At 69.9% G+C, this 228,339-nt stretch carries 209 protein-coding genes, 8 tRNA genes, 1 other RNA gene and 1 pseudogene (1 of these 219 only partly in view); 71 read left to right on the top strand and 148 right to left on the bottom strand.

Annotated features, from left to right (window positions below):
- The 43 genes from pyk to AC1DMN_RS00885 form a co-directional block, all read right to left on the bottom strand.
- Positions 1-1,074, bottom strand: partial view of a pyruvate kinase gene (pyk, locus tag AC1DMN_RS01095; RefSeq protein ID WP_440731758.1) — the 5' portion only. It extends 372 nt beyond the left edge of the window; the window shows 1,074 of its 1,446 coding nt (coding positions 1-1,074); its start codon is at positions 1,072-1,074; its stop codon lies beyond the left edge, outside the window.
- Between the two features lie 57 nt (positions 1,075-1,131).
- Positions 1,132-2,595 carry a glutamate synthase subunit beta gene (locus AC1DMN_RS01090; protein ID WP_440731759.1) on the bottom strand — a complete coding sequence of 488 codons (1,464 nt, stop codon included), beginning with the start codon at positions 2,593-2,595 and terminating at the stop codon, positions 1,132-1,134.
- A complete protein-coding gene (gene gltB, locus AC1DMN_RS01085) occupies positions 2,588-7,105 on the bottom strand; it encodes a glutamate synthase large subunit (RefSeq protein WP_477229089.1) in 4,518 nt (1,505 codons plus the stop codon). Before gltB ends, AC1DMN_RS01090 begins: the two co-directional genes overlap by 8 nt.
- Positions 7,106-7,274: 169 nt before the next feature.
- Positions 7,275-8,276: a prolipoprotein diacylglyceryl transferase gene (gene lgt / locus AC1DMN_RS01080; RefSeq protein WP_477229088.1), complete on the bottom strand. Its 1,002-nt coding sequence runs from the start codon at positions 8,274-8,276 to the stop codon at positions 7,275-7,277.
- A gap of 29 nt (positions 8,277-8,305) precedes the next feature.
- Positions 8,306-9,094, bottom strand: a complete 789-nt coding sequence (trpA, locus tag AC1DMN_RS01075; RefSeq protein ID WP_441975915.1) for a tryptophan synthase subunit alpha — start codon at positions 9,092-9,094, stop codon at positions 8,306-8,308.
- Positions 9,091-10,314, bottom strand: a complete 1,224-nt coding sequence (trpB, locus tag AC1DMN_RS01070; protein WP_441975916.1) for a tryptophan synthase subunit beta — start codon at positions 10,312-10,314, stop codon at positions 9,091-9,093. Before trpB ends, trpA begins: the two co-directional genes overlap by 4 nt.
- Complete coding sequence (gene trpC, locus AC1DMN_RS01065; protein WP_477229332.1) at positions 10,311-11,087, bottom strand: indole-3-glycerol phosphate synthase TrpC; 777 nt, start codon at positions 11,085-11,087, stop codon at positions 10,311-10,313. Before trpC ends, trpB begins: the two co-directional genes overlap by 4 nt.
- Positions 11,088-11,089: 2 nt before the next feature.
- Positions 11,090-11,320, bottom strand: a complete 231-nt coding sequence (locus tag AC1DMN_RS01060; protein WP_440731764.1) for a DUF6704 family protein — start codon at positions 11,318-11,320, stop codon at positions 11,090-11,092.
- Positions 11,321-11,414: 94 nt separating this feature from the next.
- Positions 11,415-11,993, bottom strand: a complete 579-nt coding sequence (locus AC1DMN_RS01055; RefSeq protein ID WP_441975964.1) for a Trp biosynthesis-associated membrane protein — start codon at positions 11,991-11,993, stop codon at positions 11,415-11,417.
- A complete protein-coding gene (hisI, locus tag AC1DMN_RS01050) occupies positions 11,993-12,391 on the bottom strand; it encodes a phosphoribosyl-AMP cyclohydrolase (protein ID WP_440731766.1) in 399 nt (132 codons plus the stop codon). The genes AC1DMN_RS01055 and hisI overlap by 1 nt, the downstream gene beginning before the upstream one ends.
- Positions 12,388-13,149, bottom strand: a complete 762-nt coding sequence (hisF, locus tag AC1DMN_RS01045) for an imidazole glycerol phosphate synthase subunit HisF (RefSeq protein WP_441975919.1) — start codon at positions 13,147-13,149, stop codon at positions 12,388-12,390. Before hisF ends, hisI begins: the two co-directional genes overlap by 4 nt.
- A complete protein-coding gene (hisG, locus tag AC1DMN_RS01040; protein WP_440731768.1) occupies positions 13,149-13,991 on the bottom strand; it encodes an ATP phosphoribosyltransferase in 843 nt (280 codons plus the stop codon). Before hisG ends, hisF begins: the two co-directional genes overlap by 1 nt.
- Before the next feature lie 55 nt (positions 13,992-14,046).
- Entirely contained in the window at positions 14,047-14,310 is a 264-nt protein-coding gene (locus AC1DMN_RS01035; protein WP_440731769.1) for a phosphoribosyl-ATP diphosphatase, read from the bottom strand.
- Entirely contained in the window at positions 14,307-15,002 is a 696-nt protein-coding gene (gene rpe, locus AC1DMN_RS01030; protein ID WP_441975920.1) for a ribulose-phosphate 3-epimerase, read from the bottom strand. The genes AC1DMN_RS01035 and rpe overlap by 4 nt, the downstream gene beginning before the upstream one ends.
- A gap of 60 nt (positions 15,003-15,062) precedes the next feature.
- The gene (locus AC1DMN_RS01025; protein WP_441975921.1) at positions 15,063-16,556 is read right to left on the bottom strand and encodes an RsmB/NOP family class I SAM-dependent RNA methyltransferase; all 1,494 of its coding nucleotides are present in this window, start codon (positions 16,554-16,556) and stop codon (positions 15,063-15,065) included.
- On the bottom strand, positions 16,553-17,512 hold the full coding sequence (locus AC1DMN_RS01020; RefSeq protein ID WP_477229087.1) for a methionyl-tRNA formyltransferase: 960 nt from the start codon (positions 17,510-17,512) through the stop codon (positions 16,553-16,555). The genes AC1DMN_RS01025 and AC1DMN_RS01020 overlap by 4 nt, the downstream gene beginning before the upstream one ends.
- 57 nt (positions 17,513-17,569) lie before the next feature.
- Positions 17,570-19,534, bottom strand: coding sequence for a primosomal protein N' family DNA-binding protein (locus AC1DMN_RS01015; RefSeq protein WP_477229086.1), 1,965 nt, complete (start codon positions 19,532-19,534; stop codon positions 17,570-17,572).
- A gap of 29 nt (positions 19,535-19,563) precedes the next feature.
- Complete coding sequence (gene metK / locus AC1DMN_RS01010) at positions 19,564-20,757, bottom strand: methionine adenosyltransferase (RefSeq protein WP_441975924.1); 1,194 nt, start codon at positions 20,755-20,757, stop codon at positions 19,564-19,566.
- A gap of 150 nt (positions 20,758-20,907) precedes the next feature.
- On the bottom strand, positions 20,908-21,162 hold the full coding sequence (gene rpoZ, locus AC1DMN_RS01005) for a DNA-directed RNA polymerase subunit omega (protein ID WP_045273081.1): 255 nt from the start codon (positions 21,160-21,162) through the stop codon (positions 20,908-20,910).
- 104 nt (positions 21,163-21,266) lie between these two features.
- Positions 21,267-22,181, bottom strand: a complete 915-nt coding sequence (gene gmk, locus AC1DMN_RS01000; protein WP_440731775.1) for a guanylate kinase — start codon at positions 22,179-22,181, stop codon at positions 21,267-21,269.
- On the bottom strand, positions 22,174-23,028 hold the full coding sequence (gene pyrF, locus AC1DMN_RS00995; protein ID WP_477229331.1) for an orotidine-5'-phosphate decarboxylase: 855 nt from the start codon (positions 23,026-23,028) through the stop codon (positions 22,174-22,176). Before pyrF ends, gmk begins: the two co-directional genes overlap by 8 nt.
- Before the next feature lie 2 nt (positions 23,029-23,030).
- Positions 23,031-26,318, bottom strand: coding sequence for a carbamoyl-phosphate synthase large subunit (gene carB, locus AC1DMN_RS00990; RefSeq protein ID WP_477229085.1), 3,288 nt, complete (start codon positions 26,316-26,318; stop codon positions 23,031-23,033).
- The gene (gene carA / locus AC1DMN_RS00985) at positions 26,318-27,469 is read right to left on the bottom strand and encodes a glutamine-hydrolyzing carbamoyl-phosphate synthase small subunit (protein ID WP_477229084.1); all 1,152 of its coding nucleotides are present in this window, start codon (positions 27,467-27,469) and stop codon (positions 26,318-26,320) included. Before carA ends, carB begins: the two co-directional genes overlap by 1 nt.
- A complete protein-coding gene (locus AC1DMN_RS00980) occupies positions 27,466-27,987 on the bottom strand; it encodes a PH-like domain-containing protein (RefSeq protein ID WP_440731778.1) in 522 nt (173 codons plus the stop codon). The genes carA and AC1DMN_RS00980 overlap by 4 nt, the downstream gene beginning before the upstream one ends.
- Positions 27,984-29,285 carry a dihydroorotase gene (locus tag AC1DMN_RS00975; RefSeq protein WP_477229083.1) on the bottom strand — a complete coding sequence of 434 codons (1,302 nt, stop codon included), beginning with the start codon at positions 29,283-29,285 and terminating at the stop codon, positions 27,984-27,986. The genes AC1DMN_RS00980 and AC1DMN_RS00975 overlap by 4 nt, the downstream gene beginning before the upstream one ends.
- Positions 29,282-30,289: an aspartate carbamoyltransferase catalytic subunit gene (locus tag AC1DMN_RS00970; protein WP_440731780.1), complete on the bottom strand. Its 1,008-nt coding sequence runs from the start codon at positions 30,287-30,289 to the stop codon at positions 29,282-29,284. Before AC1DMN_RS00970 ends, AC1DMN_RS00975 begins: the two co-directional genes overlap by 4 nt.
- On the bottom strand, positions 30,286-30,825 hold the full coding sequence (pyrR, locus tag AC1DMN_RS00965) for a bifunctional pyr operon transcriptional regulator/uracil phosphoribosyltransferase PyrR (RefSeq protein ID WP_440731781.1): 540 nt from the start codon (positions 30,823-30,825) through the stop codon (positions 30,286-30,288). The genes AC1DMN_RS00970 and pyrR overlap by 4 nt, the downstream gene beginning before the upstream one ends.
- A 112-nt stretch (positions 30,826-30,937) precedes the next feature.
- Positions 30,938-32,518, bottom strand: a complete 1,581-nt coding sequence (locus AC1DMN_RS00960) for a Rieske 2Fe-2S domain-containing protein (RefSeq protein ID WP_477229082.1) — start codon at positions 32,516-32,518, stop codon at positions 30,938-30,940.
- A gap of 104 nt (positions 32,519-32,622) precedes the next feature.
- Positions 32,623-35,571, bottom strand: a complete 2,949-nt coding sequence (locus AC1DMN_RS00955; protein ID WP_477229081.1) for a DEAD/DEAH box helicase — start codon at positions 35,569-35,571, stop codon at positions 32,623-32,625.
- A gap of 102 nt (positions 35,572-35,673) precedes the next feature.
- Entirely contained in the window at positions 35,674-36,084 is a 411-nt protein-coding gene (nusB, locus tag AC1DMN_RS00950) for a transcription antitermination factor NusB (RefSeq protein WP_477229080.1), read from the bottom strand.
- A gap of 3 nt (positions 36,085-36,087) precedes the next feature.
- Positions 36,088-36,651: an elongation factor P gene (gene efp / locus AC1DMN_RS00945; RefSeq protein ID WP_045273064.1), complete on the bottom strand. Its 564-nt coding sequence runs from the start codon at positions 36,649-36,651 to the stop codon at positions 36,088-36,090.
- Positions 36,652-36,754: 103 nt separating this feature from the next.
- Positions 36,755-37,213 carry a type II 3-dehydroquinate dehydratase gene (gene aroQ, locus AC1DMN_RS00940; protein ID WP_440731785.1) on the bottom strand — a complete coding sequence of 153 codons (459 nt, stop codon included), beginning with the start codon at positions 37,211-37,213 and terminating at the stop codon, positions 36,755-36,757.
- A 12-nt stretch (positions 37,214-37,225) separates the two neighbouring features.
- On the bottom strand, positions 37,226-37,741 hold the full coding sequence (locus AC1DMN_RS00935; RefSeq protein ID WP_477229079.1) for a GNAT family N-acetyltransferase: 516 nt from the start codon (positions 37,739-37,741) through the stop codon (positions 37,226-37,228).
- Positions 37,738-38,844, bottom strand: coding sequence for a 3-dehydroquinate synthase (aroB, locus tag AC1DMN_RS00930; RefSeq protein WP_477229078.1), 1,107 nt, complete (start codon positions 38,842-38,844; stop codon positions 37,738-37,740). The genes AC1DMN_RS00935 and aroB overlap by 4 nt, the downstream gene beginning before the upstream one ends.
- On the bottom strand, positions 38,841-39,356 hold the full coding sequence (locus AC1DMN_RS00925) for a shikimate kinase (RefSeq protein ID WP_477229077.1): 516 nt from the start codon (positions 39,354-39,356) through the stop codon (positions 38,841-38,843). The genes aroB and AC1DMN_RS00925 overlap by 4 nt, the downstream gene beginning before the upstream one ends.
- Positions 39,343-40,572 carry a chorismate synthase gene (gene aroC, locus AC1DMN_RS00920; RefSeq protein ID WP_440731789.1) on the bottom strand — a complete coding sequence of 410 codons (1,230 nt, stop codon included), beginning with the start codon at positions 40,570-40,572 and terminating at the stop codon, positions 39,343-39,345. The genes AC1DMN_RS00925 and aroC overlap by 14 nt, the downstream gene beginning before the upstream one ends.
- Before the next feature lie 57 nt (positions 40,573-40,629).
- Complete coding sequence (locus tag AC1DMN_RS00915) at positions 40,630-41,454, bottom strand: shikimate dehydrogenase family protein (RefSeq protein WP_477229076.1); 825 nt, start codon at positions 41,452-41,454, stop codon at positions 40,630-40,632.
- 1 nt (position 41,455) lies between these two features.
- Positions 41,456-42,805 carry an endolytic transglycosylase MltG gene (mltG, locus tag AC1DMN_RS00910; protein WP_440731791.1) on the bottom strand — a complete coding sequence of 450 codons (1,350 nt, stop codon included), beginning with the start codon at positions 42,803-42,805 and terminating at the stop codon, positions 41,456-41,458.
- A 1-nt stretch (position 42,806) separates the two neighbouring features.
- Positions 42,807-43,280 carry a Holliday junction resolvase RuvX gene (ruvX, locus tag AC1DMN_RS00905; RefSeq protein WP_440731792.1) on the bottom strand — a complete coding sequence of 158 codons (474 nt, stop codon included), beginning with the start codon at positions 43,278-43,280 and terminating at the stop codon, positions 42,807-42,809.
- Entirely contained in the window at positions 43,277-45,937 is a 2,661-nt protein-coding gene (gene alaS / locus AC1DMN_RS00900) for an alanine--tRNA ligase (RefSeq protein WP_441975938.1), read from the bottom strand. The genes ruvX and alaS overlap by 4 nt, the downstream gene beginning before the upstream one ends.
- Positions 45,938-46,005: 68 nt before the next feature.
- Positions 46,006-46,197: a hypothetical protein gene (locus AC1DMN_RS00895; RefSeq protein WP_440731794.1), complete on the bottom strand. Its 192-nt coding sequence runs from the start codon at positions 46,195-46,197 to the stop codon at positions 46,006-46,008.
- Positions 46,198-46,339: 142 nt separating this feature from the next.
- A complete protein-coding gene (gene rpsD / locus AC1DMN_RS00890; protein WP_440731795.1) occupies positions 46,340-46,969 on the bottom strand; it encodes a 30S ribosomal protein S4 in 630 nt (209 codons plus the stop codon).
- Positions 46,970-47,185: 216 nt separating this feature from the next.
- The gene (locus AC1DMN_RS00885) at positions 47,186-48,523 is read right to left on the bottom strand and encodes a replication-associated recombination protein A (protein WP_477229075.1); all 1,338 of its coding nucleotides are present in this window, start codon (positions 48,521-48,523) and stop codon (positions 47,186-47,188) included.
- Between the two features lie 123 nt (positions 48,524-48,646).
- On the opposite strand from AC1DMN_RS00885, the gene AC1DMN_RS00880 reads away from it, so the two are divergent.
- The 3 genes from AC1DMN_RS00880 to AC1DMN_RS00870 all read left to right on the top strand — a co-directional run bounded on the left by AC1DMN_RS00880 (position 48,647) and on the right by AC1DMN_RS00870 (position 51,305).
- Positions 48,647-48,946 (top strand): hypothetical protein, encoded by a 300-nt coding sequence (locus AC1DMN_RS00880; protein ID WP_477229074.1) that lies wholly within the window; start codon positions 48,647-48,649, stop codon positions 48,944-48,946.
- An 87-nt stretch (positions 48,947-49,033) separates the two neighbouring features.
- The gene (locus AC1DMN_RS00875) at positions 49,034-50,650 is read left to right on the top strand and encodes a DUF349 domain-containing protein (RefSeq protein ID WP_477229073.1); all 1,617 of its coding nucleotides are present in this window, start codon (positions 49,034-49,036) and stop codon (positions 50,648-50,650) included.
- 91 nt (positions 50,651-50,741) lie between these two features.
- A complete protein-coding gene (locus AC1DMN_RS00870) occupies positions 50,742-51,305 on the top strand; it encodes a type IV toxin-antitoxin system AbiEi family antitoxin (RefSeq protein WP_477229072.1) in 564 nt (187 codons plus the stop codon).
- A 36-nt stretch (positions 51,306-51,341) separates the two neighbouring features.
- On the opposite strand, the gene AC1DMN_RS00865 is transcribed toward AC1DMN_RS00870, so the two are convergent.
- The 11 genes from AC1DMN_RS00865 to pdxS all read right to left on the bottom strand — a co-directional run bounded on the left by AC1DMN_RS00865 (position 51,342) and on the right by pdxS (position 62,234).
- Complete coding sequence (locus AC1DMN_RS00865) at positions 51,342-53,600, bottom strand: RelA/SpoT family protein (protein WP_440731800.1); 2,259 nt, start codon at positions 53,598-53,600, stop codon at positions 51,342-51,344.
- A gap of 56 nt (positions 53,601-53,656) precedes the next feature.
- Positions 53,657-54,658: a protein translocase subunit SecF gene (gene secF / locus AC1DMN_RS00860; RefSeq protein WP_441975943.1), complete on the bottom strand. Its 1,002-nt coding sequence runs from the start codon at positions 54,656-54,658 to the stop codon at positions 53,657-53,659.
- Positions 54,658-56,385, bottom strand: a complete 1,728-nt coding sequence (secD, locus tag AC1DMN_RS00855; protein ID WP_440731802.1) for a protein translocase subunit SecD — start codon at positions 56,383-56,385, stop codon at positions 54,658-54,660. Before secD ends, secF begins: the two co-directional genes overlap by 1 nt.
- A gap of 69 nt (positions 56,386-56,454) precedes the next feature.
- A complete protein-coding gene (locus AC1DMN_RS00850; RefSeq protein ID WP_477229071.1) occupies positions 56,455-56,904 on the bottom strand; it encodes a preprotein translocase subunit YajC in 450 nt (149 codons plus the stop codon).
- Positions 56,905-56,979: 75 nt separating this feature from the next.
- On the bottom strand, positions 56,980-58,008 hold the full coding sequence (ruvB, locus tag AC1DMN_RS00845) for a Holliday junction branch migration DNA helicase RuvB (RefSeq protein ID WP_477229070.1): 1,029 nt from the start codon (positions 58,006-58,008) through the stop codon (positions 56,980-56,982).
- Positions 58,001-58,618, bottom strand: coding sequence for a Holliday junction branch migration protein RuvA (ruvA, locus tag AC1DMN_RS00840; RefSeq protein ID WP_440731805.1), 618 nt, complete (start codon positions 58,616-58,618; stop codon positions 58,001-58,003). The genes ruvB and ruvA overlap by 8 nt, the downstream gene beginning before the upstream one ends.
- Positions 58,619-58,627: 9 nt before the next feature.
- The gene (gene ruvC / locus AC1DMN_RS00835) at positions 58,628-59,218 is read right to left on the bottom strand and encodes a crossover junction endodeoxyribonuclease RuvC (protein WP_441975947.1); all 591 of its coding nucleotides are present in this window, start codon (positions 59,216-59,218) and stop codon (positions 58,628-58,630) included.
- Entirely contained in the window at positions 59,215-59,844 is a 630-nt protein-coding gene (locus tag AC1DMN_RS00830; protein ID WP_441975948.1) for a GrpB family protein, read from the bottom strand. The genes ruvC and AC1DMN_RS00830 overlap by 4 nt, the downstream gene beginning before the upstream one ends.
- A 19-nt stretch (positions 59,845-59,863) precedes the next feature.
- Complete coding sequence (locus tag AC1DMN_RS00825; RefSeq protein ID WP_440731808.1) at positions 59,864-60,622, bottom strand: YebC/PmpR family DNA-binding transcriptional regulator; 759 nt, start codon at positions 60,620-60,622, stop codon at positions 59,864-59,866.
- Positions 60,623-60,726: 104 nt separating this feature from the next.
- Positions 60,727-61,338 (bottom strand): pyridoxal 5'-phosphate synthase glutaminase subunit PdxT, encoded by a 612-nt coding sequence (gene pdxT / locus AC1DMN_RS00820; RefSeq protein WP_440732432.1) that lies wholly within the window; start codon positions 61,336-61,338, stop codon positions 60,727-60,729.
- On the bottom strand, positions 61,332-62,234 hold the full coding sequence (gene pdxS / locus AC1DMN_RS00815) for a pyridoxal 5'-phosphate synthase lyase subunit PdxS (RefSeq protein WP_400965798.1): 903 nt from the start codon (positions 62,232-62,234) through the stop codon (positions 61,332-61,334). Before pdxS ends, pdxT begins: the two co-directional genes overlap by 7 nt.
- Before the next feature lie 90 nt (positions 62,235-62,324).
- On the opposite strand from pdxS, the gene pdxY reads away from it, so the two are divergent.
- Positions 62,325-63,176 (top strand): pyridoxal kinase PdxY, encoded by an 852-nt coding sequence (pdxY, locus tag AC1DMN_RS00810; RefSeq protein ID WP_477229330.1) that lies wholly within the window; start codon positions 62,325-62,327, stop codon positions 63,174-63,176.
- Between the two features lie 33 nt (positions 63,177-63,209).
- Here the strand turns inward: pdxY and AC1DMN_RS00805 are convergent, their stop codons facing one another.
- The 11 genes from AC1DMN_RS00805 to AC1DMN_RS00755 all read right to left on the bottom strand — a co-directional run bounded on the left by AC1DMN_RS00805 (position 63,210) and on the right by AC1DMN_RS00755 (position 70,346).
- Positions 63,210-63,770, bottom strand: a complete 561-nt coding sequence (locus tag AC1DMN_RS00805; RefSeq protein ID WP_477229069.1) for an HIT family protein — start codon at positions 63,768-63,770, stop codon at positions 63,210-63,212.
- A complete protein-coding gene (gene thrS / locus AC1DMN_RS00800) occupies positions 63,767-65,695 on the bottom strand; it encodes a threonine--tRNA ligase (protein WP_477229329.1) in 1,929 nt (642 codons plus the stop codon). The genes AC1DMN_RS00805 and thrS overlap by 4 nt, the downstream gene beginning before the upstream one ends.
- Positions 65,696-65,959: 264 nt before the next feature.
- On the bottom strand, positions 65,960-67,204 hold the full coding sequence (locus AC1DMN_RS00795) for a low temperature requirement protein A (RefSeq protein ID WP_477229068.1): 1,245 nt from the start codon (positions 67,202-67,204) through the stop codon (positions 65,960-65,962).
- A 95-nt stretch (positions 67,205-67,299) separates the two neighbouring features.
- On the bottom strand, positions 67,300-67,902 hold the full coding sequence (locus AC1DMN_RS00790; protein ID WP_477229067.1) for a YdcF family protein: 603 nt from the start codon (positions 67,900-67,902) through the stop codon (positions 67,300-67,302).
- Positions 67,903-67,991: 89 nt separating this feature from the next.
- Positions 67,992-68,063 (bottom strand) — tRNA-Val (locus AC1DMN_RS00785).
- A 30-nt stretch (positions 68,064-68,093) separates the two neighbouring features.
- A tRNA-Cys gene (locus AC1DMN_RS00780) sits at positions 68,094-68,164 on the bottom strand.
- Between the two features lie 48 nt (positions 68,165-68,212).
- Positions 68,213-68,288: transfer RNA gene (locus AC1DMN_RS00775), tRNA-Gly, on the bottom strand.
- Between the two features lie 156 nt (positions 68,289-68,444).
- Positions 68,445-69,239 carry an SDR family NAD(P)-dependent oxidoreductase gene (locus AC1DMN_RS00770; protein ID WP_477229066.1) on the bottom strand — a complete coding sequence of 265 codons (795 nt, stop codon included), beginning with the start codon at positions 69,237-69,239 and terminating at the stop codon, positions 68,445-68,447.
- Positions 69,240-69,328: 89 nt separating this feature from the next.
- Positions 69,329-69,643 carry an ArsR/SmtB family transcription factor gene (locus AC1DMN_RS00765; RefSeq protein WP_477229065.1) on the bottom strand — a complete coding sequence of 105 codons (315 nt, stop codon included), beginning with the start codon at positions 69,641-69,643 and terminating at the stop codon, positions 69,329-69,331.
- Positions 69,640-70,113 carry an SRPBCC domain-containing protein gene (locus tag AC1DMN_RS00760; protein ID WP_477229064.1) on the bottom strand — a complete coding sequence of 158 codons (474 nt, stop codon included), beginning with the start codon at positions 70,111-70,113 and terminating at the stop codon, positions 69,640-69,642. Before AC1DMN_RS00760 ends, AC1DMN_RS00765 begins: the two co-directional genes overlap by 4 nt.
- A 157-nt stretch (positions 70,114-70,270) precedes the next feature.
- Positions 70,271-70,346 (bottom strand) — tRNA-Val (locus tag AC1DMN_RS00755).
- 140 nt (positions 70,347-70,486) lie between these two features.
- Here AC1DMN_RS00755 and AC1DMN_RS00750 point away from each other — a divergent pair.
- Positions 70,487-72,487, top strand: coding sequence for an ATP-dependent helicase (locus AC1DMN_RS00750; protein WP_477229063.1), 2,001 nt, complete (start codon positions 70,487-70,489; stop codon positions 72,485-72,487).
- 18 nt (positions 72,488-72,505) lie between these two features.
- Here the strand turns inward: AC1DMN_RS00750 and AC1DMN_RS00745 are convergent, their stop codons facing one another.
- From AC1DMN_RS00745 to AC1DMN_RS00705, 9 genes are all read right to left on the bottom strand, one after another.
- Entirely contained in the window at positions 72,506-73,696 is a 1,191-nt protein-coding gene (locus AC1DMN_RS00745; RefSeq protein ID WP_477229062.1) for an acetate/propionate family kinase, read from the bottom strand.
- Positions 73,693-75,828, bottom strand: coding sequence for a phosphate acetyltransferase (gene pta, locus AC1DMN_RS00740; RefSeq protein WP_477229061.1), 2,136 nt, complete (start codon positions 75,826-75,828; stop codon positions 73,693-73,695). The genes AC1DMN_RS00745 and pta overlap by 4 nt, the downstream gene beginning before the upstream one ends.
- A 35-nt stretch (positions 75,829-75,863) precedes the next feature.
- The gene (locus AC1DMN_RS00735) at positions 75,864-77,441 is read right to left on the bottom strand and encodes an alkaline phosphatase family protein (protein ID WP_477229060.1); all 1,578 of its coding nucleotides are present in this window, start codon (positions 77,439-77,441) and stop codon (positions 75,864-75,866) included.
- 92 nt (positions 77,442-77,533) lie between these two features.
- The gene (locus tag AC1DMN_RS00730) at positions 77,534-78,286 is read right to left on the bottom strand and encodes a RibD family protein (RefSeq protein ID WP_441977779.1); all 753 of its coding nucleotides are present in this window, start codon (positions 78,284-78,286) and stop codon (positions 77,534-77,536) included.
- Complete coding sequence (locus tag AC1DMN_RS00725; RefSeq protein ID WP_477229059.1) at positions 78,283-79,248, bottom strand: lysylphosphatidylglycerol synthase transmembrane domain-containing protein; 966 nt, start codon at positions 79,246-79,248, stop codon at positions 78,283-78,285. Before AC1DMN_RS00725 ends, AC1DMN_RS00730 begins: the two co-directional genes overlap by 4 nt.
- The gene (locus AC1DMN_RS00720) at positions 79,236-80,051 is read right to left on the bottom strand and encodes an SAM-dependent methyltransferase (protein ID WP_477229058.1); all 816 of its coding nucleotides are present in this window, start codon (positions 80,049-80,051) and stop codon (positions 79,236-79,238) included. The genes AC1DMN_RS00725 and AC1DMN_RS00720 overlap by 13 nt, the downstream gene beginning before the upstream one ends.
- Positions 80,048-81,070 (bottom strand): glycosyltransferase family 4 protein, encoded by a 1,023-nt coding sequence (locus AC1DMN_RS00715; RefSeq protein ID WP_477229057.1) that lies wholly within the window; start codon positions 81,068-81,070, stop codon positions 80,048-80,050. The genes AC1DMN_RS00720 and AC1DMN_RS00715 overlap by 4 nt, the downstream gene beginning before the upstream one ends.
- The gene (locus AC1DMN_RS00710) at positions 81,067-81,462 is read right to left on the bottom strand and encodes a 6-pyruvoyl trahydropterin synthase family protein (protein ID WP_440731825.1); all 396 of its coding nucleotides are present in this window, start codon (positions 81,460-81,462) and stop codon (positions 81,067-81,069) included. Before AC1DMN_RS00710 ends, AC1DMN_RS00715 begins: the two co-directional genes overlap by 4 nt.
- Positions 81,459-82,481 (bottom strand): zinc-dependent alcohol dehydrogenase, encoded by a 1,023-nt coding sequence (locus AC1DMN_RS00705; RefSeq protein ID WP_477229056.1) that lies wholly within the window; start codon positions 82,479-82,481, stop codon positions 81,459-81,461. The genes AC1DMN_RS00710 and AC1DMN_RS00705 overlap by 4 nt, the downstream gene beginning before the upstream one ends.
- Before the next feature lie 29 nt (positions 82,482-82,510).
- On the opposite strand from AC1DMN_RS00705, the gene AC1DMN_RS00700 reads away from it, so the two are divergent.
- Both AC1DMN_RS00700 and AC1DMN_RS00695 read left to right on the top strand, forming a co-directional pair.
- A complete protein-coding gene (locus tag AC1DMN_RS00700) occupies positions 82,511-83,254 on the top strand; it encodes a CDP-alcohol phosphatidyltransferase family protein (protein ID WP_477229055.1) in 744 nt (247 codons plus the stop codon).
- 4 nt (positions 83,255-83,258) lie between these two features.
- Entirely contained in the window at positions 83,259-83,660 is a 402-nt protein-coding gene (locus AC1DMN_RS00695; RefSeq protein ID WP_441977785.1) for a hypothetical protein, read from the top strand.
- Between the two features lie 20 nt (positions 83,661-83,680).
- Here AC1DMN_RS00695 and AC1DMN_RS00690 read toward each other — a convergent pair whose 3' ends face one another.
- From AC1DMN_RS00690 to zapE, 3 genes are all read right to left on the bottom strand, one after another.
- The gene (locus tag AC1DMN_RS00690) at positions 83,681-84,271 is read right to left on the bottom strand and encodes a type II toxin-antitoxin system PemK/MazF family toxin (protein WP_441977786.1); all 591 of its coding nucleotides are present in this window, start codon (positions 84,269-84,271) and stop codon (positions 83,681-83,683) included.
- Positions 84,272-84,312: 41 nt separating this feature from the next.
- A complete protein-coding gene (locus AC1DMN_RS00685) occupies positions 84,313-85,548 on the bottom strand; it encodes an ammonium transporter (protein ID WP_440731830.1) in 1,236 nt (411 codons plus the stop codon).
- Positions 85,549-85,679: 131 nt separating this feature from the next.
- Positions 85,680-86,732, bottom strand: coding sequence for a cell division protein ZapE (gene zapE, locus AC1DMN_RS00680; RefSeq protein ID WP_440731831.1), 1,053 nt, complete (start codon positions 86,730-86,732; stop codon positions 85,680-85,682).
- 178 nt (positions 86,733-86,910) lie between these two features.
- Here zapE and AC1DMN_RS00675 point away from each other — a divergent pair, with 178 nt between their 5' ends.
- Entirely contained in the window at positions 86,911-87,804 is an 894-nt protein-coding gene (locus AC1DMN_RS00675; protein ID WP_477229054.1) for a sulfurtransferase, read from the top strand.
- 19 nt (positions 87,805-87,823) lie between these two features.
- Complete coding sequence (locus tag AC1DMN_RS00670; protein ID WP_441977787.1) at positions 87,824-88,273, top strand: SufE family protein; 450 nt, start codon at positions 87,824-87,826, stop codon at positions 88,271-88,273.
- A 32-nt stretch (positions 88,274-88,305) separates the two neighbouring features.
- On the opposite strand, the gene AC1DMN_RS00665 is transcribed toward AC1DMN_RS00670, so the two are convergent.
- A complete protein-coding gene (locus tag AC1DMN_RS00665; RefSeq protein WP_477229053.1) occupies positions 88,306-89,481 on the bottom strand; it encodes an alpha/beta hydrolase family protein in 1,176 nt (391 codons plus the stop codon).
- Positions 89,482-89,506: 25 nt separating this feature from the next.
- Between AC1DMN_RS00665 and AC1DMN_RS00660 the strand changes: the two genes are divergently transcribed.
- From AC1DMN_RS00660 to AC1DMN_RS00645, 4 genes are all read left to right on the top strand, one after another.
- Complete coding sequence (locus tag AC1DMN_RS00660; RefSeq protein ID WP_477229052.1) at positions 89,507-90,088, top strand: DUF3000 domain-containing protein; 582 nt, start codon at positions 89,507-89,509, stop codon at positions 90,086-90,088.
- A complete protein-coding gene (locus tag AC1DMN_RS00655; RefSeq protein WP_477229051.1) occupies positions 90,081-91,277 on the top strand; it encodes an HRDC domain-containing protein in 1,197 nt (398 codons plus the stop codon). Before AC1DMN_RS00660 ends, AC1DMN_RS00655 begins: the two co-directional genes overlap by 8 nt.
- A gap of 209 nt (positions 91,278-91,486) precedes the next feature.
- Positions 91,487-92,692, top strand: coding sequence for a thiolase family protein (locus AC1DMN_RS00650; protein WP_440731837.1), 1,206 nt, complete (start codon positions 91,487-91,489; stop codon positions 92,690-92,692).
- A gap of 8 nt (positions 92,693-92,700) precedes the next feature.
- Positions 92,701-94,845, top strand: a complete 2,145-nt coding sequence (locus AC1DMN_RS00645) for a 3-hydroxyacyl-CoA dehydrogenase NAD-binding domain-containing protein (protein WP_477229328.1) — start codon at positions 92,701-92,703, stop codon at positions 94,843-94,845.
- 64 nt (positions 94,846-94,909) lie between these two features.
- Here the strand turns inward: AC1DMN_RS00645 and AC1DMN_RS00640 are convergent, their stop codons facing one another.
- The 3 genes from AC1DMN_RS00640 to AC1DMN_RS00630 are packed head-to-tail and all read right to left on the bottom strand — an operon-like array spanning position 94,910 to position 99,096.
- Entirely contained in the window at positions 94,910-96,535 is a 1,626-nt protein-coding gene (locus AC1DMN_RS00640; RefSeq protein WP_477229050.1) for a GMC oxidoreductase, read from the bottom strand.
- The gene (locus tag AC1DMN_RS00635) at positions 96,532-97,434 is read right to left on the bottom strand and encodes a diacylglycerol/lipid kinase family protein (protein ID WP_477229049.1); all 903 of its coding nucleotides are present in this window, start codon (positions 97,432-97,434) and stop codon (positions 96,532-96,534) included. The genes AC1DMN_RS00640 and AC1DMN_RS00635 overlap by 4 nt, the downstream gene beginning before the upstream one ends.
- 3 nt (positions 97,435-97,437) lie before the next feature.
- Positions 97,438-99,096 (bottom strand): FAD-binding oxidoreductase, encoded by a 1,659-nt coding sequence (locus tag AC1DMN_RS00630; protein WP_477229048.1) that lies wholly within the window; start codon positions 99,094-99,096, stop codon positions 97,438-97,440.
- A 20-nt stretch (positions 99,097-99,116) separates the two neighbouring features.
- On the opposite strand from AC1DMN_RS00630, the gene AC1DMN_RS00625 reads away from it, so the two are divergent.
- The 4 genes from AC1DMN_RS00625 (at position 99,117) to AC1DMN_RS00610 (ending at position 102,560) form a co-directional block, all read left to right on the top strand.
- A complete protein-coding gene (locus AC1DMN_RS00625; RefSeq protein ID WP_477229047.1) occupies positions 99,117-99,716 on the top strand; it encodes a TetR/AcrR family transcriptional regulator in 600 nt (199 codons plus the stop codon).
- A complete protein-coding gene (locus tag AC1DMN_RS00620; RefSeq protein WP_477229046.1) occupies positions 99,713-101,239 on the top strand; it encodes a glycerol-3-phosphate dehydrogenase/oxidase in 1,527 nt (508 codons plus the stop codon). Before AC1DMN_RS00625 ends, AC1DMN_RS00620 begins: the two co-directional genes overlap by 4 nt.
- Positions 101,240-101,304: 65 nt before the next feature.
- The gene (locus AC1DMN_RS00615) at positions 101,305-101,997 is read left to right on the top strand and encodes a TetR/AcrR family transcriptional regulator (protein WP_477383856.1); all 693 of its coding nucleotides are present in this window, start codon (positions 101,305-101,307) and stop codon (positions 101,995-101,997) included.
- A gap of 41 nt (positions 101,998-102,038) precedes the next feature.
- On the top strand, positions 102,039-102,560 hold the full coding sequence (locus AC1DMN_RS00610) for a hypothetical protein (RefSeq protein WP_441977797.1): 522 nt from the start codon (positions 102,039-102,041) through the stop codon (positions 102,558-102,560).
- Here the strand turns inward: AC1DMN_RS00610 and dxs are convergent.
- Both dxs and AC1DMN_RS00600 read right to left on the bottom strand, forming a co-directional pair.
- Positions 102,557-104,539, bottom strand: a complete 1,983-nt coding sequence (gene dxs / locus AC1DMN_RS00605) for a 1-deoxy-D-xylulose-5-phosphate synthase (protein WP_477229045.1) — start codon at positions 104,537-104,539, stop codon at positions 102,557-102,559. The two genes, AC1DMN_RS00610 and dxs, sit on opposite strands and share 4 nt — an antisense overlap.
- Before the next feature lie 61 nt (positions 104,540-104,600).
- The gene (locus tag AC1DMN_RS00600) at positions 104,601-105,908 is read right to left on the bottom strand and encodes a citrate/2-methylcitrate synthase (RefSeq protein WP_477229044.1); all 1,308 of its coding nucleotides are present in this window, start codon (positions 105,906-105,908) and stop codon (positions 104,601-104,603) included.
- A 102-nt stretch (positions 105,909-106,010) separates the two neighbouring features.
- On the opposite strand from AC1DMN_RS00600, the gene AC1DMN_RS00595 reads away from it, so the two are divergent.
- Positions 106,011-107,180, top strand: coding sequence for a citrate synthase (locus AC1DMN_RS00595; RefSeq protein WP_477229043.1), 1,170 nt, complete (start codon positions 106,011-106,013; stop codon positions 107,178-107,180).
- Positions 107,181-107,322: 142 nt separating this feature from the next.
- Complete coding sequence (locus AC1DMN_RS00590; protein WP_477229042.1) at positions 107,323-108,618, top strand: serine hydrolase domain-containing protein; 1,296 nt, start codon at positions 107,323-107,325, stop codon at positions 108,616-108,618.
- Positions 108,619-108,677: 59 nt separating this feature from the next.
- On the opposite strand, the gene acnA is transcribed toward AC1DMN_RS00590, so the two are convergent.
- The 4 genes from acnA to dut form a co-directional block, all read right to left on the bottom strand.
- Positions 108,678-111,497 (bottom strand): aconitate hydratase AcnA, encoded by a 2,820-nt coding sequence (gene acnA / locus AC1DMN_RS00585; protein ID WP_477229041.1) that lies wholly within the window; start codon positions 111,495-111,497, stop codon positions 108,678-108,680.
- A gap of 175 nt (positions 111,498-111,672) precedes the next feature.
- Complete coding sequence (locus AC1DMN_RS00580) at positions 111,673-112,449, bottom strand: DUF3159 domain-containing protein (protein WP_477229040.1); 777 nt, start codon at positions 112,447-112,449, stop codon at positions 111,673-111,675.
- On the bottom strand, positions 112,446-113,054 hold the full coding sequence (locus AC1DMN_RS00575; RefSeq protein WP_440731853.1) for a DUF3710 domain-containing protein: 609 nt from the start codon (positions 113,052-113,054) through the stop codon (positions 112,446-112,448). Before AC1DMN_RS00575 ends, AC1DMN_RS00580 begins: the two co-directional genes overlap by 4 nt.
- Positions 113,051-113,506, bottom strand: a complete 456-nt coding sequence (dut, locus tag AC1DMN_RS00570) for a dUTP diphosphatase (protein ID WP_440731854.1) — start codon at positions 113,504-113,506, stop codon at positions 113,051-113,053. Before dut ends, AC1DMN_RS00575 begins: the two co-directional genes overlap by 4 nt.
- A 12-nt stretch (positions 113,507-113,518) precedes the next feature.
- On the opposite strand from dut, the gene AC1DMN_RS00565 reads away from it, so the two are divergent.
- Positions 113,519-114,016 carry a DUF3093 domain-containing protein gene (locus tag AC1DMN_RS00565; RefSeq protein WP_477229039.1) on the top strand — a complete coding sequence of 166 codons (498 nt, stop codon included), beginning with the start codon at positions 113,519-113,521 and terminating at the stop codon, positions 114,014-114,016.
- A 114-nt stretch (positions 114,017-114,130) separates the two neighbouring features.
- Here AC1DMN_RS00565 and AC1DMN_RS00560 read toward each other — a convergent pair whose 3' ends face one another.
- The gene (locus tag AC1DMN_RS00560) at positions 114,131-114,424 is read right to left on the bottom strand and encodes a DUF4193 domain-containing protein (protein ID WP_440731856.1); all 294 of its coding nucleotides are present in this window, start codon (positions 114,422-114,424) and stop codon (positions 114,131-114,133) included.
- Positions 114,425-114,641: 217 nt separating this feature from the next.
- Between AC1DMN_RS00560 and sepH the strand changes: the two genes are divergently transcribed.
- Positions 114,642-115,703: a septation protein SepH gene (gene sepH, locus AC1DMN_RS00555; protein WP_477229038.1), complete on the top strand. Its 1,062-nt coding sequence runs from the start codon at positions 114,642-114,644 to the stop codon at positions 115,701-115,703.
- Positions 115,704-115,736: 33 nt separating this feature from the next.
- On the opposite strand, the gene AC1DMN_RS00550 is transcribed toward sepH, so the two are convergent.
- Complete coding sequence (locus AC1DMN_RS00550; RefSeq protein WP_477229037.1) at positions 115,737-116,864, bottom strand: alkaline phosphatase family protein; 1,128 nt, start codon at positions 116,862-116,864, stop codon at positions 115,737-115,739.
- An 81-nt stretch (positions 116,865-116,945) separates the two neighbouring features.
- On the opposite strand from AC1DMN_RS00550, the gene AC1DMN_RS00545 reads away from it, so the two are divergent.
- Positions 116,946-119,393 (top strand): DNA gyrase/topoisomerase IV subunit A, encoded by a 2,448-nt coding sequence (locus AC1DMN_RS00545; protein ID WP_477229036.1) that lies wholly within the window; start codon positions 116,946-116,948, stop codon positions 119,391-119,393.
- 17 nt (positions 119,394-119,410) lie between these two features.
- Here the strand turns inward: AC1DMN_RS00545 and AC1DMN_RS00540 are convergent, their stop codons facing one another.
- From AC1DMN_RS00540 to AC1DMN_RS00525, 4 genes are all read right to left on the bottom strand, one after another.
- Positions 119,411-120,250 carry a 3-oxoacyl-ACP synthase III family protein gene (locus AC1DMN_RS00540; RefSeq protein ID WP_477229035.1) on the bottom strand — a complete coding sequence of 280 codons (840 nt, stop codon included), beginning with the start codon at positions 120,248-120,250 and terminating at the stop codon, positions 119,411-119,413.
- 79 nt (positions 120,251-120,329) lie between these two features.
- The gene (locus AC1DMN_RS00535) at positions 120,330-121,652 is read right to left on the bottom strand and encodes a F390 synthetase-related protein (protein WP_477229034.1); all 1,323 of its coding nucleotides are present in this window, start codon (positions 121,650-121,652) and stop codon (positions 120,330-120,332) included.
- A complete protein-coding gene (locus AC1DMN_RS00530) occupies positions 121,649-122,449 on the bottom strand; it encodes an MBL fold metallo-hydrolase (protein WP_477229033.1) in 801 nt (266 codons plus the stop codon). Before AC1DMN_RS00530 ends, AC1DMN_RS00535 begins: the two co-directional genes overlap by 4 nt.
- Positions 122,446-123,453, bottom strand: coding sequence for an NAD-dependent epimerase/dehydratase family protein (locus AC1DMN_RS00525; RefSeq protein ID WP_477229032.1), 1,008 nt, complete (start codon positions 123,451-123,453; stop codon positions 122,446-122,448). Before AC1DMN_RS00525 ends, AC1DMN_RS00530 begins: the two co-directional genes overlap by 4 nt.
- Before the next feature lie 86 nt (positions 123,454-123,539).
- Between AC1DMN_RS00525 and AC1DMN_RS00520 the strand changes: the two genes are divergently transcribed.
- Positions 123,540-124,769 (top strand): glycosyltransferase, encoded by a 1,230-nt coding sequence (locus AC1DMN_RS00520; protein WP_477229031.1) that lies wholly within the window; start codon positions 123,540-123,542, stop codon positions 124,767-124,769.
- Between the two features lie 3 nt (positions 124,770-124,772).
- Here AC1DMN_RS00520 and AC1DMN_RS00515 read toward each other — a convergent pair whose 3' ends face one another.
- From AC1DMN_RS00515 to AC1DMN_RS00505, 3 genes are read right to left on the bottom strand one after another with little or no spacing between them, the layout of a single operon-like run.
- Positions 124,773-125,684 carry an arginase family protein gene (locus AC1DMN_RS00515; RefSeq protein WP_477229030.1) on the bottom strand — a complete coding sequence of 304 codons (912 nt, stop codon included), beginning with the start codon at positions 125,682-125,684 and terminating at the stop codon, positions 124,773-124,775.
- A 12-nt stretch (positions 125,685-125,696) separates the two neighbouring features.
- Positions 125,697-126,173 (bottom strand): GNAT family N-acetyltransferase, encoded by a 477-nt coding sequence (locus AC1DMN_RS00510; RefSeq protein ID WP_440731866.1) that lies wholly within the window; start codon positions 126,171-126,173, stop codon positions 125,697-125,699.
- Positions 126,173-128,308 carry a DNA gyrase/topoisomerase IV subunit B gene (locus AC1DMN_RS00505; RefSeq protein WP_477229029.1) on the bottom strand — a complete coding sequence of 712 codons (2,136 nt, stop codon included), beginning with the start codon at positions 128,306-128,308 and terminating at the stop codon, positions 126,173-126,175. The genes AC1DMN_RS00510 and AC1DMN_RS00505 overlap by 1 nt, the downstream gene beginning before the upstream one ends.
- Positions 128,309-128,491: 183 nt before the next feature.
- Between AC1DMN_RS00505 and AC1DMN_RS00500 the strand changes: the two genes are divergently transcribed.
- Complete coding sequence (locus AC1DMN_RS00500) at positions 128,492-128,704, top strand: DUF7455 domain-containing protein (RefSeq protein ID WP_440731868.1); 213 nt, start codon at positions 128,492-128,494, stop codon at positions 128,702-128,704.
- A gap of 82 nt (positions 128,705-128,786) precedes the next feature.
- Here the strand turns inward: AC1DMN_RS00500 and AC1DMN_RS00495 are convergent, their stop codons facing one another.
- Together AC1DMN_RS00495 and AC1DMN_RS00490 are read right to left on the bottom strand one after the other, a co-directional pair.
- A complete protein-coding gene (locus AC1DMN_RS00495) occupies positions 128,787-129,836 on the bottom strand; it encodes an alanine racemase (RefSeq protein WP_477229028.1) in 1,050 nt (349 codons plus the stop codon).
- Positions 129,824-130,546 carry an alanine racemase gene (locus AC1DMN_RS00490; protein WP_441977814.1) on the bottom strand — a complete coding sequence of 241 codons (723 nt, stop codon included), beginning with the start codon at positions 130,544-130,546 and terminating at the stop codon, positions 129,824-129,826. Before AC1DMN_RS00490 ends, AC1DMN_RS00495 begins: the two co-directional genes overlap by 13 nt.
- A gap of 116 nt (positions 130,547-130,662) precedes the next feature.
- Between AC1DMN_RS00490 and AC1DMN_RS00485 the strand changes: the two genes are divergently transcribed.
- Positions 130,663-131,685: a sugar-transfer associated ATP-grasp domain-containing protein gene (locus tag AC1DMN_RS00485; RefSeq protein ID WP_477229027.1), complete on the top strand. Its 1,023-nt coding sequence runs from the start codon at positions 130,663-130,665 to the stop codon at positions 131,683-131,685.
- Positions 131,686-131,755: 70 nt separating this feature from the next.
- On the opposite strand, the gene AC1DMN_RS00480 is transcribed toward AC1DMN_RS00485, so the two are convergent.
- The 3 genes from AC1DMN_RS00480 to AC1DMN_RS00470 form a co-directional block, all read right to left on the bottom strand.
- Positions 131,756-132,460 (bottom strand): coenzyme F420-0:L-glutamate ligase, encoded by a 705-nt coding sequence (locus AC1DMN_RS00480; protein ID WP_441977816.1) that lies wholly within the window; start codon positions 132,458-132,460, stop codon positions 131,756-131,758.
- Complete coding sequence (locus AC1DMN_RS00475; RefSeq protein ID WP_441977817.1) at positions 132,457-133,698, bottom strand: RNA polymerase sigma factor; 1,242 nt, start codon at positions 133,696-133,698, stop codon at positions 132,457-132,459. Before AC1DMN_RS00475 ends, AC1DMN_RS00480 begins: the two co-directional genes overlap by 4 nt.
- Positions 133,699-133,922: 224 nt before the next feature.
- Positions 133,923-134,858, bottom strand: coding sequence for a proteasome assembly chaperone family protein (locus tag AC1DMN_RS00470; RefSeq protein ID WP_441977818.1), 936 nt, complete (start codon positions 134,856-134,858; stop codon positions 133,923-133,925).
- A 111-nt stretch (positions 134,859-134,969) separates the two neighbouring features.
- Between AC1DMN_RS00470 and AC1DMN_RS00465 the strand changes: the two genes are divergently transcribed.
- The 3 genes from AC1DMN_RS00465 (at position 134,970) to sucB (ending at position 139,622) form a co-directional block, all read left to right on the top strand.
- A complete protein-coding gene (locus tag AC1DMN_RS00465) occupies positions 134,970-136,448 on the top strand; it encodes a leucyl aminopeptidase (RefSeq protein ID WP_477229026.1) in 1,479 nt (492 codons plus the stop codon).
- A complete protein-coding gene (gene lpdA, locus AC1DMN_RS00460; protein WP_477229025.1) occupies positions 136,445-137,818 on the top strand; it encodes a dihydrolipoyl dehydrogenase in 1,374 nt (457 codons plus the stop codon). The genes AC1DMN_RS00465 and lpdA overlap by 4 nt, the downstream gene beginning before the upstream one ends.
- Positions 137,819-137,915: 97 nt before the next feature.
- Positions 137,916-139,622: a 2-oxoglutarate dehydrogenase, E2 component, dihydrolipoamide succinyltransferase gene (gene sucB, locus AC1DMN_RS00455; protein WP_477229024.1), complete on the top strand. Its 1,707-nt coding sequence runs from the start codon at positions 137,916-137,918 to the stop codon at positions 139,620-139,622.
- A gap of 6 nt (positions 139,623-139,628) precedes the next feature.
- Here the strand turns inward: sucB and AC1DMN_RS00450 are convergent, their stop codons facing one another.
- The gene (locus tag AC1DMN_RS00450; protein WP_477229023.1) at positions 139,629-141,206 is read right to left on the bottom strand and encodes a hypothetical protein; all 1,578 of its coding nucleotides are present in this window, start codon (positions 141,204-141,206) and stop codon (positions 139,629-139,631) included.
- Positions 141,207-141,362: 156 nt separating this feature from the next.
- Between AC1DMN_RS00450 and AC1DMN_RS00445 the strand changes: the two genes are divergently transcribed.
- On the top strand, positions 141,363-142,073 hold the full coding sequence (locus AC1DMN_RS00445) for a DUF4191 domain-containing protein (protein ID WP_440731879.1): 711 nt from the start codon (positions 141,363-141,365) through the stop codon (positions 142,071-142,073).
- 74 nt (positions 142,074-142,147) lie between these two features.
- Here the strand turns inward: AC1DMN_RS00445 and AC1DMN_RS00440 are convergent, their stop codons facing one another.
- Complete coding sequence (locus AC1DMN_RS00440; protein ID WP_440731880.1) at positions 142,148-143,344, bottom strand: RimK family alpha-L-glutamate ligase; 1,197 nt, start codon at positions 143,342-143,344, stop codon at positions 142,148-142,150.
- 17 nt (positions 143,345-143,361) lie between these two features.
- On the opposite strand from AC1DMN_RS00440, the gene AC1DMN_RS00435 reads away from it, so the two are divergent.
- The gene (locus AC1DMN_RS00435) at positions 143,362-143,853 is read left to right on the top strand and encodes an ATP-dependent zinc protease family protein (RefSeq protein ID WP_440731881.1); all 492 of its coding nucleotides are present in this window, start codon (positions 143,362-143,364) and stop codon (positions 143,851-143,853) included.
- A 54-nt stretch (positions 143,854-143,907) separates the two neighbouring features.
- Here the strand turns inward: AC1DMN_RS00435 and AC1DMN_RS00430 are convergent, their stop codons facing one another.
- The gene (locus AC1DMN_RS00430) at positions 143,908-144,336 is read right to left on the bottom strand and encodes an RDD family protein (protein WP_477229022.1); all 429 of its coding nucleotides are present in this window, start codon (positions 144,334-144,336) and stop codon (positions 143,908-143,910) included.
- Between the two features lie 163 nt (positions 144,337-144,499).
- On the opposite strand from AC1DMN_RS00430, the gene glnA reads away from it, so the two are divergent.
- Positions 144,500-145,924, top strand: a complete 1,425-nt coding sequence (gene glnA / locus AC1DMN_RS00425) for a type I glutamate--ammonia ligase (RefSeq protein ID WP_441977825.1) — start codon at positions 144,500-144,502, stop codon at positions 145,922-145,924.
- Between the two features lie 152 nt (positions 145,925-146,076).
- Positions 146,077-146,472 (top strand): hypothetical protein, encoded by a 396-nt coding sequence (locus AC1DMN_RS00420; protein ID WP_477229021.1) that lies wholly within the window; start codon positions 146,077-146,079, stop codon positions 146,470-146,472.
- Between the two features lie 49 nt (positions 146,473-146,521).
- On the opposite strand, the gene AC1DMN_RS00415 is transcribed toward AC1DMN_RS00420, so the two are convergent.
- The 4 genes from AC1DMN_RS00415 to AC1DMN_RS00400 are packed head-to-tail and all read right to left on the bottom strand — an operon-like array spanning position 146,522 to position 152,040.
- Positions 146,522-147,445 carry a diacylglycerol/lipid kinase family protein gene (locus AC1DMN_RS00415; protein WP_477229020.1) on the bottom strand — a complete coding sequence of 308 codons (924 nt, stop codon included), beginning with the start codon at positions 147,443-147,445 and terminating at the stop codon, positions 146,522-146,524.
- Between the two features lie 48 nt (positions 147,446-147,493).
- Positions 147,494-150,475, bottom strand: a complete 2,982-nt coding sequence (locus AC1DMN_RS00410) for a bifunctional [glutamine synthetase] adenylyltransferase/[glutamine synthetase]-adenylyl-L-tyrosine phosphorylase (RefSeq protein WP_477229019.1) — start codon at positions 150,473-150,475, stop codon at positions 147,494-147,496.
- Positions 150,476-150,487: 12 nt separating this feature from the next.
- Positions 150,488-151,825 carry a glutamine synthetase family protein gene (locus AC1DMN_RS00405; protein WP_477229018.1) on the bottom strand — a complete coding sequence of 446 codons (1,338 nt, stop codon included), beginning with the start codon at positions 151,823-151,825 and terminating at the stop codon, positions 150,488-150,490.
- Between the two features lie 5 nt (positions 151,826-151,830).
- Entirely contained in the window at positions 151,831-152,040 is a 210-nt protein-coding gene (locus tag AC1DMN_RS00400; protein ID WP_440731906.1) for an SPOR domain-containing protein, read from the bottom strand.
- 65 nt (positions 152,041-152,105) lie between these two features.
- On the opposite strand from AC1DMN_RS00400, the gene ppgK reads away from it, so the two are divergent.
- Entirely contained in the window at positions 152,106-152,852 is a 747-nt protein-coding gene (ppgK, locus tag AC1DMN_RS00395) for a polyphosphate--glucose phosphotransferase (RefSeq protein WP_441977829.1), read from the top strand.
- 63 nt (positions 152,853-152,915) lie between these two features.
- Here ppgK and rnpB read toward each other — a convergent pair.
- Positions 152,916-153,289, bottom strand: an RNA gene (gene rnpB, locus AC1DMN_RS00390) — RNase P RNA component class A.
- 12 nt (positions 153,290-153,301) lie between these two features.
- Entirely contained in the window at positions 153,302-155,029 is a 1,728-nt protein-coding gene (locus tag AC1DMN_RS00385) for a bifunctional 3'-5' exonuclease/DNA polymerase (RefSeq protein WP_477229017.1), read from the bottom strand.
- A 142-nt stretch (positions 155,030-155,171) separates the two neighbouring features.
- On the opposite strand from AC1DMN_RS00385, the gene AC1DMN_RS00380 reads away from it, so the two are divergent.
- Positions 155,172-156,011: an aldo/keto reductase gene (locus AC1DMN_RS00380; protein ID WP_441977831.1), complete on the top strand. Its 840-nt coding sequence runs from the start codon at positions 155,172-155,174 to the stop codon at positions 156,009-156,011.
- Between the two features lie 34 nt (positions 156,012-156,045).
- Here AC1DMN_RS00380 and AC1DMN_RS00375 read toward each other — a convergent pair whose 3' ends face one another.
- Together AC1DMN_RS00375 and AC1DMN_RS00370 are read right to left on the bottom strand one after the other, a co-directional pair.
- Entirely contained in the window at positions 156,046-156,798 is a 753-nt protein-coding gene (locus tag AC1DMN_RS00375; protein ID WP_441977832.1) for a zinc ribbon domain-containing protein, read from the bottom strand.
- A gap of 49 nt (positions 156,799-156,847) precedes the next feature.
- Positions 156,848-157,252, bottom strand: coding sequence for a YchJ family protein (locus tag AC1DMN_RS00370; RefSeq protein WP_477229016.1), 405 nt, complete (start codon positions 157,250-157,252; stop codon positions 156,848-156,850).
- A 70-nt stretch (positions 157,253-157,322) separates the two neighbouring features.
- Here AC1DMN_RS00370 and AC1DMN_RS00365 point away from each other — a divergent pair, with 70 nt between their 5' ends.
- Entirely contained in the window at positions 157,323-159,503 is a 2,181-nt protein-coding gene (locus tag AC1DMN_RS00365) for a heavy metal translocating P-type ATPase (RefSeq protein WP_477229015.1), read from the top strand.
- A 27-nt stretch (positions 159,504-159,530) separates the two neighbouring features.
- Here AC1DMN_RS00365 and AC1DMN_RS00360 read toward each other — a convergent pair whose 3' ends face one another.
- Entirely contained in the window at positions 159,531-160,661 is a 1,131-nt protein-coding gene (locus tag AC1DMN_RS00360; RefSeq protein WP_441977834.1) for an aminotransferase class V-fold PLP-dependent enzyme, read from the bottom strand.
- Positions 160,662-160,703: 42 nt separating this feature from the next.
- On the opposite strand from AC1DMN_RS00360, the gene AC1DMN_RS00355 reads away from it, so the two are divergent.
- A tRNA-Val gene (locus AC1DMN_RS00355) sits at positions 160,704-160,776 on the top strand.
- Positions 160,777-160,794: 18 nt separating this feature from the next.
- On the opposite strand, the gene AC1DMN_RS00350 is transcribed toward AC1DMN_RS00355, so the two are convergent.
- The gene (locus AC1DMN_RS00350; protein ID WP_440731914.1) at positions 160,795-162,123 is read right to left on the bottom strand and encodes an MFS transporter; all 1,329 of its coding nucleotides are present in this window, start codon (positions 162,121-162,123) and stop codon (positions 160,795-160,797) included.
- Positions 162,124-162,245: 122 nt separating this feature from the next.
- Here AC1DMN_RS00350 and AC1DMN_RS00345 point away from each other — a divergent pair, with 122 nt between their 5' ends.
- The 8 genes from AC1DMN_RS00345 (at position 162,246) to AC1DMN_RS00310 (ending at position 172,271) form a co-directional block, all read left to right on the top strand.
- A complete protein-coding gene (locus tag AC1DMN_RS00345; protein WP_477229014.1) occupies positions 162,246-163,679 on the top strand; it encodes an aromatic amino acid lyase in 1,434 nt (477 codons plus the stop codon).
- 14 nt (positions 163,680-163,693) lie between these two features.
- Positions 163,694-164,455, top strand: coding sequence for an IclR family transcriptional regulator (locus AC1DMN_RS00340; RefSeq protein ID WP_477229013.1), 762 nt, complete (start codon positions 163,694-163,696; stop codon positions 164,453-164,455).
- 124 nt (positions 164,456-164,579) lie between these two features.
- Complete coding sequence (gene aceE / locus AC1DMN_RS00335; protein ID WP_477229012.1) at positions 164,580-167,303, top strand: pyruvate dehydrogenase (acetyl-transferring), homodimeric type; 2,724 nt, start codon at positions 164,580-164,582, stop codon at positions 167,301-167,303.
- Positions 167,304-167,316: 13 nt separating this feature from the next.
- Positions 167,317-168,543, top strand: coding sequence for a PucR family transcriptional regulator (locus AC1DMN_RS00330; RefSeq protein WP_440731918.1), 1,227 nt, complete (start codon positions 167,317-167,319; stop codon positions 168,541-168,543).
- Positions 168,544-168,652: 109 nt separating this feature from the next.
- Complete coding sequence (locus AC1DMN_RS00325; RefSeq protein ID WP_477229011.1) at positions 168,653-169,588, top strand: ACP S-malonyltransferase; 936 nt, start codon at positions 168,653-168,655, stop codon at positions 169,586-169,588.
- Positions 169,585-170,583 (top strand): beta-ketoacyl-ACP synthase III, encoded by a 999-nt coding sequence (locus AC1DMN_RS00320; RefSeq protein ID WP_440731920.1) that lies wholly within the window; start codon positions 169,585-169,587, stop codon positions 170,581-170,583. Before AC1DMN_RS00325 ends, AC1DMN_RS00320 begins: the two co-directional genes overlap by 4 nt.
- Positions 170,584-170,645: 62 nt before the next feature.
- Positions 170,646-170,894, top strand: coding sequence for an acyl carrier protein (locus tag AC1DMN_RS00315; RefSeq protein ID WP_045270633.1), 249 nt, complete (start codon positions 170,646-170,648; stop codon positions 170,892-170,894).
- 135 nt (positions 170,895-171,029) lie between these two features.
- The gene (locus AC1DMN_RS00310; protein ID WP_441977837.1) at positions 171,030-172,271 is read left to right on the top strand and encodes a beta-ketoacyl-[acyl-carrier-protein] synthase family protein; all 1,242 of its coding nucleotides are present in this window, start codon (positions 171,030-171,032) and stop codon (positions 172,269-172,271) included.
- 286 nt (positions 172,272-172,557) lie between these two features.
- Here the strand turns inward: AC1DMN_RS00310 and AC1DMN_RS00305 are convergent, their stop codons facing one another.
- Both AC1DMN_RS00305 and AC1DMN_RS00300 read right to left on the bottom strand, forming a co-directional pair.
- The gene (locus AC1DMN_RS00305) at positions 172,558-173,058 is read right to left on the bottom strand and encodes a DUF3145 domain-containing protein (RefSeq protein WP_477229010.1); all 501 of its coding nucleotides are present in this window, start codon (positions 173,056-173,058) and stop codon (positions 172,558-172,560) included.
- A gap of 180 nt (positions 173,059-173,238) precedes the next feature.
- Positions 173,239-174,012, bottom strand: a complete 774-nt coding sequence (locus tag AC1DMN_RS00300) for a hypothetical protein (RefSeq protein WP_440731923.1) — start codon at positions 174,010-174,012, stop codon at positions 173,239-173,241.
- Positions 174,013-174,186: 174 nt separating this feature from the next.
- On the opposite strand from AC1DMN_RS00300, the gene AC1DMN_RS00295 reads away from it, so the two are divergent.
- Positions 174,187-176,187 carry a DUF262 domain-containing protein gene (locus tag AC1DMN_RS00295; RefSeq protein WP_477229009.1) on the top strand — a complete coding sequence of 667 codons (2,001 nt, stop codon included), beginning with the start codon at positions 174,187-174,189 and terminating at the stop codon, positions 176,185-176,187.
- The gene (locus tag AC1DMN_RS00290) at positions 176,187-177,464 is read left to right on the top strand and encodes an alpha/beta fold hydrolase (RefSeq protein ID WP_477229008.1); all 1,278 of its coding nucleotides are present in this window, start codon (positions 176,187-176,189) and stop codon (positions 177,462-177,464) included. The genes AC1DMN_RS00295 and AC1DMN_RS00290 overlap by 1 nt, the downstream gene beginning before the upstream one ends.
- Positions 177,465-177,514: 50 nt before the next feature.
- On the opposite strand, the gene AC1DMN_RS00285 is transcribed toward AC1DMN_RS00290, so the two are convergent.
- Entirely contained in the window at positions 177,515-178,033 is a 519-nt protein-coding gene (locus AC1DMN_RS00285; protein WP_477229007.1) for an SRPBCC domain-containing protein, read from the bottom strand.
- 2 nt (positions 178,034-178,035) lie between these two features.
- Positions 178,036-178,353 carry an ArsR/SmtB family transcription factor gene (locus AC1DMN_RS00280; RefSeq protein WP_477229006.1) on the bottom strand — a complete coding sequence of 106 codons (318 nt, stop codon included), beginning with the start codon at positions 178,351-178,353 and terminating at the stop codon, positions 178,036-178,038.
- 146 nt (positions 178,354-178,499) lie between these two features.
- On the opposite strand from AC1DMN_RS00280, the gene AC1DMN_RS00275 reads away from it, so the two are divergent.
- Positions 178,500-178,706: a CsbD family protein gene (locus AC1DMN_RS00275; protein WP_440731928.1), complete on the top strand. Its 207-nt coding sequence runs from the start codon at positions 178,500-178,502 to the stop codon at positions 178,704-178,706.
- 84 nt (positions 178,707-178,790) lie between these two features.
- On the opposite strand, the gene AC1DMN_RS00270 is transcribed toward AC1DMN_RS00275, so the two are convergent.
- From AC1DMN_RS00270 to AC1DMN_RS00250, 5 genes are all read right to left on the bottom strand, one after another.
- Entirely contained in the window at positions 178,791-180,596 is a 1,806-nt protein-coding gene (locus AC1DMN_RS00270; RefSeq protein ID WP_477229005.1) for an alpha/beta fold hydrolase, read from the bottom strand.
- Positions 180,593-181,192, bottom strand: a complete 600-nt coding sequence (locus tag AC1DMN_RS00265; protein ID WP_477229004.1) for a TetR/AcrR family transcriptional regulator — start codon at positions 181,190-181,192, stop codon at positions 180,593-180,595. The genes AC1DMN_RS00270 and AC1DMN_RS00265 overlap by 4 nt, the downstream gene beginning before the upstream one ends.
- Positions 181,193-181,277: 85 nt before the next feature.
- Positions 181,278-181,351: transfer RNA gene (locus AC1DMN_RS00260), tRNA-Ile, on the bottom strand.
- A 47-nt stretch (positions 181,352-181,398) separates the two neighbouring features.
- Positions 181,399-181,929 (bottom strand): gamma carbonic anhydrase family protein, encoded by a 531-nt coding sequence (locus AC1DMN_RS00255; protein ID WP_477229003.1) that lies wholly within the window; start codon positions 181,927-181,929, stop codon positions 181,399-181,401.
- A 40-nt stretch (positions 181,930-181,969) separates the two neighbouring features.
- Complete coding sequence (locus tag AC1DMN_RS00250; RefSeq protein WP_477229002.1) at positions 181,970-184,096, bottom strand: acyltransferase family protein; 2,127 nt, start codon at positions 184,094-184,096, stop codon at positions 181,970-181,972.
- 205 nt (positions 184,097-184,301) lie between these two features.
- Between AC1DMN_RS00250 and AC1DMN_RS00245 the strand changes: the two genes are divergently transcribed.
- Positions 184,302-184,787, top strand: a complete 486-nt coding sequence (locus AC1DMN_RS00245) for a Dps family protein (RefSeq protein ID WP_477229001.1) — start codon at positions 184,302-184,304, stop codon at positions 184,785-184,787.
- A gap of 36 nt (positions 184,788-184,823) precedes the next feature.
- Here AC1DMN_RS00245 and AC1DMN_RS00240 read toward each other — a convergent pair whose 3' ends face one another.
- From AC1DMN_RS00240 to AC1DMN_RS00210, 7 genes are all read right to left on the bottom strand, one after another.
- A complete protein-coding gene (locus tag AC1DMN_RS00240; RefSeq protein ID WP_477229000.1) occupies positions 184,824-185,495 on the bottom strand; it encodes a LuxR C-terminal-related transcriptional regulator in 672 nt (223 codons plus the stop codon).
- Between the two features lie 60 nt (positions 185,496-185,555).
- On the bottom strand, positions 185,556-186,920 hold the full coding sequence (locus AC1DMN_RS00235; protein ID WP_477228999.1) for a sensor histidine kinase: 1,365 nt from the start codon (positions 186,918-186,920) through the stop codon (positions 185,556-185,558).
- 109 nt (positions 186,921-187,029) lie between these two features.
- Positions 187,030-188,538 carry an amidohydrolase gene (locus AC1DMN_RS00230; RefSeq protein WP_441978260.1) on the bottom strand — a complete coding sequence of 503 codons (1,509 nt, stop codon included), beginning with the start codon at positions 188,536-188,538 and terminating at the stop codon, positions 187,030-187,032.
- The gene (locus AC1DMN_RS00225) at positions 188,535-189,188 is read right to left on the bottom strand and encodes an FMN-binding negative transcriptional regulator (protein WP_477228998.1); all 654 of its coding nucleotides are present in this window, start codon (positions 189,186-189,188) and stop codon (positions 188,535-188,537) included. Before AC1DMN_RS00225 ends, AC1DMN_RS00230 begins: the two co-directional genes overlap by 4 nt.
- 52 nt (positions 189,189-189,240) lie before the next feature.
- Complete coding sequence (locus AC1DMN_RS00220) at positions 189,241-190,260, bottom strand: Fpg/Nei family DNA glycosylase (protein WP_477228997.1); 1,020 nt, start codon at positions 190,258-190,260, stop codon at positions 189,241-189,243.
- Positions 190,260-190,745, bottom strand: coding sequence for a ribose-5-phosphate isomerase (locus AC1DMN_RS00215; protein WP_440731939.1), 486 nt, complete (start codon positions 190,743-190,745; stop codon positions 190,260-190,262). The genes AC1DMN_RS00220 and AC1DMN_RS00215 overlap by 1 nt, the downstream gene beginning before the upstream one ends.
- 62 nt (positions 190,746-190,807) lie before the next feature.
- Entirely contained in the window at positions 190,808-191,983 is a 1,176-nt protein-coding gene (locus AC1DMN_RS00210) for a ferrochelatase (RefSeq protein WP_477228996.1), read from the bottom strand.
- Positions 191,984-192,178: 195 nt separating this feature from the next.
- On the opposite strand from AC1DMN_RS00210, the gene pepN reads away from it, so the two are divergent.
- The 5 genes from pepN (at position 192,179) to AC1DMN_RS00185 (ending at position 198,844) form a co-directional block, all read left to right on the top strand.
- On the top strand, positions 192,179-194,785 hold the full coding sequence (gene pepN, locus AC1DMN_RS00205; RefSeq protein ID WP_441978256.1) for an aminopeptidase N: 2,607 nt from the start codon (positions 192,179-192,181) through the stop codon (positions 194,783-194,785).
- 139 nt (positions 194,786-194,924) lie between these two features.
- Complete coding sequence (locus tag AC1DMN_RS00200; protein ID WP_441978255.1) at positions 194,925-196,145, top strand: mechanosensitive ion channel family protein; 1,221 nt, start codon at positions 194,925-194,927, stop codon at positions 196,143-196,145.
- Complete coding sequence (locus tag AC1DMN_RS00195; RefSeq protein WP_441978254.1) at positions 196,142-196,579, top strand: globin; 438 nt, start codon at positions 196,142-196,144, stop codon at positions 196,577-196,579. The genes AC1DMN_RS00200 and AC1DMN_RS00195 overlap by 4 nt, the downstream gene beginning before the upstream one ends.
- Before the next feature lie 40 nt (positions 196,580-196,619).
- A complete protein-coding gene (locus AC1DMN_RS00190) occupies positions 196,620-198,290 on the top strand; it encodes an FAD-binding dehydrogenase (RefSeq protein WP_477228995.1) in 1,671 nt (556 codons plus the stop codon).
- Between the two features lie 50 nt (positions 198,291-198,340).
- The gene (locus tag AC1DMN_RS00185; protein WP_477228994.1) at positions 198,341-198,844 is read left to right on the top strand and encodes an OsmC family protein; all 504 of its coding nucleotides are present in this window, start codon (positions 198,341-198,343) and stop codon (positions 198,842-198,844) included.
- Between the two features lie 46 nt (positions 198,845-198,890).
- On the opposite strand, the gene AC1DMN_RS00180 is transcribed toward AC1DMN_RS00185, so the two are convergent.
- On the bottom strand, positions 198,891-199,556 hold the full coding sequence (locus AC1DMN_RS00180; protein WP_441978249.1) for a DUF8185 domain-containing protein: 666 nt from the start codon (positions 199,554-199,556) through the stop codon (positions 198,891-198,893).
- Positions 199,557-199,620: 64 nt separating this feature from the next.
- Between AC1DMN_RS00180 and AC1DMN_RS00175 the strand changes: the two genes are divergently transcribed.
- Positions 199,621-200,505 (top strand): acyl-CoA thioesterase, encoded by an 885-nt coding sequence (locus tag AC1DMN_RS00175; RefSeq protein WP_441978248.1) that lies wholly within the window; start codon positions 199,621-199,623, stop codon positions 200,503-200,505.
- 45 nt (positions 200,506-200,550) lie between these two features.
- Here AC1DMN_RS00175 and AC1DMN_RS00170 read toward each other — a convergent pair whose 3' ends face one another.
- The 5 genes from AC1DMN_RS00170 to AC1DMN_RS00150 all read right to left on the bottom strand — a co-directional run bounded on the left by AC1DMN_RS00170 (position 200,551) and on the right by AC1DMN_RS00150 (position 204,739).
- Complete coding sequence (locus tag AC1DMN_RS00170) at positions 200,551-201,051, bottom strand: acyl-CoA thioesterase (protein ID WP_441978271.1); 501 nt, start codon at positions 201,049-201,051, stop codon at positions 200,551-200,553.
- A gap of 37 nt (positions 201,052-201,088) precedes the next feature.
- Positions 201,089-202,768, bottom strand: a complete 1,680-nt coding sequence (ettA, locus tag AC1DMN_RS00165) for an energy-dependent translational throttle protein EttA (protein WP_477228993.1) — start codon at positions 202,766-202,768, stop codon at positions 201,089-201,091.
- Between the two features lie 124 nt (positions 202,769-202,892).
- Positions 202,893-203,372: a DUF6993 domain-containing protein gene (locus tag AC1DMN_RS00160; protein ID WP_440731949.1), complete on the bottom strand. Its 480-nt coding sequence runs from the start codon at positions 203,370-203,372 to the stop codon at positions 202,893-202,895.
- Positions 203,373-203,471: 99 nt separating this feature from the next.
- Positions 203,472-203,960: a single-stranded DNA-binding protein gene (locus tag AC1DMN_RS00155; protein WP_477228992.1), complete on the bottom strand. Its 489-nt coding sequence runs from the start codon at positions 203,958-203,960 to the stop codon at positions 203,472-203,474.
- Positions 203,961-204,112: 152 nt separating this feature from the next.
- Positions 204,113-204,739, bottom strand: coding sequence for a LysE family translocator (locus AC1DMN_RS00150; RefSeq protein ID WP_477228991.1), 627 nt, complete (start codon positions 204,737-204,739; stop codon positions 204,113-204,115).
- Positions 204,740-204,833: 94 nt separating this feature from the next.
- On the opposite strand from AC1DMN_RS00150, the gene AC1DMN_RS00145 reads away from it, so the two are divergent.
- Both AC1DMN_RS00145 and AC1DMN_RS00140 read left to right on the top strand, forming a co-directional pair.
- Complete coding sequence (locus tag AC1DMN_RS00145) at positions 204,834-205,097, top strand: hypothetical protein (RefSeq protein ID WP_440731952.1); 264 nt, start codon at positions 204,834-204,836, stop codon at positions 205,095-205,097.
- Positions 205,098-205,242: 145 nt separating this feature from the next.
- A complete protein-coding gene (locus AC1DMN_RS00140; protein WP_477228990.1) occupies positions 205,243-205,938 on the top strand; it encodes a phosphatase PAP2 family protein in 696 nt (231 codons plus the stop codon).
- A 14-nt stretch (positions 205,939-205,952) separates the two neighbouring features.
- On the opposite strand, the gene AC1DMN_RS00135 is transcribed toward AC1DMN_RS00140, so the two are convergent.
- A tRNA-Arg gene (locus AC1DMN_RS00135) sits at positions 205,953-206,025 on the bottom strand.
- Positions 206,026-206,070: 45 nt separating this feature from the next.
- Here AC1DMN_RS00135 and orn point away from each other — a divergent pair.
- The 6 genes and pseudogenes from orn (at position 206,071) to AC1DMN_RS00105 (ending at position 208,537) form a co-directional block, all read left to right on the top strand.
- Complete coding sequence (gene orn / locus AC1DMN_RS00130) at positions 206,071-206,697, top strand: oligoribonuclease (protein ID WP_440731955.1); 627 nt, start codon at positions 206,071-206,073, stop codon at positions 206,695-206,697.
- Between the two features lie 36 nt (positions 206,698-206,733).
- Positions 206,734-206,809, top strand: a tRNA-His gene (locus AC1DMN_RS00125).
- A gap of 92 nt (positions 206,810-206,901) precedes the next feature.
- A pseudogene (locus AC1DMN_RS00120) lies at positions 206,902-207,303 on the top strand (GNAT family N-acetyltransferase); the annotation flags it as partial.
- A 111-nt stretch (positions 207,304-207,414) separates the two neighbouring features.
- A complete protein-coding gene (locus AC1DMN_RS00115; protein ID WP_477229327.1) occupies positions 207,415-207,762 on the top strand; it encodes a metallopeptidase family protein in 348 nt (115 codons plus the stop codon).
- Complete coding sequence (gene clpS, locus AC1DMN_RS00110; protein ID WP_440731956.1) at positions 207,759-208,055, top strand: ATP-dependent Clp protease adapter ClpS; 297 nt, start codon at positions 207,759-207,761, stop codon at positions 208,053-208,055. Before AC1DMN_RS00115 ends, clpS begins: the two co-directional genes overlap by 4 nt.
- Before the next feature lie 5 nt (positions 208,056-208,060).
- The gene (locus AC1DMN_RS00105; RefSeq protein ID WP_440731957.1) at positions 208,061-208,537 is read left to right on the top strand and encodes a DUF2017 family protein; all 477 of its coding nucleotides are present in this window, start codon (positions 208,061-208,063) and stop codon (positions 208,535-208,537) included.
- 4 nt (positions 208,538-208,541) lie between these two features.
- Here AC1DMN_RS00105 and AC1DMN_RS00100 read toward each other — a convergent pair whose 3' ends face one another.
- The 3 genes from AC1DMN_RS00100 to dinB form a co-directional block, all read right to left on the bottom strand.
- The gene (locus AC1DMN_RS00100) at positions 208,542-209,123 is read right to left on the bottom strand and encodes a nucleoside/nucleotide kinase family protein (RefSeq protein ID WP_440731958.1); all 582 of its coding nucleotides are present in this window, start codon (positions 209,121-209,123) and stop codon (positions 208,542-208,544) included.
- The gene (locus AC1DMN_RS00095; protein WP_440731959.1) at positions 209,107-209,439 is read right to left on the bottom strand and encodes a hypothetical protein; all 333 of its coding nucleotides are present in this window, start codon (positions 209,437-209,439) and stop codon (positions 209,107-209,109) included. Before AC1DMN_RS00095 ends, AC1DMN_RS00100 begins: the two co-directional genes overlap by 17 nt.
- A gap of 79 nt (positions 209,440-209,518) precedes the next feature.
- Complete coding sequence (gene dinB / locus AC1DMN_RS00090) at positions 209,519-210,772, bottom strand: DNA polymerase IV (RefSeq protein ID WP_477228989.1); 1,254 nt, start codon at positions 210,770-210,772, stop codon at positions 209,519-209,521.
- Between the two features lie 126 nt (positions 210,773-210,898).
- On the opposite strand from dinB, the gene AC1DMN_RS00085 reads away from it, so the two are divergent.
- Both AC1DMN_RS00085 and AC1DMN_RS00080 read left to right on the top strand, forming a co-directional pair.
- On the top strand, positions 210,899-211,273 hold the full coding sequence (locus tag AC1DMN_RS00085; protein ID WP_440731961.1) for an SPW repeat protein: 375 nt from the start codon (positions 210,899-210,901) through the stop codon (positions 211,271-211,273).
- Positions 211,274-211,340: 67 nt separating this feature from the next.
- Entirely contained in the window at positions 211,341-211,961 is a 621-nt protein-coding gene (locus tag AC1DMN_RS00080; protein ID WP_477228988.1) for a TetR/AcrR family transcriptional regulator, read from the top strand.
- A 36-nt stretch (positions 211,962-211,997) separates the two neighbouring features.
- Here AC1DMN_RS00080 and gatB read toward each other — a convergent pair whose 3' ends face one another.
- The 5 genes from gatB to AC1DMN_RS00055 all read right to left on the bottom strand — a co-directional run bounded on the left by gatB (position 211,998) and on the right by AC1DMN_RS00055 (position 216,983).
- Positions 211,998-213,512 carry an Asp-tRNA(Asn)/Glu-tRNA(Gln) amidotransferase subunit GatB gene (gene gatB / locus AC1DMN_RS00075; RefSeq protein ID WP_477228987.1) on the bottom strand — a complete coding sequence of 505 codons (1,515 nt, stop codon included), beginning with the start codon at positions 213,510-213,512 and terminating at the stop codon, positions 211,998-212,000.
- A complete protein-coding gene (gene gatA / locus AC1DMN_RS00070; protein WP_477228986.1) occupies positions 213,512-215,026 on the bottom strand; it encodes an Asp-tRNA(Asn)/Glu-tRNA(Gln) amidotransferase subunit GatA in 1,515 nt (504 codons plus the stop codon). Before gatA ends, gatB begins: the two co-directional genes overlap by 1 nt.
- Entirely contained in the window at positions 215,023-215,322 is a 300-nt protein-coding gene (gatC, locus tag AC1DMN_RS00065; protein ID WP_440731965.1) for an Asp-tRNA(Asn)/Glu-tRNA(Gln) amidotransferase subunit GatC, read from the bottom strand. The genes gatA and gatC overlap by 4 nt, the downstream gene beginning before the upstream one ends.
- 66 nt (positions 215,323-215,388) lie before the next feature.
- On the bottom strand, positions 215,389-216,177 hold the full coding sequence (locus tag AC1DMN_RS00060; RefSeq protein WP_477228985.1) for a cache domain-containing protein: 789 nt from the start codon (positions 216,175-216,177) through the stop codon (positions 215,389-215,391).
- A gap of 29 nt (positions 216,178-216,206) precedes the next feature.
- Positions 216,207-216,983 carry a FadR/GntR family transcriptional regulator gene (locus tag AC1DMN_RS00055; protein WP_440731967.1) on the bottom strand — a complete coding sequence of 259 codons (777 nt, stop codon included), beginning with the start codon at positions 216,981-216,983 and terminating at the stop codon, positions 216,207-216,209.
- 120 nt (positions 216,984-217,103) lie between these two features.
- On the opposite strand from AC1DMN_RS00055, the gene AC1DMN_RS00050 reads away from it, so the two are divergent.
- The 6 genes from AC1DMN_RS00050 to AC1DMN_RS00025 all read left to right on the top strand — a co-directional run bounded on the left by AC1DMN_RS00050 (position 217,104) and on the right by AC1DMN_RS00025 (position 223,773).
- Positions 217,104-218,186 carry an ABC transporter ATP-binding protein gene (locus tag AC1DMN_RS00050; protein ID WP_440731968.1) on the top strand — a complete coding sequence of 361 codons (1,083 nt, stop codon included), beginning with the start codon at positions 217,104-217,106 and terminating at the stop codon, positions 218,184-218,186.
- A 46-nt stretch (positions 218,187-218,232) separates the two neighbouring features.
- A complete protein-coding gene (locus AC1DMN_RS00045) occupies positions 218,233-219,408 on the top strand; it encodes an ABC transporter substrate-binding protein (protein WP_477228984.1) in 1,176 nt (391 codons plus the stop codon).
- A 62-nt stretch (positions 219,409-219,470) separates the two neighbouring features.
- Positions 219,471-220,397 carry an ABC transporter permease gene (locus tag AC1DMN_RS00040; RefSeq protein ID WP_440731970.1) on the top strand — a complete coding sequence of 309 codons (927 nt, stop codon included), beginning with the start codon at positions 219,471-219,473 and terminating at the stop codon, positions 220,395-220,397.
- A gap of 8 nt (positions 220,398-220,405) precedes the next feature.
- Positions 220,406-221,206: an ABC transporter permease gene (locus AC1DMN_RS00035; protein ID WP_477228983.1), complete on the top strand. Its 801-nt coding sequence runs from the start codon at positions 220,406-220,408 to the stop codon at positions 221,204-221,206.
- Between the two features lie 75 nt (positions 221,207-221,281).
- Positions 221,282-222,982 carry a long-chain-fatty-acid--CoA ligase gene (locus tag AC1DMN_RS00030; RefSeq protein WP_477228982.1) on the top strand — a complete coding sequence of 567 codons (1,701 nt, stop codon included), beginning with the start codon at positions 221,282-221,284 and terminating at the stop codon, positions 222,980-222,982.
- Positions 222,979-223,773: a glycosyltransferase family 2 protein gene (locus AC1DMN_RS00025; protein WP_477228981.1), complete on the top strand. Its 795-nt coding sequence runs from the start codon at positions 222,979-222,981 to the stop codon at positions 223,771-223,773. The genes AC1DMN_RS00030 and AC1DMN_RS00025 overlap by 4 nt, the downstream gene beginning before the upstream one ends.
- Here the strand turns inward: AC1DMN_RS00025 and AC1DMN_RS00020 are convergent.
- On the bottom strand, positions 223,752-224,645 hold the full coding sequence (locus tag AC1DMN_RS00020) for an alpha/beta fold hydrolase (protein WP_477228980.1): 894 nt from the start codon (positions 224,643-224,645) through the stop codon (positions 223,752-223,754). The two genes, AC1DMN_RS00025 and AC1DMN_RS00020, sit on opposite strands and share 22 nt — an antisense overlap.
- 91 nt (positions 224,646-224,736) lie before the next feature.
- On the opposite strand from AC1DMN_RS00020, the gene AC1DMN_RS00015 reads away from it, so the two are divergent.
- Positions 224,737-226,665: a DEAD/DEAH box helicase gene (locus AC1DMN_RS00015; protein ID WP_441978233.1), complete on the top strand. Its 1,929-nt coding sequence runs from the start codon at positions 224,737-224,739 to the stop codon at positions 226,663-226,665.
- Between the two features lie 212 nt (positions 226,666-226,877).
- Here AC1DMN_RS00015 and AC1DMN_RS00010 read toward each other — a convergent pair whose 3' ends face one another.
- Entirely contained in the window at positions 226,878-227,627 is a 750-nt protein-coding gene (locus tag AC1DMN_RS00010) for an ABC transporter permease (RefSeq protein ID WP_477228979.1), read from the bottom strand.
- Between the two features lie 43 nt (positions 227,628-227,670).
- A partial coding sequence (locus AC1DMN_RS00005; RefSeq protein WP_477228978.1) for an HNH endonuclease signature motif containing protein occupies positions 227,671-228,339 on the bottom strand: 669 nt, incomplete at its 5' end.

Raw genomic sequence — 228,339 nt, 5'->3', positions numbered from 1 at the left:
AGCCGCGAGCGTGATCGCGCCGCCCTGGGTGCGCGGCTTGGTGGTCAGCGGGGCGATCCGCTCCAGGCCGTGGTCCTCGGTGGACTCGATGATCCGAGCCATCGTCTCCACGACGATGACGGGATAGTCGCCCACGCTGGTCTCGCCAGAGAGCATGACGGCGTCGGCGCCGTCGAGGACGGCGTTCGCGACATCGGAGGTCTCGGCGCGGGTCGGCACCGGGCTGGAGATCATCGACTCGAGCATCTGGGTTGCGACGATGACGGGCTTCGCCATGCGGCGGGCGAGCTCGACCGCCTGCTTCTGCACGATCGGGACCGCCTCCAGCGGCAGCTCGACGCCCAGGTCGCCGCGGGCGACCATGATGCCGTCGAACGCGTCGACGATGCTCTCGAGGTTGTCGACGGCCTGCGGCTTCTCGATCTTCGCGATGACCGGGACCTTCACGCCCTCTTCGGCCATGATCTCGTGCACGCGGGTGACGTCGGACGCGTCACGGACGAACGACAGCGCGATGAGATCGGCGCCGATGCGCAGACCCCAGCGCAGGTCGTCCTCGTCCTTCTCGCTCAGCGCGGGGACGCTGACCGCGACGCCGGGCAGGTTGATGCCCTTGTTGTTGGACACGGCGCCGGCGACCACGACACGCGTGGTGACGACGGTGCCGTCGGTCTCGATGACCTCGACACGGACCTTGCCGTCGTCGATGAGGAGGAAGTCGCCGGGCTTGACGTCCTGCGGAAGACCCTTGAAGGTCGTTCCGCAGATGTCCTTGTTGCCCAGGATGTCCTCGGTCGTGATCTTGAAGATGTCGCCGACCGCGAGCTCGTAGGGGCCGGCCTCGAACTTGCCGAGGCGGATCTTCGGGCCCTGCAGGTCGACGAGGACGGCGACGGCGCGACCGGAGTCCTCCGCCGCGCGGCGGACGTTCGCGTAGTTGTTCTCGTGCACGGAGTAGTCCCCGTGGCTGAGGTTCAGCCGGGCGACATCGACCCCCGCATCGATGAGGGCCCGCACCGTTTCATACGTCGAGGTTGCGGGGCCGAGTGTGGCCACGATTTTGGCACGTCTCAATGCGTTCTCCGATAAGTGTCAGGGGGATGGAATAAGGGCCACGAGGCCGGGGCCAGCCTACGCGGGCTGGACCCCGATCGCGACATCAGACGGGCGGACCGGAGCGGGCAGCACGGTCTGTCCCATGAGGTGCCTGTCCACAGCGGCCGCTGCGGCGCGTCCCTCGGCGATCGCCCACACGATGAGGGACTGGCCTCGTCCGGCGTCGCCGGCGACGAACACGCCCGGGATGGTGGATGCGTAGTCCTCGTCACGCCGGAACGCGCCGCGCTCGGTGCGCTGCGGACCGTCCTCGCCGTACGCCTCGTACTCGGGGCCGGTGAAGCCCATCGCGATGAGCACCAGATCCGCGGGGATCTCCCGCTCGCTGCCGCTCTTGGGAACGCGACGGCCGTCCACGAACTCGGTCTCGGCGACGCGCAATGCGCGCACCTCGCCCGCCTCGTTGCCGAGGAACTCCACGGTAGAGGCCAGGTACTGCCGCTCCCCGCCCTCCTCGTGCGCCGAGGAGACCTCGAACACGGTCGGCATCATCGGCCAGGGCTGGTGCTCCGGGCGTCCCGACGACGGCTGCCGTCCGATCGCGAGGTTCGTCACGCTGAGCGCGCCCTGACGGTGCGCGGTGCCGATGCAGTCGGCACCGGTGTCGCCGCCGCCGATCACGATCACGTGCTTGCCCTCGGCGGTGATCTGGTTCGACACGGGATCCCCGGCGACGGCCTTGTTCGACTCGACCAGGTACTCCATGGCGAAGTGCACGCCGTCCAGGTCCCGTCCGGGGATCGCGAGCTCGCGCGGCAGGGTCGCCCCGGTCGCGATCACCACGGCGTCGTACCGGGCGCGCAGATCGGCCCAGCTGATGTCGGTGCCGATGTTCACGCCGGCGCGGAACCGCGTGCCCTCCTCGGACATCTGGCGCAGGCGCGCGTCGAGGTGCGACTTCTCCATCTTGAAGTCCGGGATGCCGTAGCGCAGCAGCCCGCCGATGCGGTCGTCGCGCTCGAACACCGCGACGGTGTGCCCTGCACGCGTGAGCTGCTGAGCGGCGGCGAGACCGGCGGGGCCGGATCCGACCACGGCGACGGTCTTGCCCGTGAGCCGTTCCGGCGGCTGCGCCTCGACCCAGCCCGAGGCGAAGGCCTCGTCGATGATCGAGACCTCGATCTGCTTGATCGTGACGGCGGGCTGGTTGATGCCCAGCACGCAGGCGCTCTCGCACGGCGCCGGGCACAGCCGTCCGGTGAACTCCGGGAAGTTGTTCGTCGCGTGCAGGCGGTCGATCGCCGCGCGGCCTTCGCCGCGCCACGTGAGATCGTTCCACTCCGGGATGAGGTTGCCGAGCGGGCAGCCCTGGTGGCAGAACGGCACACCGCAGTCCATGCAGCGGCTCGCCTGGCGGCGGAGCACGGCCGAATCGCCCGGCTCGTACACCTCCTTCCAGTCCATGATGCGGACCGGAACGGGCCGGCGGGCGGGGAGCTCGCGCTCCGTGACGGTCAGAAAGCCCTTGGGGTCAGCCACCGGTCACCTCCAGGATGCGGGTCCAGACGATGGAGCCGTCGGGGTCGATCCCCTCGGCCTCTGCCTCTGCGCGGGTGCGCAGCACGGCGGCGTAGTCCCGCGGCAGGATCTTCGTGAAAGAGGCGGCGAAGTCGTCGTCCGCCAGGATCTCCGCCGCGAGCGGGGATCCGGTGCGCTCCACATGCTGCGACAGCAGCTCGCGCAGCTCCTGCGTGTCCACCTCGTCGAGAGCCAGGAGCTCCAGCTCCCCCGCGCTCAGCGAAAGCGGGTTCACGCGCTCGGTGTGCAGATCGCGCACGTAAGCGATGCCGCCGGACATGCCGGCGCCGAGGTTGCGTCCCGTGCTGCCGAGGATCACGGCGACGCCGCCGGTCATGTACTCGAGCGCGTGGTCGCCCACGCCCTCGGCGACGGCCGTCGCCCCGGAGTTGCGGACCAGGAACCGCTCCCCGACGACGCCGGAGATGTGGATCGTGCCGCTCGTTGCGCCGTAGCCGATCACGTTGCCGGCGATCACGTTGTGCTGCGGCACGAACGTCGCATCGGGATGCGGACGGACCGCGATCTCGCCACCGGAGAGACCCTTTCCGACGTAGTCGTTCGCGTCGCCCTCCAGACAGATCGAGATGCCCCGCGGCAGGAACGCGCCGAGCGACTGCCCGGCAGTGCCGTGCAGGGAGATCCGGATCGTGCCCGCGGGCAGCCCCTCTCCCCCGTGCTGCACGGTGACTTCGTGGCCGAGCATCGTGCCGACGGCGCGCTCGGTGTTGCGGATCGGCAGATCGAAGGAGACCGGCGTGCCCTGAGCGATCGCCTCGCGGGCGGCCTCGAGCAGAGGAGCATCGAAGTGCTTCTCCAGCTCGTGGTCCTGCGCGCGAGCACTGCGACGGGGCTCCCCGGCGGGGAACACAGGACCTTCGAGCACCGGGGCGAGGTCGAGACCGTCCGCCTTCCAGTGCTTGATGGCCGCGTCCGTGCGCAGCAGATCCGCCCGGCCCACGATCTCTTCCAGGCTGCGGAAGCCGAGTGCGGCGAGGTGCTCGCGCACCTCCTCCGCGATGAACTCCATGAAGTTCACGACGAACTCGGGCTTGCCCGTGAACCGCTCGCGCAGCACCGGGTTCTGGGTGGCGACACCGACCGGGCAGGTGTCCAGGTGACACACGCGCATCATGATGCAGCCGCTCACCACGAGCGGCGCCGTGGCGAAGCCGAACTCCTCCGCACCCAGCAGGGCGCCGATGATCACGTCGCGGCCCGTCTTCAGCTGGCCGTCGACCTGCACCACGACGCGGTCGCGCATGCCGTTGAGCATGAGCGTCTGCTGCGTCTCGGCGAGGCCGAGCTCCCACGGGGTGCCCGCGTGCTTGAGCGAGTTCAGCGGGCTCGCGCCCGTGCCACCGTCGTGGCCGGAGACCAGCACGACGTCGCTGAGCGCCTTGGCGACACCGGCAGCGACCGCGCCGATGCCGGACTGGCTGACCAGCTTGGTGTGGATCCGGGCGTTCGGGTTGGCGCGCTTCAGGTCGAAGATGAGCTGCTTGAGATCCTCGATCGAGTAGATGTCGTGGTGCGGCGGGGGCGAGATGAGCCCGACCCCGGGCGTCGCGTGCCGGGTGCGCGCGATCCACGGATACACCTTCTGCGGCGGCAGCTGACCGCCCTCACCGGGCTTGGCACCCTGTGCGAGCTTGATCTGGATGTCGTCGGCCGCGGTGAGGTACTGGCTGGTCACGCCGAAACGGCCGGACGCGACCTGCTTGATCGCGCTGCGGCGCTCCGGGTCGACCAGGCGATCCGGATCCTCACCGCCCTCGCCGGTGTTCGACTTCGCGCCGAGACGGTTCATCGCGATCGCGAGCGTCTCGTGCGCCTCCTGCGAGATGGATCCGTAGCTCATCGCACCGGTGGAGAACCGCTTGACGATGGAGGACACGGGTTCGACCTCGTCGATCGGCACCGGCGGGCGCTCCCCCGTGCGCAGCTCGAACAGGCCGCGCAGGGTCTTCAGCTCCTTGGCCTGGTCGTCCACGAGCTGCGTGTACTCGCGGAAGATGTCGTACCGCCGGGTGCGCGTCGAGTGCTGCAGACGGAACACGGTGTCCGGGTTGAACAGGTGCGGCGAGCCGTCACGGCGCCACTGGTACTCGCCGCCCGTCCAGAGGCGCTCGTGCGCACGCGCCGCGGCGTCCTCGGGGTAGGCGAAGTCGTGGCGCGCCTGGTTCTCGGCGAAGACGTCCTCGATGCCGATGCCGCCGAGCTTGGTCTCGGTGCCGGTGAAGTACGCGTCGACGAGCTCCTGGCTGAGGCCGACCGCCTCGAACACCTGCGCGCCGGCGTACGAGCCGACCGTGGAGATGCCCATCTTGGACATGATCTTGAGCACGCCCTTGCCGAGCGCGTAGATCAGGTTGCGGACGGCCTTCTCCGGCGTGATGCCGGTGATGTAGCCGGTGCGCACGAGGTGCTCCACCGTCTCCATCGCGAGGTAGGGGTTCACCGCGGAGGCGCCGTAACCGATCAGGGTCGCGACGTGGTGCACTTCGCGCACGTCACCGGCCTCGACGATCAGTCCGACCTTCATCCGGTCCTCACGGCGGATGAGGTGGTGGTGCACCGCGGACAGCATGAGCAGCGACGGGATCGGGACGAGGTCCTTGTTGGAGTCCCGGTCGCTGAGGATGATCAGCTCCGCGCCGTCCTCGATCGCGGCGTCGACCTCGGCGCACATCTCCTCGAGGCGCTGGGCGAGCGCGTGCGGACCCAGATCGAAGTGGTAGAGCCCCTTGATCGTCGCGCTGGAGCGCTCCGGGCGGGCGCGATCGATGTGACGGAGCTTGGCGAGCTCGTCGTTGTCGATGACGGGGAAGTCGAGCACGATCGTGCGTGCGTGTTCGGGTCCCCAGTCCAGCAGGTTGCGCTCCGGCCCGAGACCGAGCGAGAGGCTCGTGACGACCTCTTCGCGGATCGCGTCCAGCGGCGGGTTGGTGACCTGCGCGAACTGCTGCACGAAGTAGTCGAAGAGCAGCCGCGGACGCTCCGAGAGCACCGCGATCGGCGCATCGCTGCCCATGGCGCCGAGCGGCTCGGCGCCGGTCTGCCCCATCGGGGTGAGCAGGATCCGCACCTCTTCCTCGGTGTAGCCGAAGGTGCGCTGACGACGGGTGATCGATGCGACCGGGTGCACGATGTGCTCCCGCTCCGGCAGATCGGCGAGGCGCACGCGTCCCTCATCGAGCCACTCCTGCCACGGGTGCAGGGCGGCGAGGTCTCGCTTGACCTCTTCGTCCTCGACGATGCGGCGCTGGGCGGTGTCGACGACGAACATCGTGCCGGGCTGCAGGCGGCCGCGGCGCTTGATGCGCTCGGGTTCGAACTCCAGGACACCGGTCTCGCTGCCGATCACGACGAGGCCGTCCGTCGTCTCGGTCCAACGGCCGGGGCGCAGTCCGTTGCGGTCGAGCGTGGCGCCCACGACGGTGCCGTCGGTGAAGATGAGGGCGGCGGGACCGTCCCACGGCTCCATCTGGTTGGCGTGGTACTCGTAGAACGCGCGCAGGTCCGGATCCAGGTCCGTCTGACGCTCCCAGGCAGCCGGCACCATCATCATCACGGAGTGCGGCAGGCTGCGCCCGGTGAGGGTGAGCAGCTCGAGCACCTCGTCGAACGAGGCGGAGTCGCTCGCACCGTCGGTGCAGATCGGCAGCAGCGGGCGGATGTCGCCGAGCAGCTCGGACTCGAGCTGCGACTGGCGGGCGCGCATCCAGTTGCGGTTGCCGCCGACGGTGTTGATCTCGCCGTTGTGCGCGAGCATGCGCAGCGGCTGCGCGAGCGGCCAGGACGGGAAGGTGTTGGTCGAGTAGCGCGAGTGCACCACCGCGAGCTCGGAGGCGAAGCGCTCGTCCTGCAGGTCGGGGTAGAACGGCTCCAGCTGCAGAGTCGTGACCATGCCCTTGTAGCCCAGCGTGCGGGCGGACAACGAGACGAAGTAGGCCCCGAGCTCATGGCCGGCGCGCTTGCGCAGCCTGTAGGCGACCCGGTCCAGCGCGATGCCGGAAAGCGCCTCGGCTCCGCTCGAGGCGGGGCGCGAGACGAACAGCTGCTCGAAGGCGGGGCGGGCCTCGTCGGCGAGCTTGCCGAGGTGCTGGTTCGCGGTGGGCACCTCGCGCCAGCCGAGCACGGTGAGGCCCTCGGCGCGCGCGATCTTCTCGATCCCGGCCTTCTGCTCGCGACGCGACCGCGAGTCGAGCGGGAGGAAGGCGAGCCCGGCGGCGTACTCGCCCACCGGAGGAAGCTCGAACGAGGTGACCGCACGCAGGAACGCGTCCGGCATCTGCGTCAGGATCCCGGCGCCGTCGCCGGTGCCCGCGTCGGAGCCGATCGCGCCGCGGTGCTCCAGGTTGCGCAGCGCCTCGAGGGCGAGCGCGATGATGTCGTGGCCCGGCTCCCCGCGGAGCGTCGCGACCATGGCCAGGCCGCAGGCGTCCTTCTCGAACGCGGGGTTGTACATCCCCTGCTTCGGGGGGTAAGCGCCGGAAGCGCCGTGGGGAGGCTGGAAGTACACCAGTCACCGTCCTCAGATTTCTGATGAACCCGGGGACATCATCGGCCCGCTCGTTCAGTGCGATATTCCCGGTGGACGTACGTCCACCGCAGCGAGGCTCCTGTCGGTGCCGTTCTCAGGGGCGGGAGACGGCGCTCGTGGCGTCCGCCTCCGCGCGATTCTCGTCGGTCTGAGGCTCGCTCAGGTCGACGAAATCATCGGGGTTTTGCGATTCTACCCCAGCGGCGCTCGGCTCCCGACCCGGCTGGTACGGCGAGGGCTCGAAGCCGGGGTGACGGCGAGTCTGCACGAACAGGACGACGATGCCCAGCACGACGCCGAACAGCGCGGCCCAGACGTTCGTGCGCAGCCCGAAGTAGATCTCGCTCGGATCGATGCGGATCGACTCCCAGACCATGCGTCCTGCGCCGTACCAGATCAGGTAGACGGCGAAGAGCTTGCCCCATTGCAGGCGCAGCTTGTGGCCGAGCCAGAGCAGGAACAGGCAGCCCAGAGTGTTCCAGATGACCTCGTACAGGAACGTGGGGTGGAACAGGGTCCCGGGGGCGAGTCCTGCCGGGAAGGCAGAGTTCGTCGACTCGATCTCCAGGCCCCAGGGGAGGTCGGTGGGCAGGCCGAACAGCTCGTGGTTGAACCAGTTGCCGAAGCGGCCGAACGCCTGCGCGAGGATGAGGCCGGGGGCCAGCGCGTCCGCGAAGGCCGAGAAGCGCACGCCGGTCCACTTGCAGCCCAGCCAGGCGCCGATGGCGCCGCCGATGAGCGCGCCGAAGATGGCGATGCCGCCCTCCCAGATGGCCCAGACCGAGCCGGGCTCGAACGGGTTCCAGGTGTTCTTGTCCGGCCCGAAGTAGAAGCCGGGGTGCGTGGCGACGTGGAAGATGCGCGCGCCGATGATGGCGAGCGGCACCGCGATGATGCAGATGTCCACGACGACCCAGCGCTCCGCGCCGCGCTTCGTCAGCCGGTGGTTGGTCAGCAGCGTGGCCACGATGATGCCGGCGATGATGCACAGCGCGTAGAAGTGGATCTGCAGCGGCCCGACCTGGAAGTAGCTGATCGGCGGGCTCGGGATGCTGGCATGCACGCCGATGAGAGCGTTCTGGAGCGCGAAGGGCATGGTCACGAGTCTACGTCGTCAGAGCGCCGTCACCGTGCGAGCGCGGTGCCCGTGGCGAGTTCGCGGGTGACCTCCGCGAGCCGATCCACGCCCCCGTCCCGAAGAGCCCGCACGAGGGCGGTGCCGACGATCGCGCCGTCGGCGTACTCCAGCACGCCCGCGATCTGCTCCGCGGTGGAGATGCCGATGCCCACGCACGCACGACCGGCGCCGTGCTCCCTGAGGCGTCCGACGAGCGTGCGGGCGGCCTTGTCCAGCTCGGCCCGCTCCCCCGTGATGCCCATGGTCGAGACGGTGTACACGAAGCCTGTGGAGCTTGCAGCGACCAGGTCGAGTCGGGCGTCGGTGGAGGTGGGCGCGGCCAGGAAGACGCGGTCGAGCCCCGTGCGCTCGCTCGCGGCGATCCACTCGGGTGCCGCCTCGGGAGTGATGTCGGGCGTGATCAGACCTGCACCGCCCGCGGCGAGCAGGTCGTCGGCATAGCGGTCGACGCCGTACTGCAGCACGGGGTTCCAGTAGGTCATGACGACCACGGGGGCGTCCACGGCAGCCGTGATGGCCGCGACCGCCGTGAAGAGATCGCGCATCCGGAAGCCGTTCGCGAGTGCCGCCTGCGTCGCCTCCTGGATGATCGCGCCGTCCATCACGGGATCGCTGTAGGGCGGTCCGAGCTCGATGATGTCCACGCCGTTGCGCGCCAGGGCGATCGCGGCGTCGATGCTGGTCTGCAGGTCGGGGTAGCCGACCGGGAGGTAGCCGATGAAGGCGCCCCGACCGGCGTCATGTGCGCGCTGGATGGCCTCTTCGACGCGGCTCATGCGCCGACTCCGTTCTCTGCAGCGCCCTCGTCGTACAGCCCGAAGTAACGGGCCGCGGTGTCCATGTCCTTGTCGCCGCGTCCGGAGAGGCAGACCGCGAGGATCGCGTCGCGGCCGAGCTCCTTGCCGATCCGCATGGCGCCGGCGAGGGCGTGCGCGGACTCGATCGCGGGGATGATGCCCTCGGTGCGGCTCAGCAGGCGCAGCGCCTGCATGGCCTCGTCGTCGGTCGCGGGGATGTACTCGGCGCGGCCGATCGCGGCGAGCCAGGAGTGCTCCGGCCCCACGCCGGGGTAGTCGAGGCCCGCAGAGATCGAGTGCGACTCGATGGTCTGCCCGTCCTCGTCCTGCAGGACGTACGTGCGTGCGCCGTGCAGCACCCCGGGGCGACCGCGTTCGATCGAGGCCGCGTGCTTGGGCGTGTCGACGCCGTCGCCGGCCGCCTCCACGCCGTACAGCCGCACGGTCTCATCATCGAGGAACGCGTCGAACATGCCGATCGCGTTGGAGCCGCCGCCGACGCAGGCGAGCACCGCATCCGGCAGGCGCCCGGCCTCGTCGAGCAGCTGCTGACGAGCCTCCTCGCTGATGATCTTCTGGAAGTCGCGCACCATCGCCGGGAACGGGTGCGGGCCCGCCGCCGTGCCGAAGATGTAGTTGGTGGTCTCGACGGTCGCGACCCAGTCGCGGTACGCGTCGTTGATCGCATCCTTGAGCGTGCGCGATCCCGTGGTGACGGGCACGACCTCCGCGCCGAGCAGGCGCATCCGGGCGACGTTGAGCGCCTGACGCTCGGTGTCGACCTCGCCCATGTAGATCGTGCACTCGAGACCGAACAGCGCGGCGGCGGTCGCCGTGGCGACACCGTGCTGGCCGGCGCCCGTCTCCGCGATCACCCGGGTCTTGCCCAGGCGCTTGGTCAGCAGCGCCTGACCGAGCACGTTGTTGATCTTGTGGGATCCGGTGTGGTTGAGGTCCTCGCGCTTGAGGAAGATCCGCGCGCCGCCGGCGTGCTCGGCGAACCGCGGCACCTCGGTGATCGGCGAGGGACGCCCGGCGTAGGAGTGCAGCAGGGTCGCGAGCTCGGACTGGAATGCCGGATCGGCGATCGCCTCGTGGTACGCCACGGTGAGCTCGTCGATCGCCGCGATGAGCGATTCGGGCATGAAGCGCCCGCCGAAGTCACCGAAGAACGGCCCCGGCTGATCGCGCAGACTCATGATCCGGCCTCCAGGAAAGAACGCAAGGTGGCGACGGGGTCGCCGGTGACGAGCGCCTCGCCGATGAGTACCGCGTCGGCACCGGCCGCGCGGTAGTGCGCGACGTCGGCGGGCGTGAGCACGGCGGACTCGGCGATCTTCACGGACGTCGAGGGGATCCGCTCGACCAGCCGGCCGAACAAGTCGCGGTCCAGCTCGAGGGTCTTCAGGTCTCGGGCGTTCACGCCGATGAGGTGCGCACCAAGATCGATCGCGACCTCGAGCTCCTCGGCGGAGTGCGTCTCGACGAGGGGCGTCATGCCCAGCTCGAGGATGAGGGCGTACAGCCGCTCCAGATTCGCGCGGTCCAGGCCCGCCACGATGAGCAGCGCGAGGGACGCACCCGCGGCGCGCGCCTCGAACACCTGGTACGGGGTGGCGATGAAGTCCTTGCGCAGCACGGGGACCTGCACGGCGGCGGTCACGGCCTCGAGATCGGCGAGGCTGCCCCCGAACCGACGTTCCTCCGTGAGCACGCTGATCGCAGACGCCCCGCCCTGCTGGTACAGGGATGCCTGCAGCGCGGGATCCGGGATCTCGGCGAGGGCGCCGCGCGACGGGCTCGCCCGCTTCACCTCGGCGATGATCTTGACCCGGTCCGCGGGCGCAAGCGCGGCGCGTGCGTCGAGGGCCGGGGCGCGATCAAGTGCGGCACGCTCCACGATCGCCAGCGGACGCTCCCGCTCGCGACGGGCGGCGTCCTCGACTGCGCCGGCCGTGAGGTCGGCGAGCACCATTAGTGCGCCTTCGGCTGGTACTTCGGGCCCTTCGCGCCGTATCCGGCCTTGGAAAGCACCCAGCCCACGATCGCGCCGACGACGATCAGCGCGACGCCCACCCAGACCACGACGGGGACGTCGAGGAAGAAGGCGGCGGTGCCCACGCTGAATCCGAGCAGCATGATCACCACGGCGGTCCAGGCCGCAGGCGAGTGTCCGTGGCCGGGATCTGCGATGGGGTTGCTCATGTTCTCCTCCGAGCGTCGGGTGGTCTGGTCAAGTCTATCGGGATCGTGCTTCTCGACGAGGACCGCGGACAGCGCGGGGCGTCGTCGAGGCGGTCTAGCGGGTGGGGTCGGTGCCGCGGCTGAGCTCGTCCCAGCTCTCCACCGCGTCCACCGGTCCGTCGTTCGGCGCCGGGGCGGTGCGATAGCGACGCCCGCCGCTGCGCCACTGCCCCGCGGTGACCAGGGCCAGCCCGCCGCCGAGGAGCAGCAGGATCCAGCCGACGAGCGCAGCCCAGGGCCAAGCGGTCACGGCGATGCCGTCGACGATGGCCTTCAGCGCCGTGTCCCCTGCGAGCCCCGTGGCCTTGGTGAGGGCGGGGCTCACGGCATCCAGCGGATGCTGGAACAGGATGCGCGTGGTCAGCACGAGCAGGAGGGCCCCGACAGCGACCGCGATCGCGGCGAACACGCGTCGCAGCACGGGCCCGACGAGAGCGATGGCTGCACACAGCGCGAGCGCCGTGAGGCTCAGCGGGGCGAGCACGGGGAGCGCCGCGTTGCCGGCGACGTCGAGCGACTCTCCCCCGTCGGCGCGGGTGACGGTCAGCCAGGTCTGCGTCGAGGACAGGACCCCGATCCCGCCCGCGAGCAGGATCAGCAGCAGGCTCGTCGACTTCGCTCGGCGGGCGAGCATCACGCCGTGGCCTTCCCGGCGTCGTCTGCCACAGCCCGGTCCTGCGCCGCGGCGACGACCGGATCCAGATCGCGCCCGTCGAAGCAGGTGCGTGTGCCGGTGTGGCAGGCCACGCCGATCTGGTCGACGAGCAGCAGCACGGTGTCGCCGTCACAGTCCAGCCGGGCGCCGCGCACGTGCTGCACGTGGCCGGAGGTGTCGCCCTTGCGCCAGTACTGCTGGCGGGAGCGGGACCAGTACGTGGCTCGCCCCGTCGTGAGCGTGCGGCGCAGCGCCTCCTCGTCGGCCCAGGCCATCATGAGCACCTCGAGAGTGTCCCACTGCTGCACGATCACGGGGACGAGGCCCTGGTCGTTGTAGCTCACGTCGGCGAGCCTGGCATCGAGATCCGTGTTCATCGCACCGTCACCCCCGCGGCGTTCAGCGCCGCCTTCACATCGCCGACGGTCAGCTGTCCGGAGTGGAACACGCTCGCGGCGAGCACCGCGTCCGCGCCCGCGGCGATGGCCGGAGCGAAGTCCTCGGCCTTCCCGGCGCCGCCCGAGGCGATGACGGGCACGCTGGAGACCTCGCGCATGAGGCCCACCAGCTCCAGGTCGAACCCGTCCTTGGTGCCGTCGGCGTCGATGGAGTTGACCAGCAGCTCCCCCGCGCCGCGTTCGATGGCCTCGCGGGCCCAGTCGAGGGCGTCCAGGGAGGTCTCGGTGCGCCCGCCGTGCGTGGTCACGGCGAATCCGGAGGCCGTGCGCGGACTGCGCTTGATGTCGAGCGAGAGCACCAGCACCTGGGCGCCGAAGCGGTCAGCGATCTCGCCGATCAGAGCCGGACGGGCGATCGCCGCGGAGTTCACCCCGACCTTGTCGGCGCCGACGCCCTGCAGGCGGGCCACGTCGTCGACCGAGCGGACGCCGCCACCGACGGTGAGCGGCACGAAGACCTCTTCGGCGGTGCGGCGCACCACGTCGTAAGTGGTGGCGCGCTCATCGACGGTCGCGGTCACGTCGAGGAAGGTGATCTCGTCGGCGCCCTGCGCGGCATAGTGCCGGGCGAGCTCGACCGGATCGCCCATATCGCGCAGGTTCTCGAAGTTCACGCCCTTGACGACGCGGCCGGCGGCCACATCGAGACACGGGATGACGCGCGCGGTGAGCGACATCAGAGCCTCGCGGCGTGGATCGCGGTGACGAGGATGGCCCGTGCGCCGAGCGCGTAGAGCTGGTCCATCACCTGGTTCATGCCACGGCGCGGGATCATCACCCGCACGGCGACCCAGGCCGGGTCCCGCAGCGGCGACACCGTCGGGGACTCGCGCCCTGGCGCGATCGCGGCCGCCTGCTCGACGAGATCGGCCGGCAGGTCGTAGTCCAGCAGCACGAACCGGTGGGCGACCATGACGCCGCGGAGGCGGCGCAGCAGCTTCTCGGTGCCCTCGGCGTCGCCGGGGCGGCTGATCAGCACCGCTTCGGACTCGATGATCACCGGGCCGAAGATCTCCAGACCCGCCTGGCGCAGCGTGGTGCCGGTCTCCACGACATCGGCGATGGCGTCGGCGACGCCCAGGCGCACGGCCGATTCGACGGCGCCGTCGAGCGGCACGAGCTCCGCGGTGACGCCGTGCTCGCGCAGGTAGTCGTCGACGAGCCCCGGGTAGGCGGAGGCGACGCGCACGCCGTTGAGGTCCTCCAGGGTCTTGAACCGTCCGGGCGGGGCGGCGAAGCGGAACGTCGAACGGGCGAAGCCGAGCTGCTCGATCTCACGGGCGTCCGGGCGGCGCACATCGCGCAGCAGGTCGCGTCCTGTGATGCCGACGTCCAGCGCGCCCGAGGCGACGTAGGTGGCGATGTCGCGAGGACGGAGGAAGAAGAATTCGACGTCGTTGTCGGCGTCGATCACGTGCAGGGTCTTGGTGTCGCGGCGGCCGGCGTATCCGGCTTCGGCGAGCATCTCGGCGGCGGTCTCGGACAGCGATCCCTTGTTCGGGACGGCAATGCGCAGCATGGGAGGTCTTTCGTTCGAAGCGATCTGTGTGCGAAAGGAGCCCCGTCGGGGCGCCTCACAGATGTCGGTAGACGTTCTCCAGGGTCATTCCCTTGGCCAGCATCAGCACCTGCAGGTGGTACAGCAGCTGGGAGATCTCCTCGGCCGCAGCCTCGTCGCTCTCGTACTCTGCGGCCATCCACACTTCGGCCGCCTCTTCCACGATCTTCTTGCCGATCGTGTGCACGCCCGCGTCGAGCTCGCGCACCGTCCCGGATCCCTCCGGGCGCTCGGCCGCCTTGCGGCTCAGCTCGGCGAACAGTTCGTCGAAGGTCTTCACCCTCCCAGGCTACCGGCTCGTGCGAGACCCCGGAGCCGCGTGACGGCGGCTTCGATGTCGCGGGAGCCGTAGACGGCGGATCCGGCGACGAACGTATCGGCGCCTGCGGCAGCGGCCTGCGCGATCGTCGCATCCGAGATCCCGCCGTCCACCTGCAGCCAGACGTCGGAGCCGCGCCGCTTCGCCTCGTCGGCCAGGGCTCGCAGCTTGGGCATCGTCTCGGGCATGAAGCCCTGCCCGCCGAAGCCGGGCTCCACGGTCATCACGAGAATCTGGTCGAACTCGCCGAGGATGTCGTAGAGCGGTTCCGCCGCCGTGCCCGGCTTGATCGCGACGCCCGCCCTGGCGCCGATGCTGCGCAGGGCGCGTGCGAGGGCGACGGGGTCGGACGCCGCCTCGAGGTGGAAGGTGACGCTCGCCGCACCCAGTTCCGCATAGCCCGGCGCCCAGCGGTCCGGATCCGTGATCATCAGGTGCACGTCGAGCGGGATCGGGCTCGTCGCCTGGATGCGCTCGACCATCTGCGGCCCGAAGGTGAGGTTGGGCACGAAGTGGTTGTCCATCACATCCACGTGCGCGAAGTCGGCCGTCGCGATGCGGGCGAGATCCGCCTGCATGTTCACGAAGTCGGCGGCGAGGATCGAGGGATTGATCCGGGGGGCTGCGGGCAGTTCGGCGCGGGATGCGGGCATGCGCCCATTATCCCGGTGCCCGCCGCCGCGATCGTACCGATGCCGCCGTCCGATCGCGGTTCAGGCGTCCTTGACGAGCAGCGACAGGAACATCGCGTCGGTGCCGTGCCGGTGCGGCCAGAGCTGCGCGTGACCGGATCCGTTCGACGGCTCCGGCAGATCGATCGGCTGCTGCGACACGGCACCGAGTGCCTCACGGGCATCGAGCTCGTGCACGTCGTCCCGGTCGCGGAGCACAGTCTGCACGACCGCTGCGGTCTCGGCCAGGTGCGGGGAGCACGTGACGTAGGCGAGGATCCCGCCGGGCTTCAGCGCGCCGAGGGCAGCCGAGAGCAGCTCCTCCTGCAACGCGGCGAGTTCGGGGACGTCGGCGGCGGTCTTGCGCCAGCGCGCCTCCGGGCGGCGCCGCAGCGCTCCGAGTCCCGTGCACGGCGCATCGAGCAGGATCCGGTCATAGGCTGCAGGGCGCTCGGCGGCGAGCACGCGGCCGTCCTCCTCGGCGACCTCGACGTGCAGCGGCACCGCGGCGACTGCCTTGCGCACCAGTCCCGCCCTGGCGGGCGCCACCTCGTTCGCGTCGAGTGTCGCCCCGCTGCGCAGCGCCTCCGCGGCGAGCAGGGCGGTCTTGCCGCCGGGGCCGGCGCAGAGATCCAGCCAGCGCTCCCCCGCCGCCACAGGCCGGACGCCGACGAGCGCGAGGGCGACGAGCTGCGACCCCTCGTCCTGCACGCGCACCCTGCCCTTGTTCGCGGCGACGGTCGCTCCGGGGTCTCCGCCTTCGGATCCGAACGCCGTCGGTGCGTACGGCCGCCGGGGCTCGCGCGGTTCCGCAAGTCCGGGCAGCGCGACGAGCGTGACCTCGGGAGCCACGTTGTCCGCCGCGAGAAGCTCCTCGAGCTCGTCCTCCCGCCCCTCGGCCGCGAGAGCACGGCGCAGGGCACGGATGATCCAGACCGGATGCGCGTAGCGGAGCCCCAGGCGCTCGTCGTCGGAGCGCGCCGCGGCCGTGACGGCGTCGAACCATTCCTCCTGCGTGCGCGCGGCGACCTTGCGCAGCACCGCGTTCGCGAACCCCGACGCGCCGCGCCCACTCTCCAGGGCCACCAGATTCACCGACTCGTTGACGGCCGCGTGCGTCGCGACCCGGGTGGCGAGGATCTGGTGCGCACCGAGGCGGAGGGCGTCGAGCACCGGAGCATCAATGCCGGCGACTTCGCGTCCGGCCGCGGCGGCGATGATGGCGTCGTATGTGCCCAGACGGCGCAGCGTCCCGTATGTCAGCTCGGTCGCGAAGGCCGCGTCCGCAGCGTTCAGTCCCGCATCGCGGATCGCCCCCGGCAGCAGCAGATTGGCGTAGGCATCGGAGGTGCTGACAGCGCGGATCACGTCGTACGCGACGCGACGCGCAGGCTGCACGTCGCGGGGACGCGCGTTCCGCGACGCCGAGTGCTGCGTCGCTCCGCCGGTGTTCTGCCGGCGCGGTGCGCCCTGACCGTCCGCGCGCCGCTTCGGGCCCCGGCGGCCGTCGCCGTGCTGCCGTCCCTGTCCGCTCATCGTGCGTCGCTCTGCTCGCTCGAGGGCGCGGCGGCGTCGAACCGCACGGTCTCGCCGTCGCTGGCCCGCAGGCCGCGGAACCAGTCCGCGGCGGCCATCGCGGCCTTCCCCGCAGGTTGCACGCGCACGAGCAGCAGTGGCGCGCTGCCGGTGCCCACGAGCACGCCGCCCTTGATCCCGTGCAATACGCCCGGCGCCAGCGGATCCGCATCATGCGTCCGCGCGAGCTCGCGCACCTTCAGCGGCGCCCCGTCGATGGCCGTGTGCGCACCCGGCTCGCTGGTGACGCCGCGGTAACGGGCGAACACCATGTCGGCGGGCTCGGTCCAGTCCAGCAGGCCGTCCTCGAGGCCGAGCTTCGCCGCGTGCGTGGGTTCGCCCTGCTGCGGCACGGGGCGAGCGGTGCCACCGGCGATGGCGCCGACGGCTTCCGCGGTGAGCCCGGCACCGTCGATGGCGAGGGAGGCGAGCGCGTCGTCCGCGGTGGCGTCGCCGGCTACGGGGTACACCCGCATCGCGTGCACGTCCCCCGCGTCGAGCGCAGGGACGAGCTGGAACACCGTGGCGCCCAGCTCCGCGTCCCCCGCGATGAGCGCCCGCTGCACCGGGGCGGCCCCGCGCCAGGCCGGCAGCAGGGAGAAGTGCAGGTTGATCCAGCCGTGCTCGGGGGCGCTCAGCAGGGGTTCGCGCACGAGGCCGCCGTAGGCGACGATGACACCGAGTTCGGGGCGCAGCGCCGTGATCCGACCCGTCGCCTCCTCGTCCAGGCGCGCGGCCTTGATCACCGGGATCCCGAGCGCATCGGCCTCCTGCGCGACCGGCGAAGGGGTGAGTATCCGCTTGCGCCCGAGCGGCGCGTCGGGGCGGGTCACGACCGCGACGATCTCGTGCTCGCCGGCGAGGCGACGGAGGGTGGGTACGGCGGCCGCCGGAGTGCCGGCGAAGACGAGACGCATGAGGGTCCTTCGAAGGTGCTGCGGGTTGTTCGAGACGAACGGGGTGGATCGGGTGGTTCAGAGGTCGGGTTCGGTGACGTCGAGCCTCACCGAGAGCGTAGTCCGTGGGGTCCTGCCACGGGCTCGGCGACGGCCCATCGCCTCGGCGATCACGGCGGCGCGGAGGGCGCCCGCCACGCGCGCGCCCTCGGCGTAGGGGAACCGCACGAGCGCGCGCTCCCGGCCGTCGTCGTCGCCTTCGATCGGTACGGGCCCCAGCACGGCGTCCGGCGGCAGCTGCAGCGCGGCGATGTCGTCGAGGGCGCGACGGATGGCGGCGCCGGTGCCCTCGACCTGGGCGACGCGCACGGACGGCGGCATGCGCAGCGGCGCGCGCTCGGCGAGCTCCGTCCGCGCGTACGACGCCTGGGACCAGGTCGCAAGAGCACGAGCCACGGCACCGTCGACGCCGACGAGATGGATCGGCGCTCCGGGCGCGGCGAGGGCGGCCGCGTTCGACCACCAGCGCAGGCAGGACTCCCCGATCCGCAGCTCCGGCGCCTGCAGCATCCGGGAGCCGTCGAGCAGCACGACCGCCCGGTAGCCTCCCTCGGCCAGAGGCTCGGCGCCGCGGGTCGCGACGACGAGGGCCGGCTTCGCGTCGACACGGACCACCGGATGGTTGCCGTCGGCGACGATCACGCGGATCCCCGGGAACGCGCGCCCCAGCTCCTCCGCGGTCCGCTCACTGCCGGATGCGGCAAGACGCACCTTCTCCCCGCCGCAGGAGCTGCACGCCCAGAGGCGCGCCCCGCGTCCGCACCAGGCGCACACCGGTGTCGCCCCGCGATGTGCGGCACCGAGCGGCCCTCCGCAGGCTCGGCAGCGGGCCGGCGCGCGACACGACGCGCACACGAGCGTCGGCGAGAACCCCGGTCGCGCCACCTGCAGCAGCACAGGTCCGGTCGCGGCGGCCTCCCGTGCCGTGAGGAACGCCCGGGACGGCAGGCGTTGACCGCGCCGGTCCAGATCCTCGGTGGAGTCCAGGACCACGCGCGGCAGCTGCCGCTTGGCGGCCGTGATCGCCCGGATCCACCCGGTCTCGACCAAGCGCTCCACGTCGGTCGTGCGGGTGTGGCCGGCGAACAAGAGGGCGGATCCCTCCTGCTCCTGCCGCAGCAGTGCGACATCTCGGGGATGCGCACCGGGCGCGAGCGGCTCGGCCAGCAGCCCGTCGCCGTCGTCCCACAGCATCACCAGGCCCGCTCGCACCGGGGCGTACACGGCGGAGCGGTTGCCGACCACGATGCAGGGGGCGTCCTCGAGCGTGCGGAGGTACGCGCGGTAGCGGTCGGGGCCCGTCTGCCGGGAGTCGAGGCGGGCGATGGGGGCGTCGGGCGCGAGCACGTCGAGGGCGGCGAGCAGCAGGTCGAGGTCGCGGTAGTCGGGGACGACCAGGATCGCCGAGGCGCCGCCCGCCAGCGTGTGCGCAGCCGCAGCGGCCAGCAACCGGGTCCACTCCGGCAGATCGTCGGAGGCCAGGCGCGGGATCGCCTCCACGGCCGCCCGGCCGGAGTCCGCGAGCACATCGGCGAGACCGGCGTACCGCGCGATCGTCTCGGAGACGGCGGGGACCGTCGCCTGCGCGGTTGCGGCACTGTCGCCCTCCGCTTCCCCGGCTGCCGCCAGCCATGCCTTCTCCACGCGGACCTGTCGCTTGGGCACGATCAGCCGCAGCACATCGGATGCGCTGCCTGCGGCGCGGTCCGCCACGCGACGGGCGAGGGTGCAGAGCGACTCGGGCAGCACCTGGGCGCGGGACACCACGGCGTCGACCTCCGCCAGTGTCCGGGCGTCGTCGTCCTCCGTGGCCACCTCGACCAGGTAACCGTCGATGACGCGCCCCGCGGAACGCAGCGGAACCCGTACCCGCACCCCCGGCAGGGCATCATCGATCAGCTCCGCCGGGATGGCGTAGTCGAACAGTCGATCCAGCTGCGGGACCGGCGAGTCCAGCAGTACGCGGGCGATCGGCCGGGGCACGAGCGGAGCCTGCGGGTGAACGGGGTCGATCAGAGTCCGGCGGCGCGGCGCAGGTCGTCGGCGCGCGTCGTCTGCTCCCAGGTGAACGTCGGCAGCTCACGGCCGAAGTGCCCGTATGCGGCGGTGGCGGCGTAGATCGGGCGCAGCAGATCCAGCTCCTCGATGATCGCCTGCGGGCGCAGGTCGAACACCGAGCGGATCGCGCGGGTGATCGTCTCGTCGTCCACGGCGCCGGTGCCGAACGTCTCGACGTACAGCCCCACGGGCTGCGCCACGCCGATCGCGTACGCGACCTGCACCTCGAGCCGATCGGCGAGCCCCGCCGCGACCGCGTTCTTGGCGACCCAGCGCATCGCGTAGGCACCCGAACGGTCGACCTTGGACGGGTCCTTGCCGCTGAAGGCGCCGCCCCCGTGCCGCGACGCGCCGCCGTAGGTGTCGATGATGATCTTGCGACCCGTCAGCCCCGCATCGCCCTTCGGACCTCCGGTCACGAAGGGGCCGGCCGGGTTGATGTAGTGCGTGACGCCATCGAGGTCGAGGCCCGTCGTCGCGAGGACGGGGTCGATCACGTGCTCGCGGACGAGCGCCTTGAGCTCCTCCTGGGAGATCTCCGGGTTGTGCTGAGTGGACAGCACCACCGCGTCGACCGTCTTCGGGGTGAAGCCGTCGTAGCCCAGCGTCACCTGGGTCTTGCCATCGGGACGCAGGAACGGCAGCGTGCCGTCGCGGCGCACCTCGGTCAGGCGCTCCGCCAGGCGATGCGCGGTCCACGCCGCCATCGGCATGAGCTGCGGGGTCTCGGTCGTGGCGAAGCCGAACATGATGCCCTGATCGCCCGCGCCCAGGAGATCGCGCGGGTCGGAGGAGCCGCCCTCGCGGTGCTCGTGCGCCTGGTCGACGCCGCTCGCGATGTCCGCCGACTGCTCCCCGACCGAGACGCTCACGCCGCAGGAGGAGCCGTCGAATCCGGTGTCGCTCGAGGTGTAGCCGATGCCGTTGACGACGTCGCGGACGATCGTGGGGATGTCGACGTAGCCCGAGGTCCGGATCTCGCCGGCGACGTGCACGAGGCCCGTGGTGACGAGCGTCTCCACCGCGACGCGTGCTCCGGTGTCCACCGTGAGCAGGCCGTCCAGGATCGAGTCGGAGATCTGGTCGCAGATCTTGTCGGGGTGCCCCTCGGTGACGGACTCGGAGGTGAACAGACGCAGCGCGCTCATCGGTGCTCCTTGGTGTGGAGGGCGGTCGGGCGGGACGGGTTGCGCCCCTGGCAACAGGTTGGTGCGCCCATGCCCAGTATGGACGGAGCCGCCGACATCCACGGACGGGATGACGGCGGCTCCCTTGCGTCGTGCCGGCGGAGAGTCAGCTCACTCCGCGTGGCGGATGCGGAGCTTGTCCTCGTTGATCTCGTGCAGCGCGATGGTCAGCGGCTTGTCCTCGACGGAGGAGTCGACCAGCGGACCCACGTTGTCGAACAGGTTGCCCTCGTGCAGGTCGGAGTAGTAGTCGTTGATCTGGCGCGCGCGCTTGGACGCATAGATGACGAGCTCGTACTTGGACTCGACGCGGTCGAGCAGGTTGTCGATGGGCGGGTCGATGATGCCGTTGTTGTGTCCGGCCATGGTGGACCTCCTGTTGGTGGGATGTTCGGCGACGCATGTCGCGAAGAATTCGGGCGTGCGCGCCCTTCGAGCCCTTCGACAGGCTCAGGAACCGGATGGATCCGTCAGCGCGCAGACGCCGAAGACAATTCTACGACCTCGCGGGCGGCCGTGGCGACGTCCTCGTTCACGACGCGGTGATCGAACTCCGATTGAGAGGCCAGTTCGACCTTCGCGGTGCGCAGACGCCGGGCACGCTCCTCGGCGTCCTCCGTGCCGCGACCGACCAGACGCTGCACGAGCTCGTCCCAGGACGGCGGCAGCAGGAACACGAGGTTCGCGGAGGGATCCGCAGCCCGCACCTGACGGGCGCCCTGCAGGTCGATCTCCAGCAGGACGGTCTTGCCCTCGGCCAGGGCCGCATCGATGGGCCGGCGCGGAGTGCCGTAGCGGAACCGGTTGTGCACGGTGGCGTGCTCGAGCAGCTCGCCCGCGGCGATCATGCGATCGAATTCGGCGTCGTCCACGAAGAAGTAGTGCACGCCGTCCTGCTCCCCCGGGCGCGGTGCGCGCGTGGTCGCGGAGACGGAGAGGTGGATCTCGGGGTGATTCTCGCGGATGTGCGCGGCCACCGTGCCCTTGCCCACCGCAGTGGGTCCGGCCAGCACGAGCAGCCGGCTCCGGCCGGCGCGGGGCACGGGCTGCGGGAAGCGCGTGTCGACCCAGTGACGCAGCGCCTGCTGCTGCCGCGACCCGAGGCCCCCGAGCCGCTTGACCGGGGAGATCTGCAGGTCGGCGAGGATGCGATCGCGCTTGCCCGCGCCGATCGCGGGCAGAGCCGTCAGGAAGTCCGGGACGCGCAGCGTTCCCGCTGTGGAATGCGGGTCGGCCGCGGCCGCGGCCAGCACGTCCTGCGGCGCGGTCACCCGCATGGTGAGATCGCGTTTCAGCGATGCGCGCGCGCGGCGGCGTTCGACCGCTCGACGAGCGGCGGCGACGCGATCGACCTCGGGGACTGCGCGTCCTGCCGGTTCAACCACCCATGACCTCCTGGTAGCGCGCGGCGCGCTCTTCGATCGTCGCTGCGATCCGGTCCGGACCAGCGGACAGGATGCTCCGGCTTTCGGAAGCCAGGACGTTACCTGCCAGCGTACCGAATCTCGAGCGCAGATCCGCGGGTGTCGCGCCCTGCGCGCCGAATCCCGGGGCCAGCAGCGGCACCGTGCGCAGCGTCTCATCGTCCAGGCCGAAATCCTCTCGGTCGATGGTCGCCCCGACCACCAGGCCGACGGATCCGAGCCCGCCCTGCGGTGAGTCGTACGCCGTCACATCCCGGGTGATGCGCAGCGCGGTGGTCTCCCCCGGCGTGACAGCGAGCGCTGCCGGCACGAGCGCCTGCTGCACCGGCGCCCCCTCGGGGTTGCTCGTCGCGGCGAGCACGAAGACGCCCTTGCCCGCGAGAAGCGCGCGCGTGATCGCCTCAGCGAGCGACCCGCCGCCGAGGTAGGGGCTGATCGTGAGCGCGTCGGCCTCGAGCGGTGAGCCCGGCTCGAGCCATGCCTGCGCGTATCCGGCCATGGTGGTGCCGATGTCGCCGCGCTTCGCGTCGGCGACGACCAGGAGCCCCGCCGCACGCGCCGCCGACATCACGTCTTCGAGCGCGGCGAACCCCCGGGATCCGAAGCGCTCGAAGAACGACACCTGCGGCTTGACGATGCCGACGCGCCCCGCGGCGGCCTCGACCGTCGCGAGTCCGAACGCCCGCACGCCGTCGGCCGTCTGAGGCAGGCCCCAGGCGTCCAGCAGCGCCTCATGCGGGTCGATCCCCACGCACAGCGGACCGTGCGTGTCGAGCGCCTTGCGCAGCCGCGCTCCGAAGGATGTCACTGTCACGCGCGCGCCAGCCGGTCCTGGGCGTACTCCTGGAGGCTCCGCACCTCGAAGCCCTTGTCCGCCGCGTCCATTCCGCTCACGGCCGCGCCGAGCGTCGCGATCGTCGTGAACAGCGCCTTGTCCGCGGCGACCGCGGCCGCGCGGATCTCGTAGCCGTCGGCGCGTGCGGCCCCGCCGGAGGGCGTGTTAACGATGATGTCGATCGCGCCCTGGTCGATCAGGTCGACGATGTTCGTCTCGCCACTCGCCTGGGTCTCGCTGTACTTCTCGACGACGGTCACCGGGATGCCGTTGCGGGACAGGATCTCGGCCGTGCCCGTGGTCGCCACGATCGTGAAGCCGAGCTGGTGCAGCCGGTGCGCGGGCAGGATCACCGAGCGCTTGTCGGCGTCGGCGACCGAGATGAACACGGTGCCGGACGTCGGGGTGCCGCCGTAGGCCGCGGCCTGGCTCTTCGCGAACGCGGTCGGGAAGTCGCGGTCGATGCCCATCACCTCGCCGGTCGAGCGCATCTCCGGCCCGAGGATCGAGTCGACGATGCGGCCGTCCTTGGTGCGGAACCGCTTGAACGGCAGCACGGCCTCCTTGACCGAGACGGGCGAGCCGAGCGGCACGCGGGAGCCGTCGACCGGCGGCAGCATCCCCTCGTCCTTGAGCTCGGCGATCGTGGATCCGGACAGGATCCGGCTCGCCGCCTTCGCGAGCGGGATCCCGAGCGCCTTCGAGACGAACGGCACGGTACGGCTCGCGCGCGGGTTCGCCTCGATGACGTAGAGCACGCCGGCGCTGATCGCGAACTGCACGTTGAGCAGGCCCCGCACGCCGACGCCCTCGGCGATGGCCAGGGTGGCGGTGCGCACGCGGTCGATGTCGGAGCGGCCGAGCGAGACCGGCGGCAGCGTGCAGCTCGAGTCGCCGGAGTGGATGCCGGCCTCCTCGAGGTGCTCCATGACGCCGCCGATGTAGAGCTCCACGCCGTCGTACAGCGCGTCCACGTCGATCTCGATCGCGTCGTCGAGGAAGCGGTCCACGAGCAGGGGCTTGCCCTCCTCGATGATGACCTCGCCCGCGGTGCGCACGAAGTAGTCGCGCAGCGCCGGGGTGTCGTAGACGATCTCCATGCCGCGGCCGCCGAGCACGAAGCTGGGGCGGACGAGCACCGGGTAGCCGATCTCCTCGGCCACCGCGACCGCGCCCTCGACGTCGATCGCGGTGCCGTTGCGGGGCGCGACCAGACCGGCCGCGTCCAGCAGCCGGGAGAACAGCTCCCGCTCCTCGGCGAGGTCGATCGCCTCCGGGCTGGTGCCGAGCACGGTGTATCCCGCCGCCTCGATCCCCTTCGCGAGTCCGAGCGGGGTCTGCCCGCCGAGCTGGCAGACGACGCCGAGGATGGTGCCGGACTGCGCTTCGGCGTGCAGCACCTCGAGCACGTCCTCCAGGGTGAGCGGCTCGAAGTACAGCCGGTCGCTGGTGTCGTAGTCGGTGGAGACGGTCTCCGGGTTGCAGTTGACCATGACCGTCTCGTACCCGGCGGCGGACAGCGCGAAGGACGCGTGCACGCAGGAGTAGTCGAACTCGACGCCCTGGCCGATGCGGTTCGGCCCGGATCCGATGATGACGACCTTGGTCCGGTCGCTCGGGGTGACCTCGGTCTCGCTGTCGTAGCTGGAGTAGTGGTACGGCGTGAGGGCCGGGAACTCGCCGGCGCAGGTGTCCACGGTCTTGTAGACGGGCCGGATCCCGAGCCCGTGCCGGACGCCGCGCACCTCGGCCTCGGTGAGCCCGCGGAGCTCGGCGAACTGCACGTCCGAGAAGCCGTGGTCCTTGCCGAGGCGGATCGTGGCGGCGTCGAGCTCGGGCGCGGTGCGGATCTGCTCGGCGACCTCGTTGATGAGCACCATCTGGTCGATGAACCAGGGGTCGATCGCCGTGGCCTCGAACGCCTGCTCGATCGTGGCGCCCTTGCGCAGCGCCTGCTGCAGCACGACGATGCGCCCGTCGGTCGGCGTCTTGGAGATCTCGAGGAGCTCCTCGACGCTTCGGCTTTCGGGACCCCAGTGGAACGAGGATCCGCGCTTCTCGAGCGAGCGGAGCGCCTTCTGCAGCGCCGTCGTGTAGTTGCGGCCGATCGCCATGGCCTCGCCGACCGACTTCATGGTCGTGGTGAGCGTCGCGTCGGCGGCCGGGAACTTCTCGAACGCGAACCGCGGGGCCTTGACGACGACGTAATCGAGCGTGGGCTCGAAGCTCGCCGGGGTCACGCCCGTGATGTCGTTCGGGATCTCGTCCAGGCGATAGCCGAGCGCGAGTTTGGCGGCGAGCTTCGCGATCGGGAATCCGGTCGCCTTCGACGCGAGCGCCGAGGAGCGCGACACGCGGGGGTTCATCTCGATGACGATGACGCGGCCGTTCTCCGGGTTCACTGCGAACTGGATGTTGCAGCCGCCGGTGTCGACGCCGACGGCGCGGATGATGTCGATGCCGATGTCGCGCAGGTTCTGGTACTCGCGATCGGTGAGCGTGAGCGCCGGGGCGACCGTGATCGAGTCGCCGGTGTGCACGCCGACTGGGTCGACGTTCTCGATCGAGCAGACGACGACCGTGTTGTCGGCCGTGTCGCGCATGAGTTCGAGCTCGTACTCCTTCCAACCGAGGATCGACTCCTCCAGGAGCACCTCGGTGGTCGGCGAGTCGTGCAGGCCGGCGCCGCCGATGCGGCGCAGGTCGCGTTCGTCGTACGCGAAGCCGGATCCGAGTCCGCCCATGGTGAACGAGGGGCGCACGACCAGCGGGTAGCCGAGCTTCTCGGCGCCTTCGAGCAGTTCGTCCATCGTGTGGCAGATCACGGACGCGGCGACGTCGGCGCCCGCATCGAGCACCAGCTGCTTGAAGATCTGGCGATCCTCGCCCTTCTGGATCGCCTCGACCTTCGCGCCGATGAGCTCGACGCCGTACTTCTCCAGGATCCCGCGCTCGTGCAGCGCCATGGCCGCGTTCAGCGCGGTCTGCCCGCCGAGGGTCGGCAGGATCGCGTCCGGTTTCTCCTTGGCGATGATCGTCTCGATCACCTCGGGGGTGATCGGCTCGATGTAGGTCGCGTCCGCGAAGTCGGGGTCGGTCATGATCGTGGCCGGGTTGGAGTTGACCAGGATGACGCGGACGCCGTCCTCGCGCAGGACGCGGCACGCCTGGGTGCCGGAGTAGTCGAACTCGCAGGCCTGACCGATGACGATCGGACCGGATCCGATGACGAGGACGGAGTGGATGTCGTCGCGCTTGGGCATTACTTGCTGTCCTTCGTGGAGAGGTGGGCGACGACGACGTCGCGGAAGCGGTCGAAGAGGTAGTTGGCGTCGTGGGGACCGGCCGCGGCCTCGGGGTGGTACTGCACCGAGAAGGCCGGGATGTCCAGGGCGCGGAGCCCCTCGACGACCTGGTCGTTGAGGCCGACGTGGCTGACCTCGACCTTGCCGTAGCCGTGGGGGCTGTCGAAGGAGCCCTCGATGGGCGCCTCGACGGCGAAGCCGTGGTTGTGCGCCGTGATCTCGACGCGGCCCGTGGCCTTGTCGAGCACCGGCTGGTTGATGCCGCGGTGGCCGAACGTGAGCTTGTAGGTGCCGAGCCCCAGGGCACGGCCGAACAGCTGGTTGCCGAAGCAGATGCCGAAGTACGGCAGACCCGCTTCCAGCACCTCGCGGAGCACCGCGACCTGGGCGTCGGACGCCGAGGGGTCGCCGGGACCGTTCGAGTAGAACACCGCGACCGGCTCGATCGCGGTGATGTCGGCGAACGTGGAGGCCTGCGGCAGCACGTGCACGTCGAACCCGCGGGCGGCGAGGTTGTCGAGCGTGGACTGCTTGACGCCGAGGTCGAGCACGGCGAGGTTGCCGATCCGCTCCGACGTCGCGGGCGTGACCTGTGCGGAGGTGACGGAGACCGCGGCGGAGAGGTTCTGCCCGGCCATCTCGGGCGCCTCCGCCACGCGGCGCAGTTGCTCATCCGCATCCAGCGCGGCGTCCGCACCGGAGAAGATGCCGCCGCGCATGGATCCGGCGGAGCGGATGTGCCGCGTGATCGCACGGGTGTCGATGCCGCTGATGCCGACGATCCCGTCGCGCACGAGGGTTTCATCGAGCGAGGCGTTCGCGCGCCAGTTCGACACGACCCGCGAGGGGTCGCGCACGATGTAGCCGGCGACCCAGATGCGGCGGGACTCGGGGTCCTCGTCGTTCATTCCGGTGTTGCCGATGTGCGGCGCGGTCTGCAGCACGATCTGTCCGGCGTAGGACGGGTCGGTGAGCGTCTCCTGGTAGCCGGACATGCCGGTGGCGAAGACGACCTCGCCCAGGGCGGTTCCGGTCGCGCCGTAGGCGCGTCCGACGTGGCGGGTGCCGTCCTCGAGGACGAGCACGGCGGAGTCGTGAGGAAGGGTCATGCGGATTCTCCAGTCTCGGAGGCAGCGCAGAGGCGCTGAAGGTCGGTGAGCGCGGCGCCTGCGGCATCGGTGTTGCCCAGGTCGCCGGTGATGCGGAGATAGCTGTCGACGACGGTGCCGTCGTCCGTGCGCCAGACCAGGCGGATCAGCCCGCCCGGTTCGACGACCCGGTCGATCGTGACCGTCGCGCGGTCGGCGCCGAGCAGCCGCGCCGAGGCGAGGAACACCGTCGGCGAGCCGTCCAGGCTCAGCGCCGCGCCGCGGTCGGTGATGGTGAGCTCGCCCCGTGCTCGATACACGAGTGGGCGCACCGCGAGGCGCTCGAGCGAGTGGTCGTGCCGGGTGGTCGCGACGTAGAGCGTCTCGTAGCGCGCCTGGACCTCGGCGTGCTCGGGAACCCCGATCGGTGCCGCGAGGCCGGAGTCGCGCCGCAGCCGGGCGCGCCACGCCCAGACTCCGGCGAGGATGAGCAGCACGGCGACCCCGAGGACGACCGCGCCGGCGACCTGCTGATTCACGAGCCGAGCTCCACGAGCACGCCGTCGGCGAGCGTCGCGTACCCGCGATGCACGGTCCAGAGGACCTTGCCCGGCAGGTCGCGACCGAGGTACGGCGAGTTCGTGCTCTGGCCGTGCAGGTCCGCCTCGGCGAACACTCCTTGCGCAGCGGCGTCGTAGAGCGTGAACTCGGCCGGCTGCCCGGCGGCGATCGGCGTGCCGTGCCCGGCGAGGGATCCGATCCGCGCCGGAGCGGAGCTCATGACGCGGGCGACATCGGTCCAGTCCAGCAGTCCGGTCTGCACCATGGCCTGGTGCACGACCCGCAGCGCGGACTCCAGGCCGACCATGCCGTTCGCGGCGGCCTGCCATTCGCAGGCCTTCGCCTCGCTCGGGTGCGGAGCGTGGTCGGTGGCGACGATGTCGATCGTGCCGTCGGCGAGGCCCTCACGCACGGCGAGCACGTCCTCCTGGGTGCGCAGCGGCGGGTTGACCTTGAATCGCGCGTCGTAGCCGCGCGCCAGCTCGTCGGTCAGCAGCAGGTGGTGCGGGGTGACCTCGGCGGTCACCGCCACGCCGCGCTTCTTCGCCCAGCGGATGAGCTCGACGGATCCGGCGGTGGACAGGTGGCAGACGTGCAGCCGGGATCCGACGTGCTCCGCGAGCAGGATGTCGCGCGCGATGATCGACTCCTCGGCGACCGCCGGCCAGCCCGCGAGGCCCAGTTCCGCCGATACGGCGCCCTCGTTCAGCTGCGCGCCCTCGGTGAGCCGCGGGTCCTGCGCGTGCTGCGCGATCACCCCGTCGAAGGCCTTCACGTACTCGAGCGCGCGGCGCATGATGAGCGGGTCCCAGACGCAGAAGCCGTCGTCGCTGAAGACCCGGACGTTCGCGCGGGACGAGGCCATGGCGCCGAGCTCGGCGAGCCGCTCCCCCTTCTGCCCGACGGTGACCGCGCCGATCGGCTGCACCGTGGCGTAGCCGGCGGCCTCGCCGAGGGCGAGCTCCTGCTCGACGACGCCCGCCGAATCGGCGACGGGTGAGGTGTTGGGCATCGCGAACACGGCGGTGAAGCCGCCGGCGGCGGCAGCGCGGGTGCCGGACAGCACGGTCTCGCTCGCCTCGAAGCCGGGCTCACGCAGGTGCGTGTGCAGGTCGACGAGGCCGGGCAGCGCGACCAGTCCGTCGGCGTCGACGACGCGGGCGCCTGCGGCGGAGAGGCCGGCGCCGACTTCGGCGATCCGTCCGTCCTGGACGAGGATGTCCGCGGAATCGGCGCCAAGGATCTTCGCGCCTCGGAAGAGCAGGCTCTCGGTCATCGGTCTCCTCGATTCATTTGAAACTCCTCGGTCCCTGAGCCGGTCCCTGTTCTGACGGGCTCAGAGCGCTCCCCGGCCAGCAGCATGTACAGCGCCGCCATCCGCACCGAGACCCCGTTCGCGACCTGCTCCAGCACGGTGGAGCGGGCGGAATCGGCGGCGTCGGAAGAGATCTCCAGTCCGCGGTTCATCGGGCCGGGGTGCATCACGATCGTATCCTCGGGCAGCCGCCGCAGCCGGGCTGCGTCGAGCCCCCAGCGGCGGGCGTACTCGCGCTCGCTCGGGAAGAAGGCCGCGTGCATGCGCTCGAGCTGGATGCGCAGCATCATCACGGCGTCCGGCTCCTCGGCCAGCGCCGTGTCGAGGTCGTACAGCACCCGCGCCGGCCATGCGGTGACGTCCTGCGGGATCAGCGTCGGCGGGGTGACCAGGGTGACCTCCGCGCCGAGCGTCGCGAGCAGCCACACGTTGGAGCGGGCGACGCGGGAGTGCAGCACGTCGCCGACGATCACGACCCGTACTCCGCTGAGATCGCGGCCGCGGCTGTCCGCGCCGAACCGGCGCTTGCGCATCGTGTACGCGTCGAGCAGTGCCTGCGTCGGGTGCTCATGGGTGCCGTCGCCGGCGTTCACGACGCCGGCCGAGATCCAGCCGCTCGTAGCGAGAGTGCGGGGCGCGCCGGACGCGGGGTGGCGCACGACCACGGCGTCGGCGCCGATCGCCTCCAGCGTCTGCGCGGTGTCCTTGAGGCTCTCGCCCTTGGAGACGCTGGACCCCTTGGCGGCGAAGTTGATCACGTCGGCGGAGAGGCGCTTGGCGGCGGCCTCGAACGAGATGCGCGTGCGGGTGGAGTCCTCGAAGAAAAGATTCACCACGGTCTTGCCGCGCAGCGTCGGGAGCTTCTTCACCTCGCGGGACTGGGTGTCGGCCATGTCCTCGGCGATGTCCAGGATCCGCATCGCGTCTTCGCGTGCAAGGGTGCGGGTGTCGAGCAGGTGCCTCATTCGTCCCCTCCCTCGATCGAGACGTACTCCTCGCCGTCGTCCTCGCGCAGGCGCACGTTGACACGCTCGCTGCGGGACGAGGGGATGTTCTTGCCGACGAAGTCGGGGCGGATCGGCAGTTCGCGATGCCCGCGGTCGACGAGGATCGCGAGGCGCACCACCGCGGGGCGGCCGATGGACTGCAGCGCGTCGAGGGCGGCGCGGATACTGCGTCCGGAGAAGAGCACGTCGTCGACGAGGACGACGGTCTTGCCGTCGATCCCGCCCGCGGGGATGTCGGTGCGGTGCGGGGATCGGGTCGGGTGCTTCGCCAGATCGTCGCGGAACAGCGTCACGTCCAGCGAGCCGACGGGGACGGCGGTCTGTGCGATCTCGGTGATCAGCAGCGCGAGGCGCTCGGCGAGAGGGACACCGCGGGTGGGGATGCCCAGGAGGACCAGATCCTCCGCTCCCCGGTTGGATTCGAGGATCTCGTGGGCGATGCGCGTCAAAGCGCGCCTGATGTCGGCTTCCTGCAGCACGATACGTGCGCTCATCTGCCGGCTCCCTTCTCCGCCTCACGGGACGGTGTTAAAGGTTGCTTCTGAGGATGACCTCAGTCTAGCCGAGGCAGCTCCCCGCCATGGACACGACGAGGCTCCGCGGAACTCAGGACGCTTCGCTGAGCACGGCGTCGGTCACCGGATCGATCTGCTTGGCGCGGATCGGATGACCTGCGGTGGAGAGGCATCGGCCCGTTTTCAGATCCCACTTCCAGTCGTGCATGCTGCAGGTCAGCACGCCGTCCTCATCGATGGATCCGGTGCGGGTGAGGTCGGCGCGCAGATGCGGGCACCGGCGCTGGACGACCCAGTCGCCGATCTCGGCGTCCTCGGTCTGATCCGTCTGCTCCTGATACCAGTTCTCGACGTACTCGATCCGGTCGACCGACAGGCACTTGAGGAAGGTGGTGAGGAACTCGTTGAACTTGCCGCTGCGGCCCACGGAGAACTGCATCGACAGGAAGATCGAGTTGGACCAGTCGATCTCGTGGTCGGCGATGTTCGTCGAGACCAGGTCTGCGGGGATCGTGTACCAGTAGATGCACTCCTCCCCCGCGTACTCGCGCACCTTCGCCTTCGGGAAGTCCACGACCATGTCCAGCTCGCCGATGCGGAACCGGACGTTGCCGCCGACGCCGAGGCGGATCGTGCGGGACTTCTTCAGCAGCGGCTCCCACCACTCCTTGATCGCGGCGAGCATCTCGTCGGGCGCAAGGATCGGCGAGCGACGTGCCTCTTCGTCGCGGATCTCCTGCTGCCGGCTTGCGCGCTGCTCCTCGAGGTAGTCCCACTTCTCGTCGAAGATGTGGCGCAGCTCATCCTCGGTGTACAGGGTCTGCTCGACCGACGCCACCTCGCGGTCCTCCAGCGTCACCACCGTGCCGGGCACGAACAGGTGCCCGTCGTACTGCGGGGCGAGCTCGTTCATGTGCGCGAGGAACTGCTTCTGGTCCGTGAAGATCGACTCGCCGTTGCGGCCGATCCCGTTGAAGTCGAAGAGCTCGTCGCGCAGGAACATCGGCGGGCCTGCCATCGGGAACACGTGCGGCGCGTCGACCTTCTCGATGTAGTACATCGCGCGCTTGTTCTGCGCCTCCCGCTTGAGGCGGGCGAAGTTCTGCTTGGCGTCGAGGGGCAGGTCGTAGACCATCGGCCACCAGATCGCGCCGGAGACCTGTGTGAAGTACGCGTCGGGCGTGCCGAACTTCAGCAGCTTCTCGAGGTCGAGCGGGTGCGAGTCGTTCTGATTCAGGACGGATCCCGAGCCGTCGTCCACGCTGAGCGACGAGTCTCCGATCGGGCCGTCGCTCGGGGCCCGCAGCGGCGTGATCATGATCTTGAGCGCGCCCCGCTCGATGACCTCGCCGGCAGGCGCGTAGGTGATGTTGTCATACCCCAGAGCGCGGAGATCCTTCTCCAGGTCGTCGGTCGGGTACTCCGGCAGGAGCACCTCGATGTCCTTGCGGATGTAGCGCTCGAGCAGGCGCGGGTCGAAGTGGTCGCGATGCCGGTGCGATACGTACAGGAAGTCGGCCTCGCGTCCGAAGCACTCCCAGTCGAGGCCGCGGTTGTCGGGGAACGGGAACCAGGAACCGTAGAAGGACGGGCCGAGGACGGGGTCGCAGATGATGTTCCCGCCGACCGTCTCGATGAACATCCCGGCATGCCCGAGTCCCGTGATCCGCATGTTTCTCCTCCTGTGTGGACCTGTCGATCCTACCGGGGCGATTCACGGCGGCCCTGGAGACGGCCCGTGCATAACCCGGATCCGAGCGCTGGCGGCGTCGGGCCTCAGCCGAGCAGTTCCCGGATGTCATCCGCGGTCAGGGTCTGCGCGAACAGATCCTCGTCGTCCAGCACCGCCGAGAACAGGCGCGCCTTTCGCTGCTGCAGCGCGAGCACCTTCTCCTCGATCGTGCCTTCGGCGATCATCCGGTACACGAAGACGCGGTTCTGCTGACCGATCCGGTGGGCGCGGTCGGCGGCCTGGGCCTCGGCCGCCGGGTTCCACCAGGGATCGAGCAGGAACACGTAGTCGGCCTCGGTGAGCGTGAGGCCCGTGCCGCCCGCCTTGAGGCTGAGCAGGAAGGCGTCCTGATCCCCCTCGCGAAACTCCTGGACCACGCGGTCCCGGTCCCTGGTCGATCCGTCGAGGTAAGAGATCCGCAGGCCGGCACGACGCAGGCGTTCGGCGGCGAGCCCGAGGAATGACGTGAACTGGCTGAACACGAGCGCCCGGTGTCCTTCGGCACGCAGTTCGAGCAGTCGCTCGACGAGCTCCTCGAGCTTGCGGGACGCGATGCCGGCGTCGTCGGGCTCGATCAGGCCGGGCGCCAGGCTCAGCATGCGCAGCATCGTGAGCGAGCGGAATACGATGAAGCGCTGCCGGTCGAGGTCCTCCAGCAGCCCGAGGATCTTCTGCCGTTCGCGCTGCAGCACCGTGTCGTAGCGATGGCGGTGCGCGGGGGCGAGCTCGACGCGCAGCACCTGCTCCTGCCGCTCGGGGAGGTCCCGGGCGACCAGCTCCTTCGTGCGGCGGATGAGGAACGGGCGGATCCGCCGTCGCAGCAGGTCGATGCGGGATCGACGGTACGGGGCGCCCTCGGCGTTCTCGGGCACCTTGCCCTGCTCGATCGGCTGGATGAAGTCCTCCCGGAACTTCCGCGCCGACGCGAACAAGCCTGGCGACGTCAGGCTGAGCAGCGCCCACAGCTCCCCCAGGCCGTTCTCCAGCGGTGTGCCTGTGGCGGCGTACACCGCCCCGGCGTCGAGCGCGGCGACTGCCTGATGCTGCCGGGTGGCCGGGTTCTTCACGTTCTGCGCTTCGTCGAGCACGACGCCCGACCACGGCCGGCGGGCGAACTCCTCCGCGTCCAGGCGCAGCAGCGTGTACGAGGTGACCACGAGGTCCGCACCGTCGATGTGCGCGGCCAGCTCGACCCCGTGCGCGCCCCGGGTGCGATCCACGATCGCGACCCGCATCCCGGGCGCGAACCGCTCCGCCTCGCGCTGCCAGACCGCAAGCACCGACGTGGGCGCGACGACGAGCCACGGGGCGTCTCCTTCGGCGGCATCCTCGCGGGCGTGCGCGATGAGCGCGAGCAGTTGCAGCGTCTTGCCGAGGCCCATGTCGTCGGCGAGGATGCCGCCGAGGCGGTGCTGCCACAGGCGCGCGAGCCGCGTGAAACCCTCACGCTGGTACGGGCGCAGCTCCGCGGTGATGGCGGCGGGCAGGGGAACCGGATCCTGGCCCGGATCGGCTCTGAGGCCTTCGACGGCGGCGCGCCAGGCCTGTGCGGGCACGGTCTCGTCGGCAAGATCCTCGAAGTCCTCCCAGAGCGTCACGTGGGTGCGCGCGATTCGCGGACCCGTCTCCCACTCCGCGAGCTCCGCGGCCTCGTCCAGCAGCTCCTTGAGCCGGTCGAAGGCGGGATGCCGCAGCGAGAACCAGGTGTTGTCGACGAGCTTGAGCTTGCCCTGCCGCAGGGCGAGCGCGCGGAACAACGGCTCGAACGGGATCGAGCGCCCGTCGATCCGCACCAGGATGCCGAGCTCGAACCAGTCCGGATCGGTGCTCTCCACCGTGCTGACGGTGATCGACGGATCGCCGGTGAGCTCCGCGTACGTGCGCGGCGTGCCGGTGCGCTCGACGACGAAGGCGCGTTCTTCCAGAGCCGGCACGAGGTGCGAGACGAACTCGGCCGCATCGGCGTCGCGCAGCGTGCCCGCCAGCGTGGGCGGCAGGCCGGTGACCTCGGTCCAAGCCGCGAGCACGGACGGACGCAGCCGCGCTTCCACGGCGCCGTCGCGCACCCCGGTCTCGGCGGCCCGCTCGTCGAGGGGGAAGCGCGCGTACCCCGGGTAGTCCCAGTGCAGCCGGTACGCCACGACGTCGTCGGGGCGGAAGTCGACCACGAGCAGCGGGACCGGTTTCGGCGGCGCCGGCAGCGTGACCCCGTGTCCCGCGCGCACGGCAGCGCCGCGCAGGAGCGTCGGATACCCATCCCGGAAGAACGCCTTCTTGTCGACCGGGGCGACGGTCAGTCCGGCCGGGGCTGCGAGGAGCGCCCGCACACCGTCGGTCAGCGCCACCTGCCCGAGCACGAGGTCGATCCTCTTGCCGACGACGCGATGCGCGTACACACCGCCGGATCCCAGCGCCTGTGTGGTCGCGGCGGGGAATGCCTCACCCGTGGCGTCGACCGCGCCGGAGAGCAGGAGCCCGCCGTGGCCGTCCGCCGCGATGTCCACCACGATCCGCAGCTCGTCGGACCACTGCAGACGGGTGCTGCGCTCCGTGGCGACCATGCGGATCCCCGCGTCTGCGGCCGATTGCAGGTGCGGCCACAGCAGCGGCGATGCCACGGGATCCAGCAGCAGCCAGTCCCCCGCCGTGCCGGACAGCAGCGAGTCGCGCGAGATGCTCAGCAGATCGGCGAACCAGCGGGAATGCGCCGCGTCGTATCGCGTGCCAGGGCGGCGAACCGCGTCCCAGTCGGCGTCCGCCTGCACCCAGGCGGATCCGGCGTCGTTGCGCCTCAGCGGACGGACGGCGAGGAACAGCTCGCCCGGATCCTTGACCAGATCCCGTGCGGTGGCGGTGCGCAGCGGTCGTGCGGCCCAGTGCCGTGCGTCTGCACGATCACGTCGACGCAGTTCGACGCCGAGCGCCAGTGGCACCCCGCTCGCCCGCGCGGACGGCAGCAGTACGCGCCAGTCGTCGGCGTCAGCGGAGGTCATGATCATCCATCCTCCCCTGCGCCGCCGACATCCGAGACCGCGGAGACGGCGAAGCGCCCCACCCGGATTCGCGGGAGAGGCGCCTCGACGGAATGCGTGAGGTCAGGCAGTACGGGCGACCCGCGCCAGCACGCCGTGCACGAATGCGCCGGACTCGTCGGTGGAGAACTCCTTGGCGAGTTCCACGGCCTCATCGATCGCGACGGCCGTGGGGACCTCGTCGTTGCGCAGGATCTCCCACACGCCGATGCGCAGCAGCGCACGGTCCACGGCCGGCATCCGCTCGATCTTCCAGTCCCGGCTGTGCGTGGTGATCTGCTCGTCGATCTCGTCGCGGTGGTCGATGATCCCGTCGACGATCTCGCGCGCATAGAGCCACGATCCTTCGCGCGCGGGCTCGGCGGCGGCGCGCTTGGCCTCCGCGGCGAGGGTCACCGCGAGGTCGTCACCGCGCACGTCGGCGGAGAACAGGATGTCGAGGGCGCGCTTGCGCGCCTTGGTCCGGGCGCCCACGCGTCAGTCGTTGATGCGGCCGAGGTAGCCGCCGGTGCGCGTGTCGACCTTGACCTTGGTGCCGGTCTCCAGGAACAGCGGAACCTGGATCTCGTACCCGGTCTCGAGCGTGGCGGGCTTGGTGCCGGCCGAGGAGCGGTCGCCCTGCAGGCCGGGCTCGGTGTAGGTGACCTCGAGCACGACCGAGGCCGGCAGCTCGATGTAGAGGGGGTTGCCGTTGTTCAGCGCGATCTGCACCTGCTGGTTCTCCAGCATGAAGTTCTTCGCGTCACCGACCGTGGCGGCGGCCACGTTGATCTGGTCGTAGTCCTCCTGGTCCATGAAGACGTAGTTGTCGCCGTCCGTGTACAGGTAGGTGAAGTCGCGGCGGTCGACGTTCTCGATGTCGATCTTGGCGCCCGCGTTGTAGGTGCGATCCACGACCTTGCCGCTGACGACGTTCTTCAGCTTCGTGCGGACGAACGCGCCGCCCTTGCCGGGCTTGACGTGCTGGAACTCGATGACGTTCCAGAGCTGTCCGTCGATCGAGAGGACGACGCCGTTCTTGATGTCTGCGGTGGATGCCATGGGTCTGAGAAGTCCGTTCTGAAGTCTGCGCGGTCGATCGACCGACGTCCCATCTTACGCGATGCCCGCCGGACGGCCGGTGGGAGCGGCTCTCGCGTGGGGATCAGCCGTCGGCTTGGCCGGCGATCACGAGGATCAGACGGCGGGTCGCGGTCGCGTAGCCCTGCACGCCCTCCCCTACGACGTGCACGGCGGCGACGTCGGTCAGGTACGAGTGATGGCGGAACTCCTCGCGGGCGTACACGTCCGAGATGTGCACCTCGGCGAACGGCAGCGCGACCCCCGTCAGCGCATCGCGCAGCGCGACCGAGGTGTGCGTGTAGGCGCCGGCGTTGATCACGATGCCGGCGCAGTCCTCGCGGGCGTCGTGGATCGCGTCCAGGAGCGCGCCCTCGTGGTTGCTCTGCACGGCACGGATCTCGTACCCGTAGGCCGCCGCGGCCTCGGCGGTGAGACGCTCGACGTCGGCGAGCGTCGCGGATCCGTAGATCCCCGGCTCGCGGGTGCCCAGCAGGTTGAGGTTGGGCCCGTTGACGAGCAGGAGGCGGCGCGGCGTGGTCACGTGCTCACGGTATCAGCGAGGGGCGGGCACGACCGGGCGGGTCATCACGTACTCGCGTCCGTTCTCGAGCTCGGTGATCTGACCCGTGCGCGTGAAGCCGCAGCGCTCGTAGGCAGCCTGTGCGCGGTGATTGTCCACGTGCACCTCGAGGGTGAGCTCTGTCAGGCCGCCCTCAGCCGCCCACGCCGCACATTCGTCGAACAGCGCCTCGATCGCCCCGGAGCCGCGATGCCCGTCCGCCACGTACACGCCCACCACGAGCGCGGAGGGGGCCGCGTCCCGATCTCCGATCACCGTGGCCGATCCGAACCACTCGCCGTCGTCCGCGATCGTGACGAACTGGCCGTTGGGGCCGCCCTCGGCAGCCTGCTTCGCGCGGTGCTGCCAGAACTCGTCGGGCTGCTCAGACGCGTTCTCGAATGTGTCGAGGAATGCCAGCGCGGCGACGGGATCCTGCAGGGCTCGCAGACGAAGATCCCGCACCTCGCGCCATTCGTCGGTCTCGATGCGCCGGATCGAGAAAGTCACTCGCCGACCTCCTGGTAGGCCGCGAAGAGCAGGGACTCGTCGGGGGCCTGCAGCACAGTGGGCTTTGCGATGCCGTCCAGCACGATGAAGCGCAGCATCCCGCCGCGGCTCTTCTTGTCGCGCTGCATGGTGGACAGCAGCGTCGGCCACGCGCCGGCGCGGTACGACGTCGGCAGCCCCAGCGATTCGAGGATCGCGCGGTGCCGGTTGGCGTCGTCGTCCGAGAGCCGTCCGGCAAGCCGGGACAGCTCGGCCGCGAACAGCATGCCGACGGAGATCGCGGCGCCGTGCCGCCAGCGGTAGCGCTCGGCGTGCTCGATCGCGTGCCCGAGCGTGTGGCCGTAGTTGAGGATCTCGCGCTGCCCGGCCTCACGGAAGTCGTCGGAGACGACGCTCGCCTTCATGCCGATCGCGAGCTCGACGGCCCGCCGGAACTCCGTGGTGAGCGGATCGACGGCGCGAGCCGGATCCGCCTCGATGATGTCGAGGATCTCAGGCGACCAGATGAACCCGGCCTTGACGACCTCGGCGAAACCGGCGGTCGCCTCGTTCGGAGTCAGGCTGGACAGTTCGTCCAGGTCGCCGATCACCGCACGCGGGGCCCAGAAGGCGCCGACGAGGTTCTTGCCCTCGTTCGTGTTGATGCCGGTCTTGCCGCCCACGGCGGCGTCGACGAGCCCGAGCACGGTCGTCGGCACCTGCACGATCTGCACGCCGCGCAGCCAGGTCGCCGCGACGAAGCCGGCAAGGTCGGTGACCGCCCCGCCCCCGTAGCCGACGACTCCATCGGTGCGGGTGAAGTCGGCCTGGCCCATGATCTGCCACAGGAACTGCGCGACCTCGATGCGCTTGCCCTGCTCCGCATCGGGGATCTCGGCCAGCAGCACCTCGCGCGGGCCGTTCGCCGTGTCGGCGACGATCCGGTCGCGCAGCTGGGCGGCGCGATCGGCGAGCGTCGGCGGGTGCACGACGAGCACCTTGCGCACGCTCGGCGCCAGCGCCGCAGAGACGCGATCGAGGATCCCTCGTCCCACGGTGATGTCGTAGGGGGTGCTCCCCGTCACGCCGATCGTCGTGACGCCGTCGTTCTGCTCCGCGCTCATGCTCGTCCTCTCATCCATTCCACGACCTGCTCCGCCACCCGCGACATCGGCACCCGTGAGGTGTCGAAGTGCACGTCGGCGACCTCCTCGTACAGTGCGCGCCGCTCGGCGAAGATCCTCGTCCAGCGCTGCACAGGATCCTCCTCACCCTGCAGGAGCGGACGGGCATCGCCGGCGATCCTCGCCGCCACCGCCTCCAGTGACACGGTCAGCAGCACGACCGGCACGCCCTGCAGCAGCGCTCGGGTCTCGGGGGCGATCACCGCACCGCCGCCCAGGGAGATCACTCCCCCGCCTGCGATGGCCTCGGCGACGGCCTCTCGTTCCCAGGTGCGGAACTGCGTCTCACCGTGCTCCGCGAAGATCGCGGGGATCGGTCCGTGCTCGCGCGCGATGGCCTTGTCCGTGTCGACGAAGTGGAGCCCTGTGGCCTTCGCGACCCTGCGGCCGATGCTGGTCTTGCCGGACCCCATCGGCCCGATCAGGACGATCGCCGGCTCAGCCGAGTTCATCGTGCAGGATCAGCGCCGCCTCGGAGGCCGGCGTGGTGCGCAGCTCCTCCGGGATCGCGGCGAGGTACGCCTCGAGGTTGCGCCGGGTCTCGGCGACGTTGTCGCCGCCGAACTTCTCCAGCACGGAGTTCGCGAGCTCGATCGCGACCATGGCCTCGGCCACGACGCCTGCGGCGGGCACGGCGCACACGTCGGAACGCTGGTGATGCGCGGTGGCCTGCTCGCCCGACGCCACATCGACCGTGCGCAGCGCGTGCGGGATGGTGGCGATCGGCTTCATTCCGGCGCGCACGCGCAGCACGGTACCGGTGGACATGCCGCCCTCGGTTCCTCCGGCGCGGTCGGAGCCGCGGCTGATGCCGGCCCCGGTGGCGAACAGCTCGTCGTGCGCCGCGGAACCGCGCCGGCGCGTGGTCTCGAAGCCGTCGCCGACCTCGACGCCCTTGATCGCCTGGATTCCCATCAGCGCGTACGCGAGGCGCGCATCCAGACGACGGTCCCAGTGCACGTGAGAGCCCAGCCCCGGCGGCAGACCGTAGGCGAGCACCTCGACGATGCCGCCGAGGGTGTCGCCGTCCTTGCGGGCCGCGTCGACCTCCTCGACCATGCGCGCGGAGGTCGCGGAGTCGAAGCAGCGCAGCGGATCCGCGTCCAGCGTGTCGACGTCATCGGGAGTGGGGAGGTCGGATCCGTCCGGCACCTGGACGGGCCCGATGGACAGGGTGTGGCTGACCAGGCGGATCCCGAGCTCGCCGAGGAACGCGCGCGCCACGGCGCCGAGCGCGACCCGGGCTGCGGTCTCGCGAGCGCTCGCGCGCTCCAGGATCGGGCGGGCCTCGTCGAAGCCGTACTTCTGCATGCCGACGAGGTCGGCGTGGCCGGGGCGGGGGCGGGTCAGGGCCGCGCTGCGGCCCCGGGACTTCTCGGTGAGCTCGACGGGATCGGCGCTCATGACCTCGACCCACTTGGGCCACTCGGTGTTGCCGATCCGCATCGCGATCGGGCTGCCGAGTGAGAAGCCGTGGCGCACGCCGCCGGAGATCGAGAGCTCGTCCTGCTCGAACTTCATCCGTGAGCCGCGCCCGTAGCCGAGCTTGCGGCGCTGCAGGTCGGACTGGATCGCCTCACGAGACAGCGGGACGCCGGCAGGCAGGCCCTCCATGACGGCAATGAGTTCGGGGCCGTGCGATTCGCCGGCCGTGAGCACGCGGAGCATTCCCCTAGTCTCCCATGCGTTCAGAGCGCGACCGGCCGGATGACTTCCGTGTGCGCGTCAGCGCAGAGCCGCCCGCATGACGCCGAGCACGGCGGGCTCGTCCGGCAGCGCTGCATCCGGTGCGCCATTGAGGAAGATCCGGATCTGGGCGACCGCCTGGTGTAGCAGCATCTCCAGTCCGGTCAGCACCGGCGCATCGGTCCACGCCTGTGCGAGCGCGGTCGGCCACGGCGCGTACGCGGCGGAGAACAGCGCGCCGCCCTCTCGCGCGAGCACCGTCATCACGTCATCCGGCAGCGCCGCGCTGCCGGGCAGAGTCGAGACGGTCAGATCCACCGACGGCGGCGGCGAGCCGGATCCGAGCTCATTCGTGGTCGCTTTCAGGCCGATGCGCTGGGCGAAACCGGCGAGCTCCTCGGCCTGCTCCGGTCGCCGCGTCCGCAGCTCGACCTCATCGACGCCCAGGCGCAACAGTGACACCAGAGCCGACCGGGCCGTCGCTCCCCCGCCGAGCACGCGCGCGGTGCGCACCTGCGCGAGACCTGCCGTCAGGAGCGCGGAGGTGAGCCCGCCGACGTCGGTGTTGAAGCCGTGGATCTCCTCGCCCAGCAGCAGCGTGTTCACGGCGCCGGTGAGGCGGGCGTCGTCGTCGAGGGCGTGGGCGCGTGCATGGGCCCGCTCCTTCAGCGGCATCGTCAGTGAGAGTCCGCGCCAGGTCGCGTCGAGGGAGTCCAGGGCCTCGTCGAAGCCCGCCTCATCCACTTGGCGACGGCCGTACTCCCAATCCAGTCCGAGCAACCGGTAGGCGGCGTTGTGCAGATCGGGAGAGCGGCTGTGGTCGATCGGATCCCCCCAGACGGCCAGCCGTGACGGAGAGGTCACGTCAGCATCCGGAATCGGGGTTGGCCTTGCACCAGTCCTGCCACTGCTTGACCGCGGCCTCGTGCTCGGCGTAGGTCGTCGAGAACACCGTCTCGCCCGTGTCCAGGTTGACCGTGACGAAGTACAGCCAGGGTCCGTCCGCGGGGTGCATGGCGGCGTCGATCGCCTTGTCGCCCGGATTGGCGATGGGGGTCTTCGGCAGCCCGTCGATCACATACGTGTTCCACGGGTTGTCATCGGTCTGCGCCTCGTCGGAGGTGCTGGCCGAACCGCTGTGCAGTTCGCCGTAGCCGTACTGCGCGGTGGAGTCCATCTGCAGCTTCATGCCCTGATCCAGGCGGTTCTGGATCACCCGCGAGACCTTGTAGAAGTCCGCCTCGGCACGAGCCTCGCGCTGGATGATCGACGCGATCGTGAGCACGCGCTGCTCGTCGCTCGCGGGGACGGCCGCGGAGGCGAGCGAGTCCCTGGTGCGCTTCACCATCGTGGCGACGATGTCCTTCGCGGTTGCTCCGGGGCCGAACTCGTAGAGAGCGGGGAAGAGCCAGCCCTCCAGCGACGGGGCGTTCACCCCGTAGTCAGCCGGACTCTGCACGGCCGCCTGGAGATCTGCCAGCGGCACATCCACGCTCTTCGAGATCCGTTCCACGGTCTCGGCGACGGTGTATCCCTCGGGGATCACCGCGGAGTTCTGCATCTTGTTCTTCGGGTCGTTGAGCGCCTTGAGCGCGGCGGCGGCGGTCATCTTCTGCTGCAGCTTGTAGACGCCCGGATAGAACGTGTTGACGATGTTCTCCTTCACCATCATGGTGTAGAACACGTCGGAGGTCTTCGTGACGCCGGCCCGGTAGAGCGCCTCGGACACCTGGTGCCCGCCGTCGCCCTTGTTGATGGTGACGAGCGCATTGCCGGTGGCCTGACCCGCTTCATAGTCCTTCGACGGGCCCCAGCCCATGACCTCGCTGATCTTGTCGCCGTAGGCGTTCCAGACCCAGAGCCCACCGCCTGCGGCGCCGGCGACCAGCACGAACACCACGAGCAGGGCCACCAAACAGCCGCGCCGCTTCTTCCGCTTCGGCGCGACGGGCGGCTCGGCCTCATGGCGGAACAGCGCCTCGAGCGTCGAATGGGTCTCGTCGTGCCGTTCCGCGGGGGTCCCGGTGCCCTCGTCGGAGGCTGCCGGCGTGGACGGGGAGGACGCGGCCGCGCGGGCCGCACGACGGGAACCGGGAACCGCAGGCTGTTCGGCCGGGCGCGGGGTCTGCACCTGCGGATCCGGCAGTGCGCCGAACAGGTCGTGCGAGACGGGGTCGTTCTCCGGCGTGGCGGCCGATGGCGATCGGTCGGACATGTCAGGGGTTCTCCTCGTCGAGGATCAGCGGGGAACCGGCTGGGTTGCCGGTGTTCTTCTCGATGTCGATCGCGTGCTGCAGCAGCACGACGGCGGCGGCCTGGTCGACCACGCCGCGCGAGTTGCGCTGCGTGCGTCCCGAGGCGCGCAGCGCCTGGTGCGCAGTGACCGTGCTCAGGCGCTCGTCGATCAGCCGGACGGCGATCCCGCTGGCACGGCCGAGGGACTCGGCGAACTCGCGGGCGTCGGCGGTCGAGGCGGTGTCCTCACCGCGGAGGTTGATCGGCAGGCCCACGACGAACTCGAGCGGTTCGTATTCGGCGGCGAGTTCCGCGATCCGGCCAACCGCCCCGTCGCCGCGGGGCACGGTCTCCACGGGCACGGCGAGCATGCCGTCAGGATCGCACCGGGCCACTCCGATCCTGGCGCGGCCCACATCGATGCCGAGCCGTACGCCCCGTCGGAACCCGGTCACGCGCGACGCAGCTCCTGCTCGATCGCGGAGAACGCCGCCGGCAGTGCCGCCGCATCGGATCCGCCGCCCTGTGCGACGTCGTCGCGGCCGCCGCCTCCGCCGCCGAGCACGCCGGCCGCGATCTTCGCGAGGGCACCGGCCTTCGCGCCCTGGGCGCGGGCGGCGTCGTTGGCCGCGATGACCACCATGGGCCGGCCGTTCGCCACGCCCGAGATCGCCACGACCGCGGCTGCGGATCCGAACGTGTCTCGCACGCCGGTGGCGATCTCGCGCACCTCGTCCGCGCCGCCGACCTCGCCGAGATCGTGCGCGACGAACTGCAGCGAGCCGAGGGATGTGGCGGTCTGCGCGATCGCCGGGACCCGGCCGGCACGTTCTGCGGCCTCGAACTGCGCGATCCGCTTCTCCGCCGCCTTCAGCTGCGCGGCCAGATCCGTCACGCGCTCGGTGAGCTGGTCGCGCGGCGTCTTCAGCGCAGAGGTGAGCTGTGACACGAGGGCGCGCTCGGCGGCGAACTCGCGGAACGCGTCCGCGCCGACGAGAGCCTCCACACGGCGGTTCGATGCGCCGACCGACGACTCGCCGACGAGATTGATGAGTCCGATCTCAGCGCTCGAGGACACGTGCGTGCCGGCGCACAGCTCCCGCGACCAGGGGCCGCCGATATCCACCATGCGCACGGTCGAGCCGTACTTCTCGCCGAACAGGGCCATCGCGCCGGCGGCCTTGGCGTCGTCCAGGGACATGATCCGCGTGGTGACCTCGAGCCCGTCCTGCACGGCGCGGTTCGCGATCTCCTCGATCTCGGTCTTGGTGTCTGCGGAGAGCGCCTGTCCCCAGGAGAAGTCGAACCGCAGGTAGCCGGCGCGGTTCAGGGATCCGGCCTGAGTGGCGGTCTTGCCGAGGGTGTCGCGCAGGGCCGCATGCACGAGGTGCGTGGCGGAGTGCGCCTGACGGGCGGCTCGGCGGTTGGCGGCATCCACGCTCGTCGTCGCGGGCGCATCGACGGACACCACGCCCGTGGTCACCTCGACGGTGTGGCTGATCAGCCCCGGAACGGGACGCTGGACGTCCAGCACCTCGAGTGCGTAGCCGGGCCCGGTGATGACGCCCTTGTCGGCGACCTGGCCGCCCGACTCGGCGTACAGCGTGGTCTCGGCGAGGACGACCTCGGCCACTTGGCCCTCTGCGGCGCTGCGCACGGGCTGGCCGTCGACGAGGATGCCGAGCACGCTCGAGCTGGTCTCGAGCTCGTCATAGCCGAGGAACGCGGTCTCACCCTTCGCGCGCAGGTCGCCGTAGACGGACACGTCGGCGATCTGCCGCTTGCGATTGCGTGCGTCGGCCTTGGCGCGGGAGCGCTGCTCCTGCATGAGCGAGTCGAACGCGGCGCGGTCGACGTTCAGGCCCGCTTCCTCGGCGATCTCGAGAGTGAGGTCGATCGGGAAGCCGTAGGTGTCGTGCAGCAGGAACGCCTCGGAGCCCTTCAGCGTCTCGGATCCGGCCTTCTTCGTGTCGGCGAGGGCGAGGTCGAGGATCGTGGATCCGGCGTCCAGCGTGCGGCGGAACGTCTCCTCCTCCGCGTCCGCGGCGGCCGAGAGCTGCGCCCAGTCCTGCTCGAGGATCGGGTAGGCGCTCTTCATGGCGTCCTTGGACACCGCGAACAGCTCGGGGAACACCGGCTCGTCGACGCCGAGCAGACGCATGGAGCGGACCGTGCGGCGCATGAGCCGGCGGAGGATGTAGCCGCGGCCCTCGTTCGACGGTCGCACGCCGTCGGAGAGCAGCATGAGCGCGGAGCGCACGTGGTCGGCGACGACGCGGAAGCGGACGTCGTCGGCGTGATCGGCGCCGTAGCGGCGGCCGGAGAGCTCGACGGCGCGGTCCAGCACGGGGCGCACCTGGTCGGTCTCGTACATGTTCTCGACGCCCTGCTTGAGGAAGGCGACGCGCTCGAGCCCCATGCCGGTGTCGATGTTCTTCATGGGCAGCTCGCCCACGATGTCGAACTCGGTCTTGCCGCGGATGTTCTCGATGAAGTCCTGCATGAACACGAGGTTCCAGATCTCCAGGAACCGGTTGTCGTCTGCGGCCGGTCCCCCGTCCTGGCCGTACGCCGGTCCGCGGTCGAAGAAGATCTCGCTGTCGGGGCCGCCGGGGCCGGGCTGACCCGTGTTCCAGTAGTTGTCCGCACGGCCGAGGCGCTGGATGCGCTCCGGCTTCAGGCCGATGACGTCGCGCCAGATCGCCTCGGCCTCGTCGTCCGTCTCGAAGACCGTGACCCAGAGGTCCTTCTCATCGAAGCCCAGGCCGCCGTCGCTCTCGGAGCCGGTCAGCAGCTCCCAGGCGTACCGGATCGCGCCTTCCTTGAAGTAGTCGCCGAACGACCAGTTGCCGAGCATCTGGAAGAAGGTGCCGTGCCGGGCCGTGCGGCCGACCTCTTCGATGTCGTTGGTGCGGATGCACTTCTGCAGGTCGGCGATGCGCGGGTGCGGTGCGGGGACCACGCCGGTGAGGTAGGGGATCATCGGCACCATGCCGGCCACGGTGAACAGCAGCGAGGGGTCGTCGCTGACCAGTGACGCCGAGGGGACGATCAGGTGATCGTTCTTCTCGAAGTAGCTCAGGTAGCGCTGCGCGATCTCCGCGGTCTTCATGCTCGTCGAGGGGTCCTTGCTGTCAGGGCGCGCCGGAGCGCAGGTTTCGGGAGAGGGAGCGATCCGCGTCAGTCCGCGGCGCCGTCCTGAGTGAGGCGCGCCTCCTCGGCGTGGAAAGCGCCGGCGAGGATCCCGGTGAACTCGTTGATCCGGTCGTCGACGGCCGCCAGCACGTCGTGTCCTCGCGGATCCTTGTTCATGAAGTGCGCGGCGACGAAGCCGCCGATCACGCCGATGAGGAACCACAGCAGGGTCTTCATGTCACCACCTCCGGTTCGGGCCCGCTCGTCACAACGCTCTCCATCGTATGCGCAAACGCGAAGGAGGCGCCGGGGATACCCCCGACGCCTCCTCGGCGTGTTCGCAGAGTTCGCTGAACTCCGAGAGCAGAGTCGCTGCGGATCAGCGAGCCGCGTAGTACTCGACGACCAGCTGCACGTCACAGGTCACGGGGACCTCGGCGCGCTTGGGACGACGGACCAGACGGGCCTCCAGCTTGTCGAGCTCGACCTCGAGGTAGCCCGGAACCGGGGGCAGGACGTCGGCGTGACCGCCGGCGGCCGCCACCTGGAAGGGCTCGAGGCCCTCGCTCTTGGGCTTGACGTGGATGAGCTGACCCGGCTTCACGCGGAAGGACGGGCGGTCGACGAGCTGGCCGTCGACGAGGATGTGACGGTGCACGACGAGCTGACGCGCCTGCGCGGTGGTGCGCGCGAAACCGGCGCGGACCACGAGTGCGTCCAGACGCATCTCGAGCTGCTCGACGAGGTTCTCACCCGTCAGGCCGTCCTTGCGACGGGCCTCGTTGAACTGGATGACCAGCTGCTTCTCGCGGATGCCGTACTGCTCGCGGAGACGCTGCTTCTCGCGCAGACGGACGGCGTAGTCGCTGTCCTGCTTGCGCTTGGTGCGGCCGTGCTCACCGGGAGCGTAGGGACGCTTCTCGAGGTACTTGGCCGCCTTCGGGGTGAGGGCGATGCCGAGTGCACGGGACAGGCGGACCTTGCGGCGGTCCTGGGACTTCGTGACCACGAAGTGTTCCTTTCGATACGCGGCCGTGTCGATCACGGCTCGCGGACGTATCGTCTCGATTCCGCCCCTCACGAGCGCACGCCGGGGCGGACGAGAGGGTGGTGCAGGAGTGGAGAGATGCCCGAAAACACGGTTTCGAGCCGATCCATGCTATCAGATCAGGCCTGAGCGCCTGTCGCAGTGGCTCTGAGTGCGACGACTTGTGCCACGCCCCGCCTACGCCTCCCCCAGGATCCTCCGGATGCGCTCGAGCCGCGCCTGCACCTCGCGCTCTCCGCCGAGCGCCTTGGGCTGATAGTAGCGGCGCCCCCGCAGCTCGTCAGGGAGATACTGCTGCGGCACGATGCCGGCGTCGCTGTCATGCGGATAGCGGTAGCCCTTGCCGTGTCCAAGGCGCTTGGCGCCCGGATAGTGCGCGTCGCGCAGATGCACGGGTACTCGCCCGAACCCACCCGCACGGATATCCGCGATCGCCGCGTCGATCGCCAGGTAGGCAGCGTTCGACTTCGCCGTGGTCGCGAGATAGACCGTCGCCTCGGCGAGCGGGATCCGCCCCTCCGGCATGCCGATGAAGGCGACGGCGTCTGCGGCTGCGACGGCGATCACGAGCGCCTGCGGATCGGCCAGGCCGATATCCTCGGACGCCGAGATCACCAGCCGGCGCGCGATGAAGCGCGGGTCCTCGCCCGCTTCGATCATCCGGGCGAGATAGTGCACCGCGGCATCGACGTCCGAACCCCGGATCGACTTGATGAACGCGCTGATGACGTCGTAGTGCTCATCGCCCTGCCGGTCGTAGCGCAGCAGCGCACGATCCACCGCCTGCGCCACATCGTCGTCGGTGACGGTCGGCGTCTCGTCCTCGGTGAGGCGATCCGGCGAGGCCGCGACGGCGGCCGCGGCCTCGAGCGCGGTGAGCGCCCTCCGTGCGTCGCCCGAAGCGAGTCGGATCAGGGCGGCCCGTGCGGCGTCGTCCAGCACCGCGCGCCCGCTCAACCCGCGCGGATCGGACACGGCCCGGTCGATCAGAAGGCCGATGTCCTCGTCGGTGAGAGGCTGCAACGTGAGCAGCAGCGAGCGGGACAGCAGCGGGGAGATGACCGAGAACGACGGATTCTCCGTGGTCGCCGCGATGAGGATGACCCAGCCGTTCTCCACACCCGGCAGCAGAGCGTCCTGCTGCGCCTTCGTGAAGCGGTGGATCTCGTCGAGGAACAGGATGGTCGACTGGCCGTAGAGGTCGCGCTGGTTGAGCGCCTCCTGCATGACCTCGCGCACGTCTTTCACCCCCGCCGTGATGGCCGACAGTTCCACGAAGCGACGCCCTGACGAGCGCGCGATGGCCTGCGCGAGGGTGGTCTTGCCCGTGCCCGGCGGGCCCCACAGGATCATCGAGACGCTCGACGCGGTCTTCGCCGCCGGATCCGCGAGCGCCACGATCGGGGAACCCGGCCGCAGCAGGTGCTGCTGCCCGGCGACCTCGTCGAGCGAGATCGGACGCATCCGCACGGCGAGCGGCGTCTGGCCGCTCATCAGCGGTGCTGCAGGAGTCATGCGGTCAAGGCTAACGTCGTGCACCGACACGGGGACGCGCGGCACCCCTGCGAAGTCTCGCGTCGCACGGCGCGCCGAGGCGCACGCGATATAAGCTCGGTCCTCGACATCCAGGGAGGATCCATGGCCGCTCGCCGCCCGACGAACGCCCGCGATCAGCGCGCTCGCACGCAGCAGGAGCGCGCGCGCCTGCACGCCGCACGCCAGGGCCTGCACGCCGCGAGCGTCCGGCGCAGAGTGCGTGACAACACCGTCGCCGTGGTCGTGGGAGCCGTCATCGTGATCGGCGCGATCGTGAGCCAGGTCGTGCATGCGGAGGCGACCGCGCCCGCCCCGTCCCCCTCTCCGACGGTCAGCCCGACGACGGCTCCGAGCTCCGTTCCCGCGCCTGCCCCGACGGCGACGGAGACCCCGGCCGGCTGAGCGGCAGCCCTCTCGCGCCCCGCCCCGGCGTACTAGGCTGGCCCTGTCCTTTCCGCCTCCCGCGGCATGCCGCGCAAGGAGTTCACCGTGTCCACCGAAGAGCACACCCCCGAAAACCCGACGGCCGCCGAGCAGACCTCGCAGCCCGACGCCGAGAACGCCACGACGCCCGTCGCCGACGCAGCCGAGGCCCCGACCGCGGAATCGCCCGAGGTCGCCGCGGCACCCGTCGAGAGCGCCGACGCCGAAACTGCTGCACCGGTCGAGGACGCCAGGCCTGTCGAGGAGTCCGCGCCTGCCGAGCAGACCGGTGAGGCAGCTTCCGCTCCGGCCCCTGCCGTCGAAGCGCGCCCCTCGGTCCCGGCTCCGCGTCCGCCGGCGATGCCCCGGCCTCCGGCCATGCCCCGGCCCCCCGCCTCGGCGATCCGCCCCGCCGTGCCGGTGGCGCCCGTCGTCCCGGCACCGGTGAGCACCAGCGACGCGGCCGAATGGGGTCGCGTCACCGAGGACGGGACGGTGTCCGTTCGCGAAGGCGACGAGTGGCGCGAGGTCGGGCAGTACCCCGACGGCACCCCGGCCGAGGCGCTCGCCTACTTCGTGCGCAAGTTCGAGGATCTCGCCTTCAAGGTGAACACCCTGGAGCAGCGGGTGCAGGCCGGCGGATCCGGCGCCACAGATCTCGCCAAGCAGGCGCAGCACCTCGTCACCGAGGTCACCGACGCGGCTGCGGTCGGCGACCTCGCGAACCTCCGTGCCCGCCTCGACGCGCTGACCGGATCCCTCGCCGACGCCTCTGCGGCAGAGGCGGCCGAGACCAAGGCCGCCGTCGACGCGGCCATCGCCGAGCGCACCGCTCTCGTGGAGCGTTCCGAGGCGATCGCCGCGCAGGACCTCTCCTCCGTCCAGTGGAAGAAGGTCACCGAGGAGATGGGCGCGCTGTTCGACGCGTGGCAGAGCCACCAGCAGAACGGCCCGCGCCTCCCGAAGGGTGCGGCGAATCAGCTCTGGAAGCGATTCCGCGATGCTCGCGCGACGGTTGACCGTCAGCGCCGTGCCTTCTACGCCGAGCTCGACGAGACCCACAAGACCGCGCGCGACCGCAAGTCGCGCCTGGTCGAGCGCGCCGAGGCCCTGGCGCCCAAGGGCGTGGACGGGATTCCCGCCTACCGCAGTCTTCTCGACGAGTGGAAGGCCGCCGGTCGTGCGGGGCGCAAGGCCGACGACGCGCTGTGGGCCCGGTTCAAGGCCGCCGGTGACGCGCTCTACTCAGCGCGCGCCGAGCAGGCGGCAGCGACCGAGGCGGAGTCCGCTCCCCGTATCGAGGCGCGCACCGCGCTGCTCGAAGAGGCCAAGGCCGTCGCTGACGAGCCGAACCTCGCCAAGGCGCGAGCCATGCTGACCCGCATCCAGCGCCAGTGGGATGAGGTCGGACGGATCTTCCCGCGCGAGAAGGAGCGTGCCCTGGACGATCGCCTCCGCGTCATCGAGCAGGAGTTGAAGTCGCGTGAGGACGTCGATTGGAAGCGCAACAACCCCGAGACGAAGGCCCGCGCCGGCGCGATGAGCGATCAGCTCCAGCAGGCCATCGCCAAGCTCGAGGCCGAGCGCGACGCCGCGGAGCAGTCCGGCAACGCCAAGGCGCTCAAGGAGGCGACCGAGGCTCTCGAGGCCCGACGCGCCTGGCTGAACGCTCTCGGGGGCTGAACGACGACACGCACCCCGCATTCGCGGGAGTTGTCCACAGGGCGGGGTTCTCCGGATCCCCGCCCTGTGTCGTGTACCGCACACTGGAGGCATGCGCGGCGCGTTCCTGCACCTCCCCGGAGATCGGCTCTCCCTGCCCGAACTCGCGGCAGCGCGCCTGGATGGGGATGTGGTCGAGCTCGGCGAGGCATACGCTCCGGCGGACCTCGTCGAGACGGCCGCTCTCCGGGCCGCTTCACTGGCCTCCCTCGTCGCGGGGCTGCACGGTGCCGCGTTCGCCGGCATGACCGCAGCGTGGATCCATGGCGCCGGGGATTCCCCACCGGATCCGCACGAGTTGCAGAGCGCGACCGGCCGCCGGCTGCGCGCCCCCACGACGCGACGGATCATCGTGCATGATCCGGTGCTGGACCCTTCGGACGTGCAGCACCTCGGCGGCCACGCGGTGACGACCCCGGAGCGCACACTCATCGACCTGCTGCGCTGGCCCGTGACGGTGCCGGAGCGGCATGACTGGGCCCGACTGCTGGTTCTCGCGGATCCGTCGCTCGTCGCCCGCACCGCTGTCCGCCTGGCACGGCTGCACCACGGCCCCGGCTATCACCGCGTCGCACGGTTCCTCTCCGCTTACGGAGCAGAACCGCCGTCCTGCTGAGCGAGACGACCGGGCCTCGGGGCGCGAAGACCTCGCTCAGGACGAGGTGACGCGGTAGACGTCGTAGACGGCGTCGATCCGGCGCACCGCGTTGAGCACGCGGTCGAGGTGCACCGTGTCGCCCATCTCGAAGACGAAGCGGCTGAGCGCCAGGCGATCGTTGGTCGTCTGAACGGTGGCGGAGAGGATGTTCACGTGGTGCTCGCTGAGCACCCTGGTGACGTCGGACAGCAGACCGGAACGGTCCAGCGCCTCCACCTGGATCTGCACCAGGAACACGCTGCGCGTGGTCGGCGCCCATTCGACGTCCACCATCCGGTCCTTCTCGACCGACAGTGCCTTGACGTTCACGCAGTCGGAGCGGTGCACGGACACGCCGCTCCCCCGCGTGACGAAACCGACGATCTCGTCCCCCGGCACCGGGGTGCAGCACTTTGCGAGCTTCACCAGGATGTCGGCCGCGCCGCGCACCAGCACCCCGGAGTCGCCCTCGCGCGGAATGCGGCTGCGTCCCTGGGCGGGGATGTCGATCGCGCCGGTCGAGGTGTCCTCGGTCGTGGAGATGAGCGCGGTGACCTTCTCCAGCACGGACTGGGTGGACACGTGCCCCTCACCGACCGCGGCGTACAGCGCCGAGACGTCCTCATAGCGCAGCTGGTGCGCGACCTCGGTGAACGACTCCTGGCTCATCAGCCGCTGCAGGGGCAGGTTCTGCCGGCGCATCGCACGGGCGATGGCCTCCTTGCCCTGCTCGATCGCCTCCTCGCGGCGCTCCTTCGTGAACCAGCCGCGGATCTTGTTGCGCGCGCGCGTGCTCTTCACGAACGTCAGCCAGTCCTGGCTGGGTCCGGCGTCGGGGTTCTTCGAGGTGAACACCTCGACCACGTCACCGCTGTTCAGCGCGGTCTCCAGCGGCACGAGCCGGCCGTTGACCTTGGCGCCCATCGTGCGGTGGCCGATCTCGGTGTGCACCGCGTAGGCGAAGTCCACTGGCGTCGCACCGGAGGGAAGCCCGATCACGCGGCCCTTCGGCGTGAAGACGTAGACCTCCTTCGCGCCGATCTCGAAGCGCAGCGAGTCGAGGAACTCGCTGGGGTCGGCGGTCTCGGCCTGCCAGTCCGAGATGTGCGCGAGCCAGGTCATGTCCGCGTCGGCGGTGCCCTTGCCCGTGCCGTTCATCCGCTCCTTGTACATCCAGTGCGCGGCCACGCCGAACTCGGCCTGCTGATGCATCTCGTGCGTGCGGATCTGGATCTCCACCGTGCGGCCGCCGGGGCCGATCACCGTGGTGTGCAGCGACTGGTACAGGTTGAACTTCGGGGTGGCGATGTAGTCCTTGAACCGGCCGGGCAGCGGGGTCCATCGGGCGTGGATCGCGCCCAGCACCGCGTAGCAGTCGCGCACCGTGCCGACCAGGACCCTGATGCCGATCAGGTCGTAGATGTCGTCGAACTCGCGGCCCCGCACGACCATCTTCTGGTACACCGAGTAGAGCTGCTTGGGCCGCCCGGCGACCTTCCCGCGCACTCGCAGGTCACGCAGGTCGCTCTCGACCGCGTCGACCACTTCGTGGATGTACTTCTCGCGCTGCGGCGTGCGCTGTTTGATGAGGCTGTCGATCTCGGCGTAGATCTTCGGATGCAGCACCGCGAAGGACAGGTCCTCGAGCTCGGACTTGATCGCCTGGATTCCGAGCCGATGCGCGAGCGGGGCATAGATCTCGAGGGTCTCGGTGGCCTTCTTCGCCGCCTTCTCCGGCGGCACGAAACCCCAAGTGCGGGCGTTGTGCAGGCGGTCAGCGAGCTTGATGATGAGCACCCGGATGTCCTTCGACATCGCGACGATCATCTTGCGGACCGTCTCGGCCTGCGCGCTGTCGCCGTACTTCACCTTGTCGAGCTTGGTGACGCCGTCGACCAGCATGGCGACCTCGTCGCCGAAGGTCGCGGTCAGCTCGGTGAGCGCGTAGCCGGTGTCCTCGACGGTGTCGTGCAGCAGCGCCGCCGCGATCGCTCGCGGGCCGAGCCCGAGATCCGCGAGGATCTGCGCCACCGCGAGCGGGTGCGTGATGTACGGCTCGCCACTTTGTCGCTTCTGCCCCTGGTGCTTCTCCGCCGCGACCGCGTACGCGCGCTCGATGATCGCGAGATCGCCGCGCGGGTGGTTCTGCCGCACCGTGCGGATGAGGTTGTCGAGGTCGTTGATCCGGGGCGCGCGCGAGAAGATGCGCGGGACGAGCCTGCGCAGACTCGACCCCTGCGCCGACGCCCCAGGCGTCGTGCCGACCTCGCTCATCCGACCTCCAGGCAGATCATCCTACAAGCGCCGGGGACGGCCGGACGCATCGAGGCTCAGACCTCCACCGCGGTGGCCGTGGCGCGCTCCCGCGCCGCGAGCACGCGCTTGTCGTGCTCACGGATCGCCGGCTCGTTCTCCCGGAACAGCGAGTACAACGGCGCCGCGACGAACAGCGTCGAGTAGGCGGCGACGATGATGCCGACGAAGATCGACAGCGAGATGTCGGTGAGGGTCTGCGCGCCGAGCCAGAACGCCCCGATGAACAGGATCGCGCCGACCGGCAATGCCGCGATGACGGCCGTGTTGATCGATCTGACGAGCGTCTGGTTCACGGCGAGGTTCACGGCCTCGCCGAACGTGCGGGAGGACTTGGCGCCCTCCTCGGTCGTGTTCTCGCGGATCTTGTCGAACACGACCGTGGTGTCGTACAGCGAGTAGGCGAGGATCGTGAGGAAGCCGATCACGGCCGCCGGGGAGATCTCGAACCCGGCCAGCGCGTACACCCCGACCGTGATGATCAGCACGTCGAGCAGACCGAGGATGGACGCCGCCGACATCTTCCAGGTGCGGAAGTAGATCGCGAGGATCAGGAACGTCAGCGCGAGGAAGATCGCAAGGCCCCAGAGCGACTGGCGTGTCACGCCTTCGCCCCAGCTCGGGCCGATGAACGAGGTGTTCACCTTGTCCTCGGCGACGCCGTACGCCTTCGCGAGGGCGGCCGCCACGTCGTGGCTCTCCTGCTCGCTCTTGAGCTGGGCGGTCTGCACCCGGATGTCGCGGTTGTTGACGGTGGTCACCTTCGTGGTGACATTCGGCAGCACCGAGCGCACCGCGGTCGTCGCGATGTCCTGGTTGCGGTTCGCGGGGGCTTCGACCGTGAACTGGGATCCACCGGTGAACTCGATCGAGAACTGCACCGGACGGAACAGCGGCACCAGCGCGGAACCCACGACGAGCAGGATCGCGATGATGAACCAGAGCCGCCGCTTCCCGACGAACGGGAACGAGGTCTTGCCGGAGTAGAGGTCGTTTCCGAACTCGTTCATGGAGCGCATCAGTCGTTCTCCCCGTTCCGGCTCGCGCCCTGGGACGCTTCGGCAAGAGCCTCCGCGCGCTTTCGTTCGGCGATGGTCTGACGACGCTCCGCCTCGCCACGGGAGCGGCCGGCGCGAGCCGCCTTGCCCTGAGAGCCGGTGGCGACGGCGCGGTACTCGGTGCGTCCGCGGTAGACGGCGCCGAGCGCCTCCGGGTCCATGCCCGAGAGCGGGTGGCCGTTGCCGAAGAAGCGCGTGCGAGCGAGGATCTGCATCATCGGGTGCGTGAACACCACGAAGATCAGCACGTCGATGAGGGTGGTCAGACCCAGCGTGAACGCGAAGCCCTTCACCGTTGCGTCGGCGAGGATGTACAGCACCACGGCGGCGAGGATGTTGATCGACTTCGAGATGTAGATCGTGCGCTTGGCGCGACTCCAGCCGTCCTCCACCGCACCGGTGATGGACTTGCCGTCGCGCAGCTCATCCCTTATTCGTTCGAAGTAGACGATGAAGGAGTCGGCCGTGAATCCGATCGAGACGATCAGACCGGCGACGCCGGCGAGCGAGAGGCGGAAGCCCATCCGCCAGCCCAGGATGCAGATCAGCACGTAGGTGATGACGGCCATCACGGCGATCGACGCGATGATCACGAAACCGAGGGCCCGGTAGCTGAGCAGCGAGTAGATCGCGACGAGGCCGAGACCGATCAGGCCCGCGATGAGGCCGATCTGCAGCTGCTGGGATCCGAGCGTCGCGGAGATGGTGTCGGAGCTCTGCACCGTGAAGCTCAGCGGCAGCGCACCGAACTTGAGCTGGTCGGCGAGGCTCTTCGCCGTCTCCTGGGTGAACGAGCCGCTGATCGAAGGACGCCCGTCGAGGATCACGCCGTTCATGGACGGCGCGGAGATGACGGATCCGTCCAGCACGAACGCGAACTGATTGCGCGGCGTCTGGTTCTGCTGCGTGAACGCGTAGAGGCGCTGGCTGACCTTGCCGAACGCGTCGGTGCCCTTGCCGTCGAAGGTGAGGTTGACCTCCCACTGGGCATTCTGCTGGTTCAGGCCGGCGACGGCGTCCTTGATCGACGTGCCGTCCAGTTCCACCGGACCGAGCAGGTACTTGGCCTGGCCGCTGCTATCGCAGGCGATCAGCGGCTGGTCGGTGGGCTGCTTCGCCGCATCGCGCTTGGTCTTGCAGTCGTATGCGAGGAACTCGGCCTGCAGCTTCGGCGTCACCCACGACATGTCGCTGCCGTCGGTCGGTGACGGCGACGGCGTGGAGGCGAGATCCGGCGCGGGGGTCGGATACGGCGTCGACTTGCCGTCGTCGCCGACGAAGGACGTGGACGGCGCCGTGGCCGCCAGCACGGCACGCAACTCCATCTTCGCGCTGGCCTGAATGCGGTTGCGCGTCGCCTCGTCCGCCTTGCCGGCGATCTGGACGACGATGTTGCGGCCGCCCTCCGTGGTGATGTCCGACTCGCCGACACCCGAGGCGTCCACGCGCTGGCGGATGATCTGCGCCGCCTGATCGAGCTGCTCGGCGTTGGGATCCTTGCCGTCCGCCGTCTGCGCGCTGAGGATGATCTGCGTGCCACCCTGCAGGTCCAGTGCGAGTTGCGGCGACCAGGAGCTCTTGCCGAAGCCGTACACGCCCAGGGCGTTCAGGCCGAAGAGCACGCCGATGGCGATGAGCAGGCCGAGCAGAACCCGCCAGGCGTGCTTGACGGGAGAAGACGATGCCACGAAGGTTCTTCGCTTTCTGAGGGGGACGGTCTGTCCGGAGGGACGGTCGAGCGGCGCGCGCGGACCGCGTCAGATCTTGTCGTCGGCGTCGCGCTCCAGGCGCGCCTTGGTCTCCTCGGCCGACTCGATGCGGATGTCCTTGGCGCGCTCGTCCAGCGGGGTCTGCGCGTCGAGAGTCGTCTGCTCGTCGAGCGGCGTGTGCGCCTCATCGGCGACCGGAGCGTTCTGCTCCTCGTCCACGACCCGCAGGATCGCCTGCGAGTGCACCTCGATGACCACGCCGGGCGCGATCTCGACCTTCGCGGGACGGTCCAGGTTCTCCGGGTCGAACTCGACGATCGTGCCGTAGAGGCCGCCCTGCAGCAGCACCTTGGCTCCGGGGACGGTCTGCGTGGCCTTCTTCTCCTGCTCCTCCTTCATTCGCTTGTTGCGCTTGCGGGTCGAGAGGACCATGAAGACGAGCAGGATGGCCAGGACGAAGAACAGGCCGTACTGCGAGAAGAACGTCGCGAGATTCATGCGAGGAGGAGCCTTTCGAGGCGCGCGCCGGCGGTGGGGCGCGGAAGGGGTGGGGAAGGTGAAAGTCTCCAGCGATTATAGGTCATCGAACAACGCGGACCCCTCGGGGTGCGCGATGCCGAGATGGGCGTACGCCTCCGGCATGGCGATGCGCCCGCGGGGAGTGCGGCCGAGGAATCCGATCCGGACCAGATACGGCTCCACGACGCTCTCGATGGTGTCCGCCTCCTCTCCGACCGAGACGGCGAGTGTGCTGAGCCCTACGGGTCCCCCGCGGAAGCGGCGCACGATCGCATCCAGCACGGCGCGGTCCAGGCGATCGAGGCCGATCCGGTCCACGTCGTAGAGCTCCAGCGCCGCCCGCACGTCATCGACGGAGGCCGAGGATCCGCCACCGTGCACGAGGGCGTAGTCCCGCACGCGCCGGAGCAGTCGGTTCGCGATGCGGGGAGTGCCCCGGGAGCGCCGTCCGATCTCGGCACGCGCGATCGGGGGCACCTCCACGCCGAGGACGATCGAGGAGCGCTCCACGACCCGTTCGAGCTCCTCCGCCTCGTAGTACTCCAGGTGGGCCGTGAAGCCGAAGCGGTCGCGCAGCGGGTTCGGCAGCAGACCCGAACGCGTGGTGGCGCCGACGAGCGTGAACGGGGCGAGATCGAGCGGGATGCTCGTCGCCCCGGCACCCTTGCCGACCATGATGTCGATCCGGAAGTCCTCCATCGCGAGGTACAGCATCTCCTCGGCGGACCGTGCCATCCGATGGATCTCGTCGATGAACAGCACCTCGCCGGGCGTCAGGCTCGACAGCAGCGCGGCGAGGTCACCCGCATGCTGGATCGCCGGCCCGCTGGACATGCGCAGCGGGCGCCCGCTCTCATGCGCCACGATCATCGCCAACGTGGTCTTGCCGAGTCCCGGGGGGCCGGAGAGCAGGATGTGATCAGCCGGGCGATCCTGGATCCTCGCGGCCTCGAGAAGCAGAGTCATCTGTCCGCGCACCTTGTGCTGGCCGACGAACTCGCTCAGGCTCGCCGGCCGCAACGCTCCCTCGACGGCGAGCTCGGCCTCGTCGACGACGTCGCCGGAGTCGTGGAACTCAGCCACGAGCACTTCCGCCCTGGGCAGGACCGAGGGTGGCGAGCGTGCGCCGGAGAAGCAGCGCGACGGATCCGCGCTCGGTCTCGCTGGCCTCGGCGGCGCTGCGTTCCGCGGCGTCCGCGGCGATGCGCTCCGACCATCCCAGTCCGATCAGGGCGGCGATCAGCTGCGTTCCGATCTCGTCGGGGACGGACGCGGCGGCGGATGCGGCGACCGGCGCATGGAGCTTGCCGGTGAGCTGCACCACGATGAGCTTGGCGGTCTTCGGGCCGATGCCGGAGACCCGGCGGAAGGGCGCGTCGTCGTCAGCGGCGACCGCGCTCGCGATCTGGTCCACGGAGAGGTGCGAGAGCACCCCGAGCGCGGACTTCGGTCCCACGCCCGTCACCGACAGAAGATGACCGAACACCTCGAGCTCGGCCTGGTCTGCGAAGCCGTACAGCGACAGCGCGTCCTCCCGGACGATGAGCGACGTGTGCAGTCGGAGTTCGTGCCCGACCCTGGCGGTGTGCGCGACGTCGCCGGGCACGGCGACCCAGAAGCCGACTCCCCCGACCTCGACGACGACGGAATCCGTGCTCGCGGACAGCACGATGCCGCGCAGGGAAGAGATCATGAAAGCAGTCTACGCACGTGCTCGTATGTATGTTCGAGCGACACGCTCCGCGTCGGCCCAGGCCTTCTGCGCCGGGGTCAGGGCGTCGGATCCCGGATCCGCTCCCCCGCCGAGTCCCGCACCGCGCCAGGCATGGCAGAGCGCGATCGCGAGGGCGTCGGCGGCGTCGGCCGGCTGCGGGGGTGCGTCGAGCCTCAGGATCCGGGCGATCATCGCCTGCACCTGCTTCTTGTCGGCGGAGCCGTACCCGGTGACGGCCGCCTTCACCTCGCTCGGGGTGTGCGTGGCCGCCGGCAGCCCGTGCTCGGCGGCGATCAGCAGTGCCACGCCGCTGGCCTGCGCGGTGCCCATCACGGTGTGGCTGTTCTGCTGGGCGAAGACGCGTTCCACCGCGACCGCGTCGGGACCGTGTTCGGCGATCACCGCACGGATCCCCGCAGCGACAGCGGCAAGGCGCTCGCCGATCGGCGCATCCACGGGCGTGCGGATCACGCCCACGTGCACGAGAGTGCCGCGGCGCCTCGCATCGACGTCCACGACGCCCACACCGCAGCGCGTGAGGCCGGGGTCGATGCCCAGAACCCGCCGTACGCCCGTCATGCCTCCAGGCTAGGCGCAGCGCAGTCGGTCGGCGCCGAGGCGCGCGGCCAGCCCATCGCCGCCTGCGCGCGATCCATGAAGGCGCTCTTCGCGCGGGTGTAGTCGTCGTAATCGTCGGCGCCCGCGTGAACCGCGGCGAGGGATCGCTTCAGCCGTTCATACTCCGCCCGTCCCTCGGGATCCGCGCGCAGCCAGTCGCGGAACGAGACCACGAAGTCGGCGAACGGCGAGTCCGCGCGACGGATGTGCAGGATGAGTCCGCGCAGAGAACCGCCGTCGTCCAGGTCCCGGAAGTAGAGCAGCTTCTCGTGGCGGCGCGGGTCGGATCCGGGTCGAGGGATGTCGGCATCGACGCCGGGCGAGTCAGGCCGGGAGCCTCGCGCCCTTTGGATGCCGAGAGAGGCGAGTGCGGCGGTCGCCGCGCCCTCGTCCGGGACCGCGGGCAGAACGGCCTGGAGATCCAGAAACGGCTTCGCCGCGAGCCCCGGCACCGCGGTCGAGCCGATGTGCGCGAGGTCTGTCATGTCGATCCCGGCCCGAGTGAAGGCATCGCGTATCCGGGCGCTCCAGCCGGAAGCGAGAGATGGCCACGCCGGATCGTAGGGGACGATCTGCGGCGCGGCCATCGAAAGGGTTCCCTCGGGCTTACTCGTCGTTCTCGAGCTCGGCCTGCACCTCGGCCGTGAGGTCGAAGTTCGCGTAGACGTTCTGCACGTCGTCGCTGTCCTCGAGCGCGTCGATGAGGCGGAAGATCTTGCGCGCCGCCTCGGCGTCGATCTCGACCTTGAGGTTCGGCACGAACTCGACGTCCGCCGATTCGTACTCGATGCCCGCTTCCTGCAGCGCGGTGCGCACCGCGACCAGGTCGGATGCCTCGGTGATGATCTCGAAGCCCTGCGCGTGCGGCTCGATCTCCTCGGCCCCTGCCTCGAGCGCCGCCATCATGACGTCGTCCTCGGTGGTGTTCTCGCCGTCGACGACGATGACGCCCTTGCGGGTGAAGTTGTAGGCGACGGATCCGGGATCGGCAAGCGTGCCGCCGTTGCGGCTGAGCGCTGTGCGCACCTCGGCGGCGGCCCGGTTCTTGTTGTCGGTCAGACATTCGATCATGAGAGCGACGCCGTTCGCGCCATAGCCTTCGTACGTGATCGAGGAGTACTCGACCGACTCGCCGCCGATGCCGGCGCCGCGCTTGATGGCGCGGTCGATGTTGTCCTTCGGGACGGAGGTCTTCTTCGCCTTGAGCACGGCGTCGAACAGCGTCGGGTTGCCCGCGAGATCAGCGCCGCCGAGCTTCGCGGCGACCTCGATGTTCTTGATGAGCTTGGCCCAGGACTTCGCACGGCGCGAGTCGATGACGGCCTTCTTGTGCTTGGTGGTGGCCCACTTGGAATGCCCGGACATATCTCTCCCGCTCGAATCAGCCCCGCGGTTCGTCCCGCCAGGGCATCGTCCATTCTAGAAGATCCGCGTCGGAAGCACCGACGGCGGGGCGCAGAGCCGCGAGACTACGCTGCGACAGCAGCCCGTCGGGCCGCGACCAGCTCCAGGAACCGCGCGTGCAGCCGCGCCTCGCCGTTCATCTCGGGGTGGAAGCTCGTGCCCAGCAGGTTGCCCTGCTGCACTGCCACCACTCCGCCGTCGGGCAGCGCCGCGATCGCCGTCGCCTTCGGCCCGACCCGCGTGATGAGCGGCGCCCGGATGAACGTGGCATCCACCGGCCCTTCGATGCCTTCGATCTCCAGCTCGGTCTCGAAGGACTCGACCTGACCGCCGAAGGCGTTGCGCGCGACCGTGACGTCGAGACCGCCGAAGGTCAGCTGGCCGTCGATCGCGCCCTCGATCTCATCCGCGAGCAGGATCAGCCCTGCGCAGGTGCCGTAGACCGGCAGTCCCTCGGCGATGAGCGCCCGCAGCGGCTCGCGCAGGCCGAAGATCCGGGACAGCTTGTCGATCACGCTCGACTCACCGCCCGGGATCACCAGGCCGTCGAGCCCGTCCAGCTGCTCGGGGCGGCGGACGCGAACCGCCTCCGCCCCGAGCGAGGTGAGGATCGCGGCATGCTCGCGCACATCTCCCTGCAGCGCGAGCACGCCGATCCGCACGGCGGTCGTCACCAGCCGCGCTCCGCGAGACGGTGCGGTGCGGGCAGGTCGGACACGTTGATGCCGACCATGGCCTCGCCGAGTCCGCGCGAGACCTGGGCGATCACGGCGGGGTCGTCGTAGGCGGCGGTCGCCTTGACGATCGCGGCGGCACGAGCGGCCGGGTCGCCGGACTTGAAGATGCCGGATCCGACGAACACGCCGTCGGCGCCGAGCTGCATCATCATGGCGGCGTCAGCGGGAGTGGCCACTCCCCCGGCCACGAACATGACGACGGGCAGGGCGCCCTTCTCGGCGACCTCGGCGACGAGCTCGTACGGGGCCTGCAGCTCCTTGGCCGCCACGTACAGCTCATCCTTGGAGAGCGTGGTGAGGCGCGCGATCTCACCGCGGATCGTGCGGATGTGCTTCATCGCCTCGGAGACGTCTCCGGTGCCCGCCTCGCCCTTGGAGCGGATCATCGCCGCGCCTTCGGTGATCCGGCGCAGCGCCTCGCCGAGGTTGGTCGCGCCGCAGACGAAGGGCACGGTGAAGCCCCACTTGTCGATGTGGTTCACGTAGTCCGCGGGAGAAAGCACCTCGGACTCGTCGATGTAGTCGACACCGAGCTCCTGCAGCACCTGCGCCTCCACGAAGTGCCCGATGCGCGCCTTGGCCATGACGGGGATCGAGACGGCGGAGATGATGCCGTCGATCATGTCCGGGTCGCTCATACGCGACACGCCGCCCTGGGCGCGGATGTCGGCCGGCACGCGCTCGAGCGCCATGACGGCGACGGCTCCGGCGTCCTCCGCGATCTTCGCCTGCTCGGGGGTGACGACGTCCATGATGACGCCGCCCTTGAGCATCTCCGCAAGGCCGCGCTTGACGCGACCGGTGCCGGTGGTCGATTCGGGTGCAAGTTCTGTCATAGGACAGATAATACGCTGTCTGTCACGAACCCTGACACACAGGAGCCGGTGACCGGATCCGCTCCGTCCGGATGAGAGGATCGGAGGATGCTGAAGGTGCTCTCGATCCAGTCCGCCGTCGCGTACGGCCATGTCGGCAACTCCGCGGCCGTGTTCCCGCTGCAGCGGATCGGGGTCGAGGTGCTCCCCGTCTACACCGTGAACTTCTCCAACCACACCGGCTACGGCGCCTGGCGCGGACCGCTGATCGCCCCCGACGACGTGCGCGAGGTCATCACCGGCATCGAGGAGCGCGGCGTGCTCGGCGAGGTCGACGCGGTGCTCAGCGGCTACCAGGGCGGCGAGGGCATCGGCGACGTCATCATCGATGCCGTGGCGCGGGTCAAGGCCGCCAACCCGCAGGCGGTGTACGCGTGCGACCCGGTCATGGGCAACGCCGCGTCGGGGTGCTTCGTCGCGCCTGCGATCCCCGTGCTGCTGCGCGACAAGGTCGTGCCCGTGGCCGACATCATCACCCCGAACCAGTTCGAGCTGGGTTTCCTGACCGAGACCGAGCCCGACACGCTCGAATCGACCCTGGCCTCGGTCGACAAGGCGCGCGCCATGGGGCCGAAGACCGTTCTCGTGACGAGCGTCGCCCGACCCGATCGGGCAGAGGGCACCATCGAGATGCTCGCCGTGGACGACAAGGGCGCATGGCTGGTCGCGACTCCGCACCTGCCGATGAAGGCGAACGGATCCGGCGATGTGACCGCGGCGCTGTTCACCGCGCACTATGTCGAGACCGGCGATGCGAAGCTCGCGCTCGAGCGCACCGTGTCGAGCGTGTACGAGCTGCTCCGCCTCACGCTCGAGTCGGACGAGCGCGAGCTGCAGCTCGTGCCGGCTCAGGAGTTCTACGCGAACCCGCCGCTCCAGTTCGAAGCCCGCCGGGTGCGCTGATCGCCCCATGCCCTCGCGCGGCGCACGGCCGCCTCAGACGGGCCAGGCCGCCGCGACCGTGTTGCGCACGTCTCCGAGCAGCTGCGGCAGCGCCTTCGTCTTCGCGATGATCGGGAAGAAGTTGGCGTCGCTGTTCCAGCGCGGCACCACGTGCTGATGCAGGTGCGCATCCACGCCGGCGCCGGCGACCGCGCCCTGGTTCATGCCGATGTTGAAGCCGTCGCAGCGCGATGTCGCCTTCAGCACCCGCATCGCGGTCTGCGTGAGCGCACCGATCTCGGCGACCTCCTCCGCCGTCGCCTCGTCGTAGGTCGCGATGTGACGGTACGGGCAGACGAGCAGGTGGCCGGAGTTGTACGGGAACAGATTGAGCAGCACATAGGCGGTATGCCCGCGGGCGACGATGAGCCGCTCCTCGTCGGGGTGCTTGGGCGCCTCGCAGAACGGGCACTCCTCGCGCAGCGGCTCCGGGCCCGCCTGGATGTAGGTCATCCGGTGCGGCACCCAGAGGCGCTGGAACTCGTCGGGGACCCCGACCAGATGCGCAGCGTCCTCCAGCGGCGCGTCCCCGGCGGCGCCCCCGTCGACGGTCATGCCAGGTCGCCCGCGGTCTGGATCAGCGCGTGGCTCTCGATCGCTCGACGCACGCGCTCGACGGCCTCTGCGAGCGGCACGCCGTTCTCCTGCGTCCCGTCTCGGAACCGGAACGACACCGTGCCCGCAGCGCGGTCCTGCTCCCCCGCGATGAGGATGAGCGGGACCTTGCCCGTGGTGTGGTTGCGGATCTTCTTCTGCATACGCTCGTCGGAGTGGTCCACTTCGGCGCGCACGCCCGCCTCGCGCAGCGCCGCGACGGCGTCATCGAGATAGTCCGCGAACTCCTCCGCCACGGGCACGCCCATGACCTGCACCGGCGAGAGCCAGAGCGGGAAATCGCCCGCGTAGTGCTCGAGCAGGATCGCGAAGAACCGCTCGATCGAGCCGAACAGCGCGCGGTGGATCATGATCGGGCGCTTCTTCTGCCCGTCCTTGTCCGTGAACTCGAGTCCGAACCGCTCCGGCAGGTTGGGGTCGACCTGCACCGTGGACAGCTGCCACACGCGGCCGATCGCGTCGGTGGTCTTGAGGTCGATCTTCGGACCATAGAAGGCCGCCTCGCCGGGCACCTCGGTGAGCTTCAGACCGGAGGCCAGGGCGACGTTGCGGAGCGCGTTCGTCGAGTACTCCCAGAACTCGTCGGATCCGATCCACTTGTCCTTCTCGTCGTCACGCATCGAGAGCTCGAGCTCGAAGTCGCTGAGTCCGAAGTCGCGCAGCATGGAGAGGATGAACTCGAGGACCTTGGTGACTTCGGACTCCAGCTGCTCCGGGGTGACGAACAGGTGCGAGTCGTCCTGGGTGAAGCCGCGCACGCGGGTGAGACCGTGCAGGGCGCCGGAGAGCTCGTTGCGGTAGACGGTGCCGTTCTCGGCGAACCGCAGCGGCAGGTCGCGATAGCTGCGTGCACGCTCCTTGTAGATGAGGATGTGCATCGGGCAGTTCATGGGCTTCAGGTAGTAGTCCTGGCCCTGCTTGGTGACGTGGCCGTCCTCGTCGCGCTCCTCGTCCATCCGGATCGGCGGGAACATGCCGTCGCGGTAGGTGACGAGGTGGTTGGAGGTGAGGAAAAGATCCTCCTTGGAGATGTGCGGCGTGTAGACGTAGTTGTATCCGCCGGCGATGTGCCGGCGACGCGCGTGCTGCTCCATCTCGCCGCGGATGATGCCCCCGCGCGGATGCCAGACCGACAGGCCGGATCCGATCTCGTCGGGGAAGGAGAACAGGTCGAGTTCTTTGCCGAGGCGGCGATGGTCGCGCTTGGCCGCTTCTTCGAGGCGCTGCTGGTAGGCGCGCAGCTCGTCCTTGGTGGGCCAGGCGGTGCCGTAGATGCGCTGCAGCTGCGGGTTCTTCTCGGATCCTCGCCAGTACGCCGCGGCGATCCGGGTGAGGTCCCAGCCGTTGCCGATCATGCGGGTGTTCGGCAGATGCGGACCACGGCAGAGGTCCTTCCAGACGACCTCGCCGTCCTTGGCGACGTTGTCGTAGATGGTCAGTTCGCCCTCGCCCACCTCGACCGATGCGCCTTCGGTCTTGTCGGCGCCTGGACCCTTCAGCCCGATGAGCTCGAGCTTGAACGGCTCGTCGGCGAGCTCGGCGCGCGCCTCGTCGTCGGTCACGACCCGGCGCACGAAGCGCTGACCCTCGCGCTGGATCCGCTGCATCTCCTTCGAGATCGCCTTGACATCCTCGGGGGTGAACGGGGTGTCGACGCCGAAGTCGTAGTAGAAGCCGTCGGTGATGGGCGGACCGATGCCGAGGTTGGCCTGAGGCTTGATGCGCTGCACGGCCTGCGCGAGCACGTGCGCCGTCGAGTGGCGCAGGATCGCGAGCCCCTCGGGGCTGTCGATGGTGATGGGCTGGACGTCGTCGTCCTCGTTCACGAGGGCGGCGAGGTCCTTCTGCTGCCCGTTCACGAGCATGGCGACGACGGAGCGGTCGCTGAAAGGTCCGTTCGCGCCGTAGAGCGCGAAACCGTCGCAGGGATAGGACGGCAGTTCGGGGGCGGACGCCGCGGCTTCAGACGGCACAGGATTCTCAGACAAAGGAAGTTCTCCAGTTTGGCGATGGTCTCGGCTCAGCTTCGGACGCGAAGGCGCCCTGCCCGCTCAGGCCCTGAGAGTTCGCGTGCCGGTGACCGCGATCACAGTCGCGTGCGTCACCCGGGCGAAGTCCATAGGAGAATCCTACGCCGCCCCGTGCGGCCGGCCGGTCACGGCCCGACCCAGCGCCTCGTCCAGATGCCGCTGCGCGAGCCGCCAGCCGCCGGCCTCGTAGGCGACCACGACGAGCACCGGCCCGGCCAGCACCACGAGCAGGCAGACCCACAGCGGGAGCCCGCCGAAGGCCAGCACGATGCCGAGGAGCGGCAGGATCATCGCGATCGCGTGCAGCAGCAGGCCCCGCATGAGCGAGTGCACCAGATAGGAGTGCAGCAGCGCGACCGACACCATGAAGACGATCACGGGGATCGCGATCATCAGGATGACGACGGGCGTGGCGAGCGGATCCTCATGCCGGTACGCGAACCCGATCGCGTGCAGTCCGGCGCCGACGGCGGCGACGCTCGCGAAGATGAAGGCATGCCCGTAGCCCCATACGAAGGACCGGCTCCGGTGCACGGCGAGGATCGGGCCGGACGGCATCACGGTGTACGACCACCACAGGGCGAAGGTCATCGCGACACCGGCGCCGATCACGACCACCGTGTCTCCGGACCACCCCTTCTCGTGCGAGACCTCCTGCGCGGCAGCGAGGGTGCCGATGACCGTTTCGCCCAGCGCGATGATCGTCAGGAGCGAGTAACGCTCCGCGATGTGGTGTGCGTGCCAGGGCGTTCCCCTGCGCTCGCCGTCGCCCTTGCGCTCGGCGACGACGGGGCCGCCCAGTTCGATCAGCCAGCACACCGCTGCGGCCGCGAAGGCGGCGCCGAGGGGCAGCGGCGCCCAGGCCACGATGACCCAGCCGATCTGCGCGACGGCGACGAACAGCACATAGGTGAGGGCGTGCCGGCGGTAGGCGGGTTCGCGCGAGGCGCGCAGCCACTGTGCGAGCAGCCCCACCCTCATGACGATGTAGCCGGAGACCATGACGCGGTTGTCGAAGGCGCCGTGCTCCTCGAGCGACGCGAACATGGCCGGCAGGCCGATCGCGAGCACGATGACGCCCGCCATCTGCACCATCGTGAACACGCGGAACAGCCAGTCGTCCGTGTCGAACGCCGACGCGAACCAAGAGAAGTTGATCCACGCCCAGATGATCGCGGCGACCGCGAAGGCGAACGCTCCGACCGCTGCGCCACCGTATCCGGCTGCGACGCCCTCCACCAGTTGTGTACTGGCGACCCCGAACGCGGCGGCGAAGACCAAGTCGTACAAGAGCTCCAGCGGCGTGGCCGCTCTGTGCTGCTCATGCAGCGACCGCCCGCGCATCGGGCTCAGCCTATGCCGGTATCTTTCGACGGCGTTCGTCATGCTCTCCCCGATCCCCTCGGACTTCCAGTCCCCTTGGATATGCAGCGTCCAACCTAGCGCGAGCCCGGATCCACCCGACTCCGACGGCGTTCGATGAGCGCGAGCGCGGCGGCGACGGCCTTGATGACCGGAATCTCGCCGAACCGATAGTCGTCCGCGCGGATGAGTCTGGCGGCCAGATCCGGCCGGCGCTCGCCCAGCAGTCCCCTGGCCCGTTCGGCGTGCAGCGCGTTCGAGACGACGGCGATCTCCTCCGCCCCCTCGAGCAGAGGGATCGAGTTGCGGATGTTCTCCTCGGTCGAGTGGCTCTCCGTCTCCAGGAGGACCCTTCCTGGGCATCCCCTCTCGGCGGCGTACCGGGCCAGGATCCGCGCTTCCGGCTCCGGACCCCGCACTGCGCCGCCGGAGAAGATCAGCACGTCATCGGCGCTTCGCAACGTGCGAAGGCCGGCGCGCACGCGGTAGCGGTTCACGGCGTTGGCCCGAGGTCCGCGATTGCCGAAACCCAGCACCAGCACGGCACGGCGCGTGCCGGGGCGACCTTGCTCGAGACCCCGCGCGCTCGCGTGCGCCGAGACCACCTCGCCCCACAGTAAGAATGCGAACCCCGCCGCGGCTGTGCCGGCCGGCAGCATCAGGAGCAGCGACTTCCGCATGCGCCCCAGGTTAGACAGCCGAGGAGCAGTGTGCGCTCCGGCTCGCCTCGGAAACGACAAAACCCCCGGAAGACCGGGGGTTTCTGTTGTGCGCGATACTGGGATCGAACCAGTGACCTCTTCCGTGTCAGGGAAGCGCGCTACCGCTGCGCCAATCGCGCCTGTTCAGGCTATTCAGTTTTTGAGAAGCGAGGTGGCGACGGGATTCGAACCCGTGTAAACGGCTTTGCAGGCCGGTGCCTAGCCTCTCGGCCACGCCACCATGTGGATTCGAACCCACATGCGGAAGCCCCCGAAGGGGCTCCTGCACTGGAGCGGATGACGAGACTCGAACTCGCGACCCCAACCTTGGCAAGGTTGTGCGCTACCAACTGCGCTACATCCGCGTTTTGTGTTTCCCCGGTGTCCCGGGCACTTGAAATACATTAGCCGAGGTTTGAGGCTTCGCCAAACCGGGGCCCGTTCTCGGGCGTGTCCGGCGGGATCCCGGAGGGGCGACGGCAACCGGGCGTCCTCCGGGATCGGCCTGTCTCGACCTCGACTCAGTCGACGAGCGCCCCTGCCGACAGATTCGCGATCGCACCCGTCATCGAGGACGCGCGGTCGGATGCGGCGAACGCCAGATACTCGGCCACCTCGTCCAGCACCGGCAGCCGGCCGAGCAGTGTCGTACCGACGAGGCCACCGACCCAGTCCCCCATCGGGATCCCTCCCGCCGCCGCGATACGTCCGAACATCTCCCGCGTGTAGGACGTCTCCATCGCATCGGAGATGGCGTGCGGGCGCACGCACACGACCCGCACGCCCGCGGGTCCGAGCTCACCCGCCAGCGCGCGCGAGAATCCCTCGAGCCCCGCGGACTGCGCCGCGTTGCCGATCAGCCCGCGTCCCGTGAGGCGGGCGCCCGGCGTGGAGATCGTCAGGATCACTCCACCGCCCTGCGCGATCATGTGGCGCGACACGGCCTTGGCCGTCACGAAGTTGGTCTGCAGGTAGCCCACGACGGGGCGCAGATAGTCCTCCAGCGATGTCTCGCCGATGGGCAGGCCCTGCACGTGGTCGAAGCCGACAGCGTTGAGCGCGACGTCGATGCGCCCGGCCTCCGCGACGACGTCATCGGCATGGCGGTCGACGGCGGCCTGGTCCATCGCATCGACGACGGTGACGGAGACCTCTCCCCCCTCGTCCCTGGCCGCGACTGCCGCGGCCTCGAGGCGAGGGAGCGACCGACCGGTCAGGAAGAGCCTCGCTCCCTCACGGGCGAACACTCGCGCGGCCGCCGCGCCGATCGACCCGCCACCGCCGTGGATCACTGCGACCTTGTTCTCGAGCAGCATGATGCCGCCTCCTCTCCTGTCGTGTTGTGCAACTTCAGGATTGCACAATGCGACAGGGTACTGCAACCATAGAATTGCAGTAAGCGGATCTACAGTCCCTCGGCGATCTCCTTGATCGCGGCCAGCCGGTCTTCCCATTGCCGCCCGATCGCATCGAGCCGTCGCGCAGTCGCACTGAGCTCCGCACCGACGACGCGGTATCGGACCTCGCGCCCCACGCGGACGGGCTCGACCAGACCGACCTCCGCGAGAACAGTCAGGTGCTTGGCGATGGCCTGCCGCGACACGGGGAACCGCTCGGCAAGAGCGGACGCCGACGCGTCGCCTTCGCCGAGCGCGGCGAGAATGCTCCATCGCGTCTCGTCACCGAGCGCGGCGAAGACGGGAACGAGGGTCGATGTCATGCGACACCCCCGAACAGGGCGATGAGCTTGTCGAGCTCGGCATCCCACCCGCGACGATGGCTGTCGATGTTCGCCAGCGGATCCGAGGTTTTCTCGAACCCCGACTCCACGACGGTGAGTCGCGTGCCTTCTCCCTCGGGGGCGAGGGTGAAGCGAAAGACGGTCGAGTTCTCCTCATCGAGCTCGACCGGCAGCCGGTCGAGGGCGTTGTCATTGCTCCAGCGGTAGGTCACCGATCGAGGCGCGTCGATCGCCTCAACCCGGATCGGGACGGCACCATGCCCGTCGAACGTCATCGTCCCGACACCTGCTCTGTCGAGAACGGTGCGCCCGAACCAGAGCGAGAGATGCTCCGGTTCGGTGATCGCGCGCCACACCTTCTCCGCGGGCGCAGCGATCGAGATGCTTCGAGTGACGGTGAAGGCCCTGTCGTCCGCGATCGACGCCTCATTGCGTGTCGTACTCGCCATAGACGCGCCTCCCGTGGCCCTCCGGAGAGCCTGCGATACCCTCCTGCAACCCAGAGGTTACACCAGGAGTGTGGATCCGATCACGATGCCGGGTCCGCCGTGCGAGTCGACAAGCACCGGAACGACGAAAGCCCCTGGGGCTCCCAGGGGCTTTCTATGGTGGGCGATGCCGGACTCGAACCGACGACCTCTTCCGTGTGAAGGAAGCGCGCTACCAACTGCGCCAATCGCCCATCTGTGGTTTTCGCGTGCCCGGAGGCACAGGTAAAGAGCATACCGGATCCGACGAGCACACGAGGACAGCGCCGGTCGGCCGGGCGTGGCGCACCGACCCCGGTCCCCGATGTCGGAGGGCCCGGATACCGTCGGCCTCGTGAGCAGCACAGACGTGATCGAAGAGCTGGACGAGATGCAGCGGCGTGCCGTCGAGTATGGCGAGGGACCGCTCGTCGTCGCCACCGGCGCGGGGACCGGCAAGACGCGCGTGCTCACCAGCAGGGTGGCACGGCTGATCGATACGGGCGTGCCCCCGGAGCGGATCCTGCTTCTCACGTTCACCCGGCGCGCAGCCGGCGCGATGACCGCGCGTGCGGCGGCGATGGTCGGCGACACGGCGCTCGCCCAGCGCATCGCGGGAGGGACGTTCCACGCCGTGGCGCACCGCGTCGTCGCCGAGTACGCGCAGCATCTGGGCCTGGTGGACGTCTCTGTGCTGGCCCCCGATGACGTCGTCGACCTGATCGATCTGCTGCGTAGCGAGCACGGGCTGGACGGCACCGACCGGCGGATGCCTACGAGCAGGGCGATGGCCGACATCGCCTCCCGCGCCGTGAGCCTGGAGAAGCAGGGACGCGAGGTGATATCCGAGCAGTTCCCCTGGGCGCTCGGACACGCCGACGAGATCATGGGGCTGCTCCGCGCCTATGCGCAGCGGAAGCGCGCCCGCGGCCTTCTCGACCTCGACGACCTCCTGGTGGCGTGGCGCGCGCTCGTCCGCGACTCCCATGTGGGTGCGAGGCTGCGCACGCGCTGGGACTGGGTGCTCGTGGACGAATACCAGGACGTGAACCGCGTGCAGGCGGACATCGTGCACGGACTCGCTCCCGACGGGCGCGGCCTGACCGTCGTGGGTGACGATGCCCAGGCGATCTACGGCTTCCGCGGCGCCGGGGCCGGCCAGCTCCAGGAGGTGCTCGAGCGTCATCCCGACGCCGAGCTCATTCGCCTCGAGCGGAACTTCCGCTCGACGCAGCCGATCCTCGACCTCGCGAACGCCGCCCGGCCGGAGGACTTCCCGATCCGGCTCGTCGCGGATCGTGCGGGAACCGCGCCGCGCCCCGAACTCGTCCGATGCGAGAACGCCGACGACGAGGCCCGCGCCGTCGCAGATCGGATCCTGGCCGCCCATGCCGACGGGGTGCCCTTGCGGGAGCAGGCCGCGCTGATGCGCACCGGATCGCACAGTGCGATGCTCGAGGTCGAGCTCAAGGTCCGCGACATCCCGTTCGTCAAGTTCGGGGGCATCGGCTACCTCGAGACCGCCCACGTCCGAGACCTGCTCGCGGCATTCCGTGTGGTGCTCAATCCGGGCGACGAAATCGCGTGGTACCGCCTGCTCACCCGGCACCGCGGCCTCGGCAAGGTGAGCGCGCGGCGGCTCGCAGGCATCCTCGCGGATCAGGGCATCGCAGGAGGGTCCGAGGCGATCGCCGCCGCACCCCCGACCGCCCGCGTCGGGCTCGCGACCACGCTCTCACTGCTCGGCGTCGTCGATGCCCAGTCCCCCGTGCCGGATCTGGTGGAGGCCTGCCATGACGCCGTCTCGGCGCTGCTGGAGCAGCACTACCCCGACTGGCAGCGCAGAGCGTCCGATGTCCAGGAGATCGCCGAAGCCGCGGGGCGTCAGAGCGACCTCCGCACGTTCGTCGGCGAGCAGGCGATCGATCCGGTGACGCGGGCAGGAGACTGGGCCGCGCAGCCGCATCTGGACGAGGACTGGGTGACGCTTTCCACGATCCACTCGGCCAAGGGCCTGGAGTGGTCGCACGTGCACCTGCTTCGCGCCACGGACGGCGCGATGCCATCGGACATGGCCCTCACTTCGCCCGCCGGCCTGGAGGAGGAGCGGCGCCTGTTCTACGTCGGGCTCACCCGCGCACGCGACACGTTGAGCGTCTATGCACCGGCGACGCTGCCGACGCACCCGACGGCGTTCACCGCACGGCATGTGCAGGCCAAGCCGAGCAGATTCCTGACGAGTGCGGCGCTCTCATTCATGACGGTGCTCGATTCGAGGATCCCCGAGCCGGGTCCGACGGCGGCCGCTCCCGGTCCCCGCGTGAGTCTGGGAGAGCTGGACGCCCTGTTCGCGTGACGCCCGGGGCGCGGCTGTTCAAGGCAGTGTCTGCACTGTCTGGCGGGCGATCTCGAGTTCCTCGTTCGTCGGCACCACCAGCACCGTCACTCGGGACGCATCCGTCGAGATGACGCGGATCCCCGCCCCGGACGCCTCGTTGCGCACCGGGTCGATCTCGACGCCCGCGAAGCCCAGCGTCGCCATCGCCTCCCGGCGGACCAGCGCGTTGTTCTCGCCCACCCCGGCGGTGAACGAGATGACGTCGACGCCGCCGAGCTGGGCGATGTACGCCCCCGCGTACCCGCGCAGACGGTGGATGTACACCTCGAACGCAAGGGCCGCGTGCTCGTCGCCCGACGCGGCGCGAGCGAGGACGTCGCGCATGTCCGAGACGCCCGCGAGCCCCTTGAGCCCGCTACGGGCATTGAGCAGCTCGTCGAGGTCGTGGGTCGTCATGTCGGCCCGACGGGCCAGCGTGAACAGCACGGCGGGGTCGATGTCGCCCGAGCGCGTGCCCATCACGAGCCCTTCCAGGGGCGTCATGCCCATCGACGTCTCCACCGAGCGTCCTCCGCGCACCGCGGTCACCGAGGCGCCGTTGCCGAGGTGGAACACGATCTGGCGCAGGTCGTCCCGCTCACCGCCGACGAACGCCGCGGCCGCCTCGGACACGTACTTGTGCGAGGTCCCGTGGAAGCCGTACCGGCGGATCCGGTGCGCCTCGGCGAGCTCGCGGTCGATCGCGTAGGTGTACGCGGCGGGCGCGAGGGTCTGGTGGAAAGCCGTGTCGAACACTGCGACATGCGGCACGTCCGGGAAGGCGGCCTTCGCCGCGCGGATGCCCTGGAGCGCGCCGGGATTGTGCAGCGGAGCGAGCGCGGAGAGCTCGTCGATGTTGATCTCCACGAGCGGGGTGATGAGCGTCGGCTCGAAGAAGCGCGCGCCGCCGTGCACCACCCTGTGCCCGAGCGCCGTGGGAGGGGACTCCTCGAGGGACGGCCCGTGCGCATCGAAAGCGTCCAGCATCACCTGGAACCCGACGGTGTGGTCGGGGAGCGGCAGGATCCGCTCAGTCTCGTGTCCTTGAGCATCGACATGGACCGCTCGACCCTCCGGCTGGCCGATGCGCTCGACCAGCCCCGAGGCCAGGGCGACACCGCCGGCGACGTCGACGAGTTGGTACTTGAAGGACGAGGATCCGCTGTTGATGACCAGGACGATGCTCACGAGGCGCTCCCCTGCTGGGCCTGGATCGCGGTGATCGCGATCGTGTTGACGATGTCCTCGACGAGAGCGCCGCGGGAGAGGTCGTTGATGGGCTTGTTGAGCCCTTGCAGCACCGGCCCCATCGCCACCGCGCCGGCGGATCGCTGCACGGCCTTGTAGGTGTTGTTGCCGGTGTTCAGATCCGGGAACACGAACACGGTGGCCCGGCCGGCCACCGATGACCCGGGAAGCTTCGCCCTGGCGACTGACGCGTCGGCCGCGGCATCGTACTGGATCGGTCCCTCCACGGGCAGCTCCGGCGCACGTTCACGCACCAAGTCGGTCGCGGCGCGCACCTTCTCGACTTCGGCGCCGGATCCGGAGTCCCCCGTCGAGTACGAGAGCATCGCGACCCGGGGCCCGATGCCGAACGCGGTCGCCGTCGCGGCCGAGGAGATCGCGATGTCGGCGAGCTGCTCGCTGGTCGGATCCGGGATCACCGCGCAGTCACCATAGACCAGGACGCGGTCCGCGAGAGCCATCAGGAAGACCGAGGACACCACGGAGACCCCGGGCTGCGTCTTGATGATCTCGAACGCGGGGCGGATCGTGTGCGCGGTGGTGTGCGCGGCACCGGACACCATGCCGTCGGCGAGGCCCAGGTGCACCATGAGGGTGCCGAAATAGGAGACGTCGGTGACGGTGTCGGCCGCCTGGGCGACGGTGACGCCCTTGTGCGCACGCAGCCGCGCGTACTCCTCCGCGAACCGCGGCACGAGCTCGGGATCCGTCGGCGACACGATGCGCGCCGCGTCCAGGTCGACTCCGAGCTCCCTGGCGCGAGCCCGCACCGCCGCCTCCTCACCGAGGATCACCAGGTCTGCGATCCCACCGGCGAGGACCGCACCCGCAGCCCGGAGCACGCGATCGTCGCCACCCTCCGGGAGCACGATCGTGCGGCGCTCGGTGCGCGCCCGGTCGAACAGCTCGTACTGGAACATCAGCGGTGTCACGACATCCGAGCGCGCGACGCCCAGCCGCGCGATGAGAGCCGGCACGTCGACGTTCTGCTCGAACATCGCCAGCGCCCGGCCCACCCGGTGCGGCGCGTCCACCGAGAGGCGGCCCGGCGCATTCATGATGCGCACGGTGGTGTCGTAGGTGCCGTGATCCGTCGCGATGATGGGCACCCGCGGCCCCAGCCCGTCGAGCAGGCGTTCGATCGGCTCTGGCAGCGCGAACGGCCCGTTCAGCACGATCGCGGCGATCGACGGGAAGGTTCCCGCCGCCTGCGCCAGCAGGGTGGCCAGCAGTACCTCCTCGCGATCGGCAGGCACCACGACCACCGACGACTCGATGAGCCGTGGCAGCACGTTCACCATGGACATGCCCGCGATCACCACGTCCAGCACCTCACGGTCGAGGAGCTCCTCATCACCGCGGACCATTCGCCCGTCCAGTGCCGTGCGCACACCGCGCACGGAGGGCGCAACGAGCGAGCGATCCTCCGGGATCACCCACACCGGCACCTCCTCGGCGGTCGGCGGCCGCTCCCCCAGCACCGCCGCGACGGCGGCCGCGATCTGATCGCGCTGCGCACCGTCGGCGCGGTTGACGACGATCGCGGAGAGCACGGCCCGCTCCTGTGCCAGCTCGGCCATGCCGAGCCTGGCGAGCTGGCCCACCTGCGCGGGTGTGCGCGCCTCGGTGACGCCGAGGCGCTCGCCGTGCCCCGCCGTGTCTCTTCCGCCCAGCACGAGCAGCACCGGCGCCCCCAGGTTCGCCGCGATCCGCGCGTTGACCCCTAGTTCCGCGGGAGCCGCCACATCCGTGTAGTCGCTGCCCAGGATCACGACAGCGTCGCACTGCGCCTCCACCGCACGATAACGCTGCAGGATCCGCCCGAGGGCCGCGTCGGGGTCGGCGTGGAGCTCGTCATAGCCGACGCCGATGCACTCGGCCGCATCGAGCCCGACCTCGGTGCGGCTCAGCAGCATCTCCAGCACGTCGTCGGAGCCGTCGCTCGCACGGCTGACCGGACGGAACACGCCCACTCGGGCAGCGGCTCTGCTCAGCGCGTCGATCACACCCAGCGCGACAAGCGACTTGCCGGAGTGACCTTCGATGGACGTGATGAGGATGCTCTTCGCCACGCCCTCAGCCTACGTGCCCGCTCCCTCGCTGCCGCTCATGGCTTCTCGCTGAACGCGGCGAAGAGGCGATCCCGGAAAGCATCCATGCGCCAGACCGGAGAGCCGTCACCCGGCTGAAGGCCGCGCGTCCACCCCCAGCCGTCGATCGCCGCGAACACCGCGGGGTCGCGGGCGATGACGCTGATCGGCACGTCGTGCGAGGCGCCGGCGCCGCTCACGATCTCGGCGGGCTGGTGATCGCCGAGGACGATGACCACGAGGTTCGGATCGTCGACGTTCTCGAGGAACGAAAGCAGGGATCCGAGCGAGTACTGCACCGACTGCCCATAGAAGCGCTGGACCGTCTCCGCGCTCTGCCAGACCGTTCCTGCGGATTCGCTCTGACCCGGCTGCGGGACGTAGACAGAGCCGTCGCCGATCTGCTCCCAGGGCACCAGTTGCGGCAGTGGCGCCCACGGGGTGTGCGACGACACCAGGTCGATCTCGGCCATCACGGGATCATGCGGACCCGTGAGCTCCGTGTCGGCGAAGTGCTTGAGTGTGAACTGGTCGGGAATGCGCGCGTAGCCGAAGCCAGGGCCGCGGTAACCGACATCCCTCGCGCCGACCAGCGAGTCATATCGATAGAAGGACGACCCGGTGCGCCAGGCCTCGGTGTCGGAGGGCACGTCGGACACCGTCCGCCACCCGGCTTCACCGAACGCCCGCGCCAAGGAAAGGCGGTCGCTGGCGACGAGCTGATCGTATGCCTGCTGCGTCGGCGTCCACACGCCGGTTTGCAGGGTGCCGTGCGCGAGCCAGCTCAGCCCGCCGTAGGTGGGCGATGTGAGCCAGGCGCTTTGCGCGGCGTACCCGTCGGCGACCAGGGAGGCGTTCCCGGCCCGGAGCACATCCGTCACGCCGTCGGCGTTCCCCGCGCCCTCCAGCGCGACCCGGCCGTAGCTCTCGACGAACGCGACCACGACGTCCTTGCCCCGGAGTCCGCTGAGCAGGCGAGACGAGGGCATGGCCGCGAACGGATCCTCCGCGATGGCACGCGCGACCGCCGCCTGCTCCGCGAGCACGCGCTCGGTGCGCGACACCGCGGTCGCGACGGAGCCGACCGAGGCGGCGGAGGCGAGGGGATCGCCGGTCGGCGGCGGCGCCACGACCCCTGCGACCAGCCACACCACCGCGAGTCCCGCGATCACGACTCGTCCCGCGGCACGTCGCTGCACCACTTCCGAGACGCGGAGGGAGGCCCAGGCCAGCAGCATCGCGCACGCGAGGGCGGCGCAGAGGAGGCTGAGCAGCAGCAGCTCTGCGAGGAAGGGGCCCACCGAGTCGACGACGACCCCATAGGCGGATCCGAGCTGCGGCCAGTCCACGAGGACGAACGGGGTTCCGACGGTGGTACGGAATCCGCGGTCGATTCCGGCGAGAGCAAGGGCAGAGGTGACGAACACACCGAACACCCCGGCTAGGACACGGCGCACGGCGCGCCACGGAACGAGCAGGAGCAGAAGCACGATCAGGAGCGACTCCGCGGGGATTCCGAGGAGTCCGTTCAGCCCGGGAGCGGGCCGATCCGTCGCCAGCAGACCCGGCACGAGCGGGAGGACGACGAGCGCCACGATCGCGACGGCCAGACCGGCGCCCCCTCCCCTCTGCGCCGGGGCCGAACCGAGGCGCGACCCTCCTGAGGTTCGACGCCGGGCCGACGGGCTCATGACCATGCGGAAGCGGCGATCGCGCGATCCCGGACGGCGGGATCGCCGTCATCCGGGCGGACGTCGCAGCGATCCGACAGGGCGTAGCGCAACAGCACCACGTCGCCGATCTGCCGCGTACCCGCCAGACGGGCGCGACGGGACGCCGTCCAGGGGTACCGGCCCGCGGCCGCGGCCCGGGGTGCGCCCGGCTCGCCGACGAAGAACGGCGCGATCACGAGCTGCAGCTCATCGACCAGGTCCGCCTGGAGGAACTGGGTGAGCACGGCACCGCCTCCCTCGACCATGAGCCGGCGGACTGCGCGGCGTTCGCCGAGGTCGTCGAGCACGGCGGCCATGGTCACCTGCGCGCCGAGGCCGACCACCGTGGCCCGCTCGCCGAGCCGTGAGCGAAGACTGCGCACGCCCTGCAACGGGGTGTACACCAGACGCGGCACCTCCCCCGCGGTGAAGAACGCGGCGTCCGGGGACAGATCACCCGACGCCGTCACCGTCACCTTCATCGGAGACGCAGCGCATCCGGACGACAGCCGCCGCGCACGCCGCCCGGTATCCCGGACCAGCAGTCGAGGGTTGTCCCGCCGCACCGTCGACGCGCCCACCAGGATCGCGTCGTTGCGGGAGCGCACCTCGTCGACCCGGTCGAAGTCGGCCTCGTTCGACATCGCCAGGCGGCGCGGTGCGGAGCCGTCGAGGTACCCGTCGATCGACATCGCACAGCTGAGAGTGACGTACGGTCGCTCGCTCATGGCCTTCTCCTCTGCTCGACGAGAAGCACGATCGCGCCCGGCAGCACGCCGATGAGCGCCAGCGCGCCGAACGCGGCGGAGGCGGACACGCCGGCGGAGGCGCCGAGGCCGACGAGTGCGAATGCCGCGCCGGCCACGGCCTCCCTCGGGCCCCAGCCGCCGACGTTGAGCGGGATGGCGGAGGCTGCGAGCACGACGAGGCCGACCGCCGCGATCGCACCGTCGGGCCGCAGTCCGACGGCGAGGGACGCCACGAGGAACAGCGCGACGTGCGACGCCACGACCACGACCGATGCGGTGATGATCGCGAGCAGCGCGGCCGGTCTTGCCAGCACCGGGCGGAGCAGGAGGTACTCCTGCCGCAGGAGCCGCAGCGGGCGCGGCAGGGCGACCGCTGCGACCGCCATCACGACGATCCCGGCCGCGATCCCTCCCGCGCCCCAGACGAGCGGCACCAGCGAGGATCCGAACCCGAGCGGCAACAGGATCGCGAGCGTCAGCGCGACCTGCACGATCTGCCCGAGGATCCGTTCGAGGGCCACGGCACGAGCGGCGATGCCCAGGCGCGCCTGGTCCCGGCCGTGCGCCCAGGCGCGATGCACGTCGCCGAGGATGCCCGCCGGAAGCACGGCATTGAGGAACTGCGACCGGTAGTAGGCGGCGAATCCGGCGCGCCGGCTCAGCGTCAGCCCGTAGCCGGTGGCGACGACCCTCCAGCGCCACGCGGCGGCCGAGGTCGCGATCACCGCAAGCACGAGGGCCGCCAGCACGGACAGCGGCGAGATGGCGGCGAGGCCGCGCAGGAACGGGCCGAGTCCGACGATCAGCACCGTCGCGACCAGGATCGCGATTCCGGCGCCGACGCGGGCGGCGAAGCGGATCGGGGAGTGATCGCGCCGCCGATCCGCTGCGTCGGGCGCGTACGGGAGGGCGCCCTCCGAGAAGGGGCTCACCGCGGCCATGCGAGCACATCCTGGTGCGAGACGGTGACGCGCAGCGTTCCCTCGTCGAGCTGGGCACTTCTCCGGGCGAGATAGGCGGCGGCATCGTCTGCGAGTTCGGGACGCTGCTCGACGGCCGCATCGACCCAGCCGTCCAGCCACGCGGCGACCAGGGGCGCGTCCGCGGGGCCGAGATGCCACGGCGTCGAGCTCGTTCGGATCCTCCATCCGGCGTCGGCGAACAGCCTCGCCAGGACGGGAGCGGCATCCGGGCCCAGCAGCCGCCGTCCGTCGGCGTCCCGCCGCTGGTGCGCGTTGAACGCGTCTCCGAGGGTGGCGTCGATGTCATCGGGAGGATCGAGGACCACCACTCCCATGACGGAGAGGCTGAAGAACGCGGGAGCACCCGCCTCGACGCAGGCACGGACGATGCGGGCCGCCTCGTCGCGGGTGACGACGTCGAGCAGGGCGGAGGCAGTGACGGCGGACGCGCCGGCGAACGCCCGAGCATCCAGTGCTTCCAGTACCTCGACGCTCGTGATGATGCGGATCGGCCTCCCGGCGTCGTCGGCGACCGCGTCGAGGTCGAGGTGGTCGAGGATCCCTGCGTCCCCGTCGCGCAGCACCCACTCCTGGGGGCCGGGCAGCCGAGGGGCGAGCCACCGGGTCATGCCGCCGGTTCCGGCCCCGAGGTCGTGCAGCACGACCGGCCCGGACGGCAGCATGCGCGCGAGCACGGCAGCGAGCTCCGTCGAGCGAGCGGCGTCATCCGCCGCGGATCGCAGCGCGAGCCACGACGGAGTTGCGGTCGAGACGGAGCTCATGACGTCTCCAGCGCGACGGACACGGCATCCACCGTGTCCGACCAGCTCGGCAGGCTGTCGCGAGCGGCGCGGGTCTCGGCGCGCAGCCGCCGGCGCAGCGCCGGATCCGTCATCCAGCCATCAAGAGCGGCCGCGAGGGCACCGGGATCCTCGGGTGGGACGAGGAGGGCCCCGCCTCCGGCGACGGTGTCGGGGATGCCTCCCACCGCCGCGGCCAGGACGGGCACGCCGTGCCCGCGGGCCTCGGCGATCGCCATGCCCGAGCTCTCCACGCGGGACGGCGCCACGAGCAACCCGCTGCGGCGATACTCCGCGGCGAGCTCTGGCCCCTCGAGCACACCGGTGAGCCGCACCCTGCCGGAGAACCGCTGTGCCTTGCGTGCCACCGAGGAGGCGAAGCTGCCGGACGTTGGGGAGGATCCGACGATGCGGCACGTCCAGCCCCGTCCTGACAGTCGATCGAGTGCGGCGAGCAGCAGGTCCTGTCCTTTGTGCGGCGCCACGATGCCGACGCAGAGAAGGTTCAGCGCGCTCGTCTCCGCGGCGGAGGACGCCTGAGCCCGGGGCACGTCGACTCCCGGCACCGCGATCGTCACGCGGTCGGAGTCCGCCAGCCCGCGCCGGCGGAGCTCCTCCGCTGTCCACCGGCTCGTCACGATCACGTGGTCCGCTGCCGTCAGGGCACGACGCTCCGCATCCGTCGTCCGCGCCGTCGCATCCGGGAACGCCGCCGCGACCATGTGCGCCAGGACCACCGTCCGCACCCGGGCCGACGCCTCGGCCAACGCCTCCGATGCCCTGAGGGCGATGAGCCCGTCCACGAGCACGGTCGCGCCGCGCGGAACCTCCCCGAGGGCGGCCGCCGCGTCGGAGGAGCCGCTCGTCTCGACGGTCGTGACGCGCCATCCGCGGGCGCCCAGGCCGTCGCGCACGCGCCGGTCGTACACGTTTCCGCCGCTCACCCGGGCGGGATCGTCGATCCCCTCGGGGACGAGGAAGGTGACGGCGCGGCCGGTCACATCGTCACCTCGTAGGAGGCCCACGCGATGTGCGATTCGTGCAGGGTCACGGCGATGCCGGTCAGCCTGGCATCGCCGAAGCCGCCGTCGCGCGCCCGCCCTGCGAGCCTGTCGCCGATGATCTGGCACAGCCGCTCGGTCGTGGTGTTGACGCCCTGCAGGTCGGGCTCGTCATCGAGGTTGCGGTACGAGAGCGCATCGACGATCTCGTGCAGCGCGGCCGAGGCCCGACCGATATCCACGACGATTCCGTCCGGATCGAGCTCCGCGGCGCGGAAGGAGGCGTCGACGACATAGGTCGCGCCATGCAGTCGCTGCGCGGGTCCGAAGACTTCGCCGCGAAGGCTGTGGGCGATCATCAGGTGGTCACGGACCGTCACGGCGAAGGTCATGGCCTGCTCCAATCGATGGTCTGGCAGAGCTCGGCCGCGGTGCCGTCGGCGAGGCCCGCAGTCACGTCCGGCAGCTGCCGCCACGATGCGGTCGCCCCGAGCAGGACGTCGAACGCGGGGTCCTGCAGAAGGCTGAGCGCGAGTGTGAGCCGATCCCGCGTGCTCCGCCGACCGCGACGGGTCGTGGCGACTGCGCCGACCTGGCTCGAGCGGATCCTCAGCCGGCGCGAGTGGAAGTCTGCACCCAACTCGAGCGACACCGGTTCGGCGCCGTACCAGCTCGCCACGAGCACCTCGCCGTCCGTGGGCGCGCACCGCAGCGCCAACTGCAGTCCGGCACCGGATCCGCTGGCCTCGATCACCACGTCCGCGTCGCCGGGCGGAGCCGCAGCGCCGGCGAACCGCGCACCGAGCGCCTCGACGACGCTCCGCTTCTCGGGGTCGATGTCGACCACGGTGACCTCGACTCCGGGGATGCCGCTCGCCAAGCGTGCCACGGCGCAGCCGATCATCCCGGCCCCGACGATGAGCACGCGGTCGCCGATGGCGGGTGCTGCGTCCCAGAGCACGTTCACTGCGGTCTCCACCGCCCCCGCGAGCACCGCCCGCCGGGCCGGCACGCCTTCGGGCACGGGCACGACGGCTCCCTCCGGCGCGACGTACCCCGACTGGTGCGGGACCAGCGCGAACACCGTCCGTCCCCGCAGCGGCAGCGGGCCGTCCTCGACCACGCCGACGTTGAGGTAGCCGTATTTGACGGGGAAGGGGAAGTCGCCGTCCTGGAAGGGAGCGCGCATCCGCTCGTGCTCGGAGTCAGGCACCGCCCCGCGCGCGACGAGCGACTCCGTGCCGCGGCTGATCCCTGTCCACAGGGTGCGCACCGAGACCTCGCCCGGGGCGGCGGGCCGCACCTGTTCGCTGCGGAACTCGCCATGTCCCTGGCCCGTCGTCCACCACGCGGTCGCCGTCTCTGCGCGATCCGCGTGAACCTCGAGCGCCCGCTGCGTCGTGTCACCCATGACTACCATGAAAGTAACACGGAGGCCGGATGCGAAAGGTTCAGCTCACGCCCTGGCTGTGGGGGGCCGCAGGAGTCCTCGCGCTGCTCACGCTCGGTGCGTTCGAACCGCTGTCGCCGGCGGGTTGGACGGCTGCGCTCGGCTACCTGGCCGTGTCGTCCCTGCTGGTCTCACGCGGGCTCCGACGGCGCGGCAGCACGCGCTTCGGCGCCGCCAACGCCGTCACGGCCGCCCGATCGATGCTCGTCGGCATCGCGACGGGCCTCGTCGTGACCTCGTTCACGGATGGAATCTCCGTCGCGCTCTTCGCGACGATCGTGGCCGCAGCCCTCGCCCTCGACGGCGTCGACGGGTACGTCGCGCGCCGCACCGACAGCGTGAGCGAACTCGGCGCCCGCTTCGACATGGAGGTCGACGCGTTCCTGCTGCTTGTGCTGTGCGTGTACGACGTGCGATTCGTCGGCGGCTGGGTGCTCGCGATCGGGCTCATGCGGTACGCCTTCGTCGCCGCGGCATGGGCGCTGCCGTTCCTCGGCCGCACACTCCCCTACCGGTACTGGCGGAAGGTCGTCGCTGCGGCGTGCGGCATCGCGCTGGCGCTGATCGCCACGCAGCTGCTGCCGCCTGTCGCGAACATCGCCATCGCGGCGGGAGCGCTCCTCCTGCTGTGCGAATCCTTCGGTCGCGATGTCGTCTGGCTCGTCCGGATGAACCGGACGAGCTCGCATCTCGTGTCACCCCAGAAGGCCTCGGCTCGAGACGGAAGCAGGTAGCACGATGACGTCGACCACCACCCCGGCGCTGCGGGTCATGCGGATCCTCAGCGCGCTCGTCCTCCTCACCACCGGCGGGATCCACCTCTTCCTCGTGTTCGCAGGAGTCGGCGGGATCCTCGGCGTGATGTTCGTGCTCAACGCCGTGGCGGCACTCGTGCTCGCGGTCGGGATGCTCGTGCTCCACGGCAGGCTCGCGCAGGCCGCGACGGTGCTGTCCCTGCTGTTCCTGATCGCCACACTGGGCGCGCTTCTGCTCGCGCTCACCGTGGGTCTGTTCGGGATCACCGAGGTGTGGACCTTCACGCTCGTCCCGCAGACGGTCGTCGTGGAATCGATCGGGATCGTCGTCCTCGCGGTGACGACTGTGCTCGTGCTGCGAAGCGGATCGCCGGCGCGGCGCTGAGCAGTGCGTTCAGCCCGCCCTCAGGCGGCCGCGGTCCATCCGAACCGGCGCTCCAGCACGCTCGCCACGCGCTCGAAGCGGGCGCGGTCGAGAGCGGCCGCTTCGCGCCGCACACCGGAGATGTGCACGCTGTAGAGCTGGTCGATGTCGACCCAGCTCTCCCTGCCCTGCCCGTCCCAGGGTCCAGATCCGAGCGAGAGGAAGTCGCGGTCCCCGTCGTGCGACTTGCTGGTCAGCTTGACCGCGTACACCCGCTCCGCCGACTGCGCCGCGATCACGAGCACCGGCCGGTCCTTGCCCCGGCCGTCGCGCTCGGCGTACGGCACCCAGGTCCAGACGATCTCCCCCGCGTCCGGAGCACCGTCGCGCCGCGGCGCGTAGGCGACGTGAAGGCCGCGCACCGAGCGGGGATCGAGCTCGAGGGTCTCGGTCGCTCCGCCGTGGCCCACCGTCGGCTCCAGCGTCGCGGTGCCTGTCGAGGCGCCTGCCGTCGTGCGAGCTGCGGGGCCCTGCGGCGCCTTCTCACGGGTGGAGGTGTTCGTGACTGCCTTCGCGATCGCCGCCACGGCGGCGAAGAGCGCGGACAGGATGCCGTTGCCATTGGTGGTCACAACGACACCCTATCCGCGCCTGTCCCGCATCCCCGCGGGCCTCAGGAGGTGAGCGCGTAGCCCTCCTCGCCGTGCACCACGAGGTCGACGCCGGCGATCTCGTCCTCGCTGGTGACACGGAAACCGACGGTCTTCTCGATGGCGAAGCCGATGACCAGCGCCACGACGAAGGAGTAGATCAGCACGCCGCCCGAAGCGAGCACCTGCACCACGAGCAGCCGGAGGTCGCCGCCCGTGAACAGGCCCTGCCCCGTCGCGAAGAAGCCGAGGTAGATTGTGCCGATGAAACCGCCGACCAGGTGCAGACCGACCACGTCGAGCGAGTCGTCGTAGCCGAGACGGAACTTCAGCTCCACCGCCAGCGCGCACACCGCGCCGGTCAGCGCCCCGAGCAGCAGTGCCCAGCCCGGCGTCAGGTTGGCGCACGCCGGCGTGATCGCCACGAGGCCCGCGACGGCACCGCTGGCGGCACCGATCGAGGTGGCCTTGCCGCCGCGGATCCGCTCGATCAGGATCCATCCGAGAATGCCCGCAGCGGCCGCTCCGAACGTATTGATCGTGATCAGCCCGACGCCGTCCATACCCTTCGTGGTCCACTGCGCGCCGGCGTTGAATCCGAACCAGCCGAACCACAGCAGCGCGGCACCGAGCAGCGTGAGGGGCACGTTGTGCGGCTTCTGGATGCCCTTCTGGAACCCGATCCGCTTGCCGAGCACGAGCGCGAGGGCGAAGGCCGCGGCGCCGGCGTTGATGTGCACCGCGGTGCCGCCGGCGTAGTCGATGAACTCGATGCCGCTGTCGGCTCCGAACAACATGGCGCCCAGATGCATGATCCAGCCGCCGCCCCACACCCACGCGGCGATCGGGAAGTAGCCGACGGTCGCGAAGACGCCGACGAAGATGAGCCACGGACCGAACTTCGCCCGGTCCGCGATGGCGCCGGAGATGAGGGCGACCGTGATGATCGCGAACGTGGCGCCGTACCCCACGGTGAGCAGCGCGACGTTGGATCCCTTGCCGCTCGCGAGCGAGGCCAGGCCGAAGTCGGCGAACGGGTCACCGGCGAACTGCGTCGGCGAGGACACACTCGCCATCGACGACCCGAACAGGATCCACAGCACGGCGACGAGCCCGATCGCGCCGAAGCTCATCATCATCATGCTGATGACGCTCTTGGCCTTGACAAGACCGCCGTAGAAGAACGCCACTCCTGGCGTCATGAGCAGTACCAGCGCCGTCGCCGTCACTCCCCAGGAGATGTTCCCTGTTGCTTCCATACTGTGCGCCTCCACCTGATCGCGTCGTGCGTTTCAGTGTGGCGGCGCTGTGTTTCGCGGGAGGGAGGCGCATGTTGCGCCGGTGTTACAGGATCCGCCGCTGTGTGAACAGCGTGTTTCGCGCGTCCGGATCAGCCGGCGACGGGGAGCTCGGCGTGCGAGAGAGCGTTCAGACGAGAGATCGCACGCAGGTACTTCTTGCGGTAGCCGCCGCCGAGCATCTCCTCGCTGAAGACCTCGTCCAGAGGACGTCCGGTCGCCAGGATCGGGATCTGCGCGTCATACGCGCGGTCGACGAAGGCGACGAACCGCAGCGCCTCGGACTGGTCGGTGAGCTGGCGCACATCGCGGATCCCCAGCGCCTCGACTCCGGCGATGAGGCGGATGTAGCGAGACGGGTGCACCTGCGCGAGGTGCTTGACGATGTCGTCGAACGCGTCGTCCGAGACGCGGTGACCTGTGCTCAGCACCGCGATCCGTTCGGCGTAGTCCTCGCCGGACAGCGCCACGGCGTGCCCGTCCAGCGCGCGCTGGCGGAAGTCGACGCCGTCGATGCGGATCGTCTCGAAGCTGTCCGACATCGCATGGATCTCGCGGAGGAAGTCCTGTGCGGCGAAACGGCCCTCCCCCAGCGCGTTCGGCGGGGTGTTGGAGGTGGCCGCGAGCTTCGTGCCGGTGCCGACGAGCTCGCCGAGCAGTCGGGTCATCACCATGGTGTCGCCCGGGTCGTCGAGCTCGAACTCGTCGATGCAGAGCAGATCGGATCCGCGGAGCAGGTCGACGGTGTTGCGATAGCCGAGCGCGCCGACGAGAGCCGTGTACTCGATGAAGGATCCGAAGTACTTCCGCCGGGCGGGCATCGCGTGATAGATCGACGCGAGAAGGTGGGTCTTGCCGACGCCGAAGCCGCCGTCGAGGTAGACACCGGGCTTCGTCTCGGGCACCTTAGGCGCCCGCCGGAACAGGCCGCCGCGCTTGACCGGCTGCGCGCCCGTCGCGAACGTCATGAGATGCTGCTTGGCCTCCTCCTGGGAAGGGTAGGCCGCGTCGGAGCGGTAGCTTTCGAACGTCGCGCCGTCGAACTGCGGCGGCGGCACGAGCCCCGTCAGCAGTTCTGCGCCGGTCATCTGCGGCTGGCGGTCGATGAGGTGGACGACGCCGGAGGTGGCGGCCTGATCGGTCATGCGGATCCTGTGTCGAAGTCTTACCCTGCGGGTGCGCAGGGGCGCACGGGGTTCTAGTGTCGAAGAGACGGATCAACCCTACGCCGTCGCCGTCACCGGTTTCACCGCGCGTCATCGCGCGCGACGGGCCGTTCACGGACATCGTCGCCCTGCATCACCACTTCCGAGGGAGCCCCCTGTGACCGTCGAATTCGACACCGCGTCCGCATCGTTCGCCGAGTACGCCGAGCCCGGACGGCTCGTCAGCACCGACTGGCTCGCCACGCACCTCGGCGAACCGGGCCTGGTCGTGGTGGAGTCCGACGAGGACGTGCTGCTCTACGAGACCGGGCACATCCCGGGTGCGGTCAAGGTCGACTGGCACACCGAACTGAACGACCCGGTCGTGCGCGACTACGTCGACGGCGCCGGGTTCGCCGCGCTCCTGAGCCGCAAGGGCATCTCCCGCGACGACACGGTCGTGATCTACGGCGACAAGAACAACTGGTGGGCCGCCTACGCCCTCTGGGTCTTCTCGCTGTTCGGTCACGAGGATGTACGCCTGCTGGACGGCGGGCGCGACCTCTGGATCTCCGAGGGCCGCGAGATCACCACCGAGCTCCCCGGCCGCGCGGCCACCGAGTACCCCGTCGTGGAACGCGACGACTCAGTGCTTCGCGCCTACAAGGACGACGTGCTCACGCATCTGGGCAACCCGCTCATCGACGTGCGCTCGCCGGAGGAGTACAACGGCTCGCGCACGTCGGCACCGGCCTATCCCGAGGAGGGCGCGCTGCGCGCCGGGCACATCCCGACCGCGCAGAACGTGCCATGGGCGAAGGCCGTCGCCGAGGACGGCGGGTTCAAGCCCCGTACCGAACTCGAAGCGATCTATCTCGATGGCGCCGGGCTCAAGGCCGGCGACGACGTGGTCGCGTACTGCCGCATCGGTGAGCGCTCCGCGCACACCTGGTTCGTGCTGAAGCACCTGCTCGGGTTCGAGAACGTGCGCAACTACGACGGATCCTGGACCGAGTGGGGCAGCGCCGTGCGGGTCCCGATCGTCACCGGCGAGGAGCCCGGGTCGCTCTGAGCATGGGAGGATTGCGGTGATGACTGACACCGCTGCCTTCGCCCTCCCCGACGCGCTCGCAGAGATCCGGGACGCGTTCCTGGAGCTCCCCGAAGCGGACCGGCTGCAGCTCCTTCTCGAGTTCTCGAACGAGTTGCCTGCGGTCTCCGAGGAGGTCGCCGCTCATCCCGAGATGGCTGAGCGCGTGGCCGAGTGCCAGTCGCCCGTCTACATCTACCTGGAGTTGGCGGGCGGCGCGGTGACGATGCACGCCACCGCGCCCGCAGAGGCTCCGACCACGCGCGGGTTCGCGAGCATCCTCGCGCAGGGCATCGCCGGTCTCAGCCCGGAGGCCGTGCTGGCGATCCCCGACGACTTCCCGCAGTCCATCGGTCTCACCCGCGTGGTGTCGCCGCTGCGCATCTCCGGCATGACAGGGATGCTCATGCGCGCCAAGCGGCAGGTGCGCGCCCGCCTCGCGGTCGCCTGACCGATACGCGGCGGAGCCGGCCGACGGAGCCCTCAGCCCAGGGAGCTGTCCTGCGCGAATCCCTGCTCGCCGAGCCAGTCGGCGATCGCGTCGGTCCAGCGGTTCTGGTCGTAGTTCCACAGCTTCGTGTGGCGCGCGCCGGTGAACGGCGGCATGGTCACCAGGTCCGGCCGCGCCTTCGCCAGGGCGTGCGAGGCGTCTGAGGGCACGAAGCCGTCGTCGTCGCTGTGCAGCAGGAGGATCGGCACGTCGATCTCGGCGGAGCGGGCGACCATGTCCAGCGCATCGAATGCGATCGCCTGGTCGGCGCCGCTGAGCCGTGCCGACCAGGGTTGCTCCAGGGCGTCCATAGCGAGCTGCGGCAGCGGATCCGGCAGCTTCATCGCCTTCGCCTGGAAGCGCAGCACCGTGCGCCAGTCGACGACCGGGGAATCCAGGATCATGCCGACCACCGCGCCGCCGTGGTCGGAGCTCACTAGCGTCTGCAGCGCGATCGCACCACCCATCGACCACCCCATGAGCAGGATCCGCTCCGCGCCGTGGCGGAGCGCGTAGGCGATCGCGGTGTCGACATCGCGCCATTCCGTCGCCCCGAGACCGTAGGAACCCGGTCGCGTGCGCGGGCCCTCCCCGTCATTGCGGTAGGAGGTGACGAGCACCGGCAGCCCTGCGGCATGCAGCACGGGCACGGCGCGCAGGCACTCGGACCTGGTGGCACCCCGGCCGTGGACCTGGATCACCCAGGTGGTCGACTCCGCCGGGAAGAGCCAGGCCGGGCAGGGCCCTGCCGGCGTACCGATCAGCACCGATTCGTAGGGCAGGTGCAGCTCCCCCGGTGCGAGGTAGTAGTAGCCGCTGAATCCCGCGCGGCGCCCGACCTCGGCACCCGGCTCGATCTGGGTCAGCAGCTTTCGACGCACGCTGCCGGCGTCCGCGTGCAGCACGGCGCCGAGCTTCACGTATCCGGGGGTGCCGTCGACATAGAGGCCGTAGCGCCCTGGCAGCTCGGTGTCCGGCGTCCGTGAGAGCTCGATCGTCTGCGCACCCGTGTCGACCGAGAGCACGTCGGTGTCGTTTTTGCGCGGTGCGGGCGTGATCACCTCGCGAGCGATGCGCAGCACGAGGGCTCCGCCGATCGCCGCGCCGAGAGCCGCGGCGCCCGCCAGCGCGATCGCGCCGACCGTCGCGGCGTGCCTGAGACTCTTCATCGCCTCCTGACTCTAGTCTGTCCGCGTGAGCGCTCATCCCGGATCCGACGGCGTCTTCGCGCATGCCGCCGAACAGCTGCGGGCGCTGCGATTCCGCGACGACATCGTGGTGCACGAGATCCCCGCACCGTCCGGCCTCGCGCCCGATGCCCTCGCCCTCGCAGCCGACGTGCGCCCCGACGACAAGGGCGACTCGCTGTACGGCACCGGGCGCTTCGTGCTGCTGCACGATCCGTCGGAACCGGACGCCTGGACGGGACCGTGGCGCATCGTGGCGTTCGCTCAGGCGCCTCTCGAGCCCGAGATCGGCACGGATCCGCTGCTCGCGGATGTAGCGTGGTCTTGGCTGATCGACGCGCTCGCGTCCCACGGCGCGACGCATCACTCCGCATCCGGAACCTCCACGAAGACCTTGTCCAGGGGCTTCGGCGGGCTGGCCGCGGAAGGAGACGGCGCGCAGATCGAACTCCGTGCGTCGTGGTCGCCGACCGGACCGCTCGCCCCGCATGCCGAGGCATGGGCGGAGCTGGTCGGAATGCTGGCGGGACTGCCGCCCGGCTCAGAGGACATCGCCGTGTTCGGCGCCAGGAGAACCATCCGTGACTGACTACGTCGTCATCGACAACGACGAGGACTTCGCCGCCGCGGCCCGGACGCTCGCTGCAGGACGCGGGCCCGTCGCCGTCGACGTGGAACGCGCCTCCGGCTTCCGCTACTCGCAGCGCGCCTATCTCGTGCAGGCGTTCCGCCGCGACGCCGGAGCGTTTCTGTTCGATCCGATCGCGATCACCTCGTTCGCTCCCCTGCAGGAGGCCATCGGCGCCGAGGAGTGGGTGTTCCACGCCGCGAGCCAGGACCTGCCCTCTCTGCATGAACTCGGCCTGGAGCCCGCGAGCGTGTTCGACACCGAGCTCGCAGCGAGGCTGCTCGGCTATGAGCGCGTCGGCCTCGCGGCCGTGGTCGAGCGCGCCCTGGGCATCGTGCTGGCCAAGGAGCACTCGGCAGCGGACTGGTCGACCAGGCCGCTGCCGAACGCCTGGCTCGAATACGCCGAGCTCGATGTGCTGCATCTGGTGGACGTCCGCGACTTCATCGCGGCCGAGCTCACGGCGGCCGACAAGACGGCGTACGCCGCCGAGGAGTTCGAGGCCACCCGAGTGCGCCGGCCCAAGCCTCCGCGTGAGGAGCCGTGGCGACGCCTGAGCGGACTGCATCAGGTGCGCGGCGCGAAGAACCTCGCCGTCGCCCGCGAACTGTGGCAGGCCCGGGAGGACTTCGCCCGGGAATCCGACGTCTCGCCGGGTCGTCTCGTCCCCGACCGCGCGCTCATCGCCGCGGTGCAGGCCAACCCGCAGAGCAAGGGCGCCCTCGCCGCGGTTTCGGCGTTCACCGGGCGAGCGAGCCGCAGCCAGCTGGATCGCTGGTGGGCGGCGATCGAGCGCGGCCGCGAGAGCACTGATCTGCCGCGTGAGCGCGTCCCCAGCGACGCTCCCCCGCCGCCACGCGCCTGGTCCGACCGCAACCCCGAGGCGGACGCCCGGCTGAAGTCCGCCAGGGCCGCCGTCGAAGCCCGCGCCGAAGAGCTCGGGATGCCCACGGAGAACCTGCTCACCCCCGACACACTGCGCAGGATCGCGTGGGAGCCGCCGACGGAGACGGATGCCGCATCGATCGGATCCGCCCTCGCCGCACGTGATGCCCGACGGTGGCAGATTGAGGAAACCGCACAGCGGATCGCGGATGCTTTTGTGGAAGCCGCGCAAACGACCGACGAGGCGCCCGGAGACGCTTCGTAGGTTCAGCCCAACCGATTCATACTCCGTTCTGTGACCCCACCTAGGCTGAGGGGACACCCCTGGAATGCGCAGACCGCGATGACACTCGGTCTCACAAAATAGGGGACCGCGTTCCTCAGGACGTGCGAAACTGTAAGTCCGGCGTGCGTTGGCTGCCGGCAGAACAACGGAGGCCTTGTCCGCGCAGCGGACGGGGCATTGGAGGCAGAGTGGCCGAGATCTCGGACGTCTTCTTCGTCGATGGAGTGCGCACCCCCTTCGGGCGCGCCGGCGAGAAGGGCATGTACTGGAACACCCGCGCGGATGACCTGGCCGTCAAGGCCACGATCGGCCTGATGGAGCGGAACACGAACGTCCCGCTGGACCGGATCGACGATGTCGCCATCGCGGCGACCTCGCAGACGGGCGACCAGGGCCTCACCCTCGGGCGCTCGGTCGCGATCCTCGCCGGACTCCCCCAGACCGTTCCAGGCCTCGCCGTCGAGCGCATGTGCGCGGGCGCCATGACCAGCGTCACCACGATGGGTGCGTCGATCGGCGTCGGCATGTACGACCTCGCCCTCGCGGGCGGCGTCGAGCACATGGGGCACCACCCGATCGGCGGCAACGCCGACCCCAACCCGCGGTTCGTCGCGGAGAAGATGGTCGATCCAGGCGCGCTGAACATGGGCGTCACCGCGGAGCGCATCTTTGACCGCTTCCCGCACCTCACCAAGGAGCGCTCCGACCGCTTCGGCATGCTGAGCCAGCACAAGGTGCAAGCCGCGTACGACGCCGGCAAGATCCAGCCCGACCTCGTTCCGGTCGCGATCAAGGGCGCCGACGGCGCCTGGGGTCTTGCGACCGAGGACGAGGGCCGCCGGCCGCAGACCACGATGGAGGACCTGGCAGCGCTGAAGACGCCGTTCCGCCCGCACGGGCGCGTCACGGCCGGAACCTCCTCGCCGCTCACCGACGGCGCGACCATGTCGCTGCTCGCCGGCGGCGGAGCCGTCAAGGAACTGGGTCTCACCCCGAAGATGCGCATGGTCTCGTTCGCGTTCGCCGGCGTCCAGCCGGAGATCATGGGCATCGGTCCGATCCCTTCCACCGAGAAGGCGCTCAAGAAGGCCGGCCTGACGATCTCCGACATCGGCCTCTTCGAACTGAACGAGGCGTTCGCGATCCAGGTCATCTCCCTGCTCGACCACTTCGGCATCGCCGACGACGACCCTCGTGTCAACCAGTGGGGCGGTGCGATCGCGCTCGGTCACCCGCTCGCTGCGAGTGGCGTGCGCCTGATGATCCAGCTCGCCGCGCAGTTCGCCGAGCGTCCCGACGTCCGTTACGGCCTCACCGCCATGTGCGTGGGGCTCGGCCAGGGCGGCTCGGTCATCTGGGAGAACCCCTACTTCGACGGCAAGAAGCGGAAGTGAGTGCCGGAATGACGAACTACGACGCGATCGACTTCTCGCCCATCATGGCCCTCACCGAGGGCGAGGTCGTCACGCACTCCCCCGTGCGTGACGTGCGCCTGCCCTCCGGCAAGGTGCTCGCCCTCATCACGCTGGACAACGGCCGCGACCACACCCGCCCGAACACGCTGGGACCTGCCACGCTCACCGAGCTCGGCGAGACGCTCGCCGGACTGCGTGCTCGCGCAGCGGCCGGCGAGATCGACGCGGTGGGCATCACCGGGAAGCAGTACATCCTCGCCGCCGGTGCCGACCTCTCCGACATCAGCCGGGTCGGATCCCGCGACAACGCGCGCCTCATCGCGCAGCTCGGCCACAAGGTGCTCGGTTCGCTGAGCACCCTCGGCGTGCCGTCGTTCGCATTCGTGAACGGCCTCGCGCTCGGCGGTGGCGTCGAGATCGCGCTGAACTCGAACTACCGCACGGTCGATTCGTCGGCCGCGGCCATCGCGCTGCCCGAGGTGTTCCTCGGAATCATCCCCGGCTGGGGCGGGGCGTACCTGCTGCCGAACCTCATCGGCATCGAGAACGCGCTCGAGGTCGTGATCTCGAACCCGCTCAAGCAGAACCGCATGCTCAAGCCGCAGCAGGCTTTCGAGATCGGCATGATGGACGCGATCTTCCCTGCCGCGAACTTCCTCGAGGATTCGCTGCGCTGGGCCGATGCGGTGCTCGGCGGCAAGAAGGTCGACCGCAAGAACGAGCCGGGCAAGATCGAGCGTCTCACCAAGTGGCCGATCGCCATCAAGATGGCCCGCGGCATGCTCGAGTCCAAGATCGGCACCGTGCCCCGTTCGCCGTATGTCGCGCTCGACCTGCTCGACAAGGCGAAGAGCGGCTCCCGCGAGGAGGGCTTCGCCCGCGAGGACGAGGCGCTCGCCGATCTCGTCACGGGCGACCAGTTCGCCGCGTCGATGTACGCCTTCGACCTCGTGCAGAAGCGTGCGAAGCGCCCGGTCGGCGCGCCCGACAAGACGCTCGCCAAGAAGGTCACCAAGGTCGGCATCATCGGTGCGGGCCTCATGGCCAGCCAGTTCGCGCTGCTGTTCGTGCGCAAGCTGCAGGTGCCGGTGCTCATCACCGATCTCGACCAGGCGCGCGTGGACAAGGGCGTCGCCTACATCCACGACGAGATCGGCAAGCTCGAGGCCAAGGGCCGCCTGGACGCGGACAGCGCGAACAAGCTGCGCGGCCTGGTCACCGGCACGACCGACAAGTCCCTCTACGCAGACTGCGACTTCGTCATCGAGGCCGTGTTCGAGGAGGTCGGCGTCAAGCAGGCGGTGTTCGGCGAGATCGAGAAGATCGTCGCCGAGGACGCGATCCTCGCGACCAACACCTCGTCGCTCTCCGTCGAGGAGATCGGCTCGAAGCTCGCGCACCCCGAGCGACTGGTCGGCTTCCACTTCTTCAACCCGGTCGCGGTCATGCCGCTCATCGAGATCGTGAAGACGCCGGCGACCACAGATGCCGCCCTGTCGACCGCTTTCGTGGTCGCGAAGGGCCTGGGCAAGAACGCCGTGCTCACCGCCGACGCCCCCGGCTTTGTGGTGAACCGCCTGCTCGCCAAGGTCATGGGCGAGGCGGCCCGTGCCGTGTACGAGGGCACACCCGTCGCCGACGTCGAGAAGGCCTTCGGTCCGCTCGGACTGCCCATGGGGCCGTTCCAGCTCATCGATCTGGTCGGCTGGAAGGTCGCCGCGCACGTGCAGGACACCATGGTGCACGCGTTCCCGGATCGCTTCTACGCGAACGAGAATTTCCATGCCCTGGCGGATCTGGCCGAGGTCGTCGAGAAGGACAAGGGCGGCCGTGTGACCGGCTTCACCAAGGCCGCGGACAAGCTCGTGAAGCAGGCCGCCGGTTCCACCCCGACGCCGGCCGCGGAGATCCTCGGCCGCGTGCAGGACGGGCTCGCGCACGAAATCAGGCTCATGCTCGACGAGGGCGTGGTGCCGGAGGTCGAGGACATCGACCTGTGCCTCATCCTCGGCGCGGGCTGGCCGTTCATCGACGGTGGGGCCTCGCCATACCTCGACCGCGAAGGCGCCTCGGAGCGCGTGTTCGGCGCGACGTTCCACACACCCGTGATCCGCGGGATCGCGAACGCCTGAGAGCTGCGCGACCGATCCGCACGACGAAGGCCGTCTCCCGAGGGAGGCGGCCTTCGTCGCTTGTTCAGGCCTGTTCCGGTCTCGGATCCGGCTCGCCCTGACGCGGCCAGTACGACATCGCGCGTTCGGCGAGGGCCGTGATCGTGAGAGACGGGTTGACGCCGGGGTTCGCCGGGACGGCGGATCCGTCCACGACGGACAGCCCGGGATGCCCCCACACGCGGTGGTACGGATCGACGACGCCGCGCTCAGGCGCATCCGAGAGCACCGCCCCGCCGAGGAAATGGGCGGTGAGCGGGATCCCGAAGACCTCGGGCCAGGATCCGCGTGCGGACGCCGGCACACCCGTCTCCTTCGCCATGCGGGCGGCGATCGCCCGTGCCGCCCGATGCGCCTCGGGCAGGTGACTCGGGTTCGGCGCGCCGTGCCCCTGCGCGCTGGTCAGCGCGTCGCGCCCGAATCGACGCCGCAGAGAGAGCGTGAGCGAGTTGTCTGCGGTCTGCATCACGAGCGCGATGATGCCCCGCTCGCTCCAGCGCCGCAGCGTGCCGAGCCGGAACTGACGGATCGGATGACGCACCAGGGCTCCGAGGAGCGCGCCCACACGGCGGTGCAACGGCACATCGCCAGGCACGAGCACGGTCGCCAGCGCCCCCATGAGGTTGGATCCGGGCCCGTACCGCACGTTCTCCACATGGGTGCGGTCGTCGACGTGGAATGACGTGGTGATGGCCACGCCGCGGGCGAAGCCGGCCTCCTCCGGCACCGCGGTCGACACCGCGCCGTCCAGCGCCTCCGAGTTGGTGCGGGTGAGCCGGCCCAGCGCATCGGGGATGCGCGGCAGTGCGCCGGAGGCCTTCATCCGGTGCAGCAACTGCTGCGTACCCCAGGTGCCCGCCGCGACCACGACCCGCTCCGCGGTGACGGTGCGCTGTCGACCCGCGATCCAGGCGCCACTGCGGCGGGTTGTGACGGAGAACCCGCCGCGCGGGAGCTCGCGGACCTCGACGACCGTGCGCAGGGCCTCGATCGCCGCGCCGCGCCGCTCCGCGAGGGCGAGGTAGTTCTTCATGAGGGTGTTCTTCGCCCCGACCCGGCAGCCCACCATGCAATTGCCGCACAGCGTGCAGCCCGTGCGCGCGGGTCCCTCGCCGTCGAAGAACGGATCCGGCACGGTCACGCCGGGTGCGCCGAAGTACACGCCGACCGGAGCCCGGCGGAAGGTCTTCGCGACGCCGAGGTCCTCGGCCGCTCCGGCCATGATCCGCTCCACCGGCCCGGTATGCGGATAGTGCTCCACGACGCCCAGCATGCGCTTGGCGGTGGCGTAGTGCGGCGCGAGTTCCTCCTGCCATGCGGCGATTCCGGCCCACTGCGGATCCTCGAAGAATGCGGCGCCGGGCTGATACAGCGTGTTCGCGTAGTTCAGGGATCCGCCGCCGACGCCCGCGCCCGCGAGGATCATGACGTGCGGAAGCCGGTGGATGCGCTGCACGCCGAAGCAGCCGAACCCGGGAGCCCACAGGTAGCGGCGGACGTTCCAGTTCGTCTTCGCGAAGTCCTCGTCCTCGAAGCGACGTCCCGCCTCGTACACGCGGACCCGGTATCCCTTCTCCACCAGCCGAAGCGCGGCGACAGAGCCGCCGAAGCCGGACCCGATCACGACGACGTCCTCGTCGAAGTCGCTCATGCCGCTTCTCCCTTCGGGACCATCACGGTCAGCGACGCCGGACGCACCCGGATGGTGCACTCCCGCTCCGCGATCCGCTCTCCATCTGCGTAGACCACGAGATCCGGCGCCGAGACGGTGATCTGGCGCACCCGGCGATGCGTCACTTCCGACCGCATCAGATGCCGTCCGCGCAACAGCAGGGGGAACAGTGTGAGCAGCCGGGCGCGACGCAGCGGCGCAACGTGCACGACGTCCAGCAGGCCGTCGTCGGGGCGCGCATCGGGGCAGATCGGCATGCCGCCGCCGTAGCTGACGGTGTTGCCCACAGCGACGAGGGTGCCGGGGGCGTCGCGCAGGGGCTCGCCGTCGCAGGCCAGCCGGAACCGGGTGGGCCTCAGCCGCACGACCTCGATCACGATCGCCAGGTAGTAACGCGCAGCTCCCCGGGGCCACCGCAGCAGATTGGTGCGGTCGCTGACCTTGGCGTCGAAGCCGAGCGCCGCCACCGTGAGGAACGGCGTGGTCCGCCCGTCTGCCGTGACCTCCCCGACGTCGATCCGGCGCGGAACACCATGCAGCGCGAGCAGCGCGGCGCCCGCCGGGTCGCGCCGAGGCACGTCCAGGGCTCGGGCGAGGTCATTGCCGGTACCGGCCGGGACGAGCACCATCGATACCTCGGTGCCCGCGATCTCGGGCAGGATCTCCGACACGGTGCCGTCACCGCCGACCACGACGAGCGCGTCCGGCGGTTCGGCGAGGGCGATCCCGACCAGGCGTCGCGTGTCCGCCGCCGAGGACCCGATGTGCACCTCGACCTGGGCACCGGCCTCTCGCAGCGCGGCCACGGCCTTGTCCGTGGCGGAAGCGCCCCGCCCCTTGCCGGAGCGCGGGTTGGCGATCAGCGCGATCCTCGGCACGTCTCAGGCTCCCGCGGACGGGGCGGGAATCGGCGTCGCCGCGCCGAGCACCGCCCCCGGGTTCATGATCCCGCGCGGGTCCAGTTCGCGTTTGACGGCCGCGAGGATCCGGATTCCCGTCTCTCCGATCTCGTCCGCGAGCCACGGCGCGTGATCGCGCCCCACCGCGTGGTGGTGGCTGATCGTGCCGCCGGCCGCCATGATCGCGTCACCGGCACGATGCTTGATGTCGCCCCATGCCTCCAGCGCATCGACGCCGCGCGGGGCCAGCACGGTGAAATACAGCGATGCCCCGGTCGGGTACACGTGCGAGACGTGGCACATCACGAACGACCTGCGCCCCGCCTCGGCGAACCCGGTCTTGAGCGCCGCCGTGACCGCATCGCGCAAGCCCGCGAGCCGGGACCACGTCGTCGCGGTCTCCAGCGTCTCGCAGAACACGCCCGCATCCAGCAGCGCATCGCGCAGGTACGGCCCGTCGAAGCGGGTGCGCAGCCAGTCCTCCGAGGCGCCCTCGCCCTGCGAGGTGCCGCCGGCTGCCTGCAGCAGTGCGGCCGTGCGCGCGCGACGCGCCGCTACGTCGACGCCCTCGAACACGGTGACCGCGCTCGCGCCTTTGGCGAGGGCCTTGCCGATCTTCCCCACCTGGGCGAGGCTCACGCTGGTCTCGGCCTCGTCGGACAAGCGCATCACGGTGGGTCCATCGCCGTGCTGCGCCACGGCCCGCAGCGCTGCGGCTCCGGTCGCGAAGTCGGGGAACGTCCACGACTCCATCACGCGTTCGGCCGGCATCGGGTGCACGCGTACCGTGACTTCGGTGATGACGCCGTAGATGCCCTCGGATCCAAGGAAGAGGCGGATGAGATCCGGTCCCGCGGCGCTCCCCGGCGACCGTCCCAGCGCGATGTCGCCCGTCGGGGTCGCGACCCTGATACCGGTGACCATCGTGTCGAACCGCCCGTATCCGGCCGAGTTCTGCCCCGATGAGCGCGCGGCGGCGAATCCGCCGATCGTCGCGTAGCGGAAGCTCTGCGGGTAGTGCCCCAGCTCCATGCCGTGCCCCGCGAGGAACCGTTCCGCCTCCGGCCCGGTCGTTCCGGCGGCGAGCACCGCCTCCGCGCTCACGGCGTCGTAGCGCAGCAGGCCGGTCATCCGGCCGAGATCCAGGCTCACGACGCACCTGTGCGCACCGCGCTCGGGGTCGAGGGCGCCGACGACGCTCGTCCCGCCGCCGAAAGGGATCACGGCGATGTCGCGCTCCGCGGCCAGGCGCAGACACGCAACGACCTGGTCGTGGTCGTGCGGGCGCAGCACCGCGTCGGGCGCGGCCTGGTCCTCCTCACGGCGGCGCAGCAGGTCGGGCGTGGAACGGCCGCCGGCATGGCGGATGCGCGACTCCGCATCCGTCCGGACGTTGTCAACACCGATCGCCTCGGAGAACGCCTCGACATCGTCGGGGATGAACCCGGACGCGCTCGGCCGCACGTCGGCGAGGGCGATCGCCGGCTGGGGCCGCCGGATGCGCCCGAGCAGGAGCGGAAGCAGCGACCGCACCGCGAACGGCAGATCCTCGGCCTTCCGGGGATCGCCCCACCCGTTCCAGCGCATGGGAGTGGCCGCCTCGATCGGATCGTCGGCGTCTCTGCCGCTCGGGTTCGTCATGCGTTACAGTGTGACAGATCATGACAAAACGTCAACCCGCGTTCGATGCCCCCCTGCCGAGCTGGGACCCGACGCAGACCCGGATCCTCGAGTCCGCCGAGGCGCTCATCGCGTCGCGAGGCGTACACGGCGTGACGATCGCCGAGCTCGCCCGCCGCGCGCGAGTGAGTCGCCCGACGATCTATCGCCACTGGTCGGATGCCGACGACGTGGTCCGCGCCGCCCTGTTGCGCCGCGTGGCGAGCATCCTCGACCAGTTCCCCGAGCCGGCGACGACCCGCGCCGAGATCATCGAGGACGTGCTCCGGTTCTCCACGCTGTTCCGCGGGGACTCGGTCTACCGGCACCTGCTGACGGATGAGCCCGAGGCGTTCACGCGCTACACCCTGGAGCGGGTCGGATCCAGCCAGCGTGCGATCCTGGCCTGGATCGCGGTCTCCATCTCTGCGGCCCAGGATGATGGATCCGTCCGCCGCGATGATCCGCAGGCGATGGCGGTGATGCTGCTGCTGATCGCGCAGTCCGCACTGCTCTCCCACGGCACGGTGAGCGAACTCATCGACGAGCTCTCCTTCGAACGCGAGCTGCGCACCGCCATCGACGGGCTGCTGCGGCCATGAGCGGCTCTTCGCAACTGAACGCGCGGCGCCGGAGCGAGGAACTGCTCCGCACTGCCGAGGACCGTGTCGACCTGCTCGTCGTCGGGGGCGGGATCACCGGCGCCGGAGTGGCCCTGGACGCGGCGAGCCGCGGACTGTCGGTCGTGCTCATCGAGGCCGAGGACCTCGCCTTCGGCACCAGCCGGTTCAGTTCGAAGCTCGTGCACGGGGGGCTGCGCTACCTCGCGACCGGTGACGTCGCCACGGCGCGGGAGAGCGCGGTCGAGCGCCACCTGCTGATGACGCGGATCGCCCCTCATCTCATCCGCCCGATGGCTCAGCTGCTGCCGTTCTCCCCCGCTGCCACCCCGAAGCAGCGGCTGACAGGCGCCGTGGGGTTCGCACTCGGGGATCTGCTGCGGCTGCGGGCGGGCACTCCGCACGCCGTCCTGCCCGCACCTCACCTCATCACGGCGCGCACCGCGGCTCGGTTGGTTCCGACCCTGCAGGCGGAGCGGCTGCGGGGCGCCGTGCTCGCCGCCGACGGTCAGCTCGTCGATGACGCCCGGCTCGTCGTCGCCGTCGCGCGGACAGCCGCATCCCTCGGCGCCCGGATCCTCACGCGGGTGCGGGCACTCGCGCTCCGGCAGGACGGCGCCCACGTCGAGGACGCCCTCAACGGCGAGAGGTTCGAGATCCGCGCCCGTGCCGTGGTGAACGCCACGGGCGTCTGGGCCGGAGATCTCGATGACGCCATCCGCATGCGGCCGAGCCGGGGCACGCATCTCGTGCTCGACGCCGCGGCGCTCGGGAACCCGGCGGCGGCCCTCACCGTGCCGCATCCCGGATCCATCAGCCGCTTCGTGTTCGCTCTGCCGCAGCAGCTCGGCCGCGTCGTGGTCGGTCTCACCGATGAAGACGCGCCGGGGCCGGTGCCCTCGGTCGCCGTCCCCACGGAGCCGGAGATCGCGTTCCTGCTCGAGGTTCTCAACCGCGCCCTCGCCACGCCGATCCGGCGCGACCAGGTCCGCGGTGCATACGCGGGGCTGCGGCCGCTCATCGACACCGGCGGATCCTCCACTGCGGACATCTCTCGACGCCATCTCGTAGCCGTCTCCGAGGGCGGTTTCGTGAACGTCCTCGGAGGAAAGCTCACCACCTATCGCCGCATGGCAGAGGATGCGGTCGATCGAGCAGTCGCGATCGCAGGTCTCCCCGCGGGGCCGTGCCGCACCGCCACGCTGCCTCTCGTCGGCGCGATTGCGGCTCCTTCGCGACCCTCGGACGATCTGCACTGGCGTTACGGAGCGGAGGCCGGCCTGGTGCTGGCCTGCGCGCGCTGCACGGCCCCGCGGGAGCGCATCGCCCCGGGCATCGACGTGACACGCGCTGAGATCGAGTTCGCGGTGCGGGCCGAAGGCGCGCTGACCACCGACGACGTGCTGGACAGGCGAACGGTCATCGGCCTCGTGGACGATGACCGCTCCCTCGCCCACGGCCAGGTGTCGCGCCTCGTGGCCGAAACGCTCGCCGACCCCGCCTGAGTCCATCCCACAGCTTGCGCGACCTGGCGATGGACGCGTGCCTTGCTTCACGCTATTCTTTGAACATGTTCAGTTCAGAGTCGGACGCCACGTCGAAGCCGCTCACCCCGAAGGCCGAAGCAACAAGAGCGCGGATCCGCGCGGCCGCAATGGCCTCATTCGTCGAGCGCGGCTACCCCGACACCACCATCCGACTGATCGCCAAGGAGGCAGGCGTCTCGGTCGGGAACGCCTACTACTACTTCCCTTCCAAGGAGCACCTGGTCCAGGAGCTCTACGACCAGCAGCAGCGGGATCACGGAGCAGTAGCGCGTCCACGGCTCGAGGGTGTGACCGGCCTCGTCGATCGTCTGCGCATCATCCTCGAGACCGGCCTGGAGACCGTCGGCGCCTACCGCGCCGTCGCACCGGGCTTCCTCAGCGCGATGGTCTCCCCCGACTCCCCGATCAACCCCCTGTCCGTGGAGTCCTCTCCCGCGCGCGAGATGACGATCGGCCTGCTCCGCGAAGTCGTCCAAGGCGCGTCGCATCGTGTGCCGGACGATATCGCCGAGCGTCTGCCCGAGGCGATCTTCCCGATGTATCTCGCGCTCATCCTCCGGTGGACCTATGACGAGTCTCCCGACCAGGCGAAGACCACCCGCCTCCTCGATACCGGACTCAGACTGTTCGCCGTCGCACTTCCGTTCCTGCGCGTCCCCGGTGTCCGCGGTGTGACCCGCGACCTCCTCGACCAGATCGCGGACGTGCGGCCATGAACGCCGAGCGGGCTGTTTCGCCCCGCACACCGCAACGGCCTATGGCGTTCACCAGGGAGGAATTGGCGCGCGGCGGAGTCTGGACCTGGCTCGTCTTCCTCGCACTGGTGGCCCTGGTCATCGTCGTCCCGGAGTTGGCGTCGACGTTCGCGGCGGGGTGGGCCGGTATCTGGTCAGGGGACGACGCGGGCGCGATCTTGTCCTCCCGCATCGTCGACCTCTTCGCGGGGCTCCCCGTCCTGCTGATTGCGCTCGTCGTCTGCGGCATGCTCTCCGGGCTCGTGGCGCTCGTCGTCACACCGCTCGCCGGTCTGGTCGGACGCGGTCTCGCGCGTGTTCGGCAACGTGCGATCCATCTGTGCGCCCAACTCGCACTGGGCGCGGTCGTGGGCGCCGGCGTCGCCCTCGGGATCGGAGCCCTGAGCGGCTGGTGGTACCCGCCCCTCCTGGTGGCGACCACGGCCACCACCGCTGTCGCCACCGCCACCGGCTGGTGGCTCACGTCGCACAAGGCGCTGCGCGATGACGCCCGAGCCACCGCGGCGCGCTCGGATCCGTCCTAGCGTCGCCGGCGCTCCTCGGCGTCCGCGTCGACAGTGCGCCCCGCCACGATCTCGACCGTGCCCGTGTGCAGCGGCACCTCGCCCGTGGGGCGCGCGATCGGCACGCGGGTGCCGAGCACCTGCGCGACCACGTCCTGTGCGATCTTGCCGGCGGTGAGACCGGCGTCCTCGAGGATCTGGTCGCGGCTGGCGTGGTCGAGGTACTCGTCGGGCAGACCCAGCTCGTCGACGGCGGTGTCGATGCCAGCCTCGCGGAGCACCTGCCGCACGCGCGTGCCGACACCGCCCACACGGATGCCGTCCTCGAGGGTGATGACGAGGCGGTGCCGGGCGGCGAGCTCGACCACTGAGGGCTGCACCGGGATCGCCCAACGAGGGTCGATCACGGTCGCGCCGATCCCCTGGGCCTTGAGCCGTTCCGCCACGTCGAGCGTCAGCGTCGCGAACGGGCCGATCCCGATGAGCAGCACGTCCTCGTCCTCATCACGGGACAACACGTCCACGCCATCGTGCAGGCGCTCGAGCGCCGGGATCTCGGGGGTCACCGCACCCTTCGGGAAGCGGATCACGGTCGGCGCGTCGTCGACGGCCACCGCCTCCTCGAGCTCCTCGCGCAGGCGCTCGGCGTCACGGGGCGCCGCGATGCGGATCCCCGGCACGATCTGCAGCATGGACAGGTCCCACAGACCGTGGTGGCTCGGGCCATCGGGCCCGGTGACGCCCGCCCGGTCCAGCACGAACGTCACCCCGGCGCGGTGCAGTCCGACGTCCATCAGCACCTGGTCGAACGCGCGGCCCATGAACGTGGCGTAGAGCGCAACCACCGGATGCAGACCGCCGTAGGCGAGCCCCGCGGCCGCGGTCACCGCGTGCTGCTCTGCGATGCCGACATCGTAGACGCGGTCGGGGAACCGCTCCGCGAACGGCGCGAGACCCGTGGGCCGCAGCATCGCCGCCGTCATCGCGATGACCTTCGGGGTGCGCGAACCGACGTCGACCAGCGCGTCGGCGAACACGTCGGTCCAGCCGGTGCCGCTCGCCGAGAGGGGGGCCCCGGTCTTCGGATCGATCTTGTTGACCGCGTGGAACTGATCCGCCTCGTCATCGAGCGCGGGCTGATAGCCCCGGCCCTTCTCGGTGATGACGTGCACGATGACCGGCGCGCCATAGTCCTTCGCGAGCTGCAGCGTCTCGAGGAGGGACGGGATGTCGTGTCCGTCGATCGGGCCCAGGTACTTGATGTCGAGATTGGAATACAGCTCCTCGTTGTTCGAGAAGCGCGAGAGGAAGCCGTGCGTCCCACCGCGCACTCCGCGGTAGAACGCGCGCCCGACCGGGCCGAACGCGCGGAAGAACCGATCCGACTTGCGGTGCAGGTCGCGGTACACCCCCGCCGTGCGCACCCGGTTCATGTATCGGGCCATACCGCCGATCGTCGGCGCGTAGGAGCGCCCGTTGTCGTTCACGACGATCACCAGGTTGCGCTCGTTGTCATCGGAGATGTTGTTGAGCGCCTCCCACGTCATGCCGCCGGTGAGCGCGCCGTCGCCGACGACCGCGACGACGTGACGGTCCCCGCGACCTGTCGCGGTGAAGGCGCGCGAGATCCCGTCGGCCCAGCTCAGCGAGCTCGAGGCATGCGAGGACTCGACCACGTCGTGGGCGCTCTCCGAGCGCTGCGGGTAGCCGGCCAGTCCCCCGCGCGACCGCAGAGCGGAGAAGTCCTGACGCCCGGTGAGCAGTTTGTGCACGTACGACTGATGCCCGGTGTCGAAGATGATCGGGTCATCCGGGGAGGAGAACACCCGGTGCAGGGCGATCGTCAGCTCCACGACTCCGAGGTTCGGCCCCAGGTGTCCCCCGGTGCGGGCTACGTTCTCGATCAGGAATGAGCGGACCTCCGCGGCCAGCTCGACGAGCTGTTCGGGGGTGAGCCGATCGAGGTCGCGGGGACCGGAGATGCCGGAAAGGATCGCCACCGTGTCTGCCTCCTGAAGCCAATCGTGCGCGACGAGTCAGAACCCGCAGCACCGAGCCAGCCTACCGAGCAATGCTGCCGGACCGCTGGACATCCGCCGCATCCGGGCCGACGTAGCGCCCGATCGGACGCAACCGCAACGGCGCGCGCCTGTACTCGTCCAGCGCATGCCCGCACCAGCCGGCGGAGCGAGCAACAGCGAAAACGGTCTCCCCGGCGTCCGCGGGCATCTCCCAGGCCAGCGCCATCACGGCCAGCGCGAGATCGACCGTGGGATGAAGACCGGTCCGGGAATGCACGACGGTGGTGACTTGATCGGCCACGTGCAACGCCGCTTCGGCCTGCGGATCCGCCGTCTCCCGCAACAGGCGCAGCAGCAGCCTCGCCCGCGGGTCGCCGTCCGGGTAGAGCAGCTGACCGAATCCGGGGATCCCCGCTCCGCCCAGGCGTGTCGCGGTCGCCACCGCGGCCGCAGGATCCGCGCCGTCCTGCACCTGCCGCAGGAGGGCGTGCACGGCGGCGCTCACGGCGCCGTGCAGGGCCGAGTCGAGCGCACCGAACCCGGCCGCCACGACGGCGTAGGGATGGGCTCGCGCCGACGCTGCGGCCCGCGCGGCGAGGGTCGATACCGCCATGTCGTGGTCGACGAGGAGCACGAGTGCGGCGTCCAGCACCCGCACGCGGGCCGGCGTCGCCGGCAGCGCGGTGAGCCGGGGCCAGAGCCGCGCCGCAACGGACGTGGCAGATGCACCAGCCGGTGCGCCACCGGTCCCGTCGTTCTCGGCGCCGAGCAACGGGAGCGCGTCCACCAGCCCAGCGACGAGTCGGGTCGCGACTCTGGCGACGGTCTCAGCGCGGAGGTCGTAGCGCTCGGGGTCGTCCGCCGCGAGGGCCGCGACCGCCGCGAGCAGACGGCTGAACGCCCCGGCCCCGGGCGGCAGCGCTGCGAGTACCCGGCCCGCCGCGCCGCCCCCGGGCCCGTCCAGCGGCAAGGCATCGAGCTGCGGTCGATCCGTGCGCGCGAAGAGCCAGCGCACAACGGCGTCGAACCTCGGCGGCTCGCCCTCCCCTGCGACCAGCTGGTCGATCGGGACCCCGCGGATCCAGAGTTCGCCGTCCTCGATCAGCGCGATGTCCGTGTCGATGACCGCCAGCGGGCTCCCGTCGGCCCCGGCCGGGCGCGCCGCGCCGTGCGAGGGCGATGTCGCCCGGCGTCGCGCACGGGCGAACCTCTCGACCTCGAGCGGGTCGAACAACGAGCCGTGCGCCCCGCGCTCGCGCGCGATCAGGCCGCGAGAGACATACGCGTAGAGCGTCTCCGTCCGCACACCGAGGCGCGCCGCGGTCTGCGCCGCCGTGAGTGCGTCCATCGCGAGCTCCTTCATTGATCCGATCAACATTGACCATATCCGGATCCATTAGCCATCGTGAGCGAAGAGCCGCCATCCGCGACTCGCCAGAGAGGAGCCGACATGGCCATCACCATCGATCGCAACGACACGCATCTCATCGACGTTCCACGAGGACTCACCAACGTCGTCGTCGCCGAGACCACGATCGGAGACGTCCGCGGCGAGGAGGGCTTCTTCCAGTACCGGGGCGTCTCGGGTGTGGAGCTGGCCGCCGATGCCCGATTCGAGGACGCCTGGAGGCTGGTGGCGCTCGGCGCACTGCCGCAGAACGCCGCAGACTCCACCGCCTTCCGCACCCGAACGGCGGCTGCACGGTCGATCCCCGAGCACCTGCACGGACCGCTGTCGGCGATCGCCGCTTCCGGCCTGGACCCGATGGCACAGCTGCGCACCGGACTCGCCCTGATCTCGGCCGCCGACGGCCGACGCCCGCTCTATGACGAGACGGAATCCGAGCGCACCGAGGACACGATCCGGCTCGCCGCGGTCGCGCCGGCCCTGGTCGCCGCGCTGCACCGGTGGAGCAGAGGTCAGGATCCGATCGAGCCGGACGGCGATCTCGACCCCGTCACGGACTATCTGCGTATGCTCTCGGGCGTCACTCCCGACCTCCGTCTCGCCGCTGCGCTGGGCACGTACCTGACCGCGGCGATCGACCACGGGTTCAACGCGTCGACGTTCACGGCGCGGGTCATCGCGTCCACCGGCGCCGACCTCGCCTCGTGCGTCGGCGGTGCACTCGGCGCGCTCTCCGGGCCGCTGCACGGCGGCGCCCCGGCGCGCACTCTCGACATGCTGGACGAGATCGGCACCCCCGAACGTGCGGATGCCTGGGTGCGCGAGCGCATCCGGAACGGCGGACGGATCATGGGCTTCGGGCACGCGGTCTATCGCACAGAGGATCCCCGCTCGCGTCTCCTGCGCGGCGTCGCCCAGCGGCTCCGCGCCGACGGACTCGCGTCGGACCGCGTCGACCTCGCCGTGACGGTGGAGCAGACCGTGCTGCGGGTGCTGGACGAGCTCAAGCCAGGCCGCGCCCTGCGCACGAACGTCGAACTCTACGCCGCAGTCGTCATGGAGGCGTGCGGGATTCCGCGCGAGCTGTTCACTCCGACGTTCGCATCGGCACGCCTGATCGGCTGGGGCGCGCACGCCTGCGAGCAGGTGCAGGACGGCAAGATCCTCCGCCCCTCGTCCCGCTACATCGGAGCGTCGTCACACTCTCGTTGATCGCCACCGACCCCGGGTCTATGCTCGGCGGCAGGCGGGCACGGGGACGCGAGCGATCGTCCCCGTGCGCCCGAAGGACCGGACCCGAACGGCCCGCCGGTGCGCTTGGACATTCCGCGATCGTGGATCCGAGGAGACGAACGTGAACGCGCAGACACCGGCATCCCGCGGCACCGCGCGGCGAAGGACGATCGTCGTCATTGCAGGCGCTGCTGCCATCGCACTGCTCGTGGTCATCGCCTGGATCGTGTGGCGGCCGGCGGGCGGGGCCGCTCCCGCCGCGATCGCGTCGTCCGCACGTCCGGACGTCCAGAACGCACGGGTCGACTCGATCATCCGAGAGGCCATGAAGGCCGACAGTCTCAAGGCGGTGATCGTGCGGGTCACGATCGATGGCAAGGTCGTCTCGATGCAGGCGTACGGCGACTCGATGACCGGCGTCCCCGCCACCACCGACATGCATTTCCGCAACGGTGCGGTGGCGTTCGAGTACGTCTCCACGTTGTTGCTGGAGTACGTCGACGAGGGGAAGATCACCCTCGACGACACGGTCGACAAGTGGATGCCCAGCCTGCCCGAGGCGAACAAGGTCACGCTCAGGATGCTGACGAACCAGACCACCGGATATCCCGACTTCGAGACGGATCCGGAGTGGACCGCGGCCTACAACGCCGACCCGTTCCACGAGTTCACGTTCGACGAGCGATTGAAGGACGCGTTCAATCGCCCTCTGCAATTCGAGCCCGGCACAAACTGGAGCTACGCGCACACCAACTTCATGATCCTCGGCCACATCCTCTCCATGATCGGAGGAGCTCCCCTCGACCAGCTGCTGGAGAAGAAGGTCCTCGGCCCGATGGGTCTGACGCAGACGGCGGCGTACAGCACGGCGACCGTGCCGGAGCCGGTGCTGCATGCGTACAGCTCCGAACGCCGCGTGGCCCTCGGCATCCCTCCGTCGATGCCGTTCACGGAGGAGTCGACGTTCTGGAACCCTGCCTGGGGCACGCCGATCGGAGCGGCCGAGACGACCACGATCACCGACATGGCGACGACCGCGGTCGCCGTCGGCACCGGCAAGCTGCTCTCACCGAAGAGCTTCCACGAGATGACCGATTCGACGTTGATCGGTTTCGGCACACCGCTCCCGGTCTGCGCCGGGTCGTGCTTCACCCAGGTCACCGGTTACAACTACGGGCTCGGGGTGGTGCGATCCGGATCCTGGCAACTGCAGAATCCTCTGCTGAGCGGCTACAGCGCCACAGAGGCGTATCTGCCCTCGAAGAAGATCGCGATCGCGGTGGCGACGACGTTCCTGCCGGGTGCCTTTGACGCGAACGGCATCTACGACAACTCGAGCGACCGGCTGTTCCGGCAGATCGCCACAGAACTCGCCCCGGACGACCCGCCGCCGACGCTTCCGGCGAAGAAGAGCTGACGAGATACACGAACGGGGCCGGCTCCCGAAGGAACCGGCCCCGTTGTGGTGCGCGTGGATCAGACCAGCGAGCGCAGCACGTACTGCAGGATGCCGCCGTTGCGGTAGTAGTCGGCCTCACCGGGGGTGTCGATGCGAACCACCGCGTCGAACTCGACCGTCGGCTTGCCCTCGGGAGAGAACTCGCTCGGCGCCGCGGTCACGCGGACCGTCTTGGGCGTGGTGCCCTCGTTGAGCTCCTCGAGGCCCGCGATCGAGACGATCTCGGTGCCATCGAGGCCCAGCGACTCCCAGGACTCGCCCGCGGGGAACTGCAGCGGCACGACGCCCATGCCGATGAGGTTCGAGCGGTGGATGCGCTCGAAGCTCTCGGTGATGACCGCCTTCACTCCGAGGAGGTTGGTGCCCTTCGCCGCCCAGTCACGGGAGGATCCGGATCCGTACTCCTTGCCGCCGAAGATCACCAGCGGGGTGCCCTGGGCCTGGTAGTTCGTGGAGGCGTCGAAGATGTACGCCTGCGGGCCGCCGGGCTGGGTGAAGTCGCGGGTGTATCCGCCCTCGATCTGCTCGCCGCCGTTGACGGCCTTGACCAGCGCGTTCTTCAGGCGGATGTTCGCGAACGTGCCGCGGATCATCACCTCGTGGTTGCCACGACGCGAGCCGTAGGAGTTGAAGTCCTTCTGCGCCACGCCGTGCTCGGTGAGGTACTGGGCGGCGGGCGTGCCCGCCTTGATGTTGCCGGCCGGGGAGATGTGGTCGGTGGTGACCGAGTCTCCCAGAGTCGCCAGCACACGAGCACCTGAGATGTCGGTGACCGGAGCCGGGGTCGCCTGCATGCCGTCGAAGTACGGCGCCTTGCGCACGTAGGTCGAGTCGGCGTCCCACTCGAAGACCGGACCGGTCGGCGTGGGCAGGCTCGTCCAGCGCTCGTCGCCGTCGAACACCGTGGCGTACTGCTTGATGAACTGGTCGCGCGAGATCGACGAATCGATGATCTGCTGCACCTCAGCGGGGTCGGGCCAGACGTCCTTGAGGAACACGTCGTTGCCCTCGCCGTCGGTGCCCAGCGCCTGGGTGTCGAAGTCGAAGTTCATCGACCCGGCCAGGGCGTAGGCGACGACCAGCGGCGGGCTCGCGAGGTAGTTCATCTTCACGTCGGGACTGATCCGGCCCTCGAAGTTGCGGTTGCCGGAGAGCACCGCGGTGACGGCGAGGTCGTGCTCGTTGATCGCGGCCGAGACCTCGTCGATCAGCGGGCCCGAGTTACCGATGCAGATCGTACAGCCGTAGCCGACCGTGTAGAAGCCGAGGCCCTCGAGGTCCTTGTCGAGACCCGACTTCTCGTAGTAGTCGGTGACGACCTTGGAGCCCGGGCCGAGCGTGGTCTTGACCCACGGCTTCTGCTTCAGGCCCTTGGCGAGGGCGTTGCGGGCGAGAAGGCCGGCGGCGATCATGACGGACGGGTTCGAGGTGTTGGTGCACGAAGTGATCGCGGCCAGCGTCACGGCGCCGTTGTCGAGGATGTACTTCTGCCCGTCCGGCGTCTTGACCTTGACCGGCTTGGACGCGGCCTTCGGGGACCCCGAGGACAGCGTGGGGATCTCGTTGGTCTCGACCTCTTCCCCCGGGACGGATCCCGGGTCCGACGCCGGGAAGGATCCGGAGTCGTTGATGTCGATCGGACCCGTGACGTAGTTCAGGATGTCCTTCTCGAACTGCGCCTTCGACTCGGACAGGAGGATGCGGTCCTGCGGGCGCTTCGGTCCGGCGATCGAGGGCACGACCGTAGAGAGGTCGAGCTCGAGGTACTCGCTGAAGCTGGGCTCCTTGGCTGCGTCGTGCCAGAGCGACTGCTGCTTGGCGTAGGCCTCGACGAGGGCCACGGCCTGCTCGTCGCGACCGGTCAGGCGCAGGTAGTCGAGGGTGACGTCGTCGATCGGGAAGATCGCAGCGGTGGAGCCGAACTCCGGCGACATGTTGCCGATCGTGGCGCGGTTGGCGAGCGGCACCGAGGCGACGCCGGCGCCGTAGAACTCGACGAACTTGCCGACCACGCCGTGCTTGCGGAGCATGTCGGTGATCGTCAGCACGACGTCGGTCGCGGTGACGCCGGCGGGGATCGCGCCGGTCAGCTTGAAGCCGACGACGCGCGGGATCAGCATCGACACGGGCTGGCCGAGCATGGCGGCCTCGGCCTCGATGCCGCCGACGCCCCAGCCCAGCACGCCCAGGCCGTTGACCATGGTGGTGTGCGAGTCGGTGCCGACGCAGGTGTCGGGGTAGGCGCGCAGCACGCCGTTGACGGAGCGGTCGTAGACGACCTTCGCCAGGTGCTCGATGTTCACCTGGTGCACGATTCCGGTGCCCGGCGGGACGACCTTGAAGTCGTCGAAGGCGGTCTGGCCCCAGCGCAGGAACTGGTACCGCTCGCCGTTGCGCTCGTACTCGATCTCGACGTTGCGCTCGATCGCGTCCGGGCGGCCGAACAGGTCGGCGATCACGGAGTGGTCGATGACCATCTCGGCCGGGGACAGCGGGTTGATCTTGTTCGGGTCGCCGCCGAGGGCGGTGACGGCCTCGCGCATGGTGGCGAGGTCGACGATGCAGGGCACGCCGGTGAAGTCCTGCATGACCACGCGCGCCGGCGTGAACTGGATCTCGGTGTCAGGCTGGGCCGCCGGGTCCCAGGATCCGAGAGCCTCGATCTGCGCCTTCGTCACATTCGCGCCATCCTCGGTGCGAAGCAGGTTCTCCAGGAGGACCTTGAGGCTGAACGGGAGCTTCTCGTATCCGGGGACCGTGTCGATCCGGAAGATCTCGTAGTCGGTGCTGCCGACCGTCAGGGTGCTCTTGGCACCGAAGCTGTTCACCGTGGACACGGATCCGTCTCCTTCTGTTCGGATGGAAGCGACAGTCGACACCATCTTGCTCGCCCGCTCCCCCGCGCGGCTAGCAAGGCGGGCCTTACCAGTCTGCTCTCGCGGACGGGCGAGCGAAAGGTGCTGATTTATCTTGACGTCAAGATAAATCTAGCACGGTGCGGGCGGCGCCGACTCACCCCTGACGCGTGTCGGCGTCGTGCTTCGGCGGGTACAGCGCACGCACCAGCAACCACGTCACAGCGACCATCGGCGCGAACAGCGGGAGCCCCATCACGAGCTTGAGCGTGCCCAGCGCCTGCACGTTGCCGGAGAAGTACAGCGGCAGCTGCACGGCCAGGCGCGCGAAGAACAGGGCGGCCCACGCGATCGTGATCCAGAAGAAGGCGCGGCGCTTGCGCTTGTCCGTTCGCCAGCCGCGCACGTCGCCCATGAGGAATCCGGCGGCGAGGCCGATGAGCGCCCATCCGACGAGGGCCGAGATGAGCAGCACCGTGCCGTAGAGCGCGTTGGTGAAGAAGCCGGGCACGAAGTTGTCCTGGCCGCGCCCCGTCCACAGCGCGAGTCCCGCGGCGACCGCGACGGCGACGAGTCCGCCGAGCGCCGAAGCAGCGGGCGAACGCTGCAGCAGGCGGACCACGGAGAAGATCGCGGCGAGCCCGACCGACACGATCAGCGAGAGCCAGAGCGGATCCGGTCGCAGCGTGTAGATGATGAGAAATGCAGCGCTGGGCAGCACGGACTCGAGCACTCCGCGCCAACCTCCCATCGCGCTCCACACGACGTGCCCCGTGCTGGCACCGGAGTTCGGATCGATGCCGAGACGCTGCGCGGCGCCGCCGAGCGCGGCCCCGAGGCTCTGCGCGGCGTCGGGCGCCGGGGGCGGCGCGTACCGATCCTCGGGAGCACCCCCGGACCCGCGCTCCGCGTCGTCCGGCCGCGACGTGCTCACGCCGTGCCGGGGGCCGCGGGCATGCGCAGGGGGATGAGATCGCGCGGGGGCATGGGGGCTCCGCCGCGCACCACGACGATCGAGCGGAACAGGTCCTCGACGGCAGCGGCCGCAGTCTCGTCGGATGCCGCGGCTCCGCCGATCACGCCCCGCAGGAACCAGCGCGGACCGTCGACGCCCACGAACCGGGCGAGACGCGTGACAGCTGCGTCGCCGGCGACAGCGGGGATCTCCGCCAGCAGTTCGGCACCCAGGGCGCCTTCACGCTCGGTGACGGTGCCGCCCTGCTGCGAGATCTGCTCCTGGATCTGCGCGCGCGTCTCGTCCCACAGCCCACTCGAGCGGGGCGCCGCGAACGGCTGCACCTGCAGGGTCGAGTCGGCGTAGTCGAGGCCCACGGCGACGATGCGCTGCGTCTGCTCCTCCACTTCGAGGCGGAGGTTCAGCCCCTCACGCGGAAGGATCTTGATGGCGCCGAGGTCGATGTAGGGACGGACCGGGTTGGCCTCGCTCTCGTCGAACGGGCCGTCGACCGCGCGGTCGCGGACGGGCGCCTCCGAGGCGTCCTCCACGGGCTCGATCCCGGACGTGGTGTCGTCGCTCATGCGTTCTCCTGGCTCTGGGTCTGATAGCCGGTGGATCCGAATCCGCCTGCTCCGCGCACCGATTCGTCCAGTGCGTCGACCGGGATGAACCGGGCTCGGGTGACGGGCATGACGATCAGCTGGGCGATCCGATCACCGACCGCGACATCGTACGCCGCATTGCTGTCGGTGTTCAGCAGGCTCACCTTGATCTCCCCGCGATAGCCGGCGTCCACGGTGCCCGGGGCGTTGACGACGGTGATGCCGTGCTTGGCCGCGAGACCGCTGCGCGGGACGACGAACGCGGCGAAACCCTCGGGAAGCGCGATGCTCACGCCGGTGCCGACCAGCGCGCGCTGCCCGGGCTCGAGCCGCAGCGCCTCGGTCGAGACGAGGTCGGCTCCGGCGTCGCCGGGGTGGGCGTAGACGGGAAGCTGGGGCGCGATAATGGGAACGTCCACGGATTCGGTCACGGAAAGAGGCTAATGCAGAACGCAGCACGCGATGCCGGGACCGCCTCGACGGCCACCCGCTACCGCGAACGTCTCGCGCCGAGTCTGTGGCTGTTCCTCGCCGCGGCCCTCGGCGGCCCCATGCTCGCGCTGGTGTTCGTGCCGGCCGGATCGGGCGTCGCGCTGATCATCGGCATCGCCGCGACCGTCGCGATCATCGTCCTGATGATCGCCGGGTCGCCGCGCGTGGCGGTAGAGAAGCACGTACTACGCGCCGGCCGGGCCTGGATCGATGCCTCCTGGCTGGGCGAGCCGGAGGTCCGCACCGGGGATGATGCGCGTCAGGCGCGCGGCCCCGGCCTTACCGCCCGCGGCTGGCATCTGATCCGCGGCGGCATCGACGGCGTGGTGATCGTGCCGAATACGGATCCGGCAGACCCGGCGCCGAGCTGGACGATCTCCTCGCGCACGCCGGACCGGTTGGCCGCTGCGATCGACGCCGCTCGCGCCGCGGCGAACCCGCAGGCCTGAGCAGAAACCCGCACGACTCCGCCGTCTCGGATCCGCTTTCGCTGACGGCGGACGCCCGTGAACGCAGAACGCGCCCGGAACCGAGAAGGTCCGGGCGCGAGCAGCGAAGGGGAATCAGGCCGCGCATTCCTTGCAGATGGGGCCTGCCTTGTCCTCGTGGTCCAGCTGCGAACGGTGCTTCACGAGGAAGCAGCTGACACAGGTGAACTCGTCCTCCTGCGGGGGCAGCACCACGACGTCGAGCTCGACGTCGGAGAGGTCGGCTCCCGGAAGGTCGAATCCGCCCGGGTTGTCCGAATCCTCAGCGTCGATCGATCCCGACAGCTTGTCGGGGACGCGCTCCTTGAGAGCCTCGATCGACTCGCTCTCGTCTTCGTTCTTGCGCGGAGCGTCGTAATCGGTTGCCATGGGTTTGGATCTCCAGTCTCATCCTGCGAGCGGCTTGGCATCCTGCGTGTGCCGGGCGCCGGGGGTGTTCGGCGGCCCATAGTTTGCATGACGCGCGTGCAAATCGCAAATGCCGCTCTGTCTGCGCATCAGAACTCACGGCACGCCCGCGATATTCCCGGCGGCGCGCACACCGCATGACACCATGAACCGACACTCATTCTGAGGGGCTGAAGCCATGGAACACGTCACGATCGTCGGCGCGGAAGACGACGTCCTCGTTCTCGCCACCGAATCGGGAGAGCGATTCGCCCTCCCGATCGACGAGGTGCTGCGCGCCGAACTGCGCCGGGCCAAGGCCGGTCGCGAGGAGAAGGCTCCTCCGCTGGCTGCGAGTCCCCGCGAGATCCAGTCGCACATCCGCGCCGGGTTGTCCGCGACTGAGGTCGCCGAACTCCTCGGGGTGGACCTCGAAGTGGTGCAGCGCTTCGAGAGCCCCGTGCTCGCCGAGCGCGAGCACATCGTCGGTCAGGCCCTCGCCGTTCCTGTGCTGATCGGCAGCGAGGTCGAGCCCGATGCACAGCCGACGTTCGGCGTCGCGATCCGCGCCAAGCTCTCGGAGCTGGCGGCTGCCGACGAGCGGTGGGCGAGCTGGAAGGACGACACCGGCTGGGTCATCAAGCTCGAGTTCACCGCGAACGACGTCGAGCACGATGCGCGATGGTCGTTCGATCCGCGTCGCAGCGCGCTGGCGCCGCTCAATGCGGACGCCACGCAGCTGTCCCGCCAGGGCGCTCTGCCGGAGGGGCTGATCCCCCGTCTGCGCGCACTCGACAAGGACCGCTCGTCGCCGTACAAGGACGACACCCGATTCGATTCGGGCGCGTTCGGCCCGCGCCTGGTGCCCGCCCCCGCCGAGCCCGTCGAGGCGGAGGAGGACGGCGCGACCGTCGCACAGGAGCCCCGGTCTGCGCGACACCCTCAGACCGCATCCAACGCCCAGGAGGCGGCGACGCGCAGCGCGTCCTTCGCTCCTGCGACGCCGTCCGACACGGCTGACCTACTGGAGGCCCTGCGCCGCCGGCGCGGGCAGCGCGAGGTCCGACCCACCGTGGAGGAAGAGCCCGAGGAGTCCCGCCCGCTCGCCTTGTTCGAGGCCCTCGAGCCCGGATACGAGCCGGAGCCCGAGCAGTCGACGACGGCCCCCGTCTCGATCGACGGCGACTCCACCCCGCGCCGACGCCGGCGTGAGATGCCGTCCTGGGACGAGATCGTGTTCGGAGCCCGCAGCGACGACTGACCACGGCTGCAGCCGCTGATCGGCCCCGGTCGATCAGCGCGCGAAGGCGCCGAACCGGAGCGACGGCACGCGCAGCTCCTCCGAGCTGAGCGATCCGTGTTGACCGATCATGCCCTGTGAACGCTGATCCTCAGCGGTCCCGTCGTACAGCGCCCAAAGGCCACGGGCGGGTACCACGAGATCGCCGATCCGCTCCTGTGCCTCAGCGGTCGGAGCGGATCCGAACAGGCCGCCGTCGATCGCCTGCGCGCGCGTGAGCACGTCCGCAGCGCCCTCGACCCCCGCGGCCCAGGCCGCAGCGATCTCGTCGCGCCTGGCCGGATCCTCCACATAGACGTGCAGCATGCGCGGCTCCCCCGCGATCGCTGCGACCCCGTCATGCAGGCGGCTGCGCTCGTCGAGGATGAGATGCCTGGTGCGCGGCACGTCGACCATGCCGTGGTCGGCGGTGATCAGCATGCCCACGCCGTCGGGCGTCCCGGCGGGGATCGCCGCATCCAGCTCCTCGAGCGCGCGGACCCATTCCGCTGAGGCCATGCCGTGCTTGTGTCCGGCCTTGTCCGCCTCCGGGAGGTAGCAGTACACGAGTGACCCCTCGTGCTCCTCGGCGAGGCTCAGGGCCAATGCGACGCGCTCGGCCGCCGTGCGGGCGGAGCGGAACTCGGCACCCCGCAGGGTCGCCGCGGAGAAGCCGCTGCCGGCATACTCGGCCAGTCCCACGGCGAACGCCGGACGTCCCGCCGCGGTTGCGGTCTCGAACACGGTCGGCGTGCGCTGCCATTCGGTCGGATCGACGCGCGCCTTCTCCCAGCCTGCCAGCTGGTTGACCAGCACGCCGGTGCGCGGGTCTCTGACCTCGTAGCCGACCAGTCCGTGCCGGCCCGGATCCACGCCGGTCAGCAGGCTCGTGAGGGCGGCCGCGGTCGTGGACGGGAAGACGCTGGAGAGCACGTCCTTCTTCGCCATGGCCCCTGCCAGGCGGCGGGCATGGCCCGCATGCGCGCGCAGCGGGATCGCGCCCAGCCCGTCCATGACGACCAGTACCGCCGACCGCACCCCCGGCAGCACACCATCGCGGCCGTCCAGAGCGTTGAACAGGTCGTGCGCCACCCCGGTGATGCTCCGGAGTGAGGGCGGGATCGCCGGTAGCATGAGGGTCATCCGAGTCAGTCTCGCACAGAGCCCGGCACGGATCCGGCGTCGAGAACCGCTCCGCCGCCGCCCGAAACCCGCAGGAAGCCCATGCCCCGCACGACCACGCCGCCCGAGCCGATCGAAGAGCGCATCCAGGACATCGATCTCTCGAGCGAGATGCAGGGATCGTTCCTGGAGTACGCCTACTCGGTCATCTACTCCCGCGCGCTGCCGGACGCGCGCGACGGGCTCAAGCCGGTGCAGCGCCGGATCCTGTTCCAGATGGCGGAGATGGGCCTGCGCCCCGACCGCGGCCACGTCAAGAGCGCCCGCGTCGTGGGCGACGTGATGGGCAAGCTGCACCCGCACGGCGACTCCGCGATCTACGACGCTCTGGTCCGCCTCGCGCAGCCCTTCGCGCTGCGCCTGCCTCTCGTGGACGGACACGGCAACTTCGGCTCCCTGGACGATGGTCCCGCCGCCTCCCGCTACACCGAGGCGCGCCTCGCCCCCTCCTCTCTCGCGCTGACCGAGAGCCTGGACGAGGACGTCGTCGACTTCGTGCCGAACTACGACGGCCAGTTCCAGCAGCCCTCCGTGCTGCCCGCCGCGTTCCCGAACCTGCTGGTCAACGGCGCGAGCGGCATCGCGGTCGGCATGGCCACCAACATGGCGCCGCACAACCTCATCGAGGTCGTGGCAGCGGCCATCCACCTCCTCGAGCACCCGGAGGCCACCACCGAGGAGCTCATGGAGTTCGTCCCGGGCCCCGACTTCCCCTCGGGCGGCATCGTGATGGGCCTCGACGGCGTCCGCGACGCCTACGCGAACGGCCGCGGAGCGTTCAAGGTGCGAGGCAAGGTCTCCATCGAGCCGCTCGGACCGCGCCGTACCGGCATCGTGGTCACCGAGCTGCCCTACATGGTCGGGCCCGAACGGGTGATCGAGAAGATCCGCGACGCCGTGCAGGCGAAGAAGCTCCAGGGCATCAGCGATGTCAACGATCTGACCGACCGCAATCACGGTCTGCGGATCCAGATCGGCATCAAGACGGGCTTCGACCCGAATGCGGTGCTGGAGCAGCTGTACCGGCTGACGCCGATCGAGGATTCCTTCAGCATCAACAACGTCGCCCTCGTCGACGGGCAGCCGCGCACGCTCGGACTCAAGGAGCTGCTCAGCGTCTATGTGCGGCACCGTCTCGAGGTCGTCACGCGCCGCAGCCGGTACCGCCTGGCCCGCCGCGAGGAGCGCCTGCACCTCGTCGAGGGCCTCCTCATCGCGATCCTCGACATCGACGAGGTCATCCAGGTCATCCGCTCCTCCGACGACTCGGAGCAGGCCCGCAGCCGCCTGCAGAGCGTCTTCGACCTCAGCGAGCGGCAGGCCGAGTACATCCTCGAGCTGCGCCTGCGTCGGCTCACCAAGTTCTCCCGCATCGAGCTGGAGACCGAGCGCGACGCGCTGCTCGCGGAGATCGCGGCGCTGCAGGAGCTGCTCGGCAGCGAGGCCCTGCTGCGCGGCCAGGTCGCGACCGAGCTCGATGCGGCGGCCGAGGCCTACGGCACCCCGCGGCGCACCCTGCTGCTCAACGCCGCGCCGCCCAAGGCCCGCGCTGCCAAGGGGCCCGTGGACACGCAGATCGCCGACGCGCCGACCGTCGTGGTCCTCTCCACCACCGGCCGCGCCGTGCGGGTGGATCTCGAGCCCGGTCAGGAGCTCTCCCCCGCCTCCCGGCGCAGCAAGCACGACGCGATCCTCGCCACGCTGGAGACCACGACCCGCACCGAGATCGGCGCGGTCACCACGGCGGGCCGGGTCCTGCGCTTCACCGCGATGGACCTGCCGTCCGTGCCGTCCGCCTCGGTGCACCTCGCCGCGGGCGTGCCGCTGCGCGACTACATCGGGCTGCTCGACAAGAGTGAGCGGATCCTCGCGCTCGTGCGCTTCGACGATGACACGCCGATCGCGCTGGGCACGCGCACCGGCGTCGTGAAGCGGGTCGTGCCGTCTTCCCTCCCCGTGAAGCCCGAGCTCGAGATCATCGGGTTGAAGCCCGGCGACGCGGTCGTCGGCGCGGGCGCGGCCCCCGACGACGCCGAACTCGTGTTCGTCACGAGCGACGCCCAGCTGCTGCACTTCGCCGCGTCGGGAGTGCGCCCCCAGGGAGCGCCCGCGGGTGGCATGGCCGGCATCAAGCTCGGCGCCAAGGCCGAGGTGATCGCCTTCTCCGTGCTCGCCGCCGATGCGGAGGCGATCGTGGTGACCGTGTCCGGCGCGACCGGGATGATCGCCGGCACCGACGCGGGCCGCGCGAAGTCGTCCCGGTTCTCCGAGTTCCCCGGCAAGGGGCGCGCCACCGGCGGTGTCCGCGCGCACGCCTTCCTCAAGGGCGAGGACCGGCTGATGCTGGCCTGGGTCGGCACGGAGCCCGCGCTCGCGGTCGGCCCGGACGGATCGGCCCGTACCCTGCCGGAGGCCGGCGCCAAGCGCGACGGGTCCGGACAGGCCATCGACGGCGTGATCGGGTCGATCGGCGGTGTGCTCGGCGCCTGATCGCCGGGTGCCGTCGCCTACAGCCGCAGCGCCAGCGCGTTGGCCGTGAGACCGGCCGCCGTTCCGCACAGCACGACGGTGTCGCCCGTGCCGACGCGGCCGGATTCCAGGGCACGGGTCAGCATGAACGGCACCGACGCGGAGACCATGTTGCCGAACGCCTCGACCTCGTCGACGCGCCGGTCACCGGGCACGCCGATCCGGTCGAGCATCGGACCGAGCGCCGCCGACGCCTGATGCGGGATCCACAGGGCGATGTCGTCGTGGGCGAGGCCGGCCCTCCGCAGGAACCGGTCGAAGAAATCGGGCAGCACGCGCATCATGCCGAGCAGCGCCCGCCGGCCGTCCATGTCGAACAGGTAGTCGGCCGGATCCGTGACGGCGTACTGCTGGGCGGGCGAGTGCGACAACCCTCCGCGCAGCTCGGTGTCGTGCACGTGCGCGGGCCAGGTCTGCTGCTGACTGGCCACCACGCCCCGATCCGGCGCGGTCGCGCGACGGAGCAGGACCGCCACGGCGGCATCGCTGAAGAGTTCGAAGCTCTCCCGCTGGTCGGGGTTGAGGAACCGCGACGCGACGTCGCCCGCCACGACCAGCACGGTCTGGTGGTCGCCGCCCTCCAGATAGCGGGAGGCGATGTCGAGAGCGGTCACGAAGCTCGTGCAGGTCGAGTTGACGTCGAAGGCGGCTGCATGGCCGGCCGAGGTGAGGCGCTCCCACACGAGCGCCGCCGTGCACGGGATCGGCTGGACGCCGGCGGCGGATGCGCCGAGCACCAGATCGATGTCATCGGTCGTCAGGCCCGCATGTTCGATGGCGCGCCGCCCGGCTTCGGCGAGCATGTCGAGGTGCGACACGTCATCCTCGACCCGATATCGCACGCTCTCGCCGAACCGTACCGTGCGGCTCGGGAGCACCCTGCCCCATCCCGCGATCTCACAGCTCCGCATCGTCACGATCCCCCCTCCAGCGCCGCTCCACGCGCCGCAGCTTCCGTCCCGGCTCCGGTGCATACGGCACGAAACGCAGCTCTGCGCGGTCGGCACCGAGACGGTCCGCCAATGTTCCCAGTTCCGCCGCGACGTTCGCCTGCACCAGGGCGAGCGGTGTGTCCGCCGCCGCTTCGATGCCGACCTCGAGCTCGCGACGGCCAGTCTGCACGATCCGGTACTCCGCCACGCCGTCCGCATACACCAGGGCGCGGGACACGAGATCGGCGAACACGTCGACGACGCCGCCGTCCTGCCCGGGCAGTCGCAGCGTGTCGCCTTCGCGTCCCTCGATCCGAGCCAACGCGGTCAAAGCGCTCCCGCACGGACAGGGCGCCTCGCGCTCGCGCAGCACGTCGCCGAGGCGATAGCGCACGATCGGCTGCGCCCGGCGGCGCAGATCCGTCACGATGGGCGCGAACCTGTCGTCGCCCAGCGGCTCGCGCTCGATGAGCACGCCGTCTTCGTTGAGGTGCAGCACGCCCTGCTCGCACGTGTGCGCGAGGAACCCTTCGGTGCACTGATACAGCTGATGGATCCGCTCCTGCCGGAGACCGGCCGCGATCCTGCGCGCATCCGAGACCTCGAGCACCTCGGCGACGGCGTAGACCTTCTCCGGGCGCACGGCGATGGCGCCGCTCTCCGCAGCGCGTGCGATCGCCAGCAGCACCGAGGGCGGTGCGACCAGGATCGTCGGCGCGTACCGGGCCAGGCGCTCGAGGTTCTCCGTCATCTCCGCGAACACGTCGAAGTAGGAAAAGGAGACGGCGCGAGATCGGACCGCCTCGTACAGCGTGTTGTCGGCCCGAAGGAACAGCGCGATGCGGTGTCCGAGGATGCGCCCTCGCGGCAGGGTGCGGGCGAGCACCGTCCCCGCCCATGCCTCCCGCTCCGCACCGCTCACGAGGAACAGGCCGCGGTGTCCGCTGGTACCGCTGGACAGCCCGATCGAGCAGCCCTTGAGATCGGCCGCGAAGTCGCGGGAGCGCTCGTTCGCGAGAGCGATCCGCATCGCCTCGTCGCGATGGACGCCGACCGTGTTCAGCTCGTCGAAGCGTTCCATCATGACGCGCTTGTCCATGAGCGGCAGCGCGGCGAGATCGGCGGAATTCGCGCCGATGAGCGGGCGGAAGTACGCGGATCTGCGCCGCAGGAACCGCAGGTGACGGCGCAGCAGGCGCCGCTGCCGGCGTTCCACGGCCGCGCGCGTGCGCAACGGCCGCAGCCAGCGTGCGGCGGCGAACTCCGCAACGATGCGCAGCCGGCTCATCGCGGGAGCAGCTCTCGGTCACCGATCGGATCGTGACTGCACACCACTCTGACGCCCGCTCGCGAGAGCGCGACAAGTCGACGTGCGGTGTCGCGGTACGCATCGCCGTCGTGCTGCAGCGCGCGCGGCAGGGCCCGCATGCGCGGCTCCTCTGCGAGCAGATCCGACCCCCAGGCGGCGTCCCCGGCGAGCAGCACCCGGTCGTCCACCAGCGCCCCGATGTGCCCCTGCGCGTGCCCAGGGAGGTCGACGATCCTCAGTCCCGCCCCGGGGAACGGATCCGCGATGTGCAGCGTCACGCCCGCGACGTGCGCCTGAGTGAAGTCCGCCCGATCGAGGATGAGCGGATCGACCCCGGGGAACCATGTCGGCAGCAGTCCGGTCAGGATCGCGTCGCGCAGACGTGCCCGTCGCAGGGTCGCCAGCTGTCCGGCCGTCGCCACGATGCGCGCCGACGGGAACCGCGCGATCCCGCCGATGTGGTCGGGATGCAGATGAGTGAGCACGACATGCGTCACGCTGTCCGGTGCGACGCCGTCGTCCGTGAGCTGGCGCGCGACGTCGTCGGGAGCGGACATCGTGGGCGGCAGGATGCGCCGGTACACGGCGCCGCGCCAGCCCGTGTCCCAGGGCTCCGGGGCATAACCCGTGTCGACAAGGATCCGGCGTCCGTCCCCGGGCTCGTACAGGAACACCCCCGAGGGGAACCCGCGCACCTCGCGTCCGCCGCCGCGGAAGAGGATGCCGATGTCGTGCACCGTGCTCCCGCACGCGTAGTGCCGCAGCCGGCGCGTCATGCGGCTGCGTCCGTGCGTGCGCGCAGGTCGGCGACGGCGCGGTCGAGCGCCTCGTCGAGCGACACCCCGGGTGCGTAGCCGAGTTCCTCCCGCGCGCGGGAGATGTCGAGGGTCTGCGCGAACGCGATGGTCGAGAGCGTGTAGCGGGTCAGCGGCGGCTCAGGACGGCCGGGAAGCACGCGGCAGACTCCCTCGAGCGCCGACGCGAGCGCCCATGCACCCCGGCGCGGCAGCCGCCGGAACCGGGGCGTCTCGCCGAGCCGCGACAGCAGGCCCTCGAGCAGCTCTCGGAACGGCCGGGGATCGCCGTTGCTGATGTTGTACACGCCGCCGGTCGGATCCCCTTCGCTCAACGCGAGGCGGAGTGCGGTGGCCACGTTCTCCACCGCAGTCACATCGATGAGGTTGCGCCCCTCATCGAAGAGCGGCACGCCGATGCGACGATGCACGGCGAGCAGGCGCGGGACCAGGCTCGGATCACCGGCGCCGATGAGTCCGCGCGGGCGCAGGATCACGAGTTCCCGGATCCGCCCGGCCCGCTGCGCCCGGTGCAGCAGCTGCTCGGCGGCGAGCTTCGAGCGGATGTAGTCGTTCAGGCGATTGCCCGGATCCACCTCTTCCTCACGGATGCCGATCCGATCACGCGCGGCCGCGTACACGCTCGGCGACGACACGAAGACGAACCGGCGCACCCCGCCCTTCTCGGCGAAACGCAGGGCCGCAGCCGTTCCCTCGACGTTGGCGGCCAGGAAGTCGCGCGGACGTCCCCACGGCGTCGACAGCGCTGCGCAGTGCACGACCGCCTCGACGGGGCGTGCCGCATCCGGAAGATCGGCCAGCGCAGAGACCAGGGTCTCCTCCGGGGCCGCGATCCGGGCGAGCGCCTCCGCATTGCGCCCCGAGGCCAGGACCGGAAGGCCGTGCGCCCTGAGCTCTCGCACGACGTATCCGCCGAGGAAGCCGCCGGCGCCGGTCACGAGCACGGGCCGGGCGGACGCAGACATGCCCCGATGCTATGGCACGATCGCGCCCCCGACGGGAGGTCCGGTGCACATGCGATGAGGCTCGGGGTCCGCCCTAGAGTGAGACGGTGCGCATCGCGATGGTCACGGACTACTACCTGCCCACGCTCGGCGGCGTCCAGACCGCGATCAAGGCGCAGCGCGAAGAGCTCGTGAGCGCGGGGCACGAGGTCGTCGTGTTCGCCCCTCTGAGCGAACCCTCGTCCGACCCGCCTGTCGTGCGGTTGCCGACGGCGCGCGGCTTCGCCCCCGACGGCTACCCGTTCACCTGGCCCCTGCGGGACGCCGCCGCCCAGCTCGAACGCGAACTCGCAGGCTTCGACGTCGTGCACGTGCACACCGAGATGTTCGCCGCGCTCGCCGCCTATCGCGCCGCCCGGGCGCTCGGCATCCCGCTCGTGCAGACCATGCACGGGCGCATCGACGTCTACACGCGCTCGGTGCTGCCCCTGCCGGCGATCACGACGGTGCTGCTCGCCGGCCTGCATCGCCGCGGGCTCGGCTCTGCGCCCGGTTCACGACCGCTTCCCCTCGACACGCGCGCGCACTACACCCGCACCCGCACGGCCCGTCGGATGTGGCGGCTCATGGTGAGCCAGGCGGAGCGCGCGGATCGGGTGATCGTGCCCTCCGCGCACTTCGCGGCGAAACTGGTGGCACAGGGTGTGCAGACGCCGGTGGACGTGCTCTCGAACGGGCTCGAGGCGACGGTGCTCGATGCGATCGGGACGCCCGTCCCGCGCCGGCCGGAGCCGGGAGCCGCGCTGCGGGTGCTCTGGTGCGGACGCCTGTCGCCGGAGAAGCGTCCTGAGATCTTCCTCGACGCCGTGTCCCGCACACCCGGGATCGAGGCCGTGATGCTGGGTGACGGCATCTCACGCCGGACGGTCGCGCGTGAGGCGTCCCGGATCGGATTCGGGCGGGCCGACGTGCGCGGAGCCGTGCCGCAGTCCGAGGTGCTCGACGCGATGCGCACGGCGCACGTGCTGGTGTCCAGCTCCTTCGATTTCGACAACCAGCCGATGGTGCTGCTGGAGGCCGTCGCGGCGGGGCTGCCGGTGATCGTCGCGGATCCCGAGCTGTCCGAGACCCTGCCTCGTCAGGGCCATCTGGTCGCGTCGCGGCCGGATGCCGCCGGTCTCGCAGACGCTCTCGCCGCGCTCCGCGACGATCCGGCGCGCGTCGCCGGCATGAGCGCGGCCGCGATCGCACATCGACCGCATGTCGCGCAGAGCGCCCACCGCGGTGAGCTGCTCCGCGTCTATTGTGCGGCCGGGGCCGCGCGAGCCGCGCGCTGACCCTCAGTCCTCGACGAGGGCGGCCCCGAGCTCCGCGAAGCCCTCCGCGATCACCTCGGCGAGGGTCGCCGCATGAACGCCATCCGGATCCAGATCCGGATCGAACACCGACACGGCAGCGCCCCATGCGTGCGGAGCGAGGTCGCGCAGCAGGCCGATCAGCTCGTCCGGAGCGAGGCCACCCGGGTCGGGGCTGTCCACGGCCGGCATGTGCAAGGGGTCGAGGACGTCGACGTCCACCTGGATCCAGTAGTCGCGCTCGAGCCCCTCGACCGCCCGCACGCGCGACGCTGCCCGCGCGGCGCCGTGCAGGATCACGTCGTCCGCGGGAACGACGAGGGCGATCGCCTCGCGCACCTCGTCGACGAACGCGTCCTCGTAGCGGTGGCCGATGTGCGCGACGCGCGCGGCGTCGAAGTACGGCCCCAGTCCGTCGATCTCGGCGAGTTCCGGCGTGTGACGGCCGATCGCGATCGCCAGATCCTCGCCGGCGACGCTGCCTACCCCTGTGCTGTTGCCGGGATGGCGGAAGTCGGTGTGACCGTCGATGTGCACGAGCCCACCGCCGCCGGTCACCCGCGACGCCAGGCCTGCGGCGATCGCGAGGCTGCAGTCTCCGCCGAGCACGAGCGGCGCCTGGCCAGACTCCCTGATGTCGAACAGCCGATGGGCGAGCCGCCGGGCGTGCTCCACGATCGCCGCCTGGTTGCGCACCGTGCCCGCCGGACGGCGTCCGTCATCGTCCACGTAGCGTCCGGGCAGCACGACGCCGGCGTCGACCGCTCCCGCGGCGTACAGCCGCCGGTGCAGACCCGCCTCGCGTAGGGCTTCGGGCGCCTTCGCCGTGCCGGGCACACCGCCGCGCACCGGCGGGCGCAGTCCGAGGTTCGTGGGGGCGGAGACGATGGCGACCATCGACTCAGTCTGTCAAGACGCCGCGACGGACTCGGCAGCCGCGCGCGGATCGCGGCGCATCCAGATGTCGATGCCGTCGTTCTGCTCGACGACGAAGCCATGCCGCTCGTACAGACGCCGCGCGGCGGATCCGACGAGCACCTGAAGCCGCAAAGGCCGATCAGCGGGTGCGTCGGCCAGCACGGCACGAAGAACGGACGATCCGATCCCGCGGCCCTGGTGCGGCCCGTCGAGATAGAACATCTCCAGCCACAACGCGTCATGATCGGGGCGCAGTGTGATCGTGCCTGCGGTCTCACCGTCGACGGCGATCATCCAGGTGTGCTCCGGCGAGAAGTGCTCGACGACCCGGGCGCGCGAGCGCGCCGGATCCCAGCCGACCAGCGGTTCCAGATCCTGCCGCAGCACCCTCTCCTTGAGCGCCGCGATCGCGTCGACGTCGCCCGGAAGCGCGGGACGCAGCGACACATCCGAGGGGAGCGCGGCCATCAGGCGTCGATCGCCTCGCGGGCCAGGCGATCGGACGAATCGATGATGAACTCGCGTCGCGGGGCGACCTCGTTGCCCATCAGCAGCTCGAACACCCGCCCCGCGGCCTCGGCGTCCTCCATGCGCACACGGCGCAGCAGGCGGCCGGAACGATCCATCGTGGTGGAGGCGAGCTGCTCGGCGTCCATCTCACCGAGACCCTTGTACCGCTGGATCGGCTCGTGCCAGCGCTTGTTCTGCTTGCGCAGCTTCGCGAGCAGGGTGTGCAGTTCGCCCTCGCTGTAGGTGTAGATCGTCTCGTTCGGCTTGGATCCGGGGTTCATCACGATGACGCGGTGCAGGGGCGGCACTGCGGCGAAGACCCGGCCGTCCTCGATGAGCGGGCGCATGTAGCGGTAGAACAGCGTCAGGAGCAGCGTGCGGATGTGCGCGCCGTCGACGTCGGCGTCGCTCATCAGGATGACCTTCCCGTAGCGCGCCGCCGCGAGGTCGAAGGAGCGACCGGATCCGGCTCCGATCACCTGGATGATGGAGGCGCACTCCAGATTCGACAGCATGTCGCTGACCGACGCCTTCTGCACGTTCAGGATCTTGCCGCGGATCGGCAGGAGTGCCTGGTACTCGCTCGTGCGGGCGTGCTTGGCCGTGCCGAGCGCGGAGTCGCCCTCCACGATGAACAGCTCGGTCTGTGCGACGTCGGTGGACCGGCAGTCGACGAGCTTCGCCGGCAGCGACGACGACTCCAGCGCGTTCTTGCGGCGCTGGGTCTCCTTGTGGGCACGGGCGGAGACGCGCGCCTTCATCTCGGCGACGATCTTGTCCAGCAGCATCGACGCCTGGTTCTTGTCATCGCGCTTGGTCGAGGCGAAACGCTCGCCGAGCGCCTTGCGGACCACCTGCGCGACGATCGTACGCACGGCCGGCGTGCCGAGGACCTCCTTGGTCTGCCCCTCGAACTGCGGTTCGGGGACGTTGACGGTCAGCACGGCGGTGAGCCCCGCGAGAACGTCGTCCTTCTCGATCTTGTCGTTGCCGGCCTTCAGGCGACGGGCGTTCTGCTCGACCTGGGCGCGCAGCACCTTGAGGAGCTCCTGCTCGAAGCCCTGCTGATGCGTCCCGCCCTTGGGCGTGGCGATGATGTTCACGAACGAGCGCATGCTCGTGTCGTATCCCGTCCCCCAGCGCAGGGCGATGTCGACGGCGCAGACGCGCTCCACCTCGGTCGCGACCATGTGGCCGTCGGGCTGCAGCACCGGCACGGTCTCCTTGAACGTGCCCTCGCCCTGCACGCGCCAGGTGTCCGTGACGGGCGCGTCCGTTGCGAGGTACTCGACGAACTCCGCGATGCCGCCCTCGTAGTGGTACGAGGTCTCGTTCACCGCGTCCATGGCGCTGGTGGCCGGCTCGCCTTCGACGCCGTCCTGCGACGTCGCAGAAGTCGCCGCGCGCTCGTCCCGGACCACGAGCTCGAGTCCCGGCACGAGGAACGCGGTCTGCCGTGCACGGGTCTCGAGGTCGGCGAGCTGGAACGCGGCGTCCTTGGTGAAGATCTGCCGGTCGGCCCAGTAGCGGATCCGGGTGCCGGTGACGCCCCGCGGCGCCTTGCCGATCACGCGCAGCTCGCTGTTGTCCTGGAACGGCGTGAAAGGCGCGTCCGGCCTCTTCTCCCCCGCATCCGTGAAGATCCCGGGCTCGCCGCGACGGAACGACATCGCGTAGACCTTGCCGCCGCGGTCTACCTCGACGTCGAGACGTTCGGACAGGGCGTTCACCACCGAGGCGCCGACGCCGTGCAGGCCGCCCGATGCCGCGTATGAACCGCCGCCGAACTTGCCTCCCGCATGCAGCTTCGTGAAGACGACCTCGACGCCGGTGAGACCCGTGCGCGGTTCGACATCGACCGGGATGCCGCGCCCGCGGTCGTGCACCTCGACGCTGCCATCGGGATGAAGGATGATGTCGATCTTCGAGCCGTTGCCCGCGACGGCCTCGTCGACGGAGTTGTCGATGATCTCCCAGAGACAGTGCATGAGGCCCGGGGAGCCGTTCGAGCCGATGTACATTCCGGGCCGCTTGCGGACGGCTTCGAGACCCTCGAGGACCTGGAGATGATGGGCGGAGTACTCGGCTGTCACAATCCCCCATCGTATCGAGCAGCACGGACTTGGCCCCGACGACACTCCTGGCCGTCACCCGCTCGTCACCGGGCGCGTACGCGGTGAGCGAAACACGCCGTCTCGCGGGCATGACTCTCAGCTCTGCGTGGTTGTATTGAGCACACTCCACACAGCGGACCCGAACAACGAGGAGGCATCGAGATGAACGCGACGACCGAACGGGATAGCACAGTCATCCCCCGCCTCACGGCGATGGACCGATGCGACTCCTGCGGAGCCCAGGCCTACATCGCCGCCGAGGTCAACGGCAGCGAGCTTCTGTTCTGCGCCCACCACGGACGCAAGTACGAGGAGAAGCTCCGCGCGGTGGCCACGAGCTGGCACGACGAGACGTCGCGTCTGCTCGAAGGCTGACCCGCCCATAGACAGAAGCGCCCGGTGTCCTCGGACATCGGGCGCTTTGCTTTCTGCGGCGGGCGACTCCGAGAACGGGAACTCAGCGCGCTTCGCGCCGCACGTGCGCGGTGAGCCGGCACAGGATCTCCTCGCCCACAGTGCCGATCGCCTCCGCGAGGGTCGTCGGCGTGCAGTCCCCGTGGGCGCCACGGCCGAACAGCACCACCTCGTCGCCGACGGCGGCGTCGTCCCAGCCGGCCACACGCACCGTGTCCGCGCCGACGGCCAGGAGCGCGCGAGCTCCGGCGGGAGTGCCCACCTGCACGCGCCCGGCGAGGATGCTCGGCAGCCCGTCGAAGGATCCGACCCCGACGATGACCTCGTCGCCCTCGACCCGCAGCACCGGTGCGACGAGCTCGGCCGCGGGGGCGATCCCGGGCAGGTCGGGTCCGTCGGCGGAGCGCACGCCGAAGCAGAAGGCGCCCACACGCACGAGCGTGCCGCGCAGCTCGGGACGAGCCCAGGTGGCAGCGGACGCCGTGAGGTGCCGGTACGGCAGCTCTGCGCCGAGCTCGCCGGCACGTCGCACGGCCGCGAGGAAGAGCTCCTGCGCGGCGTCATCCTCGTCATCGCTCGCCTCGGCGAGGTGGCTCCACGCACCTACGAGCAGCACGTGCCCATCCTTCTGCGCGCGCAATGCCGCAGCGACGCCTTCGTCCCACTCCACGGCCGACAGTCCGTTGCGGTGCAGCCCGGTGTCGATCTTGAGATGGATGCGCGCGACGGCACCGAGTACCGCTGCCCGCGCGATCACCCGGCGCAGATACTCGAGCGTTCCCACGCCGAGGTCCACGTCGGCTCGCAGCGCTGCATCGATCTCCGCATCAGCGGAAGTCGCCCAGGCGAACAATCGGGGCGCCGCACCGATCTCGCCACGCAGCCGGATCGCGGTGGGGATGTCGTAGGTTCCGAACCATCCGACGCCTGCGTCCGCCGCGACCCTGGCCGCCCAGATGGCGCCGAGACCGTATCCGTCGTCCTTGAGGACCATCATCAGGGTGGAGGGGGCGACGCGCGCGGTCACCGCCGCGATGTTCGCCCGCAGCACGCCCTGGTCCACCCGCAGCACGGGCCCGGTCATGCCTCCCATGCGCGCTCCGTCCGCTGCCCGACGACCGCCACCAGCTCATCGACGCCCATGCCGGTGATCCGCGCCCAGTCCGCGACTCCGGCCGACAACGGGCCGGATCCGCCGAAGTACGTCACCTCGGCGCCCACGGCGACGTCGGCCTCGCCGATGTCCACGACGCAGACGTCCATCGCGATCCGGCCGACGATCGGGTGCACCACGCCGTCGATCTCGACCGCGGCCCTGCTGCCGAGCGCACGCACGACCCCCTGCGCGTAGCCACCGGTGACGAGTGCCAGACGAGAGTCCTCCGGAGCGCGATGGATGTAGCCGTAGGAGACGCCGTCTCCGGCCGCGATGTCCTTGGTCGAGAGCACGCGCCCTGCCACGCGCATCACCGGCCGGCCCGGCAGCGCACCGGTCGCATCCGGCAGGCCGTACAGCAGGCGCGGATCCAGCTCGGGTGCCTCCGTGCAGGTCGCGTCGATGGCTTCCGCACGCAGCAGCGCGACGTCGTCCGCATCGTCCACACGCACGGCGCGCGCACCGGCTGCGGTGACGACCCGGGCCACCTCGAGGAGGCCATGCCCCCAGGCATCACGGCGAAGATCGGCGACGCCCGCTCCCCCGGTGGTGACGGCTGCAGCCGCCCCGTCCTCGAGCGCGGATCGCGAGATCACCGAACGCAGCATCGCACTCTGCGCAAGCGTGTCGGGGAGCGGCTCGTTCACCGTTCCAGCCTACCCAGGCGGATCCGGCCGGGTCCGCCCGACGCCGGCGCCCGGGGGTTCTCGGAGGCGGGCCACCTAGAATGGACCGGTCCCCGCCCGATCTCCCCGGAGTACGCATGCCCTCGAACGGCCTCGGCCTCAAGTCCCGTCTCGGCTACCTCGCCGAGCGCGCCCGTCGCATCAACGTCGGCTCGGTGATCGAGCGCGCCAAGGAGGCGTCCGCGCAGCACGGCAAGGCCGTCCCCGCCGTCGTGGTGGACATGCTGTGGTCGGCCGGCCGGCACAATGTCGGCTTCCAGGACTACATCGACTACGACTTCGCGATCCTGAACAGGGCCGAGCGCGCCACATACATGACGCACCCTGTGTCGAACCAGATCTCGGAGCGCTACGCCCACCCCGATTACCGGCACCTGTTCCACGACAAGATCGAGTTCGACGAGAAGTTCTCCGACTTCCTCCGTCGCGAATGGATGGTCGTCAAGCCGGGCAACGCCGACGAGCTGCGCGACTTCGTGCAGCGTCAGGGCACCGTCATCGTGAAGACGCCGATGGGCCAGGCAGGATCCGGCGTGTTCCGTTACCACGCCGCAGAAATCACCGACTGGGACGCGTTCCACGCCGACCTGCTCGGCAAGGGTCGTCTGCTCGTCGAGGAGGTCATCCGACAGCACCCCGACCTCGCGGCCGTCTGCCCCGGCACCGTCAACACCACGCGCGTGACCGCGTTCTTCGACGGGGAGAAGACGCACATCCTCGCGATGGCGCAGAAGTTCGGCCGGGGCGAGGTCAGCGACCAGATGTCCTTCGGCGGCTTCTACACGATGCTCGACGACGACGGCCACGCCATCAGCGCCGGCTACGACTCGCACGGGCACGTGCACGAGCTGCACCCCGACTCCGGCTTCCGCATCGCCGACTTCCAGCTGCCGATGATCGACGAGGTCAAGGCGTTCATCGACCAGGTCGCGCGCGTGGTGCCCCAGGTGCAGTACGTCGGCTGGGACATCGTGGTCGGCCCCGACGGCCCCGTGCTCGTGGAGGGCAACTGGGGCGCCGGCGTGTACGAGAACAAGCCGAGCGTCTCGGGCATCCGCACCGGCCACAAACCGCGCTACCGGGCCGCCATCAAGTTCTGAGCGCGCCGTTCACGCGAAGAAGGCCGCCCCGTCATCATGACGGGGCGGCCTTCTTCGTGGATCCGGGTGGTCAGGCCGGGCGGATGATGCCCATCGGCGTCGACTCGGTGCCCTGGCCGAGCGGATTGTCCTTGAGGATCGCGACGAGGCGCTTCTCGGCGCCCTTCTCGAGCGTGGAGCCGAGGATGTTGCCGCCGAGGTCGTTGATGTCGACCACGGCCACATCGCACACCCCGCCGATCAGCCGCTGCATCTCGTGCGCCACCTCGCGCGGGCGCGCCGGCCCCAGCACGACCGAGCGGTCGTACGGCGGCATGGTGCCCTCCGTCGGTCCGTCGATCGCACGCGCCTTCTCGCCGGCGATCCGGTAGAAGTCGCCGCGCCGGCCGAACGCCTTGGTCACGGCGGACACCGCGGCCGCGAGCAGGATCCGGGGCGTGCCGCATTCGCGCAGCGCCATCTCCATCGTCTCGGGCATGCCGAGTCCGATCCCGTAGGGCGTGCGCGTCACGTACTTCGACAGGAAGTGCGCGAGCCGGCGCGGATGGATCTCCTCGAGCAGGAACGAGCGCCCCTGCGTGATGCCGACGATCTTCTCGGTGATGAACAGCAGGTCGCCCTTCTGCACCTCACCCGCGGCGTACTCGGTCACGACATCGCCGAGCACGTCGCCCGGCATGACGACCTTCGTGCGGATCGGGATCCGCAGCCAGCGCGTGCCCTCGACGGAGATCTCGAGGTTCTTGCCGTCGTTCGGCTTCGCCTCCGCGCTCACTCGAGGTAGTCCCGCAGCGACTGCGAACGGCTCGGGTGGCGCAGCTTCGCCATCGTCTTGGACTCGATCTGCCGGATCCGCTCGCGGGTCACACCGAACGTGTCGCCGATCTGGTCGAGCGTCTTGGGCTGGCCGTCGCCGAGGCCGAAGCGCATCCGGATCACGCCGGCCTCGCGCTCGGACAGCGAATCGAGCAGCTGCTCGAGCTGACGCTGCAGCATCGTGAAGCCGACCGCGTCCGCGGGGACCACGGCCTCGGTGTCCTCGATGAGGTCGCCGAACTCGCTGTCGCCGTCCTCGCCGAGCGGGGTGTGCAGGGAGATCGGCTCGCGGCCGTACTTCTGCACCTCGATGACCTTCTCGGGGGTCATGTCGAGCTCGCGGCTCAGCTCCTCGGGCGTGGGTTCGCGGCCCAGGTCCTGCAGCATCTGCCGCTGCACGCGGGCGAGCTTGTTGATGACCTCGACCATGTGCACGGGGATGCGGATGGTGCGGGCCTGGTCGGCCATGGCGCGGGTGATGGCCTGACGGATCCACCACGTCGCGTAGGTCGAGAACTTGAAGCCCTTGGTGTAGTCGAACTTCTCGACCGCGCGGATGAGACCGAGGTTGCCCTCCTGGATGAGGTCCAGGAACTGCATTCCACGGCCCGTGTACCGCTTCGCGAGCGAGACCACGAGTCGCAGGTTGGCGCCGAGCAGGTGGCTCTTGGCGCGCTGACCGTCGCGGGCGACCCACTGCAGGTCGAGTCCGAGCTGGCCGGTCTTCTCGGCCGCCGACATCGCCGAGAGCTTCTCCTCGGCGAACAGGCCGGCCTCGATCCGCATCGCGAGCTCGACCTCTTCGGCCGCGTTCAGCAGCGCGACCTTTCCGATCTGCTTCAGGTAGTCCTTGACCGGGTCGGCGGTGGCGCCGGTGATCTGCGTCGAGTAGACGGGGACGTCGTCCTCGTCGGTGGAGCTGATCCGGATCGCACCCGTGGGCAGCGGCTCGGTGAAGGCGGGCTTGCCGCCCTCCTCCTCGTCGCCCTCATCGTCCGCGGGGGCTTCCTCCGGAGCGGTCTCGCTCTCCGCCTCGTCCTTGCTCTTCGCCCTGGACGTCTTCTTGGCCGCCGGCTTCTTCGCCGCCGCCCTCTTCGGCGCGGCGGTCGCCGCGGCGTCGACGGCCTCGGCCGCGACCTCCTCAGGCTCGGCCTGGTCGCTCTTGGTCCGGGTGTTCTTCTTCGTGGCAGTCGTCACGTCTCGCCTTTCAACGGAGCGCTTGCGCAGGCGCCCTGTGGTTCTTGGCCTGTGGGCCTTGACAGCCCGTGCCCTTGCGGGCACTAGTAAGACCCTTGTCAAGTCCCCGACCTTGCGGAGAGGGTATTGACAACGGGTCGTCAGATAAGTATCGCACACTCTGCGGGCGCAGACACCGGATCCCGCATTCCGCCTGAATCCTCCCGGGACACTCCCGGAATCGCTCAGATCCGGCCGTTCTTGTCCTCGTCGCCACCGGGCCGGGTAGCCAGGAATCGCTCCAGCTCCGCGGCGAGCTCATCGGCGCTGGGGAGTGATCCCTCGTCGAAACGCGCAGGCGCCTCGTCCTCCAGCTCGAGCCCGGACATGTAAGCGTCATACCGGTGCTCAAGGGTCTGCACCATCTGGCCGAGCTCCTCGTTGTCACGCACCTGCTCGTCGACCCGCTCGAGATACTCCGCGCGCTTCTCCCGCAGCGCATCCGTCAGCAGCACCAGACCCGTGGCCGCCATGACCTTCTCGGCGGCGGTGAGAACAGCATCCGGATACTCGGTGTCGGCGAGATAGTGCGGCACGAGCAGGACGAAGCTCGCGACACTGCGCTCCGCCTGCACGAAGCGGTACTCCAGTAGATGGCCCGCCGTGCCGGGTACCTGCGTGCGCGGGCGCCACACCGAATGCGCCGCCGTGAGCTCGGCCCGGTTGCCGCTCGCGGTGACGCCGATCGGCCGGGTGTGCGGAACCGGCATCGCGATGGAGTGGACCCACGTGACGGTGGATACGTCGTACTCCGCGGCGAAGTCGAGGACCACATCGGCGAACGTGTTCCACGCGAAGTCGGGTTCGTAGCCGGCGAGAAGCAGGAACGGCCGCCCCAGCGCGTCGTGCGCCAAGGACAGCTCGAGCCGCGCGGGCTTCAGTTCCGCGATGTGGTCCTGATCGAAGGTGAGCACCGGGCGGCGCGCACGATAGTCCAGCAGCATGTCGTTGTCGAAGACCAGCACCGGCTGCGGATCGGTCGTCTCAGAAAGGTGATCGATGAGCCCCGACACCGCGGATCCCGCGTCCGTGAAGCCGGTCAGCAGGATGACGAGCGGCAGGCCGGACGGCACGCCGCCGGGGTAGGCGACGCGTTCGTGGATCTCTCCGGAGATGGGCATGCCTCCATGCTACGAGTCGCCCCGCCCCGCGGATCCGCTGAGCGCTGACAGCGAACACGCGGGCGGGGCCATCCTCTCTTCGTGCACGGCGCCGAACCTAGGATGGAACCCATGACGTCACCTGCGCTCGAGCTGCACACAGGCGCTCCGGCGGACGCGAACGCTGATGCGGTCGTGCTCGTCGTCGCCGGTCTCACGGACACCCCGGAAGACCTGTCCCCCTTCTCCACCACCCACGCCGCGCTGACCGCGGTCGGCTTCACCGGGAAGGCGGGCGCGTACGCGCGCATCCCCGCTCCCGAGGTCGCGGACGTCCCGGTCGCCGTCGTGAGCGCAGGTTCCGCGCCGGATGCGGATGCCGTGCGCGAGGCCGTCGGTGCCGCGCTGCGCACACTCACCGGGTTCGAGCGCGTCTTGGTGCTGCTCGGCGACGCCGTGGCCGAGTTCGCGACGGCTGCGGCCGAAGGCGCGCTGCTCGGCGGCTACCGCTTCGACGACTACCGCTCCGGCGAGCAGCCGAAGCGCGCCGGGACGGTCGTGCTGCATGCCGACCTCTCCCCCGACGACGTCGCGCACGCGACGGCGCTCGCCGGCGCTGTCGCGCTGACCCGCGATCTGGTCACCACCCCGGCCGAATGGCTGGGGCCGGCAGATCTGGCGGCGCGTGCCGTCGACGAGCTCTCCGGACTCGACGTCGCCGTCGAGGTGCTCGACGAGGCCGCTCTCGCCGCCGGGGGCTTCGGAGGCATCCTCGGTGTCGGTCAGGGATCCGACCGCCCGCCGCGCCTCGTGCGCCTCGACTACTCCCCCGCCGATGCGGTCAGCCACATCGCCCTCGTGGGCAAGGGCATCACCTTCGACACCGGAGGCCTGTCGCTCAAGCCGCCGGCGAGCATGGTCGGCATGAAGACGGACATGGCGGGTGCGGCCAGCATCCTCGCCGCGACCAAGGCCGTCGCGGCTCTCGGCCTGCCCGTCCGCGTGACCGCCTGGATGTGCATCGCGGACAACATGCCGTCCGGCTCGGCGATCCGCCCTGGCGATGTGCTGCGCTTCGCCGACGGGCAGACCGTGGAGGTGCTCAACACCGATGCGGAGGGGCGTCTCGTCCTCGCGGACGGGCTCGTCGCGGCGAGCCGTGAGCACCCCGACGTGATCCTCGACGTCGCGACTCTCACCGGCGCCATCATCGTCGCCCTCGGGATGCGCCACACCGGCGTCTTCGGCGACGACGACACCGTGCAGGAGGTGCTGACCGCGGCGGCCTCGACCGGTGAGGCCGCCTGGCACATGCCGCTCCCCGAGCACATGGAGGACGAGCTGAAGTCGCCGATCGCCGACCTGGTGAACGCCAAGATCGGCGACCCTGCCGGCGGCGCCCTCTTCGCGGGCCTGTTCCTGCGCCGCATGGTCGGACGCACCTCCGACGAGGCCGACGCACCGCGCATCCCCTGGGCGCACCTCGACATCGCCGGATCGTCCGAGCACAAGGGCGCCCCGTACGGCTTCACCGACAAGGGCGCCACAGGGGCGATCGTGCGCACGCTGATCGCCTTCGCCGAGGCCCGCGCGAACGGAGTACACGCATGACCGCTCACGCCTTCGACATCGTGATCCTCGGCGGCGGCAGCGGCGGGTACGCCGCGGCGCTCCGCGCCGCCGAACTGGGCAAGTCCGTCGCGCTGATCGAGAAGGACAAGGTCGGCGGCACCTGCCTGCACCGCGGATGCATTCCCACCAAGGCGCTGCTGCACTCGGCGGAGATCGCCGAGAACGTCCGCGATGCCGCGAAGTACGGCGTCGGCGCTTCCTTCGACGGGATCGACCCGGCCGGTGTCCGCTCCTATCGGGAGGGGATCGTCGCCAAGAAGTACAAGGGTCTCGAGGGCCTCATCAAGGCGCGCGGCATCACCGTCGTCGGCGGCGAGGGCGTTCTGCGTCCGGACCGGACCATCGCGGTCGGGGACGACGTGTACACCGGATCCGATGTGATCCTCGCGACCGGGTCGTACAGCCGCTCGCTGCCCGGCCTGGAGATCGGCGGACGGATCCTCACCAGCGAGCAGGCGCTCGCACTCGAAGAGGTGCCTCAGCGCGTCGTCATCCTCGGCGGCGGTGTGATCGGCGTCGAGTTCGCGAGCGTCTGGCGCTCCTTCGGCGCCGAGGTCACGATCGTCGAGGCGCTCGACCACCTCGCCCCCAACGAGGACATCGCGCTGAGCAAGGGGCTCGAGCGCGCGTTCCGCCGGCGGGGCATCACCTACTCACTGGGCGTGCGGTTCGCGAGCGCCGCCCAGACCGAGCACGCCGTCACCGTGACTCTGGAGAACGGCACCGCCTACGAGGCCGACTACCTGCTCGTGGCCGTCGGCCGGGGCCCGGCCACGGCGGGCCTCGGCTTCGAGGAGGCCGGCGTCGCCATGGACCGTGGTTTCGTGCTCACTGACCCCGAGCTGCGCACGAACGTCGACCACGTCTGGGCGGTCGGCGACATCGTGCCAGGGCTTCAGCTCGCGCACCGCGGGTTCCTGCAGGGCATCGCCGTCGCCGAGCGCATCGCGGGGCTGAGCCCTGCAGTGATCCCGGATGCGCAGATCCCCCGCGTCACGTACTGCAGCCCGGAGGTCGCCTCGGTCGGGGTGACCGAGGCCGCAGCGATCGAGGCGCTGGGCGCCGATGGGGTCGTCGCCTACGAGTACAACCTCGCCGGCAACGGCAAGAGCGAGATCATCGGCACGGCCGGGCTCGTCAAGGTCGTGCGCCAGAAGGACGGCCCCATCCTGGGCGTTCATCTGCTGGGCGACCGTGTCGGAGAACTCATCACCGAGGGGCAACTCGCGGTGAGCTGGGATGCGCACCCCGAGGACATCGCCCCGCTGATCCACGCCCACCCGACGCAGAGCGAGGCTCTCGGCGAGGCGTTCCTCGCCCTCGCCGGCAAGCCACTTCACGCATTGTGAAAGATTTCTTGCGCATCGTGGAATTCAAGGCTGGGCTGAACGCCCTGTTGCCCACTAAGCTGAACACCATCACGAACTTCCTTAAGGAGACTCCGTCATGAGCACACCCGTGGTCCTTCCCGCCCTCGGCGAAAGCGTCACCGAGGGCACTGTGACCCGTTGGCTCAAGCAGGTGGGCGACACCGTCCAGGCCGACGAGGGCCTGCTCGAGATCTCGACCGACAAGGTCGACACCGAGATCCCCTCGCCGGTCAGCGGCGTGATCGAGGAGATCCTCGTCGCCGAGGACGACACCGTCGAGATCGGTGCGATCCTCGCCCGTATCGGTGACGGCTCGGGCGCATCGGCTCCCGCCGCCCCCGCTGCCGAGGCCGCTCCCGCCGCCGAAGCACCGGCTGCCGAGGCGCCCGCACCTGCCGCCGAGCCCGCACCTGCCGCTCCGGCTGCCGCTCCCGCCGCGTCTTCGGACGCCACCGACGTGCGCCTCCCCGAACTGGGCGAGAGCGTCACCGAGGGCACCGTGACCCGCTGGCTGAAGCAGGTCGGCGATGACGTGGCCGTGGACGAGCCGCTGCTGGAGATCTCGACCGACAAGGTCGACACCGAGATCCCCTCGCCCGTCGCCGGCACGCTGCAGGAGATCCTGGCCGCCGAGGACGAGACCATCGCCGTCGGCGCGGTGCTCGCTCGCATCGGCAGCGGCGCTCCGGCTGCTGCCGCACCGGCAGCCGAGCCGGCCCCGGCTCCCGCAGCCGCTGCACCGGCACCTGCCCCCGCCGCTCCCGCAGCTGCGCCGGCACCTGCCCCCGCTGCACCCGCCGCTGCTCCCGCACCCGCCGCTGCACCCGCACCGAGCGCCGCGACGCCGGCACCGGCAGCTCCGGCTGCCACCGACGCCGGCTCCGACTCGGTGTACGTGACGCCGCTCGTGCGCCGTCTCGCCGCCGAGAAGGGCGTCGACCTGGCGTCGATCACCGGCACCGGCGTGGGCGGACGCATCCGCAAGGAGGATGTGCTGAATGCCTCCGCGACCCCGGCTGCGGCACCCGCTGCAGCCGCCGCACCGGCGAAGGCCCGTGAGATCTCGCCGCTGCGCGGGACCACCCAGCCGATGTCGCGTCTGCGCAAGGTGCTCGCCGAGCGTGCTGTCGCATCCATGCAGCAGACCGCTCAGCTGACCACGGTGGTCGAGGTCGACGTCACGAAGCTCGCCGCGTACCGCGACGAGGTCAAGGGCTCGTTCCAGCAGAAGACCGGCGACAAGCTCTCGTTCCTGCCGTTCTTCGCCCTCGCTGCCGCCGAGGCTCTGCAGGAGTTCCCGATCGTGAACGCCACGGTGGACGGCACGGACATCGTGTACCCCGCGTCGGAGAACATCTCGATCGCGGTGGACACCGAGCGCGGCCTGCTCACGCCCGTGCTGCGCGATGCCGGATCGAAGAACATCGCGCAGATCGCCCGGGAGATCGCCGATCTCGCGGCGCGCACCCGCGACAACAAGCTGAAGCCCGACGAGCTGGCCGGCGGCACCTTCACGCTGACCAACACGGGTTCGCGCGGCGCGCTGTTCGACACCCCTGTGGTGTTCCTGCCGCAGTCGGCGATCCTCGGCACCGGCATCGTGGCGAAGCGCCCCGGGGTGATCACGGTGGACGGCCAGCAGGCCATCGCGGTGCGGTCCTACGTCTACCTCGCTCTGTCGTACGACCACCGCACGGTCGACGGGGCCGACGCCGCACGGTTCCTGTCGTCGGTGAAGGCGCGCCTGGAAGCGGCGGACTTCGCCGCTCAGCTCGGCGCCTGACCACGCTCACGGGGCTCCGGTCCCTTCGGATGGCGGGTTCGCGATGTCGTACACATCGCGGATCCGCCATTCGGCGTCCCGGCGGATGATCACGACCATCTGCGCTCCCTCTTCGGAGGCGTTCCTGATCGCGGCGATATCGCCGTAGTCCTCGATCAGCACCGGCGGTTCGTCTGCCTCCCGCAGGTGCCGGGATGTGGTCGCACCGCCGTCCCACACCTCCGCGCACTCCGGCTGCGGGTGCACCTCGCAGTTCCGGCCCGCAGCGATCAGCTCTTCGCCGGCGGCCCGTGGATCCGATTGCGCCGACGCACCGAGGGTGCGGGTCCGTACAGGAGCGGCCGGCGTCGCTCCCCCGCGGTCAGGCAGCGTAGGAGACGGGGACGGCAAGGGCGGCCGTCCGGTCGACGATGGAACGGCCGGAGTCGCCGTGGACGGACGGTCGGCCGCGTCAGCACTGCCCGTGCCGGACGGCCACAATGCGCCGACCACAGCGATCACGGCGGCCGCCGACACGGCGACAAGAACTGGCCCCCTCCACCGCTTGCGTTCGACCGACCGATCCGGCCGCGATGCGGGGAGCCGGGACTGCACCCGGGCCGTTCTCCGGAACGGCATGACGCGCCCGGTACGTTCCCGCACATGGCCCAGGGCGTCGCGCAGCCGCAGCATCAGCAGCGGCCCGGGGGCGGAAGAGCGCCTGCCGCGTGCGTGGCGCCCCTTCGCCCCCGCGGGGCGATTCCGCTGCGCCACAACCTCCCGTCGCCCGTCGTCTCGTGCGGCGGTACGCAGGTCTCTCCGTCGCGGAGGACGGTCGCCTCCATGCGGCGACGTCCGCAAGGTGTCCCTCCTCTGGCTCCCGTCGTCAGGTTCCGGGACCCCGCCGACGTCCAGTCGCAACGCTCGCGGGGCGGCGATCTCGAGCAGTTCGCTTTCCCACCGCGCGGCTTCGACGCGGAGGCGGCGCGGATCATCCAGCGCGTCGGCGAGGCGTGTCAGCACGCGACGGAGCGCACGGTCCTCGATCCGCGCCTCGAGATCACGCAGCAGCCGTTCTCCGGTCTCGCGCGGCGATCCCCCGGCACCCGGCGAGTCGGCCGCTCCGATCGCGAACAGTGGACGCGCCTCATCGGTCAGCCACCAGCCGCCGTCCAGGCCTCCTTCGGCCTCATCGTCCGCACTCGAACGTGCGCCTGCACTCCGCTCGCCGGACGGCGCGTCCTGCGGGACCTCCAGCTCGAGCACACCGCGCAGCACGCTGACCGCGAGGGTCACCGCTTCACCGTGTCCGATCCCGCCGGTGTCCGCCGATTGCGCGAGGTGCGCACGCACGGTGCGCACGCACCACGGCAGCAGCACGTCCTGCCCATCCGGCCTCAGCGCGACATCGAGCGGCGCGGCCACGTGCTCGGCGCCGGCGAACACCCATCCGGCCCAGCCGTGCAGCTGCGCCGCATCGACCCGCACAGCCATGCCGTTCCTGCACGTGACGAGCTCGCCGTCATACGGACCCTCCCCCTCCGCGAGCACACGGACGGTGCGATGCGCACCCGTCACGGCGATGCCTCTGCTTCGTTCCGTCATGCCCCCATCCCAACGCGCCGGGATCCCTCACAACGGGGGCATCACGCAATCCGTGCACATTCCGGATCGCGAGCCCTCTGTGCAGGACGATGCTGTTCGCCCACCGCGTGTCCATCCGGGCCGTCACGGCCTCGCAGAATCGGTAGGCTGGAGGGTATGGCAAAAAGTCCCTCCGCGACGGAGAAGCAGCCCGGCTTCTTCTCGCAGCTGCGCTCGCTCTTCCGCTTCACCCGGGAGATCTACCCGTGGCTGCCCTGGGCGCAGATCGCGCTCCTGGTCGTCGGCGTCCTCGTCGGCCTGATCGTCGGCTACCTGATCCCCCCGTTCCAGATCTGGAGCCTCGTACTGTGGGGCATCACCGGCCTGCTGCTGGGTGTGCTGGGCGCCATGTTCCTGATGACGCGCCTGTCCACGACCGCGATGTACCGCAAGATCGACGGCATGCCCGGCGCGGCCGGCCATGTCCTCAGCACTTCGCTGGGCCGCAGCTGGCAGGGTTCCGAGGTCCCGGTCGGCGTGAACCCGAAGACGCAGGACGCGGTCTACCGCGCGATCGGTCGCGGCGGCATCGTGGTCGTCGCCGAGGGCGCGCGCGGCCGGCTCACCCGGCTCGTCAAGGATGAGAAGACGAAGGCGATGCGCGTGGCCCAGGGCGTGCCCGTGAACGTGTTCTACGTCGGTCACGGCGAGGACGAGGTCTCGATCGACAAGCTCTCCAAGACCATCAAGAAGTTGCCCAAGGCCATCGACAACGCGACCATGGCCGCCGTGATCAAGCGCATGGAGTCGGTCTCCCAGTCCGTCGCCTCGCTGCCGATCCCCAAGGGCATCGACCCGCTCAAGACGCGCGCACCGCGTCCGCGCTGAACCTGCTCCTGACGCGACGAGCGCCCGGTCCCCTTTCGGGGCCGGGCGCTCGTCGTATGGCCGATGGGACTCGCTCAGCCCGTGGTGTCCGGCATGTGCTCCTTCTGGAGCTTGCGCACCTTGGCCCGCCGGCGACGGCGCTCCGGGATCATCGAGCGCATCTCGTCGAGCTTGCCGAAGCACAGCAACCGGTCCTCGTCCTCGAGCACGACGTGCTTGCGCGGATTCGGGATCACCGTGACGCCGCGGTGCAGGGTGAGGACGGTGATGTCGCGATCCCACAGACCGAGGTCGCCGAGCTGCTTGCCGACCTGCTCCGCGCCGGCGTGGATCACGAGCTCGGCCACGCCGTAGCCGGTCGAGACGCTCAGGCGCTGGCGCACGTCGATCTCGGGGAAGTTCACCTGGTTGGCGATGAAGTCGATGATCGCGCCGGCCACGTCCAGCCCGGTCGCCGCCTCGATGCCCTGCAGGCCCGGCGAGGAGTTGACCTCCATGACCAGGGGCCCGTCCTCCCCCTCGAGCATGTCCACACCCGCCACGCGCAGCCCCATGATCTGCGCGGCCCGCACGGCCGTCTGCTCGTAGATCGGGTCGAGGTGCACGGCCTCGACGGTGCCCCCGCGGTGCACGTTCGAACGGAACTCGTCGCCGTTCGCCACGCGCCGCATGGCCGCGACCACCCGATCACCGACGACGAGGGCCCGGATGTCGCGGCCCCGGCTCTCCGAGATGAACTTCTGGATCAGCACGTTCTGCTTGGTGGAGTGCAACGTCTCGATGATCGCCTCGGCGACCTTGACCTGCGGGGCGAGGATGACGCCGATCCCCTGCGTGCCCTCGAGCAGCTTGATGACGACCGGCGCCCCGCCGACGCGTTCGATCGCAGGACGCACGTCGGCCCGGTTGCGCACGAACGCCGTGGGCGGCATCGCGATGTTGTGCCGGGAGAGGATCTGGTTCGCGCGGAGCTTGTCCCGCGCGCTGGAGATGCCGTTCGCGGTGTTCGGCGTGTAGACGTCCATCTGCTCGAACTGACGGACCACCGCCGTGCCGAAGTACGTGATCGAGTTGCCGATGCGCGGGAGGATCGCGTCGTAGTCGCTGAGACGGCGCCCGCGGAAGTGCAGATCCGGTTCGTCCGCCGTGAGGTCGATCGCGAAGCGCAGCGTGTTCAGCACCTTGATCTGGTGACCGCGCTGCGTCGCGGCGGCACGGAGGCGCTGGGTCGAGTAGGACTGCGGGGCGCGCGAGAGCACGGCGAGCTTCACGGTGATTTCCTGCCAGGATGTGTGTTGTGGACCGACCTACTCATTCAAGCACCCTAATCGGGTGGCGGGAGTGGGTGTCGCTCCCCGACGTCGGAATCCCCTGGATCAAGGCGAAGGTCGACACCGGGGCGCGAAGCTCATCGCTGCACGCCCAGCACATCCGCGAGTTCGAACGCGACGGCGCCCCGTGGGTGCGGTTCGACGTGCGCCCCTGGCAGGGCGCGCACGAACTGGTCCCGGTGGAGCTGCCGGTGTTCGACCGCCGCGACGTGCGCTCCTCATCCGGGCACGCGCAGAGCCGCCTGGTGGTGCTGCTCGATCTCGTGCTGGTCGACCACAGGGTCACCGCAGAGGTCACTCTCAGCAATCGCAGCGAGATGGGATTCCGGATGCTGATCGGCCGCGAGGCGCTGCGACAGGGCTTCACGATCGACCCGGCGCGCTCCTTCGTCGGAGGCAAGGCCCCGAAGACGTTCCGCCGCCTCAACCGCGGTCACGCCGCCGCCTGAAGGCTCTGCGGAGCCTTGCGCATCTCCTGCGCGATCGCGTCGTAGCCCGGCGCGTCAGGCGCGGATGAGCACCGTTCCGACCGCCTTGTCGTGCAGCCCGCGCTGATCCGCATCGAAGATCACGGCCGGGATCACGAAGACGAGCAGCAGGGTGCGCACGATCGGACGCCACAGGCCCACCCAGGAACCGTTCATCATGACCAGGCGCAGGCCCACGATCCGGTGCCCCGGGCTGCCGCCGATAGTCGGGATGAACACGATCTGCAGCACGGCGAACACGATCATCGGCGCGAACTGGGTGATGCCCGCCTCCTTCGGCAGGGCGAACTGCTGGAAGCCGAGGAACGCGCTCGCGATGATCGATGCCGCGGCGTAGTCGATCACGAGAGCGGCGATCCGTCGTCCGATCCGGCCGACGCTGCCCGGGCCGGTCTTCGGGAGACCGAGTCGTTCTCCGGGGTAGGTCTGCGCGGTGTCGGACATCCCTCCAGCCTAGGCGAGCGCGCTCCCTGATCCCGCCGCGGACGCCTCAGCCGCAGGCAGACCCGTAACACGCCGGAAACATTCCAGACACGGCCGCGTCATCCCCTGCTCGTAACCTGCTTGCAGGTCGCTCGACCGCACCCGTTCCTCCAGGAGTTGATGCATGTTCACCACCCCCGCCGACGTGCTCGCGTACATCCGCGACAACGACGTCAAGTTCCTCGACATCCGCTTCACCGACCTGCCCGGCGTGCAGCAGCACTTCAACATCCCTGCCGCGACGGTCGACGAGGACTTCTTCGCCAACGGCCAGCTGTTCGACGGCTCCTCGATCCGCGGCTTCGCGTCGATCCACGAGTCCGACATGCAGCTCATCCCCGACGTGACCACGGCCTACGTCGACCCGTTCCGCGAGGCCAGCACGCTCGTCATGGTCTTCGACATCTACAACCCGCGCACGGGTGAGATCTACAGCAAGGACCCGCGTCAGGTCGCCAAGAAGGCCGAGAAGTACCTCGCCTCGACCGGCATCGCCGACACCGCGTACTTCGCCCCCGAGGCGGAGTTCTACATCTTCGACGACGTGCGCTACTCGGTCACCGCCGGTGAGAGCTTCTACAAGGTCGACTCCGAGGAGGCCGCGTGGAACAGCGGCCGCGAGGAGGAGGGCGGCAACCTCGGCAACAAGACGCCGTTCAAGGGCGGCTACTTCCCCGTGGCGCCGGTGGACAAGACCGCCGACCTGCGCGACAACATGACGCTGAACCTCATCGACGCGGGGTTCCACCTCGAGCGCTCGCACCACGAGGTCGGCACGGCCGGTCAGCAGGAGATCAACTACCGCTTCGACACCATGGTGCACGCGGCGGACGACATCCTGAAGTTCAAGTACATCATCAAGAACACCGCTGAGGAGTGGGGCAAGACGGTCACGTTCATGCCGAAGCCGCTGTTCGGCGACAACGGATCCGGCATGCACACGCACCAGTCGCTCTGGCTGGACGGCAAGCCCCTGTTCTTCGACGAGAACGGCTACGGCCAGCTCAGCGACACCGCCCGCTGGTACATCGGCGGCCTTCTCAAGCACGCGCACGCGGTACTCGCCTTCACCAACCCGACCCTGAACAGCTACCACCGCCTGGTGAAGCACTTCGAGGCGCCGGTCAACCTGGCCTACTCCGCCGGCAACCGCTCCGCCGCGATCCGCATCCCGCTCACGGGCTCCAACCCGAAGGCCAAGCGCATCGAGTTCCGCGTTCCGGACGCCTCGGGCAACCCGTACCTCGCCTTCGCCGCGCAGCTCATGGCCGGCCTGGACGGCATCCGCAACCGCATCGAGCCGCTCGAGCCCATCGACAAGGACCTCTACGAGCTTCCCCCTGAGGAGGCCAAGAACATCCCGCAGGTGCCGAACTCCCTGCTGGACTCGCTCGAGGCTCTCCGCGCCGACCACGCCTTCCTGCTCGAGGGCGGCGTGTTCACCGAGGAGCTCATCGAGACCTGGATCTCCTACAAGTACAACAACGAGATCCTGCCGATGGCCCAGCGCCCGCACCCGTACGAGTACGAGCTGTACTTCGGCGTCTGACCCCCGATCCGACGAACGCCCTCGACCTTCATGGTCGGGGGCGTTCGTCGTTCCGCCCGGCACGGCGTGGTTCGTCGCGGCGGATTCACGGATATGCCAAGGTGAGGCCAGTCACCCCGGTGACTGCATCTCCGGCCCGCAGAGGAGTCAGCATGCTCACCCCCACCACCGTCAAGATCTCTTCCTGGATCTTCCTGATCGGCATCATCCTCGACGTCGTCGGCGCCGTCCTGATCATCATCGCGGGAGCGGCCGTCACCACGACCGGCGACTCCGCCACTGTCGCGGGCACCAGCGTCAACGGCACCGTCCTCATCGCCACGGGTGCCATCGCACTCGTGTTCGCGATCATCGAGCTGTTCATCCTCCGGAGGATGAAGACAGGCAGGAACTGGGCACGCATCGTGCTGACGGTCCTGGAGATCCTCTCGATCGGCTCACTGTTCAGCGGCACCAACGGCATCGGGATCCTCGCCCTCCTTCTCGGCATCGTCGCAGTCGTGCTCCTGTGGCTGCCCGCCTCGAACACCTACTTCCGCGGCGCCTGAGGTCTCGTGCGCTCGGCCCGGGCCGAGAGACCCCGGCACCTTCTCCGGTTCAGGCGCGGACCAGCAGCACTCCGGGACGGATGCCCGCGGTGAAGGAGCGCACCTGGCCGCGCTCCTCGCCGTCGATCTGGAAGGGCTGCGGGGGCGCCAGCTCCACTCTGATGCGCTGCGCCGAAGCATGCCGCACCACGTCGGTGCTGGTCGTCTCGCCACCGAGAAGCCTGCGCAGACCGTTGTCCCAGACGACGGTGCGCACCGTCTCGAACCAGTCCGCCACGCCCTCCGCGCTGACGAGAAGGAGATCCAGCCGCCCGTCGTCCGGCACGGCGTCGGGAAGCAGGGTGATCCCGCCTTGGATCATGCCGCAGTTGCCGATCATGAGGGTGTGGATCCGCGCCCGGTCCGCGTGCTCCCCGTCCAGGGCGAGCTCGACGGAGACGAGCTCGGTCCCGGCGGCCGCGGCGCCCAGCGCCTTCACATAGGCGAGCCAGCCGGCCTTCGCCTTGAGCTCCTCGTCGGTCTCCTCGAGCATGCGCGCATCGAGCCCGAGGCCGGCCATCACGACGAACACGTGCTCTCCCGGAGCGTCACCCTCGCTCACCTCGATGGTGCCCACGTCGATGCGGCGCGGCTCTGCGGTGAGCGCGTGGGCGACCGCGGCCGCGACCCCGTCCAGCGGCACGCCCAGATTCCTGGCGAGCAGGTTGCCGGTGCCGTGCGGCAGGATCCCGAGAGCGGCATCGGTGCCGGCGAGCACCTCGGCCACTGCGCGGACCGTGCCGTCGCCACCCGCCGCGAAGACGAGCTCGCAGCCGGCATCGACCGCCTCCTGCGCCATCGCCCGTCCCGGGTCCTCCTCGGTCGTCAGGAAGAACCGGATGTCGGCATCGGAGATGTGCGCAGCGACCGCGGCGCGCACCTCATCCTCCGATTCGAGCTTCACCGGATTGCGGACCACGCCGATCATCGTCATGAGACCATCCTCGCCGCATCGCCGGCCGAACGCCGCGCACAGCGCCCGTCAGCCGTAGAACAGCGTCTCGAAAGCCTTCCTGGCGCGCCGCGTCACGCGCAGGTATTCCTCCTCGACGGCGGCCGCCGAGCGGTCGGGGTAGCCGAGGATCCGGCCGACGCCGTCGAGCTCGCGCGGATCAGCTGGCAGCACGTCCTTCGTCTGCCCGGTGAGCAGCGTCATCGCCGAGCGCAGCCGGCTGGAGAGCCGCCATGCCTCACGCAGCCGCTCCCCCGCCGCGGCCGGCACGAAACCGTTCTCGACGGCGACGTCGAGTGCCGCCAGCGTCGAGGTCGTGCGCAATGCCGGCACGGCATGCGCATGCTGCAGCTGCACGATCTGGATCAGCCACTCCACGTCGCTGAGAGTGCCGGGGCCGAGCTTGAGGTGCCGGCGCGGGTCCACGCCCTGCGGCAGGCGCTCGCCCTCGACGCGTGCCTTGATCCGCTTGATCTCCCGCAGCGACGTGAGATCCAGCGCCTCCGGATAGCGCACGCCGTCGGCGAGCTCCAGGAAGCGCTCGATGAGCTTGTGGCTGCCCGCGACGCCACGGGCGCGCAGCAGCGCCTGAGCCTCCCAGGACAGCGACCAGCGGCGGTAGTACGCGGCGTACGCGTCGAGGGTACGCACGAGAGGGCCGTTGCGCCCCTCTGGGCGCAGATCCGCGTCGAGCTCGAGCGGAAGCCGATGGTCGGTCAGGTGCTCCCGCAGCCCTGCGACGATCCGCGCGGCGAGCTGCTGCGCACGCTGCGCGTCGACACCGTTCGCGTCGTACACGAAGAGCACATCCGCGTCGGATCCGAATCCGAGCTCCGCGCCGCCGAAGCGCCCCATTCCGATGACGGAGAAGTCCAAGACGTCGTCTTCGTCGGGCACGACATCGCGGCGCACGGCTCGCAGCGCGGCCTGGATCGCGGCATCGGTGATCGTCGTGAGCGCCAACGCGACCTCGTCGATGCTCAGCACGTCCAGCACGGCGCCCATCGCGGTGCGCAACAACTCCCGGCGTCGCAGCGCCCGTACCGAGCGCATCGCATCCAGGATCGTGTCGTGCCGGGTCTGGATCGCCCTGGCCTCCTCATCGAGCGCCTGCCACGGCCGCGGTCGCAGCTGCTCGGTGCTCTCCAGCCACGCCACCGACTCCGGGATCCACTCCATCAGCTCGCCGATGTACCGCGAGGTCGAGAGCACGCGGGTGAGCCGCTCCGCGGCGCCCGACGAGTCGCGCAGCATGCGCAGGAACCAGGGCGTGTCGCCGAGCCGCTCGCTGATGCGCCGGAACGCGACCAAGCCGTAGTCGGGATCCGTGCCGTCCGCGAACCAGCGCACCATCACCGGCATCAGGTGCCGCTGGATCGTGGCCTTCCGGCTGAGTCCGGTGGTCAAGGCGCCGATGTGGCGGAGCGCACCGGCAGGGTCGCGGAAGCCGATCGCGGCGAGGCGGTCGTGCGCCTGGTCCGTGGAGAGCGTGCGCTCCTCCTCCGGCAACGATGCGACCGCGCTCAGCAGCGGACGATAGAACAGCCGGGTGTGCAGGTCCCGCACCTCACGGCGCACGTCCTCCCACACCCTCCTGATGCCGTCCGCAGTCTCGGCGAGGCCGGTGGCGCGGCCCAGCACGCGCAGCGCCTCCTCCTCGCGCGGCACGAGATGGGTGCGCTGCATCTCGCGCAGCTGCAGCCGGTGCTCGATCAGTCGCAGCACCCGGTAGTCCTGCGCGAACAGGCCGGCCTCGGCTCGGCCGATGTAGCCACCCGCGACGAGCGCGTCGAGCGACTCCAGCGTGCCCCTCGTGCGGATCTGCGGATCCGTGAGGCCGTGCACGAGCTGCAGCAGCTGCACGGTGAACTCGATGTCGCGCAGTCCTCCCGGCCCGAGTTTGAGCTGGTACGGCACGTCCTCGGCAGCGATGTGCTCGGTGACGCGCTCGCGCATGCGCTGCACGCTGCCGACGAAGTCCTCGCGTGCTGCACTCGACCACACCTTGGGCTGCACAGCCTCGATGTATGCCGTGCCCAGGGCGTCATCGCCGGCGATCGCCCGCGCCTTCAGCAGCGCCTGGAACTCCCAGCTCTTCGCCCAGCGGTCGTAGTAGGCGACGTGTGAGCCCAGGGAGCGCACGAGCGCGCCCTGCTTGCCCTCGGGGCGCAGCGCCGCGTCGACCTCCCAGAGCGGCGGCTCGGACTCGATCCCGGCGATGACCTGCATGGTCTCCCGCGCCAGCCGTGTGGCGATGTCGATCGCCCTGGGCTCGGTCAGCCGCTCCTCATCCGCGGTGCCCGCGACGAAGATGACGTCCACGTCGCTGACGTAGTTCAGCTCGCGCGCCCCGGTCTTGCCCATGCCGATGATCGCCAGCCGGGTCTGAGCGACGTCCCGCCGGACGTCGGCGGAACCGGCCGCGATCGCGGTGCGCGCGATCGCGAGCGCCGCCTCCAGCGCAGCGGACGCCGCATCCGCGAGCGCCGCCGAGACGTCCGCCACCGCGGCGACCGGATCCGATGCGGTCAGATCCCACGCCGCGATCCCTGCAACCGCACGCCGGTACGCGATGCGCAGCCGGATCCGGGCCGCCGCGTCTCCGGTCGCCGCGAACCCGTCAGCCGCATCCACGGAGGACAGCAGCAGGTCGCGCAGCCGCTCGGCGCTCGGCAGCGCCGAGCGGTCCTCACGCAGCAGCGCCAGCTCCTCCGGACGGCGTTCGAAGAACCGGCCGAGCCCCGGCGAGGCGCCGAACACCGCCCAGGCGCGGGCGCGCGGCGCCGTGTCCGACAGTACGGCGGCCACCCCGGTCGGATCCCGGCGGGCGACGCGGATGAGCCCGGCCAGCGCCTCGTCGGGATCGGCGCTGCGCAGCGGCTCGATCAGCGTCGACGGCGTGAGCCCGGTGATCTCTCCCAGTTCACGCAGCCCGGCGGACGCGGCGGACAGGCCGACGAAGCCCAGCCGGGCGAGCGCGGACAGCGAGAGCGAGTCGTCGAAACGGGGCACTACGACCCCTGCTCAGAGCAGTTCGAGGTTGCTCTTGAGCTCGAACGGCGTGACCTGACCGCGGTACGCCTCCCACTCCTTGCGCTTGTTCAGCAGCACATAGTTGAAGACCTGCTCGCCGAGCGTTTCGGCGACGAGTTCCGAATCCTCCATGAGTTCGAGTGCGTGGTCCAGGCTCGCAGGCAGCGCCGCGTAGCCGAGCGCACGCCGTTCCGCGTCGCTCAGAGACCAGACGTTGTCCTCGGCCTCGGGTGGCAGCTCGTAGCCCTCCTCGATGCCCTTGAGCCCGGCCGCGAGCATGAGGGCGTACGCCAGATACGGGTTGGCCGCAGAGTCCAGGGCGCGGTACTCGATCCGCGTGGACTGGCCCTTGTTGGGCTTGTACATCGGCACCCGGATCAGCGCGGAGCGGTTCGCGTGGCCCCATGTCACGAAGCTGGGCGCCTCGTCGCCGCCCCAGAGCCGCTTGTACGAGTTCACGAACTGGTTCGTCACCGCCGCGATCTCGTTCGCGTGCCGCAGGAGCCCAGCGATGAACTGGCGCCCCGGGCGGGAGAGCTGGTACTTCGCCCCCTCCTCGTAGAACGCGTTCAAGTCGCCCTCGAACAGCGACAGGTGCGTGTGCATGCCGCTGCCGGGGTGGTTGTTCAGGGGCTTCGGCATGAACGTCGCGTACACGCCCTGCTCGATCGCCACCTCCTTCACCACGGTGCGGAAGGTCATGATGTTGTCGGCGGTGGTGAGCGCGTCCGCGTAGCGCAGGTCGATCTCGTTCTGGCCGGGACCGCCCTCATGATGGCTGTACTCCACCGAGATGCCGAGGTCCTCCAGCATCCGCACAGCGCTGCGCCGGAAGTCGTGCGCCGTACCGCCGGGCACGTTGTCGAAATAGCCCGCCGAGTCCGCCGGGACGGGCCCCTCGGGCCCGAACTGCGACGACTTCAGCAGGTAGAACTCGATCTCGGGGTGCGTGTAGAACGTGAAGCCCGCATCAGCCGCCTTGGCGAGGGTGCGCTTGAGCACGTGCCGCGGGTCCGCGACGGCCGGACGACCGTCCGGCGTGGTCAGGTCGCAGAACATCCGCGCCGTGGGGTCGATCTCCCCGCGCCAGGGCAGGATCTGGAAGGTCGTCGGATCCGGCTGCGCGAGCAGATCCGACTCGAAGGTGCGGGTCAGGCCCTCGATCGCGGAGCCGTCGAACCCGATGCCCTCGGCGAAGGCGCCCTCGACCTCGGCCGGGGCGATCGCCACCGACTTCAGGGTGCCGATCACGTCGGTGAACCAGAGTCGGATGAACTTGACGCCGCGCTCCTCAATGGTGCGCAGCACGAAGTCCCGCTGCTTGTCCATTCCGCTCATCGAGTACCGTCCGTGCCCTTGCCCCAGTTGTCCTCGGCCGCATCCTCATCGGCCCAGGCCTTGGCACGCTCCTGGAGCACCTCCGGGGCGCGACTGGCCTCCTCGGCGGTGTCGAACGGGCCGATCCGGTCGATAGACGGCGATTCCAGACCGTATTCGACCTCACCGGTGCTGCTGTTGAACCAGTACTTGTTCTCGCCGGACATCGCTGCTCCTCCTGGGCTTTGTCACGATCCTACTGGCGTGCCCGCCTCTCGCTAGGCTGTTGCGCATGGCAAAAGCGATCGGCGTCGACATCGGCGGCACGGGTATCAAGGCAGGAATCGTCGACCTCGAGCACGGGACCATGGCGTCCGACCGCGTACGTGTGCCCACCCCCGAGGGCGCCTCGCCCCAGGATGTGCTGACGGCCGTCCAAACCGTGCTGCGGACCCTCGAGGTGCACGAGTCGACCCTTCCACTCGGCGTCGCCTTCCCCGCGATCGTCAAGCGCGGAAGGACGCTCTCCGCCGCCAACGTCTCGAAGAAGTGGATCGACTTCGACGCCGAGCGCTTCTTCCGGGACGGCCTGGGTCGCAACATCGTCTTCGTGAACGACGCGGACGCTGCCGGTGTCGCCGAGGCGCGCCACGGCGCGGCACGCGACGTCATCGGGCTCACCCTGATGACCACGCTCGGCACCGGCATCGGCTCCGCCTTCCTGTACGACGGCGTCCTGATCCCCAACTCCGAACTCGGGCACCTCAACTTCCGCGAGTTCGAATCCGTGGAGAAGTGGGCGGCCACCTCCGCCCGCGAACGCGAGGGGCTCAGCTGGGCGGCATGGGCCGAGCGCCTGCAGGCCTTCTACTCGCACATCGAGTTCCTCTTCAGCCCCGACCTGTTCGTCGTCGGCGGCGGCGTGTCCAAGAACGCAGGCGATTTCCTCCCGCTTCTCGAACTCAAGACACCGATCGTCCCGGCCATCCACCGCAACAACTCCGGCATCATCGGCGCGGCCTCGCTCGCCGGCGACTGACGCCCCCTGCACGCCGAAAGGCCCGGATCCGCTGAGCTGCGGATCCGGGCCTTCTTCGTGTGAGGAACGGGCCGGCCTGTACGCCGGGTTCTGTGCCGGGGCCCCTCTCGGGGCATCCCTTCGACGGTCATCTCTCTCGGCGACGCGTTGCCGCGCCGCTCCAGCGGCCTACCCGGGGACTCGGCGAGCCGCGTCATCATCCCCTGTCTGGCCTTGCTCCGGGCGAGGTTTACCTGGCGGGCCGTGTCGCCACGGCCCCCGGTGGTCTCTTACACCACCCTTTCACCCTTACCTCGGTCCTTGCGGGCCGCGGCGGTCTTCTCTCTGTGGCACTGTCTCGCGGATTGCTCCGGGTGGGTGTTACCCACCGCCCTGCCCTGTGGAGCCCGGACGTTCCTCGGTGCGGTCTCCCGCCACGCGACCGTCCAGCCGACCCGTTCGCATCCAGTCTACGAGTCCTTGCCCGCGTCCTCGGCGATGCGCAGGTCGAGGGGGATGTCGATCTCGAACCCGGGGAACAGCCGGCGCGTCGCCGCGTCCGCCGCGTCCTGCACCACACGCGCGGCCTCGTCGGCCTGCGCGACAGGCGCGTGCACGATCACCTCGTCGTGCAGGAAGAACGCCAGATGCGCGCGCCGTGAGAACACCGGTCCAGAACCGGACGCAGGCTCGGCAGCCTCGGGCAGCGCGGTCAGGCGGTGCCGGATCTCGGCCAACCAGAGCAGCGACCATTCGGCCGCGGTGCCCTGCACCACGAAGTTGCGGGTGAACCGGCCGCGATCCCTGGCTCTGCTACGCGCCAGCCGCTCGTCGGCGCCGTCCGCATCGGGGTCGCTCGCCCGCGACTGCGTCGCGGTCCAGAGCACATCCGGCCGTGGCGAACTGCGGCCGAGCAGCGTCGAGACGACGCCCCCGTCCTCCCCCGTCTTCGCCGCGCCGTCCACGAGCGCCATCGCCCGGGGGAAAACGCTGCGCAGCCGCGGACCGAGCTGGCCGCTCGGTCCCGTGGTCGCGCCGTACATGGCCCCGAGGACCGCGTACTTCGCCTCCTGACGCGTCTGAACCGCACCCGAGCGCACGACGCCCTCGTACAGGTCGGCGCCACGCGCAGCCGCAGCCATCGCCCGGTCCTTCGACATCGCCGCGAGCACCCGCGGCTCCAGCTGCGCCACGTCCGCGCACACCAGCGTCCAGCCGGCATCGGCGCGCACCGCCGGGCGCAGGCTCCGCGGGATCTGCAATGCTCCCCCGCCGCTGGACGCCCAGCGCCCGGTGACCACGCCGCCGGTGAGGTAGACGGGCCGGAAGCGCTCCTCGCGCACCCACTCCGCGAGCCACGCCCAGCCGTTGGCGGAGTAGAGCCGGGCCAGCTTCTTGTACGTCAGGAGCGGTTCGACGACGGGGTGCTCGACCTCGCCGAGTTCCCAGCGCGACGTCGAGTCGACCAGGATCCCGGCTCGCCGCAGCGCCTTCAGCAGACGCGGCGGGCTGTCGGGGTTGACCGTGGCGTCCTCCAGGGCCTCTCCGATCACGGCCGCCAGCTCGGCCATCCGAGCGGGCCGCGCACCGGGCACCGGCCGCGGGCCGAGCGCCTCGGCGAGCAATTGCTCGTGCACGGCGGTGCTCCACGGCAGGCCGGCGGCCGTCATCTCCTCGGCGACGAGAGCCCCGGTCGACTCGGCGGCGCACAGCAGAGCGAGGCGACCGTCCGGGGCACGCCCCAGAGCGGCGCGCTGGCGAGCGTACTCGGCGAGGAGTTCATCGATCTCCACGTACGGGTCGCCGGAGGCCTGTGACGCGACCTCATGCAGATCGAACAGCGCGGGCGTCTCGATCGTCGTCGCCAGCGGATCCGAGCGGATCCAGCGCGACGAAGCCGGGACCGGATCCGCCAGACTCGCCGTATCGCGCAGGATCGCGTGGCAGAGCACCAGGTCGTGCGCGCGGCGGATCCGTATCCCGGCGGCGAGCAGCGGCGGGTACACCTCGCGGAGATGACGCACCACCCACCGCGGATGGGCCCGCTCCTCCAGAGCGGCCACCTCGGTGGTCAGCGCGGATGCCGCGATCTCATTCCTGCACAGCTCTGCGCCGTCCTCGTCGAACAGCACCAGAGTCCAGCTGGTTCGTGCGGACCGCCCCAGCACGACCTCGTGCGGAGCAGCCGATTCGATCATGTCTTCGAATCTACGCCCTCCGGGAGCCAGGCACGGCATCCGCGATTCTGTACACCGGATCCTCGGGTGTGTCGGTGTGTATCGCCGCGCGCGCACCCGAAGCCGGCGGCGGTTAGCGTGGAGTCACCGGAGAGGAGTCCCCATGTCCGATGCGTCCCCCTTCATCGCCCACAACGGCTTCGCCCTGCCTGCCCAGGGCCTCGGCACCTACGGTTTCCGCGGAGAGGCCGGTGCGGATGCGGTCCGCAGCGGCATCGAGAACGGCTATCGGCTGATCGACTCCGCCTTCAACTACGAGAACGAAGGTGCGGTCGGCTGGGGCATCTCCGGGGCAGCCGTCGACCGGGCCGAACTCATCGTCACCTCGAAACTCGCCGGGCGCCACCACGCGCGCGCCAAGGCGCTCGACGCGATCGAGGAGAGCCGGTTCCGCCTCGGCGTCGATGCGATCGACCTGTTTCTCATCCACTGGCCGCTGCCGCGCGTGGACGCGTACATCGAGGCCTGGCAGGCGCTCATCGAGGCGCGCGACCGGGGCCTGGTACGCCAGATCGGCGTGTCGAACTTCCTGCCGGAGCACCTGGAACGCATCGAGGACGCGACCGGGGTGCGCCCCGTGGTCAACCAGATCGAGCTGCACCCGCGCTTCCCGCAGGAGGAGGCCCTGGCGTACCACCGCGCTCACGGCATCCTCACCGAGGCGTGGAGCCCGCTCGGCAGAGCCGGCGAGGTGCTCGAAGATCCGGCGGTCACCGCCGTCGCCGCAGCGCACGGCCTGACGCCTGCGCAGGCCGTGCTGGCCTGGCACGCCGGACGCGGCGTGGTGGCGATCCCGAAGGCCGCCTCGGCCGAGCATCAGACCCTGAACCTCGCCGCGGCCCAGGTGCGGCTGAGCGTCGACGAGATCGCCGCGATCACGGCTCTCGGCGCACCCGACGGGCGCCTCTGGGACGCGGATCCGGCCACGCACGAGGAATTCTGAGCGCGCTCCACCGCCGGGGTCGGCGCCGCCCCGCTCACTCCGCAGGGGCGGAGCTCTTCTGGCCCGACTCCTCGGTGCGGATCAGGATGCACCCGCACTCGGGGCATGAGACCACGTCGTCGTCCGCAGCCTGGCGGATGGCGTTCAGGTCCGTACCGGAGAGCACCATGCGGCACCCCTCGCAGGTGGCGCGGCGCAACAGCGCCGCGCCCGCGGTGCGTCCGACGCGGCGCTGGTACTCGGCCATGAGCGACGGGGAGACCGAGTCGACGAGCGCGACGCGGTCTCGAGCGAGCTGCTCGCCCTCGGTCGTCGCTGCGGCGATGAGGGCCTTGGCCTCCGCGGTCAGCCGCGTGCCCTCGGCCACGGTCTGGTCGATGAGCGCCTGCTGGGCGGAGACGGCCGCCTCGGCATCCTCCAACCGGCCCATGAGCTCGAGCTCGGCGTCTTCCAGGTCGCTGATCCGGCGTGCGAGGCTCGCGATCTCCTGCTCGAGGGCGACCGCGTCCTTGGGGTTCTGCGTGGCAGCGAGCCGGCCGGCATCGCGGTCGCGGCGCTGTGCCGCGAGGGCGACATCCGACTCGAGGCGCTTCAGCTCGGTCTGCACGTCATCGCGCGTTCCGGCCAGTTCGGTCAGCTCGCGCAGCTGTCCCTGCCGCTGCGCGGAGAGCTCGTTGATCCGCTCCCCCTGCACCGGATGCGTGCGCGCGTAGTCGGCCTGCGCGATACGGCGGTCGATGTCGGCGATGTCGAGGAGCACGATCTGGTGCGCGGGGTTGGCTTTCACGCGTCCAAATCTACGCCAGGCGGGAAACCGGCCGCGCGCGCATCCCGCGTCAGGACACGTCGCCGTCGACGTAGAGCCATTGGCCGTCCTCGCGCACGAAGCGACTGCGCTCATGCAGCACGCCACGACCCGTCGCGTCCCGGTGGATCGCTTCGAACTCCACGATGCCCTCCGTGTCGAAGGGCCCTCCAGCGTGCTTCGCGAGGATGTCGAGGCGGAGCCAGCGCAGATGCGCGTCGAGGTCCAGCTGCGCCGGCCGGGTCGTCGGATGCCAGGAGCGCAGCAGGTACGCGGCATCGCCGACCACGAACGCCGTGTAGCGGGAGCGCATGAGACGCTCCGCGGTGGGCGCAGGTCGCCCCGCGAGGATCGGACCGCAGCAGGTCTCGAAGAGGTCGCCGCTGCTGCAGGGGCAGCGCTGCGCCGCCCTTCCGGCCATCGATCCATCGCTCATCCCGTCCAGCCTATTCGTTGATGTCGATACCCTTCGGAATACCCCTAGGGGGTATATGGTTGGTCCGATCATGGACGAACGAACGCAGAACGGCAGCCCCCACGCCGACGGCATCGCGACGCACGGTCATGGAACGGCGCACGAGACGCCGACCCCGACGGATCACACGCAGATGCACGACTCCCCTACGGATCACGGCGACATCGATCACGCGGAACTGCACGCCCACTCGGGCCATGCCGGCCACTCGGGCCACGCCGGGCACGGCGATCACGTCGCGCGATTCCGGCGCCTGTTCTGGATCATGCTCGTCCTGGCAGTCCCCGTCGTCGCCTTCTCCCCCATGTTCGCCATGCTCGTCGGGTACCACGTTCCCGACACCCTCGTCGTGCGGGCGATCCCGCCGGTGATCGGCACCGTGCTGTACGCGTGGGGCGGACAGCCGTTCCTGGCCGGCGCGATCTCCGAGCTGCGCGCACGGCGTCCGGGGATGATGCTGCTGATCGCGCTCGCGATCACCGTCGCCTTCCTCGCCTCCTGGGGTGCGACTCTCGGAGTCCTCGACCATGAACTCGACTTCTGGTGGGAACTCGCCCTCCTCGTCGTGATCATGCTGCTCGGGCACTGGATCGAGATGCGTTCCCTGGCCCGGACGACGTCCGCACTCGACTCACTGGCCGCACTCCTGCCCGATGAGGCGGAGCGCCTCGTCGGCGACGACGTGGAGCTCGTGTCACCGGCGGAGCTCCGGGTCGGCGATGTCGTCCTGATCCGCCCCGGCGGACGCGTGCCCGCGGATGCGGTGGTGGCGGAGGGATCCGCCACCGTCGACGAGTCCATGATCACGGGCGAGTCGCGCGCGGTGCCGCGCACCGTGGGCGACCAGGTCGTCGCCGGCACGATCGCGACGGACTCGGCCTTGCGCGCCCGCGTGACGGCGGTAGGTGTCGACACCGCCCTCGCGGGCATCGGACGGCTCGTGGCCGAAGCGCAGTCGTCCTCGTCCCGGGCGCAGCGCCTCGCGGACCGCGCCGCGGGCTGGCTGTTCTGGTTCGCCCTCATCGCCGGCATCGTGACCGCCGTGGTGTGGACCGCGATCGGCCTCCCCGACGCCGCCGTCGTGCGGGTCATCACCGTGCTCGTGATCGCCTGCCCGCACGCACTCGGCCTGGCGATCCCGCTGGTCGTCTCGATCGCGACGGAGCGGGCCGCGCACGGCGGGATCCTGGTGAAGGACCGGATGGCCCTCGAGCGGATGCGCCAGGTCGATGCCGTGCTGTTCGACAAGACCGGCACGCTGACGGAGGGTGCTCCCGCTGTGATCGGGATCGCCGTCGCGGCGGGCTTCACCGAGGACGAGGTGCTCGGCGCCGCCGCCTCTGCAGAGTCCGACTCCGAGCACCCGCTCGCCACGGCGATCCGCACGGCCGCTGAGAACCGCGGTCTGGCCCGAGGCGCCGTGTCGGGATTCCGCTCCGAGCCGGCGCTCGGTGTCCGGGCCGTCCTCGACGGCCGCAGCGTCGAGGTGGGCGGACCGGGGCTGCTCGCGCAGACCGGCGCGGCGGAGATGCCCGAGGCGTCGGCGTGGCGTGCCGAGGGTGCGATCATCCTGCACGTGCTCGTGGACGGAAGGCTCGCCGGAGCTCTCAAGCTGGCCGATGCGATCCGGGCGGAGTCCCGCGATGCGGTGCGGGCACTCCAGCAGCGCGGCGTCGACGTCGTCATGATCACCGGCGACGCCGAGGCGGTCGCCGCGTCCGTGGCGGCGGAACTCGGCATCCGGCGGTTCTTCGCCGGCGTGCGCCCCGAGGACAAGTCGACGCGGGTCGCCGAGCTGCAGGCCGAGGGACGGGTGGTCGCCATGGTGGGCGACGGTGTCAACGACGCCCCCGCACTGGCCACGGCGGACGTGGGCATCGCGATCGGCGCCGGCACCGACGTGGCCATCGGATCCGCCGGGGTCGTGCTGGCCAGTTCGGATCCGCGCTCGGTGGTCGCGACGATCGACCTGTCGCGGGCCGCCTACCGCAAGATGCGGCAGAACCTGTGGTGGGCGGCCGGATACAACCTCGCCGCCGTGCCTCTCGCCGCGGGCGTGCTCGCCCCCATCGGCTTCCTGCTGCCGATGTCGGTCGGTGCGATCCTGATGTCGGTCTCCACCGTGGTCGTCGCCCTCAACGCGCAGCTGCTGCGCCGGCTCGACCTGCGGCCCGAGAGCGTCGCCGCCTCACCGGAGCACGGCTCGCACTGAATGTCCGGTGGCCCGGCCGGATCGGACTCAGAGTCCGATCCGGTCCAGAGCGCCTGCCAGACGATCGACCGTGCCGTCCACATCCGCGAGCTTGTCGAGACCGAACAGCCCGATCCGGAACGTCGAGAACGATTCCGGCTCTCCGCAGTGCAGCGGCACACCGGCCGCGATCTGCAGCCCCTGCTCGCGGAACAGCGCTCCGGTGCGCAGTCCCAGCTCCGTGGTGTGCACCACGGCGACGCTCGGCGAGGCGAATCCCTCCGCGGCCACCGAGGGCAGACCACGCTCGGCCAGCAGGGCGCGCACCCGGCTGCCGAGGTCCCACTGAGCGGCACGCAACGCCTCGAAGCCCCGCTCGCGGGTCTCGGTCATGAGTGCGGCGTTGTGCGCGAGCGTGTCGGTCGGCATGGTGGCGTGGTACGGCGCACGGCCCGCCACATACTCCTCGGAGATCCACAACCATTTCGCCAGGTCCATGGCGAAGCTCGACGACGTGCGCGACGTCACAGCCTCGCGACCCGCGTCGCCGAGCATCACATAACCGGCGCCGGGTGATCCGCTCCACCCCTTCTGCGGAGCGCTCAGCAGCACGTCCACGCCGAGGGCTGCCATGTCCACCCAGAGCGCACCCGACGCGATCGAGTCCAGGACGAACAGCCCGCCGACCTCGTGCACCGCGTCGGCGAGAGCGCGCACATAGTCATCGGGCAGCAGGATCCCCGCCGCCGTCTCGACGTGCGGTGCGAAGACGACCTCGCTGCGCTGGGCGCGGATCGCGGCGACCACCTCGTCGATCGGTGCGGGGGCCCAGGCAGCCTGCGCGCCATCGGAATCCGGGCGCGCCGCGCACACAACCGTGTTGTGCGCGACGTCGCCGGCATCGAGGATCTGCGACCAGCGGTAGGAGAACAGTCCGTTGCGCACGATGAGGCAGCGGCGCCCGGTGGCGAGCTGGCGAGCGACGCCCTCCATCGCGTAGGTCCCGCCACCCGGGACGATCGCCGTCGTCGTCGCGCCATAGGCGGCCCGCAGATCGGACTGCACGCTCTGCATCACGCGGAGGAATCGCGCGGACATGTGGTTCAGGGAGCGGTCCGTGAAGACCACCGAGTACTCCAGCAGGCCGTCGGGATCGACATCGTCGTGCGGAAGGTTCATGCGCTCAGCCTGGCACACCGCTCCCGCTAGGCTGGAGGGAACGCGCCTATAGCTCAGTTGGTAGAGCACGTCCTTTACACGGATGTGGTCGGGAGTTCGAGTCTCTCTGGGCGCACCGCGAGGCGCCCATCGATCAGACGAGCCTCTTGCCCTCCGTCTTCGGCGCCCACAGCCAGGTGACCAGCGCGCCGAGTGCGAGCACCCCGGCGAGCCAGTACATCGACACGGACACTCCCCACTTCTCCAGGCTGATCGGCAGCAGGAATGTCCCGATCGCCGAGCCGATGCGGCTGGTCGCGTTGAGCAGGCCGACGCCGCTCCCCCGCAGATGCGTCGGGAAGAGCTCGGGCGGGTACACCTGGGTGATGTTCGACGCCGCGGACATCACGAACGAATAGACCACGAACGGGATGAGCATCAGCCACGGCGACGCCTCCGCGAGGAGCCCGAGCAGAGCCAGCATCACGGTCATGATGACGAACGTCCAGAACGTGAAGGCCTTGCGCGGGAATCGCACGATCGCCCAGAGGCCCGCGACGCCACCGGCCAACAGGAAGATGTTGATCAGCAGGTTCTGCACGTTCGCGTCCGACACCTTCATCGCCTCGAGGATCGTGTAGACGAACGTGTAGATGGCGAAGTACGGGAGCACCTGGCAGGTGTAGAACAGGATCCCGAACCAGGTGCTCTTGCGCAGCGCGGGGCTGAAGAGCTCGCGGTAGCTGCTCTTCTCCTCGACATGAGCTGCCGGGATGAAGATGTTCCCCGTCTTGAGATACTTCTCCGCGATCGCTGCGGCCTCATCGCCGCGCCCCCTGCTGATGAGCCAGCCCGGCGACTCGGGTGAGCCGATGCGCACGATCAGGACGAACAGAGCCGGGATGAATCCTGAGGCGAGAAGCCAGCGCCAGGTGTCCGGGCCCACGTTCACATAGGCGCCGATCACGTTGGCGATGACATAGCCGACGGTCCACAGCACGGTCAGCGAGGAGAGCATGAGGCCGCGGGACTTGCGCGGCGCGAACTCCGACAGGAGCGTCGGACCGACGGCGTAGTCCGCGCCGAGACCGAAGCCGATCAGCAGGCGAAGCACGAAGATCGTCTCGACGTTCGGTGCCCAGAACTGCGCCAGGGATGCGGCGGCGATCAGGATGAAGTTCAGGACGTAGACGCGCTGCCGACCGATCCGGTCGCTGATCCGGCCGAGGATCAGCGACCCGAAGAACAGGCCGATCAGCGCCGAGCTCGCCAGCATGCCCTGCCAGAACCCGTCGACGTGCCACTGCTGCGACAGCAGGGGCAACGCGCCGCCGATGATCCCCAGCGCATAGCCGTCCGAGAAGTTGGCGCCGAAGGTCATCATCGTGACCTTGAAGTGGAACCGTCCGAACGGGATCTGATCGAGAGCGATCTTCCCTTCCGGGACCGGCTCCTGGGCCTCGTCGGTGATGGCGGAATTCATCAGCAGCTCCCTTGCCACGTTGTGTTCCCATGTAGTGAAATAGCAATTGTTCACCACATGAAACTTGGTGACTGCCAGAATGTCAAGACCCGAGTGCGAAGCGCTCCGTCGGAAGGAGTCCCATGATCGACGCGAAGGGGCGGTCGAATCGAGCCACCGCGCCTGCGGCGGCGTCCGCAGGTGTCACGATCGTGCTCGGCGACCAGCCGCTGCAGCTGGACGACATCCGAGTCTTCGCCGAGGACGGCGCGCGCGCGCAATACTCGGCGGCGGCCGTTGATGCCATCGCTCTTGCCCACGACACCCTGCTGCGCCTCGCCGAGACGCGCCCGGTCTACGGTCTCTCCACGGGAGTCGGCGCACGGCGCAGCGTCGCCGTCGTGCGCGACAGGGCGTCGTGTCTGCGCCTCTGGCGCAGCCACGCGCTCCAATACGGTCCTGCCGTCGACGCCGAGCGCGTACGGGCGATGCTGCTCATCCGCGCCAACCAGCTCGCGCAGGGCGGATCCGGCGTCAGCCCGGCGCTCGCCGGCGCCCTGCTCGCCGCGACGACCCGCGAGGATCCGCCGACGGTGGCCTTCGGCGGCGCGCTCGGCACGGGCGATCTCGGCGCGCTCGCGGCCCTTGCGCTCCAGATCACCGCGGACGAGCCCTCCGGTCCGTTCGCCGCTTCCGACGGCCTTCCGTTCATGAGCAGCAGTGCGCTGACACTCGCCGATGCGGCGCTCACGCTCGTCGATCTCGATCGTGCGATCGATGTGGCGATGGTGCTCGGTGCCGCGACCGCGACAACACTTCGGACGACGGCCGAGCACTTCGCGGCGGCGGCGTTCGCGGACCGCTACCCGGCGATGCGCGATGCCGCGACCAGGCTCGCCCCCTCCGACACTGGCCCCAGCGCGCGAGTGCAGGACCCCTTCTCGATGCGCCTGCTGCCGCAGTCGCTCGGCTCCGTGCGGTTGTCCTGGGAGCGCTGCCGGGATGCGATGCTGGCCGAAGTCAACAGTGCGCACGAGAACCCCCGCGTGTTCATCCGTGAGGAGCAGGTCGCGCACACTGGCAACTTCTACACCGTCGACCTGGAACTCGCCTGCGGTACGGCGCTGCGCGCCCTCGCTCAGGACGCGAGCCTGCTCCTCGCGCGGCTCGGGCTGCTCATGAACCCCCGCTACACCGATCAGGCCGAGTTCCTCGGCGACGGAACTCCCGATGCGACGGGGGCGATGATGCTGGAGTACGTCGCGGCCGCGGCGCTCGCCGACATCCGGGACCTCGCAGCCGCGCACGGGGGTCATGGCGTGCATCTCTCGCTCGGCGCCGAGGAGCATGCACCGTTCACGCCGCAGGCGGTGCGGCGCCTCCGTCTCGCGACGGAGAGCTACCGTACGATGCTCGCCTGCTTCGCGGTCGCCCTGCGTCGCCTGCCCGGTGCGGAAGACCTGCTGCGGGGTTTGCCGGAGAGGCACGGCGGACTCGAGGACCGCGATCTGAGCAGTGAGCTCGCCGACACCGCGTCGGCGCTGGATAGGATTCGGCTCGGTGAGTCGCGCGAGTAGACGGAGGAGCATCGATGAGCACGATCGGACCCGGCGGGGTGCCTGCCGCGGAGGAGAGAGCTGAGGCGCTCGACTCGGGTTCGGGTCCCCGTTCCGTGCACAGGGCGCTCGAGCTGCTCACGATCGTGGTCGAGACGGGACCCCAGCCGCTCACCGAGCTGGCGCGCGCGAGCGGTCTGCCCACGAGCACGACGATGCGTTCGCTGCGCGCCCTCGAGCACTGGGGCTATGTCGCACGCACAGCCGACGGCGGCTACGTCTCCGGTCACCGCTTCGCCCGCTCGCGCTTCGACGCAGAACCCGCCACCGCGGAGCACCTCTTCGAGCGCTCCGCAGAGGTGCTGCAACGGCTCACGGACCTCAGCGGAGAGTCGAGCTACCTGACCGTTCGCGGCCCCGGGCGCAGCTGCATCTATCTGCGTGAGGTGCAGAGCGACCAGCCGATCCGGCACGTCGGCTTCGCCGGATGGGCGGGCCGTACGGTGCAGATGGACGGCTCGGCGGTCGGCGCCGTCCTGGACGGCGAGACGCCGGACACCGGGTTCGTGGCTCTCGGTGCGGTGTCCGCGCCCGACGCCACCGTCATCGCGGCTCCCGTGCTCGACAGCGAGGGCGCCGTCGTCGCGGCCCTCAGCATCGTCGGGCCGAGTTTCCGCATGGGTGCGGATCGCGTTCAGCAGCTCGGCGGACTCGTGCGCGACGCCGCGCAGAACCTGACTGCGGTACTCCGCCCCGAGCACTCCGCACCGACGACGACGGACGCAGACCTTCGATAACCGGCCTGACCGCTGGGAGGGCTAGGCTGAGATCCGCGCGTCTTTTGTGCGGAGTCGACAAGCCTCCCCGGCGCCGCATCCCGATTTCGTTGGCATGACCTGCCAGACAGACGAAAGGCCTCCTGTGACTGTTCACGACCAGGATCCGTACTCCCAGGGCCCGCTCGACAGCGATCCCGAAGAGACCAGCGAATGGCAGCAATCGCTCGACGAACTCGTCGACGCGAAGGGCCACGGCCGCGGCCGCGAGATCATGCTCAGCCTGCTGAAGCGCTCGAAGGACCTGCATCTGGGCGTGCCGATGGTCCCGACCACGGACTACATCAACACCATCGCCCCGGAGAACGAGGCCGCCTTCCCCGGCGACGAGGACCTCGAGCGCCGATACCGGCACTGGATCCGCTGGAACGCCGCGATCACCGTGCACCGCGCGCAGCGGCCCGGCATCGGCGTCGGCGGTCACATCTCCACCTACGCCTCGGCCGCCTCGCTGTACGAAGTCGGCCACAACCACTTCTTCCGCGGGCGCGATGACGCCGCCGGCGGGGACCAGATCTTCTACCAGGGCCACGCCTCCCCCGGCATGTACGCCCGCGGCTTCCTCGAGGGCCGGATCACCGAGCAGCAGCTCGACGCGTTCCGCCAGGAGAAGTCCGGCGCCCCGAACGGCCTTCCCTCCTATCCGCACCCGCGGATGATGCCGGAGTTCTGGCAGTTCCCGACCGTGTCGATGGGCCTCGGACCGATCAACGCGATCTACCAGGCGATGACGAACAAGTACCTCGCCAACCGCGGCATCAAGCAGAACGACTCCCATGTGTGGGCGTTCCTCGGCGACGGCGAGATGGACGAGGTCGAGTCGCGGGGCCAGCTCCAGGTGGCCGCGAACGAGGGTCTGGACAACCTCACCTTCGTGATCAACTGCAACCTGCAGCGCCTCGACGGTCCGGTCCGCGGCAACGGCAAGATCATCCAGGAGCTGGAGAGCTTCTTCCGCGGGGCCGGCTGGAACGTCATCAAGGTCGTCTGGGGCCGGGAGTGGGACGACCTGCTCGCCCGCGACACCGACGGCGCCCTGCTGAACCTGATGAACGTCACGCCCGACGGCGACTACCAGACCTTCAAGGCGGAGAGCGGCGCCTACGTGCGCGAGAACTTCTTCGGCCGCGACGAGCGCGCGCTCGCCCTGGTCAAGGACTACTCCGACGACGACATCTGGCACCTGCGCCGCGGCGGCCACGACTACCGCAAGGTGTACGCCGCCTACAAGGCCGCCATGGAGCACAAGGGCCAGCCGACCGTCATCCTCGCCAAGACCGTCAAGGGCTACGGCCTGGGTCCGCACTTCGAGGGCCGCAACGCGACCCACCAGATGAAGAAGATGACGCTGGACGACCTCAAGCTGTTCCGCGACACCATGCACATCCCGATCTCGGACGCGCAGCTCGAGGCCGACCCGTACCGTCCGCCGTACTACCACCCGGGACAGAACGACGAGACGATCCAGTACATGCTGGAACGCCGTCGCGACCTGGGTGGCTTCCTCCCCGAGCGCCGCAGCACGCACGTCGGCCTGAACCTCCCCGAGGACAAGGACTACGCGCTGCCGAAGAAGGGATCCGGCAACCAGGAGGTCGCCACGACCATGGCCTTCGTGCGCATGGTCAAGGACCTCATGCGGGTCAAGGGCTTCGGCGAGCGCCTCGTCCCGATCATCCCCGACGAGGCGCGCACGTTCGGCATGGACGCGTACTTCCCCACGGCGAAGATCTACAACCCGAACGGCCAGAACTACACTGCGGTCGACCGGGAGCTGCTGCTCGCGTACAAGGAGAGCCCGCAGGGGCAGATCATGCACGTGGGCATCAACGAGGCCGGCGCGGCTGCGGCGTTCACCGCCACCTCGACGGCGTACTCCACGCATGGCGAGCCGCTCATCCCGATCTACATCTTCTACTCGATGTTCGGCTACCAGCGCACCGGCGACGCGTTCTGGGCGGCCGGCGACCAGATGGGCCGCGGCTTCATCATCGGCGCCACGGCCGGTCGCACCACGCTGACCGGCGAGGGCACGCAGCACGCGGACGGCCAGTCCCCGCTGCTCGCCTCGACCAACCCCGCCACGCTCGTCTACGACGCGGCGTACGGCTACGAGGTCTCGCACATCGTGCAGGCCGGCATCGAGCAGATGTACGGCGGCACCCACCCGAACCCGGACGTCATGTACTACCTGACGGTGTACAACGAGCCGATGCGGATGCCGGCAGAACCTGCGGACGTGGACGCGGAGGGGATCCGGAAGGGTCTGCACCGCATCTCCGTCGGATCCGGCGAGGGGCAGCGCGTGCAGTTGCTCGCCTCGGGCGTCGGTGTGCCGTGGGCGATCGAGGCACAGGAGCTGCTGCTCGCCGATTGGGGCGTGTCCGCGGACGTGTGGTCGGTCACCTCGTGGACCGAGCTGCGCCGCGACGGCCTGGCCGTCGACGAGCACAACTTCCTGCACCCGGACCAGGAGCCGCAGACGGCGTACCTCACCGAGAAGCTGAAGGACGCCCAGGGTCCGTTCATCGCGACGAGCGACTACATGCACGCGGTGCAGGACCAGATCCGCCAGTGGGTCCCCGGTGCGTACTACACGCTGGGCGCCGACGGCTTCGGCTTCGCCGACACGCGTGCCGCCGCTCGCCGCTTCTTCAAGATCGACGGCCCGTCCATGGTCGTCCGCGCTCTGCAGGCGCTCGCGGACGAGGGGCGGATCGACCGCTCCGTCGTGGGACAGGCGATCGCGAAGTACGACCTGTACAACGTGAACGCCGGCACCAGCGGCAACGCCGGTGGCGACAGCTGATGCCAGCGGCACGATGAGCAGACCTCCCGAGATGACCAAGGAGGAGACGCTGGCGTGGCTGCGCCGCATCTCCGGGGATCTCGCCACGGCGACCCTGCAGCGTCTCGAGGACTCGCTGCCCTGGTACGCCGAGATGCCACCGGCCCGACGCTCCGCCGTCGGGCTGGTGGCCCAGGCGGGCATCACCTCGTTCATCCAGTGGTACGACGACCCCACGTCGACCCCCTGGATCGCCGCGGACATCTTCGCCGCCGCACCGCGTGAGCTGCTGCGCAGCGTGAGCCTGCAGCAGACGCTGCAGCTCATCCGCGTCACCGTCGAGGTGACAGAGGAGCGCGTGGCAGGCAACGGCCAGCACCTGCGCGACGCCATCCTGCTGTACTCGCGCGACGTGGCCTTCGCGGCCGCCGATGTGTACGCGCGCGCCGCCGAGGCCCGAGGGCTGTGGGACGCGCGCCTGGAGGCGCTCGTCGTGGACTCGATCCTCACCGGCGAAGCCGACGAGGAGCTGCCCAGCCGCATCGCCGCCCTCGGCTGGCACGGCCACGGCGAGGTCTGCGTGATCGTGGGAACCACACCGCCGCAGTTCGATGTGGACCAGGTGCGCCGCACCGCGCGCAAGCTGGCGGTCGACGTGCTGATCGGCGTGCAGGGGTCACGACTCGTGCTGGTGGTCGGGCGCGCCAAGCCCGCCGCCACGGACGACGCCACCGACGGCACTGAGCCCGCTGAGTTCTCCTTCGCGGAGATCGCCCGCACCTTTGAGCCCTCCTTCGGGCCGGGGCACATGGTGGTCGGCCCCGCCGTCGCCGCACTCGTCGACGCCGGGCAGAGCGCCCGTGCCGCCCTGGCCGGTTTCGCCGTGGCGCGCGCCTGGCGCGGCGCGCCGCGGCCCGTCGACGCCGACGAGCTGCTGCCGGAGCGCGCGATCGCCGGCGACCCGCTGGCCAAGCAGACCCTCATCGAGCGCGTGTTCCGTCCGCTGCACGACCACTCCACCGACCTCGTCACGACGCTGTGGAGCTACCTCGACAACGGCCGTTCCCTCGAGGCGACCGCGCGGGAGCTGTTCGTGCACCCGAACACCGTGCGCTACCGCCTGAAGCGCATCAGCGAGGTGATCGGCTGGGACGCCACCGGTCCGCGTGAGGCCTTCATCCTGCAGACCGCGCTCGTGCTCGGCACGATCGGCACGGCGGATCCGGTCCGGCGCGGACTTCGTCCTCGTCGCCCGCGCTGATCCTTCGACGCCGCGATACCGAACGCGTTGTACGTCTCAGATAACCGATCTGCGGATTCTTGTGAGGGTTGAGCCACCGAAACCGGCGGATCGTTGGCAGACTGGGAACGTGATCGTCTTCGCATGCCCTGGACAGGGCTCCCAGACCCCCGGCTTCCTCTCCCCCTGGCTCGAGCTCGACGGTGTCGCCAACGACCTCGCCGCGTACTCGGAGGCCGCCGAGGTCGACCTGATCCAGCACGGCACCGTCTCCGACGCCGACACGATCCGCGACACCCGCATCGCGCAGCCTCTGATCGTCGCCGCCTCGCTGGTGGCCGCGAAGGCCCTGCAGGAGCGCGCGGGCCGCGGCCCTGACGGGATCGCCGGCCACTCGGTCGGCGAGTTCGCCGCCGTGTCGGGTGCCGGCGTGATCCCCGCCGAGACCGCGATGCGCTTGGTCGGCATCCGCGGCCGCGCGATGGCCGACGCCGCAGGCAGGACCCCGACCGGGATGAGTGCCGTCCTGGGCGGCGACGAGGAGGCCGTGCTCGCGCTGCTGTCCGACCTCGACCTCACCCCTGCCAACTACAACGGCGGCGGTCAGATCGTCGCCGCAGGCGCCCTGCCTGCCCTCGCGGCACTGGCCGAGGCCCCCGTGCGCGGATCCCGCGTGATCGCGCTGCAGGTCGCCGGCGCGTTCCACACGCACTACATGGCCTCCGCCGTCGACACGCTGCGCGAAGCCGTCGCCGGCGTCGACGCGGCAGATCCGACGGTGACGCTCTGGACGAACAAGGACGGATCCGTCCTCGCAGACGGCGCCACGGCGCTGGAGAACCTCGTCACCCAGGTCTCCTCCCCCGTACGGTGGGACCTGTGCATGGCCTCGTTCGCCGAGCGCGGTATCACCGGCCTCATCGAGCTGACCCCGGCAGGCGCCCTCACCGGTCTTGCCAAGCGCGGGCTGCGCGGCGTTCCCGCCGTCGCTGTGAAGACCCCGGACGACCTCGACGCGGCGGTCGCGCTGCTGAACGGCGCTGACGACAACGGAGAAGCAGCATGACCACGCTCAAGCAGGCCACCGGCCCCGCGTACACCCGCATCTACTCCGTGGGCGCCGCCCGCGGGGAGAACGCCGTTCCGAACGAAGACCTCATCGGGCCGATCGATTCGAGCGACGAGTGGATCCGTCAGCGCACCGGCATCGTCACACGTGCCCGTGCGCTGCCGACCACCGACGCGATCGATCTGTCCACGGCCGCCGGGATCGAGGCGATCGAGAAGTCCGGCGTGGCGCCGTCCGACATCGACCTCGTGATCGTGGCCACGATCAGCAACCCGAAGCAGACCCCCTCCGTCTCGGCGATCGTGGCCGACAGAGTCGGCGCGAACCCGGCCGCCGCCTACGACCTCAACGCGGCATGCGCCGGTTACGCCTACGCCGTCGCCCAGGCGGATGCCCTGATCCGCGCCGGCGCCGCTCGGTATGCGCTCGTCATCGGCGCCGAGAAGCTCTCCGATGTCGTGGACCCGACTGACCGGAGCATCTCGTTCCTGCTCGGCGATGGGGCCGGCGCCGTCGTTGTCGGCCCCAGTGACTTCCCCGGCATCTCGGGCACGGTCTGGGGCTCGGACGGCTCGAAGGCCGACGCGGTCGGCATGAACCACACCCTCACCGAGTTCCGCGATGGGCAAGCGCCCTGGCCGACGCTGCGCCAGGAGGGCCCGACCGTGTTCCGCTGGGCTGTCTGGGAGATGGCCAAGGTCGCCAAGCAGGCGCTCGAACAGGCCGGCGTCGAGGCATCGGATCTGGCAGCCTTCATCCCGCACCAGGCCAACATGCGCATCGTCGACGAGTTCGCCAAGCAGCTGAAGCTGCCCGAGACGACCGTGATCGCGCGCGACATCGAGACCACCGGCAACACTTCCGCGGCGTCGATCCCACTCGCCACGCACCGCCTGCTGCAGGAGCACCCCGAGCTCAGCGGCGGACTCGCCCTGCAGATCGGCTTCGGCGCCGGCCTGGTGTTCGGCGCGCAGGTCGTCGTGCTCCCCTGACCGGGCGCCGCCGACTCCTAGACTGTTCACCGGTTCCCAACCATCCAAAGAAAGAGGAAATCATGGCCTTCAGCAACGACGAGGTCCTCGCTGGCCTTGCAGAGCTCATCACCGACGAGACCGGCATCGACGCCTCGGAGGTCGCTCTGGAGAAGTCCTTCACCGACGACCTGGACATCGACTCGATCTCCATGATGACGATCGTCGTCAACGCCGAGGAGAAGTTCGGCGTCACCATCCCCGACGACGAGGTCAAGAACCTCAAGACCGTCGGTGATGCCGTGAGCTTCATCGTCGCCGGCCAGGAGTGACACCCGCGGATGCCACCCCCGCGCTTCTGCGGGGCGTGGCATCCTCCTCTTCCGCCCCCATCGGCCCCTGAGCGTTCGACAGGCTCAGCAACCGGTCGATCGCAGCACCCACCCGCTCCCCGAGAAGGAACACGCATGACCAAGCGCATCGTCGTCACCGGCATAGGTGCCACGTCCGCCCTGGGCGGCACCGCCCCGGAGAACTGGGCGAACCTGCTCGCCGGTGTCTCCGGCACGCACACCCTCACCCACGACTGGATCGAGACCTACCAGATCCCGGTGACGTTCGCTGCGGAGGCGTCCGTCCGCCCGGAGGAGGTCCTTCCCCGGCACGAGGCCAAGCGCCTGGATCCTTCGGTGCAGTTCGGCATGATCGCCGCCCGCGAGGCCTGGGCCGACGCGGGAGCCCCCGACATCGCCCCGGAGCGCCTCGGCATCGACTGGGCCACCGGCATCGGCGGCCTGTGGACCCTGCTGGATGCCTGGGACACGCTGCGTGAGAAGGGCCCGCGCCGGGTCATGCCCCTCACCGTGCCGATGCTCATGCCGAACGCGGGCGCGGGCAACCTGTCGCTGCATTTCGGTGCGAAGGCCTTCGCGCGCACCGTCGTGAGCGCATGCGCGTCCAGCACCGAGTCGATCGCGAACGCCTACCAGCATCTGCAGGACGACCTCGCCGACGTCATCATCGCCGGTGGCGCGGAGTCCGCGATCCACCCGATCACCATGGCCTCGTTCGCGTCTGCGCAGGCCCTGTCGCGTCGCAACGACGACCCCGAGCACGCCTCGCGCCCCGGCGCGATCGACCGTGACGGCTTCGTCATGGGCGAGGGCGGCGCAGCCCTGGTCATGGAGACCGAGGAGCACGCCAAGGCCCGCGGCGCCAAGATCTACGCCTACGTGGTGGGCGGAGGCGTCTCTGCGGACTCGTACCACATCACCGGCAACGACCCCGAGGGCCATGGTGCGGCCCGCGCCGTGGAGCAGGCGCTGGCACAGGCCGGCGCGACCCCCGACGAGGTCACGCACATCAACGCGCACGCCACGTCGACCCCGGTCGGCGACCCGAACGAGTACGGCGCCCTGAAGCGCGTCTTCGGCGACCGGATCGACGAGATCCCGGTGTCGGCGACCAAGGCGTCCACCGGGCATCTGCTCGGCGGCACGGGCGCGCTCGAGGCGGTCTTCACGATCCTCGCGCTGCGCGACCGCGTGGCTCCGCCGACGATCAACATGACCGAGCCGGATCCGGCGGTGCCGTTCAAGCTCTCCGGTGAGGCGCAGCCGCTCGGCGACGGCCCGCAGCTCGCGATCAGCAACTCGTTCGGCTTCGGCGGGCACAACGCGGTCGTCGCGTTCCGCTCCTACGACGGCTGATCCGCACGGACGAGAATCGCCCCGGTCGCTTCCTCATCGAAGCGGTCGGGGCGATTCTCATTCTTTTCGGTTGTGCTGTTCTGTTATCTCTCCGGCCCAGGACCGGGGATACGCTTTCTCGGGTTCCGGGTCCTTGCTCTCCGACCCCCGATAATCGCGCCTCCTCCGATCCCCGTCCCTTCGTGTGATCCGGTGCCCTCGATCCCTCGGACCTCGGAGACCGGATCATACGAGTCCTTTTCCGACCCGCCAGCGCCGCGGTCAACCCACCCGCCAGCGCCGCGGCCTATCCCACTTTGTGGAGCCAGACCACCCGGGCGTCGTCGCTCGCACGCCGGAACGGCTCGAGCTCCTCGTCCCATGCGGACCCGAGGGCGACGTCGAGCTCGCGCTGCAGCTCGATCGGGCTGCCGGCGGCGATCTCGATGGCGTAGCGGATCCGGTCCTCGCCGACGACGATGTTGCCTGCCGCGTCGGTCTGCGCATAGTGCACACCCAGGTCGGGCGTATGCAGCCACCGGCCTCCGTCACTGCGCGGGGTCGGATCCTCCGTCACCTCGAACCGGAGGTGCTCCCAGCCGCGGATCGCGGTCGCGAGAGCGGCGCCCGTGCCCACGGGACCGTCCCAGTAGAACTCGGCCCGGCGGGCGCCATCGAGGACGGGCTGCTCGGTCCACTCGAAGTTGACGGCGCGCCCGATAGCGCGTCCGACCGCCCATTCCAGGTGCGGGCAGAGCGCGCGCGGTGCGGAGTGGATGTACACCACTCCGCGTGCTTGTGCTGCCATGGTCTCTCCGTTTCATCAGGTGCGTCTTCCCCTACGACCTGATCCGCGAAGCACGGCGTTATGCGGTTATGGGCCCATTCTCACTGATCATCGGCGAAATCACAACTGTGTAACTCATTGCGAAAAGGAAACGGTCCCCGGCGCCGAAGCGCCGAGGACCGTCTATAGGACGAGGGAGGCTCAGGCCTCGCTCATCGCGATCTTCTCCTTCTGACCCTTCGCGGCGTAGTACGCGGCGCGGGCCGCGTCACGGCGGGCCTGCTCCTCGTAGCCGGCGTCGAGGGTCGCCTGGTCGACAGGGTAGTTCTCCACCTCGTCCGTGCCGTGGTACTTCTCGATGTAGGCGTCCAGCTCGGGGCCGGAGGTCCACGACGTGATGAGGCAGTAGCGCGGCTCGGTGCCGTTGTGGGTGGCGGCATGCCAGAGGCGCTGCGTGTCGACGATCAGCTGCGCGCCGGCCGGAAGGGCGATGCGGTACTCGACGCTCGGGTCGGTGCGGTTCTCGCGCAGGACGAAGTAGCTGTCCTTGTCGTCGGTGAGGTTGAAGAAGCCGCGCACGACCCAGCCGGTGCCGTCAGGGTTGAGGCGGTTGTTGTCGTCCTGGTGCAGGTTGTAGAGGCACTCGCCGTAGGGCGTGGGCTGCAGCTCGATGACACGGCAGCGACCGACGTTCGCACCCGGCTCCTGCGCACGGCGCGTCAGGTTCGGGGCCTTCGAGGTCTGCGCGTCGATCCAGACGCCGTCCTTGTCGGTGCGCGGGGGCACGTGGTTCCAGAAGCCGTTGCACTCGATCTCGCCCTTGGCGGAGGCGAGCGGAGCGAAACGGGTGTCACCCGAGGACTTCCAGTCGTTGTACTCGATGTCGAGCCACTCCTTGGGGTCGAGCTCCTGGTTGTAGCTGTCGAGGACGACGAAGCCCTTGTCCTCGAGGGCGGCGGACTTGATGTATGCCATGAGCGAGTCATGTCCTTTCATAAAGGGGCCAGCACGTTTTAACAGGCCCTTCTTAGGACAGCCTAACAGCGCGACTTCGACGCGCCCGGAGGGCCGGCCGTGAATATCCAGGCGCCTCCGGTCGCTGAATAGACTGGTCCCGGCAGCACGCGATCCGAGGAGAAGCCCAGCAGCATGAGCACGGCCACGAACGTCGAAGCAACCGCAGTCTCAACGATCGAGTGGCTCTCCTCCCCCGCGACCACGATCGTCGTGCCGGTCTACCAGCGCCAGTACCGCTGGGACATCGGCGGCTGCGAGAAGCTCCTGTCCGACATCCGCGCCGTGGCGGACGAGGACGACGCGCATCGGCACTTCATCGGCTCGATCCTCTCCGCCGAGGACCATGCCCACCCGGACGCCGACCTGATCCTGATCGACGGTCAGCAGCGCATCACGACGCTCATGCTGCTCATCGCGGCCCTGCACCACGCGGTGCACGAGATCGATCAGGAGCTCGCCGACGAGCTGGCGCGAGTGCTGGTGCGACCCGACGACGCGCACCGCACCAAGCTCCGCCCGCATGAGGCCTGGGCCGGCCTGTTCGAGTCCGTCGTGCTGGACCGGCGCGGCCCCGACCAGCCGGAGTCGCGCTTCGACGACAACTACGCGTTCTTCCGGTCCCAGGTGCACGCCGACGAGGCGCCGCGGATCTGGCGAGGGCTGCAGAAGCTCGAACACGTCTCGATCACCCTCGGCGAGGCCGCCAACGCGCAGCAGATCTTCGAGAGCCTCAACTCCACCGGAGAGCCGCTGCGCGATCACGAGCTGATCCACAACTACATCCTCATGGGGCTCTCGCACGCGCAGCAGCAGCAGGTCGAGGAGGACTTCTGGCTGCCGATCGAGCGCAACGCGGGCGAGGCGATTGGCGCATTCTGGCGCCACTTCCTGATCATGACCACCGGCCGCGAGGTGTCCGTCGACGGCGAGCACGGCGTCTACAGTGCGTTCCGGCATGAGTTCCCGCACATGGGCATGGAGGACCTGCCGGCGCAGGCGAGCGTGTGGCGGGAGTTCTCGGACATCTACCGGATCCTGCTGAATCCCTCGCAGGAGCAGGATCCGGAGATCCGGCGGCAGCTGGTCTACATCAACACCTTCGGGCGCTCCACGTATCCGCTCGTGCTCAGCGCCTATCGCGACCACCAGCTCGGCCTGATCTCCAAGGACGAACTGGTGCAGACGCTGGAGCGGATGCAGTCGATGCTGCTGCGCCGCGCGGTCGTCGGCATCCCGAACGACCGTCTCATCGCCCGACTCTGCCGTGCCAGGGCACAGGGACCGGAGGAGCTGCTGCGCGCCTTCGCCCGGATCACGCCGTCGGACGAGCGAATCCGGGTGGCGCTGAAGTTCACCGACCTCCCTCACGCGCTGTACGTGCTGGGCCGGATCGAAGGCGTCGCCGACCCCGGTGGCTTCGACGTCGAGCACATCGTGCCGACCGCGCCGCACGACTCCTGGTCCGGCGACGGCGTGCGTGCATGGAGCGAGTACTCCGAGGACGAGCAGAACAGCCACCGCGCCCTCGCCGGGACGCTGGGCAACCTGACCCTGCTGGAGGAGCCTCTCGCCGAACGCGTCTACGGCGCGTCGTTCCCTGACAAGCGCGATGCCTACCGCCGCAGCAGGGTCGATGAGAACACCGCCCTCGCCGGTCTCGACGCGTGGGGCACCGCGGCGATCGCGGAGCGCACGGCCGCGCTCACCGACGCGTTCGTGCAGGTGTGGCGCCGACCCGCCGTCGTGGACATCGACGACGACGGACTCACCCCGATCCTCGACGCCGTGCGACGGCGAGGCTGGCCGACTGGATGGGAGCGGGAGTTCGACTACGTCGAGTACCGCGGTGAGCGCTGGGAGGTTCCCGACGTGAAGTACCTGTTCAACCGCGTCTTCCGGCGCGGCTGGACGGACACGCGCGACGCTCTCGACGCGTTCAACGACCGCAACGGCGGGCCGATCTACGACGAGAAGGCGTGGAACGGGACCTGGGACGAGCTGGACGAGGGCCACTTCCTCTACATGGGGTGGGACGCGAAGTACATGATGAGCGCGGTGCAGGGCCTCCTGGAGGAGTCGGGCTTGGCCGCGGAAGTGTTCGTGAAGTACTCCTACATCGGGAATGTGATGTGATGACGCTCTCTGCCGCCGCTCCTTTCGAGAGCACTGTGATCCGCCGCCGGATGATGGACCTCGCCGTCGAGGAGCACACCCTCACCGTGCCGCTCGTGTGGTCGGATCCGTCCGACAGCCGCACGATCGACGTGTTCGCCTCCGTCGTCGCACGCGAGGGCGGAGAAGATCTCCCCTATCTGGTCTTCCTCCAGGGCGGTCCTGGTTCCGAGGCGCCCCGCGCGCTTCATGCGCCGGCGGCGCCGTCGTGGCTGGATCAGGCCCTTCAGCACCACCGCGTGGTCATGATCGATCAGCGCGGCACCGGTCGGTCCACCCCGGTCGGCGACGGCATCCTGTCCCTCGGGTCGGAGACGGTGGCGGAGTACCTCACCCATCTGCGCGCGGATGCGATCGTGCGGGACTGCGAGGCGATGCGTTCGCATCTGGGAGTTGACCGCTGGAACGTCCTCGGGCAGTCGTTCGGCGGATTCACGACTCTCGCGTACCTCTCCACCGATGCCTCGTCGATCGATCGGGCGTACCTGACCGGCGGCCTCAGCACGGTGACACGCAGTCCAGACGAGGTGTACGCGCTCTGTTACGACAAGATGCGCGATGCGTCGGAGCGGTACTACCGGCGCTTCCCCGAACACCGCGAACGCATGCGCCGCCTGGTGGATCTCGCATCGGCCGGCGAGATCGTGCTGCCGAGCGGCGAGGTCGTCTCGCCGTCCCGGTTGCGCTCGGTGGGATCCGCCCTGGGCACCAACGACGGCTGGCAGACGCTCTGGCAGCTTCTCGAACTGGATCCGTCGAGCAACGCGTTCCGCTACGACCTCGCGAGCGCGATGCCGTTCGGCGGTCGCAACCCGCTGTACTTCGTCTTCCACGAGTCCAGCTATGCGAACGGCCATGTCACGGACTGGTCCGCCGAGCGCGTCGAGCCCGACGACTTCGTCCAGGATGTCACGCTGTTCACCGGCGAGCACATCCGTCGCGACTGGACGGAGACGGTCCCGGCTTTCCAGCCGTGGCGTGAGGTCGCACTGACCCTGGCCGACCACGAATGGCCCGCGATCTACGATCCTGCGGCGCTGGCCGCATCCGGTGTGAAGGGCGCCGCCTCCGTCTACGTGAATGACCCGTACGTTCCGATCGAGTACTCGCTCGAGACCGCGGCGCTGCTTCCGGATCTGCGCCTGTGGGTCACGAGCGAGCACGAGCACAACGGGTTGCGCGCCGGGCGCGTGTTCGAGCACCTCGTCGACCTCGCCCACGACCGCCGGGTGCGCTGACCCCCGCCGACGTGACCCGACGCTGACGCACGGGAGCGGCGCGCGCGGCGTCAGCCGGCACGCACCGCCTCGTAGTCGGGCAGCAGTGCCTGCCAGCGTTCCTTCCAGGCCGGCGCCGGCTGGGACGAGGACCACCCGGTCGGATGCGCCGTCGCCCCCGACTCCAGCGCACGCCGGAGGTCTTCGAGATGCACCTGCCATCCCGCGGCGTGGAAGTGGAGCACTCCGACGCCCAACCCGCGTTCCTCGACGACCAGCCGCGATCTCTCCCCCTCGGCGGACAGCCAGGCCTCGATCACCGTCTCCTCGTCCGTGCCCGGTTCCTGGGTGAGGACAAGGTGATGCGGCGCCTCGCAGACGTCGATCCGCATGGATCCGGTCCAGGTGCTCGTGAAGGTGGCGCGCAGCATGCCACCCGGACGGAAGTCGCCCGCCAACTGGGCGATCCAGCGCGCCGCGCGCTCCGGATCCGTGCACGCCTGCCACAGGTCGTCCACGTCGGTGTCGTAGACGTCCTCCACGTGGATCGCGCCCGTGGCGTCGTTGAGCTCCCACATCGTGCCGGTCATGATCATGTCCTGTCCTTCTTCCCTCGGGCGATCTCGGTATGCAAGGCGTCGAGTCGCTGCGTCCACAGATCGCGGTATCGTTCGAGCCACTCGTCGAGGTCGGCGAGCGCTTCCGGCCGCAGCCGGTAGATGCGCCGCTGCGCATCCTGTCGCACGTCCACCAGACCCGCTTCGCGCAGCACCCGCAGGTGGCGGGACACCCCCGGCCGCGCGATCGGCAGCGCATCGGCCAGCTCGCCCGCGGTCGCATCGTGATCCCGCAGGATGTCCAGCACGACGCGCCGGCTCGGGTCGACGAGGGCCTGCAGTACGGCGTCCATGGCCTGAACGTACCGCTTCAGTTACGTACCTGCAAGGTTACATTCGGGCGGGAGGTAGCGGCGTCGCGTGCGCTCGTCAACCCCGTGGCGTTCGATCCTCCGTCCTGTGAACGTGAGATGTACGACACACGAGAGGAGACGCGCAGATGAGCGCTGCAGACCACGTGAAGAACGCGGCGGAGAAGATGTCCGGCAAGGTCAAGGAGGGGGCCGGCAAGGTCACCGACAACGAGGAACTCGAGAACGAGGGCCGGATGGATCAGGCCAAGGCCGACCTCAAGGAGGCGGGCGAGCACCTGAAGGACGACGCGAAGAACGCCGGCGAGCACATCAAGGACGCGATGGACCGCTGATACGAACAGACGCGCCGCCCCGCCGGACATCTCCCCGATGCCCGGCGGGGCGAACGCGACATCACGCTGACTCGTCTGCGTGCGTCACACCCGGGCGCCGTCGAACGATCCCGTCAGCACATCGACAAGAGCATGCCCGTGCGTCAGCTGCGGGTGGTGTCCGGCACCGGGCACCGAGATCAGCTCGACGTTCGGACGCGACCTGAGCATCTCCTCCACTCCGGGATCGAGCGGATCCTTGCTTCCCGTGATGATGCGGATCGGGCCGTCGAATCGCCCGAGCACCTCTCGGAGCTCGGACCGCCACCGGGCCGAACTCGCCAGGGCGAGCTGCGCAGCGACCCTCGCAGCCCCGCTGCGCTTGAGATCGCCGACGGTGGACTCGAGAGCGGCTGCGCTCGCGTCCGACCCGGTGAGCCGGAACGACAGCCGCACCGGGTCGATGCGGCGCAGGTAGGCGCGTACGAACGGCCGCAGGCTCGCTGAGACTCCGGCCCGGGGCTGGAGGAAGAACGGCGCGACCAGAGTGAGCGACGTGACCCGGCCCGGGAGCCGATCGGCCGCGAGCACCGCCGCGGCCGAACCGAGCGAATGGCCGATGATCTCGACGGGCTCCTCGCCCAGCAGGCCCGGCAGCCACCGATCCCAGTCCCGCACTCCGGTGCCGCCGCTGAGACCGAGGCCCGGGAGGTCCAGGGCGCGCGCATCGACGGCCTCGGCGACCTCGGTCCAGGTGTCGGCGTTGACGGGCAGCCCCGGGAGGATCAGCCGGGTGGCGTCGCGCCGGCCGAGCTCGAACGTCTTCAGCCCGCCGACGTCCACGAACCTCCGGTCGTCGGCCCCGGCACGGCCGAAGCGATGCGCCGCCAGATGGTCGGCCCAGCGATCGAGGGAGACCAGAACGTCCGGCGTGCGGATCCCGTTCCGCTGTGCCAGCTCGATCGCGGATGCCGTCGGATAGCGGTCATCCGACAGGAAGCCGAGCGTCTCGGGATCCGCCTTGGTGATGCGCGACGGAAGCCGCTTGATGACACCGACGGGCACGCGCAGCCACGGAACCTTCGCGCCGAGGTGCCGGCCGACGTGCGTGAGCAGCTCCGCCAGCGGCGGGGTGTCGTCGTCGAGGATCCAGTACGCCTTGCCGACGGCGGTCGGATCGCTCGCCGCGGCCGCCATGAACGCCGCCAGGTAGTCGACCGTGAGAACGGGCAGGAACGTGCCCCTGCCCGCGGGCAGCGCGGTCGCCGTCCCGTCCCAGATCTGCTCGATCGTGGTGGCCAGCCCGATGTGCTGATCGGACTCCCCCGTCGCGCTGTCGCCGATCACGCTCGCCGGATTGACGATCGTCCACGGGATCCCGTGCTCGTTGGCCTCGGCCTGGAAGATGGCGTCGGATTCCACCTTGGATGCCTCGTAGCCGCCGAGCTCCTTGTAGACCGCGGCACGATGTGCGTCCGACCACGGGACCGTGGCAGGATCCTGTCCCCCGACCCGGTAGCCGGAGATGTGGACGACGCGCTGCAGCTCGGGAAGCCCCTCGGCGAACTCGATCAGCTTCTCGACGATGCCGACGTTCGCGCCGCGCGCCTCCTGGGCGGGCATACCGAACCGGTAGGAGCCTGCGCAGTTGTGGATCTCGGTGACGGACGGGAACGCCGCGGCACCGCCGGAGACGATCTCCGGCGCATCGAAGTCGACGATCGTCGTGCTGATGCTGCGCGTCAGACCGTGCTCGCTCAGCCATCGTTCGACGCGTGCTGCAGATGCGGCACTCCGCACCGCCGCGGTGACGTTCGCACCGGACTCCGCGAGGGTCAGCACGAGGTGCCGGCCGATCAACCCCGAGGCCCCGAAGACCAGCGCGTGACGGGGCGCCTCCTGCGCGGTCATCGCGTGATCCCCTCAGTCTGGATGCGCTGCTCGATGAGCGTCGCCACGACGTCGGCGGCCGCGATCAGGGGTTGGACGCTCCGCATGGCACGGGAGACGATCACCGCTCCCTCGATCGTGGAGACGACGACCGTCGCGAGGGTACGGGCCTCTTCGGCGCCGATGCCTCCGGCTTCGAGGAGCGCGGCCGTCGGCGTGATCCAGGACGTGAAGGCCGTCGCGCACGCCTGTCGGATCCGCTCGCTCTCCGCACCCATCTCGAGAGTGACCACCGAGACCGGGCAACCCAGCCGGAAGTCGCTTTCGCTGACGATGTCCGCCAATGCCTCGATCACGACGCGGGCCGTCGCAGCCGCGCCGTCCGCCGACTCGGCAGCCTCCGCGATCAAGGTCTCGAACTGTGTCGTGGCGAGCTCGACCGCGGCGACGCCCAGGCCTTCCTTCCCGTCGGGGAAGTGGAAGTAGATCGATCCCTTGGGTGCCGCGGCGTGGTCTGTCACCGCGTTCAGGCCTGTGCCGCTGTAGCCACCCGTCTGGATGAGTTCGAGCATGGACTCTGTGAGCCGTGCCTTCGTGAGGTCTCCCTTTGATGCCATGGACATAAGAATAGACCGGTCTACATATTTTGCAAGTCGACGAGAAGGCATCGCGAGATCGCGTCGCGTGCGGGGATCGGAAGTGTGGGGCGGGCGGGACTTGAACCCGCGATCGTTGGGTTATGAGCCCACTGCCTTCACCAGCTTGGCCACCGCCCCGGAACTTCGAGACTACCGGGCCAGGGCGACCCTCCGGTGCACGCAGCTCAGAGCGGACTCGCCTGCCGGTGCAGTGCCGAGTGCCCGCGGTAGACCCGGGCGTTCTGGCGCAGCCCTTCCCTCTCCTCGGCCGTGAGTTCGCGGCGGACCTTGGCCGGCACGCCCGCGACGAGTGACCCGTCCGGCACCTCCATGCCGCTCAGCACCAGCGCACCACCGGCGATCAGGCATTCGGATCCGATCACGGCCCCGTTCAGCACCACGGCCCCCATGCCGATCAGCGATCCGTCGCCGATCGTGCAGCCGTGCACGACCGCGTTGTGGCCGATCGACACATCGTCGCCGATGGTGACGCCATGGCCGGGGTCGACGTGCACCGAGACGCTGTCCTGCGCGTTGCTGCCGGTGCCGATCCGGATCTCCGCGGAATCCGCGCGGAGTACCGCGTTGTACCAGACGCTGGAGCCCTCGCCGATCGTCACCGACCCGATGACCTTCGCGCCCGCGGCGAGGAACACCGTCGGATCGATGGCGGGGGTTCGGCCGGGCAGGGACAGGACGGTGGCTTCGTCGCTCATACTGCGACCCTATCCGCCCCGCCCCCGCGCGCGTCCGGGGTCAGCCGCCGATCCCCATCGCGGCCTTCAGCGCCGCGGTGTACTGCGGGGCGAGGGAGTTCGCGAACGTCACCGTGATGTGGTCCTGGTCGCGGTAGATGTTGGCTCCGCCGACCACCGCACGGCAGTTCTCGTCGTCGCAGAAGACCTTCGTGAAGTCGAGCAGCGTGATGTCCTTCTGACCGTCCGCGGCCGCACGCAACGGGTCCTTCTCGGTCAGCAGGTCGGTGCGCGGGCCGTCGCAGGCGCTCTGTGCGCGGGTGCGCAGGCACTTGTTCGGGTCGGTCTCCCACACGGGGTTGTCGACGACGGTGATCACGGGCGTCCCCTTGGACGTCTGCGTGGCCCAGGCCTCTCGGTATCCGGCTACCGCCGCATCGTAGGAGGAGGCATGCTCCCCCGCGGCGTACGGCGTCGTGGAGAGCGCGGCGGTGAAGATCGCATCGAAGTGCCGCTTCTCGAGCTGCTTCGCCACCGCGGCGCGATACTGCGTGCACGCGTCGCCGAACGCCCCGCCGGTGGACAGCGGCGTGGTGTTCCACGGACAGGCGCCCTTGAAGTACGTGGTGAGGTGCCATCCTTCCTTCTCCGCGATCCCCTGGAACGTGGTGAGCAGCTGGTACGCGTGGCTGTCGCCGATCAGAGCGATCTGCTTCGCGTTCGGGTCCTTTGAGCCGAACTCGCACGAGACCGGCCGTGCGTCGTTGAGCTGCACGAAGCACTGCGACGCCTCCGGACGGTCGACGCCCGCGAAGCCTGGGGCGGGAAGGATCTCATCGGACTTGGTCCCCGCACAAGACTCATCGAGGATGGCCGCCGCACCGAAGCACGCCGGGGGGTTCGCACGGAGTTCGGCGATGGCCTGCACGCCCTGCTGGTAGGTGCCCGCGTTCGCAGCCCAGCCCGCGCCCGCGGCGCCCGCGACGATCACCATCGCAGCGAGTGAAGCCCACAGCGACAGCCGGGGCTTGCGCGAAGTGAGCGGCTTCCAGGTGCGGGCCGGATCCTCGACGAACTTCTTGGTGAGCCAGGCCAGCACGAAGCAGATGCCGACGAGCGCGACGCGGTGGTAGATCGTGAGGCCCCAGAACGGCACGGACGGCGCGATGATGATGAGCGGCCAGTGCCACAGGTACAGGCTGTACGAGATGTCGCCGGTGAAGCGCATCGGCCGGATCGCCAGGATGCGGGTCGGGTACCACCAGCGCTCGGTGTTGGAGGCGGCGATGATCGCCGCTGCCGCAAGTGTGGGGATCGCGGCCATGTAGCCGGGGAACGGCGTCTGCGCATCGAAGCGGTAGATCACGACGAGCAGCACGATGATGCCGCCCCAGCCCAGGATGAAGCTGCCGATCGCGTTGCTCACGCGCAGGCGGGGCACCAGGGCGAGCACCGCACCCACACCGAACTGCCACATCCGACCGAAGGTGACGAAGTAGGCGGGCGCCGGATTCGTCGCCGTGAACCAGACGCAGAACGCGAACGAGGCCACGGACACGATGCCGATCGCGATCGCCGCCGCGCGCAGCCGCGACCCGCGGAAATACTTGACCGCGATCCATGCCGCGAGCAGCATGATCAGCGGCCAGAGCACGTAGAACTGCTCCTCGAGCGACAGCGACCAGTAGTGCTGCACCATCGTCGGATCCCCGGCGTGCGCGAGGTAGTCGGCCGAGTTCAGCGCGAGGAACCAGTTCTCCACATAGAAGGTGGACGCCACGATCTCCTGCAGCTCCGCGGGGAGCTGGGACAGCGGCGACAGCACGGGGATCGCCGCGACGATCGCGCAGAACAGCAGCACGAGCAGCGACGCAGGAAGCAGACGTCGAGCACGGCGAGCCCAGAACTGACCGAGGTTCACCCTCCCCGTGGCGTTCAGCTCGCGCGCAAGGTGCGCGGTGATCAGGAACCCGGAGATCACGAAGAAGATGTCGACGCCGACGTAGCCGCCGCTCAGCCGTCCCGGCCAGAAGTGGTACAGCACGACGGCCAGCACCGCGATCGCGCGCAGACCCTGCACATGAGGGATGAAGTTCGATCCGACCTTCTGCGCGGCGGACGTGCCCCGCGTTTCGGATGTACGGAGTCGGCGCAGGGCCGCACGGGAAGAGGTACCAGCTGTTGCCACCTGACGAAGGTATCCCGGATCACTGAGTCCTCCCGTCGTCCACGCGGTGCGCTCGTGGATCCACAGGGAAGGACAGCCTTGCCGAAATCGCACGTGACCTGCGGGTTAGCGTTGCCTCAGCTTGCTTGCGGAACAAACGGAGCCGAGTAGCGTTGCTCTCAAGACATCAGCACGCACGGATCCGAATGATCACCGAGGAGTCATCATGAGCAACGCCGAGACCATCACCCAGGCCACCGTCGACCCGACCGTCGCGGCCGGCGCCGCCCAGTTCCTGACCCCGGTCGTGCTGGGCCTCCAGGCGCTCACCGTGAACGGCAAGCAGGCGCACTGGCACGTGCGCGGCGCGAACTTCGTCGGTGTGCACGAGCTGCTCGACGTGATCGTGGACCATGCCGGAGACTTCGCCGACACCGCCGCGGAGCGCATCGTGGCCCTCGGCCTGCCGATCGACGCCCGCGCGACGGTCGTCGCCGAGAAGGCCGGCGCGACCCAGGTCCCTGCCGGATTCACCCGTTCCGACGATCTCGTGCGCGCCGTCATCGCCGACATCGATGCGATCCTGGTCACCGTGAAGGCCGCTGTCGAGGGCCTCGACGAGATCGACCTCACCAGCCAGGACGTGGCGATCGAGATCCAGCGCGGCCTCGAGAAGGACCGCTGGTTCCTCGTCTCGCACATCGCCGCCTGACACACGGCGCACAGCTCGGAACGACCCCCGCCCCGCTCAGGGACGGGGGTCGTTCTGCAGGTAGGCGAGCACGGCCAGCACGCGACGATGGTCGGTGCCGGACTCCTCGAGCCCGAGCTTGGCGAAGATGGCGGACACGTTCTTCTCCACCGCGCCCACCCCGATGCGCATGCTGTTCGCGATCGACGTGTTGCTGCGCCCCTCCGCCATCGCCTCGAGGACTTCGCGCTCTCGAGGGGTGAGACGACCGACCGGATCCGGTCCGGTACGCATCAGCTGCTGCACGACCCGAGGATCCAGGACCGTCCCTCCCTGGCTGACCTGCCGGACGGCTCCGGAGAGCTCCTCGAGCGAGGCGACTCTGTCCTTGAGGAGATAGCCGACTCCCCCCTCGCCGGCCCCGAGCAGTTCCCTCGCATAGACGCCCTCGACGTACTGGCTGAGCACGAGGATGCCGACCTCGGGGAGAGCCGCCCGCAGCGCCAGAGCCGCGCGGATCCCCTCGTCCCGGAACGACGGAGGCATCCGCACGTCCAGCACGGCTACCGTCGCTGCCGCAGCACGGGTGCGTGCCACCACCTCCTCGGCGTCCGCATACGCGCCGGCTGTCTCGAATCCGGCCTCGACGAACAGACGCACGAGCCCTTCGCGCAGCAGGATCGAGTCCTCGAAGAGGACCACCCGCAGCGGAGTCTGCTGATCGGTCACGCCCTTCAGACTAGGGCGCTGGCGCTCACCGCCTCGTCGGTCGGCCCGCGGCCGCCCCGCTCACGCGGAGACGGGGACCGTCACCGTCACGATGGTCGGGCCGCCGTCCGGGCTGTCGATGTGCATCGCGCCGCTCAGCCCCTGCACCCGCCGGGCGAGGCCCTCGAGTCCGCCTCCGGGGCGCGGGGCGGCACCGCCGTGACCGTCGTCCAGCACGGTGACGCGGACCACGGAGCCTTCGCGGACCGCGGTGACCGATGCGCTGTCCGCTCCCCCGTGCTTGACGGCGTTGGTCAGCAGCTCCGCGACCACGAAGTACAGATTGCGCGCGGCCTCGGGGCTCAGCGCCGCGGTGATGGCCGGTGCGACCTCGGCCCGCACCGGCAGCGCATTGGCAGCCGCGAGCCCGGCGATCGCTTCGGCGATCCCCCGGTCCTGCAGCAGCGGCGGCGCGACGCCGCCGGCCAGCGCCCGCAGCTCGTCCAGCGCAGCCTGCGCGTGCCCGCGCGACTCCTGTGCGAGCACGGCGACCGCCGCCGCATCGCCATCGACCGCGCGCCGTTCGAGCGCGGCGAGATCCATCTGCAGGCGCACCAGGCGCTGCTGCGGGCCGTCGTGCAGATCCCGCTCGAGCCGGCGCAGCCCCGCGTCCTCCGCCTGCACGGCCGCACCGCGGGACGCGTCAAGACCCTGGACCTGCGCCACCAGATCGTCGGACTCCCATCGTCCTGTCAGCGCGGCGGCGACCGTCCCGTGCAGGCGCACGAGGCCGCTGAGCACGAGCGGCAGCGTGCCCAGGAAGATCAGTCCTACGACCAGATACAGCATCGAGGCCCACAGATGCGGATCCGGAGACGAGTCGACCCCGCCGAAGATGTGTTGCACCGCCCACGGGACCCAGACCCGCTCGGCGTTTCCGTCGGGGATGAACGACGACCAGAACCAGTAGGTCGGGCCGCCGAGTGCCATCGAAACCCAGGTCGTGGCGACGGCGAACGCGACGATCGCGACGATCGGGCGCACGAGCAGGCTCGACAGCAGCGCCATCCAGTAGTGCGCGTTCCGCAGCGGCTGCGTCAGACGGGCCCAGAACCCGTTGCCCTTCGTGCCGCGGCGCCAATCCGGCGCGGAGATCACCGGATTGTCGGTCATCCGCAGCAGCGCCCTCTCCGCCTCGGCGAAGCCGCGGGCGATGTAAAGAGAGCCCACCAGGACAGGCACGCCGATCACCAGCACGAGGGACCCGATGCCGACGCCGAAGACCGCCCAGGTCACCCCCATCGCCAGGATCGCGAGAGGCACCGACAGCAGCACCAGGAAGAGCGCGTTGCCGGGCACAGCAGCCCACGCCCTGCCGTATCCGCGTCGGGGCGCAGGCGGCGGCGCCGGGAACCGCGAGTCGAGGGGGCGGGTCGCGGTGGTCATCGGGAGATCTCCTGGTCCATGCCTCTGGTGCGCTGATTCGCACCGGCTTCCACGATGCCCGTCCCGCGGGCGTCGGACCAGGGCGCCTGCTGCCGGATCCGCACGGGGGTTAACCCCCGTGCGTCACCCGTCCGCCGACCAGCGTCGCCGCCACGGGCATCGTGCGGAGCCCGTGCGCGTCGGCGGTCGCCGGATCGGCGCCGAGCAGCGCCAGATCCGCGGCAGCACCAGGGCGGATGCCGGCGTCACCGCCGGTCCCGCCGCGGGCGCTCGCGGCGAGGGCGGTCTGCAGGTCAACCCGCTCCTCGGGATGCCAGGGGGCGCGGTCATCGTCGGTGCGGAAGACGGCCGCCGAGATCGCGTGCCACGGATCCAGCGCAGCCACCGGCGCATCCGATCCGAAGCGCAGCGTCGCCCCCGCCCGGTGCAGCGAGGCCAGCGGATAGCCGATCGCGGTCTGCCCGGCCCAGAGCGCGTCCGCCGCGTCCCTGTCGTCGAGGGCGTGCTGCGGCTGCACGCTCGCGGCGACGCCGAGTCGCCCGAACCGCGCGAGATCGCCGTGGCGCACGAGCTGGGCATGCTCGATCGTGCCCTGGGCCCCGGTGGCGGCGAAGGCGTCCAGAGCTGCGGTGACCGCGAGGTCCCCGATCGCATGCAGGGCGATCTCGAGGCCCGCCCCGGTGGCTCGCAGCAGCAGCTCCTGCAGCTCGGCGGGCGGCACGGTGAGCACGCCGTGGTTGTGCGGATCGTCGGCATAGCCCTGGCTGCAGGCGGCGGTGCGCGTGCCCAGCGACCCGTCGGAGATGATCTTCAGCGGCCCTGCGTGCACGAGTCCGAGCGGGTCCTGATCCATCGCCTGACCCGTGTGCAGTCCCTCGGCGATCGCACGGTCGAGGTCGTGCGGATAGACGGCGAACTCGACGCGATGCATGTCGAAGCCGCGCGCGAGTCGTCGAGCCCAGGCCCCGGCGTTCCATGCCATGTCGAAATCCACCAGACCGACGACGCCGCGGCTCGCGGCTCGCCGGGCGGCCGCAGCGACCGCCTCGTCGGCGACCACCGGATCCGCGGCGTTCAGCCGGCGGGAGATCTCGAAGGCGTCCTCTTCGCGCAGCATCCCGTCCGCGGCGACGGGGAAGCCCTCCCGGCGGAAGGCGGCAGTGTTCAGCCACACGCTGTGCACGTCGGCGTTGATGAGGTAGGTCGGGATCTCACCCGTGTGCTCATCGAGCAGGGCCAGGGCAGGCCGGTCTGCCCAGCGCACGTCGCGGAAGCCGGATCCGACCCGGCGACCGTCGCCGAGCACGGACGCGAGCGACATGCGTGCGGCCGCCTCGACGGCGCTCGCGGTGCCGGCGAGGTCCTCCCGCTGCGCGGCGAGTGCCCATTGCACGGTGTGCACGTGGTGATCCCACAGGCCAGGGACGATCCACGCGCCGTCGCCGTCGAGCACCTCGCCCCGTAGCGGAAGGGCTCCGGTGGGGGCGATGTCGGCGATCCGGCCTTCTTCGAGCAGCACGTCCACCGGGCCGTCCACGGCCAGCAGCCGACGGTCCGCCGTGGCGATGCGCACAGCGCGGATCGCGTCGAGGTGCGCTCCGACGTCCGACGCCGTCATCGGGTGCCCGCCCGTGCGGCGAGGCGGGCGTCGTGCGCGCGCTGCATCTCGGCGGCCAGCAGCGGATTCGCGTAAGCGCCGTCGCCCTGCAGCTCGAGGATCACGTTCTCGATCACGTCGTCGGGCTTGTTCTGGCTGAGCTTGCGTTTGGCGGTGATGCGCGTCGGAGTGAGCCGGAAGCCGACGGTGCCCGCCTCGAGCCGGCGCACGAACGCCTCGTCGTTCGGCGGTGTCCAGATGCCGCGCGGGTCGGCGAGTCTGCCTTCGAAGTGGTCCACGAGATGACCGAGGACGCGGAGGTTCTCCTCGGTGTCGAGCAGCTCCGGGACGCCCGACAGATGCACCGCGACATAGTTCCACGTCGGCACGGCGGCCGCCGTGTCGACGTACCAACCGGGCGAGATGTATCCATGCGGACCCTGGAAGATCACCATCAGCTCCTGGGATCGGAGTCCCAGCACGATGTCGTCCGGACGGCCGACGTGCGCGACGATCGTGAGGTCGTCGCGGTCCGGATCGAGCAGCACCGCATAGTGCGACGCGGTCATGCCGTTCTCGTTTCGGCCCACCAGTGTCGCCCAGGGATTGGCGGCGATGATCCGCCGCAGTTCGGCGACATCCGTCATGGCGAAACTGGGGTTCTGGCGCATGGATTCAGCCTACGGTCGCCTGCCCTTCCAGAGCCTCAGCGACCGGGATCCGTCACGCCTGGCAGCGCGGGCACCAGTACAGCTTGCGGGCGCCGATCTCCTCGAGCACGATGTCGGTGCCGCACACACGGCAGGGCAGGCCCGTGCGGTGGTACACCCAGTGCCGGTCGTCTCGATGCGCCATCGCGGCGCGGTACTGGTCGGCCGTGAGGTCGTCCATGGTCATCATCTGGCCGGTCTCGACGCCGATCGCGAGCAGACGGACCCAGTCCCGCCAGAGCGCGCGCACGGTCTCCTCCGGCACGTCGCGGCCCGGAGTGTGCGGGTTCAGCCGGGCCCGGAACAGCAGCTCGGCGCGGTACACGTTGCCGATCCCGCTGACCACGGACTGGTCCATGAGCAGCAGAGCGATCGGCACCGCCCTGCGCCGCACAGCGGCGACGAAGCGCTCCTCGCCCTCGTCCACGTCGCCCACCAGCGGATCCGGTCCGAGCTTCGCGACCGTGGCGAGCATCTCGTGGGGCGTCTGCAGCACGCAGGCGGTGGGCCCGCGCAGATCGGCGCAGGTCGAGTCCGTCATCAGGCGCAGGCGCACCTGTCCGACCACGGGCGGCGGCCATTCGGCGCCCTCATCGGCGAGCCCCTTGGTGGCCTCGGACATGCGCACGTGCACACGCGTCTTCCGCGGGGCACCGATGGAGGCCAGCGAGTTCTCGCCCGCGTCGTCCAGGATCGGCGCCTCGTCCGCGATCGACGATGCGTCCAGATCGGTGCCGCGTTGATTCGTCTGGCCCATCCGCCCGTTCGCCGACGCGATCGTCGGATCCACGAGGATCTCGCCGGAGAAGTCCCAGGCCCCGTAGAGCCCCAGGTGCACGCGCAGCCACAGATCCCCCTCGGTCTCGAGGAACATCTGCTTGCCGACCGCCTGTACGCTCTCCACCGCACGACCGTCGAGCAGAGCGGCACCCTCCGCGAAACGGCCCTGCGGGCTCGATGCGAAGACGGGCTTGCCGACGAAGTTGCGGGCGAACTGCCGCGCGATCCGGTGGACGGAATGGCCCTCGGGCATCAGGCGCGCGGGTCCGGGAGCAGCGATCCGTCGCGCTCGAAGTCCGCGATCTGCGCGATCCGGCGCACGTGCCGCTCCTCGTTCGAGAACGGCGTGGCGATGAAGCGGTCGATGAAGCCGGCGACCTCGTCGAAGGTGTGCTGGCGCGCGCCGATCGCGATCACGTTCGCATCGTTGTGCTCGCGGGCGAGCTCCGCCGTCGCGATGCTCCACACCAAGGCCGCGCGGATGCCCTCGACCTTGTTCGCCGCGATCTGCTCGCCGTTGCCGGATCCGCCGAACACGACGCCGAGCGCCTCGACTCCCGCGCGCTGGTCGCGGATCGTCGCCTGCGCCGCGCGGATGCAGAACGCGGGGTAGTCGTCCAGTGCGTCGTACTCGACCGGTCCGTGGTCCACGACCTCATGACCCGCCTCGGCGAGATGGTGCTGCAGCTGCGTGGAGAACTCGAGACCGGCGTGATCGGTGGCGATGTGGATGCGCATGCCTCAATCCTACGGAGCGCCGCGACCACCACGGGGCGGCGTGACACGGCCGCCGGGCGCTGTCAGGGCGCGATGCCGGCCGCAGCCGGCTTGAACCCTGCGCGGATGTTCTCACAGCACCCCGGACGGCACACGTCGAACGCGGGACCGAGCGCGGTGACGTGCGCGCGATCCGCCGCCGGGCGCCCCTCCAGGCGCTCCTGGATGAGGTCGACGATGCCGGCGACGAAGGTGTCGGAGACCCCCGGGGTCGGCGTGCGGACGAAAGCGAGGCCCGCCTCGGCGGCCGCGTCCTTCGCCTCGGTGTCGAGATCCCAGAGCACCTCCATGTGGTCGCTCACGAAGCCGAGCGGGACCACGGCGACCGCGGTGCGACCGCGAGCGGGCAGCTCCTCGATCACGTCGCAGATGTCGGGCTCGAGCCACGGCTGCGAGGCGGGGCCGGAGCGCGACTGGTACACGAGCTCCCACGGCACGTCGGCGGCCGCGGGCAGCAGCTCGGCCACGCGGCTCATGACCCAGGCTGCGACCGCCTCGTGCTGGGCGGCGTACGCGCCGTCGGGGCCCCAGTCGACGTCGCGCGGGCCGGAACGCAGCGCATCGTCGGTCGGCACGCTGTGGGTGGTGAACAGGACCTGGATCGCCGAGGCGTCGACGCCGTCGGCCGTGAAGCCGACGATCGCGTTGCGCACGCCCTCCACGAAGGACGCGACGAATCCGGGGTGGTCGTAGAACGGGCGGATCTTGTCGATCGTCACCGTCTCACCGAGCTCCGTCTCCTCCAGCACGCGGGCGAAGTCCTCGCGGTACTGACGGCAGCTGGAGAAGGAGCTGTACGCGCTCGTGGCGAACGCGAGCAGCGTGGTGTCCCCGCTGTCGGCGGCCATGGTCACCGCGTCGGACAGGTACGGAGCCCAGTTGCGGTTGCCCCAGTACACCGGGAGGTCGATCCCGCGGCGGGTGAGCTCGGTCTCGAGCGCGGCCTTGAGCGCGCGGTTCTGCGCGTTGATCGGGCTCACGCCACCGAAGTGCCGGTAGTGATGCGCCACCTCTTCGAGCCGCTCATCCGGGATGCCGCGGCCTCGAGTGACGTTGCGCAGGAACGGGATCACGTCGTCCTGCCCCTCCGGGCCGCCGAATCCTGCGAGCAGGATGCCGTCATAGGCGACGGGCGTCTCCACGAACTCCGGCCCGCTCGCGGCGGGCGCGGAGGCGAAGGGAACGGTTGCTGCGGTCACGTTTCGAGCACTCACCCTTCCATCTTCCCCTGAGTTTCCTTTGCCACGGCCGTGCGCCGACTCGATGCCCTCCTGGAGGCGGCGGCACCCGCGAAAAACCGCAACACGCGCTCTGGCGTAGGCTGGGACGGTTGCCGCCGGCGCCAGCAGCGCGAATCTTGCGGCCGAACCCCTCACCCCCTGGGAGTCTGAGCAGTGCCTGGAGAGAACCTCACCCGCATCGAGGCGCAGGAGCGCCGCGCGATCGTCGACACCGAGTCGTACGAGATCGCGCTCGACCTGACCAAGGGCGCGGAGGTGTTCGGATCCCGCAGCGTCGTGCGCTTCACCGCCACCGAGGGGTCCTCGACCTTCATCGACCTCATCGCGCGCGAGGTGCGCGAGATCACCTTGAACGGCGAGCTGATCGACCCGACGACGGCCTACGCCGACTCGCGCATCGCGCTGGACGGCCTGGCGGGCTCGAACGTGCTCGTCGTCGACGCCGACTGCGAATACACCAACACCGGTGAGGGCCTGCACCGCTTCGTCGATCCTGTCGACGGCGAGGTCTACCTCTACTCGCAGTTCGAGGTGCCCGACTCCCGCCGCGTCTTCGCCGTGTTCGAGCAGCCCGACCTGAAGGCGACGTTCCAGTTCACCATCACCGCGCCCGCTGCGTGGAAGGTCGTCTCGAACTCCCCCACCCCCGAACCGATCCACCACGACGCGTCGAACGGATCCGGGTCCGACCAGAACGGCGCGGTCGCGACGTGGGGCTTCGAGCCCACCCCGCGGATCTCCTCGTACATCACGGCGATCATCGCGGGCCCGTACGAGGAGACCTTCTCCGAGCTGACCAGCGCCTCCGGCCGCGTGATCCCCCTCGGCGTCTACGGGCGCAAGAGCCTGTGGGAGCACCTCGACGCGGACTACATCTTCGACAAGACCCGCGAGGGCTTCGCCTACTACGAGGAGAAGTTCGGCGTCCCGTATCCGTTCGCGAAGTACGACCAGCTCTTCGTGCCGGAGTTCAACGCCGGCGCCATGGAGAACGCGGGCGCGGTGACCTTCACCGAGACCTACGTGTTCCGGAGCAAGGTGACCGACGCCGTCAAGGAGCGCCGCGTCGTCACGATCCTGCATGAACTCGCGCACATGTGGTTCGGCGACCTCGTCACCATGAAGTGGTGGAACGACCTCTGGCTGAACGAGTCGTTCGCCGAGTGGGCGTCGACCATCGCGACCGCCGAGGCCACCGAGTGGACCGAGGCGTGGACGACGTTCAACGCCATGGAGAAGACCTGGGCCTACCGTCAGGACCAGCTCCCCTCCACGCACCCGGTCGTCGCCGAGATCAACGACCTCGACGACGTGCAGGTGAACTTCGACGGCATCACGTACGCGAAGGGCGGATCCGTCCTCAAGCAGCTCGCCGCGTGGGTGGGCATCGAGGCGTTCTTCGCCGGCGTCTCCGAGTACTTCAAGAAGCACTCCTGGCAGAACACCGAGCTCAGCGACCTGCTCGTCGAGCTGGAGCGCACCAGCGGCCGCGACCTCACCGTCTGGTCGAAGAAGTGGCTGGAGACCGCGGGAGTGAACACGCTCGCGCCCGTCATCGCCGAGGCCGGGGACGGCACCATCTCGCGCTTCGCCGTGACGCAGACGGCTCCCGCCGACTACCCGACGATCCGCCCGCACCGCCTGGGCATCGGCTTCTACAACCTCGACGCGACGGGCGCTCTCGTGCGCACCCACCACGTCGAGGTGGACGTCGACGGTGACCGCACGGAGCTTCCCGAACTGCAGGGCCTGAAGCGCCCGGATCTGGTGCTGCTGAACGACGAAGACCTCGCCTACGCGAAGATCCGTCTCGACGAGCGCTCCCTCGCGACCGCCGTCGCACACCTCGCCGACATCAGCGACCCTCTCGCCCGCTCGCTCGTGTGGGGTGCCGCCTGGGACCAGACCCGCGACGCCGAGAGCGCCGCGAGCGACTACATCGACCTCGTGCTGGGCAACATCGGCCGCGAGACCGAGTCGACCACGGTGCGCACCACGCTCAGCCAGCTGCAGACCGCCGCCGCGCTGTACGTCACCCCGGAGCACCGTGAGGCCGCCCGCACCCGGGTCGCCGACGGCCTGTGGGCGCTCGCGCAGAGCGCGGAAGCCGCCTCCGACAGCCAGCTGCAGTTCGTGACGGCGTTCGCGAACTCGCTCACCACGCCCGAGCACGCCGACGTCGTGCGCCGCCTGCGCGACGGCGCACTCACCCTCGACGGCCTCACGATCGACACCGACCTGTCGTGGCAGCTGCTCGTCGGCCTCGCCACGGTCGGCGCCGTCGACGGGGCCGCGATCGATGCCGCGCTCGAGGGCGACAACACCGCCAAGGGCGCGGAGTTCGCCGCGCAGGCCCGCGCCGCGCTGCCCACGCCCGAGGACAAGCAGGCCGCGTGGTCCTCGCTCGTCGAGCACGACGACCTGTCCAACACGATCGTCCGCTCCGCCGCCCTCGGCTTCACCCACCCGGCCGGTGTCGCACTGCTCGAGCCGTTCGTCGCGCAGTACTTCGACGCCCTACTCCCGATCTGGGAAGGCCGCACGTTCCAGGTCGCGAACTACCTGATCGTGGGACTGTACCCGAAGGCGCTCGCGAACACCGCCCTGCGCGACGCGACCCGCGTCTGGCTCTCCGCCCACCAGGACGCCGCGCCCGCGCTGCGCCGCCTCGTGTTCGAAAACCTCGCGGACGTGGAGCGGGCGCTCGCCGCTCAGGCGCGCGATGAGGAGACCTTCGAATCGGCGGCCGCGCAGAGCTGACGCACGACCCGGAAGGGGCCGGAGGAGACTGCTCTCCTCCGGCCCCTTCGTCGCGTCCCGAGCGGACAACACCGGCTCCCGGCGCAGCGCCGCCGACGCTCAGAGCCCGCCAAGGGGCGCAGCCATAGGATCGTGAACGATGAATATCGTCTCCTTCGAGGATCAGGCCGCCAAGATCGCAGACCTGTGGACCCAGACGCTCGACGTCCTCGGCAAGATCGGCATGAAGGCGCTCTGGAGCGTCGTCACGATCGTCGTCTGCGTCCTCATCGCCTATGCGCTCCGCTTCGTGATCCGCCGCGTCGTCCGCCGGATCGTCGCCGGCGCCAAGTCCAAGGCCGAGGTCACCGACACAAGGGCGCTGGAGCGCTCCCCGCTCGCGGACATGCGGCTCGTACAGCGCACCAGGACCCTCGGCACCATCCTGCAGAACATCGTCAACGTGATCCTCGTGGTGGTCGCTGTCGTCCTGATCGTGAACATCATCGAGCCCACGCTGCTCGGGTCTCTGACGCTGCTCACCGCCGCCGTCGGCGCAGGCCTCGGTTTCGGTGCCCAGAACATCGTCAAAGATGTGCTGAACGGCATGTTCCTCGTCGCCGAGGACCAGGTCGGCATCGGAGATGTGGTCGACCTGGGCCTCGCGTCGGGTGTCGTCGAATACGTCAGCGTGCGGATCACCCAGGTGCGTGACGCGAACGGCACGCTCTGGTACGTCCGCAATGGCGAGATCACCCGGATCGGCAACATGTCGCAGGGATGGGCGCGCGCGATCATCGACCTCGGGGTGCCGGCGGATGCGGACGTCCCCGCGGTCGAGGACGCTCTGCTCGCCGCCGCCCAGGGGCTCGCGAAGGATCCGAAGTGGCGCACCCGCATCGTCGAGAAGCCCGAGATCTGGGGACTGGAGTCGATCGAGGGCGATGCTCTCGTGATCCGGGTCGTCATGAAGACCCGCACGAATGCGATGGACGACGTCGCCCGCGAGCTGCGGATGCGGCTGCGCGACGCCATGCTCGGCATGGAGCTGACCGTCCCCAGCATGGCCACGGTGCAGCTCGCCGGCCCCGAGGGTGCCCGCCGGGTGCACGGCGCGAACCCGCCGCGCACCCGCCCGAACCCGGTCGCGACGGCGCCCACGGTGCCGGAACGCGGATTCTGGCGCAAGAAGAAGACCGAGGGCGAGAAGCCCGCCACGGCCACGCCCCCACCGCGCACCAAACCGGCGCCGACCGCACCTGCGCCGACGAAGACCGAGAAGCCGAAGACGCCGCCTTCCGCCCCGCAGAGCCTGCCGCTCCCTCCGCTCCCCGATCCGCAGAGCCCGCAGGATCCGCAAACCCCCGGAGACGAACGATGAGTGAACCGGTGTCCTTCTACAACGAGGTCGGCGGCCACGCGACGTTCCAGCGCCTCGTCGAGGTGTTCTACCGCGAGGTCGCGCTCGACCCGGTCCTGAAGCCGATGTACCCGGAAGAGGATCTCGGCCCTGCGGCGGATCGCCTGCGCATGTTCCTGGAGCAGTACTGGGGCGGCCCCACGACCTACGGTGAGCAGCGTGGGCACCCGAGGCTGCGCATGCGTCACATGCCGTTCCACGTCGACCCGGACGCCCGCGACCGCTGGCTGCGCTGCATGCGCGCCGCCGTGGACGACGCCCGCCTCTCGCCGATCCACGAGGCGACGCTGTGGGACTATCTCGAGCGCGCCGCGCATGCGATGGTGAATACATTCGAGCCGAGCCGCACGACCACGACGGGCGCCCCGACCCCTGACGGGCGCCCCGTCCTCTAGCGGCGCCCACCGCACGTACACCGAGTTCGACGGAGATCTCATGACCGCGACCACGACCACTCACTCCACCGACGTCCTCGTCATCGGCTGGGGGCTGTCCGGCCTCGTCGCCGCCGCGGAGGCCACCGCCGCAGGCAGACGCGTGATCGTGGTGGATCAGGAGCCGCGGACGAACCTGGGCGGACAGGCGTGGTGGTCCTTCGGCGGGCTGTTCCTCGTCGACTCCCCCGAACAGCGCCGCATGGGCATCACGGACTCCTACGAGCTCGCCCGACAGGACTGGTTCGGCAACGCGGGCTTCGACCGCGACGAGGACGCCTGGCCGCGGCGCTGGGCAGAGGCGTATCTCCAGTTCGCGAGCGGCGAGAAGCGCGCATGGCTCCGGGAGCGCGGCGTGGGCTTCTTCCCGGTCGTGGGCTGGGCCGAGCGCGGAGGCTACGGCGCTCTCGGACCCGGCAACTCGGTCCCCCGCTTCCACATCACCTGGGGCACGGGCCCCGGCATCGTGGCGCCCTTCCAGGCCGCGCTCGAGCAGGCGGAGCGGACCGGGAGCCTGGTCGTGCTCCCACGGCACCGGGTCACCACGCTCACCGCCCGCGACGGCGTCGTCACGGGCGCACAGGGCGAGATCCTCGCATCGTCCGCCGCCGCCCGCGGCGTGCAGAGCGATCGTGAGCCGATCGGTGCCTTCGAGATCACCGCGAGCGCGACGATCGTGACCTCGGGCGGCATCGGCGGCAACCACGACCTCGTGCGCGCCGCATGGCCCGAACGGCTGGGCGCACCGCCGACCGACATGCTCACCGGCGTGCCCGCCTATGTGGACGGATCCATGCAGGCCGTATCGGCGGCGGCCGGGGCACGGCTCATCAACGGCGATCGGATGTGGCACTACGTCGAGGGCATCCGCAACTGGGATCCGGTCTGGCCCGGTCACGGCATCCGGATCCTCCCCGGCCCGTCTTCGCTGTGGCTGGACGCCACCGGCAGGCGCCTGCCCGTGCCGCTGTACCCCGGCTTCGACACGCTCGGGACCCTCGCGCACCTGCGCACCACCGGGTACGACCACTCCTGGTTCGTGACGACGCGGCAGATCGTGGAGAAGGAGTTCGCTCTCTCCGGCAGCGAGCAGAACCCCGACCTCACCGGCAAGGACATACCGCTGCTCGTGCGCTCCCGGCTCGCCAAGGGCCCCACGGACCCGGTGCAGGCGTTCCTCGAGCGGGGCGAGGACTTCGTCGTCGAGGACGACCTCGGCCGACTCATCGCACGCATGCAGGAGCTCCCGGGCGGAGACGCCCTGGACCCGGCGCGGGTTCGCGAGGAGGTCGTCGCGCGCGACCGCGAGATCGGCAACGACTTCACCAAGGACGCGCAGATCGCGATGCTGCGCTCAGCTCGTGCCTATCGCGGAGATCGGTTGATCCGCACGGCCTCGCCGCATCGACTGCAGGATCCGTCGGCTGGTCCGCTGATCGCCGTGCGGTTGCGGGTCATCACCCGCAAGTCTCTCGGCGGCATCGAGACGGACCTGGATGGCCGCGCACTGGAAGCCCACGGCACGACCGTGCCCGGACTTTATGCGGCCGGCGAGGCGAGCGGCTTCGGCGGCGGCGGCGTGCACGGCTATCGGGCGCTGGAGGGAACGTTCCTCGGCGGCTGCCTGTTCTCGGGACGCCAGGCGGGCCGCGCCGCGGCGCAGGCGGTCTGAGCACCGCCGAGCGCCCGGACCTCGCGCGGCGGGAGTGCCATGATCGCGGCATGGACGCGGAAGAGCTGCGAGCACGCCAGGCCCCGCTCAAGGAGCGCTACCGGCAGGCTCCGGACCTGGCGAGGGTGATCTCCGGCGCGACCGGCGACTATCGCGACCCCGGCATCACCGCGACGATCGACGGATGGTCGGGGCCGGTCCGCGCCGGACAGCACCCCGCGACCGGGGGCGACGGATCCGATGCGTGCTCGGCGGACCTCCTCATGCAGGCGCTGCTGGGCTGTGTCGGCGTGACGTTCCGCGCCGTCACCGCGGCGATGGGCGTGACCGTGCAGAACGTCAAACTCGCGGCGGAGTGCCGCTGGGACGCACGCGGCACGCTCGGTCTGGACCGTGAGGTGCCGGTCGGCGTCGGCGACGTCGCCGTCACGATCACGATCGACAGCGACGCCGACGAAGGACGCCTGGAACGGATCGCTGCGTCGACCGAGCGGTACTGCGTGGTCGGTCAGAGCCTCGCATCCCCTCCGACGATCACGGTCGTCCGGCGCTGACCGCCGCGGCGTGGACCCGGACGCGCCGCCCGACTCGTGCTGCGCCTCAGCCGGCGGCGCCGGTCGAGCGCACCGGCGTCAGCCCCACCGCGGCGGGCCCGCGGCTGAGCACGTGACCGCGCGCGAACGCGAGGCGCGTCCAGCGGCCGGAGGTGGTGATCGGCACCTGCTCGGCACCGGAGATGAAGCCGAAGGCATGCGCGGCGAACGCGACGCCGCGGGGCAGCCCGAGGAGGTCCTCGTCGGGCTCGCCCCAGATGGCGGCACGCAGCGCGCGGACCGCGTCCTCCCCTGCGCCGACCGGTGATCCGTGCGCGACGGCGGAGATGCCCCACTGCGCACGCTGCGCGATGACGTCGGCGCCGAGCGTCCCCGCCGTCGCCCAGCCGCTCCGGGGCGGTGCGACGCCGGCCCAGGAGGGGCTGCGGCCCGTGTCGGGAAGCGCGAGGGCGCGTGGATCCTGGGTGGTGGTGAGCTCGTCGATCACGATGTCGCACCGCAACTCGGGGTCGGCCCGGACGATCCGCATCGCGAGGATCGTCGGCGTCGCGTCGAACAGGGTCTGCGGCACGAGTGCCGCCGCCGTCATCGCGAGCACCCCTCCGTCGGCCTGTAGCCGGACCCCTTCATCGCCGGCGCGCGCGGCCCGGGAGACGAAGGTGAGCGCATCACGCGCAGTGTCGGCATCGGCGAGGATCAGCGGCGTGGGCACGCCCTCTAAACTAGCAACCGGCCGCGACCGGTCCCCCGGTGTGTCGCGGCGCGGAGAGGATCCCATGACGCCCGACGAGCACGCCCGCCGATCTGTCGAGATGCTGCTGGGGATCCTCGATCTCGACTCCTCGGACGCCCGCACCACCGAGGACATCTTCACCGGCGTCTCGCACCCGATGCCCACGGGGCGGATCTACGGCGGGCAAGTGCTCGGCCAGTCCCTCATCGCGGCGGAGCGGACGATGCCGGATGGCCGCGTCCCGCACTCCATGCACGGCTATTTCCTGCGCGCCGGGGACGCCTCCCAAGGCCTCACTTTCGCCGTGGACCGGATCCACGACGGCCGTTCCTTCTCGACGCGGCGGGCGCAGGCCTATCAGAACGGGGTGCCGATCTTCTCGATGATCGCATCGTTCCAGGACGAGAACCCGGGCATCGAGCACGCAGCGCCGATGCCCGACGGCATCCCGGATCCCGAAGACCTCGTCCCCGACGAGGAGCTGTCCGACGGGATCCATCCCCTGTCCAAGCGCATGCTCACCGATCGGCCGGTGGACATGCGTCATGTGGAGGGCCCGCTGTTCGGTGCGGCGGGCGCCGAGAAGTCCGCGCACCAGGCGGTGTGGATGCGCATGCGCGCGCCGTTCCCGGACGATCCTGCCCTGCACCGCGCGGCGCTGGCGTACCTCAGCGACATGTCGATCCAGGAATCGATCCTGCGCGCCCACGGGCTCAGCTGGAATGTGCCTGGCCTGAAGGTCGCGAGCCTGGACCACGCCATGTGGTGGCACCGCCCGGGGCGCGTCGACGACTGGCTGCTGTACGTGCAGGAGTCGCCGAACGCCCGCGGAGGCCGGGGCCTCGCCACAGGGCGGATCTACGATCGCGGTGGCGCATTGGTGGCCAGCGTCGCCCAGGAGATCACGATCCGGGTGCCGGAGGCCTGATCAGCCGGGCCCGTCGACGACGGCCCGGCCAGTCCGCGACCGCACTCAGCGGTGCGCGTAGACGATCGACGGTCCGGAGAACGGCGACCATGCCTCGCGCATCTCCGGGCCGATCCGAGTGGGACGACCGGTCGCTGCGTCCACGAGCACGATGATCGCCGTCGAGCGCGCGTACAGCACCCGCTCCTCGAACGCCGCGTCGTTGTACACCTCGTAGCAGACCTCGATGCTGGATCCGCCGAGCTTTCCGAACCACATCTGCACCTCGAGGGGATGACGCTGGTACGGCACGGGCGCGAGATACTCGATCTCCTGCCGGGCGACGAGCGTGATCACACCGGCGTCGAGCCCCGAGCTCAGTACGGCCGTGCTCGGGCCGTGCTCGCCCTCCCCCGGGCGCCAGAAAGCCCGCACCCGAGCTTCCTCGAGCAGCTTCAGCATCGAGGTGTTGTTGACGTGGTTGAAGGCGTCCAGGTCGCCCCAGCGCAGGTGGATCGGGATGTGCAGACGCTCCCCCGCCGCGGCCCCCTCGGGAGCCGCGGTCAGGGGAGCTTCCGCAGCGGTCCCTGAGGCCGTCGAAGGGTCAGTCACGCGTAAGCCTGCGGTGCGTGGAGCGGTGCGGGTTGGCCGCGTCGGCGCCGAGCCGCTCGATCTTGTTCGCCTCGTAGGACTCGAAGTTGCCCTCGAACCAGTACCACTGGTCGGGGTTCTCGTCGGTGCCCTCGTAGGCGAGGATGTGCGTCGCGATCCGGTCGAGGAACCACCGGTCGTGCGTGATCACCACGGCGCAGCCGGGGAACTCCAGCAGGGCGTTCTCCAGCGAGCCGAGGGTCTCGACGTCGAGATCGTTGGTCGGCTCGTCGAGCAGCAGCAGGTTGCCGCCCTCCTTGAGCGTGAGGGCGAGGTTCAGCCGGTTGCGCTCGCCACCGGAGAGCACGCCCGCCTTCTTCTGCTGGTCCGGGCCCTTGAAGCCGAACTTGGAGACATAGGCGCGCGACGGGATCTCGATCTTGCCGACCATCATGATGTCGAGGCCGTCGGAGACGACCTCCCACAGGGTCTTGTCGGGATCGATGTTCGCGCGGGACTGATCGACGTAGCTGATCTTCACCGTCTCGCCGACCTTGAGATCGCCGCCGTCCAGCGGCTCCAGGCCCACGATCGTCTTGAACAGCGTGGTCTTGCCGACGCCGTTCGGGCCGATCACGCCGACGATGCCGTTCGGCGGCAGGCTGAAGCTCAGACCGTCGATGAGCGAGCGATCGCCGAAGCCCTTCTGCAGCTTCTTCGCCTCGATCACGACGTTGCCCAGACGGGGACCCGCTGGGATCTGGATCTCCTCGAAATCGAGCTTCCTGGTCCGCTCGGCCTCCGTGGCCATCTCCTCGTACCGGGCCAGGCGTGCCTTCGACTTGGTCTGGCGGCCCTTGGCGCTCGACCGCACCCACTCCAGCTCGTCCTTGAGGCGCTTGGCGAGCTTGGCATCCTTCTTGCCCTGGATGTCGAGACGCTCCGCCTTCTTCTCCAGGTAGGTCGAGTAGTTGCCCTCGTAGCCGATCAGGCGACCCCGGTCGACCTCCGCGATCCACTCGGCCATGTTGTCGAGGAAGTACCGGTCGTGGGTGATCGCGATCACGGCTCCCTTGTAGGCCTGCAGGTGCTTCTCCAGCCACAGCACGCTCTCCGCGTCGAGGTGGTTGGTGGGCTCGTCGAGCAGGAGCAGATCCGGCTTCTGCAGCAGCAGCTTCGCGAGCGCGACGCGGCGCTTCTCGCCGCCGGAGAGCTTGGTGACCGACTCATCGGCCGGCGGGGTGCGCAGCGCATCCATGGCCTGCTCGAGCTGAGAGTCGAGGTCCCAGCCGTCCGCCGCGTCGATCTCCTCCTGCAGCACGCCCATCTCGGCGAGCAGAGTGTCGAAGTCGGCGTCGGGGTCCGCCATCTGCGCGGAGATCTCGTTGAAACGGTCGAGCTTGGCCTTGATCGCAACTCCCTCCTGAATGTTCTCCAGGACGGTCTTCGACTCGTCGAGCTCGGGCTCCTGCATCAGGATGCCGACGCTGAAGCCGGGGCTCAGTTTGGCCTCGCCGTTGGAGGGCGTGTCGAGCCCGGCCATGATCTTCAGGATGGTGGACTTTCCGGCGCCGTTGGGGCCGACCATGCCGATCTTCGCCCCGGGCAGGAACGCCATCGTGACGTCATCGAGGATGAGCTTGTCGCCGACCGCCTTGCGGGCGCGGACCATGGAGTAGATGTATTCGGCCACGAGGGCACTCCTTCTGTCGTGGTGACGACGATTGCGAAAGGCTGCGGGTCGCTCCCCGGGCCGTGCACCGCGGGATCGACACTCCAGCCTACCCGGGGCGGGTGCCCTTCCTCCCCGAGGAGATCTACGGTGCGACGGGCACGGTCCTGCCGATCAGGCAGCGACCGCCGTCCACCTGCGGCAGCACCGCAGTGACCGGATCCCCCGTGGACGGCCCGACCTGTCCGACCAGGCACCGATCCTTCCCCCACCGCACCGAGAACTGGATGCTCTCCGCCGGGTTGCCCACGGTCGACTCGTCCGCTGTGACCTCCATGTCGGCTCGGGCGAACCCCGCGGCGGCGAGCGCGTCGATGTACGCCGAGCCCGAGGCGCGGCGCTCCCCGGCCCAAACCTGCGCGACGATGGCGGCGAACACCGGAAGGTTGTCCTCGGCGGAACCGTCCGGGTGCAGCGCAGGCGGGGTGGAGGGCGACGCGGTCGTGCCGCTCGGGGTCGCGGTCGGCGTCGAGACAGGCGATGAGGACGGGACGGGGGAACCGTCCGAGCAGCCGCTCAGGATGAGCGTCGCGGCCATGGCCAAGAGCGCAAGGGGGCGGGTCACGGGAATTCGAACGACCACAGCCTGGGATCCACGCACTCCCAGAGTCTATGCGGCGCGCGTCGTCGACGATCCTGCCGGCCCGACCCCCGCTCGGTCCGATCAGTACGGCGTCTCCTGGCTTCCTGCACTCCCCCACGCGTCGGACGCCGGCGACTCCTGCGCGCCGGCACCGACGACCGCCAACGCCGATCCGTCGCGATCAGCCGCACCGTCCTCGCTGGCGGGCGTCGTCTGATGCGACATCCGGTGATAGACGCTGCGGCCGCGTCGCAGATCCGGTCCGATGCAATCGGCCTCGATCTCCACGCTGATCCGCTTGCCGTCCTTGCCCTCCCACTCACGCAGCTTCAGGCGCCCGACGACCACAACCGCGTCACCCTTGGTGAGCGAGGCCTCCGCGTTCTCCGCCAGGGCTCGGTACGCCCTGACCTCGAACCAGTTCGTCCCGGCGTCGATCCAACCGCCGGCGCCGTCCGGGCGGCGGTGGTTGGTGGCCATCCGGAAGGTCAGGGTGGGGATGCCGGTCGCGGTGGCCCCTCGTTCCGGGTCCGTCGCGACGTTTCCCAGCACCGTGATGGTGTCGGCCATGATGTTCTCCTCTGCTCTCGCGGAACCCGTTCGGGCCCCGATCCTGCAGGAAAGCGTGGCGCGCCGATCGTCCCTGTGGAGGCGGCTTCGCGCATCCGGTGAGCAACTGGTCGACGTGGCGTCCTGTGGAGGAGGATCGAGCGCGGTTCGGGTCAGTGCACGAACAGGAGCAGCGTCGCCACCGCGATGAACAACGCTCCGAAGACGATGTTGAGCGTGCGCTGGCCCCGCGCACTGGAGGTGAGCTGGCGGAAGCTCTGCGCCGTCGCGGCGAAGACGAACCACATCACGACCACGTCGATCACCACGGTCGTCCCGATGAGGATCAGATACTGCGGCCACGGATCGCGGTCGAGCCGGATGAACTGCGGCACGAACGCGAGGAAGAACACGATGGCCTTGGGGTTGAGCAGGTTCACCCAGAACCCACGGCGGAGCATGGGCCACCGCCCCTCGGGCGGTCGCAGTTGCTCGGGATCCGCGGCAGTCTCGGGAACGCGGGCGAGGATGAGCCGGATACCCAGGTACACGAGGTACGCCGCGCCGAGGTAGCGGATCGTCTCGAACAGCCACGGCACGCGCGCGACCAGAAGGCCCACGCCCGCGGCGACGATCGCCACGTGCACCACCAGCGCGAGCTGCTGCCCGATGATCCCCCAGATCGAGCGCCGCCATCCCTCGTTGAGCGAGTTGGTCATGGTGTTGATCGCGCCCGCGCCCGGCGTGAGGCTGATCACCACGCACGCCACCACCAGCGAGAGCCATACAGTCACGGTCACCAGCACAGTGTAGGGACTGTGCGCGCGACCCGGATCCCGGCTCTTTGCGCGAATGTCGGAGGCCGTCCTTATGTTCGAAACAGAAGGAGGAACCATGACCACGAACATCACCCCGGCACCGACCATTCGTTGGGCGACGCCTGTTCTCACCCGCTCCGTGGAGACGCTGCAGCCCGCCGGAGAGCGTCTCTGGCGCGTACTCGACGGCCGCGGGGCGATCCGCGGACACCTGCGGATCATGCCGCACGACCTCGGCCTGCGTTACCGCGCCGAGCGTCTGCACCTCCCGTCGGGCACGTTCCGCGTCGTCGGAGACTTCTGGAGCGCCGACGACGCCGTCGCCGCATTGCGCTTCTGACCTCCGCCACCTGGTGGGACCGGCGCCTCGCTCGTTTCTTGGCCAATCCTTAGGCCAGGCATCGGAACATGGATCCGGCGCACGCGAACGCGGATGCCGCCTCCGGTGTCGTCATCGCGAGGGACGCGACGAGAGAGATCCCACCATGACCGAGCTTCGACGCTCCCGTACCCGCCCGCTCACCGGTATCGAGCGCGCAGCGCAGCGCCCCCTGGTCTCGGTGATCGTCGCCGTCGTAGGCGCGGTGGCGGTCGTGGCACTCGGCTTCGCCATGAAGGCCACTCAGGCGGATCAGGGTCTGGTCGCGGCCTTGAACACGACGCACACCGGTGCGTGGGGCGCTTTCTCCAGCTTCGTGTACAAGGCGATCGAACCACTACCCGCCGTGGCGATCACGCTGGTGATCGCCGGAATCGTCTGGGCGGTGTCGCGCTCGCTGCGCATCGCGATCCTGTTCGGTCTCACCGTCGCGTTCACCTGGCTGCCCGTCGCGGCCGTCAAGATCCTCGTCGATCGCCCGCGGCCGGATGCGTCGCTCCTGGCTCACCCGTTCTCGCCTCTGCAGACCGACGGATCGTTCCCGAGCGGCCACACCGCCTACATCGTCGCCCTGGCGATCGCCTTCTGGTTCCTGCTCCGTGACACCCGGTACGCGCGGCTGCCGATCGTCCTGGGCATCATCGCGACGGTCGTGATCGGCCTCGCCGTGGTCAGCGACGGCCTGCACTTCCCCACCGACGTGCTCGGCTCGATCGCGTGGGCGCTGACCACGGCCGCTGCGGTCCGTTGGCTCATCGTCGACGTGATCGCGTCAAGAGTGCACCGCCGCGCCGTCCGCTGAGCACCGGGAAGAAGTGCCCCCGGCAGGATTCGAACCTGCGACCGACGGATTAGAAGGCCGTTGCTCTATCCACTGAGCTACGGAGGCGCCCGTCAAGGCTAGCGCGTCGGCGGCGCTCAGTAGGATGGCCGCATGGTTTCTTCGTCCGAGAACGATCGTCTGGTCTGGATCGACTGCGAGATGACGGGGCTCGATCTCGCCATCGATGAACTCGTGGAGATCGCGGTCGTGATCACCGACTTCGAGCTGCGCCTGGTGGATCCGGGGTTCCAGGTGGTCATCCGCGCGAGCGACGCCGCCCTGGCGCAGATGAACGACTTCGTGACGAACATGCATCGCACCTCCGGCCTGTACGAGGAGATCCCCGGCGGCGTGTCCCTCGCCGAGGCGCAGGCACAGACACTCGCCTACATCCGGCGGTTCGTGCCGCAGGAGCGCAAGGCTCCGCTGGCCGGGAACACGATCGGCACCGATCGCATGTTCCTCGCGAAGTACATGCCCGACGTCGACCAGTACCTGCATTACCGCAACGTCGACGTGTCGAGCATCAAGGAGCTGTCGCGCCGCTGGTACCCGCGGGTCTTCTTCCACGCCCCGGCGAAGGACGGCGGGCACCGCGCCCTCGCCGACATCCTGGAGTCCATCCGGGAGCTGGAGTACTACCGCCGAGCGGTGTTCATCGACCAGCCCGGACCGACCACCGAAGAGGTGCAGGCGACATCCGATGCCGTCGTGTCAGAGTTTGCCTCAAACCTGTAATACACTGGTCAGGTTGCCCGCTCAGGCAGGCACATGGTGGGTATAGCTCAGCTGGTAGAGCGCTGGCTTGTGGTGCCGGATGTCGCGGGTTCGAGTCCCGTTACTCACCCCATCGAAGAGGCCCGGATCCTTATGGATCCGGGCCTCTTCCGTTTCCATGGACCCCCGCGTCTTCGGCAGCTGCGTCACGGCTAGCATCGAACCATGGCCTCCTTCGTGCGCACCGCGACAGATGCGGACCTCGCAGAACTCGCCCGGATCGAGGACGAGGCCGACACCGTGTTCACCGCCCTGTTCGGCGCCGCGCTGGGCGGCGTCGCACCTTCTGGTGCAGCCCGCGCGTCCGAGCCGGGTTTCGTCCTCGTCGTCGCGGAACAGGAGGGCGGCGCGCCCGTAGGCTTCGTGCACGTGCTCGCGGAAGACGACCACGCGCACCTCGAGCAGCTCTCCGTGCTTCCGGCGCACGCGCGCCGCGGCCACGGACGCGAACTGGTCGAGGCTGCTCTCGACGAGGCCGCCGACCGCGGCTACCGCACCGTCACGCTGCGCACCTTCGCCGACGTGCCGTGGAACGCGCCGTTCTACGCGTCGCTCGGCTTCACGGAGACCGCCTCTCCTGACCAGCCGTTCTACCGCGCTCTGCTCGACACGGAACAGCGGATCGGCCTGAACGACCTCGGACGCCGCGTGCACATGACGATCGACCTCGCCGGTGGCATGGAGATGGATCCGGAGGCGTTCGAGGAGCTCGTCGCGGATGAGCTCGACCGCCTGCCCGACGAGATGGTCGAGGGCCTGGAGAACCTGGTCTTCGTCGTCGAGGATCGTCCGGAGGACGGCTCGCTCGACCTGCTCGGAATCTACGACGGCCTGGCTGTCACCGAGCGTGGGAACTACGGCATGGGCGAGCTCCCCGACCGCATCGTCGTGTACCGCGAACCCCATCTGGCCCAGTGCGGCGACGAGCAGGAGCTGCGCCACGAGGTGCGCACGACGCTGGTGCACGAGATCGCGCACTATTACGGGATCGACGATGCTCAGCTGCACGAGATGGGGTGGGCATGAGCGCGCCTCTCCTCACTCCCGCCGTCGATGAGCAACTCGACCTGCAGGCTGCACCTGCCGTGCCGTGGGAGCTCGTCGTCTGGGACGATCCGGTCAATCTCATGAGCTACGTGGTGCGGGTGTTCCGCACCTACTTCGGATATCCGAAGGACCACGCGACCCGCCTCATGCTCGCGGTGCACAACGAGGGACACGCGGTGGTCGCCGTCGGTCCGCGCGAGACCATGGAAGTGCACGCGCAGGCCATGCACGACTACGGGCTGTGGGCGACCGTGCGCCGGTCGGGAGAGTGAGCAGGATGACCGGATCCGGGATCCACCTGCCGATGCAGTCGATCGAGGCGCAGCATCTCGCTGAACTCGTCGAGCAGTTCCTCGAGCTGCTTCGCGACACCGAGATCGGCGAGGACGCGGCCTTGAACCGACTGACACCTGTCGTGTACCCGGAAGACGCGGACGCGTCGGCCGAGTTCGCCGATGCGACCAGTGCTGATCTGCTGGACCGCCGCGCCGCCGACGCACGCGTGGTGCAGGCAGGGCTGGTCGCACTCGGCGAAGGACCCGACGCGCCGCAGCAAGAGCTGTCGCTGGCCGGTTCCGAAGTCGACCCCTGGCTGCGCACGCTCGCGTCCCTGCGTCTCGTCATCGCCTCGCGGCTCGGCATCGAGGACGATCCCGCCCCCGACCCGGACGATCCCCGGCTCGGGGTGTACGAATGGCTGGGCTACCGGCTCGACCTGCTGGTGGACGCCGCGGACGAGCTCGACGGCGTCTGACCGGCTACGGAATCGAGACCACCAGCGTGGCGTACCCGATCGGGTCGTCTCGGCGGATGTGCGCGACCTCCTGCTTCGCCCAGCGTTCCCAGTGCGGGCGGAACAGCTCGCCGTCCCTGTCCAATGCCCGGCGCTTGCGGCTCGCCTCGGGAGATTCGACCCACACCCGTACGTCAGCGATCCGCGCGGCTCGCGGAGTGAGGGATCCGCAGCCCTCCAGGATCACTCCGCGCGAGGGGTCGACCGCATAACTCTCCGCATACTCTCCGGCCTCCCAGTCGTAGCGCTGCCACGTGCCGACGAGATCACGTCCGTGCGGACGCAGGATCTGCTCGTAAGCCCGCTCGGCGCCGGCGTCCATGCCGTCCCAGCCGGGATAGATCGAGTCCAGGGCGATCAGCTGCGGAGCGGTGCGCAGCGGCCAGTGCTCGGCCAGGAGGCGCGCGAGAGTGGACTTGCCCGCCCCGCTGCGCCCGTCCACGAGCACCACTGGGTTGGAGGCCTGCACGGCACGGACGGCGTCGGCGATGCGGGCGACCGCGACGCTCAGCGCGCGTGCGACCGGATCGTCACTTCTTGAGGGCACGGACGATGCGGGAGATCGCGCGTCCCGCAACCCAGACGAAGGGCACGGCGACGGCCAGTAGCGAGACCAGGTTCGGCTCGAATCGCAGCCCCTCCTCGCGGCGCACGTACACGCCGAGCGGGATCGCGATCCCGCCACCACCGCCGCCCTCGCCCTCGGCGCTGCCTTCAGCGCCGCCGGAGCCTCCGCCGAAGCCGGAGAAGGTGAGCGCGACCGGGGTGAACTGGGCGCCGTCCACCTCCTGGGGCTCGCCGTAGGCGCTCTTGACGCCGAAGGACGCGGAGTTCTTGCCAAGCTCGAGTGCGATGTGCGGCATGCGTCCACGCTAGCCCACGCCGGCGGCCTCGACCACCGGCCGCGTCCGCGTCGCGCTTGCGCACCGGCGCCTCGCCGGATCAGTCCAGACCGTGCGCGCGCGGATGCGGCGCAGACCCCCGTCCCGCACGCGCACCCAGGTGCCGCGCGCGGGTGACCATGCCGGATCCGAACTTCGCTTGCGCGCTGTCCAGCGCGTCCTCGATACGCCGCCACTCGGCATCGTCGTCCCACAGTCCGAGTGCACCGCCGGCGTTCGTGAGGCGCTCCGCTCGCACGCCGACCAGTCGCACCGGATCGCGCCTGTCGATCGCCTCGAACAGCGTGCGCGCGACCTCGCCGATGCGCTGACCCACGGACGTCGGCTCGGGAAGAGTCTGGGAGCGGCTCACCGTGGTGAAGTCGGAGAAGCGGATCTTGATCGCCACCGTGCCGGCCTCCCAGCCGGCTCGGCGCAGCCTCGCAGCGACCCGGTCTGCCAGCCGCAGCAGCTCGGAGCGCAGCGCCTCGTGATCGGAGACGTCGATGTCGAACGTCTCCTCATGCCCGACGCTCTTCTCCACGCGGTTCGTCTCGATGCTCCGCGGGTCCCGACCCTCGGCCAGTTCGCGCAGGCGCTGCGCGAGTGCGGGGCCGACCACCCGCTCGAGCGCCGACGCCGGAGTGGCGCGGATGTCGCGGATGAGTCGGATGCCGCGCGACTCCAGTGATTCCGCCGTCTTCGGTCCGACGCCCCACATCGCGCGCACCGGTTTGGTGGCGAGGAAGTCGAGGGTGTCGGCGGCGGCGACGACGAGCAGACCGTCGGGCTTGGCCATGGTCGAAGCCATCTTGGCGACGTGCTTGGTGGCGGCGACCCCCACGCTGCAGCTGATGCCGACTTCGTCCTGCACACGCTCGCGGATCATCGCGCCGATCCGCCCCGGGCTCCCCCAGAGGCGCCGCACACCGCGCACGTCGAGGAAGGCCTCGTCGATCGAGAGCGGTTCCACGAGCGGCGTGACCTGCTCGAAGATCGTCATGACCTGCTTCGACGCGTCACGGTACCTGGTGAAGTCCGGCGGCACGATCCGCGCGGTAGGGCACAGTCGGATCGCCTGCGAGACCGGCATTGCCGAGCGCACGCCGTAGCGACGCGCCTCGTAGGAGGCGCTGGAGACCACGGAGCGACCGTCGGGAGCACCGATGATCAGCGGGAGCCCGCGCAGGGTGGGATCGTGCAGGACCTCGACGGCAGCGTAGAACGCGTCCATATCGACGTGCAGGATCGCCGTCCCGCTGTCGTCGGCGTCGGGCGCGGAGACGATGCGCCCCGATCCGTCACCTCGTCCCATGGATCCATTCTCGCGGAGACCGCCGACATCGGATCCGCCCTCTTTGACCGGGCGGTCAATCAACGCGGTAGAATCGTGAGCGACCCCCTTTTCGGGAGCCATCTGACTGCAAGGAGGATGAGTTCGATGAAGAAGTGGACACGCTGGCAGGACTGGGTGGCGGTCGCCGCCGGTCTGGTCGCCGCTGTCGCGGGCATCTGGATGACACCCGCCATGGGCATGTCGATGACCATGATGCTTGTTCTGGGTGCGTTGATGATCGCTGCCGGGGTATGGAGCCTCGCAGCGCCCGGTCTCGTGTCGATGGAGTGGATCCTCGCCGCGATCGGAGCGCTGCTCTTCATCTCCCCATGGATCGGCTCCTACGCCGGAGATACAGGTCCCGCCTGGACCTCGTGGATCTGCGGAGCCGTCTGCGCGGTCGCGGGGCTCTGGGCGCTCGTGCCCGCCGAGAAGGCGCACCGTGCTTCGCACGGCGGCCCCACAGCGGCTCACGCGTGACCTGCGCGGCCGCACAGGGTGCGGGACGCTGGGAGGCCCCCGTCCCGCACCGTTCTGAGGAAGCATCATGACCGAGAGTCCCGATGCCGGCGACGCGCGCACCAGGATCCTCGACGCCGCCGAGACGCTTTTCGCGCGCCACGGCTTCGACGGCACATCCACCGCCCGGATCGCGCACGCCGCCGCGGTGCCCAAGGGCCTGCTCTTCTACTATTTCCCGACCAAGCCCGACATCCTCGCGGCGCTCATCGGTGAGCGACTGCGCACCACCGCCCTCGATGCGGCGCCGCTCGCGGTGCGGGGCGACCCCGTGCAGACGCTCATGAACGTGGGCGAGCGCGTTCTGCGCGACCGGGAGGCGTCGGATGTGCTGCGCGAGATCCTCTGGCACGAGTCCCACGTGCGCCCCGAGGTCGCCACTGCGCTCTCCCGCTACCGCCGAGCGCTGCACGATACGGTCGAGCGCGCGCTGGCCGCCTGCCTCCCCGCCGGTACGGATCACGGCGCGGTACGGGCCGCCGCCGACGCCTGGTCGGCGACGATCACAGCCAGGCCCCTCGAGGCCGGTGCCGAAGAGAGCCCCGATGAGCAGCGCCGCAGGCTGCACGAACCGGCCAGCCTGCGGGCGATCGCCCGCATCCTCGGCGCCGGTCTTCAGGCGGCGACGCTCAAGGGCGCCGCACTCTGAGTGCGGCGCCCTTGAGCCTGTACTGAGCCGTCGTCGCTATTGCGCGGCGCGCTCCAGGATGAGCTCGCGGACGCGTGCGGCGTCGGCCTGACCCTTCATTGCCTTCATGACGGCGCCGATGACGGCACCGGCGGCCTGGACCTTGCCGTCCTTGATCTTCGCCATCACGTCGGGCTGCGCGGCGAGGGCCTCGTCGATCGCGGCGATGAGTGCGCCGTCATCGGAGACCACGGCGAGCCCGCGCGCGTCGACGACCTGCTGCGGGGTGCCTTCGCCGGCGATGACGCCCTCGAGCACCTGTCGGGCCAGCTTGTCGGTCAGCGTGCCCGCGTCGACGAGCTGCTGCAGGGCGGCGACCGACGCCGGGTCGATCAGCGTTGCGGCGTCCACCTCGCGCTCGTTGGCGATGCGGCTGATCTCACCGGTCCACCACTTGCGCGCGGTGTCGGCGGTCGTGCCGGCGGCGATGGTCGCCTCGACCTCGTCGAGCAGCCCGGCGTTCACGACGCCCTGGAACTCGATGTCGCCGAAGCCCCAGTCCGCCTTGAGCCGGCGACGACGGGTGACGGGCTGTTCGGGCAGCGCCGCGCGCAGCTCCTCGACCAGATCGCGAGCCGGCCGGACGGGCAGCAGATCGGGCTCCGGGAAGTACCGGTAGTCGTCGGCATCCGACTTCGGACGACCGGGCGATGTCGTGCCGGTGTCCTCGTGCCAGTGCCGGGTCTCCTGTGTGATCGTTCCGCCGTCCGCGAGGATCGCGGCCTGACGCTGGATCTCGTAGCGCACGGCGCGCTCGACCGAGCGCATCGAGTTGACGTTCTTCGTCTCGGTGCGGGTGCCGAGTTTCTCCTGGCCGCGAGGGCGCAGGGAGACGTTCGCGTCGCAGCGCAGGTTGCCGCGCTCCAAGCGCGCCTCGGAGATGCCCAGCCCGCGCACGATGTCGCGGATCGTGGCCACGTACGCCTTGGCGATCTCCGGGGCGCGGTGCTCGGCGCCGAAGATCGGCTTGGTGACGATCTCGACGAGCGGAACGCCGGCGCGGTTGTAATCCACGAGCGAGTACTCCGCGCCCTGGATGCGACCGGTCGCGCCCCCCATGTGGGTGAGCTTGCCGGCGTCCTCCTCCATGTGCGCGCGCTCGATCGGGATCGTCACGAGCGTCCCGTCATCGAGCTCGACCTCGACGGACCCCTCGAACGCGATCGGCTCGTCGTACTGGGAGATCTGGTAGTTCTTGCCGAGGTCCGGATAGAAGTAGTTCTTCCGCGCGAACCGACAGGACTCGGCGATCGAGCACCCGAGCGCGAGGCCCAGGCTGATCGAGGAGCGCACGGCCGTCTCGTTCACGACCGGGAGCGATCCTGGGAGACCCAGATCCACCGGTGCGATGAGCGTGTTCGGCCCGGCGTCGTGGTTGCGCTCGTTCGCCGGGTTGGGGGCGTCGGAGAACATCTTGGTCTCGGTGTTGAGTTCGACGTGCACCTCGAAGCCGAGCACCGGCTCGAACAGTTCGAGCGCCTTGTCGAAGTCCATGAGCTTCACGGCGGCCATCAGCGGGTTCCTCCCAGAATCGGTGCGCGGTCGAGCAGCGGCCCGCCCCACGCGTCGACGAGCAGCGACTCCAGCGCGGCGCCGACCCGGTACAGGCGTGCGTCCTCGCGGGCGGGGGCGAGGAACTGGATGCCGACGGGCAGCCCGTCCTCCTCGGCCAGGCCCGACGGGATCGAGATGCCCGGGACGCCGGCGAGGTTCGCCGGGATCGTGGTGAGGTCGTTGAGGTACATCTGCAGCGGATCGCCGATCTTCTCGCCGAGCTTGAACGCCGTGGTGGGCGCGGAGGGCGTGGCGATGATGTCGACCTGCGCGAACGCCGCGTCGAAATCCTGCTGGATGAGGGTGCGCACCTTCTGCGCGCTGCCGTAGTACGCGTCGTAGTACCCGGCCGACAGCGCATAGGTGCCGAGGATGATGCGACGCTTGACCTCCGGGCCGAAGCCGACCTCGCGAGTGAGCGACATGACGTCCTCGACCGTGCCGCCGCCCTCGGGCGTGACACGCAGGCCGAAGCGGACCGAGTCGAACTTGGCCAGGTTGCTCGAGGCCTCGGCGGGGAGAATCAGGTAGTACGCGGCGACGCCGTACTCGAAGTGCGGGGCGGAGATCTCCACGATCTCCGCGCCCTGGGCCTCCATCAGCTTCAGTGCGGCGTGGAAGGATCCCGCGACGCCGGACTGAAAGCCGGAGTCGGGCAGCTCCTTCACGACGCCGACCTTCAAGCCCTTGAGCACCTGTCCGGTCGCGCCCTCGCGCGCGGCCGCGGCGAACGACGGCCAGGCGTCGGGGAGCGACGTGGAGTCCTTCGGGTCGTGACCGCCGATCACGTCGTGCAGCAGGCCCGCATCGAGAACGGTTCGAGCCACAGGACCGACCTGGTCCAGGCTCGAGGCGAGGGCGATCGCGCCGTAACGGCTGACGCCGCCGTAGGTCGGCTTGATGCCGACCGTTCCGGTGACGTGCGCGGGCTGGCGGATCGAGCCCCCGGTGTCGGACCCGAGCGCGATCGGCGCCTCGAACGCGGCCACGGCGGCAGCCGAGCCACCGCCCGAGCCGCCCGGGATCCGGTCGAGGTCCCACGGGTTGTGCGTGGCCCCGTAGGCGGAGAACTCCGTGGAGGAGCCCATCGCGAACTCGTCCATGTTGGTCTTCCCGATGCCGATGAGCCCGGCCGCCCGCGCACGGGCGACGACCGTCGCATCGAACGGCGACCGGTATCCCTCGAGGATCCGGGATCCGCTCGTGGACGGCTGGTCGGTCGTGACGAGCACGTCCTTGATGGCGAGCGGCACTCCGGCGAGTTCGCCCAGGTCCTCCCCCGCGGCGCGGCGGCGGTCGACGTCGGCCGCCGCGTCCAGCGCGTGCTCGTTGACGTGCAGGAAGGCGTGCACATCGCCGTCGACGGCAGCGATGCGGTCGAGGTGGGCCTGCGTCGCCTCGACGCTCGACACCTCTCCGGCGGCGAGCTTGGCACCGAGCTCGGCGGCGGTCCAGCGGATGATCTCGCTCACTGCTCCTCCCCCAGGATCGCGGTGACCCGGAAGCGGTCCCCGTCGGCGTCGGGCGCATTCTGCAGCGCCTGCGCGGTGGTGAGGGTCTGGCCCACGACGTCCTCGCGGAAGACGTTGTGCATCGCGATCGGGTGGCTCGTGGGCTCGACGTCGGGCGTCGCCACCTCCGACACCTTCGCGATGTTGTCGACGATGGCGTCCAGCTGACCGGTCAGCTGCGTCACCTCGTCGTCGGAGAGCTGGATGCGCGCGAGCACGCCGAGATGGCGTACGAGATCAGGGGTGATTTCAGACACCAGGACAGTCTAGCCAGCGGGCGTCGCCCGCCCCGCCGCGGCGGCGGGCCCCTGACGCACCCTGCCTCAGTCCTGCAGCACGAGGAAGAGTGCGGTGTCCCCGCACCGCACGACCCGCGTTCCCTCGCCGCCACCCGCCGACAGGGCGCTCTCGCGCAGGGCGGTGAGCGCACTCTGCACGTCCTGCCCCCGCAGCAGGGTCCCGGTCACACGGTGCGAGTCGCTCGAGGCGACCACCCGGCCCGATCCGTTCACGACCGTGCCGGTGCCGGCCGCCTCCCGCAGGATCGGCAGGATCACGCGCTCCAGCCGCGACACGTGCACGTCGATGCCGACCACACCGACCATCCGCCCGTCGTGCATGACGGGGGTCGTCACCGTGACCGTGTAGTCGTCGGTGCACAGGTAGTCGACGTAGGGGCCGGTGACGTGGCGCTCGCCGGTGCGCTCCGGCACCCGCCACCACTCCAGCTGGCGGTAGTCGCGGAACTGATCCGACTCCGGGTCGTTCACCGCCTCCAGACGTCGCACGCCGCCGCGATCGCCGCGATCGAGGCCGTGGATCTCGCGCAGCCACCATGCCAGATGCCAGGGCGCATCGGCGAGGAGCCCTGGGGTCGCGACGAAACCGGCCCCGGTGACGAGTCCTCCCGGCGCCTCCAGAGCCGGTCGTGCCAGGGCATCCATGAAGGGATCCAGCGCCGCGGCGGCGGGGGCAGTGCCCTGCACCGCGAAACCGTGGAACTCGTCCTGAACGGCGGTGCGCCATCCTTCCACGAGCGCGAACAGGGGCGCGAACGTGCCTTCGATGCGCTCGGCGATGCGTGCGTCATACTCGGCGACAGTGCCGGTCATCTCGCGCTCCTTCTTCGTGTGTTCCGGTGTCACGCCCGCGCGGGCGTGGTGGTCTCTGCCGCGGCTTCCAGCCGAGACTTCTCGTCCAGCAGCCATTCGACGCCACTGGCGATGCGACGCACCGCGATCGCCCTGGCCCCCTCGGTGTCGGCGGCGCCGATGGCATCGAGTTCAGCACGTCGGGCGGCGCGGCTGCGGATCCGATTGTCCTCCTCGCGCAGGCCCAACCAGATCAGCGAACCGATCTCGGCCTGCAGACGGAGCTCTTCACGCACGAGTCTCGGCGATTGACTGAGGGCCGCGACCTCGAGCTGGAACCGGGCGACGGCGCGGCGCGCGGCGCCCATCGTGGAGAGGTCCTCGTGCTCCTCGAGCTCGCGCAGTCCCTGCACGTCGTCGTCACCGGCACGGTCGGCGGCGAGTTCCGCGGCCATGCCCGCGATCGCGGCATAGTGCGTGGACGCGTCCCGCAGCTCGACTCGACTGATCGCCCTGATGCGCTCATCGGTGAAGCGACGCGCGGTGTCCGGGTCGAAGGTGACGAAGCTCCCGCCGTCGCGACCGCGCCTGGTCTCGATCAAGCCGGCATCGCGCAGCGCTTCCAGTGCCTCACGGGCGGTGACGACGGCGACGCCGAGCCGGCGCCCCAGCTGCGACTCGCTCGGCAGCCGCTCTCCGTCGTGCAGCACGCCTGACGTGATCGCGTCCTGCAGGCGGCGCTCCACGATCTCGGCCCGACCGATGTCCGACAGCGGCGCGAAGACGGCCGACCGCGCGGGGTCCACACCTGCCGACACCTGTGCCACGCCGCTCTCCTTCCAGGCTCCTGACACGACGGTAACACGGGTGTTGACAAAATCCTCTGTTCCCATATGATTCCATTCATCTACTAACAGAGGATTAGTCCTCGCATCGAAGGAGATGTGATGGCGGACAAGCCCGTCGCGATCAGACTCACCGGACTCACCCGTTCATTCGGATCCGTCACTGCCGTCGACGGCGTGGATCTGGAGATCGCCGAAGGAGAGTTCTTCTCCATGCTCGGACCGTCCGGATCCGGCAAGACCACCGTGCTGCGCCTCATCGCCGGTTTCGAGCAGCCCACGGAGGGAACCGTGGAGTTGTTCGGGGAGGACGTGACGGCCAAGGCGCCGTTCGACCGGGACGTGAACACGGTGTTCCAGGACTACGCGCTGTTCCCGCACATGACCGTGCTCGACAACGTCGCCTATGGCCTGCGGGTGCGCGGCATGCGCACCAAGGAACGTCGCGAGCGCGCGCGAAAAGCGCTCGCCAGCGTGCGCCTCGAGCACGTCGCGGATCGCAAGCCCAGCCAGCTCTCCGGCGGACAACGGCAGCGCGTCGCGCTCGCCCGCGCCACGGTCGTCGAGCCGAAGGTGCTGCTGCTGGACGAGCCGCTGGGCGCGCTGGATCTGAAGCTGCGCGAGCAGATGCAGGTCGAGCTGAAGCAGATCCAGCGCGATCTCGGCATCACGTTCATCTTCGTCACCCATGACCAGGAGGAGGCGCTGACGCTGTCGGACCGCATCGCGGTCTTCAGCGCGGGGCGGATCGAGCAGCTGGGCACGCCGTTCGAGCTCTACGAGAAGCCCGTCTCGCGATTCGTCGCCGACTTCGTGGGCACCTCGAATCTGTTCGACGACGTGACGAGCGAGCTCGTGCTCGGCCGCACCGGTCACCATTCGCTGCGCCCCGAGAAGCTCGCGGTCTCCCCTGCCCCTTCTGTCGAGCCCGGCTACCGCTCCGCTCCGGGCGTCCTCGCGGAGGCCATCTATCTCGGCTCCGGCGTGCGCCTCGTGGTCGACCTCGATCAGGGCCCCCGGGTCACGGTCCTGGAGCAGAACGTCGGCGGGCGCGCGCACGGCGCCCACGGCGACCGGGTCTTCGTCTCCTGGCGCGACGTGGATCTCGTCGCTCTCGACAACGCCCCGGCCGCGGAGCAGAACGAGACTCCCTCCCGCACCATCCGCACGGCCGGCGCCCGCTGACCGGCATCTCTCGCACCCCGCACGCAGAAGAACGAAGGAGTATCCCATGCGAAAGAACACGCTCAAAGCCCTCGTGGCCATCGGCCTCTCCACGGCCGTCATCGCCGCCCTGTCCGGCTGCGGCACGGCTGGGTCCGGTGGCGGTGCCGCCGCCGGGCCGGTCGACAAGCTCGGCAAGACCGAAGGCGCGGTCAAGATCCTGACGTGGCCGGGCTACGTGGAGGACGGCTCGAACGATCCGAACGTCGACTGGGTCTCCGATTTCACCAAGGCCACCGGCTGCAAGGTCGAGGCGAAGACCTTCGGTACGTCCGACGAGGCGCTGAACCTCATGAAGACCGGCGACTACGACGTGGTGTCCGCATCCGGTGATGCCTCGCTGCGTCTCATCGCCTCGGGCGACGTGGCAGAGGTCAACACGAAGCTGCTGAAGAACTACGACGGCATCTTCCCGTTCCTCAAGGATCGCGCCTGGAACACCGTCGACGGAAAGCACTACGGCGTCCCGCACGGCTACGGCGCCAACCTGCTGCTGTACAACACCGACACGTTCCCGACCGCACCCACCTCCTGGGATGTCGTCTTCGACAAGGCCTCGGAGCACAAGGGCAAGATCACCGCCTACGACTCCCCGATCTACATCGCCGACGCCGCGGTCTACCTCATGGCGCACAAGCCCGAGCTCAAGATCACGAACCCCTACGCGCTGGACCAGAAGCAGTTCGATGCGGCGGTCTCCCTGCTCAAGGAGCAGCGGCCGAACATCAGCGAGTACTGGGGCGACTACCTCAAGGAGGTCCAGTCGTTCCAGTCCGGCGACAGCGTCGCCGGCACCACCTGGCAGGTGATCCAGAACACGCTCGAGGGCGAGGGCGCCAAGACCGCCGTCGTGCTGCCCGAGGAGGGCGCGACCGGCTGGAGCGATACCTGGATGATCTCCTCCAAGGCGAAGAACCCGAACTGCGCGTACGCCTGGCTGGACTACATCTCCAGCCCGAAGGCGAACGCGGCGGCCACCGCCTACTTCGGCGAGGCCCCCTCGAGCGACAAGGCCTGCGACTTCCGCGACGACTGCGCGTCGTATCACGCGGGCGACGCGGACTACGCCAAGAAGATCTGGTACTGGACCACCCCCATCGCGAAGTGCCTGGACGGCCGCACCGACGTGAAGTGCATCGACTACGCCGGCTGGACCACAGCCTGGCAGCAGATCCGGAACTGATCGGATCCGGTCGCCCGGGGCATTGCGCTCCGGGCGACCGGGCCGGGATTCGAAAGGCCGTCATGAGCACCATCGCACCGGCGAAGACACCGCCGCGCACACCGATCCCGTTCCCGCGCCGCACTGCGGCGCGACGTGGATCCGTCTACCTCTCCGCGCATCCGCGCGCTCGGCTCGCCCTCCTGCTGTCCGCCCCGCTGTTCTGGCTGGGAGCGGTGTACGTCGTCGCATTGGCGCTGCTGCTGGTCACCGCGTTCTGGACCACCGACACGTACACGGGGCAGATCCGCACCGAGTTCACCCTCGACAACGTGGTGACGGTCGTCACCGACGCGTTCTACCAGGGCATCACGCTGCGCACAGTGGGGATCGCCCTCGCCGTCACCGCGATCGACGTGGCCCTCGCGCTGCCGATCGCCTACTTCATGGCGATGGTCGCCTCCCCGGCCTTGCAGCGCACCCTCGTGGTGCTGGTGCTGACCCCGCTGTGGGCGTCATATCTCGTGAAGGCGTTCGCCTGGCGCTCCGTGCTCTCCAGCGACGGCATCCTGGACTGGCTGCTGCGACCGCTCGGCGGGCATACGCCCGGATACGGCATCGCCGCGACGATCATCACGCTGTCGTACCTGTGGCTGCCGTACGTGATCCTCCCGATCTACGCCGGACTGGAGCGGGTGCCGAGCTCTCTGCTCGAGGCCTCCGGCGACCTGGGCGGACGGAGCTGGGCGACCCTGCGTCTGGTCGTGTGGCCGATGGCGCTGCCCGCGATCATCGCCGGCACCATCTTCAGCTTCTCGCTGTCGCTGGGCGACTACATCACGATCGGCATCGTCGGCGGGGGCGCCCAGATGCTCGGCACGCTCGTCTACCAGGACATCGGCGCGGCGAACAACCTGCCGCTCGCGAGCGCGATCGCACTCATCCCGATCGTCATCATCTTCGGCTACCTGTTCCTCGTGCGCCGCACCGGCGCCCTGGACAACCTGTAGGAGTCACCGTGCGCATCTCCCTCGGAACCAGGGTCGCTCTCGGCATCATCACCGCCGTGATCCTCGCGGTCGTGTACGTGCCGCTGGTGGTCGTGCTGATCAACTCGTTCTCGACGTCGTCCTCGCTCACCTGGCCGCCACCCGGCCTCACGCTGGAGTGGTGGGGCCGGGCGTTCCGCAGCGACGGCGCGCTCGAAGCCGTCGGCACCAGCGCGCTCGTCGCGCTGATCTCCTCGGCCCTCGCGCTCGTCCTCGGTACGATGCTGTCGTTCGCGCTGCAGCGGTTCTCGTTCTTCGGCCGCACGACGGTGAACCTCCTCGTGATCCTGCCGATCGCACTGCCGGGCATCATCACCGGCATCGCGCTGAACAACCTGTTCCGCACGATCCTCGGGGTGCCGCTGTCGATCTGGACCGTGATCATCGCGCACACCACGTTCTGCATCGTCACCGTGTTCAACAACGCCGTGGCCAGACTGCGGCGCATGGGCACCTCGTTCGAGGAGGCCTCGGCCGATCTCGGCGCCGGAATCTGGACGACGTTCCGCCTGGTCACCTTCCCGCAGCTGCGCTCCGCCCTGCTCACCGGCGGCCTGCTCGCCTTCGCGCTATCGTTCGACGAGATCGTGGTGACCACGTTCACCGCCGGATCCGGGGTGCGCACCCTGCCGATGTTCATCATCGACAACGTCGCCCGCCCCAACCAGGCTCCAATCGTGTCCGTGATCGCGGTGGTGCTGATCGTCGTCTCGATCGTGCCGATCGCCCTGGCACAGAAACTCTCCGGCAGCGAGCAGCAACGCCGGTGAGACGTCCCGGGCGGCGCGGAGGGGGTTGCGCCGCCCGGGATCGTGCATCCTCCAGGGGCGGCATAGGCTGAGCGCGTGACGACGTTCGTTCCTCCGCGCCCATGGACCGCCAGCTACGCCGAGGGGGTGCCGGAGGACCCCGCGGAGGTATCCGGATCCCTCGTCGACATCGTGGAGGCATCCGCGCGCGACTACCCGGATGCACCCGCGCTGCAGTTCTTCGGCCGCACCACCTCCTATCGCGACCTGCAGTCCTCCATCGAGCGCGCGGCGTCGGGCCTGAAGGCGCTCGGCGTCAAGGCCGGAGATCCGGTCGCGATCGTGCTGCCGAACTGCCCGCAGCACATCGTCGCGTTCTATGCGGTGCTGCGCCTGGGCGCCGTCGTCGTCGAGCACAACCCGCTGTACACGCCCCGCGAGCTGCGCAAGCAGTTCGAGGACCATGGCGCGAAGCACGCGATCGTCTGGAACAAGGTCGTCGCGTCCGTCCAGGAGTTCCCCTCGGACCTCGCCATGACGAACCTCATCTCGGTCGATGTGACGCGCGCGATGCCTGCCCTCACCCGCTTCGCACTGCGGCTGCCGATCGCCAAGGCTCGCGAGTCTCGCGACGCCCTCACATCCAAGGTTCGCGGCACGGGGACGTGGGAGTCGGTGGTCGGGTACGCCCCGCTCCCCACCACGCATGCGCGCCCTGCGACCGACGACCTCGCCATCATCCAGTACACGTCGGGTACCACCGGGACGCCGAAGGGCGCCTCCCTGACGCACCGCAACCTGCTCGCCAACGCCGCACAGGCGCAGGCCTGGGTGCCGTCGATCACGCGCGGCGACGGCTGCGTCGTCTACGCGGTCCTGCCGATGTTCCACGCCTACGGGCTGACGCTGTGCCTCACGTTCGCGATGTCGATGGGCGCGCGGCTGGTCCTGTTCCCGAAGTTCGATCCGGATCTGGTGCTCGACGTGGTGAAGAAGCACCCGGCGACGTTCCTTCCGCTCGTGCCGCCCATTGCGGACCGCCTGTTGAAGGCGGCCACCGAGAAAGGCGTGTCGCTCGCGGGCATCGAGGTCGCGATCTCGGGTGCGATGGCGCTGCCGCACGAGCTCGTCGTGCCGTTCGAACAGGCCACGGACGGCTACCTCGTCGAGGGCTACGGCCTCAGCGAGTGCTCCCCCGTGCTGATGGCGAACCCCGTCGCGGACAACCGCGTGCCCGGCACCGTGGGGCTTCCCCTGCCCGGCACCGAGTGCCGCGTGGTCGATCCCGATCAGCCGTCGAACGATGTCGAGCCGGGGCAGCCCGGGGAGCTGATCGTCCGCGGGCCGCAGGTGTTCTCCGGCTACTACGGAAAGCCGGAGGAGACCGAGGCCGTGTTCGTCGATGGCTGGTTCCGCACCGGCGACATCGTCACGATCGACGAGGGCGGGTTCGTGCGCATCGTCGATCGGATCAAGGAGCTCATCATCACCGGCGGCTTCAACGTCGCCCCCACCGAGGTGGAGGGCGCGCTGCGCCAGCACCCCGATGTCGTGGATGCCGCGGTGGTGGGACTTCCCAACGAGCACTCCGGCGAGGAGGTCGTCGCGGCGATCGTCGTGGATCCGGGCACGGACGTCGACGTGGAGGCGGTCCGCGAGTTCGCCCGCGGGATCCTCACGCCGTACAAGGTGCCGCGCCGCATCTTCGTGGTCGACGAACTGCCGAAGTCACTGATCGGCAAGGTGCTGCGGCGCCAGGTCAAGGAGCGGCTGATCGCGCTGAGCACCGGCGTGTGAGCGTGCCGGACGCCGCGCTTCCGGGGGAGGATACGCGCACGACGATCAGTGTGGTGATCCCCTGCCGTGATGACGCGCCCTTCCTCGCACGCTGTCTCCGCGCTCTGACCGCGCAGACACGGCCCGCGGACGAGATCATCGTGGTCGACAACGGCAGCTCCGACGATTCGGGCCGCATCGCCGCCGCCGCCGGCGCCACGGTCATCTCCGAGCCCGTCATCGGGATCCCGCGTGCCGCGGCGGCCGGCTACGACGCGGCTCGCCACGAGGTGATCGCCCGGCTGGACGCGGACTCGGTGCCGGGCCAGGACTGGCTGGCCCGCATCGAACGGGGCATGGCGAGCCACGACGTCGACTTCATCACCGGCACGGCGCACTTCTACGGCGGCAACCCGGCCATCCGCTGGATCGGCCGCCACCTCTACATCGGCGCCATGTACGTCGTGCTCACCCCGCTTCTCGGGCATGCACCGCTGTTCGGCTCCAATATGGCGATGCGTGCGACGGCCTGGCACGAGCTGTCCGCAGGATTCCACCGCTCGGAAGACCGGATCCACGACGACCTCGACCTCTCGCTGCACATCCGGCCCGGCATGAGAGTGCTGCACGACACGGACCTTGTGGTGCTGGTCTCCGCGCGCCCCTTCGAGAACTGGCGCTCCCTGCGTCGGCGCCTGGACCGGGTGCTGCCGACCATGCGCCTGCATTGGCCACAAGAGGCGCCCTGGCATCGCCTTCCCGCCCGGCGCCGGGCGCGGAAGGCCGACGTTCACTCCTCGATACGGGAGTAGAGCGAGAGCAGGTCGGCGCACAGCTGGTGCGGCGTGGTCTCGCACGGGCTGTGCCCGGTGTCGTAGACGTGAAGCTCGGCGCCGATATCGCTCGCATAACGCTCATGCGCCGCGACCGGCCACAGGTCGTGGGTGCCGGTGGCCACGAGCTTCGGCATCGGCAGGGCGCGGACCGCGGCGCGCAGGTCGAGTGCCCGCATCATCAGCCCCACCATGTCGTCCACGCTGCTGCGCCGGGTGAAGGCGAACCGGGAGCGCACGAAGGCGAGCCGGCCGGGACGAACCCGGTTCAGATTCCACCGCACCCCCCAGATCAGCAGCGCCGCCCCGGTCCGAGGGCCGGCCAGCCCCGCGATCGGCCCCAGCACCTTCATGCTGCGGAAGACGTTCCCGGTGGCCGGCGGCGTGGTCAGCAGCGCCAGGGATCGCACCAATTCGGGGTGACGCACCGCGACGCGCTGCGCGAGCATGCCGCCGAAGGAATAGCCCAGCAGGTGCGCAGGTCTGCCGTCTCGGAGGAAGGCCACCAGGTCGCGGTCGAACAGCTCGTCGGTGTAGGGCTCCCCCGCCGGCGGGCCCGCCGCAGCGGACCCGTATTGTCCCGCCAGATCGAAGGACTCCACCCGGTAGCCCGCGGCGGCGAGATCGGGGAGCATGAGGGCGAAGTCCTCCTTCGAGCCCGTGGCACCGGGCACCAATACGATGCGCCCGCGCGCCGGCTCACCGAAGGCGACCGCGGCCAGCGAACCGCTCGGCGCAGCGAAGGATGAGACTACGGCGCCCGGGGGCGGCACTGACCAGTCGATGTCCTCCAGGCGGGCGTCGCGCTCGATCGCCTCGGCACGGTCGGCGGGGGCAGCGGACGCGGTCATGATCCGACGGTATCGCCCCATTCGTGGTTCCGATGGAGCCGGCATCGCACGACGCCAGGCGCTGCCCAGGCGCAGGGACTATCGTTGGCGGGTGACTGCTGACGATATCGCCGCTACCGAGCCCGCCCCCGAGACGCCGTCCGAGGCTCCTGAGACTCCCGGCTTCGAGGAGCTGGGGGTCACCGGACCCGTCCTCGCCGCCGTCAAGGCGCTCGGCTACGAGACGCCGTCGGCCATCCAGCGCGAGACGATTCCGCTGCTGCTCGGCGGCCGCGACGTGCTGGGCACGGCGCAGACGGGAACGGGCAAGACCGCAGCGTTCGCTCTGCCGATCCTGGAGAACCTGGACCTGCAGCAGAAGAAGCCTCAGGCGCTGGTGCTCGCCCCGACCCGCGAGCTCGCTCTGCAGGTTGCCGAGGCGTTCGAGTCCTATGCCGCGAAGATCCCCGGCGTGCACCTGCTGCCTGTTTACGGCGGTCAGGGCTATGGCGTGCAGCTGTCGGCGCTGCGCCGAGGCGTGCACATCGTCGTGGGTACGCCAGGACGCATCATGGACCACCTCGCCAAGGGCACCCTCGACCTGTCGGAGCTGAAGAACCTGGTGCTCGATGAGGCCGACGAGATGCTGAAGATGGGCTTCGCCGAGGATGTCGAGCAGATCCTCGCGCAGACACCCGACACCAAGCAGGTGGCACTGTTCTCGGCGACCATGCCCGCCACGATCCGCCGCCTCGCGCAGCAGTACCTGCACGATCCGGCGGAGATCTCGGTCAAGGGCAAGACCACGACCAACGCGAACATCACGCAGCGCTATCTCGTCGTGTCGTATGCGCAGAAAGTCGACGCGCTCACCCGGATCCTCGAGGTGGAGAACTTCGAGGGCATGATCGTCTTCGTCCGCACCAAGAACGAGACCGAGACGCTCGCCGAGAAGCTCCGCGCACGCGGATACTCCGCCGCCGCGATCAACGGCGACATCCCGCAGCCTCAGCGCGAGCGCACCGTCGGCCAGCTCAAGGACGGCAAGCTCGACATCCTCGTCGCCACCGACGTCGCCGCCCGAGGTCTCGACGTCGAGCGGATCAGCCACGTCGTGAACTTCGACATCCCGACCGACACCGAGTCCTACGTGCACCGCATCGGCCGCACGGGTCGCGCGGGCCGCTCCGGCGACGCGATCAGCTTCATCACGCCGCGCGAGCGCTACCTGCTCAAGCACATCGAGCGCGCCACACGCCAGCAGCCCACGCAGATGCAGCTGCCCACGACGGAGGACGTGAACAGCACGCGTCTCGCGCGCTTCGACGACGCGATCACCGCGGCGCTCGAGGAGACGAGCCGCATCGAGGGCTTCCGCGACATCATCGCCCATTACGTGCGCAACCACGACGTGCCGGAGGCCGATGTGGCCGCGGCGCTCGCGGTCGTCGCGCAGGGCGCGACCCCGCTGCTGCTGGACCCGGCGACCGACGCGCTGTCGGCCGCTGTGGCTGCCGACAACCGTCCGCAGCGCGAGCGCACGGAGCGCACGGGTGGACGCGACTCCCGGGAACGTGACGATCGCGGCGCCCGTCCGGAACGGCGAAGCCGTGGCGACTACACGCCGTACCGGATCGAGGTCGGCCGCCGTCACCGTGTCGAGCCCCGACAGATCGTCGGCGCCCTCGCGAACGAGGGCGGCCTCGGCCGCGACGACTTCGGCGCGATCACGATCCGTCCGGACTTCTCCATCGTCGAGCTCCCGTCCACCCTGGACTCCTCAGTGCTGGACCGCCTGCGCGACACTCGCATCTCGGGCCGGCTCATCGAGATCCAGCGCGATTCGGGCCGCCCGAACCGGGGCCCGCGCCGTGACGACCGTGGCCGGGACGACCGTGCCTACGGCGACCGTCCACGCCGTTCATACGAGAGCGGTTCCGGGGACCGTGGCTATGGGGACCGTGCGCGCCGCGACGACGCCCCGCAGGATGGCGGCCGCACGGACGACCGGCCGCCGCGCAAGCCGCGCCACAAGGACTGAGTCCCACTCGTATGCCCGGCGCTCGCGCCGGGCATACGGCTTTCTGCCGTGCGCACGGAGACGCGCCGCGTGCGCGAGTGCACGGTCTGTTGCCGACTGCACGAGAAGTCGACGCGTAGAACTCGTGCATTCGACGCGATCCCGTGCACTCGACGAAATCCGGTGTGAGCGGCACGAGCGCGGGCACTCAGCAGGATCCACCGGACTCGTCGTCAGGCCGCGACCACTGGCTTGGTGCGCACCGGGCCCAGCCAGGTCGCGACGAGGACAGCAGTGACGGATCCGGCCGCCATGATGGCCGCCAGCACGATGATCTGGAACCGACCGGCCTCGAGGGGCGAGAGACCGCCGAAGATCGCGCCGACGAATGCGCCCGGGAGCACGACGAGACCGGTCGTCTTGGTCTGATCGACCGAGGGGATCAGGGCCTCGCGCACGGCGCCGCGCGCGAGGTCCAGCGTCGAGCGCCGCGGCGTGGCTCCCAGAGCGAGCCACCCCTCGACCTCTTCCCAGTGGTCGAGGACCGTCCTCCGGAACAACCTGCCCGTGAGCGTGGCGATGTTCATCGTGTTCCCGATGATGATCGCGCCGATCGCCAGCGCGTACCGAGGGGTGGGGGCCAGCGCGCCGGATCCGAAGACCGCTGCCGCTGCCACGGCGATGCCCGCCGCGATCGAGGTCGACATCACGAGCGCCCCGTGCCCGCTCCACCCGATTCGGTGCGTCGCAACGGAGACCGCCACGCCGAACATCACAAGGAGCGCGACCGCGATCAGCGCGGGCTGCGTGATGATACCGCCGAGGATCAGGCTGATGATCGCCAGCTGCACGACACCGCGTGCGATCGCCGCGGCGGGCGCCCACGATCCTCGCACCCGGAACAGCAGGAGGGCGGCGGTCGCCACGGCGACGAGGATGCCGACGCCGATCAGGGTCGGGATCAGATCGACGGAAGCGCTCACGACCGCGAGCCTATCCCCCGCCGCATACGACGGACGTGGGGCATCAGAAGGGCGGTGGGTCGTTCGTTCGGAAACCGGTCGGGGTGATGACCTGGACGGTGTGGTTCTCGCGGGTGCGGTAGGTCATTCGGGTGCGATGTCGTCGGACGTGGTCGGCGGGGCACAACGGTCGCAGGTTGCTCGTGTTGGTGGGGCCGCCTCGGGTCCACGGGTGGTCGTGGTCGAGGTCGGCGTCGAGGGCGAGGCGGTCGCAGCCGTCCCTCGCGCAGGTGCCGTGCTGCAGGACCAGCCAGTCACGTTGCGCCTTGGTGGGTCGGTAGGTGCGCCGATCCAAGTCGAGCACGATGCCGCGGACGGGGTCGGTGATCACGCGCCGGAATCCGGACGCGGCCAGGAACGCCTGCCGTGCGGTGGCCGGGTCGATCGGACCGTGCCCGACCAGCTGCGCCTCCGTGCCCGAGGCGACCGGATTGCCCGCCGGACTCAGCGAAGAGGCAGCGCTCACCGTGGTGGTGGCGACACCGAATGCGGATCCGGGCATCGCACCGGTGACGAGTCCGATGGGGACGGTCACGAACACCGTCGTCTTCACCGCCTTGTCGGTGCCGACACCCAGCAGCCAATCGCACAGCAAGTCCGCGCGAACCTGATCCCTCGTGCGGCCCCCACGGCGGTCCTTCTGGAGGTGTTTCGCGGTCGAGGTGAGGCGTCG

The sequence above is a fragment of the Microbacterium sp. 01T413_2 genome (assembly GCF_056398985.1).
This window is presented reverse-complemented; position numbering and strand designations above follow the sequence as displayed.

Coding starts and splice junctions, on each gene's coding strand:
- gltB (WP_477229089.1), bottom strand. CDS start 7,105: ATGTACAACCCCGCGTTCGAGAAGGACGCCTGCGGCCTGGCCATGGTC.
- lgt (WP_477229088.1), bottom strand. CDS start 8,276: ATGCCCTTCGCGCTCCAGAACGCTCTCATCGGCGTGCATGCCAGCATC.
- trpA (WP_441975915.1), bottom strand. CDS start 9,094: ATGAGCCGCGTCGAAGAGGCCATCCAGCGCGCACATGACGCCGGTCGG.
- trpB (WP_441975916.1), bottom strand. CDS start 10,314: ATGAGTCTGCGCGATCAGCCGGGGCCGTTCTTCGGTGACTTCGGCGGG.
- AC1DMN_RS01060 (WP_440731764.1), bottom strand. CDS start 11,320: ATGAGCAACCCCATCGCAGATCCCGGCCACGGACACTCGCCTGCGGCC.
- AC1DMN_RS01055 (WP_441975964.1), bottom strand. CDS start 11,993: ATGCTCGCCCGCCGAGCGAAGTCGACGAGCCTGCTGCTGATCCTGCTC.
- hisI (WP_440731766.1), bottom strand. CDS start 12,391: ATGAACACGGATCTCGATGCCAGGCTCGCCGACGTGAGCTACAACGAC.
- hisF (WP_441975919.1), bottom strand. CDS start 13,149: ATGTCGCTCACCGCGCGCGTCATCCCGTGTCTCGATGTGGCCGCCGGC.
- hisG (WP_440731768.1), bottom strand. CDS start 13,991: ATGCTGCGCATTGCCGTCCCGAACAAGGGATCGCTGTCCGAGACCGCC.
- rpe (WP_441975920.1), bottom strand. CDS start 15,002: ATGCCCGCATCCCGCGCCGAACTGCCCGCAGCCCCCCGGATCAATCCC.
- AC1DMN_RS01025 (WP_441975921.1), bottom strand. CDS start 16,556: ATGAGCGGACAGGGACGGCAGCACGGCGACGGCCGCCGGGGCCCGAAG.
- AC1DMN_RS01020 (WP_477229087.1), bottom strand. CDS start 17,512: ATGCGTCTCGTCTTCGCCGGCACTCCGGCGGCCGCCGTACCCACCCTC.
- metK (WP_441975924.1), bottom strand. CDS start 20,757: ATGAGCGCGCTGCGTCTGTTCACCTCCGAGTCCGTCACCGAGGGGCAC.
- rpoZ (WP_045273081.1), bottom strand. CDS start 21,162: ATGGCCGGACACAACAACGGCATCATCGACCCGCCCATCGACAACCTG.
- carB (WP_477229085.1), bottom strand. CDS start 26,318: ATGCCCAAGCGCGACGACATCCACTCCGTCCTCGTCATCGGATCCGGT.
- carA (WP_477229084.1), bottom strand. CDS start 27,469: ATGACCCTTCCTCACGACTCCGCCGTGCTCGTCCTCGAGGACGGCACC.
- AC1DMN_RS00975 (WP_477229083.1), bottom strand. CDS start 29,285: ATGACCGAGAGCCTGCTCTTCCGAGGCGCGAAGATCCTTGGCGCCGAT.
- AC1DMN_RS00970 (WP_440731780.1), bottom strand. CDS start 30,289: ATGAGGCACCTGCTCGACACCCGCACCCTTGCACGCGAAGACGCGATG.
- pyrR (WP_440731781.1), bottom strand. CDS start 30,825: ATGAGCGCACGTATCGTGCTGCAGGAAGCCGACATCAGGCGCGCTTTG.
- AC1DMN_RS00960 (WP_477229082.1), bottom strand. CDS start 32,518: ATGCGGATCACGGGACTCGGGCATGCCGGGATGTTCATCGAGACGGTC.
- AC1DMN_RS00955 (WP_477229081.1), bottom strand. CDS start 35,571: ATGACCTCCGCTGACGCCGACGACTGGCGCGTACTGCTGCCGTCCGCG.
- efp (WP_045273064.1), bottom strand. CDS start 36,651: ATGGCATCCACCGCAGACATCAAGAACGGCGTCGTCCTCTCGATCGAC.
- aroB (WP_477229078.1), bottom strand. CDS start 38,844: ATGAGCGCGGAGCAGAACGACGGCGTCACGACGATCGGCGTGACGGGG.
- AC1DMN_RS00925 (WP_477229077.1), bottom strand. CDS start 39,356: ATGAACTCGGCTGAGCCGGCGATCGTCCTGATCGGGCCGATGGGGTCC.
- aroC (WP_440731789.1), bottom strand. CDS start 40,572: ATGCTCCGCGTGCTCACGGCCGGCGAATCGCACGGCCCCGAACTCATT.
- mltG (WP_440731791.1), bottom strand. CDS start 42,805: ATGTCCGACCGATCGCCATCGGCCGCCACGCCGGAGAACGACCCCGTC.
- alaS (WP_441975938.1), bottom strand. CDS start 45,937: ATGAAGACCGCGGAGATCGCGCAGCGCTACCTGAGCTACTTCGAGAAG.
- AC1DMN_RS00895 (WP_440731794.1), bottom strand. CDS start 46,197: ATGAAGACCCTGCTGTGGTTCCTCATCGGCGTGATCGGCGGCTTCGTC.
- AC1DMN_RS00885 (WP_477229075.1), bottom strand. CDS start 48,523: ATGACTCCTGCAGCACCGCTGATGAGCGGCCAGACGCCGCTCGCCGTG.
- AC1DMN_RS00880 (WP_477229074.1), top strand. CDS start 48,647: ATGGCCGCTCGCCGCCCGACGAACGCCCGCGATCAGCGCGCTCGCACG.
- AC1DMN_RS00870 (WP_477229072.1), top strand. CDS start 50,742: ATGCGCGGCGCGTTCCTGCACCTCCCCGGAGATCGGCTCTCCCTGCCC.
- AC1DMN_RS00865 (WP_440731800.1), bottom strand. CDS start 53,600: ATGAGCGAGGTCGGCACGACGCCTGGGGCGTCGGCGCAGGGGTCGAGT.
- secF (WP_441975943.1), bottom strand. CDS start 54,658: ATGCGCTCCATGAACGAGTTCGGAAACGACCTCTACTCCGGCAAGACC.
- AC1DMN_RS00850 (WP_477229071.1), bottom strand. CDS start 56,904: ATGAATCTCGCGACGTTCTTCTCGCAGTACGGCCTGTTCTTCGTCCTG.
- ruvA (WP_440731805.1), bottom strand. CDS start 58,618: ATGATCTCTTCCCTGCGCGGCATCGTGCTGTCCGCGAGCACGGATTCC.
- ruvC (WP_441975947.1), bottom strand. CDS start 59,218: ATGACGGGCGTACGGCGGGTTCTGGGCATCGACCCCGGCCTCACGCGC.
- AC1DMN_RS00830 (WP_441975948.1), bottom strand. CDS start 59,844: ATGGCCGCGCCGCAGATCGTCCCCTACGATCCGGCGTGGCCATCTCTC.
- AC1DMN_RS00825 (WP_440731808.1), bottom strand. CDS start 60,622: ATGTCCGGGCATTCCAAGTGGGCCACCACCAAGCACAAGAAGGCCGTC.
- pdxS (WP_400965798.1), bottom strand. CDS start 62,234: ATGACAGAACTTGCACCCGAATCGACCACCGGCACCGGTCGCGTCAAG.
- AC1DMN_RS00805 (WP_477229069.1), bottom strand. CDS start 63,770: ATGACCGTCGACGGGGGCGCCGCCGGGGACGCGCCGCTGGAGGACGCT.
- thrS (WP_477229329.1), bottom strand. CDS start 65,695: ATGCTCGTGAACGGGCAGCAGAAGGACCTCGCCGCCCTCGTGAACGAG.
- AC1DMN_RS00795 (WP_477229068.1), bottom strand. CDS start 67,204: ATGCGCGGGCGGTCGCTGCATGAGCAGCACAGAGCGGCCACGCCGCTG.
- AC1DMN_RS00790 (WP_477229067.1), bottom strand. CDS start 67,902: ATGCGGAAGTCGCTGCTCCTGATGCTGCCGGCCGGCACAGCCGCGGCG.
- AC1DMN_RS00770 (WP_477229066.1), bottom strand. CDS start 69,239: ATGCTGCTCGAGAACAAGGTCGCAGTGATCCACGGCGGTGGCGGGTCG.
- AC1DMN_RS00765 (WP_477229065.1), bottom strand. CDS start 69,643: ATGACATCGACCCTCGTTCCCGTCTTCGCCGCGCTCGGTGACGAGACG.
- AC1DMN_RS00760 (WP_477229064.1), bottom strand. CDS start 70,113: ATGGCGAGTACGACACGCAATGAGGCGTCGATCGCGGACGACAGGGCC.
- AC1DMN_RS00730 (WP_441977779.1), bottom strand. CDS start 78,286: ATGAGCGAGCGACCGTACGTCACTCTCAGCTGTGCGATGTCGATCGAC.
- AC1DMN_RS00725 (WP_477229059.1), bottom strand. CDS start 79,248: ATGGCCGCGGTGAGCCCCTTCTCGGAGGGCGCCCTCCCGTACGCGCCC.
- AC1DMN_RS00720 (WP_477229058.1), bottom strand. CDS start 80,051: ATGAGCTCCGTCTCGACCGCAACTCCGTCGTGGCTCGCGCTGCGATCC.
- AC1DMN_RS00710 (WP_440731825.1), bottom strand. CDS start 81,462: ATGACCTTCGCCGTGACGGTCCGTGACCACCTGATGATCGCCCACAGC.
- AC1DMN_RS00705 (WP_477229056.1), bottom strand. CDS start 82,481: ATGGGTGACACGACGCAGCGGGCGCTCGAGGTTCACGCGGATCGCGCA.
- AC1DMN_RS00700 (WP_477229055.1), top strand. CDS start 82,511: ATGCGAAAGGTTCAGCTCACGCCCTGGCTGTGGGGGGCCGCAGGAGTC.
- AC1DMN_RS00695 (WP_441977785.1), top strand. CDS start 83,259: ATGACGTCGACCACCACCCCGGCGCTGCGGGTCATGCGGATCCTCAGC.
- AC1DMN_RS00685 (WP_440731830.1), bottom strand. CDS start 85,548: ATGGAAGCAACAGGGAACATCTCCTGGGGAGTGACGGCGACGGCGCTG.
- zapE (WP_440731831.1), bottom strand. CDS start 86,732: ATGACCGATCAGGCCGCCACCTCCGGCGTCGTCCACCTCATCGACCGC.
- AC1DMN_RS00670 (WP_441977787.1), top strand. CDS start 87,824: ATGACTGACACCGCTGCCTTCGCCCTCCCCGACGCGCTCGCAGAGATC.
- AC1DMN_RS00665 (WP_477229053.1), bottom strand. CDS start 89,481: ATGAAGAGTCTCAGGCACGCCGCGACGGTCGGCGCGATCGCGCTGGCG.
- AC1DMN_RS00645 (WP_477229328.1), top strand. CDS start 92,701: ATGACGAACTACGACGCGATCGACTTCTCGCCCATCATGGCCCTCACC.
- AC1DMN_RS00640 (WP_477229050.1), bottom strand. CDS start 96,535: ATGAGCGACTTCGACGAGGACGTCGTCGTGATCGGGTCCGGCTTCGGC.
- AC1DMN_RS00630 (WP_477229048.1), bottom strand. CDS start 99,096: ATGACGAACCCGAGCGGCAGAGACGCCGACGATCCGATCGAGGCGGCC.
- AC1DMN_RS00625 (WP_477229047.1), top strand. CDS start 99,117: ATGACAAAACGTCAACCCGCGTTCGATGCCCCCCTGCCGAGCTGGGAC.
- AC1DMN_RS00620 (WP_477229046.1), top strand. CDS start 99,713: ATGAGCGGCTCTTCGCAACTGAACGCGCGGCGCCGGAGCGAGGAACTG.
- AC1DMN_RS00615 (WP_477383856.1), top strand. CDS start 101,305: ATGTTCAGTTCAGAGTCGGACGCCACGTCGAAGCCGCTCACCCCGAAG.
- AC1DMN_RS00610 (WP_441977797.1), top strand. CDS start 102,039: ATGGCGTTCACCAGGGAGGAATTGGCGCGCGGCGGAGTCTGGACCTGG.
- AC1DMN_RS00600 (WP_477229044.1), bottom strand. CDS start 105,908: ATGGACGCACTCACGGCGGCGCAGACCGCGGCGCGCCTCGGTGTGCGG.
- AC1DMN_RS00595 (WP_477229043.1), top strand. CDS start 106,011: ATGGCCATCACCATCGATCGCAACGACACGCATCTCATCGACGTTCCA.
- AC1DMN_RS00575 (WP_440731853.1), bottom strand. CDS start 113,054: ATGAGCGACGACACCACGTCCGGGATCGAGCCCGTGGAGGACGCCTCG.
- AC1DMN_RS00565 (WP_477229039.1), top strand. CDS start 113,519: ATGCAGAACGCAGCACGCGATGCCGGGACCGCCTCGACGGCCACCCGC.
- AC1DMN_RS00560 (WP_440731856.1), bottom strand. CDS start 114,424: ATGGCAACCGATTACGACGCTCCGCGCAAGAACGAAGACGAGAGCGAG.
- sepH (WP_477229038.1), top strand. CDS start 114,642: ATGGAACACGTCACGATCGTCGGCGCGGAAGACGACGTCCTCGTTCTC.
- AC1DMN_RS00550 (WP_477229037.1), bottom strand. CDS start 116,864: ATGACCCTCATGCTACCGGCGATCCCGCCCTCACTCCGGAGCATCACC.
- AC1DMN_RS00545 (WP_477229036.1), top strand. CDS start 116,946: ATGCCCCGCACGACCACGCCGCCCGAGCCGATCGAAGAGCGCATCCAG.
- AC1DMN_RS00535 (WP_477229034.1), bottom strand. CDS start 121,652: ATGAGCCGGCTGCGCATCGTTGCGGAGTTCGCCGCCGCACGCTGGCTG.
- AC1DMN_RS00530 (WP_477229033.1), bottom strand. CDS start 122,449: ATGACGCGCCGGCTGCGGCACTACGCGTGCGGGAGCACGGTGCACGAC.
- AC1DMN_RS00525 (WP_477229032.1), bottom strand. CDS start 123,453: ATGTCTGCGTCCGCCCGGCCCGTGCTCGTGACCGGCGCCGGCGGCTTC.
- AC1DMN_RS00515 (WP_477229030.1), bottom strand. CDS start 125,684: ATGGTCGCCATCGTCTCCGCCCCCACGAACCTCGGACTGCGCCCGCCG.
- AC1DMN_RS00510 (WP_440731866.1), bottom strand. CDS start 126,173: ATGGCCGCGCTCCCCTCGGATGTGTCGCTGCGTCCCGCGCTTCCGGGC.
- AC1DMN_RS00500 (WP_440731868.1), top strand. CDS start 128,492: ATGAACGCGACGACCGAACGGGATAGCACAGTCATCCCCCGCCTCACG.
- AC1DMN_RS00495 (WP_477229028.1), bottom strand. CDS start 129,836: ATGGGAGGCATGACCGGGCCCGTGCTGCGGGTGGACCAGGGCGTGCTG.
- AC1DMN_RS00485 (WP_477229027.1), top strand. CDS start 130,663: ATGCCCTCGAACGGCCTCGGCCTCAAGTCCCGTCTCGGCTACCTCGCC.
- AC1DMN_RS00470 (WP_441977818.1), bottom strand. CDS start 134,858: ATGCCCATCTCCGGAGAGATCCACGAACGCGTCGCCTACCCCGGCGGC.
- AC1DMN_RS00465 (WP_477229026.1), top strand. CDS start 134,970: ATGACGTCACCTGCGCTCGAGCTGCACACAGGCGCTCCGGCGGACGCG.
- lpdA (WP_477229025.1), top strand. CDS start 136,445: ATGACCGCTCACGCCTTCGACATCGTGATCCTCGGCGGCGGCAGCGGC.
- sucB (WP_477229024.1), top strand. CDS start 137,916: ATGAGCACACCCGTGGTCCTTCCCGCCCTCGGCGAAAGCGTCACCGAG.
- AC1DMN_RS00450 (WP_477229023.1), bottom strand. CDS start 141,206: ATGACGGAACGAAGCAGAGGCATCGCCGTGACGGGTGCGCATCGCACC.
- AC1DMN_RS00445 (WP_440731879.1), top strand. CDS start 141,363: ATGGCAAAAAGTCCCTCCGCGACGGAGAAGCAGCCCGGCTTCTTCTCG.
- AC1DMN_RS00435 (WP_440731881.1), top strand. CDS start 143,362: ATGTGTGTTGTGGACCGACCTACTCATTCAAGCACCCTAATCGGGTGG.
- AC1DMN_RS00430 (WP_477229022.1), bottom strand. CDS start 144,336: ATGTCCGACACCGCGCAGACCTACCCCGGAGAACGACTCGGTCTCCCG.
- glnA (WP_441977825.1), top strand. CDS start 144,500: ATGTTCACCACCCCCGCCGACGTGCTCGCGTACATCCGCGACAACGAC.
- AC1DMN_RS00420 (WP_477229021.1), top strand. CDS start 146,077: ATGCTCACCCCCACCACCGTCAAGATCTCTTCCTGGATCTTCCTGATC.
- AC1DMN_RS00415 (WP_477229020.1), bottom strand. CDS start 147,445: ATGACGATGATCGGCGTGGTCCGCAATCCGGTGAAGCTCGAATCGGAG.
- AC1DMN_RS00405 (WP_477229018.1), bottom strand. CDS start 151,825: ATGGACAAGCAGCGGGACTTCGTGCTGCGCACCATTGAGGAGCGCGGC.
- AC1DMN_RS00400 (WP_440731906.1), bottom strand. CDS start 152,040: ATGTCCGGCGAGAACAAGTACTGGTTCAACAGCAGCACCGGTGAGGTC.
- ppgK (WP_441977829.1), top strand. CDS start 152,106: ATGGCAAAAGCGATCGGCGTCGACATCGGCGGCACGGGTATCAAGGCA.
- AC1DMN_RS00385 (WP_477229017.1), bottom strand. CDS start 155,029: ATGATCGAATCGGCTGCTCCGCACGAGGTCGTGCTGGGGCGGTCCGCA.
- AC1DMN_RS00380 (WP_441977831.1), top strand. CDS start 155,172: ATGTCCGATGCGTCCCCCTTCATCGCCCACAACGGCTTCGCCCTGCCT.
- AC1DMN_RS00370 (WP_477229016.1), bottom strand. CDS start 157,252: ATGAGCGATGGATCGATGGCCGGAAGGGCGGCGCAGCGCTGCCCCTGC.
- AC1DMN_RS00365 (WP_477229015.1), top strand. CDS start 157,323: ATGGACGAACGAACGCAGAACGGCAGCCCCCACGCCGACGGCATCGCG.
- AC1DMN_RS00360 (WP_441977834.1), bottom strand. CDS start 160,661: ATGAACCTTCCGCACGACGATGTCGATCCCGACGGCCTGCTGGAGTAC.
- AC1DMN_RS00350 (WP_440731914.1), bottom strand. CDS start 162,123: ATGAATTCCGCCATCACCGACGAGGCCCAGGAGCCGGTCCCGGAAGGG.
- AC1DMN_RS00345 (WP_477229014.1), top strand. CDS start 162,246: ATGATCGACGCGAAGGGGCGGTCGAATCGAGCCACCGCGCCTGCGGCG.
- AC1DMN_RS00340 (WP_477229013.1), top strand. CDS start 163,694: ATGAGCACGATCGGACCCGGCGGGGTGCCTGCCGCGGAGGAGAGAGCT.
- AC1DMN_RS00330 (WP_440731918.1), top strand. CDS start 167,317: ATGAGCAGACCTCCCGAGATGACCAAGGAGGAGACGCTGGCGTGGCTG.
- AC1DMN_RS00320 (WP_440731920.1), top strand. CDS start 169,585: ATGACCACGCTCAAGCAGGCCACCGGCCCCGCGTACACCCGCATCTAC.
- AC1DMN_RS00315 (WP_045270633.1), top strand. CDS start 170,646: ATGGCCTTCAGCAACGACGAGGTCCTCGCTGGCCTTGCAGAGCTCATC.
- AC1DMN_RS00310 (WP_441977837.1), top strand. CDS start 171,030: ATGACCAAGCGCATCGTCGTCACCGGCATAGGTGCCACGTCCGCCCTG.
- AC1DMN_RS00305 (WP_477229010.1), bottom strand. CDS start 173,058: ATGGCAGCACAAGCACGCGGAGTGGTGTACATCCACTCCGCACCGCGC.
- AC1DMN_RS00300 (WP_440731923.1), bottom strand. CDS start 174,012: ATGGCATACATCAAGTCCGCCGCCCTCGAGGACAAGGGCTTCGTCGTC.
- AC1DMN_RS00295 (WP_477229009.1), top strand. CDS start 174,187: ATGAGCACGGCCACGAACGTCGAAGCAACCGCAGTCTCAACGATCGAG.
- AC1DMN_RS00290 (WP_477229008.1), top strand. CDS start 176,187: ATGACGCTCTCTGCCGCCGCTCCTTTCGAGAGCACTGTGATCCGCCGC.
- AC1DMN_RS00285 (WP_477229007.1), bottom strand. CDS start 178,033: ATGACCGGCACGATGTGGGAGCTCAACGACGCCACGGGCGCGATCCAC.
- AC1DMN_RS00280 (WP_477229006.1), bottom strand. CDS start 178,353: ATGGACGCCGTACTGCAGGCCCTCGTCGACCCGAGCCGGCGCGTCGTG.
- AC1DMN_RS00275 (WP_440731928.1), top strand. CDS start 178,500: ATGAGCGCTGCAGACCACGTGAAGAACGCGGCGGAGAAGATGTCCGGC.
- AC1DMN_RS00270 (WP_477229005.1), bottom strand. CDS start 180,596: ATGACCGCGCAGGAGGCGCCCCGTCACGCGCTGGTCTTCGGGGCCTCG.
- AC1DMN_RS00265 (WP_477229004.1), bottom strand. CDS start 181,192: ATGGCATCAAAGGGAGACCTCACGAAGGCACGGCTCACAGAGTCCATG.
- AC1DMN_RS00255 (WP_477229003.1), bottom strand. CDS start 181,929: ATGAGCGACGAAGCCACCGTCCTGTCCCTGCCCGGCCGAACCCCCGCC.
- AC1DMN_RS00245 (WP_477229001.1), top strand. CDS start 184,302: ATGAGCAACGCCGAGACCATCACCCAGGCCACCGTCGACCCGACCGTC.
- AC1DMN_RS00235 (WP_477228999.1), bottom strand. CDS start 186,920: ATGACCACCGCGACCCGCCCCCTCGACTCGCGGTTCCCGGCGCCGCCG.
- AC1DMN_RS00230 (WP_441978260.1), bottom strand. CDS start 188,538: ATGACGGCGTCGGACGTCGGAGCGCACCTCGACGCGATCCGCGCTGTG.
- AC1DMN_RS00225 (WP_477228998.1), bottom strand. CDS start 189,188: ATGCGCCAGAACCCCAGTTTCGCCATGACGGATGTCGCCGAACTGCGG.
- AC1DMN_RS00220 (WP_477228997.1), bottom strand. CDS start 190,260: ATGCCCGAGGGCCATTCCGTCCACCGGATCGCGCGGCAGTTCGCCCGC.
- AC1DMN_RS00215 (WP_440731939.1), bottom strand. CDS start 190,745: ATGCGCATCCACATCGCCACCGATCACGCCGGTCTCGAGTTCTCCACG.
- AC1DMN_RS00200 (WP_441978255.1), top strand. CDS start 194,925: ATGAATATCGTCTCCTTCGAGGATCAGGCCGCCAAGATCGCAGACCTG.
- AC1DMN_RS00195 (WP_441978254.1), top strand. CDS start 196,142: ATGAGTGAACCGGTGTCCTTCTACAACGAGGTCGGCGGCCACGCGACG.
- AC1DMN_RS00190 (WP_477228995.1), top strand. CDS start 196,620: ATGACCGCGACCACGACCACTCACTCCACCGACGTCCTCGTCATCGGC.
- AC1DMN_RS00185 (WP_477228994.1), top strand. CDS start 198,341: ATGGACGCGGAAGAGCTGCGAGCACGCCAGGCCCCGCTCAAGGAGCGC.
- AC1DMN_RS00175 (WP_441978248.1), top strand. CDS start 199,621: ATGACGCCCGACGAGCACGCCCGCCGATCTGTCGAGATGCTGCTGGGG.
- AC1DMN_RS00155 (WP_477228992.1), bottom strand. CDS start 203,960: ATGGCCGACACCATCACGGTGCTGGGAAACGTCGCGACGGACCCGGAA.
- AC1DMN_RS00145 (WP_440731952.1), top strand. CDS start 204,834: ATGACCACGAACATCACCCCGGCACCGACCATTCGTTGGGCGACGCCT.
- AC1DMN_RS00140 (WP_477228990.1), top strand. CDS start 205,243: ATGACCGAGCTTCGACGCTCCCGTACCCGCCCGCTCACCGGTATCGAG.
- orn (WP_440731955.1), top strand. CDS start 206,071: ATGGTTTCTTCGTCCGAGAACGATCGTCTGGTCTGGATCGACTGCGAG.
- AC1DMN_RS00115 (WP_477229327.1), top strand. CDS start 207,415: ATGGAGATGGATCCGGAGGCGTTCGAGGAGCTCGTCGCGGATGAGCTC.
- clpS (WP_440731956.1), top strand. CDS start 207,759: ATGAGCGCGCCTCTCCTCACTCCCGCCGTCGATGAGCAACTCGACCTG.
- AC1DMN_RS00105 (WP_440731957.1), top strand. CDS start 208,061: ATGACCGGATCCGGGATCCACCTGCCGATGCAGTCGATCGAGGCGCAG.
- AC1DMN_RS00095 (WP_440731959.1), bottom strand. CDS start 209,439: ATGCCGCACATCGCACTCGAGCTTGGCAAGAACTCCGCGTCCTTCGGC.
- dinB (WP_477228989.1), bottom strand. CDS start 210,772: ATGGGACGAGGTGACGGATCGGGGCGCATCGTCTCCGCGCCCGACGCC.
- AC1DMN_RS00085 (WP_440731961.1), top strand. CDS start 210,899: ATGAAGAAGTGGACACGCTGGCAGGACTGGGTGGCGGTCGCCGCCGGT.
- AC1DMN_RS00080 (WP_477228988.1), top strand. CDS start 211,341: ATGACCGAGAGTCCCGATGCCGGCGACGCGCGCACCAGGATCCTCGAC.
- gatB (WP_477228987.1), bottom strand. CDS start 213,512: ATGGCCGCCGTGAAGCTCATGGACTTCGACAAGGCGCTCGAACTGTTC.
- AC1DMN_RS00060 (WP_477228985.1), bottom strand. CDS start 216,177: ATGACCGGCACTGTCGCCGAGTATGACGCACGCATCGCCGAGCGCATC.
- AC1DMN_RS00050 (WP_440731968.1), top strand. CDS start 217,104: ATGGCGGACAAGCCCGTCGCGATCAGACTCACCGGACTCACCCGTTCA.
- AC1DMN_RS00045 (WP_477228984.1), top strand. CDS start 218,233: ATGCGAAAGAACACGCTCAAAGCCCTCGTGGCCATCGGCCTCTCCACG.
- AC1DMN_RS00040 (WP_440731970.1), top strand. CDS start 219,471: ATGAGCACCATCGCACCGGCGAAGACACCGCCGCGCACACCGATCCCG.
- AC1DMN_RS00020 (WP_477228980.1), bottom strand. CDS start 224,645: ATGACCGCGTCCGCTGCCCCCGCCGACCGTGCCGAGGCGATCGAGCGC.